We start from the raw sequence: 230,686 nt of genomic DNA on the forward strand, positions 1-230,686 counted from the left end.
TTTTAGCCACAAGTGTTACAAAAAAGCTTGACCACAACAAAGTGTCTTAAATTACGATACCATTATAGTGAGGGGGAAATTGTGAAATGCAGAAAAACAGGAAAAGTAATAATATAATAGGTATTATACAGAGTTTCCTTATATTGATATTAGTAGTTCTTGTTATTTTTATGATGATTCAGATTAGTAGGCTGCAGGGGACAGCACGCGTAATAAATTATGCAGGTCTGGTACGTGGAGCTACACAGCGCGAAGTAAAATTAGAAATTACAGGAAACCAAAATGAAGAATTAATTAAATATTTGGATGATATTCTTCTTGGATTGAGATATCAGGATGGACATTATGATCTGGTAAAACTCAATGACGAAAAATATCAGGAAAAATTGCAAATCCAGAGTGATTACTGGGAAAAATTGAAAACAGAAATTGGATCAGTAAGAAACAAGGGATACGAAAATACAGACATTGTTAATATGAGTGAAATATATTTTACGATGGCAGATGAAACTGTCTCTGCCGCAGAAAGCTATTCAGAAAAGATTGCTACAAAGATTCGTACCATAGAGCTTTTGTCGGCACTTGATATGTTGAGTCTGGTGATATTGGTTATTATGCAGACGCTAAGGGCAATGCAGATGGCAATGCAAAACAGACTGCTGGAACAGAAAGCATTCATAGATGCCCATACTGGGCTGCCAAATAAAAATGCCTGTAATGAGCTTCTTGATAAAAAAGATATGATTACTGATCCTACAGCATGTATAATGTTTGATTTAAATAATCTAAAAACTGTAAATGATACAATGGGACATTCCGCAGGAGATCAGTTAATAATGAATTTTGCAAAGCTTTTGCGCAGTGTTATTCCAGAAAAGGATTTTGTTGGAAGATATGGCGGAGATGAGTTTATAGCAGTCATTTATCATACAAGCGAGGCGGAAATTAAGGAAATATTAAAATCCTTGTCCGGAGAAAAAGACAGATTAAATAGTCATGAAAATCAAATACCAATCGACTATGCATGCGGATGGGCGTTATCCTCCGGTAATATGTCGTGTACAATGCAGATGTTATTGGATGATGCAGATGCCTATATGTATAAAAATAAACAGTTATGCAAGAAATATCATTAGCTTTCAGCTCAGTTTCAATTCCCTGAAAAAACTTTACTGCCTCCCGGAGGATTTTCACTGGCACGATTTGTGTCATGTATACGCAACGCTGATGGTTCATTGCCAGGTCAATATCAAAGAACAGGCCGTCGTGCTCGGATATTCCAGCGGAATTTTCCCGATGCAACACTAAGTTGTCCCGAGCCAGAAAGCTTGTGAAGAGGTTCTTGGATTCAAAGAGTATTCGGAAAATTTGATAAAAAGTTCGACGATATGAGCTCGAAAAGTTGCTTCCGGGAAAGAATCTGTTGCGGAAACGCGGGAAATACCGTATAATAATGCGGTCTGATCTGTACATTTAGAGCGGATTTATCCGTAAAATAATGGAAAATCCGAATTGTGCGTATTTCAGAAAATTTTTTTTGTCGTAAGAGTAAAAAATATTATGTAAACTGTCCGAGAGAAAAAACACTTGACAAGAATTTGTGTTTTTCCGCTTACGGAGAAGATCAGAGAAAAAGAACTAAAAAACCAAAAAACAGCGATGAACGCATCGCAAAAACGTGAGAAATGTAGGTAAAATAAGGATTTATGAGAAAACTAGCATTACCAGAAGAGATACTCTTGAGTATCCAGCAGCCCGCCCGCTACATCGGCGGTGAGGTGAACATGGTGAAGAAAAATCCGTCCCTTGTGGACATTCGGTTTGCCATGTGCTTTCCGGATGTGTATGACATCGGTATGTCCCATCTGGGAATCCAGATCCTCTACGATATGTTTAACAAGTATGAGGACGTGTACTGTGAGCGTGTATACTCCCCGTGGACAGACCTTGATAAGATCATGAGGGAGAAACATATCCCATTATTTGCCCTTGAGTCCCAGGACCCGGTGAAGGAATTCGATTTCCTTGGAATTACGCTTCAGTATGAGATGTGCTACACGAATATTTTACAGGTGCTGGAGCTTTCCGACATTCCGCTTCACGCGGAGGATCGTACCTGGGATGATCCGGTCGTCATCGGTGGCGGTCCGTGTTCCTACAACCCGGAGCCGATCGCGGTGTTCTTTGATATGTTTTATATCGGAGAGGGAGAAATCTCCTACCGGAAGCTTCTTGATGTCTACAAGGAGTCCAGAAAGAACGGGGATTCCAGACAGGAGTTCTTGAGAAAGGCAGCGGGAATTCCGGGAATCTATGTTCCGTCCTTATACGAAGTGACATATGAGGAAGACGGCACGATCAGGAGCTTTCTGCCGACAGCGACGGGGGTGCCGGAGAAGGTGGAAAAGCAGCTTGTTATGGAAATGACAGAGTCCGTCTACCCGGAGAAACCGTTGGTTCCGTTTATCAAGGCGACCCAGGACCGCGTGGTTCTCGAGATCATGCGTGGCTGCATCCGCGGCTGTCGTTTCTGTCAGGCTGGAATGATCTACCGTCCGGTCCGCGAGAAGAATGTAGAGCATTTAAAAGAGCTGGCTTATAAGATGTTAAAGAGCACGGGACACGAGGAGATCTCCTTAAGCTCCTTAAGTTCTAGTGACTACAGAAGTCTGGAAGAACTTGTAACATTCCTGATCGATACCTTCCACGGCAAAGGCGTGAACGTGTCCCTGCCGTCCCTGCGTATCGACGCCTTCTCCCTTGACGTTATGAGCAAGGTTCAGGATGTCAAGAAGAGCAGCCTGACCTTCGCGCCGGAGGCGGGTTCCCAGAGACTGAGAAATGTTATTAATAAGGGACTGACAGAGGAAGATATCTTAAACGGCTCCGCATTGGCATTTCAGGGCGGATGGAACCGTGTAAAGCTGTATTTCATGCTGGGACTTCCGACAGAGACTGTGGAAGATATGGAAGGAATTGCCCTGCTTTCCGAGAAGATCGCGGAGAAGTACTACGAGATTCCGAAGGACAAGCGAAACGGAAAGGTACAGGTCGTTGCGAGTACGTCATTCTTCGTTCCGAAGCCATTTACCCCGTTCCAGTGGGCGCAGATGAGTACAAAAGAGGAGTTCCTCGGAAAAGCCCGCATTGTAAACCACAAGATGCACGAGATGCTGAACCACAAGAGCTTAAAATATAACTGGCACGAGGCGGACGTGACGGTCCTCGAGGGCGTTCTTGCCCGTGGAGACCGGAAGGTCGCTGCTGTCATTGAGGAGGCCTACAGACAGGGCGCGCTCTATGACGCATGGTCTGAGAGCTTTAACAATGAGATCTGGATGAATGCCTTTGAGACATGCGGCGTGGACATCGATTTCTATACGACGAGAGCACGCTCCCTCGATGAGATATTCCCGTGGGATTTCATCGACACAGGTGTGACGAAGGAATTCTTAAAGAGAGAGTGGATCAACGCGACAAAAGAGACTGTCACCCCGAACTGCAGAATGCGCTGTTCCGGCTGCGGTGTGAGAAGATTTGGAGGAGGTGTCTGTTATGAAGATCAGAATTAAATTTTCCAAGCAGGGAGCGATGAAGTTCATCGGACATCTCGACACGATGCGGTATTTCCAGAAGGCTATGCGCCGCGCGGATGTGGATATCCGCTATTCCGAAGGTTTCTCCCCACATCAGATCATGTCCTTTGCGGCACCGCTCGGCGTGGGCCTCACCGGAAGCGGCGAGTATCTGGATATTGAGGTGCTGTCCACGGACTCTTCCGCAGAGATGGTGAAACGGCTGAACGACACGATGGTGGAAGGCGTTGAGGTATTGAGCTACCGGAAACTGCCGGATGACGCGGAAAACGCCATGTCTATTGTTGCGGCATGTGATTATACCATCGTCCTGAGAGACAATTACGAGAACGGACTTTCCATGACAGCGGAAGAATTCTACAACGGAATTCTTGATTTCATCGAAAACGGAAACCTGAATATCGTGAAAAAGACGAAAAAGGGAGAGAAGGAGATGGACTTAAAGCCGCTGATCTACGAGGCACACCGCGTGGCGGACGGAAACGGACTCTTCCTGCAGCTTTCTTCTGGAAGTGCGGCGAATGTAAAGCCGGAGCTGGTCCTCGAGGCATACTGTAAGTCTCTGGGAAAAGAGTATCCGCAGTTTGCGTTCCGCATCAACCGTGAGGAAGTATACGCGGACGCGGGAGAACATGACTTTGTGACTCTGGAATCCTTCGGAGAAGAAATTGGAGAACACGTTGGATAAACTGATCATTACGGCACTGCGCGGGAAGACCGCCGCAGTGCTTTTTAAAGATGGACATGCTGCCCAGATCGACTTTGAGCCGGAGGCGGCGGAGGAAGAGACCGGTGTGATCTTTGTCGGAAAAGTGAAGAATATTTCAAAGAACATCAATGCGGCTTTTGTGGAGTACCGGCCGGGTGTCAACGGTTTTTACAGCCTGAAGGAAAATGCGCGTCCGATCTACGCGGACGGGAAGACGGAACATGGACCTTTAAAAGCAGGGGATGAGATCCTGGTGCAAGTGGAACGGTCCGCGGTGAAGACGAAGGACGCGGTGCTGACCTCAAATCTTACGCTGACAGGGCAGACGGCGGTTCTGAGTGCCGGGAAAAGTTCCCTTGGAATTTCCGCGAAGATCCGGGATAAGGAATGGCGGGATGCAGTGAAACAGCGCTGGAAGGCGACAGAACACGGAGACTGCGGTCTTGTCGTCAGGACGAACGGAGAGGCGGCTGGGATCGATAAGGTGTTTGAGGAGTTTGCAGCGCTTTATGAACGGTATCTGGTGATCTGTAAAGCAGCGGCAAGCCGGACCTGTTACAATGTGCTGTATCGGCCGGAGAGTTTTGCGGTTCGTGCGGTCCGGGATCTGAAGATCTGTGATGGACTGGAAGTTGTCACGGATCTGCCGGAAGTTTATAAAGAACTGCAGGATGCGTTAGGGATTACAGACAGCAGGGCGGCGGAGAATTCCGGGACAGCAGCGGATTCTGAGGCAACAGAAAGCTCTGCAGCAACAGCGGATTCCACAGCGGTTGATTCTGCAAAGATGGCATGTTCCATGGCAGCAGGAATGCCATCACTCAGACTTTATACGGATGATTTTCCACTCACAGCCCTCTACCATCTGGAGACGATCCTGTCCCAGGCGCTCTCAAAGACGGTCTGGTTAAAATCTGGTGGAAATCTTGTGATCGAGCCTACAGAGGCGCTCACGGTCATTGATGTAAATACGGCTAAGAGTATTTCAAAGAAGACGTCCGAAGAGACATACCTGAAGACAAATCTGGAAGCGGCGGGGGAGATCGCTGTCCAGCTCCGTCTCAGGAATCTCTCCGGGATCATGATTGTGGACTTTATTGATATGAAGGAAGAGGAGAGCCGGAAGACACTTCTCGCAGCACTGCGGCGCGCTGTAACAGCAGACCCGGTGAAGACCGTACTTGTTGATATGACACCTCTTGGTCTTGTGGAACTCACGAGAAAGAAGATCCGCAGACCGCTGCATGAACAGGTACGGTGAGTCCGGGAAAAGGACTGCCGGGTACGGAAGAGCCGGATAAACAGGTCCAGAGAATGGACGCAGGAAACGTTATTGTTCGGCCATAACGAAAAATGTTACAGTTCAGCCATTACATCTTCTTGTTTTCATATTCATGAAAACAAGAAGCTTGGTGGTTCCACCATATGCTGATTCGGATGAAAAAGTGCTTATGCAAGCAAGCTTGCATAAGCACTTTCCCATTCAAACCAGCGCATGGCTGAACTGTAACCGAAAAATATCGAAATTGCGAAAAAATGCTTGACAATACAAGCGCTGTTTGTTATAGTTTTATAGTGTGCCGCACAGTGAGGTTTTCAAGGATTCCATAATGGAAGACACCATAACTGGCGAGTAATGATAATAGGAGGTGCAATATGTACGCGATTATTGCAACTGGCGGTAAGCAGTATAGAGTAGCCGAGGGCGACAGCATCAAGATCGAGAGAATTGACGCAGAGGTTGGTTCTGCAGTGACTTTTGATCAGGTTCTTGCTGTTAACAACGGAGAGCTTACAATCGGATGCCCGACCGTTGAGGGTGCAACAGTATCTGCAACAGTAGAGAAAGTTGGCAAGGGCAAAAAAGTTATCGTTTACAAGTATAAGCGCAAATCTGGCTACCATAAGAAAAATGGTCACAGACAGCTTTATACTCAGGTTAAGATTGAAAAGATCAATGCTTAATTAAGATTATGATTCAGGTAAATATCCTGCGTGACAGGAACGAAGTAGTAAAGGGAATCGATATCAATGGTCATGCTGGCTATGCAGAATACGGACAGGACGTGATTTGTGCTGCTGTTTCCGCACTGGTTCTCAACATGGCAAACTCCGTTGAAACATTTACGGACGATCACTTCGAAGGAAGTGTGGGGGAAGATGGTGGAAGCTTTTCTTTTTCCTTCCCGGACAAAATAAGTTCTGAGTCGCAGCTCCTCATGAAATCCCTGATTCTCGGACTCGAAAATATCCGGGATGAATATGGAGCAGAATATATCAAATTTCGATTCAGGGAGGTGTAACGATATGTTTAAGATGAACCTTCAGTTATTTGCTCATAAGAAAGGTGTTGGTTCCACAAAGAACGGACGTGATTCTGAGTCCAAACGCCTTGGAGCTAAGAGAGCAGACGGACAGTTCGTATTAGCTGGCAACATCCTTTACAGACAGCGCGGAACAAAGATTCACCCGGGTCTCAACGTAGGCATCGGCGGTGATGATACTTTATTCGCTAAAGTTGACGGTGTTGTTAAGTTTGAGAGAAAGGGCAGAGACAAAAAGCAGGTTTCTGTATATCCTCAGGCAATCAACGAATAATAACGATGAGCTCCATACTGGATGGTATGGAGCTTTTTTAAGATTCACGTGTAACAGTGAGACTTTGGATTCATGAAAAGAATAAGAAGCGGCACTGTTATATTTTTTAATTTTACTGAGAGGACGGTTTTCCATGTTTACAGACAGTGCAAAAGTATATATCAGATCAGGAAACGGCGGAAACGGGCATGTGAGCTTCCGGCGCGAACTGTATGTTCCGAATGGAGGACCTGACGGCGGTGACGGCGGAAGAGGCGGAGACATCATCTTTGAAGTGGATGATGGACTGAACACGCTTGTGGATTTCCGTCATGTAAGGAAGTATGCGGCCGGAAATGGCGAAGAGGGCGGAAAACGCCGCTGCCATGGCGCTGACGGAAAGGACCTGATCGTCAGGGTCCCGGAAGGTACTGTCGTTAAGGACCTGGAAACCGGTAAGGTTATCACAGACATGTCCGGCGAAAACCGCCGGGAAGTGATCTTAAAGGGCGGTAAAGGCGGTCTTGGGAATATGCATTTTGCGACAGCAACCATGCAGGTTCCGAAATATGCCCAGCCGGGACAGCCGGGGCAGGAGCTCTGGGTACAGTTAGAGCTGAAGGTGATCGCAGATGTGGGACTCGTAGGGTTTCCGAATGTCGGAAAATCCACTCTGTTATCCCGTGTTTCCAACGCAAGACCGAAGATCGCGAATTATCATTTCACGACTTTGAACCCGCATCTCGGCGTAGTTAATTTAGGCGATGGCAACAGCTTTGTAATGGCGGATATCCCTGGCCTTATAGAGGGTGCGTCTGAGGGAGCCGGCCTTGGGCATGAGTTTCTTCGCCATATCGAGCGTACGAAAGTCCTGCTTCATGTGGTAGACGCAGCTTCCGTTGAGGGACGTGACCCGATCGAGGATGTCCATGCGATCATGGACGAGCTTTCCGCTTATAATCCGGAGCTCTTAAAGCTGCCACAGGCTATCGCAGCCAATAAGCTGGATGCAGTTTATGATGAGGGGGCGGATCCGCTCGCAGACTTAAAGAAAGAGTTCGAGCCGATGGGAATCCCGGTATTTGGAATTTCTGCTGTCAGCGGCGAAGGTGTAAATGATCTTCTCTACTATCTCTATGATGTGATCAGGAAGACAGACCGTACGCCGAAGATCTTTGAGAAAGAATTCGAGATCGAGTATGTGGGTGACCGTTCGCTTCCTTATACTGTCGAGAAGGATGAAGAGGGCATCTATGTGGTTGAGGGGCCGAGAATCGAGAAGATGCTTGGTTACACGAACCTTGATTCTGAGAAGGGCTTTGATTTCTTCCAGAAATTCTTAAAGCAGTCCGGAATCCTTGCCGATCTTGAAAAGGCGGGAATTCAGGAAGGCGATACGGTCCGCATGTACGGACTCGTATTTGACTACTATAAATAATGCATCGGATCTTCTCCGGGTGTCCGTATAAATGCCCGGAGACCATGCTTTTCCATATATGAAAAGGAGTTACTATGACCAGCAAACAGCGTTCCTATTTAAAGGGACTTGCAATGACCATGGATGCCGTTTTACAGATCGGCAAGTCCAGCCTCACACCGGAGATCACCAAATCCGTCGAGGAAGCGTTAAACGCAAGAGAATTGATTAAGATCCATGTACTGAAGAACTGTGCGGATGACGGAAAAGACCTTGCGCAGATCCTTGCAGAGCGCACTCATTCCGAGGTTGTACAGGTAATCGGAAAGATGATCGTTCTGTATAAGCCGGCGAAGGAAGAGAAGGACAGAAAGATCATTCTTCCGTAAACAGTGTGACGATCGCGGCAATCCGGGACTGTTTGACGTCCGGATTGTGCGCGGGCAAAGGGGGGATACGATGAGACGCATCGGTATTCTTGGGGGAACATTTGATCCGGTCCACAACGGTCACCTGCTTCTTGGGGAACAGGCGTATCGGGAGTATGGACTGGATGAGATCTGGTTTATGCCGTCCCATGTTCCGCCGCACAAAAAAGATCATCTTATCACGGATGGGGCGGCGCGCATCAGGATGCTGGAGCTTGCCACGGAATCAATCCCGTATTTTACTGTCTCTGATTTTGAGATGGGACGGGAAGGGAACACCTACACGGCGCAGACTCTGGCACTCTTAAAAGAGGCATATCCGGATATAGAGGTCTATTTTATCATAGGGGCAGATTCCCTGTACCAGCTGGAATCCTGGTATCATCCGGAACAGGTGATGGCGCAGGCTGTGCTTCTGGTATCCGGAAGAACCTACGAGGACGGTGGTGTGCCGCTTGAGGATAAGGTTGCTTACTTCAATGAGAAGTACAACGCGGATATCCGGATCCTTCATAATCCAAAGATCGACGTGGCGTCCGCGGATATCCGGAAAAAGGCGGCAGAAGGCAGGGATCTTTCAAAAGACATGCCGGCGGCTGTGGCGGAGTATATCAGAGAGACAGGCCTGTATCTGACAAAATAGTCTGCCGGATATTCCGGTATCATGACGGTGCATCAGACGCGGGAAAAGAACATGCGGAAACAGATGACCCGCATCTCACAGCAAAAATGCCGGGGCATTCTTGAATTCAGAAAGAAGATTCATTATGGATAGTCGTGTACCTGAAATCAGAAAACATTTAAAGAAAAAACTCGATGCGTACCGCTATGAGCATACGCTTGGCGTGGAATTTACCTGCCAGGCACTTGCGATGCGATATGGGTACGATCTTGATAAAGCCGATCTTGCGGGACTCCTGCATGATTCGGCAAAGCGTTTTGAGGATCCGGTCATGCTTCAAAAATGTCTGGACCGCAATATTCCGGTGACTGCCGAGGAAGAGAGGGATCCGTCCCTGCTTCACGCAAAACTCGGGGCATGGATGGCGGAACATAAATACGGGGTGGATGATCCGGAGATCTTAAGCGCGATCACCTGCCATACGACGGGAAAGCCGGGCATGGGTCTGCTCGACAAGATCCTCTATGTGGCAGATTACATTGAACCGAGACGATCCAAGGCGGCCAACCTTACGGCTATGCGGAAGCTTGCGTTCATCGATCTTGATGAGGCATGCCTCGAGATCATGGAGAGCATTCTTGTATATTTAAAAAGTACGGGCTGCCAGGTCGATCCGATGACAGAGGCGGCGTGTGAGGATATGCGCCGTGTCGTTTCGGAAAGGAAGAAAGAGACAGCCGGAGAGGCATCAGCCGGGACCGGAATAACCCATCAGGACAAGGAGGAACAATCAGTTGAATCAGTCAAAAGAAATGGTAAAACTTGCAGTCGAGGCTTTGGAGGAGAAAAAAGGCGAAGACGTAAAAATTATTGACATCGAGGGCGTTTCCGTGATCGCGGATTACTTCGTTCTCGCAAGCGCTTCCAATGTAAACCAGACACAGGCTTTAGTTGATAATGTAGAAGAAAAGCTTTTCAAAGCTGGTTATGAGTGTCATCAGAAAGAGGGAAGCATGAGCTCCACATGGGTCCTTATGGATTACGGCGATGTGATCGTACACGTATTCTCCAAGGAAGACCGCCTGTTTTATGATCTGGAGAGGATCTGGAGAGACGGAAAGATCGTGGAGTCTGTGGATGAGCTGTAAATAATATTGTTTAATTCCTTTTATTTCGCGAACATTCCCTCTAATCACGAACAAGGGATAAAATAAGCGTGAAAAATTCCTTTTATATCACGAACAGAAAGGGAAAAACCTGCAAATGGTTTTTCCCTTTTATCGCGAATAAGAGAGAAAAACTTGAAATCTGTGTTTTCCCATCTATCGCGAACAAGGCTGGTAAAGTGTTTTCCTTTTATTTCTCAAACATCTGATTATGATGAAAAACTTACTTTTTAAAATCGCTCCATTTTGGATATTTCAAAATTTGTGAACCAAAGTGGGTTACAAAAATGGAACGAAATGGGTTACAAAAATGTACTGTTTTGGGTTACAAAAATGGAATAAAACGGGTTACAAAAATGGAACGAAATGGGTTACAAAAATGTACTGTTTTGGGTTACAAAAATGGAATAAAACGGGTTACAAAAATGGAATGGATTGGGTTACAAGAATTCCAAAAACCGTTATCCGCAAAATAGGTTAACATCAGTAGAATGCATTTTGGATATGTCCCCCCAAAAATATCCAAAATGGAAAATGTATATCTTTATACAATCACAGAATTTACTCACTTGTTTGTAGATATAAAACACATGAGGCCAGTCACGGAAGTTCCCGTGGCTGACCTCACATTTTGGTTCAATGAGGGTTCCATCTACCTGTAGCTGTCAGGATTTTGATGTCTTTTGACACAGTACAAAAGACATACTGATAATGTTACATATAAATGAGGAATTGAGGGGATAAAAAGAAGCTTAAAATTCCTCTACACCGAAAAATCGCAGTTGGGAACCATGATCCATATCCATACTTATAATAGGTTGATGCAAGGCATAGAGTAATGGTGAAATATCGAAGGAAATCTTGCGACGCTGTTTCAAGTGTGGTAAGATAATACTATACATTATTAATTCCAAAAAGTTGATAAGTGGGCATTGCCCCGAGATCGATATGATCAGGGGATGCCTACAGAAGGGCTTTCCCTGTTTATATAAAATATCACAGAGAAAGTGAGGAAGATGAATGGATTTTGAAAAGAAACATCAGGAAGATCTGCAAAGACTCAGAGGTTTCCGCTTATTGGATGATGACTTCATGACGAAAGTATTTGAAGATATCCAGTGTGCGGAACTGTTGCTTCGGATCATCCTGAACGATGAAGGCATCCACGTTCTGGAAGTACACAGTCAGCGTGGCATCAAGAATTTACAGGGCCGGTCCGTAAGACTGGACATTCTTGCTATCGATAGTCATGACCGTGTATTTAATGTAGAGGTTCAGCGGAGTGACAAAGGTGCTGGCGCGAAGAGGGCCCGATACAACAGCGCATTGATTGATGCGAATGTCACCGAACCAGGTGATTTGTATGAGGCTCTGAATGAGACTTTCGTAATCTTCATTACAGAAAATGATGTTATGAAAGCAGATCTCCCAATCTATCATATTGATAGGGTTGTAAAGGAAACTGGGAAATTGTTTAAGGATGAGGCGCATATCATATATGTGAATTCCCAGATTAAGGATGAAACGAAACTTGGGCGATTAATGCATGATTTCAGCTGCACAAACGCAAAGGATATGCATAACAAGGTCCTTGCAGACCGCGTCCGGTATTTTAAGGAAGATGAGAGAGGAGTGGCGATTATGTGTCGTGAAATGGAAATTATGAGAAATCAGGCACATGAGGAAGGTGTTGAAATAGGCATCAAAAAAGGTAGAATGCTGCAGTTGATTAAGCAGGTCTGCGCCAAGATGCAGAAGTTTTCTTCAGCAGAGGAAATTGCAAATGATCTTGTCGAACAGGACGTGCCTTTGATTCAGAAAATTATGGATGTAGCCCCGAACTTTGGTCCGGATTACAACGTTGATGCTATTTATAAGGCATTAAACTTGTAGAGCTGCCGAAACTCTCCTTGTGGAGAAAAATTACAGCAAAAGATATTTCCCCAAGAGCTTCCCTGAGAGGAGGCTCTTTTTTGATGCCAGCACCAACTTTTGCGACACATACCCTGCTGGCTGTCAAAAATTTTACAGCCAAAATGGGGCGATATTGGAAAAATTCATTTTGGAAAATTTGAAGTGTTAGAGCCCGGAGGAATCGACCACTCAGAGTCCAGTAGAAACAACCAATCCGAGCTCATTAGAAATAGCCAATGCACCTGCTTGGCTAATTAATTATCGACAATTATTCGGTAGGATCACTGATTTCTATCGAATAAGTTTTCAGGTTACGACCTCGATAGCTTTCACCTATCATGAGATAAACGGTGGCAGCATCAAAAGTCCTATCTAACGCACAGAGTAATGAATCCTCTTCTCGAAAGAAGTCCCTCCACTTATCTGGTGTTAGGTTACTGGTGAAAATCATGCAGTTTGGGCCTTCCTTACTGCATCTTCGGTCAATCATATCGAAAAACAGACGGGTGTTTTCCATGTCGAAGATGCTTCTGCCGATTTCATCGATAATCAGACATGATGGTCTGACAAGCCCAGATATTGCACTGCTTTCAGTGCCTGTTCTTCGGGCCTTTGTGAATTTTTCATTCAGTTCTGTGGCTTTTATGAAATAAGCTTTTAATCCTTTTTGGCAACAGGCATTACCATATGCCATTGATAAATGCGTTTTTCCAACACCTGGAGGACCGATAAAAGCTATATTCTGTCTTGAGTATAGCGCTGTCAGATTCGGAAGATTTCTTATCTGCGCTGCATGCTCGCCAGTCACTCTGCTGAAATCAGAGTTTTCGAATGTACTTGGCTCTTTCTGTGGAATACGGCTGTGCTGCAATAGTGCGCTTATTGCTTTATCTCGCTGATTTTTTCTGAGAAAAGCTATGAATCTTTTTATGGCTTCTAGGTGCTCCGGTGGAACTTTCTTTTCAGAAAGATATAAAGCAATCTCCTGTGCTGTTATTTTTATATCCAGAGCAGCAGCATCTGCCTGAATCTGTTCAATCAGTGTATCATTCATTTCTGTCACCTCCAAAAGCAAACTTTGCGAAAGCAGATTTTGGTGGATCTTCTTTTTTCTGAGTGATACTGATCTTTACAGGAACAGAAGGGTTTTCTTCTGGTTGATCATCAGTAAACTGACCTTTGCAGAAACTGTCTTTGCGGCTCCATGTCACATCGTGGGTTATTAAGACTTTTCTCAACTCCAGGTCATAGATATACAATGTAAAATCTTCTCTTTGAACACGGCAGGTCTGTTGAACATAACTGTATGGAATTCCAAAACGTCTTCCTTCATATGTGACAAAACCATCAAATGAAATACAGCGGATCGGGCACAAATACTTTCGGACATCAAAGGTATCCATAAGTATGGATGCATTTTTTATACAGCTTACAGAATGTCTTTCATGAGGAATACAGTCAACAGCTTTGTGATATCGATTGTTCTGATTATCGCACCATTTCCATGCTTCATAGTTGAGATCTGTAATAGTACCAAAAACTCGTCCTGCTAGAAAGTTTTCTTTTACAAAGCGTACCAGGCGCTCAACAGAACCTTTCGTGAACGGATGTCTGGGTCTGCACAGTTTCGTTTCAAAGCCGATGGTATTCATAAAAGCTTCATAATCATGATTCCAAACCGGATGTCCTTCCGAATCACGATGGAGCACAACACTTTTCATATTGTCCGTCAGAACGTGTCCAGGAACTCCCATACGTTTAAAAGCATGAATCATACCAATAAAGAGATTTTCCTGTTTTGCATTTGGAAAGAACTCTATATAGCGTTCCCCGCAATGATGGCAGATCATTGCAAAACAAGCTACTTTGTAAGAAGTGCCATCACCTGTGTCCACATTTACAAATCCCCAGTCCATTTGATAACTCTCACCAGCATCACTGGAATATCTGCGTCCACGGTTGCCCTGCGGTGCAACTGTCTGCCTTTTGGGCGGAATAAGATATTTATGAGATTGAATGTATCTCTTTACCGTAGTTAAGCTCCCTTGAAAGCCTTGTTCCTGAATTCGTTCCAGAATAACTTCAGAATTAGATACCCCTTTTTTCAGCAGGTCATCAATAACTCCTGTATATCCAGAGATAATGGTTGTATCCGCTTTGCGGCCTGTAAGAGCATGTGGTGTTATCTGGAAATCATTCTTTTTTAATCGTCGTAGCTGTGCTCTTGTCATTCCTGTACGGCGTTCCATTTCAGCAAGGTTAATTCTATTGATATCGAACTTATCACCTTGCTCTGACTTCATTTCTTCAATGACTTGTGTTATGATAGTCTGCAAGTCATTACTGTTATTCTCATTCATGTTTCTCCTTTCGTGGTGCATTGGCTAACACCATTATAGAACATGAAGTAATATCGTAATGGCTTCTTTTATTGGATTAAGATTGGCTGTTTCTATCGGACTCAGATTGGTTAATTCTGCTGGTCTTAGGATGGCTGTTTCTATCGGACTCTAACAGAGGTAAGATTTGACGTCCTATTTTGGATTTTGGAAAAAATTTAGGAAATGTACAAAATAGCGGCAAATCCGCATGGATAAAGGATTTGCGATAATTTTCTATTTTGGAAATAAAAAGGTAGTTTTGTTTTGGGAGAGATCGCTCAGGCGATGCCGAAGGGGAACGCAGAAGCTCCCAGGCAAAAGGACCGGTTTCGGACGACGCTCCGAAAAGGCCGGGTGGCAGCGCCCGACCACCGAAGGTGCAACCTCCCAAAGCGGAGGGAATCTCTCAGGTAACTCAACGGGGGCACAAAACCGTAAAGGGCGGTTTTGTGCCCTTTTTTGCTGTCCTAAAAAAGAAACGGAGGAGCGGTATAGCCATCACTCCGAGGCGATGTCGAGACCGGCGTCCCCGCCTCCGCCGGGGACGGAGATCTCCGCCTCGCCCGCGATCTCGCTGGCGGTCTTTTCTTCGCCGTTTTTTTCCTCCTCGTCCTCAAAGAGGGAGTCGTACTCCTCGCCGTCTCCCTCTTGCAGCATGGCCGCGGTCTTGGCCGCCATGTAAAGCTTGTGGTTGTATTCCATCAGCCGCTGTTCATCCTCCGGAGGGACTTGACCGCCGGAGGCGATGCGGTGGTAGATCTCCAGCATCTTGCCCATCTCCTCTGCGGCCTTCGACAGAGCATTGCCCTGCTGCTTTGCAACCTCGGCGTTGTGGATGGCAGTCTCCCGCTCGATGATGCTCTCCATCACGCCCTGGGCCTCGTTGTATTGCGCGTCCACGGCGGACAGCTCACGGGAGATCTCCACACGATCCACATTGGGCGTGCCGCCCTGCTGGCAATTTTTGAGCGCCTGCGACAGGTCGCGTTTCCGTGTCCACAGCGTATCCATCTGCGCGGCGTATGCCTTCTTCGCATCTTGAATTTTCATTGCGGAACCTCCTGTCTAAATGTTTTTCATATCCTTATTATCGACAGAAAAATGTTTTTCATATCCTTATTATCGACAGAAAAGGGTCCGGATTTAAGCCGGAGCACGGAAAACAGGACAAAAGCTTAACTGATCGTGGGCAAGACCACTGCCGGACCGCCCTTCCTCGACAAGACCTTGTGGGAACAAACGCTCCGGTTGAAACCGAGAAGGGGAGAGAACATCATGAAAAAAGCGATTGCTTTGCTGCTGACGTTTGTAACGCTGCTGTCCTTCGCGAACGCCAAGGAGGATCTGGCCGCTGAGGATCTCCATATCCCGGGCACCGGTTAAGGCTGATCCATCGCTGTCAAGAAGGGAAAAGCGGGGCGGTCCCTTTCGCCCTCATTTTGCGTGTCCGCGCGCGTTTGTCATGCGCCGTTACCCAAACCGGATCATGGCGAAGGGGGTTCCGCGTATTTAATATGCACTGAATAATAGAAAAAGCCTTATATTTCAATCCATAGAAGCCAATCCGTGGTATAATAGGAGCAAGGGAACTGGCAAAAATCCAGCAAAAATCGTGCACCTGGAGGGCAACTATGTATCGTTACAGCAATGGCCAGATCAGCTTGGCGGATTTCAAACAGCCGGTGGATATGAATCTGAAGGAAAGCAACCGTTGGGTAAAGAAAGCCCAGACGATCCCCTGACTGGAGATCGAGAAGCGCTACGCCGCACTATTCACCAACCGGAAAGGCAATGTGGCCAAGCCGCTGCGTCTGGCCTTGGAGGTCTGCATTATTCAGGCGGAGTATGGCTATTCTGACGAGGAAACCGCGCTCCAGATCCAGGAAAACCCATATCTTCAATATTTCTGCGGGTATCCTGGCTATGATGACGAAAAGCTGCCCTTGATTATGGGCAAAGCTATGAAACAGCAGTACGAGATCTTTATGGTGATGTGCCTTTTAGACAACGTCAGTACGAGGCTCTTGTAGATGGGCAGTGGGTTGATGGTGTTGCTGATAATGTAGTGCAAATTGGTGGTATGATCACCAGACATTGGAGAAGCCAAAAGGAAATCAGCCGATTTACAGGATCACTTATGAAGATTGCCGTCATATGGTCGATGCTATGGAGGATTCGTTTCATTCGGACGTCTTTGGAGTTGAAAAAGAAAAAGGTAAGGTTGAGGGAATCCTTGCTGCAGTATATCAAAGTATATTCGGCAAGTATGCATATCCATCATTAGAAGAAAAAGCCGCAAATCTATTGTATTTTATGATCAAGGACCATCCTTATGCGGATGGCTGCAAGAGAATTGCGGCATCACTTTTTCTTGAATTCCTGGATAAAAACAACGCTTTATTCCAAGATTGAGAAAAACGACTCAGCGATGGAACCTTGGTGGCCGTTACGTTGATGATTGCTGAATCTAATCCAGAAGAAAAAGAAGTAATGGTGAAACTGGTGATGAATCTACTGAATTTGCAATAAAAAGCACGGATTGCAATACTTGTCCCTGAGATTCTCACCAGCAAATACTGCTGTGAGAAATGCTTGTGTTTTATCACGATGAATTAACAGAGGAAGATATTAAAATTCTCTCTCTGGTTTCGGAGATTACAAAGAACGAGATAGCGAAAATGCTGTCAAGATTTGCAAAGAATTCAAAGTGAGTGAAAATCGAAAGGAGACCAGACTATGGGAAGGCTTTATAAAATCAACCCGCCGTGTCCCAAGTGCCATGAGGAACATAATTGGTGGCATATCCAGCTGACGGATGAGGAACAGGCGAAGATGGATGCGTATGTGGCAGCCAGTGAGGGAAAATCATCCTTGGAGTTACTTCTGGGCGAGCCGGGAATTGTTGTTACACGAAAGCTTAAGTGTTGTTGCTGCGGTCACGTATTTGAAGCGGAAGCCGGGCTGCGGAAATTCGACGAAGTCGGATACCGGGATCGGGATTTTATTGCGGCGGTCGGCGAAATACCCGTGTGATAAGATTAAGGAGTTGATGAGATGCATTTGGATCAGTCGGCATTGGGAATCCTGCGTAAAGCAGAAGATAAGAACGGTCGGAAATACATGGATTGGCGGATACCGTATATGGATCAGCTAGGACTGATCATGGTCTATAAATCCGACAGCTGGTATGAGAAGTATATGATTTACTTTTTCACAAGTCCGGCAAGTAAATGTCCCGGCAAATACCTGCATACAACCTACGGAAGTATCCAGGTGGAAGATGGTTCATTGACAATCAGAACAAAGAACAGCGTCTATGAGTTTGAGCTGGATGCATCATGCGTATCAGAAGTGGATATGATTTTGCTGTTACGTATGGTAAACGAGTATTTTCGTGATGATGGCATGTAAGGCAGACAATGCCAGGTACTGGGCTGCGGGAGCGATTCCGCGGCCGTTTTCATAGCGTTAGATCTGAAATTAACAGAGAGAAAAAGGAATGATAAACATATGAGCAGTTTTGAGAATGTAGAGGTTTTTGAAGATACTAAAAAGCTGTGCGAGACAAACGGAAAGATTAAGGAAGTTCTTGCACGGTCGGTGAAAAACCAGAAACTCATCCTGGAAGAAGAGGAGCTGTCTGCCGTGGATAAGGCACGCTTTGAAGATGAAGCGAAGATTGTTGTATCCACAAAGCGGACTTTCGAGGCGGCTGCAGATTATGCAGGTCAGAAGGTGGCGGTACATAACTTTGCCTCTGCCACAAATCCGGGCGGCGGCGTGACAAGAGGATCCAGCGCACAGGAGGAATGTCTGTGTCGGTGTTCCGGCCTGTATTTCTGCCTGAGCGTACCGGAAATGATGAAAGGATTCTATTACCCTCATCGGAATGAAAAGAATCCGATCAACAATGCGGATATCATCTATACGCCGGATGTGACTGTATTTAAGACAGATACGAACAAGCCGAAGCTGATGGATGAAAAAGACTGGTATGAAGTGGATGTGATCACCTGTGCAGCACCGAACCTGCGGGAACGGCCGAGCAACCGGTTCAACCAGGGTAACGGCGACCGGGCGGTAAAAGTCAGTGACCGGGAACTCCTGGAAATCCATAAGAAGAGGCTGATCAGGATTCTGGATGTTGCCGTACTGAACGGTGACGAAGTGGTGATTCTGGGCGCATTCGGATGCGGAGCATTTCAGAATAAGCCGGAAGTGGTGGCGCGTGCTGCCAAAGAAGTGATTGCGGATTATCTGTACGCATTTAAAACCATTGAATTTGCGGTCTATTGCCCGCCGCGGGATGATACGAACTTCAAAGTGTTTAAGCGGGTGATGGGAGCGTAAAGAATTGAAAGGAGACAAGCGATGGGAGAAAATTATGCATATATGGATGCCGATGAGGTGATGGAATTGCAGGATATTAAAGTTGGTGGAATAACCCGTGCAAAAACATGATTTTTGAATAGCAAAAGAAAGGCAGTCTCTGCTTAGGTAGGGATTGTCTTTCGTATATTCGCAAGAATTAAACCGCAGGTTCAATGCAGTTTTTCCTGTGCCGTGATATAACTGTCGTATCAGGGATATTACGGGAAAGGAGAAACTGTCCATGGATACTGTAAAGAGAATTGCAAAGCGAATGAGTCCGAAGGAAAACAGAAAGAGTTACAAGGAAGAATGTTCCGTTTTCCTGTCACATCGGAAGAAAGAATCATTATGGGAAAGGATTTCCATATGGAAAGAGGACGTCATCTGTATTTATCAAAGACTGCGGTACGGATACTGTTACCGTGACATCTGGTCGATTGACCAATGGTTTCTTACGGTTGTTCCGAACATGATTCATGACCTTCGTGTCAACAGCCATGGTTATCCCAGCTTCTTTGAAGGACCGGAAGAAGAAAATATCCGGAAATGGGATCGTATTCTGGGAAGAATGGAATTTCTGTTCCGGGAAGCAAATGAGGATACATGCAGAAAGAAGAATCTGTATGAGGAAGAGCATGACCTGGCACAGGAAGAATTCACGACAAAATACGGCATGTTCGGTGAGAAGCTGAAGACGGAAGAGGAGATTGCGAGAGAAGAGCGGGAGCATACACACCGGTTGTATATGATGAGCGATGTGCCGGAATATGTAGAAATCTCGGGAAAGTGGCTGGCGGCAGAGGGCGAACTGCGTGAGTATCGGGACCAGTGCCTGAAGCAGGGCATGGAGCTTATGACGAAGTATTTTCGGAACCTGTGGGATTGATATGCAGGGACGGACAGGATGGACCGGCCGTCCAGTCTCAGAAAATTTTTCATAGGCTCCTCCTTTGTGATAGCTGTCTGTAAGGAAAATGCTGCGAAATTTGCATTCCGCAGCCGTGGTGCCTGAAACCGTACCCTGGCACCGGCGTGATCACTCACGGGTTTTCTACAGGGAAATTGTTTACCTTTTTATTTTTTGAATTAATTTACCATGAACCGAAAGATACAATGGATAAAAGATAACAAAATAATCTATGCCACTGAACATTAACAAGACCATCTGCATTTTTAAAATGACCCTGTACGGAAAAATCATTTAAATGTCCGCTTCAAACAGGAAAGTCTGATTGTACCGGTCAAGGGCAATCTGCATTTCCATGATCTCACCGGAGATGCATTCATAATCACGTTTTACCAGTTCTGGATCATAATTGGTGTAGCGGTATTCAGGAACGGCATTTCTGGAGCTGAATGCATGGGAAGATTCCCTCATTTTTGGCAGATATTTCCGCATGGTGTCCAGAGTCGCTTTGCGGGAGCTAAGTTGTGCCATTCTTACCAGAATGCTGTCGACACTCATTTCCGTATCGCCTACCCTGATCTTTGCGGTGGCATTGGCCAGGTTCAGGGCGTGCTTGATGATGACGGCTTTTCGGTCGATTTCTTTTAACGTCTCAGAAACGGCGGAATAGTCATATTTCGGGATGACCGGTTCCTCGCCGACAGCGGCAACGTAAGTGCGGGATGACGCTTCCTGGGCCTCCCAGTAAGATTTTTCGTCCGCCAGACTTTTGAGCAGTTTATTGGCATAAGCCGAAGTTATTTTCATAATGTGTTTCGCCTCCTTCGCATCACTTCCTTATGACACGATTATAAGGCAGGAGAGAGAAGATGTCATTGAACCACTGGTTTAAACTGACCCATAAACGAGGAATATCCCCGTCAATGACGAGGATATTTTCAATACTGGTATGTAATAATCTGCTGAGAATGATAAAGTTGTCCAGGCTCGGCAGCGATTTTCCGGCGATCCACTTATAGATTGCCTGTGGGTTTTCAAAGCCGAACGCACCCTGGATCTCGCGGATCGTATAGTTTTGCTCCGAAAGCAGCTGCTTTATCCGCTTCCCGGTTTCCACGGGCTGGATTGACAAATACATCGGTTCCATTTGCATCCCTCCATGATTCTGTACTATCCCGAAACACTTGCTTTCATTCTATCACGAACGCAGCGGATTGAACAGCGAAATTTATCCGGCCGGACGGTTTATTTAGAAAGCTGATTGGCATGGACAATAGAAGGTGGGCGAGTAAAATCTGTTTTGATTTTGGCAGATCAATGCTTCTGCAAGGTTTACAATCAGGTCAATGTCTCACTATGATTCAGTACCGATGTACTGTACAGAAACAGTACATCCTGATTCTTAAATTCTATAAAACGTTCAAGTAAATCTGCCCTCAGATACCGGATATCCACCAGAGTGATTTTGGCATACCCTTCCGAAAGAAGAGGCGCGATACTGCTGCCAAAGGAATCCCGGAAAATGACAAGCTCTTTGTCCGATTTACAGTTCGGATTCTCGATGGTTATCAGGGAGCGGGGGCCGGAAAGAAAGATCTCATAAGGATCTTTGCCGGATTTTTTCTCCATATTGTAGATGGAACCCATCGTCTGATCCTCATGATTGGTCACGATACAGCCATCTAAAACATCATTGGATAAATAATATAGCGTTTCTGGCGGCAGTGGAAGAGCAGACAGACCATAATATACACCATAAAAAGGGACATCCAGCGCATATTCTGTGTAAGCTCCGGAGATAGATGTCCCCATGCCCTCCGCAAGAACAGCTGCCGTATCTGGAAGCTTCTCCTGACGCCAATGGGTATCTGTCTTATAGTAATCCGTAATATCCAGCGTTCCTGTGATATCGATATAGTCTGCGTAGTTCATGTGATTCCGCATCACATGGAACAGTTTTTCATAGTCCGTGGAGAGGTATCCATGTTTCTCCGCAAGAAAGTAGCTTTTATCCGGGACAATGGAGAGATAAATATTCATCTCCTTGTCAGCCAGATATTTCTCATAGATATATGCAAACCGGTCCGCTGCATGTTCCAGAGAATCCATTTGAAGCGGATATTCAAGCTTTGCTGCATAACCATCCTGTATATAAATATCATGATTATCAAGCTGACCAAACACATCGTAGGTGGTATAGGCTTTCAACGTCCGGAACTGATCCCGCAGCGGAAATTGATCAAGCGTATACTTTTCAAATTCCGTCATAAAGCTTCCATCGGACATGGTATCCAGGGAAAACTTCGGGCGCTGTGCAAGCTTTCGCCGTTCGTTGTCAGAAAACTCCTGGGGCGGCAGCAGCCAGGACGCCATGGTAAGGCTAACAAATACGACTCCCAGCACAACCACTGTAACTATGGTGTTCATGTTATTTATATGATTGATATTTTTTGTATTCTTTATGCTTTTTATATTCTTATATTCTATCATCTATCATTCCTTCCCAACCCCAGAATTTCTAAAACCTGAAATAAAGAAATGGGTTAAAGGAGCCATCCACCAGAAAAGCCGTACAGATAAGCAGCAGGGCTGAAAGTGCCAGTGGTTCTGCGAATAACATAACTGCTGTTCCTGTTTTCCATTGCTGGATCCGTCTGCAAAAGGACTTTGGAATCGGTGTCGCACCAAGCAGGGCTATCATCAAGACCACAAAATAGCTGCGGAAATAGTAGCTGGATGCTGCAGAAGTCAATGGATATCCGCCTGTTCCAAACATGGCTTTCAGGTACGAGAATGCCTGGGACATATCAGTGGCATCAAAGATCACAAAACTGATTACAGCAGCAGTCAATACATAGATGCGGTTTAAGACATGGCTCTTTTTAAGGATTTCCAGAAGCCATATCTTCTCCAGAATCAGCAGCAGAGCAAAATAAAGTCCCCAGATTACGAAATTCCAGGCGGCACCATGCCAGAAGCCCGTCAGCATCCAGACCAGAAATATATTAAACAGATGCCGCGGTAAACATACACGACTGCCTCCCAGAGGAATATAGACATAATCCCGAAACCAGGTGCCGAGAGACATATGCCAGCGACGCCAGAATTCAGTTATACTTTTCGAGATAAAAGGATAATTAAAATTTTCCAGAAAATCAAATCCAAATAGCTTTCCAAGTCCGATGGCCATATCGCTGTATCCTGAAAAATCAAAATATACATGAAGGGTATAGGCGACTGCATAGAGCCAGAAGAAAAGTATCGATTTATCATCCGAAGCCCGGAAGATGCTGCACAATTCTCCAAGCAGATTGGCGATCAGAATCTTCTTACCGAGTCCTAAGATAAATCGACGGATTCCCTGGGCCGTCTTACCCATAGTATGAATACGCCCCTTCAACTGTTCTGCAATATCCGAATAACGGACGATGGGACCGGCGATCAGCTGAGGAAAGAGTGCCACATATGTAGCCAGGTCTATCAGATTTCTCTGGGCTTTCACATCCTGCCTGTATACATCCACCGTATAGCTGAGTATCTGGAAGGTATAAAAGCTGATTCCGATGGGAAGTGTGATGTTAAGCAGGGAAATCGAACATCCGGTGACGGCATTTACATTACGGATAAAAAAATCTGCGTATTTAAAATAGCCAAGCATGAGAAGGCTGGATGAAACCGAAAGTGCGAGAAAAAGCCTGGCAAGCTTCGGAACACTCTGATAACGCTCGATCAGCAATCCAAATATATAAGCCATCAGGATGGCAAGCATCATCCAAATCACATACCTCGGTTCTCCCCAGCCATAGAAAAAAAGGCTGGAAAGCAGGAGAACCGTATTTTTCAATGATCCCGGTGCTGCTGCATAGAGGATCAGGACACCGGGCAGAAACCAGAATAAAAATGGTATGCTCGAAAAAAGCATAGGTTCCTCCTAATCAAGTACAGCCGGTGCATCCACCAGAACGGTGGAATCCGGTGCCACTTCCGAGCAGGCCTCAACCAGATCATCGACACATTCCTCAGCGCCATATGCCATCATGACATAATCCGCAACCGAGATGACAACCACTTTATCCGGGAATCCGCACATCCAGTGCTGACCCTGAATCTCAGCTTTGTAATCCTCGGCAAATTTTTCGGCTTTCGAGGTATCCTTAAGCTTTGCAAAGGCAGAACTGAAAGTATTGGTGTTCATCATATGCTGCAGGGTAGCTGTATCATCATCCAGCATATCATAAAGCTCATCGTTTACATGAAGAAGATACTCAAATGTCTCCTTATTCTCATCAGTCATGGCGAATTTTGCCGGCGCTTCCGCTTCGTGCTCTGCATCACCACCTACAGCCGCAAACTGTCTGTCCTCGCCCAAAGCATCCCAAACTTCTGTATAAAAATCAACCGCCGATTCAATCACCGTTTCCGGGGATTTCGTCGGTTCATCTGCAGGCTTGCTGCCGCATCCTGCCAGAGAAGCAGCCATGGTAAGAGTCAGAAGCGCTGTAATTATTTTTTTCATATTGAAAATTCCTTTCATTATAGGTTTTTGCATATCAGGCTTTATTATCTCAGAAAAACAGGTATAAAGCAAGGCGGGTATAAGAACAGTAAGAATTGTAAAGATAAATGTAAGGAAAACTTTATGGCATACGGTCATGAGTTTATCTATAATAATAATAGAAATGTTGTCTTGTAATACAAACATATGGAGAGGTGGTGTCGTAATGAGAAAAAGATTATTAGTCATATTTGGAATCTTCGGCCTGCTTCTGGCCGGCTGCCATACTGTACCCAATGCAGCGCAGGAAACAAACACGATCACCCCTACTGGTTATGCTTCTGAAGAGGTACCACGCATCTCTTTATTTTATGATGGTTCCCTGTATTTGTATAATGCTACCGGCTTTGATCTCCAACAAAAGGGAAGCTGGGAGTTTTTAGGTCAGATAGCCTTTGTGAATAATTTGGAATACCCTACAAAAGATTTAAACGGCACCCACTTAAACGTAGGGCAGGAGGTTTACAGGGATCCGGAATTTCCTCAAAAACTATATGTAAAGTATGATTCGGGTTTTGCACTCTTTGAAGCAGAAAAGGCTACAAAGGAAGAAACTGCGGAGTATCTTGATTATGTACATGCGGGAATTAGGCTGGCAACTTCTGACAGCCTTCAGCTGAAGCTTTCCAATGTCAGCAATGAAACGATAATCTATGGGGAAGCGTATACAATGGAGGCCTTTTGGGATGATAGTTGGGAGAAACTTCCGGTTTTACCCGAAGATTATAGTTTTATAGAGATTGCCTACGAATTGGAACCCGGAGAATCTCGGTTTATGGATATAGATTTTGCATGGTTATACGGAGAACTCCAGAAAGGCAAATATAAAATGATAAAAGAGATCTATTTGCCAGACGGAAGAGTATATTCGGTACCGGCAGAATTTGAAATACAATAAAACATGAAGCCCCACCGGATCTCGAATGATGTCGTATAGTCATAGATATCCAGTGGGGCTTTTTCTCTGAGCCATATAAGATGTCTGCCTTTTTCGAACGGCAAGTCATCGCAAGTTCATCACGGTGGGAGTGAGGTCTCCGGCGGGGAGAGACGTTCCTCGAGGATCACAGCGATTCTTTAAGAACTATCCGTAAAAATAAAGATCGGTTTAATTCATCATACGGAAAAGACCGATGACCTTTCCAAGGATCTCGACCTGATCAAGAATGATCGGATCCATCGAGGAATTTTCCGGTTGGAGACGGAAATGGCCATTTTCCTTATAGAAAGTTTTTACAGTAGCGGAATCGTCCACCAGAGCAACGACCTTATCACCGTTTTCAGCGTTTGGCTGCTTTGCAACGATCACTTTATCGCCGTTGTAGATTCCGGCCTCGATCATACTGTTTCCTTTTACCTTCAACATAAATACTTCCTTATTTGGAAGAATTTCTGCAGGAATCGGGAGATAATCTTCGATGTTCTGTTCTGCAAGGATTGGCACTCCGGCAGCGACCGTACCGATCACCGGCACGTTTACGAGTTCGCGTCTCGTCAGGGCGAAATCGTCATCAAGGATCTCGATCGTTCTCGGCTTTGTCGGATCACGACGGATATAGCCGTTTTTTTCCAAGGATTCCAGATGAGAGTGCACGGAGGAAGTGGACTTTAAGTGTACCGCTTCACAAATCTCGCGCACAGCCGGCGGATAACCTTTCTTTAAGATCATTTCTTTTATATATTCAAGTATTTCTCTCTGCTTATCAGTAATTTTTCCCTGACTCATGAAATCCCTCCTTTTTTCATCTGTATACATAGTACCATAAAATACGGGAAAAAGCAAACCTTTGTTCGAAAAATACCGAAAAAGAATTGACAAACGTATGTTCGTGTGATAGAATTCGATACAGAACAGATGTTCGCAAACGTAAGTTTGGACTCGCTGGATACAAAGGAGGAAGCTGTATGAAGAAGTATTTGATAGCCCTTGTTATGATTGTAATGATTATGTCCTGCTTTTTCGGAAAGACTCTGGTTATGGCGAATGAAGAGAGTGATGATACAGTCTATAACCGCTATTATACGACGATCGAGGTAGAAAAAGGTGATACACTCTGGTCGATTGCAAAAACTTATTATCACCACTCCGGTATGTCGGTACGGGAATACGTTTATGAGCTGAAATTGATAAACGGAATGGTTTCAGATGAGATACGCGCCGGAAATATGATCTCCGTGGAATACTATGCGGAGACACCGGGGAATCCGTATATAAAGTGATCCTCAAAAAGATGTTTCCCGGATATGAGTGTTGCGGTAAGAACCGTTTTTTGACCAGAGAATAAGATCCCATGGACAGATATATGTTCCGGGGTCTTATTCTTTATAAGACAATGGCTTGCTATTGCCGGTGAGAGACATTACAATAGGATTAACAGCAGAGACCACAGGAGGCACAGATGAGATTATTCCATTTATCAGATCTTCATATCGGAAAGAGAGTGAATGAATTTTCTATGATCGAGGACCAGAAATATATTCTTGAAAGGATTCTGGATCTCGCGGAGAAAGAGATGCCGGACGGAGTGATCCTGGCAGGAGATATCTATGATAAACAGATTCCCTCCGCGGAAGCGGTTCAGGTGTTCGATGAGTTTATCACAAAGCTTGCGGAGAGAAAGCTTCCCGTCTTTGTTATCAGCGGAAACCATGATTCTGCGGAACGACTGGCTTTTGGGGGAAGACTGCTAAACAGCCGGGGAATTTATCTCTCCCCCGTCTATGACGGAACCGTCATGAAAATTCCGATCGCAGATCAGTATGGGACGGTCTGGATCCATCTTCTTCCGTTTATCCGTCCGGCAGCTGTGCGCCGCGTATTTGAAGATGAGTCAGATTTGATTACAGATGTCCAGTCTGCAGTACGTGCAGTGATCAGCCACATGGAGATCGATCCGAATGAGAGAAATATCCTCGTGGCGCACCAGTTTGTTACAGGAGCGTCCCGATGCGAATCGGAGGATATCCAGGTCGGAGGTCTTGATAATATTGATGCTTCAGTCTTTGAGGCTTTTGATTATACAGCCTTGGGGCATATCCATAGTCCTCAGAATGTGGGAAAGGGCATGGTGCGGTACTGCGGAACGCCCCTGAAATATTCCTTCTCTGAGACGGATCAGGAAAAAACGATCACGGTCGTGGAGATGGAAGAAAAGGGAACGGTAAAGATCAGACTTCTGCCTTTAAAACCATTTCGGGATATGCGAAAGCTCCGGGGAACATATATGGAACTGACTGCCCGTTCGTTTTATCGGGATATGAACTGTGAAGATTATATTCAGGTAACGTTGACGGATGAGGATGATGTACCGGATGGACTTCAGAAGCTGAGAGTCATCTATCCGAATATTATGCAGCTTTTGTATGATAATCAAAGGACAAGAGCCAGCAGCCAGATTGATGCGGTTCAGGATGTAGAAGAAAAGACAGAGTTAGAACTATTCCGGGAGTTTTATGAACTTCAGAATAACCAGCCTATGATGAAACAGCAGGAAGAGTTTGCAGAAAAATTGATCCGGGAGATAAAAGAATGAAGCCAAAAAAACTGGTGATCAGTGCTTTTGGCCCCTATGCGGGAGAGAGCACGATTGATTTTGAAAAACTTGGAGAACACGGGCTCTACTTGATTACGGGGGATACAGGTGCCGGTAAGACAACGGTCTTTGACGCAATCACATTTGCCCTGTATGGGGAAGCGAGTGGGACTGTGCGGGAATCCGGAATGTTCCGCAGCAAATACGCAAAGGCAGAGACAGAAACATTCGTAGAATTGACCTTCTCCTACCAGCGAAAAGAATATAAAATTCGTAGAAATCCGGAATATCAGACCCAAAAGAAACGTGGAACCGGATTTACAACAAAAAAGGCAGATGCGGAGCTCTTTTATCCCGACGAACGTCAGACTGTTACGAAAATGGGGGCAGTGACAAAGGCGGTAACGGAACTTATGGGTCTTGACTATAAGCAATTTACCCAGATCGCGATGATCGCACAGGGGGATTTTCAGAAACTCCTGATTGCAGGAACTGCCGAACGTGGGGAAATCTTCCGGCAGATTTTTCATACGGAAATCTATCAGACGATTCAGATACGTCTCAGGGACGAAGAACGGAGAAGAAGAAAAGATTACGATGAACTGCGCCGGAGTATCAGCCAGTATTTGAATGATGCCAGTTTTGAGGAGGATCCGGCTGCCGGTCAGGAGTTCCTTGCTTTAAAGAAAGCCGGTTTCGAGGGGAAAATAACTGATGGAATCAATTTACTGCGTGCTGAGACGAAAAAAGAGCAGGAGCGTTTGGAGATACTGGATGAAACTCTAAGGAAAATTGAAGAGCAGATTTGCAGTGTTAGTGAAAAAAAGGGAAAAGCGGACCTACTAAAAAAGACAGCAGCTGAACTTAAAGCAAAACAGCAGGAGTTGGAGTTACTGCAGCCGGAATATGGACGGGTGCTCGCTGAGTGGAACAGGATAGAAAAGCAGGAAGGAACACGCGAGAAACTGACAGAACGGATTCAGAAACTTGAACTTAGCCGTCAAAGCTTTATCGAGCTGGATAAGACTCGTGAAGAGATCGACGGAAAAGAAAAGCTTCTTTTGAAGATTCAGGAAGAAAAAAAGGAAAATGAAAATCAAGTCAGCAGCCTCCAGAAAGAACTGGAAGACAGGCGCGGGGAGAAAGAGCATAATCTGGGAGTGCCGGTAGAAAGAGAACAGCTCACACGTGCAAAAGAGAAACTTTTGCACCGAAAAAATGAACTGGAAGAACAGATGAACCGGGTGGAGTCTATCAATAGAGAGTTAAAAAATGCTCAGGAGGAATACCGGAGTGCTGTTGATCAGTGCGATGAGATTCGCAGTGTCTATGCACATCTTGAACGCTTATTTTTGGATGCTCAGGCTGGAATTCTGGCCCAAAATTTACAGGCTGGAATGCCCTGCCCGGTATGCGGTTCGATTCATCATCCGGCTCCGGCGAAACTTTCAGAAGAGATTCCGGACCAGAAGGAACTGAAGCGAAAAGAACAGGAAAAGGCGCAGGCAGAAGAAAAGGTCCAGAGACTTAGTGAAAGAGCCAGCTTTTTTAAAAGGAATTTAGATCAGGAAATGAGAAATACAGCTGAGCTGATCTGCGGAACGGAAAAAAATCTGGTCAAAGAGGCCTTAATTGTAACTGGTCCAGACGAGCTTGTGACTGCAGCAGATCCGGTAATTGAAAAATTAGATGATGAACGCCGGGCTTTGGAGATCCGCATAAAAGCGAACACAGAACAGCAGAAAGTGCTGGATGGATTGGGTGGTATGATAAACCGTCTGGAAACAGATCTGAATGCTGCAGGAGAAAGAAACAAAGAACTTGCTCTTTCAGAACAGAATCTGGTGACAGTATTAACAATGCTGCGGAAGCATGTGGAAGAGTTTCAGAGAAAGCTGGAAGGTCAAAATGCTGTGGAGATTGAAAATAATCTGCAAGCCATGAAAACCAGAAAAAGTGAACTTGATCAGGAAGCAATTGACGCGAAAAAGGCTCTGGAGCGATGTCAGAACCAGAATGCCAGTCTGAATTCAGCAGCGGAAGCTCTTAAAAAGCAGATTCGGGGATTCGAAGATATTCCAGAAAAAGAACTTTCAGAGACAATGGAATATTTGGAAACAGAGAAGGCAGAGACATCAAAGCTTCGTGAAAAAATACATTCGTCCTGGCACAATAATCTCAGAATCTATGAAGCTGTATGTGGCCAGCAGGGCAGAATGAAACAGACGGAAAAGGAATATGTCTGGATCCATTCCCTTGCGGATACGGCAGGCGGAACATTAAACGGTAAAAGTAAAGTTGAACTTGAAACCTATGTCCAGATGGCATATTTTGACCGGATCTTACGGCGGGCGAATCTTCGGCTGATGACGATGAGCAGCGGACAGTATGAGATGAAGCGGCGGGAAAGTGCTGACAATAAAAAGGATAAAAGTGGGTTGGAGCTAAATGTCATCGACCATTACAACGGAAGTGAGCGGAGTGTAAAGACACTTTCCGGAGGCGAGACTTTTCAGGCATCTCTGTCTCTTGCACTTGGCCTTTCAGATGAGATCCAGTCTATGGCCGGTGGAATACAGATGGATGCCATGTTCGTGGACGAGGGGTTTGGTTCTCTGGATGAAGACGCATTAAATCAAGCAGTAAAGGCATTGGGAAATCTGGCAGAAGGGAAAAAACTGGTTGGCATCATTTCTCATGTTTCAGAGCTGAAAGACAGGATCGACAAGAAAATTGTAATAACAAAAAATCGCAGCGGAGAGAGAGTTGGAAGCAGCATAACGGTATTAGGGGATTATTCAGCCGATGGGGTGTCCGTATTTATGTAAAAACGTTGGGAGCCAACGGAAAGTGGCTCCCAACGAAAATATATATTTATGGAATCATGACAGGTGCCTGTGTAAATTCGTTTTTCTGCGATTTCCCGGATTTTAGTTCCCGCACCATCCTGGTGAGTTCAGACGCAGTTAGATTTTTCTTAAAAAGTTCATACGCGGAAGAGGAGAGGATATTTTTTGCGTCAGCAGTTTTTGCAATAACCGGGATATCACAGTGCCTTTTTAATTCTGAAAGAAGCAGTGAGGAAGATCTTTTGAATCCCAGGATCCGGATCCATGGAGCACGGAATAAATCTGCAAACATACACTGGTCTTCGACGCTAATATCAAGCATGAGATTCATGAGTGCACGGCTGACTCTGGCATAAGTATACTGTCGGTCTTTCCTGAGAGCAGTCAGAGTATCCGTCCGAAAGAATTCTAATCGGTTTTTATAGAGCTTTGCCGCAAGATCTCCCGGCATTCCGAAAATGTTCTGAAGTTTCTCCAGATCGGAAGTTAAAATTTTCTGGTTCAGGAGGAGAGAAAAATCATTTGGAAACAGCGGAATCTCAGATTCTTCTTTCATGCATTCAAAATGCGAATCCGGTAGAACAGCAGTGAGAAATTCCAGATCCTTCGAAAAAACCGCTTTTCGGATAGCTGTTGCGGAAGCGAAGGAGCCGTTCCGATCCTCAGAATGGTAGCCTGGGTCTGAGCGTTTCAGAGTCCAAGGACTGATCTCGGAAGAGAATTCTTTTAATGCTTTCAGATATTCAACTGCGAGAATGTCATTTGGAGAAGCTGGCACAGTCTCTTTCTTTGCGAGAGTCAGAGCCTGCGGGTATGTGAGACCACTTCGAAGACCTTCGCGGATCAGGGCGGACTGTTCGTTCGTTTCCAATGCGGAATGATTAGCCAGTTGCCACAATTCTTCGATATTGCCGGATTCACTGCCAAAGGAAAGGACATCGATCATTCCCATATGGTGAAACAGAGAGACGCCGCAGCGGGCAAAATCTTGGGCAGCGCTTAAGGTTCCAAAGATCGGCATCTCGATCACGAGATCAGCCCCTGAGAGAAGGGCAGAGCGGGTACGGAAGGTTTTGCTGTACATTGCCGGAATCCCCCGCTGTACAAAATCACCGCTCATGACAACGACAATGAAATTGGCGCCTGTCTGGCGTTTTGTCTCTTCAATCTGATATTTATGGCCATTGTGGAACGGATTATATTCTGCGATGATAGCGGCTGTTTTCATGGTGTAAACTCCTTAAATAAAGTCGATCAGTGGTCAAAAATAAATTTGCAGTTCTTTTGGCAGAGTGAAATTGATTTATTGCTGCGAGTAAGGCAGTGTCATACCGTGCCGAAAATACAAATCATTATCTAATAATATAGACGAAACAAAAACTTAATGCAATATTTATTGTTATCAAAGGAAAAATGTGATATACTGCGTTTAAACAATGTGTGAAAGTTCTGACGATTTCACAACTGAACAGATGTCAGATTTTTACGCATATGTTTTTAAGACTATATTTTACATCTTTGCGGCGGTCACCGCAATCTTTGGAAATAAGACGCAGAAAGGATGGATGCTATATGAAACTGATTTACGCAATTATCCGTTATGACAATGAGGACGATGTTACAACTTCTCTTACAAAACACAAATTCAGTGTGACACGTCTTTCTACTACCGGTGGATTCCTGAAAAAAGGTAATACAACTCTGATGATCGTTACTGAGCCGGAACGTGTCGACGAGGCTATCGATATTATTAAGAAAGAATGCGGCCATCACCAGAAGATCACCATCAATATGCCATATGTATCCGGTTCCTCTATGGTCCATTGTGCAACCATGCCGATGTCTGTCGATGTTGGCGGCGCAACGATCTTCGTTGTGGATGTTGAGCGGTATGAAAAGATCTGATAACAGACAATCAATGTGGATGGAAAGTACCTTTTATATTCCAGAAGGAAATTACCCCAATAGATAATTAGAAATTGTAGGAGCTTTGGCAGTCTTTGCTTGCCGGAGCTCTTATATTTTTATCATTGTTTTTAATTTAACGAGAGGTACTGAAAAAAGTGCAAAAAATTGGGGAATATAGTCTTGTATCCAGTATTTAGCTGCGATATAATAAAAATACGTATGAAAACCTATATTGAGGAAGGAGTCAATCATCATGGCATTTATTGATCTTATGAAGGAAAAGGCGAAACAGGATGTAATGACCATCATCCTGCCAGAGAGCAACGATAAGAGAACTCTTATCGCAGCAGCACAGGTATTAAAGGAGAAGACCGCTGACCTGATCATGATCGGAAAAGAGGAGAAGATCATGGATGGTGCTCACTGGCTGGAAGTGGACCTTACAGGTCTTAAAGTCGTAGATCCGGATACAGATCCGAAATTCGACCATTATGCAGAGACACTGTTCAAATTAAGAGAGAAAAAGGGCATGACTCTCGAGAAAGCACAGGAGATCTTAAAGACAGACTACATCACATACGGCGTTATGATGGTAAAAGAAAAAGACGCTGACGGACTTGTTGCAGGTGCTTGCCACGCAACAGCTGATACATTGAGACCGGCTCTTCAGATCTTAAAGACAGCTCCGGGAACAGAGCTTGTATCCGGTTTCTTCATCATGGACGTTCCGAACTGCGAATACGGTGCAAACGGCACATTCCTCTTCGCTGACTGCGGATTAAACCAGGATCCGACATCTGCAGAGCTCGCTGCAATCGCTGACAGCTCCGCTAAGAGCTTCCGCGCACTTGTTGGAGAAAAGCCGATCGTGGCTATGCTTTCCCACTCCACAAAGGGCAGTGCGAAACATGCACTTGTAGATAAAGTTGTAGAAGCTACAAAGATCGCAAACGAGAAGTACCCGCAGCTTGACCTTGACGGTGAGTTACAGCTTGATGCTGCAATCGTTCCGTCCGTAGCAAAGGCAAAAGCAAAAGGAAGCGAAGTTGCCGGACATGCTAATGTACTGATCTTCCCGAACCTTGACTGTGGTAACATTGGTTACAAGCTGGTTCAGAGACTTGCAAAAGCAGAAGCTTATGGTCCGATGCTTCAGGGTATCGCAAGACCGGTCAACGATCTTTCCCGTGGATGCTCCGCTGAGGATATCGTTGGTGTAGTAGCCCTCACAGCTGTACAGGCTCAGATGGCTTAATCTATAATTGCTCAACAACATAAGGGAACGGCGCATAATCGATATGAGGAGACGGCGTTCCCTTTTTAAACTTATTTTAAACAAGGAGTTTTATCTGCCATGAATATTTTAGTTATCAACTGCGGAAGCTCTTCCTTAAAGTACCAGTTAATCAACTCTGACACAGAGGCAGTTCTTGCAAAGGGTCTTTGCGAGAGAATCGGTATCGAAGGAAGCCAGATCACATACCAGCCAGCAGGCGGAGAGAAGGAAGTCACTGTTTCCCCGATGCCGACACACACACAGGCTATCCAGATGGTATTAGACGCTCTTACAAACAAGAAGAGCGGCGTTATCGCAAGTCTTGCAGAGGTTGGCGCTGTTGGTCACCGTGTCGTACACGGCGGTGAGAAGTTTACTTCTTCCACAGTAATCACAGATGAGGCTATGAAAGCGATCGAAGAGTGCAACGACCTTGCACCGCTTCACAACCCGGCAAACCTGATCGGTATCCGCGCTTGTCAGGAGCTTATGCCGAACGTACCGATGGTAGCTGTATTCGATACTGCTTTCCATCAGACAATGCCGGAGGAGGCTTACCTTTACGGTCTTCCGTACGAGTACTATGAGAAGTACAAAGTAAGAAGATACGGCTTCCACGGAACATCCCACAGCTTTGTATCCAAGAGAGCTGCTGAGGTTGCCGGAAAACCGTACGAGGATTTAAAGATCATCGTTTGCCATCTTGGTAACGGTGCAAGCCTTTCCGCTGTAAAGAACGGCAAATCTGTAGATACAAGCATGGGTCTTACTCCGCTTGAGGGACTTATCATGGGAACACGTTCCGGTGATATGGATCCGGCTATCATGGAGTTCATCGCTAAGAAAGAGAACCTCGACATCGCAGGCGTTATGAACGTTCTGAACAAGAAGTCCGGTGTTCTTGGCCTTTCCGGTGTATCCAGCGACTTCCGTGACATTGAGGAAGCAGCTGAGGCTGGCAACGACCGCGCAGCGAAAGCTCTTGCAGCTTACAACTACCGCGTTGTTAAGTACATCGGTGCTTACACAGCAGCTATGGACGGCGTAGATGTGATCGCATTCACAGCAGGTCTTGGTGAGAACGGCAAGTCCATGAGAAAAGCTGTTTGCGAGCATTTATCCTACCTTGGCATCAAGATCGACGACGAGGCTAACAGCGTAAGAGGAAAAGATATCGTAATCTCCACACCGGATTCCAAGGTTAAAGTTATGGTAATCCCGACAAACGAGGAGCTTGCGATCGCAAGAGAGACTCTGGCTCTCGTAAAATAATTTTTGACAGTTTGTCCGTGCGGATATCTGTATGGTGAACTGATTCGCAATGACGCTGACCCGTTCAGAACCCTGTGAGAGCAGGAGATGAGCGGGTTGGCTTCTGTGCTGTCTGGAGGTTTTAACGTCTTCAGGACGGCTTTGAAGCCCTCTCGACATACGCTGGGGTTTCTTACAGGTACGAAAGTATTTCGTTCCTGGTGCTCTTGATGCGCGCTCTGGCGCGGTTAAGAATTTGTCACAAGAATATGGTTTGAGCGCAGAAATGCATGAAAAATAGAGCTTTTAAAATTTAATATTTTATTAGAAAAATTGTTGACAAATTGTTCCTGTTCATATATAATATCTTAGTGCGTATTAGGAGAAACATAATATGCTGATTAATTTATCTGAAGTTTTTACTCTGGAAGGCAAAGAGAAAACCTGGGAAGTACCGTTTGAAGCGAAAGCTTACAAGGGCTCCCGAGTTGAGTATCCGGTGATTTCTGCGAACCCGGTAAAGATCACTGTAAAAAACCTTGGAAACAGAAAGCTGAGTCTTATGGGAAATACTTCCGTGACTCTTGCGATTCCCTGTTCAAGATGTCTGGAACCGGTGAATTACACCACAGATATTGAGTTTGACCAGGAGATCGATATGAATGCTTCCGATGAGGACAGAGTGAAGGACTTGGATGAACAATCTTATTTATCTGGTTATAATCTGGATGCCGATATGCTGGTTTGCAATGAGTTATCATTGTACCTGCCTATGAAGGTCCTTTGCAAGGATAATTGCAAGGGAATCTGCAGTAGATGTGGAGCAAATCTCAACAAGGGAGATTGCGGCTGTGATACATGGGTTCCTGACCCGCGGATGGCAGCCATCCAGGATATTTTCAAACAGTTTAAGGAGGTGTAACCATGTCTATCTGTCCTAAGAATAAATCTTCCAAAGCGAGAAGAGACAGCCGCAGAGCGAACTGGAAAATGTCCGCTATGAACTTAGTAAAGTGCAGCAAGTGCGGTGCTTTAATGATGCCTCATAGAGTATGCAAGGCATGCGGCAGCTACAACAAGCGTGAAATCGTTAAAGTTGAAGACTAATTAAGAATTATGAGATCCTCCGGTGGTTTTCCCCCGGGGGATTTTTTCGTCTACAGCAAGAAGCCAGATACCGCGGTATCTGGTTTTTTGCATTTGAAGCTTTTCGTTGTTCCTGCATATTTATCTCGTGAAATTTTCAGAATAATCCATTAAGATCTGCGCGACATACTGCATATCAGAAGGTGAGAAGCGCTGATCGCAGGGAAGGGATATAATGTGGTCATAAATGTATTGTACTGATGATTCCGGTAGTGGATGAACCAGCGGTCCCATTGGCCAGTAGACAGTCGAGAGAATCTGGTGATCTGTCAGGTATTGCTGTAATTCGCTGCGTTTTTCAGCATACAGGCAGAAATGGCTTGGAACAGCAGCCTCCGGAAGTTCGGAAAAGACTATCTGCACACCGCGAAGCGGTGCTGCAAGGGCTTTTAAAAGTGCAGCATAGTTTTCACGCCTTGTCCTGCAAATGGAATCGAAGTCAGCATGGCGTAGGAGATATTCTGAATTATCATCACTGGCAAAGCTATCAAACATCTGACGAAGTCGAAGTTCTCCCTCCCAGAAAATATCTCTGTTTTCTGTCTCGATGGATTCTTCGCGTTGCTTGAGATGTGTTAATTCTACCGGCAGAAGAGGTGTTTCAAAGGTTCCGTTTCGTTTAACAGCAAATCCCCCGCAGGCAACCCCCATCCATTTTCGGAAGCTTCCGGCAAAATAATCACAGAGAGGATCGATACCGTCAGCTGAAAGCATGGAATGAGTTACATCTTCAAAAATAACAACTCCTTTTTCTTTGCAGGCTTTAACAAAGCTGTGATCATAGTTGCAGAAGCCATAGTAACCGCAAAGAGATAAAACACTGATTTCATCGATAACCGCTGTGTCAAAAATGCTGTGCAAATTCTGGTCCAGCTCATAAAATTTCAGCTGATATCCGGCTTTCTTAAAAGGAGCAAGGACCGTTCCACAGGTATACATAGGCACATACGCGACTTTACGCGTATCGTACCGTGCAATATCCTGTAAACAATAATAGATACCGCATCGTCCGGACATGGTAAATGCCAGATCATCACCAGGTGAGCAGATACGCGAAAAGTATCCGTTTTCGATAGGTGTGTTGGGTTCGTAGTGGAACATACCACCAATTTTTCGCATGTTTCATTTCCTCCTTACCAGTAGAAAAAGGTTACACGGATGTTTTTGTCCGTTAGCTAAAAACTCATTATAATTATAATAGATTGTTAATAAAAACGAAAGCTTTATTTTGTGCAATAATAAATTTCCTATTACACAAAAGGAACACAATAATATCATTAATAATTATTGTTTTATAATATGATTGCCAAAGCATAAAAAGAGTGTGTTAGGCAGTCATGAAAACTTCTGAAAATGCTGTCATAATAAAAAATAATACAAAAAATTAACGAAATAATGGATATCTTTTTTTATTGTTAAGAGAAAGCTAAAATTATTGACAATCCTATTGGCATAGACTATACTTATTTTAGCAAGAATGGTATGAAACTTTTAAATTGTCAGATAAAAATTCAATGCTAAAGAGGCACAGGAGGTTATTAACAGTTAAATTTTAAGTCAAACGTCCGTGAGACTTGGTGCGTGATTCTGCTCAGCGTAAGCTGACATATTCTTTACAGAATCACTGTACATCCTCGCGGAGCGTTTATCTCAGTCGGAGACTAACTCCCACTGAGACTAATTTGTTATTACTCGCCACCTGAAGAGGTGAGAGTCTTCTCGACTGAGATAAATCATATAGATAGATGTTGAGTTTTATAGGATATAGGGTAGAGTACTATTAAAAGGAGTTAATACTCTGAGTTAATATTATTCTATACATAAATTTTCAAAAATTATAGGCGTATCTGTTCAGACATTACGAAATTGGGATGTCAATGGAAAGATATCAATAAAAATGTTGAAGGATTCATTATGGACGCAAATGGTTACTACAGCTTGGATAAGGTTAAGGTTGCACAGTAATTAACGGCAACACAGTAATTGATGAATGTCGGGCTGTCTGGTTTTCGGATCGTCCGATTTTTCAGCAGATAATAATTATTATGTGAAAGGAAAGAAACTATGAGACTTGAAAATTTGACTTGGCCGAAAGCACAGGAATATTTTGAAAAAAATGATATGGTACTTATATCTATCGGCAGTATTGAGTGTCACGGTCGTCACATGCCGCTTGGAACCGATACACTGATTCCAAATCATTTGTTGGAGAAAATCGAGAAGAAGAGTGATGTTTTGATTGCTCCGACCATTCCATATGGTTCCAGCCCAGGTTTAGCTCCGTATCCTGGTTCAATTGATATTGACAGCGAGGTACTCTATCAGTTTTGCCGTCAGGTTTTCCTGAGTCTGTATCGTCACGGCGCAAGAAAATTCGTTTTTCTGAACGGACATGGCGGTAACATCAAGATGATTCAGCGCCTTGGCATGGAATTCGAGGATAGAGGCTGCCTGGTTGCTATGCTTAACTGGTGGCTGATGGCATGGGATATGAACCCAGCATGGAAAGGCGGTCACGGCGGCGGTGAGGAAACAGCTGCGATTCTTGGAATTGATCCGTCTTTAGTTGACAAGAGTGAGATAGGTGGTGAACTCCAGTTTAAGCACCTGTCTGATAATCTGAAGACAACTGGTTTCCGTTCTGTTGAGTATAAGGGAGTTACCGTTGAGATTCCCCGCAAAACTCCGCATGTTACAGACAACGGATGGATCGGACCGGATCATCCGAGTACCGCTACAGAAGAGTGGGGCAAGGAAATGCTCGAGACCACAGCAAACTATATTGTTGATTTCATGGAAGAGTTCAAGAAAGTTAAACTTTCATAAAGCAATGCCAGAGTGGATAAGAACGTGACGCTGAAAATGATTGCAGTAATTTTAAATGCAAATGGCACATAGTAAAATGTGATACGAAAAGACCGCCGGCCCAGATTTCTCTGGTAACCGGCGGTCTTCCCTATGAGCAAAACAATTAAATGTAAAAGAGCAATGCATCGTATGTCGGATACGGGAGATAATCCTCCGGGATCAGGACTTCCGCATCGTTGACAGCCAGACGGATCGTTTCCATCTCGGCAAGGATCGTGTCATGGTAGTAAGTACCAGCCTTTAAGTAGTCATCCATGCCTTCCGCGGTACCGATCATATCCTTTAAGATATCAAGCTCATCAGAGATCGTATCTGCGAGTCCGGAGAGCTTTGTGATCAGCTTTTCTTCCGCCTTTGTTGTAATGCCAGGAACAAGCTCTTTCTTGGTGCTGCCTGTGCATGCGAGATCGTTTACATAGGAGAACAGAGACGGAAGGAAGTCTTTCTGTACCATTTCCTCCATAGTCTTAGCCTCGATATGGATCGTTTTTGCGTAATCCTCAAGAAGGATCTCGTAGCGGGAGAAGAGTTCTTCTTTTGTCAGTACATGATGCTTTGTGAAAAGCTCGATGTTCTTTTCAGCAATTAAATGCGGAAGAGCCTCCGGTGTCGATTTCAGGTTCGGGAGTCCGCGTTTCTTGGCTTCCGCTAACCACTCATCGGTATAGCCGTTGCCGTTGAAAATGATCCTTGCATGGTCTGTGAAGGTATCCTTTAAAAGCTTGTGGATCGCCAAATCAAGCTCTGAGCCGGTAAGCCCATCTAAGACCTTGCAGAAGCCTGCGAGAGACTCTGCAACTGCTGTATTTAAGATCACGTTCGGACCTGACAGGGAGAGAGAGGAGCCCGGCATACGGAACTCAAACTTATTTCCTGTGAAGGCGAACGGTGATGTACGGTTACGGTCTGTGTTATCTTTTGTGAAGTGCGGGAGAACCTTCGGGCCGATGGACATCTGAACGGCACCCTTTCCTTCAAAATATGTTTCGGATTTAATGGAATCGACAACAGTCTCCAGCTCTTCACCTAAGAACAAGGAAACGACTGCAGGCGGTGCCTCGTTTGCTCCGAGACGGTGATCGTTTCCGGCCGTTGCAACGGAGATTCTTAAAAGATCCGCATAATCATCAACAGCTTCCACAACGGCTGCTAAGAACAGTAAGAACTGTGTGTTTTCTGCCGGTGTCTTTCCTGGATTCAGAAGATTTTCACCGGTATCCGTGGAGAGTGCCCAGTTGTTATGTTTTCCGCTTCCGTTGATGCCCTCGAACGGTTTCTCATGGAGCAGGCACGCAAGACCGTGGCGGTCAGCAACCTTCTTCATCATCTCCATAACGAGCTGGTTGTGGTCAACAGCAACATTGACGGTTTCAAAGACAGGAGCAAGCTCATGCTGCGCAGGAGCAACCTCGTTGTGTTCAGTCTTTGCCGGAATTCCGAGCTTCCAGAGTTCTTCATTTAATTCTTCCATGAAGGCTTCCACTCTCGGCTTGATGGAACCAAAGTAGTGGTCATCCATTTCCTGTCCCTTCGGAGCCGGAGCGCCGAATAAGGTACGTCTGCAGAAGATCAGGTCTTTTCTTAAGCGGTAGCACTCTTTGTCTACCAGGAAATATTCCTGCTCAGCGCCTACCGTAGTGTTGACGCGTTTGACATCTGTTTTTCCTAAAATGTGGAGTAAGTGGGTAGCTTCTTTGCTGACAGCTTCCATGGAGCGGAGCAGCGGAGTCTTTTTATCGAGTGCCTCGCCGCTGTAAGAACAAAAGGCAGTTGGGATACAGAGCGTATGTCCCTTGATGAATGCGAAAGAGGTAGGATCCCATGCGGTATAGCCGCGGGCTTCGAAGGTAGCGCGTAAACCGCCTGACGGGAAGCTGGACGCGTCCGGCTCACCTTTTACGAGTTCTTTTCCGGAAAATTCCATGATTGCTTCGCCGACACCGGTCGGAGAGAGAAAACTGTCATGCTTCTCAGCGGTGATGCCTGTCATCGGCTGGAACCAGTGGGTGAAATGGGTAGCGCCATGCTCCAGAGCCCATTCTTTCATGGCAACAGCTACAGAGTTTGCGACATCCAGTTCCAGATGGGAACCGCTGTTGATGGTCTTTGCAAGTGCTTTGTAGATATCCTTCGGGAGACGTGCTTTCATTTCGGAGTCGTTGAATACAAGACTTCCATACAGTTCAGGAATGCTTTTGCTCATAGATGTTTCTCCTTTCAACTCCGCTGGGGAACTTCTTTGCTCCCATATGCGGGAAATTATACTTGATTTGCTGCCTGTTCCGGGGTGGGGAACAGACAGTAGTCACTTTACGGATCGATATTTAAGTATAGGGGGTTATGGGGAAGATCCGTAAAATGCGAGAAGGGCACCGGGGTGTATGTTTCATGCACCCAAGCGCCCTTGCTCTTATGGTGGTATAATATACTCGTTTTTCAGGATTTGTCAACACATTTTTTTGAATCTTTTTTTGATCACAGACAGTGTTCCTATTATTAAACATTTTTCTGTTTCGGATGGTCTTACAGTTGTTCTGCCGTTTCAAGGAGTCAAAACAGTTTTAAACAATTCTATGTCAGGACATAAGAATCGTCTTTTCAGGCTGCGGATCCCGTATGGAAGGAATTGGATGAAAAAACTTTAACAAACTGCGAAAAAACTACTTTACAAATTTGAAAAAATGGAATATAGTAGTTCCATATTTTTTTAGCGCAGTCAATACCTATGAGCAATTAATCCTGCGTAAAAATAAGTTTCATAGTGATGGAATGAATTAGACAAAGGTGTCAGAGTCTTAGTACTTCTGTCACCTTTTTTTACTTGAAAGCGTTGTCAAGCGGTTAGACATTCTGCGTGCCTGCACGCAGTGAAGAATAGGCATTTGACGACCAAGCCGGTATGGTAAGCAGGGCGATAGCCCGGATTACGAATGCTGGCGGTAGCTGCGGGAGTGCCGAAGCCACGGAGCAGCTGGCTTTCAGCATTATATGAAACTACAGTTTCCCCACATTAACAGTAATATAAATTTGGAGGTAAGGTATGGCAGTTAAATACGTATTCGTCACGGGAGGCGTTGTCTCCGGACTCGGCAAAGGTATTACCGCCGCATCCCTTGGACGTCTCTTAAAGGCAAGAGGTTATCAGGTAACGATGCAGAAGTTCGATCCTTATATCAATATTGATCCGGGTACCATGAATCCGATCCAGCATGGAGAAGTGTTCGTCACAGACGATGGAACAGAGACCGACCTGGACCTTGGACATTATGAACGCTTCATTGATGAGAGCCTTGATAAGAACTCCAACGTAACCACCGGAAAGATCTACTGGACCGTTCTTCAAAAAGAGCGTCACGGAGACTTCGGCGGAGGTACCGTACAGGTGATCCCACACATCACAAACGAGATCAAAGCAAGATTTTACCGCGCGAAATCCCCGGATGAGGACCGCATCGCGATCATTGAGGTCGGCGGTACCGTCGGCGATATCGAGAGCCAGCCGTTCTTAGAGGCGATCCGTCAGTTCCGCCACGAGATCGGATACCAGAACTCAGTTCTGATCCATGTAACGCTTGTTCCATATTTAAAGGCATCCGGCGAATTAAAGACAAAACCGACCCAGCAGAGTGTTAAAGCCCTTCAGGGAATGGGAATCTTCCCGGATGTGATCGTATGCCGTACTGAGGTTCCGCTTGAGGATGGCATTGAGAGCAAGATCGCATTATTCTGCAACGTCCCGGAGGATCATGTGCTCCAGAACCTGGATGTTGAATATTTATACGAAGCTCCACTTGCAATGGAAAAAGAGCGCCTGGCCCAGGTCGTATGTGAGTGCCTGAACATTCCGTGCCCGGAGCCGCAGCTCGGCGATTGGAAACAGATGGTGGACGCGTTAAAGAATCCGACGAGCGAAGTGACCATCGCCCTGGTAGGAAAATATATCCAGCTTCATGACGCATACCTCAGCGTTATGGAGGCATTAAAGCACGGAGGCATCGCAAACCGCACAAAGGTATCCATCAAGTGGGTGGATTCCGAGTTCTTAACTCCGGAGATCCTCGATGACACCTTTGCCGGTGTGGACGGAATCATTATTCCGGGCGGTTTTGGTTCCAGAGGAACCGAGGGAATGATCCTGGCAGCCAACTATGCGAGAGAGAACAAGATCCCATTCCTCGGAATCTGCCTCGGCATGCAGATGGCCATGGTCGCATTTGCGAGAAATGTTCTGGGATATGAGGATGCAAACAGCTCCGAACTGAATCCGGATACAACACATCCGGTGGTTGATCTGATGCCGGATCAGAACGGTATTGAGAACCTTGGCGGAACCTTACGTCTTGGTTCCTATCCGTGTGTTCTCGACAAAAAGTCCAAGGCATATGCCCTTTATGGAACAGAATTGATCAATGAGCGTCACAGACACCGCTTTGAGATCAACAACCATTACCGCGATGATTTTACATCCCATGGCATGATGATCTCCGGTCAGTCCCCGGACGGTCATATCGTTGAGATGATCGAGCTCCCGGATCACCCGTTCTATGTGGGAATTCAGGCTCATCCAGAATTAAAATCAAGACCGAACCATGCACATCCGCTTTTCGCAGGCTTTGTTGAAAGTGCGGAGGAACAGGGCGTACTCAGACGTGCAAAGAAGCTTCTCATGAAGAGAAATCATCTTTCCGAGCCGGAAGCGCACCGCTATCTCCAGAAGACCAGCATGGACACAGGAAGAACCATGACGGAGAGCGCCCATATGGTCACCATGCTGATCCATGAAGATTAATGTTTATCCCCGCCGTGTGCGGAGAGCCAAGCTGGACCTGCAAGTCGGTAATCATCCGGCACTTTACCTGGTTATTGCAAAAAAATTGTTACAGTTCAGTCATTATAGCTTCTTGTTTTCATATTCATGAAAACAAGAAGCTTGGTGGTTCCACCATATGCTGATTTGGATGAAAAAGTGCTTATGCAAGCAAGCTTGCAACACACTTTCTCATTCAAACCAGCGCATGGCTGAACTGTAACAAAAAGTTAAAGTATTTGCCGGATTTTTACTGCAGTTTTTGCATATGTGTGGTATATTTACATATAAAAGTGGTGCAAAGCGACTAACCGGATAGCGTGCCTGCACGCAGAGCCGGCTAGGCATTTGGCAACCAGACCCCACATGCATTTACAGAAAGAGAGGATTTGAGACATGTTTAAAGTCAATGAAAATTTTGCCAAGCTGCCGGGCAGCTATCTCTTCGCAAATATCGCAAAGAGAGTATCCGCATTCCAGGCAGAGCACCCGGAAAAGGAGATCATCCGTCTTGGAATCGGTGATGTGACACAGCCGATCGCACCGGCGATCATTGAGGCGATGCACAAAGCTGTCGATGAGATGGGACATGCCGAGACTTTCCACGGCTACGCTCCGGAGCAGGGCTATGACTTTTTGAGAAATATTATTGCAAAAGAGGATTTCCAGGAGAACGGCTGCGACATCTCTGCTGACGAGATCTTCATATCCGACGGCGCAAAGTGTGACTGCGGAAATATCCAGGAATTATTCTCCTTAGACAGCGTTGTCGCTGTATGCGATCCAGTATACCCGGTATACGTGGATTCCAATGTTATGGCAGGCCGCAGCGGTCTTTACAACGGTGAGACAGGCCGTTTCGACAAGATCGTATATATGCCGTGTACTGCTGACAACGGATTCCTTCCGGAGTTCCCGAGGGAGCATGTAGACTTGATCTATCTCTGCTTCCCGAACAACCCGACCGGTGAGGCGATCAAGAAGGCAGATCTCCAGGCCTGGGTCGACTTCGCGAACAAGAACGGCGCTGTCATCATCTATGACGCTGCTTACGAGGCATACATCACAGAGGAAGGCATCCCGCACTCCATCTATGAGTGTGAGGGCGCTAAGACATGTGCGATCGAGCTGCGCAGCTTCTCCAAGAAAGCAGGTTTTACCGGCATGCGTCTCGGTTTTGCTGTAATTCCGAAGGACTTAAAGAGCGGTGATGTAAGCTTAAACGCTATGTGGATGCGCCGTCAGGGTTCCAAGTACAACGGAACTCCGTATATTATCCAGCGCGCAGGCGAGGCCGTGTATTCTCCGGAAGGAAAGGCGCAGGTCGCTGAGCAGATCGCGCGCTACATGAAGAACGCGAAGACAATCTACACAGGCTTAAAGGACGCAGGCTTTACCGTATATGGCGGCGTAAATTCCCCGTATATCTGGTTAAAGACCCCGAACGACATGAAGTCCTGGGATTTCTTTGATTTCCTGTTAAACAACGCGGGTATCGTGGGCACTCCGGGGGCAGGTTTCGGTCCGTCCGGAGAGGGATATTTCCGGATCACTGCATTCGGAACTTACGAAAATTCTTTAAAAGCACTTGACAGAATCAAAAATCTCTGATAAAACATAAAACATCAAAAAGATATCAAACAAAGGCGTTGAAGGAAACTCCCTTTCGAAAGACTTTACAGAGAACCGTGTGACAGCTGAGAGCATGGAAGAAACGAGAAAGGCGGGAACGCTCTGGAGCCGGCTGCTCGAAGATCGGATACGATGGTAGGACAGCACGCAAGCTGCACGTTACGCGGCAGAGTCGTTAGGATGATGGTCCGACAGCGAAAGCGGCGACTCATGAGTGGCATGGAAATGCAATGCGGGTGGTACCGCGGGTGATATAGATCCCGTCCCGGAGAACTTTTAAAAGCAAAAGTCTCCGGGGCGGGATTTTTGTTGTTCCAAGTAAGAAAGCCTCAAATTTTACCCCACAAATTTAGGAGGAACAGATTATGGAGTTTGTAACAGGATTAGAAGACAGAAAAGTAAAAACTCTTGAAGAATTGGAAAGAGAAGAGTCCGTTGGTACCGAAGTTACTGTTGAAGGCATGGTACACAGCATCCGCGATATGGGAGAAATCTCCTTTGTGATCTTAAGAAGCCGTGATGGTCTCTTACAGACCGTGATCCAGGCAGGATCCGAAAAGAAAGTCCTCTCCGAGATCCGTGAAGGTCAGGCAGTCCGCGTGACTGGAACTGTTTTCAAGGAAGAGCGCGCACCCCACGGAATTGAGATCCATCTTGCCGATGCAAGGATCCTTTCAAAACCGGAAGAGCCGATGCCAATTGCCATCGACAAGTGGAAACTTCCCACATCCCTGGAGGCAAACTTAAACCGCCGCGCCATCGCATTAAGAAACGTCCGTGAGCGCGCGAAATTCCGCATCCAGGAAGGTATCTGCCGCGGCTTCCGCGAGTTTATGACAAGCCAGGGATTCACCGAGATCCATACCCCGAAGATCGGTGCGAAATCCGCAGAGGGCGGTGCGAACCTCTTTAAACTCCAGTACTTCCACAGACCGGCAGTCCTGGCACAGAGCCCGCAGTTCTACAAACAGATGATGGTCGGCGTGTTCGACAGAGTCTTTGAGACCGGCCCGGTGTTCCGTGCGGAGAAGCACAACACAAAGAGACATTTAAACGAGTACACAAGCCTTGATTTCGAGATGGGATTCATCGACAGCTTCATGGATATCTGCAAGATGGAGACGGCGATGCTGCAGTATGTGATAGAACTCCTGAAAAAAGACTACGCGAAGGAGATCGCCCTCTTAAAGATCGAACTCCCGAACGTGGAAAAAATCCCATTCGTCCGCTTCGATGAAGCGAAACGGCTGATCGCTGAAAAGTATGACAGACAGATCAGAAGCCCGCACGACTTAGAGCCGGAGGAAGAGGCGCTGATCGGCGAGTACTTCAAATCTGAGTACGGAGCAGATTTTGTTTTCGTTACCCACTATCCGTCAAAGAAACGTCCGTTCTATGCGATGGACGATCCGGAGAACAAGGAATTCACCTTAAGCTTCGACCTTTTATTCCGCGGTCTTGAGATCACCACAGGCGGCCAGCGGATCCATGATTACGAGACGCTCTTAAAGAAGATCGCGGAGAAAGGCATGGACATCGAGGGGATGGAAGATTATCTTGACTGTTTCAAATACGGAATGCCGCCCCACGGTGGTCTCGGAATCGGCCTTGAGCGCCTGACCATGAAGATGATCGGAGAGGACAACGTCCGTGAGGCATGCCTGTTCCCGAGAGATATGACAAGATTAAAACCGTGATGGTATAGAGAAAGGATTTGAGATTATGGCAGAGATGATCACCGATAAGACGATGGATGAGATTGAGATCCTGGCAAAGCTTCACCTGACAGAAGAGGAGAAAGAAAAATCAAGACAGGATCTTCAGCAGATGCTCGATTATGTTGATATGCTGAATCAATTAGATACCTCCGATGTGGAGCCGTTGACCCACATCTTCCCGATCAAGAACGTGTTCCGCGAGGACGTTGTTCTTGAGAGTACCCCGAAGGAAGAACTATTGAAGAATGCGCCGAAGGAAAAGGACGGACAGTTCCTTGTTCCAAAGACCATCGGTTAGGAGGAGACGGATATGAAAATACTGGAACTTTCCGCCACAGAGCTGGCAAAGAAGATAAAAGCAGGCGAGATCACCTCAGAGGAGGCCGCAAAGGCGTCCCTGGCGCAGATCGCTAAGGAAGATCAGAAGATCCGCGCGTACCTCACCGTGGATGAGGAGAAGGTCCTAGCACGGGCAAAGGAAGTGGACGATGGAATCCGCTCCGGAAAATACACAGGCCCGCTGGCAGGTGTCCCGATCGCAGTGAAAGATAATATCTGTACAAAAGACATGAGGACCACATGTGCTTCAAAGATCCTTGAAAACTTTGTCCCGTTCTATGATGCGACGGCGGTCACAAGGATTACAGATGCCGGCATGGTGATTCTCGGAAAGACAAACATGGATGAGTTCGCCATGGGAAGTACCACCGAGACTTCCGCATTTGCGGTTACAAAGAACCCGTGGGATACGGAACATGTTCCGGGCGGTTCCTCTGGCGGTTCCTGTGCGGCGGTCGCAGCCGGTGAGTGTTTCGCGGCTCTCGGCTCTGACACCGGCGGATCCATCCGTCAGCCAAGCTCCTACTGCGGCGTTACCGGAATCAAGCCGACATACGGAACGGTTTCCCGTTTTGGTCTTGTGGCTTACGCGTCTTCCCTGGACCAGATCGGACCGATCGGCAAGAATGCAGCCGACTGTGCGGCCCTTCTTGAGACCATCACAAGCCATGACGAGAAAGACAGCACCTCCATGGAGAGAACGGACACGGATTTCACTTCCGCCATCGGAAAAGATATCCGCGGCATGAAGATCGGTATCCCGAAGGAGTATCTGTCGGACGGACTTGACGATGATGTCAGAGCAGCCGTCGAGCAGTGTTCAGCCTACTTAAAGGAGTGCGGGGCAGAGGTAGAATACTTTGACCTCGGTCTTATGGAATACACGATCCCGGCATATTACGTGATCGCGGCTGCGGAGGCAAGCTCCAACTTAGAGCGTTTCGACGGTGTCAAGTACGGCTACCGTGCGAAAGCGTACGAAGGTCTCCATGACATGTACAAGCGTTCCAGATCCGAGGGATTCGGACCGGAGGTCAAGAGAAGAATTATGCTCGGTTCCTTCGTTTTAAGCTCCGGATATTATGACGCATATTACCTGAAAGCGTTAAAAGTACGCGCCCTGATCAAGAAAGCATTTGATGAAGCATTTGCAAAGTATGACATCATCTTAGGACCGGCAGCCCCGACGGCAGCTCCAAAGATCGGAACTTCTTTAAGCGATCCGATGAAGATGTATTTAAGCGATATTTATACGGTTGCCGTAAACCTTGCAGGTCTTCCAGGGCTCACCGTTCCGTGCAGCATGAACGAAAAGGGACTACCGATCGGTGTCCAGCTTCTCGGTGACTGCTTCAGAGAAAAGACCCTGTTTGCCGCAGCATCCGCCATCGAGAATGTCCGCGGTGGATGGACACTTCCATTTGCCAGAAAGGAGACCTTATCATGAAACAGTATGAAACCGTCATCGGTCTTGAGGTCCATGTGGAGTTAGCCACAAAGACTAAAATTTTCTGCGGATGCAAAACAGATTTCGGCGCTGAACCGAACACCCATGTGTGCCCGATCTGTACGGGTATGCCGGGATCTCTTCCTATATTAAATAAGCAGGTCGTGGAGTTCGCGCTTCGTGCGGGTCTTGCATTAAACTGCCAGATCAACCAGTTCTGCAAGTTCGACCGTAAGAACTACTTCTACCCGGATAACCCACAGAACTACCAGATCTCCCAGTTGTACCTTCCGATCTGCCACGACGGTTATGTGGAGCTTGAGACGGCAGCTGGAACAAAGCGCATCGGCATCCATGAGATTCATATGGAGGAGGATGCGGGAAAGCTGGTTCATGACGAGTGGACCGACAGTTCCCTGGTCGATTACAACCGAAGCGGCGTTCCACTGATTGAGATCGTATCCGAACCGGATATGAGAAGCGCCGATGAGGTCATCCAGTACTTAGAGCATCTTCAGTCCACCATGCAGTACCTCGGCGTTTCCGACTGCCGTCTCCAGGAAGGTTCCATGCGTGCCGACGTAAACCTTTCTGTCCGCGAGGTGGGAAGCCCGGTATTTGGGACGAGAACTGAGATGAAGAACTTAAACTCCTTCAAGGCCATTGCCCACGCCATCGAGGGAGAAAGAGAGCGCCAGATAGAGCTTCTTGAGGAGGGTCGTGCTGTTGTCCAGGAGACACGCCGCTGGGATGACAACAAGGAATCTTCCCATGCGATGCGTTCCAAGGAAGACGCGAAGGACTACCGTTACTTCCCGGACCCGGATCTTCCGCCGATCGATATTTCCGACGCATGGATCGCTTCCATCCGTGCAGCTCAGTCGGAATTAAAGAAAGCAAAATCCAGGAGATACCAGTCCGAGTACGGGCTGAGTGCTTATGATGCGGATATCCTCACAGGGGATAAGGCGCTGGCTGAACTTTTCGAGAACACCATCAAGGCAGGTGCGGCACCGAAGAAGGCAGCGAACTGGCTGACCGGCGAGACGCTTCGTCTTTTAAAGGAGAAGGAATCAGAGGCATCGAAGATCACCTTCACAGCAGAGCATCTGGCATCTCTTATCGCACTCCTTGAGAAGAGCGTCATCAACAACCAGACTGCAAAGGATGTGTTTGCTGTCATGTTTGAGTCTGATGTGGATCCGGCAGCTTATGTTGAGGAACATGGACTAAAGATGGAGAGCGATTCCGGACTTCTGGAGGAGACTGTGAAGAAGATCCTGGACGCAAACCCGAAAGCTGTGGGCGAGTTAAAAGAAGGAAAAGACAAAGTCATCGGATTCCTCATGGGACAGGTCATGAAGGAGATGAAAGGAAAAGCAAACCCGTCACAGGTGAGCGGGATGATCCATAAACTTGTGCAGGAGTAGAATGCGAAGAAGTCGTTTAAACGGATATGCATGCCTCGTAAGGAACCAGTTAAGGGCAGGTCTGATAAGTGGTATGGGCATATATAATTAGAAAAAGTCATGATGATCGGATCTAAATCTTAGACTGATCGTCATGACTTTTTATCTGTTTCTTCCATATATAAGGTATTTTCTTCCAAAAACCTGTCATTCCCTGTTCATGAAAACTGCATGAAAAAGGTATTGATTTTATGAAAGGTATTTAGTATATTAATTACTATAAAAGTCCCGGAGAGCGGCAATGTGTTTTTACGCCGTTCGATGGGATGATCCGTGTTATGGAAATATTTATCAAGACTTTTCTGCGCACGGACAGGAATTGGAGAGAAAAACATGATAAAAATTGCAGTAGACGCCATGGGTGGGGACAACGCCCCTGGTGAGATCGTAAAAGGTGCTGTCGATGCGGTCACAGAACGAAATGACATTACCGTCTGTTTAACTGGACAGAAAGATGCCATCGAGAAAGAGCTCTCAAAATTCACCTATAAAAAAGAGCAGATCGAGATCGTTGACGCCCCGGAAGTGATCGAAACGGGAGAACCGCCGGTCAACGCAATCCGTAAGAAAAAGAATTCTTCCCTCGTGGTCGGTCTGAACCTCGTGAAAAACGGGGAAGCGGACGGCTTTGTATCCGCCGGAAGCTCTGGAGCCGTTCTCGTCGGCGGACAGGTCATCGTCGGCCGTGTCAAGGGTGTGGAACGCCCGCCGCTAGCACCGCTTATCCCTACGGAAAAGGGTGTCTCTCTTCTGATCGATTGTGGCGCAAACGTTGATGCGAGACCTTCCCACCTGGTACAGTTTGCCCAGATGGGTTCCCTCTATATGAAATATGTGATGGGAATCGAGAATCCGCGTGTGGCGATCGTCAATATCGGTGTGGAAGAAGAAAAGGGAAATGCCCTTGTAAAAGAGACATTCCCGCTCTTAAAAGAGTGCAAAAATATTAACTTCATCGGAAGTATCGAAGCCCGTGAGATCCCCCACGGCGGCGCGGATGTGATCGTCTGCGAGGCCTTTGTGGGAAATGTGATCTTAAAGCTCTACGAGGGCGTGGGCGCGACGATGATGACGATGGTGAAGAAGGGCCTGATGAGTGATCTCAGAAGCAAGATCGGTGCGCTTCTCATCAAATCGGCTTTAAAAACTACGTTAAAGAGCTTCGACGCGAGCCAGTACGGCGGCGCACCGCTCTTAGGCTTAAAAGGACTTGTCGTGAAGACCCACGGAAGTTCCAAGGCAAAAGAGGTAAAGAACTCAATTATCCAGTGTATCTCCTTTAAGGAGAATGAGATTTCTGATAAAATAAAAGAGTGTCTTGCCCCGGAAGAGACAGAAGCATAACCGTTTGGTCGGGTGTTATCTGCGCTGCAGACCGAACCGTTACACATTATAAAATCAAGTCTAAATTATTAAGCAAAATAGGAGAGGATGGAAATTATGGAGTTTGAAAAATTACAGCAGATCATCGCAGAGGTTCTTAATATCGATCCGGAGGAGATCACAATGAACACTACATTCGTTGACGATCTTGGCGCAGATTCCCTGGATGTATTCCAGATCATCATGGGTATCGAGGAAGAGTTCGACATCGAGATCCCGACTGAGGAAGCTGAGAAGATCGCAAGTGTCGGCGATGCTGTTGAGGCAATCAAAAACGCATTAAATTAATCGCAGGAAAAGGTGTCTCTTTACAGGGACACCTTCTTTTAAAGAAAGGTTAATCATGAAAGAAAAACTTGAAAAACTTCAGGAAGTGATCGGTTACCAGTTCCGGGATCCAGGACTTCTGACTCACGCCCTGACCCACAGTTCCTACGCAAATGAAAAGCACTGGGATAAGACGCGCTGCAATGAGCGTCTGGAATTCCTTGGCGATGCTGTGCTCGAGGTGATCTCCAGCGATTTCCTGTTCCACACATACGAGTCTATGCCGGAGGGCGAGATGACGAAACTCCGTGCCAGCCTTGTCTGTGAGCCGACGTTGGCTTACTGCGCGGATGTGATCCCGCTTGGCGACTATCTGCTTCTCGGAAAAGGCGAGGATCTGACCGGTGGAAGAAAGCGTCCGTCTGTTGTTTCCGACGCGATGGAGGCGGTCATTGGCGCGATTTATCTGGATGGTGGTCTTGCTAATGCAAAAGAGTTCATCCATCGTTTTATTCTGAATGATATTGAACATAAACAGCTCTTTTACGATAGCAAAACTATCCTGCAGGAAATGGTTCAGGCAAAGTACAAAGAAACGCTTGTCTATGAACTGATCAAGGAAGAGGGACCGGATCACAACAAGTCCTTTGAGGTCTGCGTAAAAATCGGGGACGAGGAGATCGGAAGAGGTCTCGGACGGACAAAGAAAGCGGCGGAACAGGTTGCCGCCTACCACGGAATCTGTAAGATCCAGTAAGGCACAGATCACGTAGTTTTAAGAAATAGGAAAATTAACGCATGTATTTAAAGAGTATCGAAGTCCAGGGGTTCAAATCCTTTGCCAATAAGATCGTATTTGAATTCCACAACGGAATTACCGGCATCGTTGGTCCGAATGGAAGCGGAAAGAGCAATGTTGCCGATGCAGTCCGCTGGGTGCTCGGTGAGCAGAAAGTAAAACAGCTCAGAAGTTCCTCCATGCAGGATGTGATCTTCTCCGGTACGGAGATGAGAAAGCCCCAGGGATTTGCCTATGTAGCTATCACCCTGGATAATTCCGACCACCAGCTTGCCATCGATTACGACGAGGTCACGGTCTCCAGACGGATCTACCGCTCCGGTGAAAGTGAATATCTCTTAAACGGCAGTGCCTGCCGCTTAAAGGATATCAATGAGCTTTTCTATGATACCGGTATTGGTAAAGAGGGCTATTCCATCATCGGACAGGGCCAGATCGATAAGATCTTAAGCGGACGCCCTGAGGACCGTCGCGAGCTGTTCGATGAGGCAGCCGGAATCGTAAAGTTTAAGAGAAGAAAGGCCATCGCCCAGAAGAAACTGGAGGATGAGAAACAGAATCTCGTCCGTGTATCGGATATCTTAAGTGAACTGGAAAAACAGGTAGGTCCTCTCGCAAAGCAGGCGGAGACGGCGAAGGAGTATTTAAGGCTCCGGGAAGAGTTAAAGCGTTACGATGTAAACCTCTTCCTTACCGACTTGAAGGCCATCGAAGATCAGAAACTGGAGCTCACAAGAAAAGAGCACACGGTAACCGGCGATATGGAGGAATCCAAAACCGCTGCAGAGGCTTTAAAAGAGGAGTATGACCGGATCTCCGAGACAGTCCGGCTGCTGGATGAAAAGATCTCCGAAAAGCAGAACGCCGCGAACGAAGCGAAGATGTCCGCGGGAAACTTAGAAGGTCAGATCAATGTCTTAAGGGAGCAGATCCATGCCGAGGAGTTAAACGCGGAGCACATTAAAAACAGGACTGCTGCCATCGACGAGGAATTATCCGCGAAAAATAAAGAGCAGGAAGCTATCAAAGAGGAGCGGGAGGCTCTCGGAAATAAGATCCAGGAAGTCCTGGAACATCTCTCCGATGCGGAAGGTGCCTTAAAGATTTCCAGCACCCACGCCGACAGCCTTGAACAGTCCATCGAGCATTTAAAGGGTGCGCTGATCGCGGCCTTGAATGAAAAATCAGAGTTATCCGTAAAGAAACAGCGCTATGATACGATGCTGGAGCAGGTACAGGTCCGCAGATCCGAAGTCGCCCAAAAGCTCTTAAAGGTCAAGAGCGACGAGGAAAACTGGGATAACCAGATTGCGGAGCAGAACGAGCGCCTGACAGCCATCGACGCCGAGATTGAAAAACTTCTTTCCCAGGCAGAATCCCTGGAAGAGGAAGCAAAGGCGGCAAACGAAGAGATCCGCCGCTTAAACAGAAACCTAAGCCACACGGAACAGGATTACCACACGGCTCACACAAAGCTGGAATCCTTAAGGAACCTGGCGGAGCGCTATGACGGCTACGGAAACAGCATCAAGCGTGTCATGGAGGTCCGTGACCGGGTAAAAGGCATCCACGGCGTTGTGGCGGACCTCATTGATGTTCCGAAGGAATATGAGATCGCTATCGAGACTGCTCTCGGCGGATCGATCCAGAACATCGTCACGGACTCCGAACAGACCGCGAAGGTACTGATCGAACACCTGAAAAAGAACCGGTTCGGACGTGCCACATTTCTTCCATTATCTGCAATCTCGGCGGGAAATGGATTTAATACACCGGGTGCCCTAAAAGAACCTGGTGCCATCGGAATCGCCGCGGATCTCGTCCATGTGCGGCCGGAATACCAGACCCTGGCGAGATACCTTCTCGGCCGCGTCCTCGTGGTGGATCACATTGACAACGCCATCGCCATTGCGAGAAAATACCGCCACTCCATCCGTATCGTAACGCCGGAAGGAGATCTCTTAAATCCAGGCGGATCCATGAGCGGCGGTGCCTTTAAAAACTCCAGCAACCTTCTCGGAAGAAAGAGGGAGATGGAGGAATTAGAAGAAGCCTGTAAGAAAGCCCTGACCACCGTCGATAAGATCCAGGCGGAGACCATATTCCAGGAAGGGATCTTTCAGGAAAAGAGCGGCGAACTGGAAAATGTAAAGAGTGACCTTCAGAAGAAATATCTGGAAGAAAATACGGCAAAGATCGCGTTGAAACAGCTGGAGGGAAAGAAAGAGGAACTCTACGAGTCCTCCGCGGATATGAACTTGGAGAACCGTCAGCTGGAAGAGCAGATCCACGAGCTGCGGGACAGTCTCACTGCCATAGCAGGAGAGATGAAGCGTCTGGAACAGGAAAATACCGACCGGAATGAAAAGATCGAATCGGATTCCGCAGCTTTAGAGCAGGCGAAGGCGGACCGGGATAACGCATCCGCGGCGCTCTCCGAGGTCCAGTTGGAAGCCGCGAACTTAAAACAGCAGGATTCCTTCCTCGACCAGAATATCTATCGTCTCGAGGAGGAGAAGAACCGTCTTCTCACTGAAAAAATGTCCCTGCGGGACGGACACACGGACAGTAAAAACGAGGTGGAGAAGCGCCTCGCACAGATTGAAAAATTAAAGCAGAAGATTGAGAATGCCGGAAAAGACGCGGAAACCTACTACCAGGAGATGACTGCCGCTCAGGATGAAAAAGCGGCAAAGAATGAAGCCCAGAAGGGATTCTTTGAGAAGCGGGAAGCGCTCTCCGCGAGGATCTCTGACCTGGACAAAGAGCTTCTCCGCCTCCAGAACCAGAGTGATAAGCTCGCGGAACGCCAGGATGCGCAGGTGGACTATATGTGGAATGAATATGGCCTGACCTATTCGACAGCTGAGCTTTTGCGGGATGAGACTTTAAATAATGCGGCGGATATGAAACGCCAGATCGCCGAGCGGAAAAACGCGATCCGCGGTCTTGGAAATGTCAACGTCAATGCCATCGAGGATTACAAGGAGATCTCAGAGCGGTACGAGTTCATGAAGACCCAGCACGATGACCTTATTACGGCACAGGATGCCCTCTATAAGATTATCGAGGAGCTGGATATCGGGATGCGGAAGCAGTTCACAGAGAAATTCGCCATGATCCGGGCAGAGTTTGACAAGGTATTCCGGGAACTCTTCGGAGGCGGACACGGAAGTCTGGAGCTCATCGAGGATGAAGATATCCTGGAGTCAGGAATCCAGATCATTTCCCAGCCGCCGGGAAAGAAGCTCCAGAACATGATGCAGATGTCCGGCGGAGAAAAGGCACTGACGGCCATCGCTCTGCTTTTCGCGATCCAGAACTTAAAACCGTCCCCGTTCTGTCTCTTAGATGAGATTGAGGCGGCCCTGGACGATTCCAATGTGGACCGCTACGCAAAATATCTGCATAAACTGACAAAACATACCCAGTTCATCGTCATCACACACCGGAGAGGCACCATGGTCGCCGCTGACCGTCTCTACGGAATCACGATGCAGGAGAAAGGCGTATCCACGCTTGTCTCCGTGAACCTGATTGAAAATGATTTAAAATAGGGAGGATTCGTATGGAAGAGAAGAAAAAAGGCTTTTTCTCGCGCCTCGTCGAAGGTCTCACAAAGACCAGAGAAAACATTGTGTCCGGAATGGATTCCATCTTTTCCGGCTTCTCCGCGATCGATGACGATTTCTATGAGGAGCTTGAGGAGACCCTGATCATGGGCGATATGGGGATCCAGACCACCATGGCGGTCATCGAGGACCTCAAGAAGAACGTAAAAGAACAGCATATCAAGGACCCGGAGCAGTGCCGGGAAGCCCTGATCGCCAGCATCCGCAGCAAGATGGACCTCGGTGAGAACGCATATGAATTCGAACACCGAAAATCTGTTGTTCTTGTCATCGGTGTCAACGGTGTCGGAAAGACCACATCCATCGGAAAGCTTGCGGACCAGTTAAAGGCAGAGGGAAAGAAAGTCGTCCTCGCCGCAGCTGATACCTTCCGTGCCGCAGCCATCGACCAGCTTGCCGAGTGGGCGAACCGCGCGGGCGTGGAGCTGATCGCCCAGAAAGAGGGATCCGATCCTGCTGCCGTGATCTACGACGCCATCTCCGCAGCAAAATCCAGAAATGCGGATGTGCTGATCTGCGATACGGCGGGAAGACTTCACAATAAGAAAAACCTCATGGAGGAGCTTAAGAAGATCAACCGCATCATCGATAAAGAATACCCGGAAGCTTACCGTGAGACTCTCGTAGTCCTCGACGGAACCACAGGACAGAACGCCCTGGTACAGGCCCGCCAGTTTATGGAAGCAGCTGATATCACCGGCATCATCCTCACAAAGCTTGACGGAACCGCAAAGGGCGGCATCGCCGTTGCGATCCAGTCCGAGCTCGGCATCCCGGTAAAATATGTGGGAGTCGGAGAGAAGATCGATGACTTACAGAAATTCAATTCCGAGGACTTTGTGAAGGCCCTGTTCGCGAAGCAGCCGGAATAACCCGAAAAATATGCCCTGTCAGATGCCTGCGTCAGACGCGGCTGTCCACGGCATTATACAGTAAATGACAGCGTAAGCTGTAACAATAAGGAGAATACAAATGGAAATGCAGGAACTCAGCCTCGAAAAATTTGAAGAAGCTTCCGAGATCGTAAAGAAAGTGACACAGGAGACAAAGCTGATCTACAGCGAATATTTCTCTGAGCGTTACGGAAACAAGATCTATTTTAAACCGGAGAACATGCAGCGTACCGGTGCTTACAAGGTACGCGGCGCTTACTATAAGATCAGCCAGCTCACACCGGAAGAGCGCTCCCGCGGTCTGATCACAGCATCTGCCGGAAACCATGCACAGGGCGTCGCTTACGCCGCAAAGCTTGCAGGCGTTAAGGCGACAGTCGTTATGCCGGTATCCACACCGCTCATCAAGGTAAACCGCACGAAATCCTACGGTGCTGAAGTTGTCCTTTACGGAAATGTCTTCGATGAGGCATGCGCCCACGCTTATGAGCTCGCTGATGAGCACGGATATACCTTTGTTCACCCGTTCAATGACTTAGAGGTGGCTACCGGTCAGGGCAGCATCGCCATGGAGATCATCAAGGAGCTCCCGACCGTAGACTATATCCTCGTTCCGGTTGGCGGCGGCGGACTCTGCACAGGCGTTTCCACCCTGGCAAAGCTCTTAAACCCGAAGATCAAGGTCATCGCCGTTGAACCGGCAGGAGCTGCCTGCTTAAAGGCATCCTTAGAGGCAGGAGAGGTGACAACGGTATCAAAGATCAATACCATCGCCGACGGTACCGCGGTACAGACACCTGGTGACAAGCTGTTCCCGTACCTTCAGGCAAACGTGGATCATGTGATCACCGTGGACGACTCTGAACTGACACTATCCTTCCTCGATATGGCCGAGAATCACAAGATGATCGTCGAGAACTCCGGACTTTTAACTGTAGCGGCCTTAAAGCATCTTGACTTTAAGGGTAAGAAAGTCGTATCCGTATTGAGCGGTGGAAACATGGACGTTCTCACCATGGCTACCGTTGTCCAGAATGGACTGATGCAGAGAGACCGTATCTTCACCGTAAGCGTTATGCTTCCGGATAAGCCGGGTCAGCTGGCAGCTGTTTCCTCACTGATTGCAAAGGAGCAGGGCAACGTGATCAAGCTGGAGCACAACGTATTTGCCAACGTAAACCGTACCGCAGGCGTAGAGCTCACGATCACTCTCGAGTCCTTCGGAACCGAGCATAAGGATCAGATCATCAAGGCTTTAGAGGCAGCAGGCTACTGCCCGGTGATCACTAAGACGAACGGAATCTATATGTAATATTCATTTATTGCCAGATGTCCAGGCAGACCCGGGCAAGATATGCCTGGATATCTGGCAATTTGTTACTTAATAAAGGGGAAAATGTATGTACAGAAGCGAAACTAAGACAGCGCTTCATAAGAATATCCTGTATTTTATCCGTTGGACCGCGATCTCCATCGTGATGGGAACCGTCTGTGGCCTTATCGGAACGGCGTTTGGATACGGGGTCATCTATGCCCAGCGGCTGTTTAAGACCCACAGCTTTATGCTGTACCTGATGCCTGTGGCCGGCGTCCTGATCGTCCTGCTTCACCAGATGTTCCATGAGCTCGGAAACAGGGGAACGAACCTGATCTTAGAGTCCATCTCCTCGGACGAGCGGATCCCGATGGCAACGCTGCCCTGTATCTTTATCTCGACGATCTTAAGCCAGGCTGTAGGTGCTTCCGCCGGAAAAGAGGGAGCGGCCTTACAGATCGGCGGATGCATCGGAAATTATTTCGGCGATGTGTTCCATATGGATGAGAGAGATAAGAAAGTCATGATCATGAGCGGCATGAGCGGCTGCTTTGGTGCGATCTTCGGGACGCCGCTTGCGGCAGCCATGTTCGGAATTGAGGTCATCAGCATTGGTGTCGCCTACTACGCGGCTCTCGTTCCCTGCGTATTTGCTTCCTTTATCGGGGCGCAGATTTCAGGGGCTCTCGGTCTTCACGGCGAATCCTTCCTGATCCTTCATATTCCGGAGTTTTCTCTTGTTCCGGCGCTCTACACCGTTGGTCTTGGTCTTACCTGCGCTCTTTTAAGTGTCTGCTTCTGCATCCTGCTCCATGAGACCCAGCATCTCTATAAGAATAAGATCGGGAATGTCTATGTGCGGATCCTTGTTGCGGCAGGACTTTCCATCGCGCTGGCACTTATCTTCGGACGGGATTACTGCGGAGCCGGATTCAACCTTGTAGAGAAAGCGGTTGACGGGGAATCAGCATATCTTGGATTTTTGTTGAAAATGATCTTCACGGCAGTCGCCCTGGGCGGCGGATTTAAAGGCGGAGAGATTGTTCCAACACTGGCGGTGGGATCTTCCTTCGGATGCACCTTCGGACTGCTCACAGGCTTCGAACCGTCCCTCTGTGCGGCAGCAGGAATGCTCGCTACCTTTGTCGGTGTCACAAACTGCCCGATCGCGACCATGTTCCTGGGATTCGAGCTATTTGGCTTTGAGGCAATGCCGTACTTTGCGGTGGCGGTCGCCATCAGCTTTACGCTGTCGGGATATTATGGTCTCTACAGCGGACAGAAGTTTACATACTCCAAGACGAAGGCGGAGTTTATTAACCGGAAGGCGCACTAAAGGTATCAGACCGTGCTTTAGCACATCAGCAGTCAGGTATTACGGAAATACTCCTTGGGTTTCAAGGTTTTTCCGTGATATCCGATTGCTTTTTTATTGCGGGGATGTTATGATAATCGTTACAGGTCCATATACATGCGGTGCTGTCATGAACCACCGGGCTGTTGTTTTATCCATATGCCCAGGCGTCATGAGAGTTAAAAGGGAAACAGGTCAAAAGCCTGTGCGAGCCCGTCACTGTAGATCCGGAGTACATGAGCATTGTCCGTCACAAACGGACAGTCACTGGCAGTTTCTGCCGGGAAGGCGTCTCATGTGCGATGATGGATGAGCCAGGAAACCTGCCGGATGTCTGCTGGGAGAAAAAAGAACCAGGCTGGGACCTGAAAATTCATTTTTCAAGCGAGGAGAAGAGTAAATGAGAAAAGCAAACCTTTATGCCGTTATGACAGCGGCAGCCGTATCCATGGCAATCCTTTCCGGATGCTCCGGAAGTCAGACAGCAGCAACAACTGCTGCAGAGACTACTACAGTCGCAGAGACAACCGCGGAGGAAACTACAGCAGAAGCGACAGAGGCTGAAGAAGAGGACGAAGAGAATTACGATACAGGAGATGCTTCCATGGATAACACAAGAAATCAGGATGAGATCGGCGAGAATGAGCTTCTCGTAGTAAGCTTTGGTACAAGCTATAATGACAGCCGCAGACTGACGGTCGGCGCCATCGAGAACGCCATCGAGACCGCATTCCCGGACTATTCCGTCAGAAGAGGCTTCACTAGCCAGATCATCATTGACCATGTAAAGAAAAGAGACAATGTTGCGATCGATAACGTGGCAGAGGCTTTAAACCGTGCCATCGACAACGGTGTCAAGAATCTTGTTGTACAGCCGACCCACCTTATGAATGGTCTTGAGTACACAGATCTTGTAAATGAGTTAGCAGAAAACTCCGATGCCTTCGAGCATGTTGCTGTCGGCGAGCCGCTTTTAACTTCCGACGATGATTTCAAGGCTGTGATCTCCGCGATCACAGACGCAACAAAGGAGTATGATGACGGCGAGACAGCGATCTGCTTCATGGGGCACGGCACAGAGGCCGATTCCAACGCTGTTTACCAGAAAATGCAGGATATGTTAAAGGAAGAGGGCTTTGACAACTACTATGTAGGTACTGTTGAGGCAACTCCGTCCTGTGAGGATGTTATTGCACAGGTAAAAGAGGGCTCCTACAAGAAGGTCGTTTTAGAGCCGCTTATGATCGTAGCTGGTGACCATGCGAACAACGATATGGCCGGTGACGATGACGATTCCTGGAAGAGCCAGTTTAAGGCTGCAGGTTATGAGGTTACCTGCCTTGTAAGAGGACTCGGTGAACTCGAGCCGATCCAGCAGCTCTTTGTGCAGCATGCCCAGGCTGCCATTGACAGTCTCGCAAAATAAGATAGCTCACTATGGGCGGTCGATGATTCGACCGCCTTTTTCTGATACAGGAATGTAGTGATGCTGACTTATCTGAAGCAGCCAGAATGCTGATAACAGGCACTGCACTGATAATTTGAAGGGAGAGAAAAATTTTATGCATAAATTGAAACAGTTTACATTTGCGCTCGCGGCGGTCTGCGCCCTGTCCACAGCATGCGGACAGTCCGGCACGGCTGAGACAACATCTGCCTCTGCTGCAGAAACCAAGGCTGAAACTACGGTGGAGACGACTGCTGCCGTTGAATCAAAAGCCGCCGTTGCCTCCGGCAATGAGACCGCTGCGGAACAGACGATTGACACCGTGGGCCTCGTTCCGGTATCCGCAGCGGACCTGAAAGAGGGAACTTACGATATTTCCGTAGAGTCCAGTTCCTCCATGTTTAAGATCATATCCTGTGCCCTGACCGTCAAGGAAGGCGCGATGACCGCGCGAATGACCATGGGCGGAACCGGATATCTCTATGTCTACATGGGAACCGGCGAGGAGGCATCGAAGGTTCCGGAATCAGACCTGATCTCCTTTGAAGAGAATTCTGATGGGACCCACAGCTTTACGGTCCCGGTGGAGACATTAAATGAGGTGCTTCCGTGCACCGCGTTCAGCAAGAAGAAAGAGAAATGGTATGACAGAGAACTCGTCTTTGAGGCATCGGGAATTCCGGCAGATGCGTTTCTCAATACATCCTTAAAGACTGTGGAAGATCTCGGTCTCGCAGATGGAACCTATACTGTAGAAGCCGCTCTGACCGGCGGGTCCGGCCGTGCGTCTGTGGAATCCCCGGCGGTGGTCGAGGTAAAGGACGGAAAGGCAGAAGCGACGATCATCTGGAGCAGCTCCAACTACGACTATATGCGGGTGGACGAGGAGAAGTTTCTTCCGGTCAATACGGAGGGAAATTCCACCTTTGTGATCACGGTGACTGGTTTTGACAGCCCGCTGACTGTTTACGCCGACACGACGGCCATGAGCACTCCGCATGAGATCGAATACACGCTGACCTTTGATTCCAGCACGCTGGAAGAGCAGAAACAATAACACGGTATGGACAAGAACAGAATTCATTTATTCCGCAGAAGGCGGGAGACAGATAAGAGGTACAGGCGGTATGTCAGATGCCTCACCGTGATTCTTTTGAGTGTAGTCATGCTATGTGCTGGGTGCACCGGGAAAGACGCAGAGGGAAGCTCTGCCGGTGGCTCTGGGGAACAGACCGCTGCGGCAGACAGCCGGCAAAACGAAGCGGGCAGCAGCACTGAGGCAGCCCCAAAAACGGAGACAGCTGCTACAGTTTCCCGCAGCTGGAACAATATGTCCCCGGTAAGTTCCATGGATCTTCTCTATGCGGATCAGTTTTCCGTGGATTATTATGAGAATGACATCTCGCTCATCACCATCGGGGATACAGACCAGTTCCTTCTTCTGCCGGAAGGGATGTCCGCGCCGGTCGGACTGCCGGATTCCATCAAAATCCTCCAGAAACCGGTAAAAAATATCTATCTTGTGGCGACATCCGCTATGGATGATTTCATTCACCTGGACGCAATGGATTTGATTGCGCTCTCCGGCACAAAGGACACCGGATGGTATCTGCCGGAAGCAAGAACGGCAATGGAAGAGGGAAAAATTGCCTATGCAGGAAAGTACAGCGCTCCGGACTACGAGAAGATCTTAAGCAGTGACTGCGGTCTCGCCGTGGAGTCCACCATGATCTACCATACTCCCGAGGTAAAAGAACAGTTGGAACGCCTTGGGATCCCGGTTCTCGTGGAGCGGTCCAGCTATGAGGGCCATCCCCTGGGAAGAATGGAGTGGATCCGGCTCTACGGTGTCCTGACGGGAAAAGAGGCTGAGGCGGAACAGATATTTCGCGAAAATATGGACGCTCTGTCCGATGTTCTCGACATGGAACCATCCGGAAAGACGGCCGCTTTTTTCTATGTGACGAATTCCGGCAGCGTCAATGTCAGGAAGAATGGGGACTATATCGCAAAAATGATCGCCCTGGCAGGCGGAACTTACATTCCCGGGAATGCCGGTTCTGATGAGAACGCACTTTCAACGATGAACATGGATTTTGAGTCCTTCTATACCGCCGCGAAGGATGCGGATGTGCTGATCTACAACAGTACCATTGACGGGGAACTCACCGCGATCGATGAGCTTTGCGCAAAGAATCAGCTTTTTGCGGATTTCAAGGCAGTGAGAGAGGGCAATGTCTGGTGTACCGGGAAGAACATGTTCCAGGAGACCATGGGCCTGGGGGATATGATCCGGGATATGAACGCGGTGTTTGCCGACGATACCGAATATAGCTTTACATATCTTCATCAACTGAAGTGACACGCAGGTGACAGCTGATCAACAGCACGGGATCGTCACTGCGTTGAATTCACACCTGCTGATGAGAACACGAAAAAGTTTAAATTATAGTAACTGTTCAGTAGGTCTGCGCACTTGCTGCGCTGACCGTAAGAAAACATAGGCTGGAAGGCAAAAATCCCATCAGCGAAGCTGATCTGGAATGGATTTTTGCACGTAACTATGAAGGTACTGAATAGTTACAAATTATAAATGAAAGGGGGAAGAACGCCTATGTCAACCCAGTCTAAGCGGATCGTCCGGGCCTACCTGCTGTTATTTGTCCTGCTTGCAGCCTTAAGCTTTCTGAGCCTGGCCGTCGGCAGCGTGCGCGTATCGGCAGCAGATATTCTCGCGGCCCTGGGTGGAAAAGAGGGGACTGATATGACCCGTCATATTCTCTTTGATATCCGCCTCCCCAGAATGCTGGCGGCGTTGATCCTCGGCGGGGCGTTATCGGTGTCGGGCTTTCTGCTGCAGACATTTTTCTCGAATCCCATCGCCGGCCCCTTCGTCCTTGGAATCTCTTCCGGCGCGAAGCTCGCCGTTTCGATCTTCATGATCCTGTTTCTCGGACAGGGACTCATCATGAATTCCTGGGTCATGATCGGTGCGGCTTTTCTCGGTGCCATGGCCTCCATGGGCTTCGTGCTGGCGGTCTCAAAAAAGCTTCCTCAGATGTCCATGTTAGTGGTAAGCGGGATCATGATCGGATATATCTGTTCGGCGGCAACGGATTTTATCGTAACCTTCGCCGATGACTCCAATATCGTGAACCTCCACAACTGGTCCATGGGCAGCTTTTCCGGCATCTCCATGGACGGGGTAAAGATCTGTCTCCTTGTGACCGCAGCAGCTTTCTTTTGTTCCATGCTGCTCTCAAAAGCCATGGGCGCCTATCAGCTGGGGGAGGTCTACGCGAGAAACATGGGTGTCAATATCAAACGGTTCCGGATCGAGCTGATCCTGTTATCCAGCATTCTTTCCGCTACAGTGACAGCCTTTGCGGGCCCCGTCTCCTTCGTGGGGATCGCGGTGCCCCATATGATCAAACAGCTGTTTAAGACCGCGAAGCCCATCGTTGTGATCCCGGGATGTTTCCTTGGCGGTGCAGTATTCTGCCTGTTCAGCGATCTGCTGGCGAGAACGTTGTTTTCACCGACAGAACTTTCCATCAGTTCTGTGACGGCGGTGTTCGGAGCGCCGGTGGTGATTGCCATGATGATAAAAAGAGTGAAACGTTGATAGGAATAGTCTGAAAGGAGAGCCCATGCAGAACTACCTGACAGCAGACAATTTAACCGTCGGATACCGCGGAAAACCGATCCTGTCCGACATCTCCATGAACATCCGCCGCGGATCCATCGTCACGCTGATCGGACCGAACGGGGCTGGAAAATCCACGATCTTAAAGAGCATCATCCGGGAACTTTCCCCATTAGGCGGAAGTGTATTTCTTGACGGCACAGCCCTGGAGGATTACTCGGATCCTGATTTTGCGAAAAAGACCGCGGTGGTCATGACGGGTCGGCCGGATCCGGAGCTTATGACGTGTTTTGACGTGGCGGCAGCAGGAAGATATCCGTATACCGGGCGGTTCGGGATCCTGTCCAAAGAAGACAAGAAAAAGGTCATGGATGCCCTCGAAATGGTCCGGTGCGAAAGCCTTGCGGATGTCCTGTTCCAGAACACCAGCGACGGACAGAAACAGCGGATCCTCTTAGCCCGGGCGATCTGCCAGGAACCGGAGCTTCTCGTTCTCGACGAGCCCACATCCTTTCTCGATATCCGGCACAAACTGGAGCTTCTCGATATCTTGAAGAACCTGGTCCATGAGCGCAATGTGGCAGTCCTCATGTCGCTTCACGAGCTGGATCTTGCGGAGAGGATCTCTGACTATGTGCTCTGCGCGGAAAACGGGACCATCGGGAGAACAGGGACGCCCCAGGAGGTGTTTGAGGGAGACTATATCGCAAAGCTCTACGGAATCGAACACGGGAGCTATCTGACGTCCCTTGGATTTCCGGAACTCCCGAGAACAGACGGAGCGCCGGGGGTCTTTGTCATCGGCGGCATGGGGAGCGGGATTCCTGTGTACCATGCCTTAAACCGGGCGGGGATCCCCTTTGCGGCGGGCGTGATCCATGAAAACGATATGGAGTACCAGACAGCGAGAGTGCTGGCAGCAGAAGTGATCCGGGAAGCGGCCTTCGAACCGGTGGGAGAGCAGGCGTTTCTTAGGGCGAAGAAAGTGCTAGAGTCCTGTGAGGCCGTTTTCTGCCCGTTAAACGTCTTCGGAACTATGAATAAAAAAAACCGGGAACTTCTCCGGATCGGAACGGAACTCGGAAAATTACGGCAAATTCATCTTGACAAATCTGATTCCGGTGATATACTAAATGACAAGTGAAAAAACAACACGTTGACAGGAAGAGTACGTTCGGAAACTGCTCAGAGAGGGATACATTTGGTGAGAGTTATCCTGCACGGAACGAGCTGAAGACCACCCTGGAGTGTCCCTTAATCGGGAACGGTGATTCCGTTATCATCAAATGAAGTGGTATAGAAATTCTATACAAGCAGGGTGGAACCACGGGTAATCTCGTCCCTTGATTATGTGAAAACGCATAATCAAGGGACTTTTTTATTTACGCGAACAACGAGCCAAAGTCCGCGCTTGCGCGAGACCTTGGCGACTGCCGCGATAACAAGGGGAAACTCGCGAAGCGTGTTTTCACTTGTTTGCGCGAGTGACAAAACAGAGACTGTGTTCACACAGGAAACTGAAAACGCGGTATTACAAGCCACGGCTCGCGTGAGATTTTCACTGAGAAAAAGCAGCTGTAAAATATCTCGGCTGCACGAAATTTTTCCAAGAGAAAAAGGAGAATGAACATGAAAGTAACATTAAAAGACGGCTCTTTTAAAGAGTATGCACAGCCGATGGCTGTCATCGACATCGCAAAAGACATCAGCGAAGGTCTTGCAAGAATGGCCTGTGTCGCAGAGATCGACGGAGAAGTAAAGGATCTGCGCACTGTCGTTGACAAGGACTGCACTTTAAATATCTTCACAGCAAAGGATCCGGAAGGACTTGCAGCACTCCGCCACACAGCAAGCCATGTAATGGCTCAGGCGATCAAGCGAATCTGGCCGGAGACAAAGCTTGCCATCGGTCCGTCCATCGCTGACGGTTTCTACTACGATATCGACCGTGATGAGCCGGTAACATCCGACGACCTCGCAAAGATCGAGGCTGAGATGAAGAAGATCATCAAGGAAGCTCTCCCGTTAGAGCGTTTTGAGCTTCCGAGAGCAGAGGCGATCGCCCTTATGAAAGAGAAGAACGAGCCGTACAAGGTAGAGCTCATTGAGGATCTTCCGGAAGATTCCATCATCAGCTTCTACAAGCAGGGTGAGTTCACCGACCTCTGTGCAGGTCCGCACCTCATGAATACAAAGGAAGTCGGCAAGGCATTCAAGCTCATGAACATCGCAGGCGCTTACTGGCGCGGAAGCGAGAAGAACAAGATGCTGACCCGTATCTACGCAACAGCCTTTGCGAAAAAAGAGGACTTAGACGCTTACGTTACCATGATGGAAGAGGCGAAGAAGCGTGACCACAGAAAGCTCGGCAAAGAGCTCGGTCTCTTCATGATGAGCGATGCAGGCCCAGGATTCCCGTTCTTCCTTCCAAAGGGAATGATCTTAAAGAACACACTCCTTGACTACTGGCGCGAGATCCACAAAAAAGCAGGTTATGTAGAAATCTCCACACCGATCATCTTAAACAGAAGCCTCTGGGAGACATCCGGTCACTGGGATCACTATAAAAACAACATGTATACAACCGTCATCGACGGCGAAGATTACGCCATCAAACCGATGAACTGCCCGGGCGGCGTTCTTGTTTACGCTTCCGAGCCGCGTTCCTACCGTGACCTTCCGCTCCGTATGGGTGAGCTCGGTATCGTTCACCGCCATGAGAAATCCGGTCAGCTTCACGGACTCATGCGTGTACGCTGCTTCACACAGGATGATGCCCATATCTTCATGACTCCGGAGCAGATCCGTGATGAGATCAAGAACGTAGCAGGTCTGATCAACCAGGTATATTCCCTGTTCGGATTCAAATATCATGTAGAGCTTTCCACAAGACCGGAAGACTCCATGGGAAGCGACGAGGACTGGGAGCTTGCAACAAACTCCTTACAGGGCGCATTAGACGACCTTGGACTTGACTATGTGATCAACGAAGGAGACGGCGCATTCTACGGTCCGAAGATCGACTTCCATCTGGTAGACGCGATCGGCAGAACATGGCAGTGCGGTACGATCCAGCTTGACTTCCAGCTTCCGCAGCGTTTCGAGCTCGAGTACATCGGCGCTGACGGTGAGAAGCACAGACCGATCATGATCCACCGCGTATGCTTTGGCTCCATTGAGCGTTTCATCGGTATCCTGATCGAGCACTTTGCCGGCGCATTCCCGACATGGCTTTCACCGGTTCAGGTTAAGGTCCTCCCGATTTCCGAGAAGTACGAGGAGTACGCAAAATCTGTCAAGGCAGCTCTTGACGCAGCTGACATCCGTGCTGAGATCGACCTTCGTTCTGAGAAGATCGGCTACAAGATCCGTGAGGCACAGGGTCAGAAGATCCCGTACATGTTAGTTGTCGGCCAGAAGGAGCAGGCCGATGGAACTGTATCCGTAAGAAGCCGCTTCAAAGGCGACGAGGGCGCTGAAGATCTCAACGTATTTATCGCAAACATCAAGGCTGAGATCGCTGGCCGTGTAAACCGTCCGGTCGAGGTTAAAAAGGAGGAGGAGAAATAATCCTCTGCTCGTTTAACCAGGTGCTGAAATTTCAGATTTTCGCCGGTCTTCGGAATTTTCCGGGGACCGGCTTTTTTTCTGTTTTTTGTCTGTCTGCTTGCACTTTTTTCCGAATGATGGTATCATATTACGGAATATGACCGTTGGGAGGTTTATCAATTGGCGAAGAAAAAGAACAAGAAAGTCGTTCGTTATCGCCGGCCCCTGAATATCAATGTGGGCATGATCATTTTTGCCCTTATTTTCTTATATATGGCATTTTATCTCTATACCTACCTTCGCAGGGACAAGGTGGAGTTTTATGAAGTTGTGGAGGGAAGTATCGTAAACGATACGAGGCACACCGGAATCATTTTCCGGACAGAGGAGCCGAAATACACGGACCGTGCCGGAAATATCAACTTTTATCTGAGAGAGGGGAAAAGGGCAGCTGTCGGTACGAGAGTCTATTCCATTGATGAGACGGGAACGCTTTCCGCCCTGCTCGCGGAAAAAACGGACGGGTCTGTAGCCCTCTCAAAGGAAAACCTCGCTTCCTTAAAAAAGCAGCTGTCCAGCTTTAGCCAGACATTCACGAACGAAGATTTCCGGGAGGTCTATGATACGAAAAACACCCTGGATGCGGAAGTCCTGGAGTATGTGAGCGTTGATACCTTAAAAAATCTCGACAGCGCAGTCTCTGAACTGGGCGGAAATTTCACCCAGGTGCGGGCGGATCAGTCCGGCATTGTGTCCTACTCGGTGGATTCCATGGAGACACTGACACCGAACCAGGTGACAGCGGATATGTTTGACAAGAGTTCCTACAAGAAATCCAGCGTGCGCTCAGGACAGCTCGTGGAGACCGGGGCACCGGCCTACAAGATCATCACCTCCGAGGACTGGTCCATCGTGTTCCCGATGTCGGAGCAGGAGCTTACCACTTATAATGGAAAGACTTCCCTCGCCGTGAAGTTTAACGGCAGGGATCTTGAGACCTCCGGCGCGTTCTCCACAGTGACAGGCGGAGATGGAAAGACATACGGAAAACTCGATTTTTCTAAATATATGGAACAGTTTGTTTCCGACCGGTATGTGGATTTTGAGATCGTGACCGATGAAGTCCGGGGACTCAAGATCCCGAGAAGCTCCGTCACCGATGTGACTTTCTATGTGATCCCGAAGGATTATTACGTGAGCGCAAAGAAGGATTCTTCCGATTCCTCCTCCGTCTCCCAAAGCGGCTTCCGCAAGGAGACCTACGCGGATGGAAAGACGGTGGGCGTCATCACTCCGTGCACGATCTACTACGCGGATGATGAATACTATTACGTGGATGCCGGGGAGAACAGTGAACTGAAAGCCGGGGATTTCCTTACAAAGGACGATTCCGAAGAGCGTTACCAGATCGGAATGACCCAGACGGTACAGGGCGTCTACAATATCAACCGTGGATACGCGGTATTCAGAAGGATTGAGATCCTTTCTTCGAATGATGAGTATTACACCATCAAAAAGGGCACCGATTATGGTCTGTCCGTCTACGACCACATCGTCCTGGACGCCAACGCCGTGACCGGAAACGGAATGATCATCTATCAGTAGGAGGTTTTTATCATGTCAGTTGCAGAGAATATAAAGAACGTAAGAGAACGCATGAACGCAGCCTGCCTTCGCGCGGGAAGAGATCCGAAGGAGGTCACCCTGATCTCCGTCAGCAAGACGAAGCCGGTCTCCATGTTGATGGAGGCCTATGAGGCGGGAGAGCGCGACTACGGCGAGAATAAGGTACAGGAGATCACGGAGAAGCGCCCACAGATCCCGGAGGACGCGAAATTCCACATGATCGGTCATCTCCAGACAAACAAGGTCGGACAAGTCATCGACAAAGTGGTCCTGATCCACTCCTGTGACAGCGTCCACCTGGCAGAGAAGATCGAGAAGGAAGCCGCAAAGCGCGATATGATCGCCAATGTGCTCCTTGAGGTCAATGTGGCGAGAGAGGAGAGCAAATTCGGCATGTTCTTAGAGGACGTAATTCCGAATTTAAAGGAGATCCAGGCATTTCCCCATGTCTGCGTAAAGGGAATGATGACCATTGCACCAAATGTCGAAAATGCAGAAGAAAATCGAAAATATTTTAAAGAATTATATCAATTATATGTTGACATCAAAAATAAAAACATTGATAATGGTACTATGAGTGTGCTGTCCATGGGTATGACCGGCGACTTCGAGGTAGCCGTTGAGGAGGGTGCAACCATGATTAGAGTAGGAACCGGAATCTTTGGTTCCAGATAGATTGGAGAGAACTAGATATGAGCTTTTTAGGCAAGATTATGGATACGATGCGTCTGAACGACGATGAAGATGACGATTACTTCTTAGATGACGATTATGAGGATGAAAAGCCGGCGAGAAAGAACCTTTTCAAGAAGCAGACAGCTGATGATTTAGATGATTATGAGGAGGAGAAGCCAAGATTTTTACCCCGCACCACCAACAGCAATAAGGTTGTTCCGATGCGCCGCGGAAGCGGAATGGAAGTTTCCTTAATTAAACCGACCTCCTTAGATGACGCAAAGGAGATCTGCGATTATTTGCTTGCCGGAAAGGCAGTAGTCCTTAATATGGAGGGAATCCACACCGAGACCGCACAGCGGATCATCGATTTCACATCCGGATCCACATATTCCATGAACGGAAATCTCCAGAAAATTTCCAACTACATTTTTATCGCAACCCCGCAGTCCGTTGAGCTGTCCGGTGACTTCCAGGATCTTCTTACCGGAGGAAACTTAGACGTATCCGGACTCAACATCCATCTTTAATTAAGGATCCATATGGAAAAGGAAGAACAGCTTTTTAGGAAGCGGATCCAGGAACTGGCAGAAAACGCTTACTCCCGCGATATCCCGCTTCACACAGATTTTCTGACGCTCGCAGAACAGACTGTCTTCCAGAATATGTCGGCTACACTGCCGCCGGTGAAGTTCGTACTTTCCGGCGGCTTTCCGATGTCTGAAAGAAAGGTTTTGTGCTTTCTGGCGTCCTATGAGGAGGAACTTTACGCGCCGCCCTTCGTGTGTTTAAAGATCGTTCCCGCAAACAGGCGCTTCGCGGAGAAGCTGACCCACAGAGACTATCTCGGGGCGATCATGAATCTCGGAATCGAGAGGGCCATGATCGGGGACATCGTCCTGCAGGATGGAAATGCCTGGGCGTTTGTCATGGAAAAGATGAGCAGATATCTTGCGGAGAATCTCACGATGATCCGGCACACCTCTGTTGTCACGGAGATCACGGCAGATTTTTCTGAGCTTCCGGAGCCAGAGATGGAGGAAATTTCAGGAACAGTGAGTTCCGTCCGCCTGGATTCTGTTATCGCGCTTTGCGGAAGACTTTCCAGGACGAGGGCAGCATCATATATCGAAGACGAGAAGGTCTCTGTCAACGGGGCTGTCTGCACGAATGTATCGCTGAATCTTCGGGGCGGAGAGATCTTATCGATCCGCGGCATCGGCAAATTCCGGTTTGGCGAGCCAGGAAATCTTACGAAAAAGGGGCGGACATCTGTCGTGGTGTACCGCTATAAATAGGAGGTTAGCCTTATGATCACAGAACATGTAAACCGGATCCCTGTCCATCTCGACGGGAAGACCATTTATGATATCGTACTGGAAGATTCTTTTGACGCCCTTGCAAAGGAGATCTCCGCGCTGGGCACTGAGAAGAAAAAGATCTGCATCATCGCGGATTCCAACGTGGCTGACTTGTATCTTGATGAAGTGACAAAGATCCTTTCCGGTTGCTGCCGTGAGGTCACATCCTACGTGTTCCCGGCAGGAGAAGAGAATAAGAACCTGAAGACAGTCCAGGGCGCTTACGAGCACCTGATCTTAAACCATTATGACAGAAAGGATCTTCTTGTGGCTTTAGGTGGCGGTGTCACGGGAGACCTCTGCGGATTTGTGGCTGCAACCTATCTCCGCGGCGTGGATTTTGTCCAGATCCCGACAACACTGTTGTCCCAGGTGGACTCCGGAATAGGCGGAAAGACCGGTGTAGACTTTGATTCCTACAAAAATATGGTAGGCGCTTTCCACATGCCGAAGCTTGTATACACGAATGTGTCCGTACTTCGCACACTTCCGGACGATCAGTTCTCCGGCGGTATGGGAGAGGTCATCAAGCACGGCCTGATCCGCGATAAGGAGTATTTTGACTGGATCAAGACAAACAAGGAGAAGATCCTCGCAAAAGATGCGGACACCTTAAAGCTTCTGATCCAGGGAAGTGATTTCATCAAGCGGGAGGTCGTTGAGATCGATCCAACAGAGCAGAATGAGCGCGCGACATTAAATTTTGGCCACACCTTAGGCCATGCCATCGAGAAATTAAAGAACTTTACGATGCTTCACGGCCACTGTGTCGCTGTCGGTGCCCTGGCTGCCATGAATATCTGCAAAGAGCGCGGACTTGTAAAACAGGATGAGATCAGCGTGTACAAGGCACTGATGGAGTACTTCGCTATCCCGATATCCGTTTCCGGCCTTGATCCGGAGGAAGTCATCGCTGCGACAAAAAATGATAAGAAGATGGAAGCCGGCGTTATCAAGTTTATTCTTTTAGACCGTGTGGGTCATGCCTATATCGACCGCACCGTCACGAAGGATGAGATGGAGCGCGCCCTGGCAACTATTTTCAGATAGGAGTTTTTATGAATACCATCGGAAAACGCTACGGTGTTCTTGCCGTATGTTCCGCCCTGCTCATCGCTCTGGACCAGTGGGCGAAGAGTATGGCTTATAACACGCTGCGGGTCAATGGGCCGCTTGTGCTGATCAAGGGAGTCTTTGAGCTTCTGTACTCGGAAAACAGGGGCGCTGCCTTTGGAATTCTTCAGGGAAAACAGTGGTTTTTCTTCCTGGTTGCTGCGGCTGTTGTGATCGCGGTCCTTGTTTTTGTGGCAAAGCTTCCTTCCGGGAACCGGTATCTGCCGCTCTATATTTCCATGGTCCTTCTTCTTTCCGGCGCGGTCGGAAACCTGATCGACCGTGCGGTGAGAGGATTTGTGGTGGATTTCTTCTACTTCAGCCTCATCGATTTCCCGATCTTTAATGTGGCAGACTGTTATGTAGTCTGCGCGGCCGGACTTCTGATCCTTCTCATCGGCTTTTTCTATAAGGAAGATGAGCTTTCCTTCCTTTCATCGAAAAAAGGAGAATAACCAGTGAGAGAAGAATATTTTGTGACGGAGGAGACGGCGGGAGACCGGATCGATAAGTTCCTTGCGGAACAGTATGAGAATCTTTCACGCTCCTTCCTTCAGAAGCTTTTAAAATCAGGGGAAGTTATGGTAGGCGGACGCCCGGTGAAGGCAAGCTATAAGGTGGCTGAGGGGGATCTGATCTCCTTCGAGGTGCCGGAGGCTGTGGAGCCGGAGATCGTGCCGGAGGATATTCCACTGGATATTTTATATGAGGACCATGATGTGATCCTTGTAAATAAGCCGAAGGGGATGGTGGTTCATCCGGCTGCTGGACATTATACGGGGACATTGGTGAATGCGCTGATGTTTCACTGTAAGGAAGACCTCTCCGGGATCAACGGAGTTCTGCGCCCGGGAATCGTCCACAGGATCGATATGGACACCACTGGCGTCATCATTGCATGCAAGAATGATCTCGCCCACAATTCCATAGCGGCACAGCTCAAGGAGCATTCCATCACCCGCCGTTATCAGGCGATCGTTCACGGAGCCCTGAAGGACGATGAGGGAGTGATCGACGAACCTATCGGGAGAAGCCCAAAGGACCGGAAGAAGATGGCAGTCAATTATAACAACGGAAAATCCGCAGTGACCCATTACAAGGTGCTCACACGGTTTAAGGATTTCACCCATATCGAGTGCCGCCTGGAGACGGGTAGAACGCACCAGATCCGCGTTCATATGGCAAGCATTGGACATCCGCTCTTGGGTGATGCCGTTTATGGTCCGGCGAAATGCCCGTATAAGCTTCAGGGGCAGACGCTGCACGCAGGGATTTTAGGGTTCGTGCATCCGCGGACGGGGGAGTATATGGAGTTTTCGGCACTGTTGCCGGAATATTTTGAGGAGCTTTTGAGAAAATTGCCGGGATAATTTTTCCCGGCTTTTTTGTGTAATAAAAAAATCCTCGAAACGTGCCAATGATGCGCACTCGCACGAGGATGTGGATTGTCGCAAGCGACCGCGCTCGGCGCGAGAATGTGACTTGGCACATTCTTACTTATTCTGCTTTATGCATATACTGATACAAAAATTCAGAAAATTTACGGGATAACTCTTGCATATTGACTGCAATTTTTGTATAATATAGCTATCAGAAGGCTTGATGACAGAAAGGAGCTGTGGCATATGAGTGATAACCTTATTATTACGATCGGAAGAGAATGCGGAAGCGGAGGAAGACATATCGGGCAGGCATTAGCAGAAAAACTCGGTGTAAAATGTTATGACAAAGAGCTCCTGAATCTGGCCGCAAAAGAGAGCGGTCTCTGTAAAGAGCTGTTTGAGACCCACGACGAGAAGCCGACGAGCAGTTTCTTATATTCCCTGGTAATGGATACATATTCCCTTGGATATACGAACTCTGCATATATGGATATGCCGATCAACCACAAGATCTTCCTTGCGCAGTTTGATACGATCAAAAACCTTGCGGACAAGGAATCCTGCGTAATTATCGGACGCTGTGCTGACTACGCGCTGGCTGATTATCCGAACGTGGTATCCGTATTTATTACAGCCAACGAGGACGTGAAGATCAGGACTTTGATGGAACGCCATAAGATTTCTGAGTCCCAGGCGAAGGATGTCATGATCAAGACCGATAAAAAACGTGCCAGTTACTATAACTATTATTCCAGTAAGCGCTGGGGCGATTCCAAGAGCTACGATCTCTGCATGAACAGCAGCAAGATCGGTTATGACGGAGTTGTGAAGATGATCCAGGATTTTGTGGAGATCAAGAAAGGTTATAAGAAATAAGTGATATGAAGACGGGGCAGGAAGCAGAATCAAGGCTGTTTTCTACCCTGTTTTATTGTCTGAAATTATACCAACGTATGTAAAAAGGGCCAGCGCTTTGAGGCACTGGCCTAATAATGTTGAATATGATAGCTTTTTTTATTCCACCGTCACAGATTTCGCAAGATTTCTCGGCTGATCCACATCGAGGCCTTTCTGGACGGAAGCGTAGTAGGCGATGAGCTGGAGGACAACGGCGATCGGGAATACGGTGAATTTATCATCTTCCTTCGGGATCCGGATGATCACATCGGCGATTCCCTCGTCGACAGCGGTATCTTCCGTTACAAGAAGCACCACATAAGCACCTCTCGCCTTCACCTCACGGATATTGGAGATGGTCTTTGCGAAGATGTGTTTCTGGGTCGCGATGGCGATCACCGGGACATGGTCTGTGATCAGGGCGATGGTTCCGTGCTTTAATTCACCTGCTGCGTAAGCCTCCGCGTGGATGTAGGAGATCTCCTTTAACTTTAACGCGCCTTCCAAGGAGAACGCGTAGTCCATGCCGCGGCCGATAAAGAACACATCCGGGTAATTCACGATGTGGGTGACGATCTCATTGATTGTATTCTCATCGCGGATCATGGTCTCCATGGCGGAAGCGCAGTTTAAGAGATCACTCATGAACTGCTCTGCATGTTCCTCCGTGTATACGCCGCGTACAAGTGCCATACGGCAGAAGAGAAGATAGAGGGCAGCGATCTGTACCGTGTAGGCTTTTGTGCTCGCCACGGCGATTTCAGGGCCTCCATGGGTATAGATCACGTAGTCGCTCTCGCGGGCGATCGTGGATCCCTTTACGTTTACAACTGAAATTACAGTGGAACCGCATTCCCTTGCGAGGCGGAGTGCCGCCAGGGTATCGATGGTCTCGCCGGACTGGGAGATCACGATGGTGAGGGTCGAGTCATCGATCAGCGGCTCCTCGTAGCGGAACTCAGAGGCGATGGACACGGTCACCGGAATTCTGAGGCGTGGCTCAATGAGGGCTCTCGCCACCATTCCCGCATGCATGGCAGTTCCACAGGCGATGACACGGATATTTGTGATCCGCTTTAAGAGCTCATCCGGGATCTTCTCATCGGAGAGGTCCGGGAGACCTTTTGTGAGGCGCGGAAGAATCGTCTTTTTTAATACTTCCGGCTGCTCGTGGATCTCCTTCATCATGAAATGCGGGAAGCCGTTCTTCATGGCTGCGTCCGTGTTCCAGGATGCCTCGAGGATCTCCGGCTCCACCTTTGTACCGTCAAGCTCGTAGAGGCTCGCGTGGTAGGCAGTGAGCTGTACGAGCTTTCCTTCCGGGACAACAAAGTATTTTTTTGAGTACGGAAGAAGAGCCGTCAGGTCAGAGGCGATCATGGCTCCGGAAGCTGTGTAAGCGGCTACAAGCGGGCTTACGTTTCTCACTGCATAAATTTCACCCGGCCGGTCCTCAAATATGATACAGAAGGCGTAGGAACCTTCCAGCTGTCTTAAGAACTCATGGATGGAGGAGAACGGGTCACCGTTGTAGATCTCGTTTAAGGTCGCAGCGGCAACTTCCGTGTCTGTCTGGGAATGGAGCTTTCCCTCCAGGTGGTATTTTGCTGTCAGGGCATGGTAGTTCTCGATGATGCCGTTATGGATCATCGTCACTTTTCCTGCCACATGCGGATGGGCATTCTCACTTGTCACGCCGCCGTGGGTCGCCCAACGGGTGTGGCCGATTCCGCAATGGGAAACGATGGGATCTTCCTCGCATACTTTGCGCAGGGCAGCAACTTTTCCGACTTTTTTGATAAAGTGGATTTTTGAGTTCTCGTCAAATAAAGCGATTCCCGCGCTGTCGTAGCCGCGGTACTCAAGCTGGGTGAGACCATTGAGCAGTACTGTCTGCGCATCTAAAGGACCGCAGTATCCGATAATTCCACACATATATTTTCATCTCCAGTTTTTCGTTATGTAATATTAGACTATGTTTCACGCGGTATCATGCTATCTTGAGGTCCCCTGCGGGACCTTCCTAATGTTCAGAAGGGACGCAGAAACCTTCCTGTAAGCAAGCTTACGGGACATTCCTGTATCCCCCCCTGGCGACTGCACGAGCCAACTTGTTACGATTATAGTATTAAATGGATGGAAAGTCAATCCGCGCCTGTTTCCATGGGGAAAATTAAAAAAATCTTAACAAATTTTCCTTCCCCTATATGTTATACTAACTCCGTTATATTTACATAATGCAGGAGATGTACGCTCGAAAATGAAGTTGAACGACCATTTAGATTTTCATAAATTACCTTTTGATAAAGAAAAGATCCGCGAGCAGGTGGAGAAGATCGCCGCGGACTGCATGCACTGGGTGACAGGCAGGCAGAATGCGAGACCGCTTTTAGCGATGGTTTTATGTACCTGTATCGCGTTTTCCGCCATGCTTCCCTATATTCCGGTGATCGCCCCGGCGGAGACCAGCACGGAGCGGATCTATGAGCCGGAGACCGTCGATATTCTCGAGGATCCTACAGAAAATACGACGGATGAGACTACAGCGGAGATCGATCCGGATGCACCGGCTCCATATAAATTAAACTTTTCGAACATGTACGAGGAGGGATCGGAGACCAGCTATGCGGAGATCCTGATGAAGGAATTGATCCAGAAGGACTCCAAGTGGTTTGCCGCGATCTATGACATGGCAAACAAAGCTCCGGCAAAGCTTGCCCCGTCCTTTGGCCGCAAGGCGTCCTCTGTTCTCGGACAGTATAACCCGACCTCGAAGACTCAGGATAAGAATAATCCGGCTTCCTGGTATGTGGAGCATTTTAAGAATGTCAAGGTTACGTTTTACAACGGCGACGGCGAGGTCACGTCCGCAGTGTCAAATGCCCAGGATATTCTTTCCATGGCAAGTGTTTATGCGTTTTATAACGGGATCACGGATCTTGACACGATCCGCACCTATGTGAATGACCTCTGGACGAAGTCCCATTCCTACCAGGCATCCCTTGGAAATGTCTATTACTGCGACGGCTGCGTGGATCCGAACACGTCTGCGGAAGAGGGAGATTCCGAGCTGGAAGGTGAGGATACCTTTGTATCCGGACGAAATATTGACACGGAGATTCGAACAGACGCAGGCGATGAGGTCATCGACCAGGCCGGAGATACGGTTTCTGTAAACGGCGAGAGCCACAGTGATGGTTCCTCCGCATCAGGTTCCGCCCAGGATTCCTCCGCACATACGTCCATGGTGGCTGAAACAACGACAGTTCCTCCGTCGGCTGCAAACCATACAGAAGGTGCCGCGACGAAAGAGTCCACTACAAGCGCCTTGGATTCCCTGGCTGAGACGGCTGAGAGCGTGATCCAGGAGACCACAAAGAAAGCGACGATCATCCGCGTGGAGGATAAGACCGAGGCAGCCACGAAATCTCCGGAGGCGGAAGCTTCAACGACTGCAGCGCCGACAACGAAAGAGGAGACGGTTCGCGAAACCACTGCTCCTTCCACGGAAGGAACGGAAGAGACTTCAGTGAAGGTCATCCGAGTCGGCAGCAATGAAGAAGCGGACCATGAATATTCCGGTTATGCTGTCCGGGCGGCAGCGGAAGAGCAGAATGCGGAGACATTCCTTTTAGAGCCGGAAACGGCGGCAGGAAGTGAAGCAGGCAGTGAAACCGGTGGTCTGGAACAGGCAGCCGAAGTGGAAGAGAGCGCTGCCAACGGATATAGCGTCCATACGGCGGCTGCATCCCATGCACTGATCTGTCCCGGACATATCGATCTGAAGATCTCAGCGACCATCCGCACACTCAACGAAAATTCAAATCTTTACAGTGTCGATGACACAGGAAACACTGTGGGAGAGACGGAGTCCGTATCCGCGGACGGAACCGGCTGGGAAGGCTGGAACCGCAGAATGATGTCCTTTGTAAGCCATATCAACCGCCAGGACTGGACAGAGACATATGGGCTCAACGTAGTCGTGGAGGGCACGAGAGCGCCGCTCTCAACGACGGAGATTGACTCCTACATGAGCAGACTTCCAAAAGATACTTCAGAGACGAGAAAGAATATTATCCGGTACGCCCTTCAGTCTGTCGGAAAAGTTCCGTATTACTGGGGTGGAAAGGCCAGCGCCCAGAATTATACTGGCAACAATTTCGGTTCCGTCACGATCCCGGACCACAAGGGACGTATCTTAAAGGGACTCGACTGCTCCGGATGGGTCAACTGGGTATACTGGTCCGTCACAGGAACACATCTGCCGTATGAGGGCACAGAGGGCTTAAGGACTCTTGGACGGCAGGTAAAACGTCAGGATTTGAAGCCGGGCGATATCGTGGTAATCACGGGATCCACGCCGCATGTTATCATGTTCCTCGGATTTACCTCAAACGGACAGATCCAGTGTGTCCATGAGACGGGGTCCGCGAACAATGTCACAATTGGCGTGATGAACGCGAACTGGCCGTATTATAGAAATCTGCTGGATTAATGGAATGTAGTTCTGGGAATTAACCGATTTGTCTGGTTCTGGGGACGAAAAAGTAATTTTAAATAATTTGATCTGTGTGAATCTGTATGAAATTGATTTTATGATTGTGATGAACATTTTTGTGCGGATCATGTGCAGCACCTTCTTTACAGCACATCAGGGGTCTAGAAAGACTGGAATGCGGCTGGAGAGAAGGTGCTTGCTTTATTTAGATTTAGTGTGCTGAATAAATGAATGATAGATATATTATGGCATTTTTGTTTTGAAAGCTGTCAATGTAGGTAAACTTATCACAATGTCGTAATGAAGAAACCTAGTGCTTACGGCAATTTTTGATTTCTTTGTGTAAAGTACTATCTACATTTTTTGTGTACAATATATCACAAAGCCGTAATATGTAGGTCGGGTTATCACAAAGTCGTCATATATAGGTAAATATGTCACAAAGTCGTCACCAAGTAGGTAAACCGTTAATGTTCCATTTTTCCTCTCTAAAAGAACATCGAATCTTGCAAAATTAAGAAGTAATGGCGTAGGATGGAATATTGCACCAACGTTCATCAGTGTAATTTTCAAATAGTTTTCTTCAGCGAAAAATGAACCATCTCCAAAGTACTGGTTTATAAGGGCTCACACAGCTTTTGTTTTACTAACTAGGAAAGCGCTCGCCGCTACATTGGTTTTTTCCCAGAAATAGATACTTTGATATAATCCGCTTTTCCTTCTTTTCTATGTACAAAAATTAAATGTTATACTAAATATGATATATTGAATCGGAGGTGAAGGATATAAATCTGATTACAGCGGGATCGTCTGTTTGTGACGCCGGTAAAATCGGCAGTTTCCTATATGCCGGATGCCCGATATGAGTTGCCGATAACGAAAGTGAAGAAAAAGAATTAATAAAAATTGAATCGAGGAGGCAGTTCTGCGCTGATAATTGGATACGCTGAAGAAAATATGGCGGGAGTGGATTGAAAGGAAAATTTTTTGGATGCTTATAAGAGAAAAAATTACAGATAATTAACTAAAATAGAAACAATATATTACGAATTATGAAGATATGAAGAAGTGTATTGAAAACAGTACAATTTGATAATATAATTCAAAAAAAAGGAAAGAGTAACGCGGACTGCACCAAGACAGGAGGCAGTATGGGCAAGGAGAAAATTAAAATAAGATATATCATTTTCGTGCTGATAACCATGGGCGTAATATTTTTTGGAAAAATAACTAGGCTTGATAATTTAAACGCAGAAAAAATCGCCGGGATCATACTCGTGTCCCCACCTTATAAAAAGAGAATAACAGGTCAGCAAAAGATTGAAGAATTTACAATCCTGTTTAATGACAGAAAAAAGAAACCTGTATTCTCAATCACTCCACCCAAATGGTCGGGACAAAGGAGCCATTATATCAATGGAAACATACCAATATAATATTATTTTTTGCGGGGAGAACATTACGGTGAACAGACCAAAATATGTCATGGACAAATCGATAGATTTTGAGTTGGATCAGTTCCTGAAAAATATAATTAACAAAGCCCCATTAAGATGGATGCCTCCCGGATAAGGAGGTCGCTATGATGAATAAATCCGTAAAAACATGGTTTCTGTGGCAAAGAGCTATATGGCAGTAACATATGAATGTGAATAGGAAAGTTTGTTTCATATAACATATGAAAACAAAAGGATTAACGAATATTGAAAAGGAGATGATTCCAATGGATATGTCCCATGTAGATAACTAGCACTGCACACTAAGTAACGAGACATACTAAACAATGAAAAGGAGAGCACTCTATGAAAAAAAGATTTCTGGTACTCTGCAGCATGACACTATTCCTCTTGTCTGCCTATTCATCCACCTCTTTTGCAGATCAAAAGGCGGGGGAATCTAAAACCTATACGGTAGATGATATCAATAATGGCTTCACCAATTATTTAGTATAAATTAAACATAACTTTGAACTTCACAGCAAGAGGGAAAAATGAAAAAAACAAAGTTTGAGATTTTGATTTTTATATGTATGATACTTTTGGGATTAGGGTGTTTTCTTATTGCCACGAAAAATAACCAATATAATTTTTTCGAGGATATTTTATCACGTTATCCCGAAGAGAATATTGCAGGAACTCTTATGGTAGATTTAACACATGATGGTAATGATGAGTTACTTGTTATAAGCCAGGATGCCTTGGAAATCACATTGGAAATATATGCTATAATAGATGGCAATCCTATTGTAATATATAAAGACCATGCCTCTGATAACCATGCTGGATGGCGTTGGTACTATTTAACTGTTGTTGACCATAAAAACTATATCCTACAGTATACACCTGAGATATGGAATGGCATAGGAAATTACCATTTTGAAATATTTTCCTTTAATCAGAAGGGCCAGAAAGAAATATTAGAGACACAGGAACTGCCATATGATTCGATACATACTTCAGAGGATAATAAGCAGGATTTATTAATCAAAACACAGAATTTTAAAGCTATCTATGAAAAATGGCAAACCAACAGCATACCATTGATTACCATAGGCAGCGATCCGCTAACCGGTGATAATGATAATTATGTCCTGGAGAAAAAAAGTAATATTGAATAATTCCTATTATAGCGTAAATGTGTTTAATAATAAAAGCTTTGGGAAATCTAATAGAAGTTTTCCCTGTTATACCGGTTGTATTACATTGATTGATGCAATATGTCGTGCAGTAAGCAGTAATTCTAATATTAATACGGACGATCATATTCGGCAAATGGAACGACGTCTATTAAATCATAAAATTTTCATATGGGGTATTGAAAGATAATGTCGTATTATTAGCACTGGCATAATGCGGCATTATTTTTATATTAGGATACGAGGAGGACTGACATGTTTGCAAATAAAAAGGCAGGAATTATAATTCCGAAAAAATAGTAGAAAAGCGGGATTTCCATGTGATTGTGATAAGTGTCCTACATCTTTGTGACATGTTTACCTACATCGACAATATATTATGGCATTTTTTGTTTTGAAAGCCGGAATATTGACATTGGGGATGGAATAGGGTATGATATGGATAGATTTCCAACTATTCGTGAAAGAACAGTTTATCGAATAGTTATGGCGAAATTCCGGTGATTTACCATGTTTTCCATGAAATGAGGTTTTCTAATGAAATTACAAAGACTTTTAAGCCTGGTTCGTCAGGCTGTTGATGATTATACTCTCATCGATGATCAGGACCATATTGCTGTCGGTGTTTCCGGCGGTAAGGACAGTCTGGCTCTTCTCTATGCGCTCCATGAACTGCAGCGCTTTTACCCGAAACATTTTACGCTTCATGCATTCACAGTCGATCTCGGATTCGGAATTCAGGATTTCAGCGGCATAAAGGCTTTTTGCGACGGCTTTCAGGTTCCTCTCACAATAATCCCCACCGAGATCGGGAAAATCGTTTTTGAGACCCGTAAAGAGTCAAATCCCTGCGCGCTGTGTGCGAAAATGCGCAAAGGAGCCTTAAACCTTGAGGCAAAGGCCGCCGGATGCAATAAGATCGCTTACGCGCATCATAAGGATGATATTATTGAGACGATGCTGTTGTCTTTGATGTTCGAAGGACGTTTTTATACGTTTCCACCAAAGACATTTTTGGACCGCACAGAACTTACGGTGATCCGCCCTCTCATGTATGTCTCTGAGGCGGATGTGATCGGATTTAAGAATAAATATAATCTTCCGGTGTGCAAAAATCCATGCCCTGCGGATGGACATACGAAACGCGAGTATGTTAAGAATTTAACCAGTCAGTTAAATAAAGAAAATCCGGGAATTAAGGAACGGCTGTTTCATGCGGTAATTTCCGGAAATATTGAAGGGTGGAATTCTGGGAATATCGGAATGGCTGGAACATCTGAGGAGGTGGCTGATAAAACCTGTCGATCAGAGACATCTGTGAAAATGCAGAGAGATCAGACCGGTGCGGAAGAACAACTTTCCGAATCACATAATTGCCATGAAAATGACCGTGAAAGCAAGAATAAAAAGGAGGAATTCTGATGGCCACACTCTCCTACCATGAACAGAAAGATATTGAAAATATCAAGAAACTTCGGGAACTGCAGAAGGAACTCCCTTCTTTCTGTTCCGATTTTTTCCGCGGAATTGAGACAAGCACGTCCACAAGAACAAGGATTGCCTACGCATATGATCTGAAAATATTTTTTCAGTTCTTAAAGACCGCCAATCCCGGCACCTTCGGCAATCCGTCCCATACTCTCACACCGTCTGATCTTGAAAAGCTGACGGTGACAGATCTGGAGGAATATATTGATTATCTGAAATGTCATCCGAGTGATACGAATGAAGATGTTATAAATACAGAACGTGGACTCATGCGGAAGGTTTCTTCTCTCCGCAGCTTCTACAGCTACTTCTTCCGAAATGAACGGATCGAGAAGAACCCAGCCGCCCTCGTGCGCATGCCGAAGCTCCACGAAAAGGAAATTATCCGTCTGGAGATCGATGAGGTGGCAAAGCTCCTCGATGAGGTTGAGGAAGGTGACAAACTGACCGAAAAACAGAAGCTTTACCATGAACGAACAAAAGTTCGAGACCTTGCCATGATGTCACTCCTTCTCGGAACCGGCATCCGTGTCTCTGAATGCGTCGGATTAAATATCAACGACATCGACCTCGATACCTGCGGTGCCAGAGTTTACCGGAAAGGCGGAAAGGAATCCGTGATCTACTTCAGCGATGAAGTCCGTGATGTGCTGGAAAACTACCTTGATGAGCGGGAAATGATCGATGCCGTTCCAGGAAATGAGGATGCCCTCTTCCTCTCCATGCAGCGAAAGCGGATCAATGTGCGCAGCGTGGAAAATCTCGTAAAAAAATACGCGAAACTTGTCACACCGCTGAAAAAGATCACCCCGCATAAGCTCCGCAGCACCTACGGTACCAGCCTTTATCGTGAAACAGGCGATATCTACCTCGTTGCCTCCGTCTTAGGCCATAATGATGTCAATACGACAAGAAAACATTATGCGGCTCAGGAAGAAGAACGCAGACGGTCGGCGCGGAACGTTGTAAGGCTGCGCGAAGATTGACATATTTCTTTCACACTATCACCTCCAGAATCACACGCGCTCAAATGACAGATATCTCGTTCCTTGAAACGTAAGTTTCCCAATGTCGCCTTCCGCCAGCATTCCATATTCTCTGCCAGAAACCGGCAATTCCATCCGGTCACCGCTCTCTACCTGAAACGTGACATAGTAGCTGGTACTTGAAGTCGAATGGTAGCCATGCGTTCCAGACAGGTCACCCGCATTTGCATGGCTATGATGTGTGATATTTTCACGCTTTGCGACGATGGCTGCACTCACTGACAAACGCGGTGACTGATTGTTTTTATGCCATGTTCCGATTCCTGTCACAAACTGGAAGATGATCATGCCAAAAACAATTACGAAGATAATCGGAAACATAAACTCAAACAGCATAAACATATAGCTCACCTCTTCTTCATCTTTCGTCCAATGATTACTCTGAGCACAAAACAAACCTGGAAAGGAGTTATTCTGATACCTATGATACCATATAAACAGCTTTCTTTGGCAGATATTTTTTCAGATTGCCAGAAAAATTTGAAAATGACAAACCTGCGTTTCTTTCTCTATTAGAAACATATATCGATATTGTATTCCATTTCTGAGTTATACTCGCTTATAGATAATTGGTTCATCATATCCAAAAGTTTTCTTTCCATTAACTTCTATGCTTTCAGATACCTCCAGACAACTATCAGAAAACTTTTCCCAAAGCTTAAATGTCATTACCGGTGAAAACTGGCTTGTACTGCCTCCTTCCCAGATTCCATCTTTTTCATGATAGAGCGCCGGAGTGAATTTTTCAGATTTTTTCAATTCAGTGTAGTCAGCATTTTTCATAGAATCATATGAAAATGTACTTTTATCTTCTCCTTCTGGTATTTCATAAGAATACAACACAATTCCATCTTCTTTCTCTGTAATAAGGAAAAGATGTGGGGAAGCATGGCGTTTACCATTTGTCTCATAGTAGCTTTCTTCAACAACAAATTTACCATTAAAATCTTTAGGAAGATTCAAAATTTTCTCATTACAGATTGTATTAATGTGTTCTGCATAAGGATATGTTTTCCCTTCTCTCTGCATATTATCAAACTGCTCTTTGTTATTAAAGTGTCCCGTCATCATATTAATAAAATTATCGAGCTTCATCATGCTTTTTACCTCCAAATTCCGACTTGTTACTCACATGATATCATATTTTTTCTTCAATTACATCCACCAAATTTTAGTACACTGCCATTCGGCTTGCTTCTGTAACCGGCATCCGTTTAATCTTCTCCTGCATTGTTTCCTTTGCATCTTCATTGAAATGATAACGGACAACATAGACTGTCTGGCAATTTTCTTTGTAAATGTGTTCCCCTCTGTTTTTGTATACACAATATGGATTTGTGAAAACATTCGCTATGATTGTCCGTAGGAGGACGGATCATGGTTGACTATACACCGCTTTGGAAAACGATACATGAACGGGAAAATAACTCAATATGCGATGCTTCAGGATAAAGTCCTCGATAACCATACGCTTGACAGGTTGAAATTTTTGTACTTTATGCTATAATCCTTGTATCTAAGCCATTTATTAACCCCTAACTATAAAGTACAAAATTTTTTACTTTTGATTGACATAATTATATTATGTAAACTATCTAAGTAAAAATTTAATTTATACTAAAATACTAAAAGCCGCTCGTTCCTTTTCATGGATCCGGGCGGCATATAAATTCTATTTGATGGTTTGATATTCCAAAAATGAAATCAATTCATTTAAATTTAATTCTACATTCTTAGGAATCGTTAATTCCAGCATATTCGTCTGATCCTGGAGCCATAAATAGTCTCTCTGCTCCTCTTCTTCCGAATAATAATATTCAAAACCATCCTGTACTTCTTTTGAACCTGCGTCTGGATTGTTTCTGATCATTGTCTCCAAACCACTCTTTCCATCAGAAAGTCTGTGTGTAAATAGGACAAATCCATTGTCATAGTGGCAGGAAAAATATCCCTCCCGGACCTGAATGTCCTTCAAGGATGTCTTCCATGGATTGTTATCATTGATCCAGTAAATCCGCTCGGTTGGAAGTTCTGATCGTATATTAGGCGAGTCTGAAGTCTGATATGCATAGATAAAGCTCTCTAAATTTTTGTATGTATCCGGTGTGCTAAGCACGTATTCCTCTGTCTCTGTTGAGGTGTCTGCACTTTCATTCGTTTGGTTCAGGCAGCCAGAAATGAGCAGTGCGGCAGTCAAACATAATACCATATATTTTCTCATACCCTTACACCTCACTCATGAAATCCATTGCGGCTGCTCCATTTACTTCTCTTCCATCAACAAACGATACAACGTAGGTTCCGTATGAATCTCCTTCAGGATCGCCTCGATCGCCTCCCGGTTCTCCTTCCGTTTCCCCTGCTTCACTGCCCTGATCAAAAGATTCTTAGGCGTGTGCTCCATATCGATAAACTCCAGGATCTGCACCCGGTATCCCATAGCCTCCAGCACTTCCGCACGAAGGGCATCTGTATAAAGCGCTGCCATCCGCTCCTTGATAATTCCATAATGGAACACCGGCGCAAACAACTCGCTCTCCATCTGCTTATTCACCTCATGCTGACAGCAGGGAACTGACAGGATCACCTTCGCATTCCAGCGGACCGCCTTTTCCAGCGCGTAATCCGTCGCAGTATCACACGCATGGAGCGTCACGACCATATCGACCTCATCTGTTCCCTCGTAGGAAGCAATATCCCCATGAAGGAACTCCAGTGAGTCATATCCAAACTTCTTCGCAAGACGGGAACAGTGTTCGATCACGTCTGTCTTCAGGTCCAGACCAGTGATCCGCACCGGATAGCCCTTTAAGACCTTGAGATAATAGTACATCGCAAAGGTCAGATAAGACTTTCCACAGCCAAAATCAATGATCCTGGTCTCCTGATTCTTATCAAGCTTTGGAAGCACATCCTCAATAAACTCCAGAAACCGGTTGATCTGGCGGAATTTGTCATATTTTGCGTGGACAATCGTCCCTTCCTTCGTCTGGACACCAAGTTCCACAAGGAACGGAACCGGAATTCCCTCTTCCAGGATATACCGTTTCTTTCGGTTATGGGAAAGTCCGTTCGCCCATGCAGCCTGAAGAGCCGCATCCGAACCGCCGGTGGACCCGCTATCCTGGCCGGAAGCGGAAGCTGCCACGTTTGCCATAGCAGCCTTCTTCTTCACCTTCACGGTAATCTTCCCCTTCTTGCTCACAAGAACCGTCCCACTCTTATCCTGTGCCTCCAGCTGAAGCTGCCGGAAGCTTGTCTCCATAAGACCTTCCAGATAATCCACCGCTTCCTCCGCGGTGAGATTCTTGTGGAATGCCTGCTTTCCGATAAACTCCTCTGCCTGAAAATGCAGGACCCCTTTCGTCAGCACCGGACGGATCTTGGCTTTCAGAAAATCGTTCTTCTCCGCCTGCCCGCTGGCCGTGGCCTGGATCAGACGCTCATTAAAAAAATCAGTGAGTACACTGTGAAGCTCTCTCTTTTCCATCACTTCTTCTCTCCCCAGCCGCCGCGCAAAAGCTCCGGCTCATCCATCAGATGGGCGAAATCGTTAAAACGGTTTAACAGCATCTCCCCGTCGGACTCCCGGTAATAGAATTCCGTGATCCCGCAGTTCTCCAGATGTCTCGCAAGAAGTGGAACATACGCGCCGCCCATATGGAGATAATGAGTCACAAGACTCCGGATCACGCCGCCGTGGGTGACGACAGCCACGGTCTCTGCACCAGACTTTGCGATCTCATCCATGACCGGAACGGCCCGGCGGATCACATCTGCAGCGTTCTCACCACCCGGATACGGAAGATCCTCCTTCATGGAAGCTCTGGCGGCAAAAAAGTCTGCGTAGCGCTCCATAATCACATCGTCGGAAAGTCCCTCCAGATCACCGAATGAGATTTCCCGCAAACCTTCACGTATCAATCTCGGTGCATGGAGCTTTTCATTGATAATATCGGCTGTCTCGCATGCGCGGATCAGGTCACTGGACCAGACAGCGTCGATGGATTCTTTTTTTAGCCTCTCCCCAAGAAGCTCAGCCTGCCGCCTTCCAGCATCGGAAAGCGGCACATTTACATTGCAAAGCGGGCTGTTCTGCCTGCCGTGACGGATCAGATAGATTCTCATAGTTTCTCCTGTTTAGTTCTTAAAGCTGTGGATCGGAGCCGGAATCCGTCCGGTTCTGCTTACAAATTTTTCACAGCTGAATGCGTTCACTGGCATGATCGGCGCATGTCCTAAAAGACCGCCGAACTCTACCGTCTCGCCCACACCTTTTCCGATTACCGGGATCAGGCGGACTGCTGTTGTCTTCTGGTTTACCATGCCGATCGCCGCCTCATCCGCGATGATTCCGGCGATGGTTGCGGCACTTGTGTCTCCCGGAACCGCGATCATGTCAAGACCCACGGAGCATACGCAGGTCATTGCCTCCAGTTTCTCGATGGTAAGAGCGCCCTCGTTGACCGCATCGATCATTCCCTGGTCCTCGCTGACCGGAATAAATGCACCGGAAAGTCCGCCGACGTAGGAAGATGCCATAACGCCGCCCTTCTTTACCTGGTCATTTAACATAGCGAGGGCAGCCGTTGTCCCCGGTGCGCCTGCTCGCTCTAAACCGATCTCCTCCAGGATCTCAGCAACGGAATCGCCCACAGCCGGAGTCGGCGCTAAAGACAGGTCGATAATACCGAACGGGATACCGAGGCGTGCGGATGCCTCTTTCGCAACAAGCTGGCCTACACGGGTGATTTTGAATGCCGTCTTCTTAATAGTCTCACATAACGTCTCGAAATCAGCGCCGCGGACAGACTGCAGCGCTGTTTTTACAACACCAGGTCCGGAAACACCTACATTGATGATCGCGTCAGCCTCTGTGACACCGTGGAATGCACCTGCCATGAACGGGTTGTCATCCGGTGCATTGCAGAAAATAACAAGCTTCGCGCAGCCTAAGCAGTCGTTGTCCTTTGTGTACTCCGCGGTTCTTACGACCATCTCGCCCATTAAACGGACAGCATCCATATTTAAACCTGTTTTTGTGGAGCCGACGTTGATGGAGCTGCAGACGAAATCTGTCTCTTTTAACGCCTGCGGGATGGAACGCATCAGATTTTCATCGGCTGTCGTCATGCCCTTGGATACAAGAGCGGAATATCCGCCGATAAAATTGACGCCCACCGTCTTTGCCGCGCGATCCAGGGTCTTTGCGATAGTCACAAAGTCTTCCGGGCTCTTACATGCGGCACCGCCCACCAGGGCGATCGGTGTCACGGAAATTCTCTTATTTACGATCGGGATTCCGAAATCGCGCTCGATCTGTTTTCCTGTCGGAACCAGATCCTTAGCGAGAGTCGTGATCTTGTTGTAGATCTTTTCATTTAATTTATCGAGATCGGAGTCGCAGCAGTCCAAAAGGCTGATGCCAAGGGTGATGGTACGGACATCCAGGTTCTCGTGCTCGATCATATTGTTAGTCTCATTTACTTCCAGACGTGTAATCATAATCTTTTCCCTCTCCCTAATCAAATACGGTGCATCTTTGTAAAGATTTCTTCACGCTGGCACTTGATGTTGACGCCGATTCCAGCACCGATCTCATCGAGACCGGAAGCCATTTCATCGAATGAAACGCTTGCGCCGCTTCCGTCCACGATCATCATCATGTTGAAATATTCCTGAACAATGGTCTGGGAAATATCAAGGATGTTAATTTTATGGTCCGCAAGATATGTACATACCTTTGCGATAATGCCTACGGTGTCTTTTCCTACTACAGTGATAATAACTTTATCCATGAAAATTTTCCTCCTTGTGTTGTGCCTTCCACGTATCTTAATTTGATCCGGCCCGGCAGATATGTTCTATTGAAAGGCGGGAATCTCGGGAAAGGTAGCATTATACAGTGTTAAAGCATAAAAATTTTCTTAAAATATATCATTACATCCCATAAGATGCAAGCTTTTTTTGAGATGCACCAGCGTAAAGATGTAAGTGAGTTACTGTACACAGATAGGAATTTTCCGAACTGAAAATTCCGTACAATACGCGGGACGCCCGAATATGCCGGGACATTCTCTCTGACTACAGGCTGATGATCTCCGACATTTCATCCCGCTTCGCCACGGCCAGATGGAAATCGTCTGCATGGTACGGACAATCTCCCATGTCGATCTCCAGACGTACAGTCTCATAGGCCAGCTCCGGAATATTGTTCTCCTTGCTCAGATGGCCGAGTAATATATGTTTCAATCTGCCGCTCAAAATGCAGTTCAAGAGACGTCCTGCATTTTCGTTGGAAAGATGTCCGAAATCCCCCATAATGCGGCGCTTTAAGTAGTACGGATACGGTCCCGTCTCCAGCATCCTGAGATCATGGTTGGACTCCAGAAGCACGGCGTCCAGATCCAGCAGATGGTCGACGGTATACTGATTAAAATGGCCGAGGTCCGTCGCCACCGCCACGGACTTGTTTCCCGACTGGATCCGGTATGCCACCGGGTCTGCGGCATCGTGGTCGATGTGAAATGGCTTGACTGTCAGATCCCCCAGGGCGAACTCCGTGTCCGGAAGGATCGGGTGAAGAAGCTCTTCCGGATACTCTCCAAGGCCCTTGATATTTTTGATCTCATTTAACGTCCCTTCCGTAGCGTAGATCGGGACTTCATATTTTCTCGCGAGGACGCCGAGTCCCTTCACATGGTCAGAATGCTCATGAGTGATGCAGATCCCGTCCAGCTCGCTTGTCTTTAATCCAACCTCGTTGAGCCCCTGCTCGATCCGCTTCGCGCTGATACCGGCATCGATCAGGATGTGGCTCTCCTCCGTTCCTGTGTAGATGCAGTTTCCACTGCTGCCGCTGGCGATACTAACAAATCTCATTCCAGAATCTCCTTCAGCTGTCGTTTGATATCGGACTCGTCCCCATTGTTGTCGATGACCCGGTCGCAGAGCGCGCGGTACTCTTCCTCCGATGCCTGTCTTTCGATGATATCCTCGCACTTTTCACGGCTGTAGCCCCGGTTTGCCATAAGGCGGATGATCCGGTTCTCCTTTGTGGTGTAGACATACCACAGCTCATCAAAGAGATCCTTCGGCGCGGTGTCAAAGACTGCCGCCTCGATGATCACAAGCTGCTCCTCAGCCGCTTCTGCTGCCTCTTTCATGGTCTTCCACACAAGCGGATGGATGATGGAGTTCATGGTCCTTAACGCATCCTTATTGCGGAAGATCACATCCGCCAGTGCCTTCCGGTCCACGGACCCGTCCGGGTCGAGAAATGAGGTTCCGAGGGCTTCCGTGACTTTTTTCAGTCCCTCGCTTCCCGGCTCCATGAGATCGTGGGCCACAAGATCCGCCAGAATGATCTTCGCTCCAAAATCCTCTTTCAATACCGCCAGCACACTGCTCTTTCCAGCGCCGACACCGCCTGTAATTCCAATAATTTTCTTCTTCTGTTCCATTTATTTCGCCTCAAACCAGTTCTTTCCGTCATGCATGTCGATCTCTAACTCCACCTTTAAGGATGCCGCATGATGCATCTCCTCGGACAGGATCTTCATAACTGTCTCCTTCTCGTCCTCTGCTGTCTCGATGAGAAGCTCATCGTGTACCTGCAGGATCAGTCTGGAGCGAAGATTCTCTCTTCTCAGTCTCTCGTCCACCCGGATCATGGCAATCTTGATGATATCGGCGGCGGTTCCTTGGATCGGGGAGTTCATCGCCACGCGCTCACCGAAGGATCGCTGCATAAAGTTCGAGGACTTTAATTCCGGTACCGGGCGGCGGCGTCCGAACATGGTGGTGACGTACCCCTGTTCCTTTGCGTGAGCCACAAGGCTGTCAAGAAATGTCTTGACCTGTGGGTAAGTCTCAAAATACCGCTCGATATACTCCATGGCCTCTTTTCTGGAGATGCTCAGGTCCTCGCTGAGCCCAAAGGCACTGATCCCGTACACGATCCCGAAGTTGACCGCCTTCGCGTTGCGGCGCTGCAGTGGTGTCACCTCGTTTAACGGGATATGGAATACCTGGGATGCCGTGATGGCGTGGATATCCTGGGCAGTCTTATAAGCCTCGATCAGGCGCTCATCGCCGGACATGTGGGCGAGAACGCGCAGCTCGATCTGGGAGTAGTCGGCATCCAGGAACAGGAATCCGTCCCGCGGCACAAAGACCTTCCGAATTTCCCTTCCAAGTTCCATGCGGATCGGGATATTCTGGAGGTTCGGCTCCGTACTGGAGATCCGTCCAGTCGCCGTGATCGTCTGGTTAAAGCGGCTGTGGATCCGGCCATCGTCTTTGATATATGTTCCCAGGCCGTCCGCGTAGGTGGAATTTAATTTTGTATACTGTCTGTAATCTAAGATCTTTCGGATCACCGGGTAATCCGGGGCGAGCTTTTCGAGGACATCTGCCGCTGTTGAATAACCGGTCTTTGTCTTTTTTCCGCCCTTGATCTGCATCTTCTCAAACAGGATCTCGCCTAACTGTTTCGGGGAGTTGATATTGAACTCCTGTCCTGTCATCTCCCAGATCTCCTTCTCGAGAACGGCGATCTGTTTCTTCAATTTCCCGCCGTAGGCGGTGAGTTCTTCCCGGCGGACCGCAATTCCCTCATCTTCCATGTGGAATAACGTATAGATCAGCGGAAGCTCGATATTCCGGTACAGGTCCTCCATTCCTTCTGCTGCCAGACGCTCTGAGAGCGGTTTCCCGGCGGCAAAAGCGGTGTATGCCATAAGTCCCGCCATGCGCGTAAAATTATCCTGTTCTTTCGCGCAGGCGTCCTTATAGGACATCTTTTTGATCAGGTCTGTCTTTGACGGGACCGTCATGCCGAGAACATCCCTCGCAATGTCATCGTACCCATAGGTGTCCTTTAACGGATTTAAAAGGTACGCCGCGACACCCGCATCGTAAACGGTATCCCCGTAGGAAAGCTTCGCAAACGGCAAAGAATGCTTGAGATCCAGCACCCAGGCATGGCCTGTGCGGCAGAGCTCTTCGTACTTTCCGGCGATATAGCTCTCCGTCATAAAACCTCCGACCAGGAAAATATAGCTTCCGGTCTCCTCAAAGCTTAAAGCGAGAGCTGTCACGGATCCGTTCTCCGCGAGAAGCTCCATACCGATGTGATCTTCTTTCTTTGCCTTTTCAAAGAGCGCGTCCGCCTCTGAGAAATCTTCCACGAGGACAAACTGCTTCTCCGGTCCGCCCTCATTCCTGATCCCCTCGCCGAATCTCGCTGCGATGGACTTGAACTCCAGACGCTTCATGCATTCGTAAGCTTCCGGCGTGTAGAGATTCTCCAGCTTCGCGTCCGCCATGGAAAACTCAATGGGGGCATCGACACAGATCCTTGCAAGCTTCAGGGAAAGCTCCGCAAGATCTCTGTGCTCCTCCAGCGCCTTTTTCGCGCGGGGCGGTTTCACCTCGTCGAGATGGGCATAGATGTTTTCCAGATTTTGATACTGCACAATGAGGCTTGTCGCCGTCTTCTCACCGATGGACGGAACCCCCGGGATATTGTCAGACTGGTCGCCCATCAGGGCCTTCACCTCGATAAACTGCTCCGGTGTTACCTGGTACTCCCGGATCACGTCCTCCGGGTAATAGTTGTGTACTTCTGTGGTTCCACGGCTTGTCTTCGGAAGACAGATCCGGATATGGGTATCGGAAAGCTGTAAAAGATCCCGGTCTCCGGAGAGGATCGTCACCTCATATCCGTCTTTCTGCTCACGTTTCGCGATGGTTCCAAGGATATCGTCCGCCTCATATCCCTCTTTTGTGAGGATCGGAACACCCATGGCCGTCAGAACTTCCTTCATAAGCGGTACCTGCTCGTGAAGCTCCTCCGGCATCGGTTTTCTTGTTCCCTTGTAGGCGTCGAACATCTTATGTCGGAAGGTCGGCGCTTTTAAGTCAAAGGCCACCGCCAGGTAGTCCGCTTTCTCCTCATCGAGAACCTTGAATAAGATATTTAAAAAACCATAGACCGCGTTCGTGTGGAGACCTTCCGAGTTTGTCAGGTTCGGCACTCCGTAGAACGCGCGGTTTAAGATGCTATGACCGTCGATCAGTACAAGTTTTTCCATGTTCACTCCTGTTTTCGATAATATTTAAAAGGATCTGTGATGATCCGTCAGACATCTCTTTATAGAAATCCAAACGTATTCCAGATCCGAAGCTGCAAAAGGATCATGACGATCAGAGCCATTCCAGTCAGCGTTGAGACTGCATAGGTTGTGATCTGAAACATGGAAATATGGCGCAGCGAACGGTAGGATTCTGCGACCTTTCGTTTCAGATCTCCCACGATATCGTATGTTCCATCCGCTTCATCCAGCTTTTTTAAACCCACATCCACCATATAGTGGATCTCCAGCTCCTCCCGGCAGTTCTCACAGGTATGGATATGGTCAAGAAAGTCTTCCAGTTCAGTCGGGGACAGTTCATCCTTCATATACGGGACCACCATTTTTTCTGCTTCCACACAGGTCATGGAACACGCCTCCTCTTATCAGAATTTCCTTTTATGCAAAAAAGACACGACCATCGTGAGAAAGTCATGTCTTTTCGTTTCTGCCGGCGGCCGGACTTGAACCGGCACGAAGTTACCCCCGTCAGATTTTGAGTCTGATGCGTCTGCCATTCCGCCACGCCGGCATATCTTCGCGGCTGTGTATTTCAACAGCCGCATATAATTCTATCATAAGAACATGAAAATTGCAAGGAGATTTTAGTGGTGGAACAGACGAATACCGGTGAATGCCATCGCCATTCCGTATTTATTGCACACATCGATCACATTGTCGTCACGGACAGATCCACCCGGCTGTGCGATATACTTTACGCCGCTCTTGTGGGCACGTTCGATATTGTCGCCGAACGGGAAGAAGGCGTCAGAGCCGAGGGCCACATCCTGCATCTTGTCGAGCCATGCGCGTTTTTCCTCTTTTGTGAATACCGGCGGTTTTTCGGTGAATACTTTCTGCCACTCACCGTCTGCGAGAACATCCATATACTCGTCCCCGATATAAACGTCAATGGCGTTGTCGCGGTCCGCACGTTTGATCTTGTCGATAAACGGAAGGTTTAATACCTGCGGAGCCTGACGGAGAAACCAGTTGTCTGCCTTCTGACCCGCAAGACGTGTACAGTGGACACGGGACTGCTGTCCTGCGCCGATACCGATGGCCTGTCCACCCTTCACGTAGCATACGGAGTTGGACTGGGTGTACTTTAAGGTGATCAGGGAGATCATAAGGTCGATCTTTGCGGAATCCGGGATCTCCTTGTTCTCTGTCACAACGTTTGATAAGAGATCCTTATCGATCTTTAAGTTGTTTCTTCCCTGCTCGAAGGTCACGCCAAATACCTGTTTGTGCTCGATCGGTGCCGGAACGTAGGACGGATCGATCTGGATCACATTGTATTTGCCGTTCTTTTTCTGTTTTAAGATCTCAAGAGCTTCCGGCTCATAGCCAGGAGCAATCACACCGTCGGAAACCTCACGCTTGATGAGTTTTGCGGTGTCAACGTCGCAGACATCGGAGAGGGAGATAAAATCACCGAAGGAGGACATGCGGTCCGCACCTCTCGCTCTCGCGTAAGCGGATGCAAGCGGGGAGAGATCGCCGAGGTCATCCACCCAGTAGATCTTTCTTAAAACTTCATCCATCGGAAGTCCCACAGCGGCACCGGCCGGAGAAACATGTTTGAAGGAGGTTGCTGCCGGAAGTCCGGTCGCCTCTTTTAATTCCTTTACAAGCTGCCAGCCGTTTAAGGCATCGAGAAGGTTGATGTAGCCAGGTTTTCCGTTTAATACGGTGATCGGGAGATCACTTCCGTCTTCCATGTACACACGGGACGGCTTCTGGTTCGGGTTGCAGCCGTATTTTAATTCCATTTCATTCATGATTTGTTTTTCTCCTTTTGATACGACTAGTGATTTTTATTTACGATTCTTGTCTCATACTTTCCGGTCTCGATATCAATGAATCTGACAAAGAGGGATACCTTGTTGTCCTCATTCAGGCTCTCCCATACATTCTTTGTGAAGCTGTCGATATCGCCCTCAATGGCAATGCGTTTCGGCTCACCCTCAAAGCTCGGAAGCGGATTTCCATCGTTCATGTAAGTGTGGATGAAACGTCCCTCACCGCTTAATGGCTTCTCATATGCGTATGTAAAGCGGCTGCAGCTCTCCGGGTTTCCATCACTGCTCTTTAAGATGGACATCGCAAAATTGTAGTTCCCGTTCTCAATGTGCATGATTCCGGAGATACGCGGAGTATAGTTCGGGCCGTCCGGCTCAAACTCGCGGCAGCGCAGGGACTGCTCGAAGGTCTGCTGGCGGTCCATTCCGTCGTAGATCGTATCTGTCTGGTCGCCATTTGTCACGATGGTCTTATTTCCGAGAACGCGCACCGGGGCGTAGATGATAAGGCTCGGGTCCTCTAATTTTGACGGATCAAACGCCTGAGTACGGATTCCTTCACCATCCTCTACAAAGACACGGTTGCGGCTGTTGCTGCTTCTTCCCATAATAAAATATGCGGTCACGGCTGTCTTTCCATCGGCTGATTTTCCGATCACGATTCCTCTTCCCGGATAAGAATTGTTTTTTAACTCCTCTGAAAGTGATAATAACTTCATGGAAGTACTCCTCCTGTTTTCGTATAAGATCACCGGAATTTGTACCGGCGACGGGTTTTAATTTTATGATAACATACTTCCTGCAGATTGAGTATTTAAAATTACTTATCAACGATCCCGGCGTTTTCTTATGAAATGCTTTCATTTATTTAAAAAAATCGTAATGTGGCGTTCATGTACAAGAGGCAGGTCTTCATGATATAATATAACTGTCTTAGAAAGATAAACCTGGTACCGGACAGGCTTTCTTCCATTCGCCTATTCCGGTGCCGCATTAAAATACGATAAAAGGAGCTGATCTTCTTATGAGAAAAAATCTTTATAAATTTGCCGCTTTGACAATGCTTGCCGCATTATCCATCACCGCATGCAAAAAACACGAGGCTGTGGACATCTCTGGAATTCATACGTCCGCTGCGGAGACCATGGCGGAAACTACTTCCAATGAAACAAAGGCTGATCCGGCAGCAGACAATTCAAAAAGTGACTCCTCAAAAACGGATGCTTCAAAAGCCGGATCTTCTGAGGTCGAGACGCAAAAGGATTCCAACGCCTCCGACGCGTTAAGCGTGAAATCGAAGATCGCGACCGAAAAGACCGGAAAGGTCTCCATCGAATACCCGATCCTCTCCAATCTCCGTGATGCATCCATGACCCAGGCCGTCAATGAGCTTTTAAAGAAAGAGGCGACCTCGATCATCACTGCCTGGGAACTGGACACCGAAAAGGATGAGGTTTCCATCAACTGTGATCTGGTATCCCTCGATAAAAACAAGGCGGTATTTACATTCCACGGAATGGTAAACGTTGCAGAAACAGCCCATCCGTCAAATGTGCGCTATGCCGTCTCTGTGAACTTAAATACAGGATCACCAATCGGTCTGACTGCGTATGCAGATGCGGATTCCATCGCGGAATATCTTTCTTCCGATAACGTTGTGGTGGTAGAACCGGCGGACACAGCAGCTGAAGTAAAGGATTCCATCAAGTCCAGTGGAAAAGAACTCTGGCAGACGGTGTTTGCAGAATGTGATTTTACTTCCGTAAAGGACGGGACATTCCCACAGGCGTTTTCCTACGAAAAAGACGGAGATATCTACCTGATCGTTCCGGTGAGCCATGCGGCGGGTGATTATGCCCTTGTAAAATATTCACCGGAAACAAAATAACAATAGATGATCTGAGAAACGATCCGGTTGATTTCTATCCTGCGTTTTGGTATGATAAAGGGAAGGAAAAAACATGATCTGCCAATCGGTCTATAGGCTTTGGCAGATCACAGAAAGGCTGGTATCTATTAATGGAAAATGTAACGTATATTGACCACCCGCTGGTTCAGCACAAGATCTCCATGTTAAGAAAGAAGACCACAGGAACAAATGAGTTCCGTACTCTTGTTGAGGAGATCGCAACTCTGATGGGATATGAGGCACTCCGCGATCTCCCTCTGGAGGACGTTGAGGTCGAGACTCCGATCGAGACCTGTATGACTCCGATGCTTGCCGGTAAGAAACTTGCGATCGTTCCGATCTTGCGCGCAGGTCTTGGAATGGTAAACGGTGTCCTTTCCCTCGTTCCGTCCGCAAAGATCGGTCATATCGGTCTCTACCGCGACGAGGAGACCCATGAGCCGCACGAATATTTCTGCAAACTCCCGAATCCGATCGAGCAGAGAACGATCGTTGTCACAGATCCGATGCTCGCAACCGGCGGTTCAGCAGTCGCTGCGATCGACTTTATCAAGCAGCACGGCGGAAAACACATCAAATTTATGTGCATCATCGCTGCTCCGGAAGGAGTAAAGAAGCTTCATGAGGCACATCCGGATGTGCAGATCTATGTCGGCCATCTCGACCGTGAATTAAACGAGAACGCATACATCTGCCCGGGTCTTGGAGATGCCGGTGACCGTATTTTTGGAACGAAATAATTTAGGATTATAGGTTCCCATACTAAAAATAAAACCACGATATTTGTTAAAAACTCAACATATGAGTTTCTAGATAAATATCGTGGTTCTTTTAGTTTAATAATTGCATGGATCCTTCATTTGCAGCATCTTTTTTTCAGTTATCAATTATTCCAGCACCTTCTTAGCGATCTCTCCCTGTTTCTTATAGATGGAATTCCCATCCACGCACCCGCGGACGCTGGATAACGGGTAGATATTGCAGTTCCTTCCAATAACAGTTCCTGGATTCAGAACAGAACCGCAACCGATTTCCACGCAGTCACCGAGCATCGCACCAAATTTCTTGATCCCGGTCTCGATATCGCCGTCCTCCGCATGGACCTTCACGAGAAGTTTGTCGGACTTCACGTTTGAGGTGATGGAACCGGCTCCCATGTGGGCGCGGTAGCCTAAGATGGAATCTCCCACATAGTTGTAGTGCGGAACCTGGACCTTATCGAACAGGATCACATTTTTTAACTCCGTGGAGTTTCCAACGACGGCTCCCTCTCCGACTAAAGCATTTCCCCGGAGGAACGCGCAGTGGCGGACCTCTGTGTCCTTTCCGATAATGATATTCTCGCCGAGAAATGCACTCGGCATCACCCTTGCGGTCTTATGGACCCATACGGTCTCCCCGCGCCTCTCGTACTCATCCTCCGGGAGTGTCTTTCCGAGTTCGAGGATAAACTCTTTAATATGGGCAAGTGCCTCCCACGGGTAGGTAAACTGGCGGAGGAAATCCGCAGCCTGGGTGTGGAAAAGGTCATAAAGATCGACGATCTTAGTCTCTTCTTTTTTCATAATGATTCTCCAATCTGCCATCTTGCCAGACAGCATTTATTTACGGCTGGACCGCCGAAAGCATTTTCGATAAGCTTTTTGCAAACGGCTGCAGCATTAAAACAGATCTGTTGCTATTTTTTATAGAACTGAGCCGCAGCGTCAAAATACGGCCGCAGCATATAGGCGTTGTTCGTCTGCTTGACACCGTTTGTCCTGAGCGTCACAAAACGCTCCAGCTTTTCCATGTACTCATCCGGCGTGATGGTTCCCTCCGCCACGTAAGTGAGGCCTTTTTCCCAGCTTGCCGTGAGTTCCGGATTCAGGAGCTGCCGCATGGACGCCTGGCAGACATCGAAGACAATCTCCCCGAGAAGTGTCGGCGTGATGACCTGGGTCTTCTTCGCCAGTGCCAGATACTTGATGTTGAACAGCTTTTTTAAGATCTCCGCCCGGGTGGCGCTCGTTCCGATGCCGCTTCCCTTGATCTGGGCCCGCAGGTCCTCATCATCGATGAGCTGGCCCGCGTTCTCCATGGCAAGGATCATGGAACCGGAGGTGTAGCGCTTCGGCGGAGATGTCTCGCCTTCCTTGATATCAAATTTTAAAAGCTTTAATTTCTGTCCTTTTTTCAGGCCGGACAGCATGGCAAGAAGATTCTTTGCCTTCTCATCATGACCTGGATCCAGTTCTTCCGCCTGGTTTTCCTGTCCTGCGCCGGAATTTTCACCCCGGCTGTTTCCAGAATTTTCCATTTTTTTCTTGGACGGGACGTTCGCAACCTCCAGGTATCCCGCCTCCGCAAGGACCTTATATGCCGCAAAGAACTGTTCTCCCTGCTTTTCAATCCGCAGGGAAAACTTCTGGTAGACTGCAGGTGGATAAAAAATGCTTAAAAAACGCCGTCCGATCAGCTCATACACCTTTGCAGCCAGCGGGTTGAGACTTCTCAGTGCTCCAAATCCCTGCCCCGTCGGTATGATGGCGTAGTGGTCGGTGATCTGCTTATCGTTCACATACTTTGTCCGAGCGATCAGCTTCCAGGTTCCGCTGTCCAGCGCCTTCGCGGCAAAGTCCGCGAGAGGCCCGAAATTCCGGAGTCCGCCGATATTCCTATAGATCTCCTTCGCCACCGCAGTGGAGAGAACTCTGGCGTCCGTTCGAGGGTAAGTCACCAGCTTTTTCTCATAGAGCTCCTGGATGATCTTTAAGGTCTCATCCGGGCTGATCTTGAACATCTTCGAACAGTCGTTCTGGATCTCCGCAAGGTTATATAAAAGCGGCGGATTTTTCGTCTCTTTTTTCTTATCCAGGGCGATGAGCGTTCCTTCCATCGGGTCGGCGCTTAAAAAGCGGATCAGCTCCTCCGCTGTCCTATGCTCTTTAAATCCGTTTTCCTTATAAAGCGCCGGTGTGCCGAAGTATCTGGAGCCTTCCACCGCTCTCCATTCCGCCTCGATGACCGCGGTCTCATGATCCGGGACATCGAAGGAACCGATGACGCGGTAGAACGGGGTCTTCACGAATTCCCGGATCTCCCGCTCCCTGCGGACCACCATGCCGAGGACACAGGTCATCACACGGCCGACGGACAGTACCGCCCGCTTTTCCCTCAGGTAGGACGCCACCGATGGGCCGTATCTTAAGGTGAGCACCCTGGAAAAATTGATACCCATCAGGTAATCTTCTTTTGCTCTAAGATATGCGGAGGCTGCAAGGTTGTCGTACTCCGCAAGGTCCTTCGCCTCCCGGACGCCCCGGAGTATCTCATCCTCGGTCTGGGAGTCGATCCAGACACGGCGGCGGTTCTTTCCCTTTACCCCGGCCATCTGCTCCACCAGGCGGTAGATGTACTCTCCTTCACGCCCGGAGTCAGTGCAGACATAGATCGTGTCCACGTCCGACCGGTTTAAGAGCCCGCTCACGATCTTAAATTGTTTTTTTACATCGTCGATCACCTGGTATTTGAATGTCTTCGGGAGAAACGGCAGGGTTTCCATGCTCCAGCGTTTCAGGGCCGGATCGTAGGCATCCGGGTAACTCATGGTCACCAGATGACCCACACACCAGGTCACGATAGCCTGGTCAGACTCAATATATCCGTCTCCTTTTCTCCCGGAAACCTTTAGCGCCTTTGCAAATTCCTGTGCGACGCTGGGCTTCTCGGCGATAAATAGTGCTTTTCCCATGAAACCTCTTTCCTGTTTATATTGACTTCACAGCTGCTATTTTTTCTTCTGCGGGAGCTCCGATAAAAGAACTGCCGCGAACATCAGCGCACATCCGGCCAACATCTTTCCTGTCAGTACATCCTTTAAAAAGATCACGGAAAACAGAGTTCCGAACACCGACTCCATGGAAAGAAGGATCGCCGATGTAGATGCGCTCAGATATTTCTGTCCGCTGTTCTGTAAGAGATAAGCCACTGTGGTGGAGAAGACTGCCAGGTATAGCAGTCCCCCGATCAGAGACTTATCCATCAGGACCGTGAAATCAAAGGATCCGTCAAGAAACGGTGCGCAGATCCAGTTGAAAATAGCTGCTGCAAGGATCTGGATCACCGTCAGGGCGATCGGGTCGTGGCATTCTGTAAACTTGTCGATAAATACCATGTGAACCGCAAACATCAGACCGCAGACCAGCGTCAGAAAATCTCCGTAATTGATCGAGAGATCTCCCTGCAATGACAAAAGCGCAAGACCGATGACCGCGAGAAACGCGGCGGCGATATTCCGGCCTGTAGGTCTCTTTTTACTGACGATCCGGTAGAGGAACGGCACGATGATGACATACAGCGTTGTGATAAAAGCATTCTTGCTTGCTGTCGTGTGCTTCAGACCGTAGGTTTGGAACTGATAGGACAGGCAGAGAAAAGCGCCTAAGATCACGCCGCAGAGGACCGTCTCCCGGTCTGCTTTCATCATATTTTTATGGAACAACAGGGCGAGCAGTACCGCGGACATGGAAAAGCGGACCGCCAGAAGGTATGTCGGCGGGATCACATCCACAGAATTTTTCATAACCACGAAGGCAAATCCCCAGATCATCGTCGTAAGGATCAGTCCCATGGATGCCAGGATCTTGATGCTGCGTTCACTTAAATTATTCATATCAATAATTCCTTAGTAGTTTTATGCAAAGCAAAAATCTCATCGGCGCAGCCGATCTGGAATGGATTTTTACTTGTAACCATGAAGGTACTGAATCGTTGTCATTATTTTTCATAAATATAAAAACGATATCCTGTCGCAGACGTCCACTCTTTCCCTGCCTTTACGATCGGTGATGGGAAGTGCGGTTTGTTGACAGCATCCGGGAAGTTCTGGGTTTCAAAGCAGAATGCGGTCCTTGCATGGTAGAACGCACCTTTCTTTCCTTTCTCCTGCTCAAGCCAGTTAGCAGTATAGAACTGCACGCCCGGCTGGTCTGTATAGACATCCATTGCTCTGCCGCTCTCCTCGGAGAAGATCTGCGCGGCAAGTCCGAAGTCGCCGCGGACATGGGAGAGACACCAGTTATGGTCGTATCCACGTCCCATGACAAGCTGGTCGAAATTCTCATCGATCCGATCCCCGATCACATGGAAATCCGTGAAATCCATCGGAGTTCCCTTTACCGGGCGGATCTCTCCAGTTGGGATCGATGTCTCATCGGACGGGGTGTAAAAATCTGCAAGAATTCGAGCTTTGTGGTCAAGGATGGAACCTCCGTTATTGCCGAGGAGGTTGAAATATCCATGGTTTGTCAGGTTCACCGGTGTGTCCGCATCGGAAAGGACACGGTATGTCAGCGTCAGCATATCCTCGTCGGTCAGCGTATATGTGACGGATACGATGGCATTTCCCGGATATCCCTGATCTCCGTCCGGGCTCAGAAGTGTGAAGGTGACAGCGTTTTCCGCCTCTTCCTTCGCGTTCCAGAGACGCGCGTCATAGTAATCCAGACCACTGTGCAGGTTGTTCGGGCCATTGTTCACCGCCAGGGTATACTCTTTTCCATTCAGGGAGAACTTTCCCTTCGCGGTGCGGTTTGCGATCCGGCCCACAACAGATCCGAAATGCGGACCATTGTTTAAATAACCAGCCGCGTCGTCAAATCCCAGCATCACATCGTCCATACCCCCATTTTTATCCGGAACGACCATGCGGACCCAGACGGCGCCGAGATCTGTGATGGATGCCTCGAGACCATTTTTATTTGTGATGGTGTAGAGACTTACCTCTCTTCCATCCGGCATTTCCCCAAAGTATTCTTTTTTCAATGACATAAAAATACCTCCTCAGTTTCGATCCTTATGAATAAGTACCACTGATACGAAACAGCATCAGGCCATATACAGGTATATGTACTGATTCGCTGTCCGCGTAAAAAGGACCCGCACAAATAGCGGGCCCATGATTTACGTTCTGATCGACAGATGATAACCGATATCCGTCGATATTATTTTGCAGAAATATATCCCTGCTTTGTGAGAAGCTCTGCGCAGAGGACGGCTCCGCCTGCAGCACCGCGGACGGTGTTGTGGGACAGACCGATAAACTTCCAGTCATAGACGGTGTCTTCTCTTAAGCGGCCGATGGATACGCCCATTCCCTTCTCGAAATCAACGTCCAGCTTAACCTGCGGACGGTTGTCCTCTTCCATATACTGGATGAACTGCTTCGGTGCGCTCGGAAGCTCTAACTCCTGCGGAAGTCCCTTGAAGTTTACAAGCTTTTCAATGAGCTGTTCCTTGGAAGCTTTCTTTCTGAATTTTACGAATACAGCAGCTGTGTGGCCGTTTAATACCGGTACCCGGACGCACTGGCATGTGATTACCGGCTCTTTTGCCTTTACGATCACGCCGCCCTCTAAGTGACCCCAGATCCTAAGCGGCTCCTGCTCACTCTTCTCTTCCTCGCCGCCGATGTACGGGATCACATTCTCTACCATTTCCGGCCAGTCCTTAAAGGTCTTTCCTGCTCCGGAAATAGCCTGATATGTAGTAGCGACTACCTCGTACGGCTCGAACTCTCTCCACGCACTGAGTGCCGGAGTGTAGCTCTGGATCGAGCAGTTCGGCTTTACTGCGATAAATCCGCGGGTCGTGCCGAGTCTCTGCTTCTGGAACTTGATCACCTCAAAGTGATCCGGGTTGATCTCCGGGATTACCATCGGAACATCCGGTGTCCAGCGGTGAGCGCTGTTGTTGGAAACCACCGGAGTCTCTGTCTTCGCGTAAGCTTCCTCGATAGCGCAGATCTCTTCCTTTGTCATATCAACGGCGCTGAATACGAAATCAACGGTCTTGGATACCGCATCCACGTCATTTACATTCATAACAACTAAATTTTTAACTTTTTCCGGCATCGGAGTCGTCATTTTCCAGCGTCCTCCAACTGCCTCCTCATATGTTTTTCCTGCAGAACGCGGGCTGGCTGCCACGGTCGTCACTTCGAACCATGGATGATTCTCAAGGAGAGAGATAAATCTCTGTCCTACCATACCTGTTGCTCCAAGGATACCAACTCTAAGTTTCTTTTCCATCACACATATCTCCTCATCTCAGCCCGTCAGCCGGTATCAGCTGCCAGCCTGCCATTTTCCACCCGTCGCGGACATATGTCTCTATGCGCAACACTTGTGTTGTTGTCTATCCTAACTCAAAACGACAAAAAATGCAAGTGTTAAATGCCATTGCAGAACTGTAACGATTAAAGAATCTCAAGAGCTACGTGGATCATATCCGCAAAAGATGTTTCTCTTTCTTCTGCAGTAGTCTTCTCGCCTGTCACCATAGAGTCAGATACGGTCAGAATGGAAAGTGCACGAGCCTTTGACAGTGCCGCATTCGCGTAGAGAGCTGCTGTCTCCATCTCCACTGCAAGGACACCCATATCGGCAAACTGGAGTCCCTCGTGTTTTTTCTTCTCCGGCTCGTAGAAAAGATCGGAGGTCAGCACGTTTCCGACGTGATACGGGAGGTTTTCCTGTTCTGCATGGAAGACAGCCTTGATCAGAAGGCCAAAGTCCGCAATCGGTGCGAAATCGCCCGGAAGACCGAATTCTCTTACATAGTTTGTCTGTGTGCAGGCACCCATCGCGAATACAAGATCACGGATATGGACATCTTCAGAAATTGCTCCGGTCGTGCCTACACGGATCAGCGTCTTAACACCGTATCCTTCGATCAGTTCATGAGAATAAATTCCGATAGACGGACAGCCCATTCCTGTTCCCATGACAGAAACAGGTTTGTCGCGGTAAAATCCGGTGTAGCCGAACATATTTCTTGTAGCATTGAACTGTTTCGCACCGGCAAGGAAATTTTCAGCTATAAATTTTGCGCGGAGCGGATCACCCGGAAGTAAAATAGACGGCGCAATCTCGCCTTGTTTTGCGGCAATATGAGGTGTAGGTATATTCATATGATTTCTCCTTTTCAGCGGACAGGATCTGTCCGAACCATGGTTTTCAGTTTTATTATGTCACGAGCATCTTTCAGCTATCTCTATTATAACCTAACTTTCGTTCCTTTTCCAGCCCTCTTTGCTGCTTTCAGCCGGTTGAGGGCAACTTCTTTTCCTTTATAATCCGCGGTTCCGTCCATATCCGGCAGATATACATGTTCCAGCGTATCTTCCTTTTCCAGCCGGATTCCGCAAACACCGCGGCTGTTCTTTTTGAGCTCCGGGATTTCCTCCATCTGGAACTTTAAGAACATTCCGCCAACGGTCTGCAGGACTACGTCGCGGGTTCCGTCGATCTCTGTGCCGATCTCGCGGATCTCCGTAAGTTTATCCCCTTCTGCCAGCTTTGTTGCCACAACAGTCCTGTTTGCTGTTACAAACTCCTCACCCGGGACGATCTTCACCGCCGCCTGAGCCGTCGCAAACAGGAATTTCTTACCGGTAAATCCGGATGCCGGAAGCATAAAGAGGATCGTCTCCGTCTTCCCATCAAATTTGCTGACGTTCTCGATGGGGATTCCCTTGTCTTTCATCTTCAGTGTCGGGAACTCCGCAACCTTCACCTGGTACATGTTTCCGGTATCTGAGAACATGCAGAGCTTATCGTCCGTCATCACCGGAAGTACCCGGACATTCTCGCTGTCCACGGTCTCCTGGTTTCTCTCGTAGATGGAGCGGTCCATGGTCTTGCAATAGCCGAAGCGGTCCATGACGAAAATCACTTCCTTCGCCTCTTCCTTCGCCTCCACGTAAACCATCTCTTCGCCGTCCTCGATGAGTGTCCTTCTCGGTTCTGCGAACTCTGCCTTGATGGAGTCAAGGTCTTCCTTGATCACCACATCCATATTCTTCTGGTTGGAAAGAATATGCTTATATTCACGGATTTTCCGCAATGTCTCCTTGTATGCTTTCTGGAGCGCGAGGATCTCAAGACCGATGAGCTTGTAGAGACGCATCTCCAGGATCGCTGTCGCCTGGCGTTCGGTAAAATGAAGCTTCTTCGCGTCCGCCTCAAAGCCCGGCACACGGAACTTGATCTTCTCCGTATTTCCGGTCATCAGGCATTCCTTTGCGTCCTTCATGTTCTTTGATCCCCGGAGAACGGCGATAATGAGGTCGATCACATCGCATGCCTCGATGAGCCCTTCCTGAACTTCCTTCTTCTCCATTTCCTTCTGGAGAAGAACATTGTACTTCTTCGTCATGTTCCGGTACTGGAATTCCAGGAATGTATTCAAGATCTGCTTAAGGTTCATGGTCTCCGGGCGTCCATCGTCAATGGCAAGCATGTTGACACCGTAAGTGTCCTCGAGCTTTGTCTTTTTATAGAGGACCGCCTTGATCTTATTGACATCCGCGTCCTTCTTTAACTCCAGGACAATGCGGATCCCCTCTTTATTTGACTGGTTTGAAATGTCCACCACATCGGTGAGCTTCCTCGTCTCAACGAGATCTGCCACATCCATGAGGAACTTGTTGATTCCCGCGCCGACCATTGTGTACGGGATCTCCGTGATCACCAGTTTGTCTCGGTCTGCCTTTCTTCTTCCGAGTTCCACCTCGATCTTTCCGCGGAGCTTGATCTTTCCAGCACCAGTCTCGTAGATCTGTAAAAGATCACTCTTATTTGCGATGATCCCGCCGGTGGGGAAATCCGGTCCCGGCATATACTGCATCAGCTCTTCAACGGTGAGAAGACGGTTATCGATATAGGCCTTTACCGCGTCGATAACTTCCCCTAAATTGTGGGTCGGAATGCTGGTGCTCATGCCGACAGCGATTCCCTCCGCACCGTTTACGAGAAGGTTCGGCACGCGGACCGGGAGGACCTCCGGCTCTTTTTCCGTCTCATCGTAGTTGGCGACGAAATCTACGGTCTTATCGAGATCTTTTAAGTAGACCTCCTCCGCAAATTTCTTTAAGCGTGCCTCAGTGTATCGCATGGCAGCTGCGCCGTCACCCTCTATGGAGCCGAAATTTCCGTGTCCGTCCACCAGAGCCATTCCCTTTTTAAAGTCCTGGGACAGGACAACTAAGGTCTCGTAGATAGAGCTGTCGCCGTGTGGGTGGTATTTACCCATGGTATCGCCCACGATACGTGCCGACTTTCTGTGGGGCTTATCGTGATCTAAGTGAAGCTCACTCATATCGTAGAGAACACGGCGCTGTACCGGCTTTAAACCGTCTCTGGCATCCGGGATCGCACGGGAGGTGATGACGCTCATGGAGTAGTCCAGATAGCTCTTCTGCATTTCCTCCGAATATTCAGTTCGCAATATTTTTTCAGACATGGTAAACTCTCCTTCTATGCGTCGATCTCCGCCTCATCGGCATGATCATAGATAAATTTCTTTCTCGGCGGAACGTCGCTTCCCATCAGAAGCTCCGTCACTTCACTTGCCATCCGGGCATCTTCGATCTCCACCCGTTTTAAGACGCGGTTCTCCGGGTTTAGCGTCGTCTCCCAGAGCTGATCCGCATCCATCTCACCGAGACCTTTGTAGCGCTGCAGCGTAAAGTCCCCGGCGTGGCTCTTCTTATATTCTTCTAGCGCCTTGTCATCGTAGAGATACCGCTCTTCTCCGCGTTTCGGAACTACCTTATAGAGCGGCGGCATCGCGATGTAAACATGTCCGTCGTAGATCAGTTCCGGCATGAAGCGATAGAGAAATGTTAACAGCAATGTGTCGATATGGCTTCCGTCCACATCGGCATCGGTCATCAGGACGATCTTATCGTATTTCAATTTCGTGATATCAAAGTCATTTCCATATCCCTCAGAGAATCCACAGCCGAAGGCATTGATCATAGTCTTGATTTCAGCGTTTGCCAGGACCTTATCCATAGACGCTTTCTCCACGTTTAAGATCTTTCCGCGGATCGGCAGGATCGCCTGGAACTGTCGGTTCCTTCCCATTTTTGCAGAGCCGCCGGCAGAATCTCCCTCGACGATGAAGATCTCACACTTTGACGGGTCACGACTCTCACAGTTTGCAAGCTTTCCGTTGCTGTCGAAGGAGAACTTCGACTTGGAGAGCATATTTGTCTTCGCCTTCTCCTCCGCCTTGCGGATCTTTGCGGATTTCTCCGCACAGGCGATGATTGCCTTTAAGGTGTCGAGATTTCGGTCGAAAAACCTTTCCAGCTCGTCTCCAGTCATGGTGAACACAGCCTTTGTCGCATCGGCGCTGGCAAGCTTTGTCTTTGTCTGTCCCTCGAAGATCGGATCCGGGTGTTTCACCGCCACAACGGCCGTCATGCCGTTTCTTGTGTCAGCGCCGGTAAAGTTGCTGTCCTTCTCTTTTAAAATGCCGAGTTCCCTCGCGTAGGAGTTGATCAGCTGGGTGAATTTCGTCTTGAATCCCACCAGGTGGGTTCCGCCCTCCTGGGTGAAGATATTGTTGCAGAATCCGAGAATATTCTCCTCGAAGGCGTCAACGAACTGGAACGCCACCTCCACCTCGATCTGGTCCACACTGCCTTTAAAATACACCGGCTCATGAACCGGCTCTTTTCCGTTGTTTAACTCGCGGACATAGGCAATGATCCCATCCGGCTCGTGGTAGGTGATCATCTCCTCCTCACCGGCGCGTTTGTTCACATAGTGGAGCGCCAGGTTCGGGTTTAAATAGGCGGACTCATGAAGACGGCTCTTTAACCACTCCGCCTTAAATTTCGTCTTCTCGAAGATCGTCGGATCCGGCAGGAAGTTGATCTCTGTTCCTGTCTCCTTTGATTTTCCGATCACAGGAAGAAGCCCATCCTTCAGTTCGATCACCGGATGTCCCTTTTCATACTCATCATAATATACTTTTCCATCCCTGGAAATTTTTACCTTCATCCGGTCAGACAAGGCGTTTACGACGGAAGAACCGACGCCATGAAGTCCGCCGCTGGTCTTATAGGAATTATTATCGAATTTTCCGCCTGCATGAAGCGTGGAGAGAACCACACGTTCCGCGGACACGCCTTTTTTGTGCATCTCCACCGGGATTCCCCGTCCGTTATCCTTTACGGTACAGGACCCATCCGCCTCCAGCGTTACCGTGATCTCCGTACAGAATCCAGCCAGGTGCTCGTCCACCGCGTTGTCGACGATTTCATATATCAAATGGTTTAAGCCCTTTGTTCCAACGCCACCGATGTACATTCCGGGACGCTTGCGGACTGCCTCCAGTCCTTCCAGTACGGTAATACTGTCAGCATTATACTGTGCTTTCGCCATGTAAAGACCTCCAATACAAGTCATAAACTGCGGCAGGAAAGCTTCCCCGCCGCAGCTTTGTTTTATTTTTCATACTGCTGCGTATATGCCGCAGCCACGTTTCTCAGTCAAGCTTTTCCTATTATACACTTAAATCTTCCAGATTTGCAAGCGTTTTCTATCGAACATATATTCGAATTATAGTTTTGTGTCGAAAAACATCCTGGAGCATGCGGTCCCAGCAAGCTTTTTCAAACGGTTTTTCGGAAGAAAAAAGCCTGCGGGATCGCTCTCCCACAGGCACATATTTACTTAAATTTTAAACTCCTCCGAACCGAAGCACAACTCCGATCACCGCAGATGCCGCAATAAACGCAACCGGATGGAGTCCTTTCGTCTTTTTGCAGACTGCCGTGAAATAATAAAGTACTGCAAGAAGAACGATACTGCGGATGCTGATCAGGTCTGTGATCTTTCCGCTTGCCGCAAAAGCGTCCTTGTGAAGAAGAACCAAGGACAGAACGGAAAGTCCTGCTGCCGCGATCAGACCTGTTGATGCCGGGCGGAGTCCGTAGAAAGCGTTCTGAACATACTTGTTTGTCTTGAACGCCTTTAAGAATCCGGCAATGATCAGGATCACGATAATGGATGGTGTGATCAGACCGAGTGTAGCAATTACTGCACCAGCAGGACCGGCTGTTGTAAATCCAACGTAAGTTGCCATGTTGACGCCCATCGGACCTGGTGTGGACTCGGAGATCGCCACCATGTCCGCAAGCTGTCCGTAGGTGAACCAGCCTGTCTTATCGGAGATATTGTAGAGGAACGGGAGCGTCGCCATCCCGCCGCCGATTGCAAAGAGACCAGCTTTAAAAAACTCAAAGAAAAGTCTGACAAAGATCATCATTTGGAAGCAGCCTCCTTATTCTTTAAGATAATTCCTGCAGCAGCCGCAAGGATAACGAACACGATCGGGGAAAACTCTGTAAGTGTGGAGCCGAGGATCACAAGCAGGCAGATCACTAATGTCGGCTTATCCACAACTGCCTTTTTCCAGAGTTTGACCACCGCGTTGAAGATCAGGACACAAACGCAGACACGGATACCCGCAAAGGCGTTCTGTACGATCGCGAGATGCGCAAAGTTCTGGATAAATGCTGCGATGACCGTGATAATGATCAGGGACGGGAATACAACGCCCAGAGTCGCGACGATACCGCCAATGGAGCCGGCAAGTCCCTGTCCGACAAAGGTCGCCGTATTTACCGCGATAATGCCCGGGGTACACTGGCCGATCGCGTAATAGTCCATAAGTTCCTCTTCTGTTGCCCAGTGTCTCTTCTCAACGACCTCTCTCTGGAGGATCGGAAGCATCGCGTATCCACCGCCAAAGGTAAGACCGCCGATTCTGGCAAACGTAAGGAAGAGATCAAGTAACTGATTCATGTGTTTTCTCTCCTTTATTCCAAAGTCTTGTTCTATCATATCTCAAAGACAAAAAAAAGGCAAGAAAAAGGGTGTAAGAATTGCCTTTTTCTTGCCTTATCATGCATGTTTATGCATTTTCTTTGCACTTATTCCTCATCCGGTGTCAGACCGTTTAAGAGGTTTAATACGATGTTGTTGTCAACGACCATGATCATGTTGGATCCATCAAGCTGCACATAGCGGTATGTCTGATCCGGATTTGCGTATGTTCCGACATAAATCGTGAGAGACTTCTTCTCACCATTTACAGTGAGCTCCGCCTGGAATGTAATGCGGGTATCTGTTGTCAGGTCAGCATTAGCAAGTTCCTGATTTAAAATATGGTAGCTTGCATAGTCGAACGGTTTGAGATTGCTGATTCCGTCTGCGATGGTCGTCATGACCTCTGTATCAGAGTTCTTGTAGGACGTTGTCTTACCGTCCATGGTGATGGACACGTTCTGAAGATCAGCTGCTGTAACCTGAATATCCAGTCCCTCGCGGACAACCAGGGTATCATAGTCGAATACCAGGGAGTCTACTGTGGATGCTTTTACGAGATAGATATTTTTCTCATCGGAGAGATAGTAATTTCCGTCTGCATCCTTGTTTCCGATGCTCAGAGTGATCTCACCTTTTTCGCTGTCGGTGATCGTCACAGTGTATACCGGATTTCCCATACCATAGTCAGATGCGGTATCAGCACTGTCAATTTCAGAGATCGCATGAAGATTCAGGAAATTCTGTGCCATCGCCTCAAATTTTTCCTGGTTTAACGGGATCGCGGAATCCATGGCATCCAGCCATACACCGTCTTTTTTCTTAAAGATCATATCGGTGTCGGAACTGGAGTAGTCAAAATCGATCGGTGCATTTAATGCATAAACTTCAATGTCCGCACCAGAGAAATCCGGTTCTACAACGTCATCTCTAATCTCGGAGATTTCCACCTTCGGGGATCCTGATTCCTTTGTGCCGGAAGAAGAACAGCCGGTAAGTCCTGCCGAAAGTGCTGCTGTCAGGAGCAGCGCTCCTAATAATACATGTTTTTTCATATCTGGTAATCCTCTCATTGTTAATTGGTTTGTTGGCGAAAGCACGCTCACTATACCACAATTCGCACCTATGGTGCTGACCGCTGCTAACGCAGCTATTGTGGTCCAGTTCGCCGTTCGTCAGAAGCATGCAAGCCTGCTCCTGACTCACTTATCGCTCACTATATCATACCCCTGTGTACTTTTTGTGAATTTGATTCTTATTTCTTCGGAAATTGCTCCCAGGCTGCCATCAGATCTCATCTGCCGCCGGTGCGTCCCCTAAAAAATGGATCTTATCGGATACTTTTGTTCCAAATGCCGTTGTATAGATATCGAGATATTCCTCATACGGGCATGGCTGACCATTTGAAAGCATCTCCATCTCCGTCCCCCAGAGATCGATGTAGTACGGCAGCATCGTAAACCCATTCCGCAGATAGAACTTTTTCCGGCGTGTGCGGAGAGCCAGTTCCTCTTCATCCTCACATTTCGTGCTCTCGATCTCAATGATGATCCTCATGCCTTGATATCTCTCACGGAGCGCCTGAAGTGCCGCAGAGCCGGCTCCATGCCCCCGCACTTCATCCGCGATGGCAAAATAGTCAAGAAGTACCCGGTCTCCCGCCTTCGCCATGATGGCAAGACCAAGAAACCTATTATTCTCTTCCAGGGAAAGGATCTCCACCAGCCCTGTCCCCTGCCCGGAAACGATCATGGAGAAAGGTTTCTTCTCGCTGGCGGGAAATGCGGTCTCATAGAGGGCATGGACCTCATCAAGGCGTTTCCCTGAAAATACCTGTTTTAATTTAACTGACATACTTTATTCCTTCTCACTTATCTGATATACCTGCAATATCGTCCCTGCCGCGTATCTGTGATCACTTATTATCCAGTTTTATCCCAGCAAGTGCCATCGCGGACACGTTGTTCACCAGGTCCGCCAGAGTCACAAGATGTCCCAGTGCCCAGGTAACGATATATTTGCCCCTCCCAGAAGTGTTTTCACCTGTTTATTCCTCTCCACTCTCAAACATCAGACGGAACAGACGTTTTCCGCCTTCCGTTCGGAATATTCTCTCAAATACACTCTTCTGGGTGTCCGGTGTGGATCCATCCTCGAAGAGATTGACGAGGAAATCCGCCTCCACAAGGATCTGGTAGTCCATTCCATCGATATTATCGTATGTGTGGTGATGTCCTACCAGATAGCAGACACGGTCGATGACCTCCAGGGGCCAGGAAAGGGCTGTCAGCATGGTCCGCGCCTCGCCCGGTCCCTCCATCTCCTGGTATTTTCCAGTGTTTCTTCCATACTTTTCTTCTGCTTTGTGAATTCCGATGTCATGAACGATGGCCGCTGTCTCCAGAACTTCCTGGGTGTACGGATCGAGATTCTCCTCAAGGCCGATCAGTCTCGCGAATTCATGGACCTTCAAAAAGTGCTGGATCCGTTTTACATCCTTGTCGTCGTAGCGTGTCATTTCATATAAGAGTTCATCAAGTCTCGTCATGCGTGTCATTCTCCTCTTTTATAATCAATTTGTGGCTTTTCGTAACTGTTCAGCAGGTCTGCGAGCTTGCTGCACTTTCCGATATTCTCAATGTTCCAGCTTTGATGGTTGGTCATATACCGGCAGGTTCAATAATTCTTTTTATTACAGGTTCAGCTTCTCATACTTTTCTTCCAGAAACCTGTCGAGGCGCTTCTTTAATTCCTGGTTTTCTTCCTGTTCCAGGTTTTCATCCTGCTCCAAAAGCCGGTTCACGTCCTCGGAGACCTTCTTAAGCGTCACCGCATCTGTATAGATATCTGCCAGCTGGAACTCCAGATCTCCGCTCTGACGGATCCCGAAGATATCACCGGGACCCCGGAGCTTCAGATCCTCGGAAGCGATATAAAAGCCGTCGTTGGACTTATTCAAGACGTCCAGACGCCTGTTTTTCTCCTTATTTCCGGAGGCATTCACCATGATGCAGTAGGACTGCTTGTCCCCCCGTCCAACGCGGCCCCGAAGCTGATGGAGCTGCGCAAGGCCGAACCGTTCGGCATTCTCGATCATCATCACCGTAGCGTTCGGCACGTTGACCCCGACCTCGATGACCGTGGTGGAGACAAGCACCTGGATCTTCCCGGCGGCAAATTCTTCCATGATCTTATTTTTCTCTTTTCCCTTCATCTTCCCGTGAAGGTACTCCACCCGGATCCCCGGCAGATTCTGCCTTAAGATCTTCGTGTAGTCCAGGACGTTTTCTGCATCGATCATCTCGCTCTCCTCCACCATCGGGCAGATCACGTAGGCCTGGCGGCCATTTTTTACCTCGTTTTCGATAAAACGGTAAGCCCGCGGGCGGTAGCTCTTGTCCACCACGCAGTTCTTTATGGGAAGACGGTTTGCCGGGAGCTCGTCGATGACGGAAATATCGAGGTCCCCGTAAAGGATGATCGCCAGAGTCCTCGGGATTGGGGTGGCGCTCATGACCAGCACATGAGGCATCTGTCCCTTGTTTCCAAACATCTCCCTCTGGGCGACACCGAACCGGTGCTGCTCGTCGGTGATGACGAGGGCAAGGTTATCATAGACTATCTTCTCCTGGATCAGGGCGTGGGTTCCGATGATGATATCCGCTTCATGGGAGGCAACTTTCTCGTAGGCGATCCGCTTTTCCTTTGCCGTCATGGAACCAGTGAGCAGGATCACCTTTTTGTCCACACCATGCTTCTCAAAGAGTTCCGTCACAGACTCGAAGTGCTGTCTCGCGAGAACTTCTGTCGGCACCATGAGAGCGCCCTGGTATCCGTTCTCGCAGGCTGCCAGGAGCGCCAGAACGGCGATGATCGTCTTACCGGAGCCAACATCACCCTGGATCAGCCGGTTCATGACGGAACCGCTCTTGAGGTCCTTCAGGACTTCCTCCAGCGTCCTCAGCTGGGCGCTCGTGAGCCTGTAAGGCAGATCCGCCAGAAGCTTCCGGCATTCATCCTGTTTTTCCATATGGAATGGGCTCTGCACATTCTGACGTTTCTCCTTTAAATGACGCACTGCCAGAAGGAAGAAGAAAAATTCATCGTACACGAGGCGCTTCCTCGCAAACTTCAGTTCTTCCTCATTCGACGGAAAATGGATGTGCTCGATAGCAAAGTTGTACTCCGCAAGCTCGTTTGCGATCCTGAGACCTGCCGGGAGATAATCCCTCTCCAACGTCCGGAACGCAAGTGCCTGCTCGACTGCGGAAGTGATCATCTTATTTCCCAGACCCTTCGTCTGGGCATAGACCGGGCGCATGCTGGATAAAAGTTCCTCGTAGGCCTCCGGCTTAAACATCTGGGGCTGTTCCATCGTGAGTCCGTTCTTTTTGCGGATCACACGGCCCCGGAAGATAAAATGACTGTCCGGCCGCAGAGTGTTCTTTAAATACGGCATGTGATACCAGACGAGACGAAGTTTTCCGGTCATATCGCTGATGGTCGCCTGGACGATGGAAAGACCGTTTACGTGGACTCCTGCGGCCCCGCTCTTTAAAAAGCCCTCCACGGTCCCGGTCTCATCCTCAGAAAGCTCCCCGATGGCTTTCGGCTCCCCGTAGGTATCATAGCCCCTCGGATAGTAGTGGAGCAGATCGTCGATGGTGCGGATCCCGACTTTTTCAAAAAGCTTTGCCGTTTTTTCTCCGATTCCTTTTAAGGTCTCTATGGATTGGTCGTTTGCCATCGTTTTCACGCTCCTTTTGTCTTATCCTGCGGCGCAGTCTGCAGCCTACTGAGAACATACCGGAAACTTTCCGCTTTTTGTCTCATGGAAAAAGCTGCCTCATCGGGTCTTCTGACCAAAGGGAGCAGCTTTTTCTATCGTTATACATTCGCCGGGGCGCCAGGCGCCTCTGGCATCTCCCCGCTTACTCTACGGAAAGCAGGTAATAATAGATCGGCTGACCGCCGTCGTTTAATTCAACTTCACAGTTCGGGAATGCCGCCTGCACTTTTTCTACAAGTGCTGCCGCATCTTCCTCCGTCACGTCCTCACCGGAGTAAACGCTGATCAGCTCGGACTCGTCATCCACCAGGTGCTTTAAGGTCTCAAGAACGGTTTCATTTACATTCTGGCCTACAGCGAGCATGCCAGAATCACCGATTCCCATGATATCACCCTCATGGATCTCCATTCCGTCGATATTTGTGTTGCGGACCGCGTAGGTGATCTGGCCTGTGTGGATCCGTCCCATCTCGGATGTCATGTTCTCAAGGTTTTCCTCCGGTGAAAGATCCGGGAGAAAGTTGATGAGAGCCGCGATACCCTGCGGTACGGTCCTGGACGGAACAACGAAGATCTTCTTATCTTCCACAAGACTCTTAGCCTGTTCAGCGGCAAGAATGATATTCTTGTTGTTTGGAAGGATGTAGATCACGTCCGCATTTACCTTCTCGATGGCATTTAGCATATCCTCGGTACTCGGGTTCATCGTCTGTCCGCCCTCGATCAGGTAGTCAGCGCCAATTCCCTTGAAGATCTCACCGAGACCTTTACCGATGGAGACAGCGATGAAGCCGTACGGTTTTCTCGGCTCGTTGGATGCCGGAGCTTCCTCTTTTTTTGCCTCAGCCGGAGTTTCCGGAGTCTGGGCAACATTGGAAGCGTTCTGGATCAGACGCTCGTGGTGCTCCTCGCGCATATTGTCGATCTTCATTCTGGAAAGGGAACCGTAAGTCAGACCTTTCTCAAATGCAAGACCCGGATGGTTCGTGTGGACATGGACTTTAATGATATCGTCATCGGAAACTACAACGACGCAGTCACCGATGGACTCTAAATATCCCTTGAATTTCTGCTCCTCGTCCATATCATAAGCTTTCTCCACATTTACGATAAACTCAGTGCAATAGCCGTACTTAATATCGGAAGTGGAAAGCTCGTCACTTCCCGCAGCCACCTTCGGCTTTGTGGACTCTGTGTTTCCGGCTGCCGGAGCAACGGCATCAAACGGAATCCCTCTTCCTAAAAGACCGTCAAGACCGCCCTTCATGACCTGCATAAGTCCCTGTCCGCCGGAGTCGACAACACCAGCCTGTTTTAATACCGGAAGCATCTCCGGAGTCTGGCTTAATACATAGTCGCCTTCCTCGATGACCTGGGTCAGAAAATCAATCACGTCATCTGTCTGTGTCGCAAGATCAACGGCCTTCTCAGCCATTCCCTTAGCGACTGTGAGGATCGTACCTTCCTTCGGCTTCATAACAGCCTTGTAGGCAGTCTCAGTTGCGCGGGTAAAGGCATTCGCCAGGCTTGTCACTGTAATTTCATTGGATTCCTTGATCTCTTTTGTGAAACCGCGGAATAACTGGGATAAGATAACGCCGGAGTTACCGCGGGCACCTCTTAAGGAACCGGATGAGAGAGCCTTCGCGATGGACTCCATTGTCGGATTCTCGATCGCAGCCACCTCTCTTGCTGCGGCCATGATCGTCATGGTCATATTCGTACCCGTATCACCGTCCGGAACCGGGAATACGTTTAATTCGTTAATCCATTCTTTTTTTGCCTCAAGGCCTTTCGCTGCGGCCAGAACCGCTTTCTGTAAGAGAGCGGCATCTACGGACTTTAATTCCATGGATTTTACTTCCTCCTTAATCTATCACTCGAACGCCTTCAACAAAGATATTGATCTTTTCAACCGGCATTCCCGTGAACTCTTCTACTTTGTATTTCACACTCTCGATCAGGTTATCCGCTACGGTCGAGATGCTGACGCCATAGGATACGATTACGTGGAAGTCGATTTCAATTGCATTATCATTGATCGTAACATTGATTCCGTGAGTCAGGCTTTCTCTCTTTAATAGCTTTACCAGACCGTCTTTCATACTTACTGCAGCCATTCCCACGATTCCAAAGCATTCTACCGCTGTCGTGCCGGCATAAAGAGCGATAACATCGGTGTCGATCTGGATCTGTCCCATTTTATTGTTAATACATCCCTTCATACGCTAAGCCTCCATTCCTACTGATTATAAGCGCCGTATCCTGATAAAAGGCGCAAACGCCAACGATCCAGCCGGATCATTCGCGCAAAAGTTCCTTTATAATTGAACTTTAATAACCCTAATATACCATATCAAGTTTTCTCTGTCCATGGGATTCCACTTATTTTTCAAAAAAATGTGAAATTTCTAAAAATTTTGCTTGCAAAATATTTAATCTTCTGCTATGATATCCATGTTATGGATTTTTGCATCCAACCGTATGAATGATTAAGGAGGTGGAATCATGGCTAAATGTGCTATTTGCGAAAAGGCGGCTCACTTTGGTAATGGAGTAAGCCATTCCCATAGAAGATCCAATAAAATCTGGAACGCGAATGTAAAATCTGTAAAGGTTAAGGTTAACGGCGGCTCCCGCAAGATGTATGTATGCACTTCCTGCTTAAGATCCGGTCTCGTTGAGAGAGCTTAATCCTCCTTTTACAAGATAGGGAATCGAAATAAAGGCATCCTCAAATGAGGGTGCCTTTATTTTTCGTATCTATAAAACTTCTGTGAGCATCTATTATTAGTAGCTCGATCTTTTTATTCATTCTTTACCAGTATTCGCGACTTTCCATCGCAAAACCTATTATATTATCCGAAGGATATATGATATACTCTTGTTTCTGCACTCATATCCGAGTTATTGTCAGGCATTCCCTTATTTTTCTTTTTTTGCTTGGAGCATTAACGGAAATATTTCTATGCAGTATACTAATAACGGAAATATTTCACACATTTTCGTTGGAAATCCTTTATAATATAATAATAAACATGCTATCGATACACCAAAAGTGAAAAACAGAAGTTTTCTTTGATATTGTAGAAGTTCTATCCATAAAAAAAGCGCTATTAATATTATAGTTGCCATACAACCACTAGGAATATCCTTATCTATATATAGCATATATGGAATTATTGTACCAAATAATATTAGAAAATACGAAAACCATTTAGTACGATTTGCATATATCCGTTTCCATATCATCGTCTGTATAATTTCTTGAAGCAATACAATTATAATTCTCGTTATTGTGAACTTTGTTTTTGCAAGCAAGAAATGGACAATAGGTGTGATTATTAATAAAAAAAGCATGTATCACCTTCTTAATTAGATTTAGAAAAACTGATTTTTGCTTTAATAGCCTTCATAGAAAACTAATATCATATCAGCAAAACAGATCTCAATAGGAATAAATAATTTTGCGATATTAGCAGTTAGCATAAGCGTTTTAATTAATAGTATATTTAAAATATGAAGAGTCTGTCACATATCCCAAAAACCAAAATCCACCATCAGAATAAGATGGATCAGACTCCCACACCTCTTTGCATTTATAACGAAAAGTCATTGTAACCACGTCATCATTAGCAGCTGCGTCAATCAGTGTTTTTATAGATGCCGCACATTTGCTGACTTTACTTTTGGCCGCACCGGTAAAGGCTGCAACTCCGGCATATCCTACAATCACTGCTGTTATAGATATAACAGAAACAGTTACAGTTATCATATTTTCTATTTCTCCGATAGTAACCTCATTTGTAGATGTATAACTTTCACCCAACGAACAAAACTGATATTCATAATCTTTTCCGCTTCTCATGCTATTGCAAGAAGAAAGTCCTTTTTCTGCATAATCCAAATTAATTAGTTCTGCCCCATTATCCGGATTTGTTAATACTCCAGTATGCTTATTAAAAATGAGTGTTTGGATTATATCTCCATCAGAATCGTATAAAAGGACAGTTCTATTTTCAACGTTTTCCTTTACTTCAATTCTAAACGTCTCACCAACTGAATCTTTCATTGTGAATGATGAGTTTAATGTTTCAGTAGCATATGCGAAAAAGGTGTTTGTCATCAATGTAATAAGTGCTAAAATGAATGCCATAAATTTTTTTACGTGTTTTTTCATATTAATCTCCATTCCGCCGCCTTCGGCTGGCGGCACAAATAGTAATGAAAGTGTTTTACACCTTCAAGTTTTCGTGTTACAATTGACTCAATTATTAAGGCATCCCGGCATCAATATCAGATGCACCCACCCGTTTTGCTATTGATGTGCAGGTGCGCCTCTGTTCTTAGGTGGGAATACCATTAAATAGGTTCACTATGTGAGCTTTCTTTTTGTGTCTAATCCACGATTTTGGCTTAATTTACTTTCTTTCACACTATTCACTCCAATCTAATATAGTATTTTTTACTTTATTGCTGTCAATCCGATTATTTTCATCAATTAAATACATGCTATTAGAATATTTTCCATTCTCCACTTTGATCAAAACAGGGACTTGTTCTACATGAAAATCGCTTAATACAGCATCAAATTCTTTTTGATCACGTAGATCATCCGTATCAAAATAATAAATTTTTATTTTATTACTTTTCAAAATAGGGAGTAGCACTTTATTTGTTAAACGACAACTTTGGCACGTTTTTCTCCCAAAAAGAACGCATGCATTATGGTAGGAATATATATCTTTAGCTGTTTTCACAGGTTCAAATGGTGAGTTGTTTTCCCTGATCAACAAGCTAATAAACAGCAATATAATCATGATTATTATAAAATTTTTGATTTTAATCAAAGCAACCTTCACTTTTTGAATATAATATTTAAATTTCAGCCTCATTTGAATATTCCGTTATGCTTTCCGTTCCTACCTTTACAACTACCTTTAATCGATATGTAACCCCAGAAATCCCCTTATAAGTATGCTCCATATCAACATCTCCTGTTCCATTGATTTTCCATGACGTTACATTCGCCCAACGACCATTACTTTTTTTCTGTAAATATAAAGTTCCTGTAATTTTTTTAGAATCAGAAAATGCAGAAATTTGCAATGCAGAACTAAGTGTACTTCCACTAGTTGTCAAATATACATTTACACTGGCTGTTTCATTCCAATAAGGTTGAATTAAAACTTTCTGTGAAATCACTACTGGCAGCTCTTTGCTTGTCTTTGCGAGTACTTGTGATGTAGAGATCAGTGTAATTACACCTGTACAGATTAACAGTTTTTTAATGTTGTGTCTTTTCATAAACACGTCCTCCTTTATCTTTTTCATCTATATAACGGTCAAATGAGACTTTAGGGACATGTCAATTACAATAATTTATATTTTCCACAATTTTGAATACTTCATTAAATGGAAGTTCTGTGACAACGCTTATCAGCCATTCCCCTTCCTTAATCACACACATTCGGACTCCATCTTTTTCCCAATATAATACATTTTTCTCTCCGATCATACATGACTTTATTTCTGAATTCTCCGTATTATAATTATTTGACCCATTCCCAGGTGAAACTTGTATTGTAATACTGGTATTTTCTGAATTTTTATATCTGAATTTTTTCATTAATGGGAGATTGCTCTGATATACCAATTGATATCCATCTGGAATATAGTTAATCTGGAAAGAACCTAAATTATTCCCTTCCTCTATGACATGCTTATTTTGTATACCTTCCAACCCAATTTTAGAATACTTTGGATATGTCTCCACGATCCATTCCAAAATTTTTCCACGAAATTCCGCATTTGTGACCATTGCTGTTGAAAATCCGAGAGAAATCGCAAGAAAAACAGCTGCAGCCCGCAAAATTCCACGAAATAAATGATCTGTCGGTTGTTGTGTAATATGGATTTTCCGTAATTGTTTTCTGAAACGTCTAGAATACACATGTTGGATATCCTCTGTTGTATTTATCTCAGCCATTAGCTTTGTCAGTGATATTGTGCATATCTGAGAAATGCTTTCTGGACATGCAAATATTTCTGGAGTACTTGTCCATTTTTGAAGGTAATTCAACATACTAATCCGCATTCCATGAGCATACGGAATCATGAGAATTTCATTAATCTGCGAGTCATCTAAGTGAAAAGCATAATAAAGATGAAATACAGCCTGTTCCGGGAATGGGAGTGCAAGAATTTTATTTGCTACCTTATCCAAAATGTTTTTTCTAATTTCCCCTTCGTCAATCAATTTACTTTCTTTTGACATCACATTTTTGTAATTATCTAGACTCCTATCAGCTTGTGCCCACTCTTGATTCAATCTTTCTCGACAAACTTCTCTTAAAATACTTGTCACTTTTTACCTCTCAATTTCTTCCAGTTTTTTCTTCAGTTTTTTTATTGCCCGCTGGCTCCTCTTTTTAGCTGTCTCTTCCGAGATTCCCATCAGCACTGCGATATCTTTTAATGACATGTTACGACCAAATCGAAACATAAGAAGTGTTCGATCATTTTCTTCTAAATGTTCTAATGCCACCGCCAACTGCTCCTTCTTGAATTTTTCAAAGAAAGCTTCTTCTACTCCAGAATCCGTCCTTGTTTCATAAAACTCTTCCACCGGAATCATCTTTTTCTTCTTACGAAGAATATCATAGGATGCATTCTTTGCAATAATAACACTATAGGGAATCTGGTCGCGGCGTGGTAACTGGCTGATTTTTTCAAAATGTTCCATTATATTTAAAAATGCCTGTGCAACAGCGTCTTCCGCGTCTGTTTCTGATTGAAGCAACTGATAAGAAACTTTATATAAAAGGGTGTGATTTTCATTAAATAATTGTTCGATCCAAACCTGCTCATCTTCTGAAAAGGTGCATAATACTAAGAATAGCATAAATCCATCTCCTGTGCTTCTTGTTATTTATTTAATATATAAGGTGCAGTGCATTCAACAAGGGACAATATTTTGTTTGGTTTTTATGTCGACAAAAATAAGAATCTAATACTAACGGGCTTAATATTTTTACCCACAAAACAGATTATACCCCACGATCATCAGCGCCGCCGCCGTGAGTACAAGGAAAAATGTCGTCGGCAGCACTAACGCCCAGGTCATACCGAAACCTACGCAGAACAGCATAAGACCGCATAATCGCTTCATACCCATTCTCCCAAAAAGGAATGTCTATGACAGATTATGCGGTCTTTTAGATAATGATTCGCAACAGTTCTGTATCTTTCCAGTAATCATGAATTTCACGAGTTCACGAGTGAATTTTCTTTACCAGACAGCGTTTCTTATAGAAAGAAATTCCATAGCAGAGAACCTGATCATAGCTGTCTTTAAACTCTTTTGCATACATGCGTTCATCGATCTGGCGCAATGCCGTTTCACAGCTTTCTTCCATTTTCTCAAGTGCGGCAGAACACTTAACCTCAAAGACAGCGAGCCGTCCGTTTTCCGAATCGCATACGATCACATCACTCCGTCCCTCACCGTGTTCTCGGTTGGATTCCACCATATACCCCGCACCGGCGAAGATTCCGGCAAGGAATGCATGATAAAAATCTTCTTTATAATCATGATAGCTGATGGTCATTCTGAGCAGCGTGCTCATCTCACGCGTCAAAAGTTCACTGTCACCATTCCATACTGCATGGAACAGAGTTCTTCGGTCAGTTCCTTTCGCTTTGTCCTGAAACCACTTTACGACAGTCGACTCGAAGATCTCCCGGATCTCCGCGTTCGGAATCATAAGTTTTGTAGTCTGATCTTCTCCGCGAACCCCTGTCAGATAGCCGGTCAGATAAAGAATGCTCCACAAATTTTCTTCTGAGGAGTGCAGAAGATCGTATGTGAGGTTTTCTTCAACCTTCTGTGAGATCGTTCCTCCCGCTAACAATGTTTCCAGTTTTCCGGTAATACTTCTCCCCGAATAATCGATAAAGGAGCGGATGATTGCGTTATCGCTCGTATTCTTCCAGTAACTCGCAGGTCTTGCCTTCGGATCGTTCGAAAGATCAAACAGGTAATTCATCACATCCCACGGACAATATACATCAAAATCGCCAAAATGATATCCGTCATACCAGTATTTCATCGCCTCTGCATGATCTTTGGCATCCGCATCCTGTAAAATCCTGTCTACATCATCTTGCGTAAATCCAAAGTATTCATTCAGCCTGGAAGAAGTGATCGTATCTGACACGAAATTATTTGTTCCGGTGAAAATACTCTCTTTCGCGATCTTCAGGCAGCCGGTAATGATTGCAAATTGAAGGGCATTGTTGTCTTTTAATGCAGTGCTCATCATTGCTTTCACTACTTCTAACATTTCCTGATAATAATGGTGATTGCTCGCCTTGGCCACAGGAACATCATACTCATCCAGCAACAGCACCACTTGTTTTCCATAATGATCACTCAGCATTCGCATGAGAAGAGAGAGACTTTTCTTGATTCCGGTCGTACCGGCTTCGCCTTTTAAGATACGGCGAAAAGCTTCTTTGTCATAATCATTTACATTTTCGCTGTCCAGAAGGTCTGTATATTTTCGAAATAATTCAGCAATCGTTGCTTCCAACATTCCGTAGGCACTATCGAAAGTCAGGCCATCCACATCTTTAAACGAAAGGAAGATCGTCGGACACTGATTCATCCATTTCTGACAGAGCGCCGAAGCATTCATGATCCCCAGTCCCTGAAACAATACCGCACTGTCTTTTCGGATACTAAAGAAATTTTCCAGAGTACTCATCCCCAATGTCTTTCCGAATCTCCTTGGACGGGTAATCAGTGTCACTTTTACTGCCTGAGCTTTTAATACCTCGGCAATAAGGCCTGTCTTATCGACATAATAATATCCGTTCTGCCGGATCTCAGCAAAATCAGAAATTCCTACCGGGATATTTAAATGTGTCACGCTTATTCCCTCCTCTCATACCCCGAAATCGTTAAAACCATTTTATCATAAATGGCGTTCAGATACAACAATTCCCCGGATCGCTCCGAGGAATTGTGTTCATTTCTCTTTCTCCATCTCAGCTGCCATCTTCTCCGCTTTTGCCGCCGCCTCCGGAGTTACATCATTTCCACCAGTGAAGCGGTTTACGATATCCGGAACCATATCGAGGACTTTGGTGACGGCATCCTGATGTTTGATATTCACGAGCTTTGTCATGCCGTTCTGGATCACGAGGATGGCGCTGGGGCTCATCTTCGCGCTCATACCGCCGCCGCCATTTGTCTTTGCTGATTGTGCAAAGGAACCGGCTGCCATGCCGCAGGTCACGTCCACGAGCGGGATGATCGTCGTGTTCTCATCCACCTTCACAGGCTCGCCCACAACGGTTTTCGATGTAATGAAATGATCCATCCCCTTAAACAGTGCGTCCACGGTAGATGGAAACTGATTTTCTGCCATACCGATTCCTCCTAAATCTATGCTTTTTTCGTCCCAGAATCTCTTTTCCTCAAGAAACGAAGTAATCTTCTGAAATCTTTACTGATAAACAGTCTTGCTGCCGTCCAGAGCGGATACCACAGGGCGATCCGCCCCTTAAAATGAAGTTCTCCGTCAAGCGCCGTTCCGGTGAAATCCGGCTCCAGAGTCAGCGTTCTGGCGTATAAGCCGTAAAACGGACTGACCGCCGCGAGAACCTGCCCCGTATCGTAGGGATCATCGAAACCGAAGCGAATCCGTCCCTGCACCTTTTTCGGAAGAACGTAGCGGACAAGTTTTTTTGCGCGCTTCCAGACAAGGTGAAACGCTTTCTGGTTCTGCCCGTCGTGCCAGAACATCGAGATGCTGTTCCAGGTCTTTTCCAGAGAAATTTTCTTCTTTGATATCCCATCGGCCAGCTTCCGGATCTTTCCGGGCAGTTCCCGGATTCTATTCCAAAGAGTTCGGGCTTTTTTTATAAGCCGAGCCAATTTTTCTTTGATCTTCGCACCGAAACAGTTCTTAACCTTCTCCACACGCTCCTCTTTCTCAAAGGGTTCCTTAAAATTTTCCTTTGAGGAGTTTTTCAAAGCACCCGCCGGCAGTGCGCTGGGAGAAGAAGATTCATTCGATCCTGAAACAAGCTCCGTTGCATGGACAACAAGTTCATCATCTTCCGCAGGGACAGCCGTCCTGTCATCCCCGGCAGTTTTTTTCTCTTCCGCTTTCGATGTCTCCGCAACTGTTTCCAAAGGTATTTCCTGCTGCTCGTTTTCAGTTAAAACAGATACCTCTGTGTTTCTGATTTCAGAATCATTTTCTGACAGTACCGGTGTTTTTTCAAAGTCCGCAAAAACCGGCTCCGTTTCTGATTTTGTTTTTTGTTCTTCCTCATCCTCCGGCGGCCACAATCTCACATCAAACAGCTTAAACCACAGCACCCGCCCGGATACATCCGCGTGTTCGTGATAACTCACCCGGATCCGCACGAGATGTAGAAGCCAGCTCACCGCCGCCTCCCCGTCCGGTTTTCCTTCAAATAAGACATCCGCCCGGTACCGGACCGGAACAAACAGGATGAGCAGAACTGCTGTGAGCAGCAGTGCCAGGATCACCAACAGGATGATCCCGATGACCTTTAAGATCATCAGCAATATATGGATCACTCGCAGCACCCCTTTCCGAAAAGAAAGGAGTTCACATCATACCCGCCGGTCTTTTTGTAGGCCTCACAGATGATCCGCCCCGCAAGCGCCGCCGCATCCTCAAAATCCGCAGCGATCCCTACGATCAGAAGATCCTGCTTTTCATAGTAAGGAAGCTTTAATGTCAGCGCCGGATAGATATCTAAAAGGTTCCGCTCCCCAGCCGCCGGAGTCAGGACATAAAAGCCCATTGGTCTTCCATTTCGGACCGCCTGGATCGTTTCGTATCTGTGCTTTTTCGCTTTTTCCCCGACATACAGTTTTTCATACCAGCGCATGATTCACCTGCTCATCCCTTAATATTTATGACCAGATCCCGCCTGGACCCGGTCTACTGTCTGGATCTGATGATCATTCTTCTCAAAAGGTCCAGCGCCGTGACCGCGGCATGTTCCCGGATCTCCTGTCTTGTACCGTTGAAGTGGCATTCCTCCACAATCACTTCGTCCTTCATGCAGCAGGAAACGTATACGAGTCCCACCGGCTTCTCCTCTGTTCCACCGTCCGGACCAGCAAGCCCCGTTACAGCAACACAGGCATCCGCATCAGCCGCGAGAACACCGCCGAGTGCCATCTCCCTTGCAGTCTGCTCACTGACTGCCCCGTATTTTTTTAAAGTTGCCTTGCTGACATCGAGGATCTTTCTCTTTGATTTGTTCGAATATGTGATATAACCCTGATCAAATACGTCAGACGCACCTGGCACGTTGATGATCTTTGCAGCCACCATGCCGCCGGTGCAGGACTCCGCCGTTGTCACCGTGAGTCCGTACTTTGTGAGGAGGCGCACAACGGTCTCTTCCATCGTCTCATTCTCTTTCGTGGAATAATACATGTCGCCCAGTGCCTTTTTGATCTCCTTGGCAACAGGTTTTAACGCCGCCTTGGCGGACTCCTCATCCTCCGCCTGTGTCTCCGCGAGAACATGGACATCTTTTCCGCGGCGTCTCGTGTAGATCACGACAGCGCCGCCGCACTTTAAGAGGTCCTGAAGCTTTTCCTTTACTTCCGTCTCGCTTTTTCCGTAAATTTTAAATATCTGGGCATAACCCTGTTCTGTTCGAATCATCACATTTTTCCTTCCGTAAGAACGCCGGCGTTCTTCACAATGTAGTCAACAAGTGAAATTACTGTCAATGCAAGAGCGATCCAGACAATGATCGTCGTCAAAGTTGACAACGCCGGAATATTAAAGATCAGAAGAACCACCCCGATCATCTGGAATGTGGTCTTAAATTTTCCCCAGTAGCTCGCTGCAATGACAACACCGTTGTCGGATGCCACCAGACGGAAGCCGCTGATAATGAACTCACGGCTGATAATGATGATGACCATCCAGGCCGGAAGCTGACGAAGCTCGATCATACAGATCAGTGCGGAGCAGACAAGCAGTTTATCCGCCAACGGATCCATAAATTTTCCAAAATTTGTTACCAGATTATACTTTCTCGCGATCTTTCCGTCCAGCATATCGGTCAGGCTCGCGATGATAAAGAGTGCCGCCGCCACATAACGCATGTTCTGGTTTGCGCCGCCGTCATAAAGAAGCGCGGCTACGAAAAACGGGATCATGATCACTCGTAATATTGTCAGTTTATTCGGTAAATTCATCCTCTGCCTCCCCAATCAGATCATATTCGGACGCGCCTGTGACGCGTACCTTAAGGAAATCTCCGGACATCAGGGAAAGTCCGGTGTTTACAAAGATAAGCCCGTCTACATTCGGACTGTCCATATAGGTACGTCCAACGTAGGCATTTTCATCAGCAACCTTGCCCTCGATCATCACTTCCAGAGTACGTCCCTTCATCGCCTCGGACTTCTCAAAAGCAATTTCCTGCTGGAGTTCCATGATCTCATCGCGGCGTTCCTGCTTTACCTCCTCCGGAACCTGATTTTCAAAGCTGAATGCCGGGGTATCTTCCTCCGGGGAATATGCGAATACGCCGAGACGGTCAAATTCCATATCATCGACAAACTGCATCAGGATCTCGTGGTCTTCCTCCGTCTCACCCGGAAATCCGGAGATCAGAGTGGTGCGGAGCGCGATGTCCGGAATCTCTTTTCTGAGTTTCGCAATCAGCCCGCGGATCTCTTTATTGTTGGTTCTTCTTCCCATCCGTTTTAACACGGCATCGCTTGCGTGCTGGATCGGGATGTCCAGATAGTTACAGACTTTTTCTTCAGTTTTGATCGTCTCGATCAGCTCATCGGTGATCTCCTCCGGGTAGCAGTACTGGAGGCGGATCCACTGGATACCGGACACAGCTGCCAGACGTCTTAAAAGCTCCGGAAGTTTCTTCTCACCGTAAAGGTCTTTTCCGTAAAGGGTGGTCTCCTGCGCAACAAGGATCAGCTCTTTCACACCTTTCTCCGCGAGTTCTTCCGCCTCTCTTACAAGCTGTTCCATCGGAACACTGCGATATTTTCCGCGAAGATACGGGATAATACAGTAGGTGCAGCGTTTGTCACAGCCCTCCGCGATCTTTAAGAACGCATAGTGCCCACCTGTTGTGATAAGGCGCTCCGTAGCCGTGCTCACCGGTGCATCGATGCTTTCAAAGATTTCCGGTGTCTCGCCATCCATAACCTCCCTGATCGCTGCTCCTACAGCCTCATAGGATGTCGTTCCGAGTATCGCGTCTACCTCCGGGATCTCATCGATGATCTCCTGCTTGTAGCGCTGCGCGAGACAGCCTGTGACGATCAGTGCCTTTAAACGACCGTTTTTCTTTAATTCCGCCATCTGAAGGATCGTGTTGATGCTCTCCTCTTTTGCATCTCCGATAAAGCAGCAGGTGTTTACAACAACAATATCTGCCTCATTCTCGTCATCGACAAAGGAATATCCCTCTTTTCCGAGAATTCCCAGCATTTTTTCCGTATCCACAAGGTTTTTATCACAGCCCAGTGATATGAAAAGTAAATTCATTCTGTTCGTATTTCCTTTCTGTGCGTAACTGCCGCCAGAACCGACCGGCTCATAAACTCCGGACTGCCAGCGAAAAAAAGAGGAAACTTAAGCCCGATTCAGCCGTTTTCCTCCTTTTCTTTCATATTTCCGGCCATGGCCGGACTGAAAGCCGGACCACAACCGGGAACCTGTTTATTCCTCAGCGTACTCTTCTTCTTTTTTGATCTCTTCCGGAGTTCTGTCTTTTACTTCGAAATCTGTCTCGATCTCCGGCTCCTCATCCTCTGTGAGGATCTTTACCTTCTGCTCATAGAGCTCCTGAACAGCGGTGGAGAGCGGTTTCTTTCCTGCAGCGCCTGCAACTAACGGCTCGTCACCTGCGATGAGCTGTCTCGCACGCTTGGATGCTGCGATAACGATGGAATAACGGCTCTGGACTACCGGCTGCTCGCCCGGCTCAACGTCGCTGTTTACGGCTTCAATTAAGTCTGTATAAGACGGATGTAACATAAAATATGCCCCTTTCAGATCATGAAATTAAAAAGTTCTTAAATATCTGAAGTATCCGGTTTTACACATGGTATTTTTCGGATACATTCTTTATTTTGTCATATCGTGCAGCTCCTGCTTCATTCTCGCCACGAGGTCTGTGTTCGCAGACTCTTTAAAGTGGCTGGAACGGATCAGGCTGTGAAGGTCTTCCACACAGGTGTCCACATCGTCGTTGACAACGATATAGTCGTAGGAATCCATTCCATCGGACTCCTCCGCGGCACGGCGGAGACGTTTCTCGATTACTTCCGCACTTTCCGTTCCGCGTCCGATCAGACGTTTTTTTAAGTCTTTTGCGGTCGGAGGAACAATAAATACGAGAAGGGCGTCCGGGAACTTCTTCTTGATATTCAACGCTCCCTGAATCTCGATCTCAAGGATCACGTCTTTTCCCGCAGCCATCTTATCTTCCACATATTTTCTGGGTGTTCCATAATAATGGTCCACATAGCGCGCGTGCTCGATCAGCTCATCGTTTCTGATCATATCCTCAAACTGGGATTCTGTGAGGAAGAAATACTCTCTTCCGTTTTCCTCACCCGGTCTCGGGCTTCTTGTTGTGGCCGATACAGAAAGCGCGTAGTTATCATATTTTTCTAAAAGCGCCTTCATCACGGTTCCTTTTCCGGCTCCTGAGAACCCGGAAACTACAACAAGGACTCCTTTTGTCTGCATTACAAATGCCCCCTGATCATTCAATATTCTGGATCTGCTCTCTTACCTTTTCGACCTCAGTCTTTAAGAGGATCGCGCGGTCAGAGATCTCAAGATCCGTAGATTTCGAGAGGATCGTATTTGCCTCCCGGTTCATCTCCTGGGCGATAAAATCGAGCTTTCTTCCGACACTGCCGCCGGCCAAAAGTTCCTTCTTCATTCCCTCGATGTGGCTTCTCAAACGGACGGTCTCCTCATCCACACAGATCTTATCGGCAAAGATCGTAACCTCCGTCGCGATCCTGGAATCGTCCACAGAGGCGGAAGCGAGAAGTTCTTTCACCTTGTCCTCTAACTTCTGGCGGTACTCCACGATCACCTTTGGGGAACGCTCCTCGATAAAATCAACTAATTCCAGCATATGGTCAAGCTTTCCGATCAGGTCGTTCTTTAAATTCTCTCCCTCGCGGATCCTGGACTCCACAAAGCCCTCGCAGGCCTTAAGTAAAGCATCCTTTAAGAGTTCCCACATATGCTCTTCGTCCTCCGGAACCTCCTCCATCGTGAGGACCTCCGGACACCTTGCCAGCATAGACACTTTTACGTCGTTGTCGATGCCGAAATCATCGGACATCTTTTTAAAGCTGTCCATATATTCCTGCGCAAGGGATCTGTTATATTTGAGGAATACCTTCGCATCGGTATAATCCTCGTAGGTTACAAATATATCTACCTTTCCCCTCTGGATATGATCCTTTAAGAGGGTACGCATGGATGCCTCGAAGTAATTGAATTTCTTCGGCATCTTAATTCCCAGATCCAGATACCGGTGGTTTACCGCCTTTATCTCTACTGAAATCTTACACTCGTCCGTCACCATCTCGTGGCGGCCGAATCCGGTCATGCTCTTAATCATCAGACATGCCTCGCTTTCCCATAGATAACTTTTATTATACGGCAAATAAAAAATACAGTCAACCAGATTCTGTAAATCAAAAGATTTATGAACGGGGACCTTATGAACAGGAAAACACCCCGGAGATCCGATCGAAGCTCCGGGGTGTTTGAAAATTGTCGTTTATAACGGAAGGATTCCGATCAGTACTGCAAACAGCATGCAAAGGATCGAGAAGATCCATACATAACCGAAGCTGGACTTGATGTGATCCTTGATGTCCACATCGGCAAGTCCGATACCAAGCAGAGTTGCCGGTACCATCGGGCTGATGAAGGTTGCGCAGTTACGGCAAACAACCATTGCAACGGCGATCGGGAATGCCTCAACTCCGAAGGAAGCACCGATTGCGATCATGACCGGAAGCATTCCATAGAAATAGGAATCGGTATCAAAGCAAAGTGCAAGCGGAACGGAAAGGATACCAATCACAAGCGGTAAGTGCTGTCCAAGTGCTGCTGGGAGGATCATGGAAATGATGCTGGCCATGTTAGATACAACGGAGGTCTTTATCATCTCTACGCCCGGCTTTGCGATCGCAGCGGCACCGCTTGCGTTAAAGCCATATACAAGGACACCCATAAGGACTGCAGCGCCCATCAGAGTGGAACACATCATAAGCGCCGGACCCGCATGGCGGTTGATCATCTTCTTCTGAAGCTTGATCGGTGTATAATTTACAAGAAGCGCTGCCGCCACACCGAGCATGAACGGGAAATAGCTTGGGAACTGATCCCATACAAGCATAGCGATAACTGCGATAGTCAGGCAGATATTGAAAGCGAAAAGCTTCGGTCTCGCATACTCATTCTCGTCCTTCTGATGCTGTACTTCTTCTGTAGCGTCCTCAGAAGCTGCTTCCATTGCAAGCTTTCCGTTCAGACCGGCGCCTCTCTTTTTCTCCTGAACACCGGCAAACACCGCATGCGCCAGACAGAGAAGGATTCCAAAGATCTGGATCGGGATCAGACCGCTCCAGAGCTGTCCTGCCTCCATACCGAGTACGGATGCTGCACGCATGGTCGGACCGGCCCATGGCATCAGGTTTAATACACCCATTGCAAGAACGGCTACGCGAAGGAGTGTTGTCGGTCTCATGTGCATCTTTTTGTAGACCGGAAGCATGGACGGAACAACGATCAGGAATGTGGATGCTCCGCCACCGTCAAGATGACCGATCAGGGCAATGACTGCTGTCATGACGGTCACACCGATCACATTGTCACCGACGCACTTCATAAGCTTGTCGATGATTACATCAAACATACCGGCATCTGTCATGATTCCGAAGAACAGGACAGAGAACACAAACAGGGCTGCGGTCGGGCCGGTGCTCTTAAATCCACCTTTGATCAGGTCTCCGATCTCACCGATGGTGTAATATCCACCAAGGACAAGAATGAGACCAAGGATCGATGGGAAAATGATGAATGCCATACTTGGCATGGTCTTGCTCTTAAAAAGGGTTATAACGATCGCAATGATACAGACAAACCCTAAAATACCTACTGTTAATTCTGACATATGTGTGATCCCCTATACTTTATTATTTGTCCGGCCGGAATCTGAAGCTTCCGGCCGATGTTCCACAGGCTGCAAAGTGTTCCCCCGCGCTTTCCAGTCAGAGCAAGCTGACAGATCGCTCTCTGAGTCACTCTACATCAGTTGTAAACTCATAATCCTTAATCTTTCTGACTACATCAATGATGGTGCCGTCACGGGCCTCGATGACACCGACAATGCGGTCATCAAACTGTACCGGATCCGGTGTTCCGACCATGGCATATGCCTTGTCACGAAGCTCCTCGATCGTACAGAACGGAAGATCAACATCCTTCATGCACTCGATGAGATCCTGTCTTCTCGGGTTGATGGCAATACCATAATCTGTGATTACCACGTCAACAGACTCGCCCGGTGTTGTAACGGTCGTAACATTTGTACAGATTGCCGGGATTCTTCCCTGAAGCAGCGGAGCAATGACGATCGTACACTTCGCTCCCGCTGCCGTATCCGGATGTCCGCCCTGGGCACCTGTGATCATGCCATCGGAACCGACAACGACGTTACAGTTAAAGTTTACGTCAACCTCAAGAGACGCAAGGATCACGAAATCCAGCTTATTGACATAAGCGCCCTTGTTGAACGGGTTCGCGTACTCGGACGCAGAGATCTCGAAGTGGTTCGGATTTGTCTTGATGGACTCGATGGCACCCTGATCGAAATCCTGGGTATCAACGAGCTTGTTTACGAGGCCTTTCGCCAACAGCTCACACATCGGAGTTGTGATTCCGCCGAGGCCAAGTCCCATATGGATGCCTCTCTCTTCCATGATCTTTCCGAGGGAGATCGTGGAGGCGATGGAAGCTCCGCCGACACCTGTCTGGTAGGAGAAACCTTCCTTAAAATATGGGGTGTTGATAACAAACTTTGTGCAGTAATCCGCCATCATGATCTTTCTGACATCCGTTGTCGGTTTTGCAGCACCTGTCGCGATCTTTGCCGGATTTCCAATCTCATCTACGACACAAACGTAATCCACATCTACCATGGAGATGCTTGCCGGAATGTTCGGGAACGGAACGAGACAGTCTGTCACGGCAACAACCTTATCTGCATACTGGGCATCGACCATCGCGTAGGATAATACGCCGCAGTCGCTCTTTCCGCCGTTTGCGCGCATGTTTCCGTACTCATCACATGTTGGAGCGCCGATGAAGGCGATATCGATATGGACTTCGCCAGACTCGATGGCGCGGACACGTCCGCCGTGGGAGCGCATGATCGCAAGGTTTTTTAACCGTCCTGTGGAGATCGCCTCACCGATCTTTCCGCGGACACCGGAGGACTGGATGCCGGTGATGGTGCCATCCTCGATGTACGGAACGATCGGATCGTGAGCTTTTCCTAAGGAGCTTGCACAGATCGTGATGTCCTTGATGCCCATCTTATGAACCTCTTCCATGACCATGTTTACCACATAGTCACCCTCACGGAAATGATGATGGAAGGAAAGGACCATGCCGTCCTTAATGCCGCATTTTACGAGGGCATCATGGATGTTCTCGACAAGCTTGCTTCTTGTCGGATCGTTTAATGTACGGACGGTCGGAGCCGCCTTTGTATATTCGTAATTATCATAGGCATAGACGCCCTTGAACGGCTCCTTGCCTGTTGCTTTTAAGACCTCTTCGGGAATTTCTCTTCCAACTGCATTGATCATCTTATAAATCCCCCTTATAAACGCCTGCTGCTTTCGCCATGGCGAGTGTTCTCTTTGCTCCGTCGTAGAATGCGATGTCGATCATCTTTCCGTCAACGGTGAAGACTCCGATTCCCTTTGCCTTCTTGTCATCGATCTCGCGGACAACCTTCTCCGCAAAGATGATCTCTTTTTCCGACGGTGTGAAGACCTTATGGACGATGGCGATCTGTCTCGGGTTTACGAGAGACTTTCCGTCGAAGCCCATCATCTTGATCATTCTTGTCTCATTCTCGAAACCTTCCATGTCGTCAAGGTTTGTGAACACTGTATCCCAGCACTGGACACCTGCCGCTCTCGCCGCCATGATCATGTGCTGTCTCGCTCCCATGAGCTCCACTCCGGTTCCTGTGATCGTTGTCTGGAGGTCCTTTGTGTAATCTCCGCCGGATAAAGCGATTCCGATAAGTCTGTCAGAAGACTGACATACCTCCAAGGCATTTAAAACACCTTTGCAGGACTCTAAGGCTGCCATTAAGAGCGTGCTTCCCTCCGGGCGTCCAAACTCTTTCTCTGCCGCAAGGACATGTTCCTCAACAGTCTTAACATCCTGTGCTGTCTCGGTCTTTGCGATACGGATCGTATCAGCACCTCCGGCAACACAGACACGGATATCCTCTTTCCAGTGCGGGGTATCAAGACCATTGATTCTTACGACTCTCTCAACACCGCGGTAATCGATCTCCTGAAGTGCATGATATAAGGAATATCTCGCTGCGTCCTTCTGGTTCTCGGCAACTGCGTCCTCAAGGTCTAACATGATGGAGTCCGGTTTATAGATATACGGATCCTTGATGAGGCCCGGTTTCTGGCAGTTTAAAAACATCATGGATCTTCTTAAGCGTTTTTTATTCGGATGCATTATTTGATGACACCTCCCCACGGAAGATTTTCGGTGATTCCGTTGGAACGGTAAACCGCACACTCAACTCTCGCCTTTAAGGTACAGTCGAGAGCTCCCTTATCGAAGATCGTGACCTTCGCGTTGTCAACACCGAGACGGTCCAGCGTCTCTAATGTGACTTTTCTGATCTGTCTGCCGTACTGATGGATCACGCTGCTCTCGATGGTGAGCTCGATCGTTCCATCGCCCGGTTCAACAGTGACCTGGGCATCGCTGGATTCCAGTGTGCCGGCCATGGCTGTCTTCTTGATTTCCATTTAATCCCCTCCTGTGATCATTCACGGTCGGCAGCCATTTTTCAGGCGGCCGCATGGTCCGCTGTTGTCATTCCTATGTATATCCCGCTGCCGGACCTTCCGTTTTTCTTTTTATGCAGGATACACAAAATCACTTTTGTTTCCTGCCTTAGTTCTATAACTTTCAATGGCTTTACTATATCACTTGTATTTTTTTTAATCCAATACATATCCGTCTATGGGGAATATAGGAGAATTCTTATGGGGAGATACGTGTCTTTTTCCGTGCGTTGAATTTTTAAGGAAGATATGTTAAAATATAGGGACGCAAACGATCCCGTATCGTTCCGGTTCTGGAAAGGAGTGCCCCACATGAATGAAAAACATATGCAGTACGTACTGACCGTCTTAAAAGAAGGCAGCTTTACGAATGCGGCAAAGAAGCTCTATGTCTCCCAGCCCTCTTTGAGCCAGATCATAAAGACGGCGGAAAGCAATCTCGGCGCTCCGATCTTTAACCGTTCTACCGATCCGATCACCCTGACGCCCGCGGGACAGCTCTATGTGGAAGCAGCAAGACAGGTCACAACGATCTCCACGAATCTTGTAAAGCAGGTGGAAGAACTCAGCAATGAGGAATTCGGAAAGATCCGTCTTGGTATCTCTGTTCAGCGCGGCATGGAGCTTTTACCGGAATTATATCCGCGTTTTAAAAAACGATTCCCCCATGTGGAGATCGAGCTTCACGAGCAGGGGTCCGCGACGATGGAAAAAAGTGTTCTGGAGGGGGAGGTCGGAATCGCACTCCTGACCACGTTTCCGAAGCATGCGGATCTATATTATGACCTGATCCAGGAGGAACAGCTCGTTCTCATCGTGAACAGAGACTGCGCACTCGCAAAACGGATCCGGCCCGGAACGCCTATCGATATTTTAGAGGCAAAGGATGAGACCTTTGTCTCCAGCCGCCCCGGACACTCCGTCCGGTCGATTCAGGACGCTCTCTTCATCACAAGAGATATGAAGCCGAAGATCGATCTTGAGACGATCAGCATTGAGATCGGAAAACATGTAGTAGCGTCGAGTCCCGTTGTTATGGCATGTCCCGACGCCTATGTGGATACCTCCAACTCCGCGGAATCCCCTTACTTTTCCTATCCGATCCTCGGTGTAGAGAATCCGCGGCACTTCTATGCCTGCTACCGGAAGGACATGTATCTGACAAAATATATGAAGGGATTTCTCGAGGTCCTGCACGCGCTCCGCAATCCGGCAAAAAACACTTAACGGATCCTGCACGGAGTCTCCGTATTTTCAGAATTTGAGGTTTATATGGAACATTTTTTATTGAGTGATACAGAAAAAGAAGAATTAAAACAGTTTATCGGTGCGGAGGCAGAACTGCCAGATATGCTCAATGCCAGAGAGCGGCGTGTCTGGGTACAGGAGAAACTTCTCGCGGAATATTCAGGAGTTCTCGTCTCCTTCACCCTGAATATTCCGGGTCCTGTGAAGGTCCTTCCCTATGTGCCGGAGACCTTTGAACTTGCGTTGAAGGAGATCCTTCAGGCGTTATCCGATTCCGGTATCCCGGTCTTAAAGCGCAGTCTGATCCTGGATCGGACAGGTCCGGAGGCCTTCCTATGCGTGGACGCGGATGCCCTTGATGTAAAGCGTCTGCTGGTGCCGTTGGAGGACGCGTCAAAGCTTGGACGTCTTTACGATATCGACATCATCGGACGGGATGGGAAAAAGATCTCCCGAAGTGATATCGGAAAACCGGGACGGACCTGTCTGCTCTGCGAACGCCCTGCGAGGGAGTGTTCCAGAAGCCGGACACATTCCGTGTCGGAACTGACAGCCGCGATCGAGAAGATTTTTAAGGAAAACTTTGCCGGATAATGTTCCACCGGAAATCGGTTAAGGCCTTATCTCCTTCCTTGTCCGGCATTCCATATTTTGTACAAAATCGTAACTATTCAGTACCTTCATAGTTACACGCAAAAATCCATTCCAGATCAGCTTCGCCGATGGGATTTTTGCCCTCCAGCCTATGTTTTCTTACGGTCAGCGCAGCAAGTGCGCAGACCTACTGAACAGTTACACAAAATCTATATAGAGACAGCAGATTCCACAGTCACGGTTTTTGACATTTCAGACGGAGCTGTTGTCAGAAAGGAACCACCACAACAATGGCATTTGACGGAATTGTGATCGCGAATCTGGTCCGCGATCTGAACGATAAGATCGTCTCCGGCAGGATCTCAAAGATCGCCCAGCCGGAAAAGGACGAATTACTTTTTACGATAAAAGGAAACCGGGAGAACGTGCGGCTGCTCGTCTCAGCCAACGCCAGTCTCCCGCTTCTCTATTTTACGGCAAACAATAAACCGAGCCCGATGACGGCCCCGAACTTCTGTATGCTCTTAAGAAAGCATATCGCCAATGGCAGGATTATCTCTGTCACCCAGCCAGGGCTGGAGCGGATCGTCCGGATCGAGGTGGAGCATCTTGATGAGATGGGCGACCTCAGAAGAAAGTTCATCGTGATCGAGCTCATGGGAAAACACAGCAATATCATCTTCTGCGATGAGAATAACGTGATCTTAGACAGCATCAAACATATCTCGGCTCAGGTAAGCTCTGTCCGGGAAGTCCTCCCGGGAAGAGATTATTTTATCCCCCACTCCGGTGAGAAGAAGAACCCGCTTACGATCACGGAAACGGAATTTAAAGAGCTTCTGCACAGCACACCGCAGAATCTTTCCAAAGCGCTCTACATGGATCTTACCGGCTTAAGTCCCGTGGTTGCCGCTGAGATCTGCCATCTGGCATCCTTAGACGGTGATATCTCCGCAAAAGAATTTTCCGACGCGGAACTCACCCACCTCTTCCACGCGTTCAACTGGATCATGGACGATATCCGCGAGGGCAATTTCACCCCGAATATTATCTACGAGGGAGAAAAACCCATCGAATTTGCCGCTGTCCCTCTGACGATGATGGAAGGCGGAAATTACAGGACTGTGAAGTTTGATTCCATCAGTGAGCTCCTCGAGCGGTACTACGCGGAAAAGAATACGGTATCACGGATCCACCAGAAGTCCACGGATCTTAGAAAGATCATCTCCAATGCACTGGAGCGCAGTGTAAGAAAGCTGGATCTTCAGACAAAGCAGCTCAAGGATACTGAAAAACGGGAAAAATACCGGATCTACGGAGAACTATTGAATACCTACGGATATGGTCTCTCCGGCGGTGAAAAAAGTTTAAAATGTTTAAATTATTACGACAATACAGAAATTACGATCCCGCTGGATCCGACGATGACAGCTCAGGAGAACGCGAAGCGGTATTTCGATAAATACAATAAACAAAAACGGACCTACGAGGCCGTCACGGAACAGCTCGCGCAGACAAAGGCGGAGATCGACCATCTGGAATCCATCAGTACCTCCATGGATATCGCAAGGCTGGAGGAGGATCTGGTACAGATCAAGGAAGAGCTTACAGAATACGGCTATATCAAACGCCATTACACCGACGGAAAAAAGGTAAAGATCACAAGCCGCCCGTTCCACTACCTTTCCAGTGACGGATTCCATATCTATGTCGGAAAAAACAACTACCAGAACGAAGAACTCGACTTCAAGTTTGCCAACGGCGGCGACTGGTGGTTTCACGCGAAGGGAATCCCCGGCTCCCATGTGATCGTAAAGACCGAGGGAAAGGAGCTGCCGGACCGCGTTTTTGAGGAAGCCGGAGCGCTGGCTGCCTATTACTCCAAGGGACGGGGAAACGAGAAGGTGGAAGTTGATTATATCCAGAGAAAGAATCTGAAAAAAGTTCCCGGCGCTGCTCCCGGTTTCGTTGTGTATCACACGAACTACTCCTTGATGGCTGTACCGGGGATCACGGTGCAGGAAGTATAATTTTATCGTACAAATAGAAAATGCCTCAGAGCTTTGCACTTTCTGTGCTACTCTGAGGCATTTTCAATGTCTGTATTCGTATATCCTTTTATCTTCCACCAGCCTCATACATCAAGGCATTGCAGATCGCCGCCGCGATATTGCTGCCGCCTTTCCGTCCTCTCGCGACGATGGCGGGAACATCTGTCCTTAAGACCAGCTCCTTTGCTTCCACCACATTGACAAATCCCACCGGAACTCCGATAATGAGCGCCGGGCGGATCTTTTTCTCTTCGATCAGCTCATAAAGGCGCATCAGGGCCGTCGGCGCGTTGCCCACCGCGTAGATGCATTCCGGATAACATCCTGCGGCTTTCTCGACACTGACCGCCGATCTCGTCATGCCGCTCTCCTTCGCTTTTGCCTTCACATCCTCATCTCCGATAAAACAGTGCACCTCGATCCCGAATTTTCCTGCCGCCGTTTTATTGATCCCGGATGCAGCCATCGTGGTGTCCGTGATGATCGGAAGTCCGCGTCGGATCGCTTCCTTTGCCTTTTCGACGGCTCCGTCGGTGATCGTCAGGGTGTCCCTGTAGGAAAAATCCGCCGTCGTGTGGATCACCCGGCAGAGAACCGGAAGTGCATCAGCCGGATACCGGGAAACAAATTCCTCGCCCAGCTCTCCTTTTATGATCTCAAAACTCTTTTTTTCGATCTCCATCGGGCGGGTTGTCAGGAAATCGATCCCCGTCCGCTTTTTTAATTCTTCGGTCCAGTCAAGTCCACTCATCATCTCACATCCTTTCGTTCCAGGATCCGGTAGATCATATCCATATCCAGATTTTCCCGGATAATCTTAGCCATCTTGTCATACTGCTCTTCTTTATACTTTGCCATCGAGAATGTTTCCCCGTTTTCATGTGTCTCCGGACGAACACCTTTTCTCTCTGCGAGGAAATCGCGGATCGCATGCTGCATCTCTTCTGTGTCGAATACTCCGTGGACATAGGTTCCGAATACGTTTCCGCTGATACAGCCGTCTTCTTTCCCACCGTCCGGAGCTCCATTCGGATTCGAATCCGTTTTATATCCTGAACGCGCATCGGAATCCATCGCCATCGCTGCGATATTTTCCCCATTTTCGTACTGGATCCACGAAAACGGCTGTCCGCCGTCCCGGATCGTCTCTCCCATATGAATCTCATATCCGTTGATCTTTACCGGTACTCCATCGTTTGAAAACCCGGCTGCCGTTCCATTTACTCTCGTCCTCGTCTTCTTCTCCGCAAAGATCGTGCGGATCGGCAGGAGCTCCATGCCGCGCATCGTTCCGCCTTCTTCCACACCATGCGGATCGGAAAGACTCGTTCCCAGCATCTGGAACCCGCCGCAGACGCCGATGACCGGGATCCCTTTTCCCGCCATCCGCGTGATTACAGCTTCCAGCCCGTTCTGGCGGAGCCACTTGAGATCTCCCATGGTGTTCTTTGTCCCTGGGAGGATGATGAGATCCGATCCGGTCAGTTCCTCCGGACGGCTCACATAAGAAAGCGCGATCCCCGGCAGTCGCTCCAGTGCATTAAAGTCCGTGAAATTCGAGATCCTCGGAAGCCGGATCACGGAGATCTTCGCAAAAGCCGCATGGCCGGAGCGGTCAAGAAGAGGTCCGGTTCCATGTTTTTCTGTCAGGCGCTCCGAGAGGCTGTCCTCATCGTCCACGTCCACATCCATGTACGGGATCACACCCGCAAACGGGATCCGGATCCGCTCATAGAGCATGGAAAGACCCGGTTTTAAGATCTCTTTATCCCCGCGGAACTTATTGATCACGAAGGCGCGGATCCGCTTTTGCTCCGCTTCTGTGAGCAGGGCCGCTGTCCCGTAGAGCTGGGCGAAAACGCCGCCCCGGTCGATGTCCCCGGCGAGAAGTACCGGCGCATCCAGCATCTCGGCGAGTCCCATGTTCACGATATCATTTTCCCGGAGATTGATCTCAGCAGGACTTCCGGCCCCTTCCACTACGATCACGTCGTACCGGGATGCAAGGGAATTGTAGGCATCCATGATGTCCGGGATCAGACTCTTTTTCATCTTAAAATATTCCGCCGCCGGATAATTTCCACGAACCTCCCCGTTTACGATGAGCTGGGAACCCATGTTGGAGGTGGGCTTTAGGAGGATCGGGTTCATCGCCGCCTCCGGTTCGATTCCCGCCGCCTCCGCCTGCATGACCTGAGCACGGCCCATCTCAAGACCGTCCTTTGTGATATAGGAATTTAATGCCATATTCTGGGATTTGAACGGGGCGGTCTTGAGCCCGTCCTGTTTAAAGATCCGGCAGAGCCCCGCCGCGAGAAAGCTTTTCCCAGCATTCGACATCGTTCCCTGGATCATGATTACTTTTGCCAATTTGATTCCTCCGTAGTGCTGCAGCCGTTTTAACACAATTTATAATCGTATATACTCTGCATTACGACTGCTGCCATATCCTGTTTTTATGCCTCTAAACCATCTTTACAATAAATTGAGAACCGTTTCCACCACCGCACAGAGTCCCATAAGGATCCACGATGTCCGGTAAAGAAGCTTATTCGCCCGCGGAATATCCTCGATCTCTACCGGCCGCAGATCATCCCCAATGTATTTCTTCTTCACAAGTTTTCCGAAATACCAGGCATCTCCCGCAAGGCGGATCCTGAGTGATCCTGCGCAGACCGATTCCGTCTGAGCGGAATTTGGGCTCGCGTGGTTGAAACGGTCCCTTAAAAAGATCTCCTTCGCATGGGGACCGTCAAATTCATGATCTTTTGATGGCAGATAGGAGGCGAAGATCATGACCCAGGCGCAGAGTCTCGCCGGTATGAAGTTCAGGAGATCGTCAAGCTTTGCCGCCGCCCTTCCAAGATAAAGATACTTGTCGTTCTTGTATCCCACCATGGAATCCATGGTGTTAACTGCCTTATATATCCAGCCGAGGACCGGGCCGCCGAGAGTCATATAAAAAAGCGGGGCTGCGACACCGTCCGAAGTATTTTCCGCTACAGTTTCCACCGCCGCTTTCGTGACTCCCGTCATGTCGAGACGTTCCGTATCACGGCCCACGATCATGGAGACCGCGTACCGGGCTGCCGGTAGATCATCTTTTTTCAATTCCCGGTAGACCTTCATGCTCTCATCTTTTAAGGATCTCACCGCAAATAGCTGATAGCAGAGGATCACCGAGACCAGAAATTTAAGCCCTGGGGAGATCCGCCCACAGGCATAAAGAATGCCGCCGGATACGACCGCCGTCGTTCCCGTCGCAAAAAGGACAAGGACGACGCCGCCCGCAAGCAGCGCCCGTTCCCCGTCTCCGAAGATCTTCCGTATTCCTTTTTCCAGAAAACTGATATATGCCCCGATCAGCCGCACTGGGTGATACAGCCAGTGCGGATCGCCGAGGACCTGATCCAGCAGAAAACCAAGCGTGATCACCGCCAGAAGTTCTATTCTGTCTATCATGTAAATTCTTCCTTATCTGCCGTAATTTTCCTGTTTTCAGCTGCACAAACGAAACTATATTTCCATACGCATGTGAGCCTGTCGTTCTTTTCTCCCGCAGACAAAAAATTCAGGAATCATCACAACCTCTATTTCAAATATTTTCCGTTATTCTTATATGCCATGATGATAATAACCACCGTCAGTACAAGAAATGCCGCCAGCCATAAAACTGCCGGAAATACGCTGCATCGGTACATGACAAAGAATGCCAGATCCAGCCCCCAGAGCATCTTTGTGACGCCCTCTGTGTGGCACCATTTTGCCCGCTCTTCGTCCTCCACAAGGATCTTTGAGCTGATCGGCGTGTAGATGCCGCTTACAACCAGCGCACCGTAAATCAGAAATCCGATGCTGCATGCAGATAATAAAAGTATCATGTTTTTGTTCTCCCTTCATCTTTTCCTTTACACGTTTCGTTATCGGTCATTTAGCTTTAATGATCCGCGCGTTGCGGATCTGTCCATCTGACGCATCCATTTTTCCCAAAACGCCTTCCCCGTTCCCAATCTGCCAGTCATAGTAACTTTTCTTTTCCTCCGAAAACGCCTCCATGACTGCCATGATCGTTCCTCCATGAACGACAAAAACGAGCGTCCGGTCAATCCCCTGTTCAGTCTGAGAAGAAATTTCCTTCCATACTTCCTGAAATGCCTCCACTGTCCGGGCTTTAAATGCCTCCGTGGTCTCCCCGCCGGGAAATCCCTCTCTCCCCAGCGTGTCGATAAAATGCTGATACTCCGCATCCCCGGAAAGTTCCAGATAATTCTTATACTCAAAGGTTCCAAAATCACACTCGGAGAGTCCGGCTTTCTGGATTCTCGGAACATGTTCATATAGCTTCTCCGGGAACAGAATTTCTGCCGTCTCAAGGCATCGTTTCATTGGGCTCGTGACGATCACCGCTGCGTTTCCTGCAAGCTCCCGAAGCTTCAGCGCTTCTTCCTGCAGAAAGAACACTGCCTGCTCCGTCAGTCCCTCATCAGTCCGGCCCACATACCGTTTTTCCAGATTCCCGGCCGTTGCCCCATGCCGGATCATGAAAAGTTTCATCCGATCACCGCCTTCCCGATCACGGCCGCAAGGAGGATCCCAAGCTCACAGATCTGCAGGAAAAATCCCGCCAGATCTCCCGTGACCCCACCGAACTCCTTCACTGCCATATGCCGGTAGTAGAAAAAGATCAGGATCGATGCTGATAGAATGATTCCCCCAATTCTGCCACCCAGAAAAAGTTCCAGAACTGCTGCCGCAAAGAACAGGATGACCATCCAGACCGCCACCGTCTTCTTTTTCGCGTCCTTCATAAAATCTGCCAGCATCCCATGTTTTCTCGCCTCCGGGAATGTCACCGTGGAGAGTCCGCTTAAGGATCTTGAAATCACAAAACCGATCGAGACAAGCACCGCCGTCTCCCGGTCAAGCTCCATACACGCCGCCGCATAAAGGATCAGATACAGTGCGCCAAAGATCACAGCGAACGCCCCCGTGTGGGTATCCTTTAAGATCGCGAGTTTCTTCTCCCTGTCTCCGTAGGACGCCCTTGCATCACACGTATCCATAAATCCATCCATGTGGATTCCGCCTGTTATGAAGATCGGAACTGCGAGAAGGATTCCCGCTGCCAGAAAGCTTCCCGGAAGAAGCCATGAGAGCAGCAGGAACATCCCGTAAAATACTGCCCCGATCACCATGCCGATGGCCGGGAAGAAACACATGGCATATTTCATGTCCTCCTCTTTCCATTCGAACATCGGCATCGGGATCCTGGAATACATGGAAAAAGCGATAATTGCCGCCCTCATGGCCGCTCTCCTTTCTCCTGATAGTCCACGTACTGTTCCACAGAGATATCAGAAAATGTGCTCATCTCCTCATATACCTTTGCACCCATCCTGAGAAGCGGGATCATGGCAACCGCCCCGCTTCCCTCGCCGAGATGCATTCCCATGTTAAGAGGTGCCGGAAGATCCAGCATCTGAAGGATCGCCGCCCCGGCAGGTTCTGTGGAGATATGGGACGCGAGCATATAGTCCTTCGCCTCTTTCCTGATGAGAACAGCGAGAAGACCGGAGACGGTGGAGAGGAATCCATCCATCAAAACCGGGATCTTTGCCGCCGCTCCGCCGAGGAATAGCCCCGTCATTCCAGCGAGATCGAAACCGCCAAGCTCTGCAAGCACCGTCGCAGCGGACAGCTCTCCGCTCTCATATTGTTCTTTTGTTCCATTCCGGTATTCCGGATATTTCTCATAGAAACGGGAAACTGCCATCTCCACTGCCTTTTTTTTCTTCTCAAGTCCCGCGTCAGAGAGTCCGGCGCCCCGGCCGGTCGCCTCTTCAGGTGGGAGCCCCGTGAGCACTGCGCTCATGGCGGCAGCAGGAGTCGTATTTCCGATTCCCATCTCCCCGGCGGCAAGAATTTCGTATCCCATCTCTTTCAACCGGAATGCGAGATCTATGCCGGAAAGAAGTGCCTGAAGACACCCGGTTCTGCTCATCGCCGGTTCCCTCGCGATATTTCCGGATCCTCTTGCCACTTTCCGGTCCAGGATCCGGTGCATGTCAGGCTCTTTCTGCCCGGTCGGCTCACAGTCCATTCCCATATCCACCGGATAGAGGTCAGTTCCAGAGATCCGGCACATCTTGGAGGTGGATGTCTCGCCTTTCGTGAAGTTTTCCGCAACGATCCTCGTCACATCTTTACCTGTCTGGGAAACCCCTTCCGCAACGACACCATGATCCGCGCACATGACTGCCAGTGCGGACCGGTCCAGTTTCATTCCCGATGCGTTCCCGCGGATCCCCGCGATCTTTATAATATCCTCCTCCAGAATTCCGAGACTTCCGATGGGTTTTGCCACAGAATTCCAACGCTTTTTCGCAAGCTCCATGGCAGTTCGATCTGCCGGTTCAATCTTATTCAGATATGCTTTCCAGGTCTTTTCTACTGAAGTTTTTTCTGTCATATTTATTTTCATTCTGCTGTCATATTTCATTTCACTACTAGATTTTTCTTTTTCCACGTTTCTGCACATTTAATAAAATTCTCAGCAATTTTCACATTACTGTAAAAATACAAGTGCGGGAAGCCTGCATAAAAGCTCTCCGTTGTATATCCGCAGTCCCAGCCCCGTGTTCCCACCGGCTTTTTTGCTGCGAAATCCGTCCCGTTCTCCTCCGAATCCCAGTGGTGGAATTCATGGGCGCGGAATTCAGTTCCCGCAGGTCCTAACAGTCCCTCTTTCTTTGAGGTAACAGTAATATACCCAAATCTACCAAGCTTCCCCGTGTCACAGCTGCTGCCCGGCAGCACACCTGCCATTGGCCATTCCACGCCGTCCGGATCCACGATCGAATCCTTCAGGTACAGATATCCGCCGCACTCCGCGATACACGGCATCTCTTCCATCACCGCCTGACGGATCGCATTCCGCATACTGATATTTTCTGAAAGTGCTTTCGCGTGAAGCTCCGGATAACCGCCGCCAAGATAGACTGCGCAGGTTTCCACCGGAAGGTTTCTGTCGTGGATCGGGGAAAAATACTGTATTTCCGCTCCGAGTTTCTTAAGGAGATCCAGATTATCCTCGTAATAAAAGCAGAAAGCTTCATCTTTGGCGACTGCAACTACTGTTTTCTTAATACCTGTCCCGCAATCCACATTATAAAACTGCCTTACAGCTTCTGGCAATTTCACTTCTATCTCTGCCGCTCTCCTAGCCTCCTCAATAATCCCATCCAGATTGATTCCCACTCGAACCTTTTCTTTGATCAGATCCAGCCGCTCCCGGATCCCCAAAATCTCCTCTGGCATCACAAGCCCCAGATGGCGGGATTTCAGAGTCAGATCCTTTAACTCCGGCACATACCCGAATACCCGGATTCCAAGCTCCCGCTCTGCCCGCTCCTTTAACCCCGGATACAGCATCGGTGACAGCCGGTTAAAGACTACCCCTGTCACATGGCTCTTCTCCTTGTAATCAAGAAATCCTTTTATCGACGCTAAAGCAGAAAGACTCCGCCCCATCATATCCACCAGAAGGATCACCGGCGTATCCGTGAGATCCGCCACCTCCCAGGCACTGGACCGCTCCGAGACACCGCCAAGTCCATCGTAAAAGCCCATGACGCCCTCCAGTACAGCGATTCGGCTTTCCGGGAATTTCTCCATTTCGAGGACTTCCCTGCCGAGCAGATATCTCAGCGTATCCCCGTCCGCAAAAAAGCTGTCCAGATTTCTCGACGGGATCTCCAGCACCGTCCGATGAAACATCGGATCGATATAATCCGGCCCGCACTTAAATGCGCGGACCTCCTGAATTTTCTCTTTCAAAAGAGAAAGAAGCGCACAGGTAAATAACGTCTTCCCCCCGCCGCTCTTTTCTGCCGCGATCATGATCCGGGGAAGGTGGACGGAAACTGCCTGAGAATCCTGATCCCAACACTCCATTCGACCCTTATCCATATTTTCCACTCCTTCATAATCGCTACATTCTGCTGACACAGATTTTTCCCTCAAATGTCACGATCCACACCGGATTCTGCCCCATCATCAGATGACTGGAGCCGACTTTTTTAGACCTCACGGCAGTCAGCGTAAGAAGATCCGGTTCTGTCACCGGAAGCGTTTTCACGGCTTCAAGGACCGCTGCCAAAGATTCGGGAGTGATGAGGTTTACAACAAACCGTGTTTCAGGATTTTTCTTAAGGCATAGCGCAATGACCTCCTCCATCTTTCCGCTGCTTCCGCCGATGAAGACATGGGTTGGAGCCGGAAGATCTTCTAACGCCTCCGGCGCTGTTCCCGCTATGATCTCCAGATTTGTGAGGGCGAATTTTTTCCGGTTTTCATAGAGAAGCTCCACGGCCTCCGGATTCTTCTCGATAGCGTAGACTTTCACCGAATCAGAAAGGCCTGCACACTCCACAGAGACAGATCCTGTCCCCGCCCCCACATCGTAGAGGACTGAGTGTTCCGTGAGTTCCAGCTTTGCCACGGACACGGTGCGGACTTCCATCTTCGTCATCGGAACCTTCCCGCGGGTGAACGCCTCATCGGCAATACCGTGGGATAAAGGTCTTCGGGGCCCGGTCCATTCCGCATAGAGGACGGCCAGTGAAGGTGCTTTCCTGCCCTTTATTTCCTCTGGAGTGGAGGTGAAGATCTGTTCGTCTTCAAGTGTCAGGTTTTCCCCGGCAAAGAGCTTTGTCTCCTGCATCCCAAGATCGATGAGCTGTCCGCAGATCTTTTCATAAAAATCCGCTCCGCCTCCTAAGACAAAGGCACTGCCAGAGCGCTTTAACTCTGAGGCAAAATTTGCCGCCTGCCCGTGCATGCTGAAGAGTTTCGCGTGATCCCAGGGACGCCGGATCTTCGCGAAAAAATATCCAACGGAAGAGATCCCCGGAATTACTTCCACGGTATAGTTTCCGCGGCGTTCCAGCACTGCACCGAGTTTTTCCGCTGCGCTGTAAAATCCGGTATCACCGGACATGGCTCCACAGATCACCTGTACCTCCGGGTGGGCATCCAGATAGTCCGCAATTTTTTCCGGCTGGTATGCCTCAAAAACAGGTTTGTGGAAACTTTCCAGCTGTCTCACACAGCGGCTTGCGCCGACGATCAGATCACATTTATCGAGGCGTTTTTTTGCCTCACCGGTTAGATAGGATTCGCTTCCGGGTCCTGTGCCGATAAGGAATACCTGGCGTTTCCCGGAATTTTTAACTGACCTTCCCAGAGCAAAATGCTCCTCCAGATAAGCAATTCCTTCTTCTAACGAGATTCCTTCTTCCACCGGTCTTCCGATCACGACAAGACCGACACCTGCTTTTTTCGCTGCGCTGACCTTTTCCTCGAATCCGCCCGCCTTTCCGGACTCCTTCGTCACCATCCACTTCGCATGGACCGCTTTCATCATTGCAACATTTAAGTCTTCCGCAAAGGGTCCCTGCATTGCGATCAGATGGCTGCCGTAAAAGCCCATATCGGCGCAGGTCTTTACCACCTCCGGCATGGAAAGAACTCTCGCGTAGATTCTCGTCTCCCAGTCCGGGAGAGCTAAAAATGCGGAGAGCTCCTTACTTCCCGTCGTGACGAATACCGGACCTTCCGTGGTCTTTAAAAAGTCCACTGCCGACTGAATATTCTCCACCGTGATGATCCGGCAGTCTGAACCGTCTGAAATGCCTTCCGTTTCTGTCCAAGCACTTTCTCCGGGCATTTCCATATCTGCTTTTGTGTTCTTTTTCTTCTGGTTGTCATCTTCAAAAGTACGGGGTCCGTTTTCAGCAGTGAAAACATTTGTTCTCTCACCGTTTTTATCCCGCAGGATCCTTAAAAGCGGGGTCCCTGTCTTTTCTGCCGCCTCCCTGATATTTGCCGTGACCACCACCGCAAAAGGATGGGTTGCATCAAGGATCAAGTCATACTTCTTTTCCTGAAACAGTTTCTCCATCTGGATCTCATCGACACGCCCGTCATGGACCTGAAGATTCTCAGCCTTCGGGATCTCCTCTTTTCCATATTCCGTCGCAACAAACACATCAGCCGCTACCTGACTTCCGGCAAGGCGGGATGCCAGAACCCGTCCTTCCGTTGTCCCCGCAAAAACCGCAATTTTCCCTTCCGCTATCTTCATATCCGGTATCCTCTCGGTGTGACCATCCAGTTCTGTCCGCCAAGGACGGACTTTTCGGTCCGGCTGTTTCCAATAAACACGGTGGTGAACATGTCTGCCTCGTAATCTTTTAATTCCGCCAGAGTCATGACCTTCTTCATCTCCCCGTCCCTTCCGATGTTCTTCACGATGCCGCAGACGTTATCCGGGCTCTTATATCTCAAAAAGATCTCACACGCACGCTTTAAATAGTCCGCCCGCTTCCTGCTGGACGGATTATAGAGACAGATGGAAAAATCAGTCTTCGCCGCCGCGTCCAGGCGATTCTCAATGGTCTCCCAGGGTGTTAAAAGATCACTTAAACTGATCACCGCAAAATCATGCATCAGCGGTGCCCCGAGGACAGCGCCGCCGGAGAGAGCCGCCGTGATCCCCGGGATCACCTCGATCTCCACCTCCGGGTGCTTCTCCCCGAGTTCCAGGATCGGTCCCGCCATTCCGTATATTCCTGCGTCCCCGCTGCAGATCATCACGACAGATCTTCCTTTTTCCGCCTCCGCAAAAGCCATCTCGCAGCGCTCGATCTCCCGTTTCATGGGGGTCGTCAGAAATTCCTTATCAGGAAAGTATGGCTTCGCAAGTTCCACATAGACCGTATAACCCACGATCACGTCACATGTATTTAACGCTTTCACGGCACGGAGCGTCATGGATTCATACTCTCCAGGTCCCATGCCGACCACTGTCAGCTTCTTCATATGTCCGTCCCCTTTCTGAATTCCGTGGAGAAGTCCGGCGCATAGAGTCTTGACTCCTCGTAGCCGTTTGCCTCTCTCGTGCCGAATACATCACCGATAAAGATCATTGCCGTCTTCTTAATTCCGTTCTCCTCTGCGGACTTCGCCAGCGTAGAGACGGTGCAGCGGACGATCTTCTCCTCCGGCCATGTCGCCTTGTAGATGATCACCGCCGGAGTGTCCGGCTCATATCCGGCTTCCGCAAGTTCCTTTTCCATCTGTGACAACAGTCCCGTGCTTAAGAACACCGCCATGGTCGCATGGTGAGCCGCCAGGGAACGGAAACTCTCCCGCTCCGGGACTCCGGTCCGCCCCGCCATTCTCGTGATGATCACGGACTGGGACACGCCAGGCAGCGTGAGTTCCGCATGGAGACTCGATGCAGCGCCGCAGAAGGAGCTGACCCCCGGGCATACATCGTAAGCAATCTTTTTCTCATCCAGCCGGTCCATCTGCTCCCGGATCGCGCCGTAGAGCGCCGGATCACCGGTATGAAGCCGCACCGTCATTTTTCCCTCACGCTCCGCTTTCTCCATGGCACGGATCACCTCGTCAAGAGTCATGTAGGCACTGTTTAAGATCTCACACCCCGGCTTCGTCTCCTTTAAAAGCTCCGGATTCACAAGGGATCCCGCATAGATCACCACGTCCGCCTCCCGAAGGAATTTCTGTCCCCGGACCGTGATCAAGTCCGGCGCTCCGCTTCCGGCTCCCACAAAATGTATCATGATGGTTTTCCTCCTGTTTTTCGAATCTTCATGACCGTCCATGCATGGTCTCTCATGTCATACTCCCACTTGCAGTACGGGCAGTGACGGATCTTCATCGCGTCAAAGCTTGCCCCGCAGCTTTCACAGGAGACCTGATGGATCGAGTATCCCGGGTCCTGCGGGATCTGGATATTCTTTCCGACGATCATCCGGATCCTGTCGTTTTTCTCCTTCATCGAACTTCCCCTGTCATATGTATCGCAGAAGTACAGATCGATATCCGCATACACATACGGGCCTTCCTGCCAGCAGTTCCCCACCGACATAGCTCCCCTGTATACAATGTCCGTGATGTTCTGGAAACTTTCCCCATCCCAGGGACCGCGGATAATAGAAAGGTCCTCTCCCGGCTCGGAAAAGATAATATTTTTTGCCAGAGCAATGACCTGGTTTGCAAAGTTTTCATAGCCAAAATCCGGCTCGTAATTCTTCATGAACCGGATCAGCCTGTTTTTGCTGCCAGAAGTGGCAAACAGAAGTCCAAGGCTCTGCATCGCCCGCCAGAAAATATACCCAAGTGTTTTTAAGGCAAACAGCATATATCCGCCGAAGGCTCCGATTACTGGATACCCGATCAGCGGGCAGATCATGGAATATAGTGTCAGAGGATCACCGGTCTTTGCCCTCTCCCATGCCAGGTATGCCAGCATGAACACCGTGAAGATGACTGCCCCTCCGCCGCACCAGGGAGTTAATGTTCTCTTGATCTCTTCCGTGGAATAGCTGAGGTCTTCAATGGAATAAAAATTCGCGACCTTCGGATACAGATCCTGCATCAGAAATCTTGTGTGGCAGTATGGGCAGCCTTCAAACAGCGCCTTGATCTGGCTCACCGCTCCGCAGGACGGGCAGGTACATGGCTCCGTTCCGTCTACCGTCGCCTCATTCGCGAAGGTGATCGTCTGGTATAAGATCTCTTTCTTCCGGAATTTTCCGATGATCCGTCCACCCCTGGAATATGTCGTATTTCTCTGCGCCGTGCGGAATTCTGTCACATTCGTATATTTCTTTCCGACCTTCGGCGGGATCGCGCCAGCTGAGGCCAGAAGACCCCGGAGTTCTATGGATGAATCTCTGTGAAGTCCGCGTTTTTCCAACCGCTTCCGCTGCTGGCCCAGAAAATACTTTATATCCTGATTTCCGGTATCCGGGATCGGTCCGCCGGAAAGCCACTCGTTGTATTGTTTCAGGAAGCGGTTATACATCATGGATGCCTTTGTGTCATGGACGCTCCCGTAATTTTTCTGCCTGTTTTCCATAGTGTTTCCTTTAATTTCGATGAATGATCAGAGACCGTAACTTTCATGCGTTGTTCCAAAACTTATTGTTTCAGTTCTTTCAGCGCTAAGTGGAAGCTTATTGATCCAGCTCTTTCAACGCTGACCGCAGAATCGCGTCCGCGCCTTCCGTCTCTCCCAGATACTCCCCCTTTGTCCCGAAGACGATCATTCCCGTCCTCACCTCGTCCCTGGATCGATGGGTAAGGTGCCAATCGGCACGCTTTAAGAATACGTTTATCGTGTCCTCTATGATTCCCGCCTGTTTTAAGTGATCCATCGCCTCATCCGTCGTGTTGGATCTCTGGATCTTTCTAAGGAGTTCCAGGTCCTCGGTTCCGGCAGATAACGCGCAGGACAGCATCGTGTCCATGCGACCATCCGCCTCCCTGGAGTGGGTGTTCATGATCCCGTTTCCGATCTTCACGAGTTTTCCCATGTGACCGGCGATCAGGATACCGGAAAAGCCCAGTTCCGCGGCAAGGTCAATGGTCTTGCCGACGAAGTTGCTCATGGTGACGAGGGAATTCATAAATCCTTCCAGAAGTGATGGTTCTGTTCCCGTTGATAATTCTCCATAAGCCATCTGTTCTGCCTCAACAGCAGCATCCGTGTCCGCCGCGTTACTCCCTTGATGAGCATCGGTACAGAATTTACCATGTTCTACGAGATACCTCTCTAAAAATCCCGCGCCCATATTTCCAGGCACTGCGATCACCCATTTTCTGCCCTCTGCCTTTAAGACATTTAGATGGGTGCGGATCGTCTCGACAAGCGCTTCCTCGCTCATGGGCTCCACAATCCCGCTGGTCCCGAGAACGGAGATCCCGCCCTCGATTCCCAGGACCGGGTTGAAGGTCTTCTTCGCGGCTTCTACGCCTGCAGGAACCGATATTGTGATCGATACCAGGCGAAGCTCTCCGGCTTCCTCCAAAAGCTCGTAGACAGCGTCCCGGATCATCTTACGCGGCACAGAATTGATCGCTGCAGCGCCTACTGGCTGATCCAGACCGGATTTTGTGATGCGACCGATGCCGATGCCGCCGTCGATTCTGACAAGCGACTCAGGAAGTGCCTCTTTCTGATGAGCGGCATTCGCTTTTTTCTGCTGTTTCTGGTTTTCTGGACTCAGACCAGGTTTTTCTCCTGCAGCTCCGAACCCGGAACTTTCCAGATGTGACATCTGAACCTTTTCATAAAAGTTTTTATCTTTCACAAACTCCGCCCGCGCATACACCAGGATCCCGTTCGTCACATCATAATCGTCCCCTGCGTCCTTCCTGACCGCGCACTCCGCCCAACTATCCCCGGAAGTTTTCTCTTCCAGCGATACGCACACCGGAATCCCCTTCGGGGTCATGATCTCCTCCGTCTCCTTCCAGGATCCTGTGAGCAGAAATCGCACCGCCCCCTGAGCCGCCAGAGCCGCGCAGGTTCCTGTGGTGTATCCGCATCTTAACTTTTTATGGTCTTTGTATACAAAGGTATCCATGTTTACCTCGTGATCTCGTTTCTGTCCGTCAGTAGCACCTCTAAAATTCCGTCCGCTGTATAGTCGGAAGCTGTCAGGGCATTCTTCACTCCGTATTCCGCAAGGACTGCCGCTGTCACCTTTCCGATGCAGACTGGTCTCACCGTCTCAAACAGAGATGCCGCTTCCGCCTCACGTCCCGCGAAGAATCCTCGGACGCCGGAGCCGCTCTCAAACGTGATATAGTCGGCAGTTTTAAGTCTCGCAAGCTCCGTCTGCTCCACCAGGATATCATAGATTGGAATATCATCAAACGCATATCCCTGTTCCGCCAGTGTCTCCGTGAGGACCTTCGAGCCCTGCTTTGCCCGCGGGATCAGAAATTTTCCTGCCTCAGCACACGGACAGACATTTTCTGAACTGGAAATGCTGTAGGCTACATTGGCGGCAGCAGTTTTTGCCCCAGAAGTCTCTCCATTCTCCTTCAAATATTTTACAAGTCCATCCGCCAGCGCTTTCGTCGTGTATTCCTCCGGGATAAAGTCCGGCGTGATTCCGACGCTCTCCAGATACTCCCCTGTTCCGCGCCCGACAACCGCAAATTTTAATCCGCCAAGTTTTCTGATATCTACATGTTTCTCCCGCATCCGGTCAAAGAAGATCCGGACTGCATTCCGGCTCGTAAAAATCACCCATCTGTAACGGGAAAGGTCCGCAAACGCCTGATCCAGCCGTTCCATGGACTCCCGTACCACAAGGGATTCCCCCGCGCGGACCGTCTTCGCACCCTCATCGGACAGGCGGCTTATGATCCGTCCTCTAACGGCCTCTGTTCCGGTGACTCCCACCGTGATTCCGGTAAGCACGCCCGGCACCATAGATGTAAAGTGGAAGGCACAGACCTCACCCACAGTGATGATTCCGGGAGGCGTAAGTCCCGCTTTTCTTACAGCCTCAGGCAGATCCTTTAAGGATGCCCGGACAACGCGCATTCGGGACAGTGTTCCGTCCGTCACAACGGCTGCAGGCGTCTCCCCGTCTTTTCCGCCATCTATGAGACGTTTCACGATCTCCTCAAGGTTCGAGAGTCCCATAAGGAAGATCAGGGTTCCCGGAAGCTTCGCGTACAGGCTGTAATCCCCGGAGAGTCCCTCACCGCCTTCGTGGGAGATATGTCCCGTAAAGACATGGAAATCTCTCGCGATATTCCGGTGGGTAACAGGGATTCCAGCCGCCTCCAGTGCCCCGATGGCTGAGGTAACGCCGGGGATCACTTCATAGGGGATTCCTGCTTCTGTGAGCGCCTGGATCTCCTCTCCGCCGCGCCCGAACACAAAGGGATCTCCACCCTTTAACCGGATGACGCGCTTTCCTTCCAGTGCCTTCTCCACCAGGATCCGGTTGATCTCCGACTGCTTTTTGATGTGGTGTCCTGCCTCTTTTCCCACATAGATCCGCTCGCAGTCCTCCGGCACCAGGGAGAGCAGTTCCTCGGAGCCAAGCCGATCATAGACAAGGACCTCCGCTGCCTTTAATGTCTGCTGTCCCTTCACCGTGATGAGACCGCCGTTTCCAGGACCGGCTCCCACAAGATAAGCTTTCCCTGCCGGAAGCTCCCCTTCGGTCCCCTTCTTTACGAGAAGCTCCGCGAGTTTCATGGAATCCTCCGGCGCTCCGGAGATCTTCCTGCGGATAAGTCCATTTTTTGTCTCCCGCATGAGTCCCATCCAAAATGTTCCATTCTCTTCCTTCGCGTACACGCCTACCGCTGCGGTACAGCCTGCACCTAAAAGGCGCAGCACTTTTCTCTCCGCGAACAATGCCCGCTCCGCTTCTTTATCATTCAGTTTTTTGAGGATCTTTAATACCTCACTGCCCTTTTTCGCTTCCACTGCGATGATCCCCTGACCTCCTGCCGGGATAAACATTTCCGGTTCCAGAAACTCAAAGGAAAATCTCGGATCATTAAAAAGGCCCAGACGATTAAGACCCGCCGCAGCCAGGATGATCCCGTCGTACTCCTTCTGGTACAGTTTTTCCAGTCTCGTGTCGACATTTCCGCGAAGCAGACGGCATTCCACATCCCCGCGCTCCATGATCTGCACCTGGCGTCTCGGACTTCCCGTTCCGATAATCCTGGGACTCCGCTCCGGAGTACGACCCTTTACCGTCACAAAGACATCCCTCGGATCTTCCCGCTTTAAGACGGCACCGATACAGAGCCCGTCGCTCAGATCCATCGGCATGTCCTTCGCGCTGTGGACCGCGAGATCAATATCCCCGTTTAAAATGGACTGCTCAAACTCCTCCACAAAGGCCCCTTTTCCTCCAAAAGCAACAAGAGAGGTCTTTAAGATCTTATCGCCCTTTGTCATCAGGGGAACCAACTCACATTTTACCTCCGGGCATGCGGCCTCGATTGCCTCCGCCACCATGTTTGTCTGCACAAGCGCCAGCCTGCTCTTTCGCGTTCCGATCCGGACCGTCCGGCGTTTTATTGCTCCCATCCTTTACTGTTCCTCCCTGTCTTTTGCGATAATAAGGGAATAATATCCCGCGTCTTCCGGGATGTCGGCTGCACTTCGTATCAGCCGCTCACCCTCCATCCCGCAGTTTTCCACCATCCAGGCAGGACACTCCGTGAGAAGAAGCTCCCGCTTCACATCCGCGATCTTTTTCCCGGATTTCATCAAGATCTTTGTCCCTGAAAGCTTCAGCCCATCTTTCACCGGATAGGAGCCCGGCAGGATATGGATGGACTCCGCCTTCTCCCCCAGGGAGATCCCGAGCTTTGCCGCCGCCGCGCAGAAGGACGGAACTCCGTTAACCAGAACCGACTCGTATCCCAGATTCAGAAGTTTCTGGTGGACATAGCCGTATGTGGAATACACTGTCACGTCCCCCAGCGTCAGAAACGCCACCGTCTTTCCCTGATCCATGAGGGCAGCCAGACTCTTCACCGCTGCCTCATGGCTCTCCTTCAGCACCGCCTCGTCCTTCGTCATCGGGAATACCACAGGGATGATCTCCTTTTCATCGATCTCAGGGACCGCCCCCAGAGCGATCTGATATGCGGTACATGTCTCTTTTTCTTTTCCCGGAATCGCGATCGCATCCGCCTCCCGGAGCAGGCGCACCGCCTTTAATGTCATGAGTTCCGGGTCCCCCGGTCCCACTCCGATCCCATAGATCATTCCCTGCATGTTCTTCTCCTTTATGTTCTATTTCTTCAATTCTGTGCAACCTTTCCAGTCTTTCCGGCTGACATGCAATCCGCCTTCAGATTCTGCCGCACATCTCTATTCGCCGTTAAAATTCCCCTGAAAGATTTCCGGCATCGGTCCTTTTCCCCTCAGGTATGTAAGCAGATCGCTCAAAAGCTCTGCCCCTTTAGGGACTGCCTCATGAAATTCACGCTCCAGATAGTCTGTGATGGCCTCACAGCCCGGCGTTGGCTGTTTCCTCATAAACATGCCGTGAATGACCCCATAGCTTCCTGTAAAACGCAGGAGGAAGCAGCAGAGCCTTTTCGTCCTCTCACTCGAGTTGATAAACAGACGGTTCATGGTCCGAAAACTCATGATCGCCTTTGCCACCTTGATGGGATCCTCATCGAAAAGCCTTGATGAGGCCCGCACGGTCTGGGCTGTGATCTTTAAATGGCAGGTGAGGTTCGAGTGCAGCGGGCGCATATGTTCCCGCTCCAAAAGTCTCCGTTCTAACTCCGTCTCGATCTCCGCGTGGGTGATTCCGGTCCGCTTCTCCTCTGCGTTCACGTAAGCGTGGACGCGGTTGTCGAGACAGAAATGGCAGGCAACACCCATGAGATACGCGATCATCTCATCTCTCTCTTCCTTTGTTTCGGCCTCTCGTACCAGCATCCGGCCACGTTCCATGAGCTTTGCAGCGGGTTCGCCGTGCATCCGCACACCTTTCTGGTTTACCTTGTTTTTTCCAAGTGCCTTGTAAAAGAACAGGATATCTGGCCCGTGGACCCCTAAAAGGAAGCAGTACCGCTCCTTCTTTATGATCCGTTTAATGACCGGATCGGCCTCCATATATACTTTTCTCCCGTATAGATCATGCGCAAATGCTGCCGGCATGGATCTCATCTCCTTCGTAATATGCTCTGCGTGACAAAATCCCCGATGCTTCTGACAGTTCCCGGGTCTGTCCTGCAACTGAAAAAGCTGTGACAAAATGAATCGCCACAGCTTTACAAATCCTTATTTATTTGATCTCTGTCTTTCCGCCCATATACGGTCTTAATACTTCCGGAATTCTTACAGAGCCGTCTGCCTGTAAGTTGTTCTCAAGGAAAGCGATTAACATTCTCGGCGGAGCTACAACTGTGTTATTTAAGGTATGTGCGAAATATTTCTTTCCATCCGGTCCGTTTACGCGGATTCTTAAACGTCTTGCCTGAGCGTCACCAAGGTTGGAACAGCTTCCTACCTCGAAGTACTTTTTCTGTCTCGGGGACCATGCCTCAACATCGACAGATTTTACCTTCAGGTCAGCAAGGTCACCGGAGCAGCACTCTAAGGTACGAACCGGGATGTCCATGGAACGGAACAGATCTACGGTGTTCTGCCATAACTTGTCGAACCACATCTTGGATTCTTCCGGCTTGCAGACAACGATCATCTCCTGCTTCTCGAACTGATGGATACGGTATACGCCGCGCTCCTCGATGCCGTGTGCGCCTTTCTCCTTACGGAAGCACGGAGAATAGCTTGTTAAGGTCTTCGGAAGCTCCTCTTCCGGAATGATCTGGTCGATGAATTTGCCGATCATGGAATGCTCACTTGTACCGATGAGGTAGAGATCCTCGCCCTCGATCTTGTACATCATAGCGTCCATCTCAGCGAAGCTCATAACGCCTGTGACAACGTCACTGCGGATCATGAACGGCGGTACACAGTATGTGAATCCACGGTCGATCATAAAGTCTCTTGCGTATGCGATCACTGCGGAGTGAAGTCTCGCGATATCGCCCATTAAGTAGTAGAAACCGTTTCCGGCAACTCTTCTTGCGGAGTCGAGGTCGATGCCGTTAAATTTCTCCATGATCTCTGTGTGGTACGGGATCTCAAAATCCGGAACGACCGGATCACCGTACTTCTGAACTTCTACGTTCTCGCTGTCATCTTTACCGATCGGTACGGACGGGTCGATGATATTCGGGATCGTCATCATGATCTTCTTGATGCGCTCCTCGAGATCTTTTTCTTTCTCCTCCAACTCAGCAAGGTGGTCGGAAGCTGCTGTAACCTGTTTCTTAACTTCCTCAGCTTCTTCCTTCTTGCCCTGTCCCATCAATGCGCCGATCTGCTTGGAGATCTTATTTCTGCTCGCGCGGAGGTCATCAGCCTCCTTCTTTACTTTTCTGTTCTCCTCGTCCAGTTCGATCACTTCGTCTACTAACGGAAGCTTCGCGTCCTGGAATTTATTCCGGATATTCTGCTTTACGATTTCCGGATTTTCTCTTACAAATCTTAAATCTAACATGAGCTTTTCTCCTTATTGCCGTGTAAAAACACGCTTTGGTAAAAATATATCATATTTTGCTGAGAAAAGGAAGGGGATTTCTCCTACTTTTTTATCAGTTTACCAAGAATCTTCTCAAAACAAACACCGTTCGCGTGAGGGATCTGCTCCTCATCGGAGACTTTTATGCACTCTTTTACGAATCCTGCTGCCTGGCTCACCGCCTCCGGGAGGGACTTCCCGTTTAATAACGCGCCCGCCACAACAGAGGAAAATACATCTCCGGTTCCCGGACGCTCTCCACCGGAGGACCTTGTCCGGATAAATTTTGCATCGTACTGTCCCTGCTCCAGAACCACATTGGTGTAGCAGCTTCCCTCCCGCACTCCTGTGATGACCACAGATTTCGCGCCCATGAGCCGCAGCATCATCGCCATATTTAAGAGTTCTTTTCTCGTCCAGTTTTCCTCCCTGTATGGAGTATCCGTGAGGATACAGCACTCCGTCACATTCGGAAGAACAACATCCGCCATGCAGACAAGTTCCTTCATCTGCTCGCACATCTCCGGTGTATAAGTCTCATAGGCATGTCCATGGTCTCCCATCACCGGATCCACAACAACAAACGTTTTCTCTGCCTTTAATTTCTGAACGATCTCCATGACGATCCCGATCTGGGCCTCCGACCCAAGAAATCCCGTTGCGATCGCGTCAAAGGAAAGTCCAAGTTCTTTCCATTTGTCCGTATATGTGGTCATTTTTTCCGTATAGTCATCGAAAAAGTAAACCGGAAATTCCGTATGGTTTGAAAGGATCGCCGTCGGTATCGGACAGCACTGATGACCCATCGCGGATAAAACAGGAATAGCCACTGTTAATGAACAGCGGCCATAACCTGAAAGATCATTGATCACAGCAATCTTCTTCTGCATGAATTTATCTTCCAATCTTCCTGCTTCCGCAGTATATTTGCTGCTCGCAAGTAGAATTTTTTATTGTCCACATCCGATACAGCAACATCTATGTTACACTGCAGAATTTATTTTTCTTAGTTTTAAAATCCATCCCAAATCGACTGCGTCGATGAGATTTTTGACTTCCAGCCTATTCTTTTTTACGGTCAGCGCAACAAGTGTGCAGACCTACTGAGCAGCTAAAAAACCAGCTCGTTTTAACGCCGGGCGAAGCGCCGCATAAAGGACGACTGCGATCACGGAGTTGATCACCGCGTTGATGATCGTGGTGTACGTTGTGATCGCTATCAGCGCTTTGATCGCAGATGCTGCTTTATCAGCGTTCGGGAATAATAAGGTATACCATACATACTTTAATGCCGGCTCAAAGAAGCAGTTAAAACCGAGACCACAGACAGCCGCGATCGCAGACCAGCGGATCACATAGGCATGGTCATGTTCATCGGAAAGCTTTGCGATCCTGTGGGCAACGAAGCCTACGATGAGACCGATCACAAGCTTTGTGATAAAAGTTCTCGGTGCAGATGCCGCATAGCCGCCAACGATATCAGCAATGGATAAGCCAACAGCACCGGAAAGTCCACCGTAAACGCCGCCGAGAAGGTATGCGGAAAGCACGACAAATGCGTTTCCGATATGAATCTTCGTTCCGCTGGCTGAGATCGCCGGGAACACAGCATATCCGATATAGCAGAGCGCCGCCATCAGGCCAGCCTGCGCAATTTTCATTAACTGCCCATTCTTTTCTTTCATAAGTAAAATCCCCCCTCGTGTGTTATTGACAGGCAGAACCGTTCATATTTTCATAATCGGTTCAAGGATTTCTGAATGGATCATCCGGAAAGCCTTTCTGTCATCCTGATACCCATGGTAGCATGCGAGTGGATTGTATGAAATGTCCAGTTTTGTTTTTTTTATACAGTCCAGTCTGTTTTCCTCGCCGCAACATTGCAGACTGCAACGTATATTATCCTTCTTTTTTGCTTTTTCACGCTGATATTTTCACGCGGTGTTCTCTTTAATCTCTTGACTCCACGCAGATCAGGATCCCTTTCCGGAACGTGATCTTTGCCCGCTCCCCTGGAATCTCATTGCTGACACAGAGACTGGGATCCTCTAAGATCGAGATGTCCTTATTGTGCAGCAGATATTTAAATCCATCCAGCGTGATTCCAAGAACGGTCTCCGTAAGCGGAAGAAAGGAGACATATTTCCCGTAGATCCGGTCTTTCAAAAAAACGGAATGTTCCTCATCATCCGGTGTCAGGAGAAAGATACGGTTTTTTGCATCATAGATCTCCATGAAAAGTCCTGCATCCTTCGCCGCCCGCATCAGATGGATATTGGAAAGCTCATGATCCAGCCTGCCCCCTGTGGCCCCCAGAACATGGGCGGTATGAAACCCTGCCCGGAGTGCGGAGCGGACCGCAAGATCCGTGTCCGTCTCATCCTTCTCCGGCTTATGGACATCCGTCGCCCATCCCTCTTTCTTTCTGAGTTCTTCCATCCGTTCCAGCCCGAAGGTATCAAAATCTCCCACCGCAAGGTCCGGCACAAGCCCCAGCTCCTCGCAGACGGCAAGACCCGCGTCCACTGCGATCACATAGGGATATTTCCGATTTTTCACGAATTCCGCAGCAAATTTCCGGTCCGTCGGTCCGCCCGACACGATCAGGCAGGTATCCGTCATTTCTCTTCTGTCTGCATTCATATTATCTGCCTCTCCCCTATCCATGGCACATCCTCACGCCGGGTGCGGCCCCTTATCTTGCGGAATACTCCTCAAAGATCTTCAGGAACTCCTTTGTATTCGCTGCCGCATCGTTCTTAAACACCGCGGAACCCGCAACGATCACGTTCGCGCCTGCATCGAGAACCTCTCTGACATTTGCCGCATTCACGCCGCCGTCCACCTCAATATCGGTGGTGAGTCCGGCCTCATTTAACATGCCGCGGAGCTTTTTGATCTTCTCTAACGTATACGGGATAAACTTCTGTCCTCCGAATCCCGGATTTACGGACATAATCAGAAACATATCTGCTTCTTTTAAGATACAGGAAAGTGTCTCGACCGGAGTTGCCGGGTTTAACGCAACAGCTGCTCTGGCACCGGTCTCCTTGATCTGGTTGATGGTACGGTCCAGATGAAGACAGGCTTCCTGATGGACACAGATGATATCCGCGCCGGCCTTTCTGACATCATTTACATATCTTCCCGGCTCCTCCACCATCATATGGACATCAAACACACGGTCTGTTGTCTTTCTGAGGGATGAGATCACCGGCATACCGAAGGAAATGCTCGGGACAAACGCTCCATCCATCACATCCAGATGGATGTACTGCGCTCCCGCGTCAGAAACTGTCTTTACATCTTCACCAAGTTTTGAAAAGTCTGCTGAAAGAATCGATGGCGCTAATATATACATGATCTTAATATCTCCTTTTACTCTTCAGTTCTTCATAGATCAGCCGGTAATTTTCATACCGGGAATCCGCAATCTTTCCTGCTTTTACGGCCTCCTTGACGCCGCACTCCCGTTCTCCCACATGGACACAGCCCAAAAACCGGCATTCCGGCTCGTAAGCCTCAAATTCCGGAAAGAAATCCTTTAACTCTTCCGGCTTCATATTGTCGACAAAGATGGAGCTGAAGCCCGGCGTGTCCATCACGAAGGTCTCCTTCTCGACGAAGAACAGCTCCGAATGTCTTGTGGTATGGCGACCCCTGCGGATCTTCTCACTGACGGCCCCCGTCTCCATCTCCGCCTCCGGCTGGATCCTGTTTGTCAGGGATGATTTTCCAACACCGGACGGGCCGGCAAGTGCCGTTGTCTTCCCCCTTAAGAGGTCATGGATCGCCTCGATCCCTTCCCCCGCCAGAGCACAGGACAGATGGACATCATATCCGGCATCCCGATAGATTCCAGCAAGTCGTTCTGCCTCACCCTCTTTTCCGAGATCTGTCTTATTAAAGCAGATCACCACCGGAACATTCTGGGCTTCCATCGTAACCAGAAAGCGGTCCAGAAGGTTTAAATTCGGTTCCGGGTCAGCGACGGCAAACACGATCATTGCCTGATCGATGTTCGCCACTGCCGGACGGATCAGGGAGTTCTCCCTCGGAAGGATCTCCACGATGTTTCCGAGGCTCTGCTCCTCAGAAAGCACGTCGAACTCCACATTGTCGCCCACAAGAGGCTTGATCTTCCGGTTCCGGAATACGCCCTTTGCCTTACACTCGTATACTTTGGAAACGCCGTCATGTACGTAATAGAATCCGGCAATTCCCTTTATGATCTTTCCAGTCAACCGTCAACCTCCGTAAATGTCACATTATAGGATGTCAGTACCACGTTGTTCGTGAGGTCCACGATCTCCACCTCACCGGTCTGTACGCCGTCCGCGCCGCGGATCCTGTCTAACTTGATATTCAGGGTTGTGTCCGCGCTGTAAGACTTTGGCTCCGCAAGCTTCGTATAGGTCACTTTGCCGTTCACCGTCTGCTTTAAACGGATCAGGATCTGGATCTCGGAGGATGCTGCCCCCGGTCCATAGGAGACCTGAAGCGGATAGCTTGCATCCAGAGATGCAATAAACTGTTTTTTCGGAGCTTCCGGCCCAAGACTCAGAGTGTAATCCACGGTATCCCCAGGTGCTACCTGAGTTCCTGCCTCAACGCCCTGACTGATGACGTGACCGGCCGAGATCGTGCTGTCGTACTCCTTTGAAACCTCTCCGGTCACAAGTCCTGCCGCGGAAAGAAGTGCTGCCGCCTCCGCGTCCGTCTTTCCATAAAGATTCGGTACAGGAACGAATTCCTCCTCCGGTCCCGTACTCACATATAAGGTTACGGTACTTCCGAGGGCCACTTTTTCCTCCGGTTCATAGCGGATGATCGTTCCGGAAGCCACCTCCTCGCTGGCTTCCTCCCGAACATCTGCTTTTAAATTCTTTCCCTCCAACAGGCGGACCGCCGTTTCCAGTGTCATTCCGGAAAGACCAAGTTCTGAGAGATCAACCTTATCAGAGCCTGCGCTGATGACAACTGTCACCTTGGAGAAACGCGGAATCACGGTATCGGGCTCTTCCTTCTGTGAGATGACGATGCCTTTTTCCACTTCATCCGAGTTTTTCTGCTCTACCTGCATGGTGAGATCGAGTCCCTGTAAGATCTTCTCGGCTTCCTCCTCGGAGTGGCCCACAAGCTTCGGCATATAGACTTCCTTCTGGCTGATAACAGTCTCCGATGCCGCAGTTGTCTTCGCTTCTTCCGTCATAGCTTCCTCAGAAACGGTTTTTGTCGGATCCTCCGGAGTGCTGCTTCTGAACAGACCGCCAAGCTTCAGAACAAACACGATCACAACCGCGACAATGACGATGGCTGCCGCCACGCCCAGGCCTGTCAGGATCTTTTCCAGTCCTGTGGCTTCATCATCCACTTTATTCTTTTTCGGTTCCTTCTTCGCGTTGTCTGTCTGATCATACCGCTTTTCCAGATCCCGCCGTTCCCTGCGCTCACGGATCTCTTTTACCGGCTTTGACTCCCGGATCCGTTCCCCACTTCTCGTCTTGATCAGATTCAGTTCTTTTGGGCTGATGACGATGGTATCGGAGCTGTGGTCTTCCTCTTTAACGGCGCCGATAGTCGGGTCATCATCATTTAAAAGTGCTCTTCTCAGGTCACTGATCACGGCCGCCGCGTTCGGGTATCGGCGCTCCGGTCTCTTTTCCGTACATTTTAAGATGATCCTCGCAAGACTTGGGGACACATCCGGATTCAACATTCTGGGATCCGGCATTGGTTCTTCCAGATGTGCCAGCGCGACCGTCACCGTGTTGTCCCCCTCAAACGGAACATGGCCGGTGACCATCTCAAACATGGTGATACCTAAGGAATACAGGTCGCTCCGCTCATCGCTGTATCCGCCTCTCGCCTGTTCGGGGGAGATATAGTGGACAGATCCCACAACTGTCGCCGCATTCATGGTCTGAGACGACACAGCTCTCGCAATTCCGAAGTCCGCTACCTTCACCTTTCCATCCATGGAGATCAGCATATTCTGAGGCTTGATATCACGGTGAATGATATGCTGTTCATGGGCTGCTTCGATTCCGGAGGCTACCTGGATCGCGATCCCGATGGCTTCCTTTACATCCAGATGACCTTTTTTCGTGATATAGCTCTTTAAGGTGATTCCCTCTACGAGCTCCATAACGATAAAGTGGATATCTCCCTCATCCACGACATCATATATATTGACAATATTCGGGTGTGAAAGTCCGGCCGCTGCCTGAGCTTCCATCTTAAATTTACTGACAAAGGTCGCGTCGGAAGTAAACTCCGATTTCAGTACCTTGATTGCGACCAGACGGTTTAATTTATGGCATTTTGCTTTATAGACCTCTGACATTCCGCCGGAACCTATCTTTTCCAGAATCTCATATCGGTCCTGCAGCATCGTTCCAGGGTATAAAATCATAGCTTCACCTCACTTATCTGAGGTTCTACAAGGACAATCGCAATGTTGTCCTTTCCTCCGTTCCGGTTTGCCTCGTCAACCAGCGCTTCCGTCTTCTCTTTCAGCGTATCCGTTGTCTTTAAGACCCGGCTGATTTCGGCATCATCCACCATGTTCGTCAATCCGTCAGAGCAGAGCAGAATACAGTCACACTCAAGAAGCGGCACTTCAAAGAAATCCGCCTCCACCCGGTTTCCGATTCCCATGGCGCGGGTAATAATGTTCTTCTGACTTCGGTAGGACTCGCTGTCCCGCTCCATTTTTCCTCTCGCGACCATCTCTTCCACAAGGGAATGGTCTCTCGTGATCTGTGCAAGACTGTCCCGCAAAAGATAAAGTCTGCTGTCCCCCACATTTGCCACGTACATCATGTCGTCCTCGATCGTAGCGGCAACCAGAGTGGACCCCATTCCTTCCCGGTCCGGGTTTCCCTGAGCTTCCTCAAAGAGCCCCTGATTCGTCTTCTCCAGAGCTTTTCTGAGGATCATCACAGGACTGGCCAGATCAGAATTTTCAATATATTCTTTCATATGTTCCACGACATACCGGGACGCGAAATCCCCGGCCTTATGTCCGCCCATTCCGTCTGCCACGATGAACAGATTCGGAAGCGGTCCCACCGGCTGATCCGCTGCAAACAGGAAATCCTGATTGGATCTTCTCACAAGACCGGTGTCTGTCTTCGCGTAAGAGATCATGACGATTCCTCCTCACTCAGATAGCTCTTTCTAAGCTGTCCGCAGGCACCGCCGATATCGCGGCCCATCTCCCTGCGGATCGTAACGTTGATGCCGTGTTTTTCAAGATAACCCCTGAACGCGTCAATGGCATCCCGATTGGACTGTTTGAAGTCGCGTTCCTTGATCGGGTTTACCGGAATCAGGTTCACGTGCCCCTGCATATCCTTTAAAAGCGCAGTCAGGCGCTTTGCCTCGTCAAGGTTATCATTGACGCCCTGTACAAGACTGTACTCAAAGGTCAGGCGTCTTCCTGTCTTTTTATAATATTCCTTACATGCCGGAAGCACCTCCGATAAGGAGTAGCTGTTGGCGATGGGCATCAGAGTCTTTCTCGTCTCATCGTCCGGCGCATGAAGGGAAAGTGCCAGAGTAATGGAAAGACCTTCCTCCGCAAGCTTTAAGATCTTTGGTACGATCCCGCAGGTGGATACCGTGATGTTTCTCTGACTGATATTCAGACCGTTTTCATCGGAAAGAAGCCTGATAAACCGGATCAGGTTATCATAGTTATCCATCGGCTCACCACTTCCCATGACCACAACGTTGGAGACACGCTCTCCCGTGGATCTCTGGATCCGGTAGATCTGATCCAGCATCTCCGAAGGACGTAAGTTTCTTGTGAGTCCGTCCAGAGTGGACGCACAGAACCGGCAGCCCATGCGGCAGCCCACCTGAGAGGAAATACACACAGAATTTCCGTGGTGATATTTCATCAGGACGCTCTCGATCACGTTTCCGTCATCGAGACCGAACAGATACTTTCTTGTCCCGTCGATCCCCGATTCCAGCATCTTTACGGTCTTAAGGGACGTGTATGTACTGTATTCCGAAAGCTTTTCCTTAAGCGACTTCGGAAGGTTCGTACATTCGTCTAAAGACTCGGCTAATTTTACATGCATCCACTGGTATAACTGTTTTGCCCGGAACGGTTTTTCACCCAGCTCCTTCACGAACTCTGTCAGTTCTTCCAGTGTCATTGATTTCAGGTCTTTCTTTTCCATTCTCGATTCTCCAAAAGCCTTGGTTCTGTCATGTTTCCACATAAATCCGTTTTTAACGGATCCGCAGGCAGTCATGTCCGCGGATTCAGAACCTGCACAGTATTATTTCTTCTTTTTGAACACAGAGATAAAGAAGCCGTCGCAGGGATGGAGTCCCGGAAGAAGCTGGATCCTGTTCTCCTCGCAGGAACTCTTAAGAGCCTCCGGCAGGAGATCTGCGATCCTCTTCTTTTCAAACGCCAGATGCTTCTCGATCCAGTCCGCGTTTTCTTCATTCTCTTCCTCAGTGATCGTACAGGTACTGTAAACAAGCGTTCCACCAGGTTTTACATACTGAGTCACCACAGAAAGGATCTCCCTCTGCAGCTTTGCGAGATTTTTGATCTCATCTCTCGTCATCCGCTCTTTGATATCCGGTTTCTTTCCGATAATTCCGAGACCGGAACATGGGAGATCTGCCAGAACCACATCTGCCTGCTCCACCATAGACGGATCCAGAACTGTCGCGTCCCAAACGTTCGTGCGAATGTTCCGGAAGCCGCAGCGCATGATGTTCTCCTCAATAAGATCCGTCTTTCTCCCGCTCACATCTCTCGCTTCCACCATACCGGTACCTTTTAAAAGATCTGCCGCATGCATGGCCTTTCCTCCCGGAGCTCCGCACACGTCAAGAACGAAATCTCCCGGGGCAATAGATGCCATCTGTGCCGCAAGGGAGGAGCTTGGATCCTGAACTGTGATCTTTCCTTCCGTGAACGCGCACACCCGGTCTAAGTAGTCGAAGCCACGGATCGAAGCGATCCCCGGAAATATCCCGGACTCCTCCACCGTAATGCCCTGATCTCTCAACTCTCCGATCGTTTTCTCCGCCGGGGAGATGCTCTCATTAAAGCGCACCGTAAGGGGGCGTTCTTCTAAAAATGACGCAGCAATGGCTTCAGAAGTCTCTTTTCCATACATTTCCTCCCACATGGATAACATCCACCGGGGGATCGAATAGCGCTCCGAAGCGTCCTTCCAGACAAGTTTCTCTTTTTCTCTGGAGACCGTCCGCAGGACACCGTTCACAAATCCGGAAAGATCCTGGAATTTTCGTTTCTTTGCAAGCTTTACCGCCTCATTGCAGACCGCGGAGTCCGGTACACGCTCCATATACAGAATCTGGTAGACCGACATTCTGAGGATCTCCCGGATCACCGGCTTCATTTTTGCGGTCTTCACCTTCGAAAAGCGGTCAAGCACTGCATCGATCTGGATCCGGTACTCCAGAGTTCCCTCCACGCATCTTGTGATAAACGCGCGGTCCTGACGTTCCAGAAACAGGTACTTTTCCAGTGCCTGTTTTAAAACAATATGGCTCAAATTATGGTTTTCGAGGACTTCCAGAAGGACGTCAAGGACGACCTCCCGGATATTTGTCGTATTATCTGTCACGTCTGTTTCTTCCTCCAAAGAGAATTATGAGACGGAGAAGCTGCAGGATCGAAGTCGCTGCTGCCGCCACATAGGTCAGTGCCGCCGCGTTCAGTACTTTTCTCGTCCCGTTTACTTCCTCGCCCGCGAGAATGCCCTGTGCATCCAGAAGTCTTACCGCACGGGCAGACGCATTGTACTCTACCGGAAGTGTCACAAGCTGGAACAGCACCGCCAGAGAGAACATTAAGATTCCGATCTCCACCAGCGGAGAACCAAGTCCGCCGAACACAAGTCCTAAAAGGATCAGCGGCCAGGAAAGACTGGAGCCGAAGTTTGCCACCGGAACGAGAGCACTTCTGAACCGTAACGGCGCATATCCCTCATTGTCCTGCATCGCGTGGCCGCATTCGTGGGCGGCAACACCGATAGCCGCAACGGAAGTCGCTCCGTAAACGGACTGGGACAGGTTTACGGTCTTCGTCCGCGGATCATAGTGATCGGTAAGTTCACCGGCGATCTGCTGGACCGTCACATCGTAGATTCCCTGCGCATTTAAAAGGCGTCTCGCCGCCTCTGCCCCTGTCATGCCAGTCATGCTGCGGACTCTGGAATATCTCGAGAACGTGGAATTTACACGTCCCTGAGCCCAGAGAGAAAGGGCAACTCCGATCAATACAAGGATGATCGTCGGATCAAGACCATAACCATAACCGTAACCATACATTCCGTACATAAAACATCTCTCCTTTCGATCTCGTTTCTGTCGTCCCGGCAGCCGGCTTTTCAGCCGGATTTTTCAGGACCGCCCGCGGCATCACCCGCGAAGCTTACCCGCAGAAACTTCCGTCTTCCATCTGGAAACCGCGCAGGAAGGAAGCTGTATCCATCCGCTTCTTTCCCTCAAGCTGAAGCTCCTTTACGTCAAGGACACCTTCTCCGGTCTCCACAAAAAGCCGGTCCTTTGTCACATGGATCTTTCCCGGAGCTCTCTCTCCCGGAAGATCCGCAACCTCTGCCGCCCAGATCTTCATCGTCTTTCCGGCATATGATGTATATGCGCTTGGCCACGGATTTAAGCCGCGGACAAGACGTTCAATGGACACCGCGTCCTTCGTCCAGTCGATATGTCCCATTTCTTTCGTGAGCATCTTCGCGTAGGAAGTACCGGACTCTCCCTGCGGAGTTCTCGTGATCGTTCCGTTTTCCAGTCCCTTTAGAGTGGATAAGATCATGGATCCACCGAGGGCAGAGAGCTTGTCAAACAGGCTTCCGCCAGTCTCTTTCTCATCTAACGGGATCGCTTTCTGTTCCAGCATATCGCCGGTATCCAGCCCCACATCCATCATCATGGTCGTCACTCCGCTCTCCTTCTCACCGTCAATGACCGCCCACTGGATCGGGGCAGCCCCGCGGTATTTCGGAAGCAGGGACGCGTGTACATTCACGCAGCCGTATTTCGGAAGATCCAGAATGGACTTCGGAAGGATCTGGCCAAATGCGACGACAACGATGGCATCCGGTGCCATCGTTTTTAAAAGCTCCACAAATTCCGGATCCCGCACCTTTACCGGCTGGTATACCGGGATTTCATACTCGATCGCTTTTTCCTTTACAGGAGTCATAAGGACGGCTTTTCCGCGCCCCTTCGGCTTATCCGGCTGTGTCACCACAGCCACAACTTCATGTCCGCCCTCAATGAGAGCAGTCAGCGTCGGAACCGCAAAGTCCGGCGTTCCCATAAAAACAATACGCATACTATTCCTCATCCTCTCCGGCTGTATCCTGAAGTTCGCCTTCTACGAGATCGACGTAAAGTTTTCCATCCAGATGGTCGCACTCGTGGAGAATGCATCTCGCGAGAAGTCCGTCTGCCTCGATCACATACTCTTCCATATTCTCATTGAGAGCTTTTGCCTTTACATGATCCGCGCGGGTCACCTGTCCGCATTTTCCCGGAACACTTAAGCAGCCTTCCTGACCGGTCTGGCTTCCGCTCGTCTCGAGGATCTCCGGATTGATCAGCACATACTGGTTTCCGTCCTCCACATCGATAACCACGACGCGCTTGCGGACACCCACCTGCGGTGCGGCAAGGCCGACGCCGTTATTCTCATACATTGTCTCAAACATATCTTCGATGAGCTCAAGGGTCCTCTCATTCATTTCCTTTACCGGCTTACACTCTTTTGTAAGGATCTCATCTCCGATGGTTCTGATCTGTCTGATTGCCATTTTATCTTATTTCCTCTCAATTTTTTATCGAAAACTACTAAGTCAGATCATACTGGACGAACACATTCCGGAAAAGATCCGGGATGTTCTCCCGCTTCCGGGCGCAATTTCTGACTTTTAATAGTATATCATAACTTTCATGTTTCATATATAAAATTTTTCTGTAATTATCATTAAGTTTGTAGGGGGAATCCTCCACCGGACCGATGACCTTCAGTCCATCCAGTGCATATTCCCTCAGAATGACCCGTTTCATATCCTCTGACGCACGGATCACATCCGCCTCCCTCTTTGAGGAAAGTCCGATGGTCAAAAGTCTTACAAGAGGCGGATATCCCATCATCTTCCGGTACAGAAGCTCCTGCCGGTAAAACTGCAGATAGTCCTGCTCTGCCGCGGAGGATACTGCATAATGGTCCGGCGCATATGTCTGGATCACCACATCTCCCTGAAGCTCCCCGCGCCCGGCCCGCCCGGATGCCTGAGTCAGGAGCTCAAAGGTACGCTCTGCGCTCTTATAGTCCGGTGCATAGAGGGAGAGATCCGCTGCCATGACACCCACAAGGGTCACACTCGCGAAGTCATGACCCTTTACGATCATCTGGGTCCCAATGAGAATATCCGCCCCGCCCTCTGCGAAGGTGGCGAGGATTTCTTCATGAGCTCCTTTTTTTGCCGTGGTGTCCGCATCCATTCTTAAGATCCGGGCCTTTGGAAATTCCCTTTTTGTAAATTCTTCCAGTTTCTGGGTCCCCGTCCCAAAGGGCGCGATAAACGGGGAACCGCAGGACGGACATCGATCCGGCAGCGGCCGTTCAAATCCGCAGTAGTGGCATTTTAACCGTCCGTTTCTGTGGTATGTAAGACTCACATCACAGTGCGGGCATTTCATCGCCTTTCCGCAGGAGCGGCAGGACACAAAGCCCGCATATCCCCGCCGGTTCATGAACAGCATCACCTGCTGCCTGTTCGCCAGCCGATCCTCGATCAGCCCTTTTAATCTCCGGCTGAAGATCGAGCGGTTTCCCTCTGCAAGTTCTTCCCTGAGATCCACAATGTGGACCCCTGCCAGACGGCTGTTCTCCTTTGCCCTCTTTGTAAGGGTCAAAAGCTTATATTCACCCTGTTCTGCCAGATAATAGCTCTCCACAGACGGTGTCGCAGACCCTAAGACCACGGCTGCCCCGCTCATATCAGCCCGGACCTTTGCGACCTCCCTGGCATCGTACCGCGGCGCCGTCTCACTCTTATAGGCTCCCTCATGCTCCTCGTCGATGATGACGAGCCCCAGATCCGGAAACGGCGTGAAAAGAGCGGAGCGCGGACCGATCATGATATCAATCTCCCCGTTTGCCGCCCTCTCCGACTGCTCGTAGCGCTCCCCAGCCGAAAGTCTGGAATTCATGATCCCAACCCTGTTTCCAAATCGCCGGTAAAAACGCATCACAGTCTGGTAAGTCAGGGAGATCTCCGGGATCAGGACGATGACCTGCCGCCCTTTCCGGAGGACGTGGTCGATGAGCTCCATGTAGACCTCCGTCTTGCCGCTTCCCGTGATTCCGTAGAGCAGATAGGTATTACGCTGTCCGGAATCATAGTCCCGGATCACGGTCTCTGCCGCGTTCTTCTGTTCCTGATTCAGGGCGACAGGTCCGGTCTCTGGAAATCTGTTTCCTGCTCCCGGTTCTTTTTTGACTGTTTTCAGGTCCACGATCTCTTTTTCTACTAACGGTTTCAGCATCGCGGCCGTGATGCCGAGCTTTTCGGAAGTCAGCTTCAAAGGCAGCTCCCCGTTTTCAAGAAGTGCCCGGTAAAGCCTTATCCGTGCCCGGTATTTCTTCTTTTCCGCTTCTATAAGCAGCGTTTCGATCTCATTCTTCGGTTTTAAGGAAACGATCACACGTTCTTCCCTCGGCATCACCTTCGCCTTTACGGGAAGAACCGTCTTCAGTGCCTGATTCATCGTGGTGGAATAGCGGTCCTTCATCCAGAAGGCGAGGCAGATCATCTGAGTACGGATCGGGACAGCGCCTGTCTCCACATCCAGGAGCTCTTTCATTTTTTCAGGGTCATAATCTGTCTCTTTTGAGAGACCTACCACGATCCCTTTCCGTTCGGTATTTCCTTTTCCGAAAGGGATGTTCACCTGAACTCCGGGCTTTACAAGCTCTTTCAGATGGTCAGGGATCCGGTATTGGAAGATCCGGTCCACATTTTTTACGGAAAGATCAATGATGACATCCGCATACGGTTCCATTTCGGATCCCTCCCTTCTCAAAACTTCCGTCCATTCCTACCTTCCGGCCATCTCCACGAATTGATCTGCCACAGCAGACAGTCCCATGGAGTTGGATCCCTTAAAGAGAACGCAGTCTCCGTCCCGGATCTCCGTCTCCAGATATTTCACCATCTCCCCGCAGTCTGAAAATTCCACCACCGGGATCTCCTTCACCGCACGGACGCCTTCTGCCAGACTCCTGCATGCCTCGCCCAGCGTCACAACAAGATCCACGCCGGAATTTGCCGCGTACTCGCCCACTTCCCTGTGGTAGGCCAGATAATTCCCGCCAAGCTCCTTCATATCCGCAAGGACAGCAATATGGCGTTTTCCCGTGAGTCCCTGAAACACATCGAGAGCCGCCTTCATGGATGCAGGACTCGCGTTGTAAGAGTCATCCATCACCGTAAATCTTCCGTCGGCATAGACCTGCTGGCGGTGTTTGAATCCATGGAAAGTCAGAAGACCCTCCGCGGCTTCTTCCATCGTCATACCGCGTTCACAGCAGACCGCAATGGCTGCCAGAGCGTTCATCACATTGTGTGTGCCCATGACGTTCAAGAGGACTTTCTGGGTTTTTCCCGCATGAACAACCGTAAACTCCGTCTTTCCGTCCATGAGGACGATGTCCACCGCGCGGTAATCACAGGTTTCCCCGGTGCCATAGTAGACTGTCTTCACACCGGCCTTTCCTCTGGTCCTGCAAAGCATATCATCGTCGCCGTTTAAGATGAGGATGCCGCCATCGGAAAGTCCGTCCTGGATCGTCAGCTTCTCCCTGTAAATATTCTCGCGGGATCCAAGCTGCTCGATGTGGGTGATCCCGATGTTTGTGATCACTGCCACATCCGGCTTCGCGATCCGTGCGATCACGGTAAGTTCACCCGGCTCGCTCATTCCAAGCTCCAGAACACCCACTTCATCTTCTTTTGTGATCTCGGACACGGTAATCGGAACTCCTACCTGACTGTTGCTGTTGCCCGGAGTCTTGTATACATGAAACCGCGCAGAGAGTGCCGCCGCGATCATTTCCCGCGTTGTGGTCTTTCCGACGCTCCCTGTGATACCGACAATGGGCAGTGTCAGACGTTTTCTGAGGTAACGGCCTACGGCCTGAAGTGCTTTTTTCGTGTCATCCACAGCGATCCAGGCACAGGAGGTCTCCGCCATTTCTTCCGTTTTTTCCTTATGCTCACTTGTAAGCACCGCACCGGCTCCCTTTTCGGCAACCTGTTCCAGAAATTTATGTGCATCTACTTTCTCGCCGATGATCGGCACGAAAAGATCTCCGGTCTCAACCTGTCTGGAATCCAGGCGGATCTTGTTTAACATGACACCGTCATCTCCGGAGAGCAGTACGCCTCCGGTGGCAAGGACGATATCCTGAACGCTTACGTTCTCCATTCCTTTCCAATCTCCTTTACTGCTGCAGTCTGCGTCCCTCTGCGGACGATCATACATTATTTACCGCCTCTTCCACGACTTCCCGATCCAGAAAATGATGTTTCACACCTTCGATCTCCTGATAATCCTCATGGCCTTTTCCGATAATGGCGATCATGTCACCCTCCTCGGCGTTCCTGATCGCGTAAAAGATTGCTTCCCGTCTGTCCGGGATCACAAGATATGTTCCGTCCGTCTTCGCAAGGCCCACCTCGATGTCCTTGATGATGTCCTCGTTTTTCTCAAAACGCGGATTGTCGGCCGTAATGATACAGAAATCCGCCATCTTTCCACCGATCTCCCCCATTGAATATCTGCGATCTCTGGCGCGGTTTCCACCACAGCCGAATACACATACGAGACGCTTCGGATGATAATCCCGGAGTGTTGTGAGCAGACTTTCCATGCTGACCGCATTGTGGGCGTAATCCACGATCACACTGCACTTTTTCGATACGTGCGCGATCTCCATGCGACCATCCACGCGGACCTTCACGAGGGATCCAAGGATTGCCTGTTTTGTATGATCATCAAGCACCCCGCTTCCACCGGAAAGCGCCAGAGTGCAGACCGCCAACGCCGCCAGAGCATTATCCGCGTTGAATTTTCCCGGCATCCCTACGCGGACTCTTCCGTCAAGCATGCCGTAGATTGTGAATTCAATTCCCACAAAATCGTGATTTGATGCATAGTGAATGTCATCACCCATGAAATCCGCGTTTCCATTCAGGGCATATGTAAGAAGTCTGCAGGTCGCATCCTTTACGACCTCATCGTAGTGGTCTGTCAGACGATTCACGATCCCCGTTTTGCAGACAGTAAGAAGCCTTGACTTATAAAAAAGATACTCTTCAAAGCTCTTGTGTTCCTTCGGCCCGATATGGTCCGGAGAAATATTTGTGAACAGACCGTAGTCGAACATGATCCCGCCGACCCTGTGAAGCATTAAAGCCTGAGAGGAGACCTCCATCACACAGCACTCACAGCCAGCTTCCACCATTTTATGGAAATAATCCTGCACCACATAGGATTCCGGTGTCGTATTGGAGGTCGGGAATTTCACATCCCCGATGACTGCGCCATTCGTTCCGATGAGACCGGTCTTCTTTCCGGCTGCCTCAAGGACCGCCTTGATCATATAGCTCGTCGTGGTCTTTCCCTTCGTGCCGGTGATCCCGATGGTGATCAGTTTCTCTGCCGGATAACCGAATCGCGCCGCAGAAAGCTCCGCCAGCGCGAGTCGTCCGCTCTCAACCCGGATCACAGTCACATCCGCCGGTACTTCCACTTCTTTTTCTACCACAAGAACTTTACAGCCAGCCCTTAATACGTCCGGAATAAACTCGTGGGAATCCCTGGTGCTGCCCTGAATGCACACGAATACGGAATCCGGTCTTGCCTTTCTCGAATCATAGATCACTTCATCTACGTTCTGGTCCAGACTGCCGCAAACCAGATCGTATTTCATGCGTTTTAACCAATCTCCAATTACCACTGTCGTCATCCTTTCTCATAACCCACACAGGCGGGAACATATGCGCCCGCCTGTGAGTTTTCTTACTTCTTTTTTAGAATAATCCTGTGATCTTTCCGTTCTCGTCCACGTCAATATTGTCCGCTGCCGGTTTCTTCGGAAGTCCCGGCATAGTCATGATGGAACCGGTAAGCGCAACCACAAAGCCTGCGCCCGCGCACACATACGCATCGCGCACAGTCAGGTCAAATCCTTCCGGACGGCCAAGCTTCTTCTGGTCATCGGATAAGGAATACTGGGTCTTCGCCATGCAGACCGGAAGATCGCCAAAGCCCATCTCTGTGATCTTCGCGATCGCCTTTTTTGCCGCCGGTGAGTAGCTTACGCTGCCCGCGCCGTAGATCTCCTTCGCAATGGTCTCGATCTTATCGGAGATTCCCATCTCATCCGGATATAACGGAGCGAAATCACTCGTCTTTTTCTCCAGGGTGTTTATTACCTTCTCTGCGAGTTCAATTCCGCCGTCTCCGCCTTTTGCCCATACCTCGGACAGCGCAAACTCACAGCCTCTCTCCTCGCAGAAGTTCCGGATAAATTCATACTCTGCCTCTGTGTCCGTGAGGAAAGAGTTTAAAGTAACGACAACCGGCACATGGTATTTCTGGATGTTCTCGATGTGTTTCTCAAGGTTTACGATACCTTTCTTCAATGCCTCAAGATTCTCCTCGGAGAGCTGGTCCTTCGGAACACCGCCGTTGTACTTTAACGCGCGGACAGTAGCCACGAGAACAACGGCATCCGGATGGATCCCCGCCTTGCGGCACTTAATATCAAAGAATTTCTCTGCGCCGAGATCTGCGCCGAATCCTGCCTCTGTGATCGCCACATCCGCAAGCTTTAATGCGGTTCTTGTCGCCATAACGCTGTTGCAGCCGTGGGCGATATTCGCAAACGGTCCGCCATGTACAAGAGCTCCCGTGTGCTCTAAGGTCTGTACCAGATTCGGTTTGATGGCATCCTTTAAGAGAGCTGCCATGGAGCCGACCGCGTTGAGATCCTTCGCTGTCACCGGCTCACCCGCAAAATTATACGCTACAATGATCCTTCCGAGGCGCTCCTTCAAGTCCTTCATATCCGTTGCCAGACAGAGGATCGCCATGATCTCGGAGGCAACCGTGATCACAAAATGGTCTTCGCGGACGAAACCGTCTGCCTTTGCGCCGAGTCCCACTACAATGTTTCTCAGCACACGGTCGTTCATGTCAAGACATCTCTTCCAGAGGATCTGTCTCGGGTCGATTCCAAGAGTATTTCCCTGCTGAATATGGTTGTCAAGAAGTGCTGCCAACAGGTTGTTCGCTGTCGTGATCGCATGGAAATCACCGGTAAAATGAAGGTTTAAGTCCTCCATCGGAACGACCTGCGCATATCCGCCGCCGGCTGCTCCGCCCTTGATTCCAAAGCACGGTCCGAGGGATGGCTCACGGAGAGCAAGCATTGCTTTCTTTCCGCACTTTGTCATCGCCTGTGCAAGTCCGATACTGGTTGTGGTCTTTCCCTCTCCTGCCGGAGTCGGGTTGATCGCTGTCACCAGAACGAGTTTTCCATCCGGTCTGTCCTTGATCTCCTGCCAGAGCTCATTGGAGATCTTTGCCTTGTACTTTCCGTAAAGTTCCAGATCGTCCTCAGTAATTCCATACTGGGACGCAACGGTGGTAATCGGGAGCATCTTCGTCTCCTGTGCAATCTCGATATCGGTCTTCATAATCGGTATCCTCCTTTTGTAGTAGCATATCATTTCTGTGGATCTGCGGATTCCGCAGCCGGCAGCCATTTCAATTTCAACAGCCGCAGGCTTTAGTACCCCGCTTCCAGGAATTCTTCGAACTCTTCCATGGACATCAGGATCTTCCTTGGCTTCGTTCCTTCCTCTTCCCCTACAACACCGGCCTCGGCAAGCTGATCCATGATCCGGGCAGCACGGTTAAAGCCGATCTTGAACATTCTCTGAAGCATGCCGATCGACGCTTTATCCTTCTCGATAATGAACTTGCCCGCATCGGTAAACAATGCGTCCCGCTCATTCTGTCCGCCCGCTCCTCCGGCTAAGGAGGACTGGGTCAGTTTTTTCTCGATTTCCGTGTTATATCCTGTATCCTCGTTCTGTTCTTTTAAGAACTCGGTTACATTTGACACCTCGCCGTCCGATACAAAAGCGCCCTGCACACGGAGCGGCTTCGGATAACCGGACGGGTAAAACAGCATATCGCCGTTTCCTAACAGTTTCTCTGCGCCGTTCATGTCGAGGATCGTTCTCGAATCCACGCCGGACGCAACAGAGAACGCGATCCGTGACGGCACGTTCGCTTTGATCACACCTGTGATGACATTGACGGACGGACGCTGGGTCGCGATAACAAGATGAATTCCCGCTGCCCGGGCAAGCTGTGCCAGACGGCAGATCGCGTCCTCCACCTCGTTTGAGGCAACCATCATGAGATCCGCCAGCTCGTCGATAATGATCACGAGCTGCGGCAGTTTCTTCGGAATCTGGTCCGCAGGGATATCCCCGCTCTCCGCCAGAGTCTGTACCTTCGCGTTATACCCTTTCAGGTCGCGGACATTCGAGGAAGCGAACTTATTGTATCGTTCCATCATCTCCGCAACTGCCCAGTTGAGAGCACCGGCCGCCTTCTTCGGGTCGGTGACTACCGGGATCAGCAGATGTGGGATTCCGTTATAGACGGAAAGTTCAACCACCTTCGGATCGATCATAATGAGCTTCACATCATCCGGGGATGAGCGGTAGATCAGGCTCATGATCATCGTGTTGATCCCTACTGATTTACCGGAACCAGTCTGCCCGGCGATCAGAAGGTGCGGCATCTTTGCGAGGTCTGCAATGACTACCTGTCCGCCGATGTCCTTACCCACCGCAAAAGCCAGTGTCGATTTATGATTTTTAAATTCCGGGCTCTCTAAAAGGTCACGCAGATAGACCATGCTGTTGACCTTGTTCGGCACCTCGATTCCCACAGCTGCTTTTCCGGGGATCGGCGCCTCGATACGGATATCTGCCGCCGCAAGGTTTAACTTGATATCGTCCGCCAGCGACAGGATCCGGCTCACTTTTACCCCCTGCTCCGGGTGAAGTTCGTACCGGGTAACGGTCGGCCCACAGCTGATATTCGTAACAGTGACTCCGACACCAAAGTTTCTTAATGTCTGCTGGAGCTTGATCGCCGTATCCTTAAATTCCTGTTCCGACTGCCCCGTCACGGGAGCGCCTTTCTTTAAGAGGTCAAGCGGCGGGATCATATAAGGTTTCTTCGGTTTTTCTTCCGTCTGCCGGATCTCCTTTAATACCTCGTTTCCTGCCTCTTCCCTCTCGGCTGCTTCCCGCTTTCTTATTTCCGCCTTTTTCTTTATAATCTCTTCTGTATCTGTTTCAATGACTTTTCCGGACGCGGTCACGACCTGACGGTGTTGGTGTTCTTCGGACGGTTCCTTAGCGGCAGGAGGTTCAGGGGATTTCACGTTGCTGCCGTGTGTCGCCGCATACGCGCGGCTTCCCGGCTCTGCTGCCTGAATCCAGTAGTCCTCATTTTCCACATAAGGTTCTGTATCGAGAAATTCGTCATCTGAAAGATCGCTCATGGATCCTTCTCCGGATACAGGAATTCCGGCCGTCTTTTCATTTTCTTCCGTCTCCGGGAACTCGGTTTTTTCCTCCTCTGCCGTCTTCGAAGTCTCTGCAGTTTCGTCTGGCTCTGCAATTTTGTCTGGTTTGGCATTCTCTGCACGGAGTCCGTCCGCTCTTCTCTCCGTGTCCCTTCTCATGGACTCAAAGATCTCGTCATCGTCCGCCGCGGGCTCATCTAACGGGATATCCGGGATATTGGATAAGACGGACACCTTCGGTTTTTTCTCCCAGGCCTTTGTCTCCCTTTTCTTTTCGTCCGGGAACATATCCTCATCATCAAAGGCACTCTCCCCATGACTGATAAACACGTCCTCATCCTCATGGATTCCGGCCGGGACAGCATCTTCCTCAAACGGAACGCGTTCCACATCCTTCATCGCGTCTTCTCCGGACCGGCCTTCCTTACTCTGATCCTCACTGGAAGACTCCGGATTTTCTACCGGCCTGCCTCCCATCGTGATCTTTCCTTTAAAGATATCTGCAGGATCCGGCTGCATACTTCCTGTCTCCGCCTTCGGATCCGCCGTTTCTTCTTTATATGTATCGGAAACATCTATTTCCTGTTTCGTCTCATCTGCCTCGGACACAGCCTCAGCATCCACAACGCCCATATAGCCACCGGCAATTCCACCGAAATCCGGAGTTCTCGAGAGATCGGTCGCAGCAAGATCCACGCCCTGAACGCGCTGCTCTTCCCGGAGTCTGCGTTTTTCCTCCTGACGTTCCTCGTGGAGCTCTTTTCTTCTGCTGTAGTCTTCCTTTGCATACCGATATGCCTTTCCACTTCCGCTCTTAACAGCGGACACGAAGGATTTTTCCGTGATGCACACCAGTGAGATGATCATAAATACGAGAAGGACCACATAGGCCCCGATGGTTCCCACCGCTGTGTGGAGAACCATAACAAGGACACCGCCGATCACGCCGCCGCCAAGTCCACTTACTCCGGCGGACTTATAGATGTCGAGGATCGTCTGACCTTCCCGGTATCCGCCGCCGAACACAAGCTGCGCAAGACCACAGAGCACGATCAGAAGGACTTCCACCGCGATCATCTTGTAGACTGCCCGGATATTTCCCTTATTCGAAGCGTAGAATAACAGTTCTGTGAACAACAATAACGGAGCCAGATAACCGATACAGCCGAACACGCCCAGCATGATCCGGCTGAAAAAGTCACCGAGGAATCCGCAGATATGGAAGTTGCTCAAGAATAACAGCACACATACCGCGAAGGTGCCGAGGATCACTGCCTCAGACTGTAAGAATCCGGTATCTTCCTCATACTGCGGTTTCGTTTCTCTTCTCTTTTCGGAAGCTCTCGCCCCTGTCCTTGTTGTCTTATTCTTAGGCGTCTGTGCAGATTTCTGCGTTGTCTTTGATGTGGTTTTTGTTCTCGCAGACGCCTGTGATTGTTTTGTCGTTTCTTTTTGTTTTCTGGTTCCAGCCAAGTGCTTTTCCCCCTTTAATGTCTGCATCTGTCAAAAAATGTCAATGTATCTGAAAAAATGTCAAAGCAGTCGTGAAACTTATACAATGCCAGAAGCAGATTTCGCCTTTCAATAGATCTCTGCGTCTGGAGCTGTCATTAACTGCATCTAATTTTAAACATACACGAATCCCAATATTGCATCATAATCTACTTTATCGTTTTCTTTTCGGCCTTTATTTGCCTTTTTTTATCTCTTTCAGATGCAGTTCAGTGACAGATCAGTGCAGAAGCAGTTTATAATAAAAAAAAGATTCTAAGCTATTTTTTCTATATTTAACTCGATTATTTGTGTATAATATTCATATTTATGTATTCTTATTCATTTTCGTTTCCTTGTTTAACCTGTTTTTCTATAAAATCTATTTATATACTATATTTAGTATTCTGGCATGTTTAACTTTTTCTATTTTCATGTTTTATAGGTAATCATAGCAGTATTTCTCTCTTATTTCAAGTATTTTAATATTTAAGGATGCGAATGCGGCTGGATTTTAACTGCAATTGCTTTAAATCATAGAGTTCATATGCAGAGACATTTCAACGGAAATAGGCAACTGTCTGGTCAAATCGTAGGCATTCCTGCTGCCTCTGCGGCTGTCACTTCTTCTGAACTGCGGATCAGCTCTTGATCATGATTTTAGTCCTGCTCTAGCTGCAGCTGTGATTGATTTCAGATGCAGAGGCGGAAAACATCAAACGGCCAGTTCCATTTTTCGTAAAACGCACATACTAAATAAAAAGGAGAATTATATGATTATTGTATCGATTATTCTTATTCTAATTAATTGTGTTGCACTGCCCTTATTAAGCCATTATTGCCTTAAATTCAGATGTTATTTAAAAGAACTCTATGAGTATCCATATATTAAAAGAATTTGTGATTTATTGTTTTCTTCAAAATGCATTCTCATATGGCAGCTACTATTTGGATGTACAGCTATTTGGATTATTGAAAATATAGGCTTAAAAAACAATCATTTTATAGGAAAACTATATATATTCTATGGAGCAATCCATTTAAGTATCATCTGGATATTTGGAACCATTAGAGAATTAAACCTCTAATGATAAATTTGAAAACATTTTAAATAGTTCATAAACTATCGTAATAATTAATGAAACAGCTGTCAGTGTATTGCCTATGTTATCGCTGCTTAAGAGTTTGATTTGCGAAGCTCGGTCATAAAAAACAATATAGCATATCATACACACAGGATATATTATAAGAAAGCTACATAACTTGTTGTTTAAATTTCCAACCCAACGGCTCAGCGGGCCAAGGACAACAGTAAATACAAGCGCAACAAATGCTGCAATAATTGCTATGTTTTGGAACATATAACAAGACAATCCAGCAATAAGACATGTTTCTCCTAATACTGCAAGCATCGCAAGCCATCGGTCAGCGCCCATATGTCTGAATATTTTAGGCAGTTTTTTTATAACCTCAATCAAAGAAGGTTCTTTTGGAGTTATGTTTGAGTTATCACTGATTTTTTGCCAAATATACCGATCTCCATCAACTGTAACTAAATACTTTTTCTTCATGAGTGGCCCTCCTTCTGCGTCTGTTTCTGATTATATCATAAAGAAAAAATATTTCATTACAATTCTAAAGCTTATAAAACATATTTTTATAAAATTTCAGTTATATATTTGGTTTTCTAATGAGTTATAGATAGAAAATCAATTCATTTCACCCATAATTAACTGGTTTTCAATAAAATCATTTTTGCAATTTTGATGTATATCATATGCAATCCTGATATTGGTTACCAGAATACTCTCTTCTGCTTCTGCCGCTTGCTCTGTCATCTGTTATGTCTGTGACATGCAGCTATTCTTATTTTGATCTTCATTGCTTTAGCTTCTCTGGCTATTTCAGCTTCTGCTTTCCGTTTTATAAGAGTTTTAATGCCTCTGCGGCTGTTTCTGTGTTTCTTAATCTAAATCCTCGCAAATCTCTTTCAGAGGCTTTTCATGGACAGATCAGTGGCAGCAGCAGTTTATAATAAAAAAAGATTCTAAGGAAACTTAGAATCTTTGACACTTTTTATGATAACAGCGACATTTTTCAACTGATCAGCACATTTAACTTTACGGGGCAAGTACCCCAAAATATAGTATACAAAAAAAAATGCCAAAATGCAACCGTAAGAAATTATAAGCCGAACATATTTTCGGTCAGTCGTTTTTTATCAGCACATTCAGCTTTTCGATGGCGTCCCTGATTCCGCCTTCTCCGTCGATCAGTCCGCACTCCACCGCCTCTTTTCCGACCAGAACCGTCCCGAGATCCTTCGTCAGCATCTTCGTATTGTGCATGAGCCGTTTCATTTTTTCCCGATCGATCCTGCTGTGCTCTGATACAAAGCTTATGATCCGTTCCTCGATCATTTCAAAATATTCGTAGGTCTGTGCCGTCCCGATCACCACCCCGCTCATCCGTACCGGATGAACCAGCATGGTCCCGGTGGGTACGATGAAGGAATAATCTGACGCCACCGCCAACGGCACACCGATGGAGTGGCTGTCCCCGATGACTAAGGAAACCGTCGGCTTGCTGAGGGATGCGATCATCTCCGCCAGTGCAAGCCCGCAGCTCACATCCCCGCCGATGGTATTCACAAGGATCAGGACCCCTCCGATCTTCTCATCGCTCTCCACCTTCGCAAGTTCCGGCAGAATATGTTCATACTTTGTAGTCTTCGTACTCCCGGATAGATTGTCATGCCCTTCGATCTCCCCGATGATAGATAAGAGATGGATCCTCTTACCATTCTCTTCCAGCGTCACCTGTCCGTTCTCCCGGATCCGCTCCTCCTCCGCCTTTGTCTCCTTCTGTTCCTTTTCATTCATAACAAAAAAACTCCTTTCTGACATGCCAGGTACACCCAGTATGTCCAGAAAGGAGTTCTCATATCCATTTTTATCACAATTTACCCGATCAGGACCTGTTTCCAATTACATCCACGATGCACACCGGAGTTCTGTAGTTCCAGGTAGAGATCTTGATTCCGCTTCTTCGGCTCGCTGCGTGGATGATCTGTCCATTGCCGATGTACATGGCAACATGGTTGATCCTTCCGCGGCTGCTTCCGTAGAAGATCAGGTCGCCCGGCTTCATCTGGCTCGACTTGATCCGTTTTCCGCTGTTCGCCTGGGAACCGGAGTAATGCGGAAGAGAAATCCCGAAGTTTTTCATAACCGACATGGTAAATCCGGAACAGTCAGCGCCTCTTGTAAGGCTCGTACCACCCCAGACATATGGATTGCCCAGGAACTTCATCGCGTAGTTTACGATCCGGCTTCTTAAGGAAGCACTTTCTTCCGTCGGTGAGAATTTGATCGCCTCAGACAGGGCATATCGTACTTCCACAAATTCTGAAGAAACATACGCGGAAGAAATCTCATCATTTCCATCGCCTTCTCCGCCCTCATCAAATTCGATCTTTACCCATCCGTCAAGCTGCTCCGCGACATGATACCGCTCATTCTCGGAGATCTGGGTCCAGATTTTCGCGTCGGTGGACGGCTCTGTTCTCGCGTTTAAGCGGTCCGCATGGACGATCGCCATAAGCTCCGCATGGCTCATGGCTGCTTCCTTCGCTGCGTCACCGGTCAGGATATATTCACTCTTTACATATCCGGTAATTCCACCGGAACTGATCTTATACCAGCCGTTGGCGTCCTCTAAGATCTCACATCCGGCATAGCTCGGGAGCTTTCCGATGATCTTTTCGCTCTCACCGGCGCCCGCACGGATATTTAAATAATTGGAAACATTGGATACGCCCGGGCGGTCATAGAAATTTAAGACCATCGCCTTCATATCCAGCTTGTTTGCCTCGTTCATACAGAACCGTTTTTCCGCGTAATCCGCAGAGATATAGCCGCCGGAGATCTGATACCAGCCATCTGTCTCCCCGAGAAGTTCATGAAGTTCACCCTGAAGGCATTTACCAACGATGTTTCCGTCCATAGAAGGTGTCTCACGGATATTTAAATTGTCTGCGGTAATATATACACGTTCCTTTACAAGGTCTTTCGCCGCGGTCTTTGCTTCATCCCCGGTCAGGATATATTCCGCGCTGGCATATCCCTCGACCTCGCCGGAGCTGATCTTATACCAGCCCTCCAGAGTCTCCAGGATCTCGCAGGCACTTCCATCGGAAAGTGTTCCGATCACATTCGCTGCCTCATTCGGGTCTTTCCGGATATTTAAGTAGCCTGTGACCTTCGCGATACCAAGATTCGAGTAGGAATCGATCACTTCTTTAATCTTTGCATCCGTTTCCGCCGACTCGGATTCGATCTCTGCACGGCTCTCCTCCTCTGCCTGAAGAGAAGCTTCCTCCGCACTCTCGCTCTCCGAGGCGGACTCAGATGCAGCCTGCGCCGCCGCCATTTTTCCTTTTACGGCGTTCACGGCCTTTCCGCCAAATACCACCGCCACAACGATCACTGCAAGAACAGCCGCTCCGATCACAAGGATTCCGTACTGTTCCCAGAAAGACGGTTTCCTTCTCCGCTTTCTGCTCGCCTTGTTGATAGAATCCATATAGTTTACTGTATCTTTATCATCATTCATGTGTTTATCTCCATTACTGTTTTCCGTCTTCCTGTACGATACATACGAACAATAGTGTAACATATTTGTAATAAAAAATCAAAATTTTTTCTATTAAAAAAGTATGAACGGATCCGGGGCGATTTTGTATTTTATTTAACACAATTTCAATTCATAATTGATAATATTGCCGGTTTTCTGTATAATATTTTTAAATATTTGTCCATATTGCTGTAGTTTTCCACCACCTGCAGCACGTTTCAAGACAAAGCAGCAACCCGTCCACCTCTGCATAAGTCACCAAGACTTCTCTATACCCCGGGAGGTACCAGCTCATGAAGCACTACACAAGTCCCCGCATCCAGAGAGCGCAGCTATTCCTTATGAAAGTCTCCTCCTATCTGGAGATTGTCTGCGCCCTGATCCTGATCGTCGCGATCCTGATCGCCTTTGTGCCGGTTCCCCACAACCTGTACAGCCTGTATCTCGACAATGGCTTCGATCTTTCCGATTTCATGAAGAAAAGCTTCGATCTCGTCATTGGCGTAGAGCTTTTAAAAATGTTCTGCCGCCATGACATCGACTCCATCGTCGAAGTCCTTCTCTTCTCCGTGGCAAGACAGATGGTCATCGACCACCTTGCCATCAAAGAAGCTCTTATCGGCTGTGTTGCCGTTGCGATCCTCTTCGCTGTCCGCAGGTTTCTCTTCGTACCCATTCTGGATAATCCGGATGAGCAGGAAAGAAAATTAGAAAAAGACCAGTACATCAAAGAACGGATCGCGGACGCGATCGCAGCCTACAAAAAGGAGATTGGCGCAACCTCTTTACGGGAACGCGCAGAATCATCCATCAACACAGCCGCTGCCGACCCGCTGAACGAGAAGGAAGGAAGCGAGTAGAGGAAATTCTCCTCTGCCCGCTTCCTTTTCTTTTTCTGTATGATGCCATCCGGTTCTTTCCCCGCAAGGCCGTTTTTCTCCTGCGTTCTCCCTACATCAACGGTGCGATCAGCCGCATCGCCTTTCCGCAGAACTTATGCAGTGCCGGAAGCGCCTCTACGCTCTCTTTTGTCATCCGCACGCATTTCGGCAGTGTCTCATCAAAATCTTTTTTGATCTGCTCTACCACCGGATTCTCATAAATATAAACCCCGCACTCAAAATTCAGATACTGGCTTCTGAAATCCATATTGACGGATCCAACCACAGCTTTCTCCCCATCGCTGACAAACGTCTTTGAGTGGACAAACCCCGGCAGGTACTCGTAAATCTTTACCCCCGCCTCTATCAGCTCCGTATAGTAAGAATGGGCCAGCATGAACGCTGACTTTTTATCGGGAATATGAGGCATGATGATGACCGTGTCCACCCCGCGCTTTGCCGCATAGGTCAGGGCTGTGATCATATCATCATCGAGCACCAGATAAGGGGTCATAATGTACACATATTTCTTTGCCTGATAGATAATATCCAGATAAAGCTGGTGTCCCACCGCTTCCCCGTCGATCGGGCTGTCAGAAAACGGGATCGAAAATCCGTCCATGTCAAGCTCCGGAGAATGGAAATAATCCCCGGTATCAAGATATGGGCTGTAATCAAAATCCGAATCCGGCTTTTTTGAGCAGACATCCCACATCTGGAGGAACATCACCGTAAAGTTCTTCACGGCTTCTCCCTTCAGGCGGATCGCATTGTCTTTCCAGTGGCCAAACCGGACTTTCCGGTTGATATACTCATCCGCGAGGTTCACGCCGCCGGTGTAGGCGGTATGACCATCGATCACAAGGATCTTTCTGTGATCACGGTTATTCTGGCTTGTAGAGATCGCCGGGCGGATCGGATTGAAGATCCGGCAGCGGATTCCCTTTGCCTCCAGCTCCTTCGGATAGTCGTGGGGCAGGTTGGAAAAGGAGTTCATGCCATCATAGAGGATTCTTACCTCTACGCCCTCTTTCGCCTTCTGCTCAAGGATCTTCAGGATCGAATCCCACAGGATCCCTTTTGAAATAATGAAATATTCGACAAAAATATATCTTCTGGCCTTTTGGAGCTCCTGAAGGACATCCGTATAGAACTCATCTCCCAGCGGAAAATATTTGAAGTTCGTGCGGTCCCAGGTAGGATAGCCGCCGCTTTTCTTCATATAATGGCTGAGATTCGCATTTCTCCGGCTCCTGCGGCTAAGCCGTTCATAGACAGCCGTGTCCTGCTCCAGAAAGTGGTCCGTCCTCTTCTGAACCTCGGCGATCCGTTTGGCGAAGATCTTCGTCTCCATCTGAAGCTGGACAAACACGTAGAACAAGGTTCCGAATACCGGAAACAACAGGACAGGGATCAGCCACGCCATTTTAAAGCTGGCGTTCTGCTTTTCGTTCAGAATATGGATCGTGAGGATCGCACTGATCAAAGCGAAAGAACCGTATCCCCAGGCCTGATATTTGTTATCCAGCCATACATAGATCCAGAAGAAAAACGCCAGCTGCAGCGCGATAAACAGCAGGAAGAACATAGTTCGTCCGAATACGACTCTTAAAAGACCACGCTTTCCTCTTCCCTTCATTTCATCCATTTCGATCATAAATTATGCCTCATATCTTCTGTTAGGCCTCCAGAGACTGTTTCCCCGGCGGCTTCTTGTCATCTGGTCCTCAACACAGCCTGCACATCAGGAGCATTTAATCTTCCAGTGCCTGTCTTAAATCTTCAATAATGTCATCCGCATCCTCAATTCCAACGCTGAGCCGGATCAGGGACGGATCAACTCCCGCCTCCACGAGCTGCTCATCGGTAAGCTGGCGATGGGTATGGCTTGCCGGATGGAGAATACAGGTTCTCGCATCGGCAACATGTGTGACGATGGCAACGAATTTCAGTTTGTCCATGAACTCTCCTGCCGCCCGTCTTCCGCCCTTTAATCCAAAAGAGATCACGCCGCAGCTTCCGTCCGGCATATATTTTTCAGCCAGAGCATGGTACTTATTCTCCTTTAACCCCGGATAATTGACCCATGCCACGTCCTCTCTCGCAAGCAGCCACTCCGCAACCCTCTGGGCGTTCTCGCAATGCTTCGGCATTCTCAGGTGCAGGGTCTCAAGACCCACATTTAAAAGGAAGGAGTTCATCGGGGACGGGATCGAACCCAGATCGCGCATAAGCTGCGCGGTCGCCTTTGTGATATAGGCTTTCTTACCGAAGCGCTCGGTATACACGATTCCGTGATAGGATTCATCCGGTGTGGTAAGTCCCGGGAATTTATCCGCATGGGCATTCCAGTCGAAGTTTCCGCTGTCAACGATGCAGCCGCCGACAGTCATCGCATGTCCGTCCATATATTTTGTGGTAGAATGGGTCACAATATCTGCGCCCCACTCGAACGGCCGGCAGTTGATCGGTGTCGCAAACGTGTTATCCACGATAAGCGGCACCCCATGTCTGTGGGCTATCCGGGCAAATTTCTCAATATCGAGAACGACAAGAGCCGGGTTCGCGATCGTCTCACCGAATACCATTTTTGTATTCGGACGGAACGCCTTCTCGATCTCCTCCTCCGGTGCGTCCGGATCCACCAGTGTCACATCGATCCCCTGTTTCTTCATTGTCACTGTAAACAGGTTGGAGGTTCCGCCGTAGATCGTCGCTGCGCTGATAATATGGTCACCCGCATTGCAGATATTGAAGGCCGCATAGTAGTTCGCCGCCTGTCCGGAAGATGTGAGCATCGCAGCCACTCCGCCTTCCAGCTCACAGATCTTTTCCGCTACCGCATCATTCGTCGGGTTCGCAAGTCTTGTATAGAAATACCCATCTTCCTCCAGATCGAACAGTCTTCCCATCTGTTCGCTCGTCTCATATTTAAAAGTTGTGCTCTGATAAATCGGAAGAACTCTCGGCTCTCCGTTCTTTGGTTTCCATCCGCTCTGGATGCAGATCGTTGCCGGTTTTCTCTTTTCTCCCATGATCGTTTCCTCCATTATGTCTGACATATGGACTGCGCAGGAAGCGCAGACCTGCTGAATGCTTCCATCATAGCACACTTTATCTTTCGCATCAACCTACTAAAGTCCTATAATTGTTCTGCGGTTACTGTATGCAGGCAGGAATTTTCCGATCTGAAAATTCTGTACAATACAGCGGTGGCATTGGATTTTTCCGCCGCTTCATGAATCTGGCATTGGAAATTGACTTTTTCTTCTAAAAAGATTAAAATAGAGACAATATATCGCCGCCTTTTAAGGCGGCCGTACCAATCCACTTTCGAAAGGAGTTTATTGCAATGGCATTTTTTACAGATATGAAACGCAGCCTCACCGAAACCGGGAAACAGGTTGCCCAGAAGACAAAGGAGCTTTCTGACACGGTCCAGTTAAAGACGCAGCTCTCAAGGGAGAAGGAGGCGCTGAACCGCCAGTATGCGCAGATCGGCAAAAAGGTATTCGAAGCCGCAAATGAAGCAGATGAGGAGGCCTACACCGCAGAATTCACCCTGATCCGCGAAAGCTTAAAGACCATCGACGAGCTTCAGGACAAGCTCTCCACCTTAGAAGGATTTATCCACTGTCCGGAATGCGGTGCAAAGATTGAAAAGACCTCTGCTTTCTGCAGCAAGTGCGGTGCAAAGATCGCGGAGACAAAGCCGGAGGATGACGATATCGATGTTGTCGATACAGCCGAAGCGTCCGAAACCGCCGGAGAAGAAAAGACGGATGAGACCTGCACCTGCGAGACAGTACCGGATGAGAAGTTTGAGACCGAAGCTGCTGAGACAACTGTGAACGTTACAGAGGATCAGGAATAAGCTATTTCGCAATGGCGGGACCGGTCCTGTGGGACCGGGACTAAATAAATCGAGTAAAAAGACCGTCTGTGGGCATAGGATATCTTTCCTATCATTTCCCGCAGACGGTCTTTTATATTTACCGCTCGCCCACAAATACCGTAACGAAAGCCCCGGCAGCCATGAGGACGATTCCAAATAAGATCTCCCACAGTGACAGGGAGCCGAGCTTCGATACAAGTCCCGTGTTGATAAAGATTGCAATCGGGGACGAGATCACGAGGCCTAAGATCGCGCAGAATGTCTGCACGCCGTACTTCTCAAAGAGGAACGTGATCAGCTTTGCGATCAGAAAGATTCCCAAAACCACGCCGATCCCGAACGGCGCCAGGAGCAGGATCCCGTCCTTCATGCCCGCAAGGTCAAAGGCGCGGAGATTGTCAAGGAATGTCTTGATCGTATTGATGATCGCGTAATAATAGCCGAAGATCATCAGCATCATGGAGCCGGAAACACCCGGAATTACCATTGTGGCAGAAGCCACAATACCGAGGATAAATAAGATCACCATATTCCCCGGAGTCACCGCGATCACCGTGAGGGCGTCCTTGCTCTCCTTTAAAAGCGGCATGCCGCCGGAGATCGCAAAGGCGATCACAAAGGCAAGGATTCCAAAGACACCGACCCCGCCCGAAGATACCTTTGCCCTCATGGACAAAAAGATCGCCGGAAGTCCACCGAGAATCAGGCCCACAAATGCCATACAGGTAACGAAGGTATGCTTATCGAGCAGGTATTCGATGGCGTAGGTAAAACCCACAATGCCGATTCCGGCGCCGATAATGATCGGGATCAGAAACAGGATACTCTTTTTGAATTCCCGAAACAGGCCGGAGATCGAGCCGATGAGCCGGTCATAGATACCGAGAGACACCGCCATTGTTCCTCCGGAAACGCCCGGAATGATGTTCGCGATGCCGATCATGATCCCCTTTATGATATTTCCAAAAAATTCCATGATAAACCTCCGATTTTTCTATCCATATTTCAGATTCAGGAAACGGCAAAACCCGGCAGTTCCCTGCCAGGTTTTTCCTCTCCTATTCAGACTTGTTCGATTATACATGATATTCGTTGATCTATCAATCGTTTTTCATCACTCCGATGCCTTTTCTAACAGATTTTGTACTGATTTTACTGTAATTTAACGCTTTCTCAATACACTCCGGAACCGTATCTCCCATGATCCGGTAGACCCGTTCATCCACAGTTCCATTTCCGGGGGAAAAGGCGCTGTCGGGTTTTATGGACACATCGATCTCGATTCCCATCTCATAGGTGCAGAGGCGGTTTCTGTCAAGCATGATCTCCGGCGCACTGGCGGAAAGAATCTCCTCGATCTTCCTTCGGTTCTCCTCCGACCCGTCATTTACGATGGTGATCATCTTCTGACCGCCATAAGAAACAGCCTTCAATTCCGTTTCTGCCGTCACTCCCCCGCTTTTTTCGCTGATCGGGACGTCCTCTCCTGTGACCGCATTCTCCCCGGCTGCAGTACTCTCATACTCCGTCGGATACAGGATCTTTACCTGTGTGACATCATCCGCAGAGAGCTTCGCTGTCACATCCGTGCCCGCCTGCTTTAAGAGGGCAATCGTCTTTGTAAAGGACGGATAGACCGGAACAAAGTTCACTATCTGCATATCTTCCATCTGGAATCCCTGGGAAGTATAGCCTCTCTGGCTGCTGATCGCGCCGAGATACTCATTCTCCGCCTTTGTGAGAAATCTCAGTGCTGCCACCGGAACCTCGACGGCTCTCTCATTGATGGTGAGCCCTGCCAATTCCTCCTGATACGCCGCGAGGATCTCCGCGCGGAGTGTGTCATCCGCACTCACTTCAAGGATACCACGGTCTGACAGCCAGTAGATCCCCGTGATATTCTCCGGCTGATAGGACATCACCGGATATGTGCCGTCCTTGTACTCCTTCGTCGCATAGATCTCATCCAGGGTACTGCCAAGAACGGAACGGGTGATCCGGTAAGAACGATAAACTGTCTTTCCGTTTTTCTGCCGGTAGCCTGCCTGAATATAGATCATATAGCCGCCGTCATCGCGGTAGCTGTAGGAGCTGTCGCCTTTTATCTGCTGGTTTCTCTGCTGCTTCGCGTTCTCTACCGCCTTTTCCGCAAAGGCATGGACTACAGCGTAATCGGTAAGCTTCATATTTGCGTCCGCGTAATCACTTGAATTCATATAGCGCCAACGATACGAATCACCGCTCCGGTACGGAAGCCCGCAGTCCGGCTCATTGTCAAGGTTCAGGTCGATGGATGCGGATACGAAGTCCTTTTCGTCCGGAATATAGGAATCATATCCAAAAACGTCCATCCAGAAGGCCCCCACCACCAGAATAGCTATGGCACCTCCGATCACCGTCTGGACCGGATTTGCAAAAAGCTTCGTGAAATCAAAATGATAAATGATCTCGATGAGGCAGCTCGTAAGTACAAGTCCAAGTACAAAGCCGACCGCTGCCCATACGCCGCTGTAGTAGATGCTCCATAAGAATACCGTCGTGGTCACGGTCATCGGAATGAGAAGCAGGATCTTGATCGGCGCCTGAGTCTTCTTAAATGACATGGCCTTTCCCGCCGCCTCCGACGGTCGGATCCTATAGAGGACCAGTGCGATCCCGGTGAGGATCACCGCCGCAAAGATCCCGAGCCCGCAAAGCTTTAAGAGCTCTGCGCCGCTGTCAGCGGTACTCTGCAGCTCCATCTGGATCCTGGAAAATCCATAGTCGATATCGTCATAAAACTGGTCTGAGTGGAACGCATCAAGCCCCGCGCCTGCCAGTTTTGTGAAATAGCCGATGGGGGAACCGTATTTTGCAAGCCAATACACATCGCCTTCTCTTCCCCGTGTCACAAAGAACAGGGATTTTAAGCCCTCGATCAGCAGGGAGACCGCCGGCAAATATCCGTACAGGACGCCTGCGCCGAGGATCGAGATAAAGAGATTCCCTGTGAGAAGCACCGCGATCACCATCACCACATAGATCAGGAGAAATCCGATCATATTGACCGCGAAGGAAGCAAACATCATCTTGAAAAGATCGCCCGCCGCGATCCCGTTTCCGCAGAAAATTCCAAACGCCGCGAACATGTTGATCAGGTAAGCGGCCAGAATGATCAGGAATCCGTCAAGGAATTTCACTGTAAACAGCATCTCCCTCTTCACGGGGAGGCTGTTGTAAAAATCGATCTGTTTCTTTGAGTGGAGATACAAAAATCCTGTGAGTCCGAGGATCATCGCCGCGGCTCCAACCACCATAAAAAGGGCATAGTTTTCAAAACCCAGGATCTCACCGGCAAGCCGCAGGATCTTCGTCTGACGCAGTGCCTCCGGCACCATATTCTCGTATCCGGTTCCGGAGATCAGCCATTGCTTGTACTGGTTTCCGATCTCTCCGATCCCCATGGCTGCCGCCATCGGCATCGCAAAAAACAGCGCCAGAACCGAAAAACCAATGGCCCAGAGTCTTCGCTTCAGGTCCTCCTTCATAAGTTTAAAAAATAAGTTTCTTGATGTCATATCCTGCCACCTCCGTTTCACTGATAAAGATCTCCTCCAAAGACAGCGGGATCAGCTCGAAGAACAGCGGTTCGCACGCCGCCATCTGCCGTTCTACATTCTCCCTCGCGCCGCGGACGGTGATCGTCGCAAGACTTCCCCTGTATTCTGTCTTTAAGATATCAAGCTCCGTAAGATCTTCCACTTTTATGCCGGGTTTTAAGACACACTGGATCTTGTGAATGTTTAACTTCATATCGTCCAGATCCTTAGAGAGCAGGATCCCGCCTTTGTGTAAAAGGCCGACATGATCACAGATATCCTCCAGCTCTCTCAGGTTGTGGGAGGCGATGATCGGAGTCAGATTCCGCTCCGCCATATCGCTCGCGAACAGGCTCTTTACCGCCTGACGCATCACCGGATCAAGACCGTCGAAGGTCTCGTCACAGAAGATATAGTCCGTCCCCGCGCAGATTCCGTAAATGATGGAAAGCTGTTTTTTCATTCCCTTTGAGAATGTGGAGATCTTTCTCTTTTTGTCCAGATCAAAGGACTGTAAGAGATGGAAAAATCTTGGCTCATCAAAAGCCGGGTAGATAGACTTATAAAATTTCATAAGCTCCAACGGGGTTCCGTTGGCGAAAAAATACTGGTCATCTGAGATATAAAAGAATCTCGATTTCACCGCCGGGTTCTCGTACACGTTTTCACCATCGATCAGCACTGCTCCCTCATCCGGTTTTAAGATTCCGCTGACCATGCGCAGAAATGTACTTTTTCCGGCACCGTTCGTTCCGATCAGTCCGAACACACTGCCGTCCCTGATCTTTGCGCTGATGTGATCGACCGCCAGAATATCATCAAACCGTTTTGTCAATCCACTTGTCTCAATCATGCTTCTCCACCTCCGTTCCTCTTTGCCGCTTTATACTGGATCTCTACCATATTTTTGATCTCATCGCCGGGAATTCCCACCCGGATCGCCTCATCGATCATATCACTCACCTGAAGGAGAACTTCCTTCTTCCTCTTTTCCTTCATCACTGTATTATCTGCCACAAAACTTCCCTTCCCCTTCACTGTGTAAATATACCCCTGCCGCTCCAGTTCCACATAGGCTCGCTGGATCGTATTCGGGTTGATGGACAGGTCCATCGCAAGAGCCCGCACCGATGGCAGCGGTTCATTCTCTTTCATGACACCGAGCAGCATCAGCTCCTCGAGCTTTGAAACCACCTGTTCGTAGATCGGGCGGCGGTCTTTGTAATCTAACAGAATCATAGGCATCCTCCTTTCTATGCAGCTTGCGACTTTGATGTGCAGCCCTGTACAAAAAGCGCTTATGCAAGCAAGCTTACAGCACACTTTTTCGCACATGTCCGTTCATGTCTCAACTGTATGAATACTCTTAATACACTTAATATAGTAAAAAAGACCCGTAATGTCAATGAACATCACAGGTCTTTTCTCTTACGGAATTCTTACGATACAGTACAGTCTCGTACATGCACAAATTTTCACCAACTGCCCACCGGCAATTTCTTCCGGGCACACCACCGCGCAAAAAGACCCCGGCCACAGCCGAAGCTGTTCCGGGGTCTTTCATGATTCTGTTAATTATTTCTCATCGTAGAGTGTAACTAACTTCTCAAGGTAAGCGTACTTATCCTTAGCGTTCTGCTCTGCCTTAGCAAACAGCTTCTCAGCTCTTGCCGGGTTCTTAAGTGCGAGAGATGTGTAACGAACCTCACCCTTGATGAACTCCTGGTAGTCAACGGTAGCCGGCTTGCAGTCAAGGCTGAACTTCTTGCCCTCAGCTGCCGGGTTGAATCTGAAGAGATTCCAGTAACCGGACTGAACAGCAAGCTTCTCCTCTGTCTGAGCCTTTGCCATACCCTTCTTGATACCATGGTTGATACACGGAGCGTATGCAATGATCAGGGACGGTCCCGGATATGCCTCAGCCTCAGCGATTGCCTTGATGGTCTGGTTCATATCAGCACCCATGGAGATCTGTGCAACGTATACATAGCCATAGCTCATAGCGATTGCAGCAAGGTCTTTCTGCTTAACTTCTTTACCGCCTGCAGCGAACTGAGCAACAGCACCTGTCGGAGTAGCCTTGGAGGACTGTCCGCCTGTGTTGGAGTAAACCTCAGTGTTGAATACCATGATGTTGATATCCTTGCCGCTTGCAAGTACGTGGTCAACGCCGTTGAATCCGATATCGTAAGCCCAACCGTCACCACCGAAGATCCACTGGGACTTCTTAGCCAGGAAATCTTTGTTCTTGACGATGTCCTTGCATGTCGGGCAGTCAACGTTCTCAAGAGCAGCTACGAGTTTGTCAGTTGCAGCACCGTTTGTAGCGCCAACGCTGAATGTGTCTAACCACTCCTGGCATGCAGCTTTTACTTCTGCTGTTGCGTTCTCGTTTGCAGCAACTTCCTCAACTTTAGCCTTTAAGCCATCGCGGATTGCCTGCTGAGCGAGTAACATACCATAACCGAACTCAGCGTTATCCTCGAACAGGGAGTTAGACCAAGCCGGTCCTTTGCCTGCCTTGTTTGCTGTGTAAGGTGTGGACGGTGAAGAGTTACCCCAGATAGAAGTACATCCTGTTGCGTTTGCGATGTACATTCTGTCACCGAATAACTGTGTGATCAGTTTTGCGTACGGCGGCTCACCACAACCAGCACATGCGCCGGAGAACTCAAGGAGCGGCTGTTTGAACTGGCTGCCCTTTACAGTTGTCTCTTTGAATTTATCGATTACATCCTGTTTGACGTCAAGTGTCTGGCCGTAGTTGAATACTTCCTGCTCTGCAGCGTTTCCTTCAAGCGGAACCATTGTAAGAGCCTTCTCACCCTTCTTGCCCGGGCATACGTTCGCACAGGAACCACATCCGGTACAGTCAAGAGCGGAAATTGTCATAGCGAACTTGTACTCCGGCATACCAGTCATCGGAATGGTCTTTGTGCCAGCCGGTGCCTTAGCAGCCTCTTCCTCTGTCATAGCTACCGGACGGATAACTGCGTGCGGGCAGACATAGGAACAGAAGTTACACTGGATACAGTTGTCCGGATTCCAAACCGGTACGTTAACTGCGATACCACGTTTCTCGTATGCAGCGGAACCGGACGGAGTTGTACCGTCAACATAATCCTTGAATGCGGATACCGGGAGGTTGTTACCTTCCTGAGCGTTTACAGCAGCCTGGATGTTGTTAACGAAATTGATAACATCCTCGCGGCCCTCTGTAGCGTGAACCATGTCAAGGCCTTCGTCTGCGCAGTTCTTCCAGCTCTCCGGAACCTGAACTTCTACAAGTCCCTTAGCGCCGGCGTCGATCGCTGCCCAGTTCTTCATAACAACGTCCTCACCCTTACGACCGTAAGTAGCCTTTGCAGCTGCTTTCATAAGCTCGTTAGCCTTATCAGCCGGGATGATCTTTGTTAACTCAAAGAATGCAGACTGAAGGATCGTGTTGATACGGGTCGGACCCATACCTGTCTCGATACCAAGTTTAACACCGTCGATGGTGTAGAATTTGATGTTGTGATCAGCGATGAACTTCTTAACCTGTCCCGGTAAGTGTTTCTCAAGACCCTCAGCATCCCACGGGCAGTTGAGAAGGAATGTACCGCCGTCAACAAGCTCCTGAACCATGTTGTACTTGCGGATGTATGCCGGGTTGTGGCATGCAACGAAGTTTGCTTTGTGGATCAGGTATGTGGACTTGATCGGAGTATGTCCGAAACGTAAGTGGGACATTGTAACACCGCCGGACTTCTTGGAGTCATAATCGAAGTAAGCCTGAGCGTACATGTCTGTGTTGTCACCGATGATCTTGATGGAGTTCTTATTAGCACCTACAGTACCGTCTGCGCCAAGACCCCAGAACTTACAGTTTGTAGTTCCTTCCGGAGTTGTAACAAGCGGAGCGCCTAACTGTAAGGAAAGGTATGTCACATCATCGTTGATACCGATTGTGAATCTCTTCTTCTCTGTGTTCTCGTATACAGCAACGATCTGTGCCGGTGTTGTATCCTTGGAACCAAGACCATAACGGCCTGTGAATACCGGAACCTTATCGAACTTGGAGCCCTTTAATGCTGCAACAACATCAAGGTATAACGGCTCGCCGATGGAACCCGGCTCTTTTGTTCTGTCGAGTACAGAGATCTGCTTAACAGTATCCGGAATTGCCTCGATCAGGGCTTCTGTGCAGAACGGTCTGTACAGACGAACTTTGACAACGCCGACCTTCTTGCCCTGTTTTGCAAGGTAGTCGATTGTCTCCTCGATTGTATCGTTTACGGAACCCATAGCGATGATAACGTGCTCAGCGTCAGCAGCTCCGTAGTAGTTGAACAGCTTGTAATCTGTGCCGATCTTAGCGTTTACTTTATCCATGTACTCCTGTACGATTGCCGGAAGAGCATCGTAGTACGGGTTACATGCTTCTCTTGCCTGGAAGAAGATATCCGGGTTCTGAGCGGAACCTCTCTGTACCGGATGGTTCGGGTTCAGAGCGTTCTTACGGAATGCATCAATGGCGTCCATATCAGCCATTTCTTTTAAATCTTCGTAATCCCATGTCTCGATCTTCTGGATCTCGTGGGAAGTACGGAAACCGTCAAAGAAGTTGATGAACGGAACTTTACCCTTTAATGCTGCAAGGTGTGCAACCGGTGTTAAATCCATAACTTCCTGCACGCTGGATTCGCAGAGCATTGCGCATCCGGTCTGACGACAGGCATAAACGTCGGAGTGGTCACCGAAGATATTTAAAGCGTGAGTTGCTACACAACGAGCGGATACGTTGAATACGCCCGGAAGCTGCTCACCAGCGATCTTATAGAGATCCGGGATCATAAGAAGAAGACCCTGAGAAGCTGTATAAGTTGTTGTTAATGCACCTGCTGCAAGGGAGCCATGTACGGCACCGGCAGCACCTGCCTCGGACTGCATCTCAGTAATCTGTACCGGCTGTCCGAACATGTTTGTTCTTCCATCGGTTGCCCATTCATCGGTAGCTTCCGCCATCGGAGAAGAAGGGGTAATCGGGTAGATGGCTGCTACATCCGTAAATGCATAGGAAGCATGAGCGGCTGCATGGTTACCATCCATGGTTTTCATTTTTCTTGCCATAGTTGATTTCCTCCTATAAAGTGTATAAATATGTAAATATTTATTTAACTAGCTTGTGTCCTGCATACACAGAACATCTATAGATTATTATAGCAATTTTTCCCTAAAATGCAAATCAAAAACGCTGGAATCATGTACCAAATCATAAACAATATTAAAATTTCCGCACCATCTTTCCACATTATGGAATATTATCCGCATTGTGAGAATAGTTATTTGGTTAGTTCTAAGAAACTAATATTTCGGCTCCAAGTTAGCTTTGACAAACCAATACATCAATAAAGACCTTTCATTTTGATATGTATTTCCTTTAAATAAAAAGTGGCGATCCAGGAAATGTATTTTATTCCTGTTCACCACTTTTTTATATAAAGTAAGGATTTAATTTTCCATGCACTCAGCTGACCAGTTTTTTCAGCCACGGATAATCCGTTCCATGTGACAGACTCGGTCTCTTACCGGCAAGTGAAATCCTCTTCTGTCTCTTACTGCCCATTCGGAGAAATCAGCCCCATGTCAGATGGTGCCTGGTTCGTCTCCGCCGCAGCCGCCGTCGTGGCCTCGTCCACATATCCTGGACCATAATTCTCGCCCGGGGATGGCACTGCCGTTGTCGGCGCAGCTGTTGTCTCCAGTGCCGTCGTCGCCGCCGCTGTTGTCTCTGCAGGTGCTGCTGCCGTTGTCTCTCCCGCTGCCTCAGAGGACGCAGCCGATGCATCGGCAGATGCAGATTCTGTCGCTGCCACAGTACCGGAAGTGTTGCGCTTGATGGTCGCCGCCTTTCCGGTGTAGGTGCTGTTGTGGAGAAGCACATCGCTCACAACCTGTCCGTTCTTCTTCGTGATCAGCTTTGTCTGCCATCTGCTGCCCGGAGTTGCCGCTTTCGCAACGACCTCTACACCCGGCTCCAGTGTTGGATCCTCGACGTAGGTCGGTGTCGGCGGATCCAGCTCCTTAATCTTCTCAGAATGCATGGAAACAGTCACGCCGTCCTCCAGAATCGGATTTCCGTAGATGGATACCGTCAGTGTCTGGTTGGAGTATGCCGCCTTGATTCCCACTGCAGTCTTTGAGTTGTTTACAAACCGCAGATCCGGACCGGCATAGCCGTCGTAGCTGACCATTGCATCCTCACCGGGAGTTACATAGGACGGCTCGTAGGTATGGGCATGGCGCTCAGTGGTCTTGAGACCTGCGAATACGACCGCATTGTAAAGAGTCGAGGACACCTGGCAGACACCGCCGCCCGGTTCCTGTACCACAACGCCGTTTGAGTAGGCGCCCGCCGGTTTGTAACCTTTTTCCGTTGTACGGTTTCCCGTCATCTTATTGAAGGAGAATTCCTCGCCAGGCTTAATGATCGTTCCGTTGATCGCCGCGCAGGCAAGACGGATATTCTCATTTCTGTCCTTGTTTGTCGTTGTCTTTGTCGTGTAGGTTCCGATGCGCTTAAAATTTTCCCGCGCCTGGGCCTCCGTGATCTCCGGCTGGACCTCGTCTGCTGTCGCCGTGATCGTCTTATTGTACTCTCCCGCCTTCATAGCAGAGAGAATATCGGATGTGAGTTTCTCCTGATCGATCTTCTTTCCGGTCTGGGCACCGGCAAATGTGAATTTATCGGATGCCTTATCATAAGTAGAGATCGATCCATTCTTCGGCTCCACATCCCATTTTGCGGCAAGCGCTTTTACTTCCACCTGAACCGCGTCATCGAGACCGTCAGTCTCCACGGTATAATCCCCGGATTCCTTCTTCGCAAATGCTTTTTCGATTACAGCGTCCACATTCGCTTCCATCAGGTTCGGGAGATCCGCGGTCTCATCGCCGAAGGAGACCTTCATCTCCCAGCCCATATCTTCCAGGACCTTCTTGATCGCCTCTGTTTTTGTCAGACCATGGACCTGGACTCCGTTCACAGTGATCTCCGCTGCCATCTCTGTCTCAGGCTCTGTCGTCTCTGTCTCCGATTCACTTTCCACGCTGGTTTTATCGTCTTCGGACCGCGCGCAGCTCTGGAAGCCCACTGCCGCACAGATCAGTAAGATCAGTACTCCGGTCACGATCAGTACGATCTTTGCCATATCCGGTCCCTGGCGTCTTCCGCGCCGTCTTCCGGAACCTCCTCTTCTGGATCCGGTTCCCCGGCTTCTCGCATTCTGGACTGCCATGATGCGGTCCGCGCTGCTTGACTGGCGGGAACGTCTTCCGCCCGCTCTGCTGTTTCTGTATGTGTCACTCATTTCTTCTCACCTTTTATCTTAAACCATTGATGTTCTCTGCTCCGTCAGTTCAGTATTTCAAGGGTGCAGATATGCAGGTACTAGTATAGCATAATTTATAGAAAATGGAATAACAGAAATCTTAAATTTTATTCACAATTTTGTCTCAAATATGTTAAACTAGGTAACAGTTGGAAATTATTTCGGAAAGGATATTTATTATGAAATTAATAGATCTTCACATACACTCCACCGCCTCCGACGGCTCCTTAACTCCCACGGAGGTCGTAAACCGCGCCAACGATCTCGGTCTCACCGCAATGGCCCTCACGGACCATGATACCGTCGCAGGAATCGACGAGGCCCTTGAAGCCGCAAAAGATCTTGACATGGAGGTCATCCCGGGAATTGAGGTCTCTTGTATCTATAAAGGAAAAGAGATCCATATCCTGGGGCTCTACATTGATCATAAGGATCCGAAGCTGCTCTCCTTTCTAAAGGAAGCGTCCAGAAAACGCTATGACCGCAATATGGAAATGTTGGCCGCATTTAATAAGGATGGATTTGAGATCACTGAGGAAGATCTCCTCTGCGGAAATCCCGGAACCGTCATCACCCGTGCTCATTTTGCGAGAGCGCTCTTAAAGAACGGATATGTAACTTCCGTTGACCAGGCTTTTAAAAAATATTTAAACCCGGACCGCCCATATTACCGCTCCAGGGAACTTATCACCCCGGAGGAAGTTCTCGCGACACTTCTCGGCTCCGGCGGTTTCCCGGTTCTCGCCCATCCGCTCCAGTATAAGCTCGGCTGGGCCGGCACGGAGGAACTCGTCTCCATGCTCACTGACCATGGTCTCCGCGGTCTCGAGTGTTTCCACTCTTCCAATAATCAGGATGAGAGCGGAAAGCTCCGCAAACTCGCAAAAAAATACTCCCTCGCCCTCACTGGCGGCTCTGACTTTCACGGTGCCGCAAAACCCGATATCGAGATCGGTTCCGGCCGCGGTGGGCTTCGGGTTTCGGCGCTTTACCTGGATGATATCAAACTTTCTATGTTCATGGCTGGAGTGGGCAGAAGCTAAACAGCTATTGTTCTCAATATTTGCCGTACCGCCACAGAGATCTTCGCCGCCAGCCTATGATCTCCCCCGCCGGAAGTTATTCCGACAACCGTATCGCCGTCTTTCGCGATTCCCGGAAAATAAAAATCACATTGATCCCGGTTTGACGCATTGTTTACCGGGATCTTTTTTTTGCGGCAGTCACAGACTATCTTTTCATTTACCTCCGGGGCTGCTGCTGCAAGAACAAATACAAATCGAGAAGCTTCTCCCACATTTCCCAGACTTTCAAGGTCCGTCTCATCATATCGTTTTTTCTTCCAGAGAACCTTTTCCCGCAGTTCCTCACATACTTCCGGAGATACAACAGTGATCTCGCACCCGAACTCCAAAAGCGTCCGCACCCTCCTCATCGCGATCTTTCCGCCGCCGACTACAAGCACTTGCCGCCCCTCAAGGTCCACAAACAATGGAAAATATGCCATTTTTTTCGATCCTTTCCCAGTTTTTGGTACATTTTCGACAGTCCGCCCTGCCTCCGCCAGATCTTTCCCATAAATTCCATAAAAATCCAGTTTAGATTGTTAAAATTTTATCTATTCCGTCGATTGTTTTTTCCTTACCCATCTGGTAGAATTCAAATCGTTAAAAGAAAAACGAAGTGACAAAGCAAAACAAGCGTAACTGGAATGAAAACAGGATTCGTAACAGCTGCCATGTATCCGCCCGGAGAACTGTCGGAGACAGCTTTCACAGGCAATGGCACTAAGAAGTTACAGCCAGTTACAATCACCTTTTAAGGAGGTAACGAATTATGAAATTAAAAATGAGAAACATTTCCAATCTTGATACATTTTTCAAAGTCATCAACCAGTGTGACGGCGCTGTTGAGTTAAGTCTTCCGGAGGGCGGAAGCGTAAACTTAAAATCCAAGCTCAGCCAGTACTTCTCAATGGCTACCGTATTTTCTAACGGCAGTATCAAGGAGTTAAGCCTCACCACTCACAACGATGAAGATTCCAAGCGCCTGATCCAGTACATGGTTCAGGGCTGCTAAGCAGATCACAATAAAGCTGTCCCCACCGCGCCAAAAGGCAGCGGCAGGTTTAGCCCGCCGCTAGTCGGCCATAACAAACCCTCTGGCGGCCAGACTGGAGAGCAATTCTTCCTTCCTTGCGAAGAAAGTTCCCTGTGCCATCTGGCTGCTGCCCCCGCCTCTCCCGGAGAGTTCCCCATTTAATTCCTTCGAGAGAGCGCGCATATCCTCGCTCTGGCTCCCCAGAACATAAGAGAATCCCCCATTCACACTTTCTGACAGAGCGAGGACAATCCCCCCCTTCTTACCTTCCAGCGCGAAATTCACAAAATGGCGGAGTTCCGTCATATCGAGTCCGTCTTCTATCCAGCAGATCTTGCTATTTCCACCGTTTAACTGATCCGCATAGATCTTCATGAGTTTTCTTGACATCTCCGAGCACTTTGCCTGCGTCATCGTCAGCTCATTTTTTACCTTTTCCACAGCATCCGCAGTCTTTCCAGCCTTTGCGGATAAAAGAACAGAGATCTTCTGAAGCTCTTCTCTCTTTTTCTCATAATCCATAACTGCAGCCTCACCACAGAGCAGGGAAATTCTCACGCCGCCCTTGTAGTGGATCATGGTCAGGAACTTTACAAGTCCGATCTCCCCCGTCGTCTTCACATGGGTACCGCAGCAGGCACAGGTATCACCGCCAGGAATGCTGACGATACGAATAGCACCGGTGAGTTCTTTTTTGCTCCGGTAATCCATATGGGCAAGTTCCTCAGCAGACGGGAATCCCGCATAGATCTCCCGGTCCTCCCAGATAATTCTGTTTGCCTTCTTCTCAATCTCCATGAGATCTTCCCACTCTAACAGGCCATTGAGATCGATGGTGATCTCCTCAGTCCCCATATGGAATCCCACATTGTCATACCCATACTTCGCGTGAATCAGCCCGGACACAAGATGTTCGCCGGAATGTCCCTGCATATTCTGGAATCTTCTGTCCCAGTTGATCTCACCTGTCACAGTCTCACCGACCGCAAGCGGCGCATCCGTATAGTGGACGATCTCTCCCTTTACATCATGGACTGCCGTTACATGCGCTCCGCCAAGAATTCCTGTATCATATGGCTGTCCGCCGCCTTCCGGATAGAATGCGGTCTGGTCCAGAGCCACCTCATATCCCTTTTTCCCTTTTTCGCAGGAAAGTACTTTCGCCTCGAATGTGCGGATATATGCGGAATCATAGAATAGTTTTTTCATAATTCGTTTCTCCTCTTATATTTCTGCTAGTGTACCTAGGCGCCGCTGCCGTCCACACGATATCCGTCCGGAGCCACCGTGTTGGTCAGCAGGCTGCCATTTTCATCTGAAAAGTACCACTGGTCTCCAATTTCAAACCATCCTGTCGCCGCATAGCCGTCCGCGTTCAGATAGCTCCAGCCGGCACTGTCCGATCCCATTTATATAGACAGAAAGCTGCTGGATCTTCGCGGCCGCCAGTGACGGAAACGCAGAAGCTCCAATGCCAAGAAGTGCAGCTGCACCGATCATTCGTATCTTCATCGTGTTTTTCATACTTTCTTCCCATCTCTTATAAAAATTGCTGCGGGTATCTTTGCTGACTTTTCACTTTCCCATCATACCACATGAAGCAGCAAAAGTACACTCACGTTCGGTCCATATAGAATTTTTCCTTCAGCAACTGCTTCTGCCGGGAATGAACTGCAACATTTTTCATCTTCAGAGTGAAAGTCTGACATGCCATGATGCATATACTGGAAGTGTAAAGATAATTCCGGAGGAATTAACATGAGTGATTTAGCTGCTACAAACTGTGGATGTGGATGCGATGCTCCGGCATCAGGATGCGGCGGATGCGGCAACAACATGATCTGGATCATCCTGCTCCTGTGCTGCTGCGGCGGATACGGACATAACGGCGGTGGATGCGGATGCGGCAACGGCTGCGACAACAGCTGTATCTGGATCATTCTCCTTCTCTGCTGCTGCGGCGGATGGGGAAATGGATGCGGTTTCGGCTGCTGACCGAACCGGCATCTCAAAAGACTGCGGGGCGGCTAACGGCCGCCCTTTCTGTTCGTTCTCTCTGTATTTTCTCCTTTCTGAGGTCTGTTTTCCTTTTTTCTCCTCTCGCACTCCTCATCGATCTCGTAGACAGCATTTCCATCTATGACAAGTCTTCCCACGTTTTCTCCTCCCTGGGCTGGAGCCCCTTTCCCTATATTTTATTCCCCTGTCCTCTTTTCCGTGCATTTTTCGCATGAATCCGCCGGTCCTCTCATATATTGTCACATGCAGGAGGTCCCAATATGAGTGAAAAAGATTTAAAGCTGACCGACCTGGACTATGCCACAGGTGATCATCACTTACAGATGATGAAGGCCGCTCTTCCCTATCTGGATATCAGACGGCAGCGGTCTCTCTCCATGTTCATCCGTGCCAGGGAGATGATGCACACCATGGAATTTTTCCGGGAGAACGATGACGGGATGATGAGCGTATGTTCCCTGGAGTCCCCGAACCCATCCGTCGAAGATATGCTGAGTGCAGTCCGCCCATATGCAAATAAGGCGGAACAGGATACCATCGATATGATCTCTCGCTTTCTTGCCAGCCGCCGCGGACGATCCGGTTCCGGGCTCACTCCGGAACAGCTGTTTTCCATTCTTCCCCCGGATATGCAGGCACAATACGAAACCCTGCAGTTAGTCATGCAGAGTTTTGCCCCAGGAGGATCTGCCCATGGAACAACATGATCAGGAAAGATCCTGGAAATCAGATCCGCGGCTCCATCACATGGATGCGAAAAAGATCGCTTTACTGGCTTCCTTCGCCGATGAACTGGCCGCAGCCCCAGAAGCTCAAAGAATGAATCTATTTTTAGATCTGCACCGGAAGATGCGGCAGTCCAATCTGGTTTTTTCCAGCGAGGAGCGGGATCTGCTCTTTTCCATCCTGACAGAAAATCTGTCGCCGGATGGCAGAAAGAAGGCAGAAATGATCCGTCGCCTTGCCGGACAGTTCCCGCCAAAATAAGGTGTATTCTGTCCTGCAAGATTTAGAGATGTCTGCTGCAGGCAAAACCATCAGGTGCGTATAGTCAAAAAGATCCCTGGAATTTCGCCACCAGTGTGAGCGATTCCAGGGATCTCTTTACTTTTACATTCCTTCCAGTTCTTCCACCTCACCGGCGATCATGATTCTCGTTCCGGAATCCATAGACTGAATCAGCATTCTCACATAGGACTGGGCAAGCTGAATCCCGCAGAAAGACTTATTCTTTGCGCCGGATTGCTGGCAGTTGACCACAAGAGCCGGGTATCCTTCAGAACCTTCCTCCGGTTTCAGGATCATGCCAAAGTTTGAGAACGCTCGCATCTCCTCCAGATTCACATACTGGTTCGACAACAAGCCAGACGGCTTCTTTGCGGTGATAACACCGAATCCATCCGCTTCCGGATCTGTGATCCAGTAATCGTCCGATGTCAATTTATGATACGGGACGAGACTTCCCGGATCATTTTCGTTTCCAAAGGTGCTTTCCAGGCGGTAAACGCCGTAAATATCGGAATCTTCTCCCTGTGCGCCGGAAATATAACAGTTGACAGAGAAATTCTCCTGCCAAACCCCGTTTTCCGTTCTGGAGAGGTAGAGCATTCTCGAATTCCCCGGCAGCTGTTTTCTTTTCACTTTTACAACTTTATCGCTGGAACCATTTCCTGTATTTGTCTTTACCGTGTCAGTATCATTTTCTATATTATTTATGATCAGAACCAGGCTGTTCACATCATCTGCGATTCCCATCTTGTCGATCCAGCGTCCCTTGTCCTGCTGAGTCTTCCATCCAAGATCCACCGCAACCTCGTCATCTGCCGTCTGTGTCTCCAATGTGATTGTATCTACCTGGGTAGTTTTTGCCGCACCAAACACCGTTCCGCCGGAAATTCCGATCGCCGCTGTCAGCGCAAGAAATATCGCATATAAGCGTTTTCGCATGCAAAAATCTCCTTTTAAAATCAAATTCCGCACATAGGCCAGAAGGACCCACGCTTATATGTATAGTACCATACTTTACACCGCTTGTCACCGAAAAATGCATACTGACGAAATTTTGCCACAAAAATCCCCCGGTCAGCCGCATTTCTGCTGCCAGCCGGGGAACTTCTTATATCTTCAGTCTGCAGGTGCTGCCGCGCCCTGCCTTCTCTTTACTTCAAATACTTCTCAAACCACTCCATCATCTCCGTCATTCTGCGGATTCTGTGCTTCGGCTTACCGCTTCTTGAAAGTTCATGGTTCTCGCCATGGAAGAGGCACATGCGGGCTTCAACGCCGAAGTATTTTAACGCGGAGAACATCTGGATCGCATCGCCCATCCAGCAGCGGTAGTCTTCGTCCGACTGGATAAAGAGGGTCGGAGTCTTTGCCATGTTAACGTATTTTAACGGGGAGTGCTGCCACATCTTTTCCGGGCTGTTCCACGGATCCGCCTTGATCTGGTCCATATTGAAGTAATATCCGATATCGGTGGTCATGCACTTGGATACCCAGTTGGAGATACTTCTCTGGGAGCAGGCCGCCGCGAATCGTGTGGTGTTTCCGATCACCCAGTTTGTCATAAATCCGCCGTAGCTTCCACCCATAACACCCAGGTGCTTCTCATCAACCTGCGGATAGCGCTTCAATACCTCGTCTGTGAGTGCCATACAGCATTCAAAGTCGATTCCGCCATGCTTTCCTGTAATATCCGCGAACTCATTTCCACGTCCGTCACTTCCAAGCGGGTTTGTGAAGAATACGAAATATCCGGCATTTGCGAATACCTCGCTCTCGTGGAAAAAGGTCGGACCGAAGGTCGCGCGCGGACCGCCGTGGATCGTTAAGATACCAGGGTACGTCTTATCAGGATCAAAGTTTGCCGGTTTGATCACATATCCGTCCAGTTCAAGGTCCTTGTATGTAAAGGTAAACTCCTCTACCGGGCATACGCTTCTCTCTGCCATCACTGCGTCGTTAAAGGAAGTGAGCTTCGTCTCCCTGTTTCCGTCAAACGCGTAGCACTCGGTGAGTCCCATATCGCGCATACCGGTAAAGTATACGGTATTGCCGGACTTCGCCAGTGTGTGGACACTGCCCTGGCGGTCCAGAATCGTCTCCATATTACCCTCAGCGTCGAAGGTCCGGATCACGCTCTGTTTTCTTAAAGTCGCGATAAAGTAGATCTTATCTTCATCATGGATCGCAGAAGCTCCGTCCGCGAACTTGCAGTCACAACAGATCGTGTTGCGGATACTGTCATCATAATCGGACAGAAGTTCCACTTTCCCGTCCTCTACTGTATACAGTTTGTCATTCTCGTTGAACCCGTATTCCTTCATATAGGAACCGAAGAAGGTCACTTTTCCTTTGAGGATGCACGCGTAATCGATGCTCATGTCCTTCTGCTCTACAAGGGTCTTGAGCTCGCCAGTAGAGATCGTGTACTGCTTTAAGCCCTGATATACGTCCTTTTTATCGGTATAAAGACTGGAGACATAGAGGATCGTATCGTCTCCCTCTACCCAGGAATTCTCCACATTTTCATAATCAGGTGTCACGATCTCGCAGGAACCATTCTCCGGATCGTAAACCGCCAGTCTCGTTCTCTTCTTGTTTACGATTCCCTGACCGTTCGCCCAGAACGGAAGCTCGTCGAATACCTCGTAGTCCTTCTCTTCCTTCCAGGCCTTGAGAGCGGCCTCCTTCTCCTCGCCCTCTTCCATATGGGAGAGATCCGGCTTATTGTAATCATATTTCACCGTGAGGACAAGTTTCTTTCCGGCTTTTTTCATCTTCACTGCCTTATACGGAACAGCGAAAGCAAGCTGTGCTTCACCGCCGTGGATATTTAAGGTATAGAAGCAGGTCCAGTCTTCCTCATTCTTCGCTTTTTCCTGATAAGCCTTCTCACGGTCCGCAATAAAGAGGACCGTCTCGGAATCCATCCAGATAAATGTGCGTTCTTTCTTTCCGCTTGTCAGTCTGGACGTTTTCTTTGTCTCCATATCATAGAGCCATAAGCAGGACTCATAGCAGTTGTCCTTCTCGTTGGCATCCACCACCGCCATCACCGCGTGCTTTCCATCCGGTGCCGGGGTAAAGATCGTGGGATAATGATAATTTGTAAAGTCTCTGATATCGATCTGTTTCATGGTTCCAGGTCCTCTCTTTCCTATTTATATATGTAGTTTTATCGCAGGAGCATTTCCCTGTCAAATTTAATATACTTACGTATCTGTTCGATACCATCACAGCCCTGCACAGCATAAACCACGTCAGCTCTGTCAGCAGTTCCGATTGCAGAGCAAACAATCATTTAAAACAGTATACCCCCGCCAGATACCGGCGGGGGCATATGAATGTCTCCTTATTTGCCTTCCGTCAGATGGCATGCCACGAAATGATTCGGTTCGATCTCGCGGAGTACCGGTTCCTCGCTTCTGCAGCGGTCTGTCGCATACGGACAGCGGGCAGCAAAACGGCAGCCGGGCTTCGGGTTGATCGGGGAAGTGATCTCGCCCTTTAAGATGATGCGCTCTCTCTTCTTTTTCAGGCTTGGTACCGGAATTGCGGAGAGCAGAGCCTGTGTATACGGATGGGTCGGCTTATCGAAAAGCAGCTCAGACGGAGCTTTCTCGATGAGCTGTCCAAGATACATAACTGCAATATCATCCGCAAAGTGGTTGACAACGGAAAGGTCGTGTGTGATAAAGATATAGGTTAATCCCATCTGTTCCTGAAGATCCTGCATCAGGTTTAAGATCTGCGCCTGAATGGATACGTCAAGGGCAGAAACCGGCTCGTCGCAGACGATCAGCTTCGGTTTCATCGCAAGCGCTCTCGCGATACCGATACGCTGGCGGCGGCCACCGTCAAGCTCATGCGGGTATGTATTGATCAGGCGGTCTGCAAGACCTACGACCTGCATCAGCTCACGCACTCGGTCCATACGGGCTTTCGGGTCCGTAATAAGCTTCTGGAGCTTTAACGGCTCAGCAATGATCTCACTGACTGTCTTTCTCGGGTCAAGGGACGCGTACGGGTCCTGGAAGATCAACTGCATGTCACGTCTTAAGAGACGGAGCTCATTTTTATTCTTTTTACATACATCCTCACCATCGAAGATGACCTCACCGGAGGTCGGCTCGATGAGACGTAAAATCGAACGTCCTGTGGTGGACTTACCGCATCCGGACTCACCTACGATACCGAGGGTTTTTCCACGTTCCAGAGTGAAGTTCACGTCATCGACCGCATGGAGCAGTCCCTTTGGAGTGTTGAAATATTTTTTCAAGTGTTTTACTTCAAGGATCGTATCTGCCATTACTGCTCACTCCTTTCAATGGAAAATCCCGGCTCTTCGTAGCGGACGCAGCGCACATAGTGCGTATCGCTCGCCCACTTCTTTTCCGGTCTGTCTTTTTTGCACGCTTCTGTGCAGTACTTACATCTCGGGGAGAACGGGCAGCCCTTCGGAAGGTTTGTCGGATCCGGCATCAGGCCCGGAATCGGCTGAAGTCTCGCCTTGCGGTCCTCAATGTTCGGAAGAGAACCGAAAAGACCTTCTGTGTATGGGTGCATGGTGTGGTTGAAGATATCTTCCAGAGTTCCATGCTCAACGATCTGTCCAGCATATACAACGGAGACCTCATCACAGACCTCTGCGATAATTCCCAGATCATGGGTGATCATGATCATCGCGGATCCAAATTTCTTTCTTAAATCCTTCATCGTCTCGAGAACCTGTGCCTGAATTGTCACATCGAGAGCGGTTGTCGGCTCATCGGCAAGAAGGAGCTTCGGGTTGCAGGCAAGAGCCATAGCGATAACGACACGCTGCTTCATACCACCGGAGAACTGGTGCGGATACTCACCGAAACGTTCTCTCGGGATACCCACGACTTCCAGCATATCGCCAGCCTTCTGCTCAGCCTCTTTCTCACTGATCTTATCATGGAGCTTGATAACCTCGGCGATCTGGTCACCGACAGTGAGCACCGGGTTTAAGGATGTCATCGGATCCTGGAAGATCATGGAAACGGTATTTCCACGGATCGCCTCCAGCTCCTTCTGCGGCATATTTAAGATATCTTTTCCGTCAAGAAGGATGGAACCGTTTTTAATAACTCCCGGCGGGTCCGGAACAAGACGCAGGATCGAAAGAGCGGTTGTTGTCTTTCCGGATCCGGTCTCTCCTACCAGTCCTAAGGTTTTTCCGTGCTCTAACTGGATATCGATGCCGTTTACCGCCTCTACAACGCCGTCATCGGTCTCATAATGGATCACAAGATCCTTAATATCAAGAATTAAGTTTTTGTTATCTTCCAATATTTTGTCCTCCCTACTTCTTCAGTTTCGGGTCTAATGCATCACGAAGACCATCGCCTAACAGGTTCAGGGAAAGGATCGTAATGATAATCGCAATACCCGGGAATATGGTCAGGTGCGGAGCGTTTCTTAAGTAAGCACGTCCGCCGGAAAGCATTGCGCCCCACTCCGGTGTCGGAGCCTTTACGCCAAGGCCCAGGAAGCTTAAGCCGGATGTGGAAAGGATCGCGGATGCAACCTTTAAAGATACCTGAACGATGATCGGTGCCATACAGTTCGGGAGAATATGGGAGGAAATGATCTCGAAGTTGTTTGCTCCGATGCATTTCGCCGCCTCTACGAATTCCTGATCCTTTACGGTAAGGACGGAAGCCCGGACGATTCGCGCGTAGCCAGGCACGGAAGAGATCGCGATGGCGAGCATTAAGTTGAAGATGCTCGGTCCAAGTGCGGATACGATCGTGATGGAAAGAAGAAGGCTCGGCACTGCAAGGAAGATATCCATGATACGCATGATCACGTTATCGATCTTTCCGCCGTAGAAGCCTGCGATCGCTCCTAAGGATCCGCCGATCAGAAGTGCGATGGATACGGCTACAACGCCGACGCTTAAGGATACTCTTGATCCGTGAACGAGACGTGCCAGAATATCACGTCCGAACTCATCTGTTCCGAGCCAGTGAGCCGCGCTCGGGGTCTGGAGACGGATAGCTGTGTTCTGTTTGATAACAACGGTATTGTAATCGAACAGGAAATCCGCAAAGATAGAGATCAGTACGAGGAGAGCGACGATTCCAAGACCGATCATTGCCATTTTATTCTTTTTTAAGCGGCGCCAGATCTCTTTAAACTGACCGCGCTTCTTTACAGCCGCGCCGGATGCCGCTTCCTGATTCTTTGATGTTCCCATACGCTTTCCTCCTTATTTTTTCTTATACTGCGCTTTGATACGCGGATCAATGAAAGCGTAGAGAATGTCCACGCAAAGGTTTACGATACTGAAGGTAATGGTCATCATGATAACGCCGCCGAGGACTAACGGGGCATCTTTACTCTTGATGGAGTCTACCAGGAGACGGCCAACGCCAGGCCATGCAAATACGGTCTCGGTAAGAGTCGCGCCGCCAAGAAGGGAACCGAACTGAAGGCCGATAACGGTAACGACCGGGATCAGTGCATTCTTTAATGCGTGTTTCCGGATCACCATTTTCTCCGGCACACCCTTCGCTCTCGCGGTACGGATATAATCCTGACGGATGACCTCAAGCATGGAGGAACGCGTCATACGGCAGATCAGCGCTGCGTCGCCGGTACCAAGGGTGATCGCCGGCATAATGTAGTTCTTCCAGGATCCCATACCGCCGGATGGAAGCCATCCAAGGTTTAAGGAGAATACGATAATGAGCATCAGGCCCAGCCAGAAGTTTGGCGTCGCGACACCCAATAGGGCGGCGACCATTCCGACATTATCGATCGCGCTGTACTGCCTCGTCGCACTGATGATACCGATTGGGAGTGCGATCGCTACTGCTACCAGGATCGACCAGAATGCAAGCTTTGCTGTGTTCGGGAAAGCTGCCATGATCGTCGGGAAAACGTCACGTTTTGTCTTGTAGGATTTACCCATATCGCCGTGAAGAAGGTTCAACATATATTTTCCGTACTGAACGATAACCGGCTGGTCAAGTCCGAGGTCTTTTCTTGTCGCTTCGATCGTCTCTGCGTCTGCCGACTCACCTGCGATCATCGCTGCTGTATCACCTGGCGAAAGGCTTAAGATGAAATAAACCATGAATGTCACGCCGATCAATACCGGGATCAGCATCGCAAGTCTCTTTAACACATATTTGCTCATGCACACCATCCAATCTACCGCATCCCGCGGCTGTTTTTTTGTGTTTCCGAAACCCGTCTGTCGGGGCCGAAGTTCCGGATCCTTGTCTCAGGGTTTCTGGAATGTTTTCCGGGCTTTCACCGGATTCTGGAAATAGGTACGGATCCCTTTCGTGATCCGTACCCTGTCTTTGCATGGACTCTGTCCTTTTTGGGGATCAGATATTATTTTTCGTAATGGCAGTTGCCAAGGTAATGCTGTGCGCCTTTGTGAAGCTTGAAGCCCTTTAAGTCTGCGCGGACACCGACGTTATCGTATTTGTAGTATAACGGGCACCACGGGGAGATCTCGTGGAGACGATCCTGAAGCTCCTTGTAGAGTCCCATACGCTTGGTATCATCGCTTTCCTCCTGAGCGGCGATAATGAGTTCGTCGACCTTCTCATCTGTTAAGAATGCACGGTTGCCGGTTGCACCATGGTTCTCAGAGTAGAATAACTGGTAGGTGCTTCCGTCTGCGTCAAAGCTTGTGTTGGACCATCCGAGGATGAACATCTCGTGATCACCTGCATTTAAGGAATCAAGCAATGCGCCCCACTCATAGGTAGAAATATCAACGGTGATTCCAACTTCAGCGAGCTGTGCCTGAACGATCTGCGCGGAACGTGTACGAACGTCACCGTTTACATAGAGACTGCACTCAAATCCATTCGGATAACCTGCTTCCGCAAGGAGCTCTTTTGCCTTTTCCGGATCGTACGGATAAGCTTCCTCCTCTTCAGACCAGCCCGGGATCGTGGAGTTGATATAGCTGTTTGCCACAGTACCGCGTCCCTCAATGATCGTATCAACGAAGGTCTGTTTATCCAGCGCGTAGTTGACTGCCTGACGGACTCTCTCGTCGGAGAACTTCTCTTTTGTTGTATTCATTCCGAGATACTCAATGGAAGAAGACGGCTGGGAAAGAAGCGCTACGTCGGAGTTTGCTTCCACATTCGCACAGTCTGTCGGGTCAACGTTCCATACAAGATCGACTTCTCCTGCCTCAAGAGCGATCGTTCTTGCACTTCCCTCCGGGATTACGCGGACAGTAATGGAAGTTGCGATCGGTTCTGTACCCCAGTATTTTTCGTTTTTTGTGAGGGTGTAGTGATCGTTCGGAACCCACTCCGTAACCGTGAACTCACCGGATCCGAGTACATTCTCCACATCGCCGTAAGCATCGCCTGCTGCTGTGACAGCTGCCTCAGAAACGATACTTAAGTTTGTCTGGGTAACGATTGTCTTGAACGCTGCGTATGGCTGTGTGAGTTTGAAGGTTACGTGGTAATCATCGTCAGCGATAACCTCTGCGATCTTTGAAGTATTGGACTTTGTCTTCGGCATATCCTTCGCACGGTCATACGTAAACTTTACATCCTTCGCTGTTACCGGTGTTCCGTCTGAGAAGCATGCATCCTCACGGAGCTTGAAGGTATACTCTGTATCACTCTTCATCTCATAGCTCTCAGCCAGATCAGGAACAAGGTTACCGTCATCGTCGATATCCATCAGTGTGCTGTATACGTGATGGATCAGTACTCCGGATGTGGTATCCTGCTGTCCTGCCGGATCCAGTGTGACAACATCTGCGCCCATAGCCACAACGATATCTGTCTTTGTGATCTCGCCGCTTCCGCCGTTATCGGTAGTTGTCTGCGCGCTGCCGCCCGCCGGTGCGTTTGTAGACTGATCAGTGTTTCCACCTCCGCAGGCTGTAAGGATCATAGCTGCTGCCATTGCCATTGCTGTTGTTCTTGCAATACCCCTTCTTTTCATTCACAAATTCCTCCTGTTTTTTTCTACCGCTCCCCACAGCGGTCGCACTTCATAACGGTAACATATGTCAGTATTCACTATACCCGTCATGCAGTACTTAGTTCGTTCTCATGAAGCAATGATAACAGTATTGAACATATTTGTCAATAATTTTCAATTTACAAGGGGTTATTTTAGCAATTTTCATAAATTATTGTGATCTTTTTTGTATTGTATTTACTGTACTCCTATCACACTGATGGGTTGACCCCTTTCCGAAGATCCGCCCTATAAACCGTCTTTAACGAAGTCGGTGCTGCCGATTGCACTTCTCACTTCCGAGAGGCGCCCACGGCGTTTATTCGTCTCCTCCGGGTTATCCATGGCGGCGAAATATATCAGGGCGTTCGCCACTGACATATATCCCATCACGGAATTATAAAAGAACAGGTCGTGGTTATTGCAGGTAAAAACGGTCGTTCCGTAGGACGCGATCGGTGAAGTCCTCTGATCCGTGACGGCGATCTGCGGAATCTTCTTCTTATCGAGATACCTTGCGGTATTCACGATATGTTTCGCGTATCCGGGTGCGGAAAAGATGATCGCGCAGTCCTCCGGTGTGGCGTGGGCCAGGTAATTATTGTAGAGAGCCCGGCTCAGATTCGAGAGATCGAGCGTCTCCAGCCCCAATGTCAGAAGTCTTCTCGTCGTGTAGGCACAGAGCCCTGTCACAAGCTCGCTTCCCACCACATAGATCTTCCGGGACTGCCTGATGATCGCCACTGCGGAGAGGATATCCTTTAAGGAGACCTGTTCAAAGGTCTTCGCGATCACATTCTTCTCGTTCGCGACGAACTCCTGAAACATCTCCTCCTTGTCGTGATCACCGAACCGGATCCCGCCCACATGGTCCGCGATCCTGTTTAAACCGTCCCCATGGACCAGTCTCGTCTGCAGATGCTCCCGCAGACGGCTCTTCATCTCCACGAAGCTCTGGGCCCCGATCTTCTTTGTGAACCTTAATATGGTCACCTCCGTCACACCCAGTGTCTCCGAAAGCTCTTTCAGGGAGTAAAAGCAGACCTGATCCGGATATTTGAAGATAAAATCCGCGATCCTTTTCTGAACCGGGCTGAGTTTTTCATAGCTTGCGTTTACTTCTTCGAGAATTCCCATGCTCATCTCCTCCTGTTTTACTATTCAGCCCTATCCCTATTTTATCAGCGAATTCTCTGAATAGTTATAATTCACTATACATCTTACTATACATGATAGTGACATTATAACTGAACATTCCATGCATTTCCAGTATTTTTTGTGTAATTTTCAAAGAATGGGTTCTTACACCTCCGGGCATCCCGTGTGGCCGCTTGCGGCGATCTTCGTCTTCGCACGGTTGCGTGTCGTTGAAAAGGGGCAGACACCTTCATGTCTGCCCCCGTCTTTCACATTTTAAATATTATCAATCTTCATAGTGGCAGTTGCCAAGGTAGTGCGTTGCGCCCTTGTGAAGCTTGAATCCCTTTAAGTCTGCGCGGACACCGACATTGTCATTTTTGTAGTATAACGGACACCACGGGGAGATCTCATGGAGATATACCTGAAGCTCTTTGTATAACTCCATACGCTTGGTGTCGTCACTCTCTTTCTGCGCGTTGATGATCAGCTCATCGACTTTATCATCAGTTAAGAATGCACGGTTACCGGTTGCTCCATGGTTTCCGGAATAGAATAACTGGTAAGTACTTCCATCCGCGTCGAAGCTTGAATTCGACCATCCGAGGAGGAACATCTCATGCTCACCTGCATTTAAGGAATCGAGAAGAGCGCCCCACTCATAGGTAGAGATATCAACCGTGATTCCAACCTCTGCAAGCTGGGCCTGAATGATCTGGGCGGAACGGGTACGAACGTCGCCGTTTACATAGATCTTGCATTCGAATCCGTTCGGATAGCCGGCTTCCGCAAGAAGCTCCTTCGCCTTCGCCGGATCATACGGATAAGCTTCCACCTCGTCGGTCCAGCCCGGGATCATCGAGTTGATGTAGCTGTTTGCTACAGTTCCACGACCCTCAATGATCGTATCAACAAATGTCTGTTTATCCAGCGCGTAATTGATCGCCTGTCTGACTCTCACATCCTTGAATTTCTCTTTTGTCGTATTCATACCGAGATATTCGATGGAAGAAGACGTCTGGCTCAACAGCGTCACATCCGGATTTGCCTCGATGTTCGCACAGTCTGTCGCGTCAACGTTCCATACAAGATCGACCTCTCCTGCCTCAAGGGCAATGGCGCGGGCGCTTCCCTCCGGGATCACGCGGCAGGTGATCGTTGTAGCGATCGGCATCTCACCCCAGTATTTTTCGTTTCTTGCAAGGGTGTAGTGGTCGTTCGGAACCCACTCGGTAACCGTGAACCCTCCGGATCCGAGAATATTACCAACATCACCGTAGGACTCTCCCGCCGCTGTGACCGCCGCCTCGGAGACGATGCTTAAGTTGCTGTTTGTAATGATCGTCTTAAAAGCTGCATACGGCTGCGTCAGCTTGAAGGTAACATGGTGATCGTCATCCGCGATAACCTCCTCGATCTTGGAGGTATTGGATTTCGTCTTCGGCATATCCTTCGCGCGGTCAAATGTAAACTTTACATCCTTCGCTGTAACCGGCGTGCCATCGGAGAAGCATGCGTCCTGTCTCAGGGTGAAGGTATATTCCGTATCACTCTTCATCTCGTAGCTCTCTGCCAGATCCGGAACAAGGTTGCCATCATCATCGATATCCATCAAGGTACTGTACACATGTTTCATAAGTACAGATGATGTGGTATCCTGCTGTCCTGCCGGATCCAGGGTCACGACGTCAGAGGCCTGGGCAAAGACGATATCTGTCTTTGTGATATTTCCGCCGCCGGAGCTTTCCGCTGTCGCCTGAGTCTCACTGCCGCCTGCCGCCGCGGTCGTTGCCGCCGCATTGTTTCCGCCTCCGCATGCTGTCAGCACCATCGCTGCTCCGACAACGGCTGCCATCGATCTCGCTGCTGTTCTTTTTCTCATTCACATGCCCTCCTTCAAATTATTTCTGTTTCGTCAGAGTGTTGTTGGTAATCGTTGAATGTAAATATTTACTATACCCATATATACACTCTTTTCTGAATTTCATGATTAAAGGATATCATTTTCTAACATTTTTGTCAATAAAGTTTTCCTTTCTGCGCATTTTTTGTTTAATTTGTTTATTTTATTTGGTTTCAGCAATTCTATAGCCATAATCTGTTTACAATTTGTTCAAAATTAACAAAGAGGGCTTTCTGCTATGTATAGTAAACGCTAACACTTTCCGGTTCTCAGATCTCCAGATGGATCATTTTCCCCTCTATTTTCTTAAAAGGGCGGGATCAAAAAGATCCCGCCCCAAATTTCTCCGAATATTTATATTATCAGAAATTTATTAAACGATTTGAATGCTCCTGATTTCGCTGTATCTATTCTTCGTAATGGCAGTTACCAAGATAATGCTGTGCGCCTGCATGAAGAGTAAATCCCTTTAAGTCTGCGCGCACACCAACGTTATTCTCTTTGTAGTATAACGGACACCACGGAGATTCATCATGAAGTACAAACTGGAGTTCTTTGTAAAGTTCCATACGTTTTGACTCTTCGCTCTCCCGCTGTGCAGAAAGGATCAGTTCATCAACCTTGTCATTTGAGAAGAATGCGCGGTTTCCGGTTGCACCATGATTTCCGGAATAGAATAACTGATAGGTACTTCCGTCCGGATCAAAGCTCGTGTTGGACCAGCCAAGAAGAAACATTTCGTGTTCGCCTGCATTTAAAGTATCAAGAAGGGCACCCCACTCATATGTGGAAATGTCGACCTTGATTCCTACATCCGCAAGCTGAGCCTGTAGAATCTGTGCAGAACGAGTACGGAGATCGCCATTTACAAAAATCGAGCATTCAAATCCATCCGGATATCCGGCTTCCGCCAACAATTCTTTCGCTTTTTCCGGATCATACGGATAAGCTTCCACTTCATCGGTCCATCCCGGGATTGCTGCATTGATATAGCTGTTTGCTACAAGACCGCGTCCTTCAATGATCGTGTCAACGAAGGTCTGCTTATCAAGGGCGTAGTTGATAGCCTGACGGACTCTCTTATCAGAAAACTTTTCTTTCTGGGTGTTCATTCCCACGTAGTCAATACCTGTTGACGGCTGCGAAAGAAGTTTTACATCAGGATTTGACTCTACATTTGCGCAGTCTGTCGGATCTACGCTCCAGACAACATCAATCTCTCCTGCTTCAAGAGCGATCGTGCGGGCACTTCCCTCCGGGATCACACGACAGGTAATAGAGGTTGCGATCGGCATCTCCCCCCAATAATTATCGTTTCTTACAAGAGTATAATGATCGTTTGGCACCCACTCTGTTACCTTAAATGGCCCTGATCCGAGAAGATTATCCACATCACCATATGAATCTCCCGCTTCCGTCACGGCTTTCTCTGAAAGGATACTCAGGTTGTGCTGTGTTACGATTGTTTTAAATGCTGCATACGGCTCTGTCAGTTTAATCGTTACCTCATGATCCCCATTTACGGTAACCTCCTCGATCTTTGAGGTATTCGACTTTGTCTTCGGCATTCCCTTCGCGCGATCCAGAGAAAATTTAACATCCTGAGCTGTCACCGGAGTGCCGTCCCAGAAGCAGGCATCTTCGCGGAGTTTAAACACATACTCCGTGTCGCTCTTCATCTCATAGCTTTCTGCCAGATCCGGAACCACCTTTCCTTCATTATCAACGTCCAAAAGCGTACTGTACGCATGTTTCATCAGCACACCCGAAGTCGTATCCTGTTGTCCCGCAGGATCAAGCGTAACAATATCCGACGCCTGACCGACAACGATATCTGTTTTTGTGATCTTCCCGCTTTCTGCACTCTCAGAAGCTGTCTGAGTCTCTCCTCCGGAAGAAGCACCTGTCGTAGGAGCTGTAGTGTTTCCACCTCCACAGGCTGTGAGCACCATTGCTGCTCCCATAAGTGCCGCCATCGACCTCGCTGCTGTTCTTTTTTTCATTCGCATATCCTCCCTCTTATTTTCAGACAGGTATCTCATCTGCACTGTCCTTCTTAAAATTTATAAAATAAGAATATCACCATTTGTCACTTATTGTCAATTAAATTCACAGTTTTACGATTATTTTGTTTATTTTATATAATTTATTTTCTGTTTTTTGACATTATGTACATGTGCGAGGAATATATGTCTTTATTGACTCACAGAAGCAAAAAAGGCACTGAAAGCCGTTTCTGCTTAGAAAGCGACTTTCAATGCCTCAATTTGCTGCAGCAGGTCCCAGTCTCTATCACATGTCTGAACTGCTGCTCTTATTTATCGTAACTGTTCACTGCATTCAAGCTTATGCTTTACTGCAATCAACGCAGCAGATGCGCAGACCTGCTGAATCATTACTTTTTATTTTACAACAAGGTTTACGATCTTCTTCGGAACATAGATCTCCTTCACGATGTTTCCGGTGATCTTTCCTTCTACCGCAGCTTTACCCGCAGCGATCGCGTCCTCTTTTGCGATGTCAGCCGGAACCATGATGACCGCTTTGACCTTACCGTTTACCTGTACGGCAACCTCGATCTCATCGTCCTTCATGGCTTCCTCATCGCACTCCGGCCAGGTCGCGTGGAATACGCTGTCTGTACCGCCAAGCTCTCTCCAGAGCTCCTCGCCAAGGTGTGGAGTAAACGGAGCCAGTAAGATCACGAAGGTCTTTAAGGTCTCCTTGTCGATTCCGCCTTCCTTCTTTGCGACGTCTGTGAGCTTATTGCAGTACTCCATGAATCCGGATACGACCGTATTCAGGCTGAACTGGTTGAAACGTGTCTCGATATCGTAGACAAGCTTGTGGCGGAGCTTCACCATCTCCTTTGTCTCCTTGATATCCTTGTCCTTGCTGTCCATCACAAGATTGTAGAAACGATTTAAGAATCTGGCAACGCCCTCGATTCCTCTGTCGTCCCACTCGGCATCAAGCTCCGGCGGTCCAACGAAGAGCTCGTACATTCTCAACGCATCACAGCCGTAATCTCTTACGAGATCATCCGGGGAGACAACGTTTCCTTTGGACTTACTCATCTTGATACCGTTCTTACCGGTGATCATACCCTGGTTGAACAGCTTCTTGAACGGCTCGTCAAAGTCTACCACTCCGATATCATATAAGAACTTCGTGTAGAATCTGGAGTACAGAAGGTGAAGGACAGCATGCTCAACACCGCCGATATACATATCTACCGGAAGGTACTTGTCTGCTTTCTCTTTGGATACGAGTTCCTGATCGTTCTTGTTGTCCACATAACGTAAGAAGTACCAGGAAGAACCGGCCCACTGCGGCATGGTGTTTGTCTCACGTTTTGCCGGTGCGCCGCAGCACGGGCATGTCGTGTTGACCCAGGAATCGATCGCCGCAAGCGGGGACTCACCGGTACCGGTCGGCTGATAGCTCTCAACCTCCGGAAGCTTTAACGGAAGCTGATCCTCCGGAACCGGAACATTTCCGCACTTCGGGCAGTGAACGATCGGGATCGGCTCGCCCCAGTAACGCTGACGGGAGAATACCCAGTCACGGAGCTTGTAGTTCACAGTCTTCTTACCGATACCCATCTTCTCGATGATGTGCGGAGCTTCTTTCTTTAATACGGAGGATTCCATGCCGTTCCACTCACCGGAGTTGATCATGGTTCCCTTCGCGTCTGTGTAAGCTTCTGTCATATTCTCAATCTCTTTGCCGTCCTGAGCGATGACCTGGATGATCGGGAGACCGAATTTCTTTGCGAATTCGAAGTCACGGTCATCATGGGCAGGTACGCACATGATAGCGCCGGTACCGTAATCAGCAAGTACATAGTCGGACAGCCAGATCGGAACCTCTTTTCCGTTTAACGGGTTGATTGCGTAGGAACCTGTAAATACGCCTGTCTTTTCCTTGCCCTGGAGACGGTCTACGTTGGACTTCATGGAAGCGTCGAAGATGTACTTCTCAACAGCCTCTCTCGTCTCATCCGTTGCAAGCTCTTTCGCAAGCTTATGCTCCGGGGAGAGTACCATGAAGGTTGCGCCGTGAAGCGTATCCGGTCTTGTCGTGTAGACAGTGATCTTCTCGTCGCGTCCCTTTACCGGGAACTCAACTTCTGCACCGTAGGATTTACCGATCCAGTCTGTCTGCATCTTTTTAACCTTCTCCGGCCAGTCAAGCTTGTCAAGATCATCCAGAAGACGGTCTGCGTATGCTGTGATCTTTAACATCCACTGACGGAGATTCTTCTTTGTAACCGGTGTGCCGCAGCGCTCGCAGCAGCCGTTTACAACTTCCTCGTTCGCGAGGCCTGTCTTACAGGACGGACACCAGTTGATCGGGAATTCCTTCTCATATGCGAGTCCTTTTTTGAACATCTGTACGAAGATCCACTGGGTCCATTTGTAGAAGGACGGATCTGTCGTGTTTACTTCCATATCCCAGTCATAGAGTGCTGCGATCTGGTTGATCTGGCGTTTGATATTTTTGATATTTGACGCTGTGGAGATCGCCGGATGAACCCCCATCTTGATCGCGTAGTTCTCAGCCGGAAGGCCGAACGCGTCCCAGCCCATCGGGTGGATCACATATTTTCCCTTTAATAACTGATAACGGCTCCATACATCGGAGATTACATAACCTCTCCAGTGACCTACATGAAGTCCACTGCCGGACGGATACGGGAACATATCCAGACAGTAATACTTCTCTTTCTTTCCATCATTGACATTGATCGGATTCTTTTCCCAGTTCTCACGCCACTTGCTCTCAATGGCGGTGTGGTTGTACTGTGCCATGACGCTTTTCTCCTCCATTTCATATCGTTGAAGGCGGTGCAAAAATACGCTCCGCGGATTTCGCCTGCCGCCGCTGCATTTACCGGAATCCGGGAACTCCCAGACCCTGTTCGATTGCCTGACCGCTTTTCTGGTTTCTGGGCAACAAAAAAGTCCCTCTATCTCTATCATAATTTTATAGAGACGTGGGGGACTTAGATTCTCACGCGGTACCACTCTATTTCATACAGGGCTTCACCCGTATGCACTCATTTTCCGATAACGGCGGAAACCGGCAATGCCTATCTGAGGATATCCGCAGACAGCGTTTCGTTTTCCCGCTGCTCTGCCTGCTCTTTCAGCATGCTGCTCCGAGGCGAGTTCGGAAAGCTTCTGGACTCTGCCTCGCACCGCCCGGCAGTTCTCTGTACCCCGTCTTCTCTCTTACTGTTCCTCTTCGACGCATTTTAACTCAATAAATTTACCATAGAATCCCGGTTCTGTCAAGGTGTCTTGTACGGTTCAATTCTGCCAGAAATGCGTTCATCGCACCGACAGGCAGGCTGCAGTGTGCAGCGCAAAGAAGCGCTCCTGCCGGAAAACCGGTTGACTTTTTGAGAGTTCTTATATAGTATGGAAGGACAGGTCTCAACCTGAATTTTATCAGAAAAAGCGGCATTGCAGCATTTTTTCATCTGCCCGCCGCAAAAATACAAGGGGGATATCCATGGAATACATCCATAATCTGATCTGGCTCTGCCCGCTCCTCTTCATTGCGGGATTTATCGACTCTATCGCCGGAGGAGGCGGCCTGATCGCGCTTCCGGCTTATATGATGTGCGGAATGCCGATCTACTATGTTTACGGCTGCAACAAGTTCCAGTGCGCCTTCGGAAGCACCGTGGCGGCATGGAAATACTTTAAAAATGGCTGTCTCGACCTTAAGATCACACTGATCAGCGCAGTGACCTCGTTCCTCTGCTCCATGCTCGGAACAAGGATCATCTTTTACCTCAAAGAGGAACAGATCCGCTCGATGTTAATGGTACTGCTTCCACTCACCGCGGTCCTCGTGGTCTTTATGAAGAATGCCTGGAACTATACCGATACGAAAAAACCGCTGATTCTGCCGAATGTGCTCCGCGCCCTCTTTATCGGAATGACCATCGGCCTTTACGACAGCCTCTACGGACCAGGCGGCGGCACAATCGCCATGCTGCTCTTCACGTTTCTTTTAAAATATGATGTCCGCACTGCCTCCGGAAACGCGAAGCTCACGTTGATCGTTTCCAACTACACAGCGCTTCTCTCCTATATCCTTTCCGGAAATGTGTTCTACATGATCGCGATCCCGTGTGCCGTAAGCAACGTTCTCGGAAACTATATCGGTGCCGGCTTCGCCATCAAAAACGGCGCGAAGATCATCCGGCCGGTGATGATCTGCGTAGTGACGGTGCTGATCGTGAAAATTGTTCTTGGAAAGTAAAACAAGTGAAAACACGTTTCGCGAGTTTCCCCTTGTCATCGCAATAGTCGCCACGGTCTCACGCATGCGCGGACTTTGGATCGTTCTTCGCGTAAATTATACGAGCGTGCTTATTTTACATAGGCACGCTCGTTTACTATCATCAATTCAGCCGTATCTTTTTCCCCTCTGTTTCCTTCTTACCACACCGGAAACTACCTGCTCTTTCCGTACCGGTTTCCGTCCTCTGTCACAAACCAGCCGTCCGGAGTCCTGCGGTTTGCGTAGAGGATGCCTTTTGTTCCGTCCGGGATCGGGTTGAAGTAGTACCACTTTCCATTGATCTCGATCCATCTCCCGGCATTTAGTTAAATCCGAAAAACTTCTGCGCGATCTTATATCCCGCGATGGAGAGGGATCTTCCGCCTTTTCCCGGAAGGTTCATGCCCTGTCCCAGGAAGCCCCAGCGGAGTCGCAGATAGAGCGCCGGATTGGATTTTTTCAGTTCTTCCCACAACGCTTTTTTCTTTTCCATATTCTCCTCACTGCCGGACTTGATCGCAAGGATCGAGCAGACGACCATCATGATCTCCAGATAGCGGACCATATAGTGGCGGAGCTTCCGGTTCTGGATCTTTGTCACATCGTAGTAGCCAAGCATCAGCTTCGTCACACGGATCTGCTGATCGATCCTTCCGATCATGACCTGTTCGTTGACAGACTGGTCCGAGCGGCCGATAAAATAGCGGTAGAAGTTCACATCAAGATAGTAGATCGTATGTACATGCGGGAGCGGCTCGTAGACAAAGATATTGTCCACATAGAACGTGTGCTCCGGGAGTTCCAGCTTACAGTCCCTTAAGAGCTCGGTGCGGTAGATCACGGAGTGCATCAGGATATACTGTCCTGCTACGAACACCTTCACATCGTTCCAGCTAAAGAGCTCATCTTTCGGAAGCGCTAACTTGTAGCTCATGACCTTCTTGTGTCTTGCGCCCTGTTTCTCATAGACAAAGTTTGTGATCAGCATATCGAGGGTGTCTTTTCCGTAGACGAAGCGGCGCAGGGTGTCAAGCACCTGTCTGTATGCCTGCTCATTGACCCAGTCATCACTGTCCACGACCTTGAAAAAGATTCCGGAAGCGGCCTTTAAACCGGCATTGACGGCAGCTCCGTGGCCGCCGTTCTCCTGATGGATCGCCTTGCAGATCCCCGGATATTCTTTCTCATAGCGGTCAGCGATCTCGGCCGTATTGTCTTTTGTGGAACCGTCGTCCACGATCAGGATCTCCACTTCATTTCCGCCCGGAAGCAGAGACTTGATACAATTTTCCATATACGCCGCTGAATTGTAGCACGGAATTGCTATCGATAACAGCTTCAAAATTGTTTCCTCCTTAAATTCCCCCTGTCGGGGATCTTTCGTTCCTGTCTGTGCCAGGCACAGACAGGAACGTTTTTCGACTCAGTTGTTCTCATTTTATCATAAATTATCTGAAAAAGCAAAAAATTATTTCTTTCGATTCTCTTTCGTTCCAGTACAGGATTCATTCGCTAATCTTCTGCTTCCGAAGAACCCTGCGAAATTTTCAGTTCAAAATTTTTCTACCTGGGTCCCATCATAAAACTTCGAGTTTTTTCTTCCATAATCACTTAAAATATGGTAAAATATCTGAAAATACATAAATGCAGGCCGCTTTCTACCGGTCCGCGGAGAAAACTTATCCGCGGCTCCCCTTTAAGCAGATCTGCCCCAACGATATCGGTATGTAATAGAAATGAGGGATTCGATATGGCAAAGAAAAGACTTGTTTTAGCACTTGGACATGACGCTCTCGGAACGAACCTTCCGGAGCAGAAGACAGCCGTTACAAAAACAGCGAAAGCCATCGCTGATTTTATTCAGGACGGCTGGCAGGTTGTGATCACCCACGGAAATACTCCGCAGCTCGGTATGATCCACACCGCGTTAAATGAATTTGCGAAAAATCATGAAGGTTACACTCCGGCTCCGATGTCCGTCTGCTCCGCAATGAGCCAGGGATATATCGGCTACGATCTCCAGAACGCTCTCCGCTCCGAGCTTATCAAACGTGGCATTTACAAGGCTGTATCTACGATCTTAACACAGGTTACAGTTGACCCGTACGATGAGTCCTCCTACACTCCGCTGAAGGTGGTTGGACGTGTGATGAACGCCGAGGAGGCAAAAGAGGAAGAGGCAAAGGGTAACTTCGTTGTGAAGGAAGGCGACGGCTACCGCCGTATCGTTGCGGCTCCGAAGCCGGTCGCAATCGTTGAGATCGACGCGATCCGCGCTCTCGCTGATGCTGACCAGCCGGTGATCGCTGCAGGCGGCGGCGGAATCCCGGTTATGGAACAGGGCTCCCACTTAAAGGGTGCCAGCGCTGTGATCGAGAAAGACCGCGCAGCCGGACTTCTCGCGAAGGAACTTGAC

General features: G+C 48.5%; 201 protein-coding genes, 1 tRNA gene, 1 pseudogene, 2 riboswitches and 2 other annotated features (1 of these 207 cut by a window edge). Of the genes and pseudogenes, 78 read left to right on the forward strand and 125 right to left on the reverse strand.

Annotated elements, in window-relative coordinates; translation table 11 throughout:
• The first annotated feature begins 86 nt into the window (after positions 1 to 86).
• From DWY93_RS03605 to DWY93_RS03665, 14 genes are all read left to right on the forward strand, one after another.
• A complete protein-coding gene (locus DWY93_RS03605) occupies positions 87 to 1,136 on the forward strand; it encodes a GGDEF domain-containing protein (protein ID WP_117471815.1) in 1,050 nt (349 codons plus the stop codon).
• A gap of 570 nt (positions 1,137 to 1,706) precedes the next feature.
• Positions 1,707 to 3,572 carry a TIGR03960 family B12-binding radical SAM protein gene (locus DWY93_RS03610; protein WP_117470312.1) on the forward strand — a complete coding sequence of 622 codons (1,866 nt, stop codon included), beginning with the start codon at positions 1,707 to 1,709 and terminating at the stop codon, positions 3,570 to 3,572.
• Positions 3,556 to 4,284 carry a TIGR03936 family radical SAM-associated protein gene (locus DWY93_RS03615; RefSeq protein WP_117471816.1) on the forward strand — a complete coding sequence of 243 codons (729 nt, stop codon included), beginning with the start codon at positions 3,556 to 3,558 and terminating at the stop codon, positions 4,282 to 4,284. Before DWY93_RS03610 ends, DWY93_RS03615 begins: the two co-directional genes overlap by 17 nt.
• Positions 4,265 to 5,566: a ribonuclease E/G gene (locus tag DWY93_RS03620; protein WP_117471817.1), complete on the forward strand. Its 1,302-nt coding sequence runs from the start codon at positions 4,265 to 4,267 to the stop codon at positions 5,564 to 5,566. Before DWY93_RS03615 ends, DWY93_RS03620 begins: the two co-directional genes overlap by 20 nt.
• Positions 5,567 to 5,961: 395 nt before the next feature.
• Positions 5,962 to 6,270: a 50S ribosomal protein L21 gene (gene rplU / locus DWY93_RS03625; protein ID WP_021905027.1), complete on the forward strand. Its 309-nt coding sequence runs from the start codon at positions 5,962 to 5,964 to the stop codon at positions 6,268 to 6,270.
• 8 nt (positions 6,271 to 6,278) lie between these two features.
• Positions 6,279 to 6,608, forward strand: a complete 330-nt coding sequence (locus tag DWY93_RS03630; RefSeq protein WP_015554472.1) for a ribosomal-processing cysteine protease Prp — start codon at positions 6,279 to 6,281, stop codon at positions 6,606 to 6,608.
• A 4-nt stretch (positions 6,609 to 6,612) separates the two neighbouring features.
• Positions 6,613 to 6,903: a 50S ribosomal protein L27 gene (rpmA, locus tag DWY93_RS03635; protein WP_015554473.1), complete on the forward strand. Its 291-nt coding sequence runs from the start codon at positions 6,613 to 6,615 to the stop codon at positions 6,901 to 6,903.
• A gap of 133 nt (positions 6,904 to 7,036) precedes the next feature.
• Positions 7,037 to 8,320, forward strand: coding sequence for a GTPase ObgE (gene obgE, locus DWY93_RS03640; RefSeq protein WP_117471818.1), 1,284 nt, complete (start codon positions 7,037 to 7,039; stop codon positions 8,318 to 8,320).
• A 74-nt stretch (positions 8,321 to 8,394) separates the two neighbouring features.
• Positions 8,395 to 8,688 carry a ribosome assembly RNA-binding protein YhbY gene (yhbY, locus tag DWY93_RS03645; protein WP_021905028.1) on the forward strand — a complete coding sequence of 98 codons (294 nt, stop codon included), beginning with the start codon at positions 8,395 to 8,397 and terminating at the stop codon, positions 8,686 to 8,688.
• A 70-nt stretch (positions 8,689 to 8,758) separates the two neighbouring features.
• Positions 8,759 to 9,370 (forward strand): nicotinate-nucleotide adenylyltransferase, encoded by a 612-nt coding sequence (nadD, locus tag DWY93_RS03650; RefSeq protein ID WP_015554476.1) that lies wholly within the window; start codon positions 8,759 to 8,761, stop codon positions 9,368 to 9,370.
• 124 nt (positions 9,371 to 9,494) lie between these two features.
• On the forward strand, positions 9,495 to 10,223 hold the full coding sequence (gene yqeK / locus DWY93_RS03655) for a bis(5'-nucleosyl)-tetraphosphatase (symmetrical) YqeK (protein ID WP_117471819.1): 729 nt from the start codon (positions 9,495 to 9,497) through the stop codon (positions 10,221 to 10,223).
• Positions 10,144 to 10,497, forward strand: a complete 354-nt coding sequence (gene rsfS / locus DWY93_RS03660; RefSeq protein ID WP_117470307.1) for a ribosome silencing factor — start codon at positions 10,144 to 10,146, stop codon at positions 10,495 to 10,497. Before yqeK ends, rsfS begins: the two co-directional genes overlap by 80 nt.
• 305 nt (positions 10,498 to 10,802) lie before the next feature.
• Positions 10,803 to 10,991 (forward strand): hypothetical protein, encoded by a 189-nt coding sequence (locus DWY93_RS16940; RefSeq protein ID WP_147324186.1) that lies wholly within the window; start codon positions 10,803 to 10,805, stop codon positions 10,989 to 10,991.
• Between the two features lie 544 nt (positions 10,992 to 11,535).
• Positions 11,536 to 12,408 carry a PD-(D/E)XK nuclease family transposase gene (locus tag DWY93_RS03665; protein ID WP_117470306.1) on the forward strand — a complete coding sequence of 291 codons (873 nt, stop codon included), beginning with the start codon at positions 11,536 to 11,538 and terminating at the stop codon, positions 12,406 to 12,408.
• A gap of 289 nt (positions 12,409 to 12,697) precedes the next feature.
• On the opposite strand, the gene DWY93_RS03670 is transcribed toward DWY93_RS03665, so the two are convergent.
• The 3 genes from DWY93_RS03670 to DWY93_RS03680 form a co-directional block, all read right to left on the reverse strand.
• Positions 12,698 to 13,483 (reverse strand): ATP-binding protein, encoded by a 786-nt coding sequence (locus DWY93_RS03670; protein WP_117471820.1) that lies wholly within the window; start codon positions 13,481 to 13,483, stop codon positions 12,698 to 12,700.
• Entirely contained in the window at positions 13,476 to 14,789 is a 1,314-nt protein-coding gene (istA, locus tag DWY93_RS03675; protein WP_242990515.1) for an IS21 family transposase, read from the reverse strand. Before istA ends, DWY93_RS03670 begins: the two co-directional genes overlap by 8 nt.
• 352 nt (positions 14,790 to 15,141) lie before the next feature.
• Positions 15,142 to 15,242, forward strand: a riboswitch (glycine riboswitch).
• Positions 15,243 to 15,308: 66 nt separating this feature from the next.
• Complete coding sequence (locus tag DWY93_RS03680; protein WP_117471822.1) at positions 15,309 to 15,860, reverse strand: hypothetical protein; 552 nt, start codon at positions 15,858 to 15,860, stop codon at positions 15,309 to 15,311.
• A 743-nt stretch (positions 15,861 to 16,603) separates the two neighbouring features.
• On the opposite strand from DWY93_RS03680, the gene DWY93_RS03685 reads away from it, so the two are divergent.
• The 6 genes from DWY93_RS03685 (at position 16,604) to DWY93_RS03710 (ending at position 20,067) form a co-directional block, all read left to right on the forward strand.
• The gene (locus DWY93_RS03685) at positions 16,604 to 16,840 is read left to right on the forward strand and encodes a transposase (RefSeq protein ID WP_158553070.1); all 237 of its coding nucleotides are present in this window, start codon (positions 16,604 to 16,606) and stop codon (positions 16,838 to 16,840) included.
• 124 nt (positions 16,841 to 16,964) lie between these two features.
• On the forward strand, positions 16,965 to 17,222 hold the full coding sequence (locus DWY93_RS03690; RefSeq protein ID WP_242990516.1) for a Fic family protein: 258 nt from the start codon (positions 16,965 to 16,967) through the stop codon (positions 17,220 to 17,222).
• Positions 17,223 to 17,546: 324 nt separating this feature from the next.
• On the forward strand, positions 17,547 to 17,843 hold the full coding sequence (locus DWY93_RS03695) for a hypothetical protein (protein ID WP_117470301.1): 297 nt from the start codon (positions 17,547 to 17,549) through the stop codon (positions 17,841 to 17,843).
• Between the two features lie 108 nt (positions 17,844 to 17,951).
• The gene (locus DWY93_RS03700; protein ID WP_147324187.1) at positions 17,952 to 18,221 is read left to right on the forward strand and encodes a hypothetical protein; all 270 of its coding nucleotides are present in this window, start codon (positions 17,952 to 17,954) and stop codon (positions 18,219 to 18,221) included.
• A gap of 99 nt (positions 18,222 to 18,320) precedes the next feature.
• The gene (locus tag DWY93_RS03705) at positions 18,321 to 19,160 is read left to right on the forward strand and encodes a TIGR02452 family protein (protein WP_117471824.1); all 840 of its coding nucleotides are present in this window, start codon (positions 18,321 to 18,323) and stop codon (positions 19,158 to 19,160) included.
• A 262-nt stretch (positions 19,161 to 19,422) separates the two neighbouring features.
• A complete protein-coding gene (locus DWY93_RS03710; RefSeq protein WP_117471825.1) occupies positions 19,423 to 20,067 on the forward strand; it encodes a hypothetical protein in 645 nt (214 codons plus the stop codon).
• A gap of 315 nt (positions 20,068 to 20,382) precedes the next feature.
• On the opposite strand, the gene DWY93_RS03715 is transcribed toward DWY93_RS03710, so the two are convergent.
• From DWY93_RS03715 to DWY93_RS03735, 5 genes are all read right to left on the reverse strand, one after another.
• Positions 20,383 to 20,895, reverse strand: coding sequence for a hypothetical protein (locus DWY93_RS03715; RefSeq protein ID WP_181968342.1), 513 nt, complete (start codon positions 20,893 to 20,895; stop codon positions 20,383 to 20,385).
• A 22-nt stretch (positions 20,896 to 20,917) separates the two neighbouring features.
• Positions 20,918 to 21,235 (reverse strand): helix-turn-helix transcriptional regulator, encoded by a 318-nt coding sequence (locus DWY93_RS03720; RefSeq protein WP_015554491.1) that lies wholly within the window; start codon positions 21,233 to 21,235, stop codon positions 20,918 to 20,920.
• Positions 21,236 to 21,426: 191 nt separating this feature from the next.
• The gene (locus tag DWY93_RS03725; protein ID WP_242990517.1) at positions 21,427 to 22,515 is read right to left on the reverse strand and encodes a DHHW family protein; all 1,089 of its coding nucleotides are present in this window, start codon (positions 22,513 to 22,515) and stop codon (positions 21,427 to 21,429) included.
• Positions 22,516 to 22,606: 91 nt separating this feature from the next.
• Entirely contained in the window at positions 22,607 to 24,010 is a 1,404-nt protein-coding gene (locus DWY93_RS03730; protein WP_117471828.1) for an MBOAT family O-acyltransferase, read from the reverse strand.
• A 9-nt stretch (positions 24,011 to 24,019) separates the two neighbouring features.
• Positions 24,020 to 24,604 carry a hypothetical protein gene (locus DWY93_RS03735; RefSeq protein ID WP_117471829.1) on the reverse strand — a complete coding sequence of 195 codons (585 nt, stop codon included), beginning with the start codon at positions 24,602 to 24,604 and terminating at the stop codon, positions 24,020 to 24,022.
• 205 nt (positions 24,605 to 24,809) lie between these two features.
• Between DWY93_RS03735 and DWY93_RS03740 the strand changes: the two genes are divergently transcribed.
• Positions 24,810 to 25,541 carry an immunoglobulin-like domain-containing protein gene (locus DWY93_RS03740; RefSeq protein ID WP_117471830.1) on the forward strand — a complete coding sequence of 244 codons (732 nt, stop codon included), beginning with the start codon at positions 24,810 to 24,812 and terminating at the stop codon, positions 25,539 to 25,541.
• 210 nt (positions 25,542 to 25,751) lie between these two features.
• On the opposite strand, the gene lexA is transcribed toward DWY93_RS03740, so the two are convergent.
• Positions 25,752 to 26,369 carry a transcriptional repressor LexA gene (lexA, locus tag DWY93_RS03745; RefSeq protein ID WP_015554496.1) on the reverse strand — a complete coding sequence of 206 codons (618 nt, stop codon included), beginning with the start codon at positions 26,367 to 26,369 and terminating at the stop codon, positions 25,752 to 25,754.
• A gap of 179 nt (positions 26,370 to 26,548) precedes the next feature.
• On the opposite strand from lexA, the gene DWY93_RS03750 reads away from it, so the two are divergent.
• The 3 genes from DWY93_RS03750 to DWY93_RS03760 all read left to right on the forward strand — a co-directional run bounded on the left by DWY93_RS03750 (position 26,549) and on the right by DWY93_RS03760 (position 31,004).
• Positions 26,549 to 26,863, forward strand: a complete 315-nt coding sequence (locus tag DWY93_RS03750; RefSeq protein ID WP_117470292.1) for a LysM peptidoglycan-binding domain-containing protein — start codon at positions 26,549 to 26,551, stop codon at positions 26,861 to 26,863.
• Positions 26,864 to 27,042: 179 nt separating this feature from the next.
• Entirely contained in the window at positions 27,043 to 28,176 is a 1,134-nt protein-coding gene (locus DWY93_RS03755) for an exonuclease SbcCD subunit D (protein ID WP_117471831.1), read from the forward strand.
• Entirely contained in the window at positions 28,173 to 31,004 is a 2,832-nt protein-coding gene (locus DWY93_RS03760) for an SMC family ATPase (protein ID WP_117471832.1), read from the forward strand. Before DWY93_RS03755 ends, DWY93_RS03760 begins: the two co-directional genes overlap by 4 nt.
• A gap of 46 nt (positions 31,005 to 31,050) precedes the next feature.
• On the opposite strand, the gene DWY93_RS03765 is transcribed toward DWY93_RS03760, so the two are convergent.
• Positions 31,051 to 32,253 (reverse strand): nucleotidyltransferase family protein, encoded by a 1,203-nt coding sequence (locus tag DWY93_RS03765; RefSeq protein WP_117471833.1) that lies wholly within the window; start codon positions 32,251 to 32,253, stop codon positions 31,051 to 31,053.
• A 344-nt stretch (positions 32,254 to 32,597) separates the two neighbouring features.
• Here DWY93_RS03765 and DWY93_RS03770 point away from each other — a divergent pair, with 344 nt between their 5' ends.
• The 5 genes from DWY93_RS03770 to rpmF all read left to right on the forward strand — a co-directional run bounded on the left by DWY93_RS03770 (position 32,598) and on the right by rpmF (position 36,567).
• Complete coding sequence (locus DWY93_RS03770; RefSeq protein WP_015554501.1) at positions 32,598 to 32,930, forward strand: cyclic-di-AMP receptor; 333 nt, start codon at positions 32,598 to 32,600, stop codon at positions 32,928 to 32,930.
• A 256-nt stretch (positions 32,931 to 33,186) separates the two neighbouring features.
• On the forward strand, positions 33,187 to 34,188 hold the full coding sequence (gene pta, locus DWY93_RS03775; RefSeq protein WP_117470288.1) for a phosphate acetyltransferase: 1,002 nt from the start codon (positions 33,187 to 33,189) through the stop codon (positions 34,186 to 34,188).
• 99 nt (positions 34,189 to 34,287) lie between these two features.
• Complete coding sequence (locus tag DWY93_RS03780) at positions 34,288 to 35,481, forward strand: acetate kinase (RefSeq protein WP_015554503.1); 1,194 nt, start codon at positions 34,288 to 34,290, stop codon at positions 35,479 to 35,481.
• A gap of 373 nt (positions 35,482 to 35,854) precedes the next feature.
• Positions 35,855 to 36,382, forward strand: a complete 528-nt coding sequence (locus tag DWY93_RS03785) for a DUF177 domain-containing protein (protein ID WP_117471834.1) — start codon at positions 35,855 to 35,857, stop codon at positions 36,380 to 36,382.
• 2 nt (positions 36,383 to 36,384) lie between these two features.
• Positions 36,385 to 36,567 carry a 50S ribosomal protein L32 gene (gene rpmF / locus DWY93_RS03790; RefSeq protein ID WP_015554505.1) on the forward strand — a complete coding sequence of 61 codons (183 nt, stop codon included), beginning with the start codon at positions 36,385 to 36,387 and terminating at the stop codon, positions 36,565 to 36,567.
• A 120-nt stretch (positions 36,568 to 36,687) separates the two neighbouring features.
• Here the strand turns inward: rpmF and DWY93_RS03795 are convergent, their stop codons facing one another.
• Positions 36,688 to 37,725, reverse strand: a complete 1,038-nt coding sequence (locus tag DWY93_RS03795; RefSeq protein ID WP_117471835.1) for a DegT/DnrJ/EryC1/StrS aminotransferase — start codon at positions 37,723 to 37,725, stop codon at positions 36,688 to 36,690.
• A gap of 945 nt (positions 37,726 to 38,670) precedes the next feature.
• Here DWY93_RS03795 and DWY93_RS03805 point away from each other — a divergent pair.
• The gene (locus tag DWY93_RS03805; protein ID WP_117471836.1) at positions 38,671 to 39,432 is read left to right on the forward strand and encodes a creatininase family protein; all 762 of its coding nucleotides are present in this window, start codon (positions 38,671 to 38,673) and stop codon (positions 39,430 to 39,432) included.
• 145 nt (positions 39,433 to 39,577) lie between these two features.
• Here the strand turns inward: DWY93_RS03805 and DWY93_RS03810 are convergent, their stop codons facing one another.
• A complete protein-coding gene (locus tag DWY93_RS03810) occupies positions 39,578 to 41,677 on the reverse strand; it encodes a glutamine synthetase III (RefSeq protein WP_117471837.1) in 2,100 nt (699 codons plus the stop codon).
• A gap of 837 nt (positions 41,678 to 42,514) precedes the next feature.
• Here DWY93_RS03810 and DWY93_RS03815 point away from each other — a divergent pair.
• The 27 genes from DWY93_RS03815 (at position 42,515) to DWY93_RS03945 (ending at position 76,204) form a co-directional block, all read left to right on the forward strand.
• The gene (locus DWY93_RS03815) at positions 42,515 to 44,263 is read left to right on the forward strand and encodes a CTP synthase (RefSeq protein WP_117470284.1); all 1,749 of its coding nucleotides are present in this window, start codon (positions 42,515 to 42,517) and stop codon (positions 44,261 to 44,263) included.
• Between the two features lie 414 nt (positions 44,264 to 44,677).
• Positions 44,678 to 45,892 (forward strand): LL-diaminopimelate aminotransferase, encoded by a 1,215-nt coding sequence (locus DWY93_RS03820; protein ID WP_117471838.1) that lies wholly within the window; start codon positions 44,678 to 44,680, stop codon positions 45,890 to 45,892.
• A gap of 386 nt (positions 45,893 to 46,278) precedes the next feature.
• On the forward strand, positions 46,279 to 47,610 hold the full coding sequence (gene aspS, locus DWY93_RS03825; RefSeq protein WP_117471839.1) for an aspartate--tRNA(Asn) ligase: 1,332 nt from the start codon (positions 46,279 to 46,281) through the stop codon (positions 47,608 to 47,610).
• Positions 47,611 to 47,635: 25 nt separating this feature from the next.
• On the forward strand, positions 47,636 to 47,929 hold the full coding sequence (gatC, locus tag DWY93_RS03830) for an Asp-tRNA(Asn)/Glu-tRNA(Gln) amidotransferase subunit GatC (protein WP_021905050.1): 294 nt from the start codon (positions 47,636 to 47,638) through the stop codon (positions 47,927 to 47,929).
• Between the two features lie 12 nt (positions 47,930 to 47,941).
• Entirely contained in the window at positions 47,942 to 49,417 is a 1,476-nt protein-coding gene (gene gatA / locus DWY93_RS03835) for an Asp-tRNA(Asn)/Glu-tRNA(Gln) amidotransferase subunit GatA (protein WP_117471840.1), read from the forward strand.
• Positions 49,414 to 50,847, forward strand: a complete 1,434-nt coding sequence (gene gatB, locus DWY93_RS03840; protein ID WP_181968485.1) for an Asp-tRNA(Asn)/Glu-tRNA(Gln) amidotransferase subunit GatB — start codon at positions 49,414 to 49,416, stop codon at positions 50,845 to 50,847. Before gatA ends, gatB begins: the two co-directional genes overlap by 4 nt.
• A 372-nt stretch (positions 50,848 to 51,219) precedes the next feature.
• On the forward strand, positions 51,220 to 52,230 hold the full coding sequence (gene plsX / locus DWY93_RS03845) for a phosphate acyltransferase PlsX (RefSeq protein ID WP_117471841.1): 1,011 nt from the start codon (positions 51,220 to 51,222) through the stop codon (positions 52,228 to 52,230).
• Positions 52,231 to 52,326: 96 nt separating this feature from the next.
• Entirely contained in the window at positions 52,327 to 52,557 is a 231-nt protein-coding gene (gene acpP, locus DWY93_RS03850; RefSeq protein ID WP_015554516.1) for an acyl carrier protein, read from the forward strand.
• A 55-nt stretch (positions 52,558 to 52,612) separates the two neighbouring features.
• A complete protein-coding gene (gene rnc / locus DWY93_RS03855) occupies positions 52,613 to 53,293 on the forward strand; it encodes a ribonuclease III (protein ID WP_117470278.1) in 681 nt (226 codons plus the stop codon).
• Between the two features lie 41 nt (positions 53,294 to 53,334).
• Positions 53,335 to 56,892 (forward strand): chromosome segregation protein SMC, encoded by a 3,558-nt coding sequence (smc, locus tag DWY93_RS03860; protein ID WP_117471842.1) that lies wholly within the window; start codon positions 53,335 to 53,337, stop codon positions 56,890 to 56,892.
• Positions 56,893 to 56,903: 11 nt separating this feature from the next.
• Positions 56,904 to 57,839: a signal recognition particle-docking protein FtsY gene (ftsY, locus tag DWY93_RS03865; protein ID WP_021905056.1), complete on the forward strand. Its 936-nt coding sequence runs from the start codon at positions 56,904 to 56,906 to the stop codon at positions 57,837 to 57,839.
• 106 nt (positions 57,840 to 57,945) lie between these two features.
• Positions 57,946 to 59,172 carry a threonine ammonia-lyase gene (ilvA, locus tag DWY93_RS03870; protein ID WP_117470315.1) on the forward strand — a complete coding sequence of 409 codons (1,227 nt, stop codon included), beginning with the start codon at positions 57,946 to 57,948 and terminating at the stop codon, positions 59,170 to 59,172.
• Positions 59,173 to 59,260: 88 nt separating this feature from the next.
• A complete protein-coding gene (locus DWY93_RS03875) occupies positions 59,261 to 60,511 on the forward strand; it encodes a chloride channel protein (protein ID WP_117470276.1) in 1,251 nt (416 codons plus the stop codon).
• 166 nt (positions 60,512 to 60,677) lie between these two features.
• Positions 60,678 to 60,875, forward strand: a riboswitch (cobalamin riboswitch).
• Between the two features lie 54 nt (positions 60,876 to 60,929).
• Positions 60,930 to 61,955, forward strand: coding sequence for a sirohydrochlorin cobaltochelatase (locus DWY93_RS03880; protein WP_117470275.1), 1,026 nt, complete (start codon positions 60,930 to 60,932; stop codon positions 61,953 to 61,955).
• 136 nt (positions 61,956 to 62,091) lie between these two features.
• A complete protein-coding gene (locus DWY93_RS03885; protein ID WP_117470274.1) occupies positions 62,092 to 63,033 on the forward strand; it encodes a hypothetical protein in 942 nt (313 codons plus the stop codon).
• 6 nt (positions 63,034 to 63,039) lie between these two features.
• Positions 63,040 to 64,338 (forward strand): ABC transporter substrate-binding protein, encoded by a 1,299-nt coding sequence (locus DWY93_RS03890; RefSeq protein ID WP_117470273.1) that lies wholly within the window; start codon positions 63,040 to 63,042, stop codon positions 64,336 to 64,338.
• A gap of 252 nt (positions 64,339 to 64,590) precedes the next feature.
• The gene (locus tag DWY93_RS03895) at positions 64,591 to 65,601 is read left to right on the forward strand and encodes an iron ABC transporter permease (protein WP_117470272.1); all 1,011 of its coding nucleotides are present in this window, start codon (positions 64,591 to 64,593) and stop codon (positions 65,599 to 65,601) included.
• 25 nt (positions 65,602 to 65,626) lie between these two features.
• On the forward strand, positions 65,627 to 66,766 hold the full coding sequence (locus DWY93_RS03900; protein ID WP_117470271.1) for an ABC transporter ATP-binding protein: 1,140 nt from the start codon (positions 65,627 to 65,629) through the stop codon (positions 66,764 to 66,766).
• A gap of 3 nt (positions 66,767 to 66,769) precedes the next feature.
• Positions 66,770 to 66,969 (forward strand) — a binding site (T-box leader).
• 282 nt (positions 66,970 to 67,251) lie between these two features.
• The gene (thrS, locus tag DWY93_RS03905) at positions 67,252 to 69,192 is read left to right on the forward strand and encodes a threonine--tRNA ligase (RefSeq protein WP_181968486.1); all 1,941 of its coding nucleotides are present in this window, start codon (positions 67,252 to 67,254) and stop codon (positions 69,190 to 69,192) included.
• Positions 69,193 to 69,351: 159 nt separating this feature from the next.
• Complete coding sequence (locus tag DWY93_RS03910; RefSeq protein ID WP_117470269.1) at positions 69,352 to 70,776, forward strand: HlyD family efflux transporter periplasmic adaptor subunit; 1,425 nt, start codon at positions 69,352 to 69,354, stop codon at positions 70,774 to 70,776.
• Positions 70,777 to 70,788: 12 nt separating this feature from the next.
• Positions 70,789 to 71,472, forward strand: coding sequence for a YggS family pyridoxal phosphate-dependent enzyme (locus DWY93_RS03915; protein WP_015554528.1), 684 nt, complete (start codon positions 70,789 to 70,791; stop codon positions 71,470 to 71,472).
• A 17-nt stretch (positions 71,473 to 71,489) separates the two neighbouring features.
• Positions 71,490 to 72,002 (forward strand): cell division protein SepF, encoded by a 513-nt coding sequence (locus tag DWY93_RS03920; RefSeq protein ID WP_117470268.1) that lies wholly within the window; start codon positions 71,490 to 71,492, stop codon positions 72,000 to 72,002.
• 12 nt (positions 72,003 to 72,014) lie between these two features.
• Positions 72,015 to 72,770, forward strand: a complete 756-nt coding sequence (locus DWY93_RS03925; RefSeq protein ID WP_117470267.1) for a YlmH/Sll1252 family protein — start codon at positions 72,015 to 72,017, stop codon at positions 72,768 to 72,770.
• A 12-nt stretch (positions 72,771 to 72,782) separates the two neighbouring features.
• The gene (aroB, locus tag DWY93_RS03930) at positions 72,783 to 73,883 is read left to right on the forward strand and encodes a 3-dehydroquinate synthase (protein ID WP_117470266.1); all 1,101 of its coding nucleotides are present in this window, start codon (positions 72,783 to 72,785) and stop codon (positions 73,881 to 73,883) included.
• A gap of 8 nt (positions 73,884 to 73,891) precedes the next feature.
• Complete coding sequence (gene lspA / locus DWY93_RS03935) at positions 73,892 to 74,401, forward strand: signal peptidase II (protein ID WP_015554532.1); 510 nt, start codon at positions 73,892 to 73,894, stop codon at positions 74,399 to 74,401.
• Between the two features lie 3 nt (positions 74,402 to 74,404).
• Positions 74,405 to 75,316, forward strand: a complete 912-nt coding sequence (locus DWY93_RS03940) for an RluA family pseudouridine synthase (protein WP_117470265.1) — start codon at positions 74,405 to 74,407, stop codon at positions 75,314 to 75,316.
• A gap of 255 nt (positions 75,317 to 75,571) precedes the next feature.
• A complete protein-coding gene (locus DWY93_RS03945) occupies positions 75,572 to 76,204 on the forward strand; it encodes a cytidylate kinase-like family protein (RefSeq protein ID WP_015554533.1) in 633 nt (210 codons plus the stop codon).
• A 138-nt stretch (positions 76,205 to 76,342) separates the two neighbouring features.
• On the opposite strand, the gene glmS is transcribed toward DWY93_RS03945, so the two are convergent.
• Positions 76,343 to 78,160 (reverse strand): glutamine--fructose-6-phosphate transaminase (isomerizing), encoded by a 1,818-nt coding sequence (gene glmS, locus DWY93_RS03950; protein ID WP_117470264.1) that lies wholly within the window; start codon positions 78,158 to 78,160, stop codon positions 76,343 to 76,345.
• Positions 78,161 to 78,485: 325 nt separating this feature from the next.
• Here glmS and DWY93_RS03955 point away from each other — a divergent pair, with 325 nt between their 5' ends.
• The 6 genes and pseudogenes from DWY93_RS03955 (at position 78,486) to DWY93_RS03975 (ending at position 85,832) form a co-directional block, all read left to right on the forward strand.
• Positions 78,486 to 80,720, forward strand: coding sequence for an NlpC/P60 family protein (locus DWY93_RS03955; protein ID WP_117470263.1), 2,235 nt, complete (start codon positions 78,486 to 78,488; stop codon positions 80,718 to 80,720).
• A 1,154-nt stretch (positions 80,721 to 81,874) separates the two neighbouring features.
• Positions 81,875 to 82,159: a hypothetical protein gene (locus DWY93_RS03960; RefSeq protein WP_117470262.1), complete on the forward strand. Its 285-nt coding sequence runs from the start codon at positions 81,875 to 81,877 to the stop codon at positions 82,157 to 82,159.
• Between the two features lie 366 nt (positions 82,160 to 82,525).
• Positions 82,526 to 82,675, forward strand: coding sequence for a hypothetical protein (locus tag DWY93_RS17075; RefSeq protein WP_158553069.1), 150 nt, complete (start codon positions 82,526 to 82,528; stop codon positions 82,673 to 82,675).
• Positions 82,676 to 82,713: 38 nt separating this feature from the next.
• Complete coding sequence (locus tag DWY93_RS03965; protein WP_117470261.1) at positions 82,714 to 83,340, forward strand: hypothetical protein; 627 nt, start codon at positions 82,714 to 82,716, stop codon at positions 83,338 to 83,340.
• Between the two features lie 555 nt (positions 83,341 to 83,895).
• A pseudogene (locus DWY93_RS03970) lies at positions 83,896 to 84,603 on the forward strand (ATP-binding protein); the annotation flags it as partial.
• 176 nt (positions 84,604 to 84,779) lie between these two features.
• The gene (locus DWY93_RS03975; protein ID WP_117470260.1) at positions 84,780 to 85,832 is read left to right on the forward strand and encodes a tyrosine-type recombinase/integrase; all 1,053 of its coding nucleotides are present in this window, start codon (positions 84,780 to 84,782) and stop codon (positions 85,830 to 85,832) included.
• Positions 85,833 to 85,862: 30 nt separating this feature from the next.
• On the opposite strand, the gene DWY93_RS03980 is transcribed toward DWY93_RS03975, so the two are convergent.
• From DWY93_RS03980 to DWY93_RS04050, 15 genes are all read right to left on the reverse strand, one after another.
• Positions 85,863 to 86,234: a DUF2500 domain-containing protein gene (locus DWY93_RS03980; RefSeq protein ID WP_117470259.1), complete on the reverse strand. Its 372-nt coding sequence runs from the start codon at positions 86,232 to 86,234 to the stop codon at positions 85,863 to 85,865.
• Between the two features lie 207 nt (positions 86,235 to 86,441).
• Positions 86,442 to 86,990, reverse strand: a complete 549-nt coding sequence (locus DWY93_RS03985; RefSeq protein WP_117470258.1) for a hypothetical protein — start codon at positions 86,988 to 86,990, stop codon at positions 86,442 to 86,444.
• 73 nt (positions 86,991 to 87,063) lie between these two features.
• On the reverse strand, positions 87,064 to 87,249 hold the full coding sequence (locus tag DWY93_RS03990; protein WP_347465648.1) for a transposon-encoded TnpW family protein: 186 nt from the start codon (positions 87,247 to 87,249) through the stop codon (positions 87,064 to 87,066).
• Between the two features lie 315 nt (positions 87,250 to 87,564).
• A complete protein-coding gene (locus DWY93_RS03995) occupies positions 87,565 to 88,113 on the reverse strand; it encodes a hypothetical protein (RefSeq protein WP_015554552.1) in 549 nt (182 codons plus the stop codon).
• 42 nt (positions 88,114 to 88,155) lie between these two features.
• Positions 88,156 to 89,382, reverse strand: coding sequence for an SAM-dependent methyltransferase (locus DWY93_RS04000; protein WP_117470257.1), 1,227 nt, complete (start codon positions 89,380 to 89,382; stop codon positions 88,156 to 88,158).
• The gene (locus DWY93_RS04005) at positions 89,382 to 90,020 is read right to left on the reverse strand and encodes a histidine phosphatase family protein (protein WP_117470256.1); all 639 of its coding nucleotides are present in this window, start codon (positions 90,018 to 90,020) and stop codon (positions 89,382 to 89,384) included. Before DWY93_RS04005 ends, DWY93_RS04000 begins: the two co-directional genes overlap by 1 nt.
• A 12-nt stretch (positions 90,021 to 90,032) precedes the next feature.
• Positions 90,033 to 91,397 carry a PFL family protein gene (locus DWY93_RS04010; protein WP_117470255.1) on the reverse strand — a complete coding sequence of 455 codons (1,365 nt, stop codon included), beginning with the start codon at positions 91,395 to 91,397 and terminating at the stop codon, positions 90,033 to 90,035.
• Positions 91,398 to 91,417: 20 nt separating this feature from the next.
• Entirely contained in the window at positions 91,418 to 91,690 is a 273-nt protein-coding gene (locus tag DWY93_RS04015) for an ACT domain-containing protein (RefSeq protein WP_015554555.1), read from the reverse strand.
• A 286-nt stretch (positions 91,691 to 91,976) separates the two neighbouring features.
• On the reverse strand, positions 91,977 to 92,774 hold the full coding sequence (locus tag DWY93_RS04020; RefSeq protein WP_117470254.1) for an MBL fold metallo-hydrolase: 798 nt from the start codon (positions 92,772 to 92,774) through the stop codon (positions 91,977 to 91,979).
• Entirely contained in the window at positions 92,771 to 93,355 is a 585-nt protein-coding gene (gene coaE, locus DWY93_RS04025; protein WP_117470253.1) for a dephospho-CoA kinase, read from the reverse strand. The genes DWY93_RS04020 and coaE overlap by 4 nt, the downstream gene beginning before the upstream one ends.
• On the reverse strand, positions 93,356 to 95,989 hold the full coding sequence (gene polA / locus DWY93_RS04030; RefSeq protein ID WP_117470252.1) for a DNA polymerase I: 2,634 nt from the start codon (positions 95,987 to 95,989) through the stop codon (positions 93,356 to 93,358). It abuts the gene before it with no gap.
• 59 nt (positions 95,990 to 96,048) lie between these two features.
• Positions 96,049 to 96,396, reverse strand: coding sequence for a zf-HC2 domain-containing protein (locus DWY93_RS04035; protein ID WP_015554559.1), 348 nt, complete (start codon positions 96,394 to 96,396; stop codon positions 96,049 to 96,051).
• A gap of 81 nt (positions 96,397 to 96,477) precedes the next feature.
• Positions 96,478 to 96,560, reverse strand: a tRNA-Leu gene (locus DWY93_RS04040).
• Between the two features lie 73 nt (positions 96,561 to 96,633).
• Positions 96,634 to 97,812, reverse strand: coding sequence for a phosphoribosylaminoimidazolecarboxamide formyltransferase (locus DWY93_RS04045; protein WP_117470251.1), 1,179 nt, complete (start codon positions 97,810 to 97,812; stop codon positions 96,634 to 96,636).
• A gap of 26 nt (positions 97,813 to 97,838) precedes the next feature.
• Positions 97,839 to 98,552 (reverse strand): IMP cyclohydrolase, encoded by a 714-nt coding sequence (locus DWY93_RS04050; protein WP_021904996.1) that lies wholly within the window; start codon positions 98,550 to 98,552, stop codon positions 97,839 to 97,841.
• A gap of 305 nt (positions 98,553 to 98,857) precedes the next feature.
• Here DWY93_RS04050 and DWY93_RS04055 point away from each other — a divergent pair, with 305 nt between their 5' ends.
• Both DWY93_RS04055 and upp read left to right on the forward strand, forming a co-directional pair.
• A complete protein-coding gene (locus tag DWY93_RS04055) occupies positions 98,858 to 99,721 on the forward strand; it encodes a hypothetical protein (RefSeq protein ID WP_117470250.1) in 864 nt (287 codons plus the stop codon).
• A 131-nt stretch (positions 99,722 to 99,852) separates the two neighbouring features.
• Positions 99,853 to 100,482 (forward strand): uracil phosphoribosyltransferase, encoded by a 630-nt coding sequence (gene upp / locus DWY93_RS04060; RefSeq protein WP_117470249.1) that lies wholly within the window; start codon positions 99,853 to 99,855, stop codon positions 100,480 to 100,482.
• Between the two features lie 147 nt (positions 100,483 to 100,629).
• Here the strand turns inward: upp and DWY93_RS04065 are convergent, their stop codons facing one another.
• The 16 genes from DWY93_RS04065 to DWY93_RS04140 all read right to left on the reverse strand — a co-directional run bounded on the left by DWY93_RS04065 (position 100,630) and on the right by DWY93_RS04140 (position 120,420).
• Positions 100,630 to 101,307 (reverse strand): UDP-N-acetylglucosamine pyrophosphorylase, encoded by a 678-nt coding sequence (locus DWY93_RS04065; protein ID WP_117470248.1) that lies wholly within the window; start codon positions 101,305 to 101,307, stop codon positions 100,630 to 100,632.
• A 113-nt stretch (positions 101,308 to 101,420) separates the two neighbouring features.
• Positions 101,421 to 103,475, reverse strand: a complete 2,055-nt coding sequence (locus DWY93_RS04070; RefSeq protein WP_117470247.1) for a DNA topoisomerase — start codon at positions 103,473 to 103,475, stop codon at positions 101,421 to 101,423.
• Positions 103,476 to 103,511: 36 nt separating this feature from the next.
• On the reverse strand, positions 103,512 to 104,396 hold the full coding sequence (locus tag DWY93_RS04075) for an EamA family transporter (RefSeq protein ID WP_117470246.1): 885 nt from the start codon (positions 104,394 to 104,396) through the stop codon (positions 103,512 to 103,514).
• Between the two features lie 104 nt (positions 104,397 to 104,500).
• Positions 104,501 to 105,553 carry an aldose epimerase family protein gene (locus DWY93_RS04080; RefSeq protein WP_117470245.1) on the reverse strand — a complete coding sequence of 351 codons (1,053 nt, stop codon included), beginning with the start codon at positions 105,551 to 105,553 and terminating at the stop codon, positions 104,501 to 104,503.
• Positions 105,554 to 105,726: 173 nt separating this feature from the next.
• Positions 105,727 to 106,812: an aspartate-semialdehyde dehydrogenase gene (gene asd / locus DWY93_RS04085; protein WP_117470244.1), complete on the reverse strand. Its 1,086-nt coding sequence runs from the start codon at positions 106,810 to 106,812 to the stop codon at positions 105,727 to 105,729.
• A gap of 167 nt (positions 106,813 to 106,979) precedes the next feature.
• The gene (gene deoD, locus DWY93_RS04090) at positions 106,980 to 107,693 is read right to left on the reverse strand and encodes a purine-nucleoside phosphorylase (protein ID WP_117470243.1); all 714 of its coding nucleotides are present in this window, start codon (positions 107,691 to 107,693) and stop codon (positions 106,980 to 106,982) included.
• 86 nt (positions 107,694 to 107,779) lie between these two features.
• Positions 107,780 to 110,026 (reverse strand): DNA topoisomerase (ATP-hydrolyzing), encoded by a 2,247-nt coding sequence (locus tag DWY93_RS04095; protein ID WP_117470242.1) that lies wholly within the window; start codon positions 110,024 to 110,026, stop codon positions 107,780 to 107,782.
• Between the two features lie 14 nt (positions 110,027 to 110,040).
• Positions 110,041 to 111,960: a DNA gyrase subunit B gene (locus DWY93_RS04100; RefSeq protein WP_117470241.1), complete on the reverse strand. Its 1,920-nt coding sequence runs from the start codon at positions 111,958 to 111,960 to the stop codon at positions 110,041 to 110,043.
• Between the two features lie 298 nt (positions 111,961 to 112,258).
• Entirely contained in the window at positions 112,259 to 112,843 is a 585-nt protein-coding gene (locus DWY93_RS04105) for a chromate transporter (protein ID WP_117470314.1), read from the reverse strand.
• Complete coding sequence (locus DWY93_RS04110; protein WP_117470240.1) at positions 112,843 to 113,385, reverse strand: chromate transporter; 543 nt, start codon at positions 113,383 to 113,385, stop codon at positions 112,843 to 112,845. The genes DWY93_RS04105 and DWY93_RS04110 overlap by 1 nt, the downstream gene beginning before the upstream one ends.
• Positions 113,386 to 113,513: 128 nt before the next feature.
• The gene (locus tag DWY93_RS04115) at positions 113,514 to 114,461 is read right to left on the reverse strand and encodes a DUF4340 domain-containing protein (protein ID WP_181968487.1); all 948 of its coding nucleotides are present in this window, start codon (positions 114,459 to 114,461) and stop codon (positions 113,514 to 113,516) included.
• 232 nt (positions 114,462 to 114,693) lie between these two features.
• Positions 114,694 to 115,260: a GNAT family N-acetyltransferase gene (locus tag DWY93_RS04120; protein ID WP_117470238.1), complete on the reverse strand. Its 567-nt coding sequence runs from the start codon at positions 115,258 to 115,260 to the stop codon at positions 114,694 to 114,696.
• A gap of 193 nt (positions 115,261 to 115,453) precedes the next feature.
• Positions 115,454 to 115,954 (reverse strand): HD domain-containing protein, encoded by a 501-nt coding sequence (locus tag DWY93_RS04125; protein WP_117470237.1) that lies wholly within the window; start codon positions 115,952 to 115,954, stop codon positions 115,454 to 115,456.
• A 144-nt stretch (positions 115,955 to 116,098) separates the two neighbouring features.
• Positions 116,099 to 118,153: an ATP-dependent DNA helicase RecG gene (recG, locus tag DWY93_RS04130; RefSeq protein ID WP_117470236.1), complete on the reverse strand. Its 2,055-nt coding sequence runs from the start codon at positions 118,151 to 118,153 to the stop codon at positions 116,099 to 116,101.
• Positions 118,154 to 118,337: 184 nt separating this feature from the next.
• Entirely contained in the window at positions 118,338 to 120,047 is a 1,710-nt protein-coding gene (locus tag DWY93_RS04135; RefSeq protein WP_117470235.1) for a DAK2 domain-containing protein, read from the reverse strand.
• Positions 120,048 to 120,063: 16 nt separating this feature from the next.
• Positions 120,064 to 120,420, reverse strand: coding sequence for an Asp23/Gls24 family envelope stress response protein (locus tag DWY93_RS04140; protein WP_015554579.1), 357 nt, complete (start codon positions 120,418 to 120,420; stop codon positions 120,064 to 120,066).
• A 283-nt stretch (positions 120,421 to 120,703) separates the two neighbouring features.
• Between DWY93_RS04140 and rpmB the strand changes: the two genes are divergently transcribed.
• The gene (rpmB, locus tag DWY93_RS04145) at positions 120,704 to 120,889 is read left to right on the forward strand and encodes a 50S ribosomal protein L28 (RefSeq protein WP_015554580.1); all 186 of its coding nucleotides are present in this window, start codon (positions 120,704 to 120,706) and stop codon (positions 120,887 to 120,889) included.
• Positions 120,890 to 121,691: 802 nt separating this feature from the next.
• Here the strand turns inward: rpmB and DWY93_RS04155 are convergent.
• From DWY93_RS04155 to citD, 20 genes are all read right to left on the reverse strand, one after another.
• The gene (locus tag DWY93_RS04155; RefSeq protein ID WP_117470233.1) at positions 121,692 to 122,375 is read right to left on the reverse strand and encodes a hypothetical protein; all 684 of its coding nucleotides are present in this window, start codon (positions 122,373 to 122,375) and stop codon (positions 121,692 to 121,694) included.
• A 256-nt stretch (positions 122,376 to 122,631) separates the two neighbouring features.
• A complete protein-coding gene (locus DWY93_RS04160) occupies positions 122,632 to 123,090 on the reverse strand; it encodes a thioredoxin family protein (protein WP_117471843.1) in 459 nt (152 codons plus the stop codon).
• A complete protein-coding gene (locus DWY93_RS04165) occupies positions 123,074 to 123,502 on the reverse strand; it encodes a hypothetical protein (protein ID WP_117469640.1) in 429 nt (142 codons plus the stop codon). Before DWY93_RS04165 ends, DWY93_RS04160 begins: the two co-directional genes overlap by 17 nt.
• A gap of 61 nt (positions 123,503 to 123,563) precedes the next feature.
• The gene (locus tag DWY93_RS04170) at positions 123,564 to 124,562 is read right to left on the reverse strand and encodes a DUF4367 domain-containing protein (RefSeq protein WP_147324188.1); all 999 of its coding nucleotides are present in this window, start codon (positions 124,560 to 124,562) and stop codon (positions 123,564 to 123,566) included.
• Positions 124,563 to 124,565: 3 nt separating this feature from the next.
• On the reverse strand, positions 124,566 to 125,099 hold the full coding sequence (locus tag DWY93_RS04175; protein WP_117469642.1) for a sigma-70 family RNA polymerase sigma factor: 534 nt from the start codon (positions 125,097 to 125,099) through the stop codon (positions 124,566 to 124,568).
• Positions 125,100 to 125,228: 129 nt separating this feature from the next.
• Complete coding sequence (locus tag DWY93_RS17080) at positions 125,229 to 125,366, reverse strand: hypothetical protein (protein WP_166462275.1); 138 nt, start codon at positions 125,364 to 125,366, stop codon at positions 125,229 to 125,231.
• Positions 125,367 to 125,469: 103 nt separating this feature from the next.
• Positions 125,470 to 127,128, reverse strand: a complete 1,659-nt coding sequence (locus DWY93_RS04180; protein ID WP_117469643.1) for an AAA family ATPase — start codon at positions 127,126 to 127,128, stop codon at positions 125,470 to 125,472.
• A 99-nt stretch (positions 127,129 to 127,227) separates the two neighbouring features.
• The gene (locus DWY93_RS04185; RefSeq protein WP_117469644.1) at positions 127,228 to 127,629 is read right to left on the reverse strand and encodes a GerW family sporulation protein; all 402 of its coding nucleotides are present in this window, start codon (positions 127,627 to 127,629) and stop codon (positions 127,228 to 127,230) included.
• A 17-nt stretch (positions 127,630 to 127,646) separates the two neighbouring features.
• Entirely contained in the window at positions 127,647 to 128,813 is a 1,167-nt protein-coding gene (locus DWY93_RS04190) for a DUF2953 domain-containing protein (protein ID WP_117469645.1), read from the reverse strand.
• Entirely contained in the window at positions 128,810 to 129,130 is a 321-nt protein-coding gene (locus tag DWY93_RS04195; RefSeq protein ID WP_117469646.1) for a hypothetical protein, read from the reverse strand. The genes DWY93_RS04190 and DWY93_RS04195 overlap by 4 nt, the downstream gene beginning before the upstream one ends.
• A gap of 53 nt (positions 129,131 to 129,183) precedes the next feature.
• Positions 129,184 to 129,921 (reverse strand): nicotinamide-nucleotide amidohydrolase family protein, encoded by a 738-nt coding sequence (locus DWY93_RS04200; RefSeq protein ID WP_021904975.1) that lies wholly within the window; start codon positions 129,919 to 129,921, stop codon positions 129,184 to 129,186.
• On the reverse strand, positions 129,921 to 130,463 hold the full coding sequence (gene pgsA, locus DWY93_RS04205; RefSeq protein WP_117469647.1) for a CDP-diacylglycerol--glycerol-3-phosphate 3-phosphatidyltransferase: 543 nt from the start codon (positions 130,461 to 130,463) through the stop codon (positions 129,921 to 129,923). Before pgsA ends, DWY93_RS04200 begins: the two co-directional genes overlap by 1 nt.
• On the reverse strand, positions 130,447 to 131,784 hold the full coding sequence (rimO, locus tag DWY93_RS04210) for a 30S ribosomal protein S12 methylthiotransferase RimO (protein WP_021904974.1): 1,338 nt from the start codon (positions 131,782 to 131,784) through the stop codon (positions 130,447 to 130,449). Before rimO ends, pgsA begins: the two co-directional genes overlap by 17 nt.
• Positions 131,785 to 131,958: 174 nt before the next feature.
• Positions 131,959 to 132,276, reverse strand: coding sequence for a DNA-directed RNA polymerase subunit omega (rpoZ, locus tag DWY93_RS04215; RefSeq protein ID WP_015554588.1), 318 nt, complete (start codon positions 132,274 to 132,276; stop codon positions 131,959 to 131,961).
• A gap of 90 nt (positions 132,277 to 132,366) precedes the next feature.
• Complete coding sequence (gene gmk / locus DWY93_RS04220; protein ID WP_117469648.1) at positions 132,367 to 132,993, reverse strand: guanylate kinase; 627 nt, start codon at positions 132,991 to 132,993, stop codon at positions 132,367 to 132,369.
• A gap of 16 nt (positions 132,994 to 133,009) precedes the next feature.
• Positions 133,010 to 133,888, reverse strand: coding sequence for a YicC/YloC family endoribonuclease (locus DWY93_RS04225; RefSeq protein ID WP_117469649.1), 879 nt, complete (start codon positions 133,886 to 133,888; stop codon positions 133,010 to 133,012).
• A gap of 162 nt (positions 133,889 to 134,050) precedes the next feature.
• Positions 134,051 to 135,451: a citrate:proton symporter gene (locus tag DWY93_RS04230; RefSeq protein ID WP_117469650.1), complete on the reverse strand. Its 1,401-nt coding sequence runs from the start codon at positions 135,449 to 135,451 to the stop codon at positions 134,051 to 134,053.
• A gap of 127 nt (positions 135,452 to 135,578) precedes the next feature.
• Positions 135,579 to 137,150, reverse strand: coding sequence for a citrate lyase subunit alpha (gene citF, locus DWY93_RS04235; protein WP_117469651.1), 1,572 nt, complete (start codon positions 137,148 to 137,150; stop codon positions 135,579 to 135,581).
• A 1-nt stretch (position 137,151) separates the two neighbouring features.
• Positions 137,152 to 138,051 carry an aldolase/citrate lyase family protein gene (locus tag DWY93_RS04240; protein WP_021904969.1) on the reverse strand — a complete coding sequence of 300 codons (900 nt, stop codon included), beginning with the start codon at positions 138,049 to 138,051 and terminating at the stop codon, positions 137,152 to 137,154.
• Complete coding sequence (gene citD / locus DWY93_RS04245) at positions 138,051 to 138,350, reverse strand: citrate lyase acyl carrier protein (RefSeq protein ID WP_015554593.1); 300 nt, start codon at positions 138,348 to 138,350, stop codon at positions 138,051 to 138,053. Before citD ends, DWY93_RS04240 begins: the two co-directional genes overlap by 1 nt.
• Positions 138,351 to 138,701: 351 nt before the next feature.
• On the opposite strand from citD, the gene DWY93_RS04250 reads away from it, so the two are divergent.
• From DWY93_RS04250 to DWY93_RS04260, 3 genes are all read left to right on the forward strand, one after another.
• Positions 138,702 to 139,616, forward strand: coding sequence for a LysR family transcriptional regulator (locus DWY93_RS04250; RefSeq protein WP_015554594.1), 915 nt, complete (start codon positions 138,702 to 138,704; stop codon positions 139,614 to 139,616).
• Positions 139,617 to 139,661: 45 nt separating this feature from the next.
• Positions 139,662 to 140,231, forward strand: coding sequence for a citrate lyase holo-[acyl-carrier protein] synthase (gene citX / locus DWY93_RS04255; protein ID WP_117469652.1), 570 nt, complete (start codon positions 139,662 to 139,664; stop codon positions 140,229 to 140,231).
• Positions 140,232 to 140,521: 290 nt separating this feature from the next.
• Positions 140,522 to 142,261 (forward strand): NFACT RNA binding domain-containing protein, encoded by a 1,740-nt coding sequence (locus DWY93_RS04260; RefSeq protein WP_117469653.1) that lies wholly within the window; start codon positions 140,522 to 140,524, stop codon positions 142,259 to 142,261.
• Between the two features lie 88 nt (positions 142,262 to 142,349).
• On the opposite strand, the gene DWY93_RS04265 is transcribed toward DWY93_RS04260, so the two are convergent.
• The 37 genes from DWY93_RS04265 to DWY93_RS04450 form a co-directional block, all read right to left on the reverse strand.
• Positions 142,350 to 143,033 carry a precorrin-8X methylmutase gene (locus tag DWY93_RS04265; RefSeq protein WP_242990519.1) on the reverse strand — a complete coding sequence of 228 codons (684 nt, stop codon included), beginning with the start codon at positions 143,031 to 143,033 and terminating at the stop codon, positions 142,350 to 142,352.
• Positions 143,033 to 144,652 (reverse strand): cobyric acid synthase, encoded by a 1,620-nt coding sequence (locus DWY93_RS04270; RefSeq protein WP_117469654.1) that lies wholly within the window; start codon positions 144,650 to 144,652, stop codon positions 143,033 to 143,035. Before DWY93_RS04270 ends, DWY93_RS04265 begins: the two co-directional genes overlap by 1 nt.
• Before the next feature lie 105 nt (positions 144,653 to 144,757).
• Positions 144,758 to 145,744 carry an adenosylcobinamide-phosphate synthase CbiB gene (gene cbiB, locus DWY93_RS04275; RefSeq protein WP_117469655.1) on the reverse strand — a complete coding sequence of 329 codons (987 nt, stop codon included), beginning with the start codon at positions 145,742 to 145,744 and terminating at the stop codon, positions 144,758 to 144,760.
• Between the two features lie 128 nt (positions 145,745 to 145,872).
• Positions 145,873 to 146,163 carry a hypothetical protein gene (locus DWY93_RS04280; protein WP_117469656.1) on the reverse strand — a complete coding sequence of 97 codons (291 nt, stop codon included), beginning with the start codon at positions 146,161 to 146,163 and terminating at the stop codon, positions 145,873 to 145,875.
• 46 nt (positions 146,164 to 146,209) lie between these two features.
• Positions 146,210 to 146,836 carry a histidine phosphatase family protein gene (locus DWY93_RS04285; protein ID WP_117469657.1) on the reverse strand — a complete coding sequence of 209 codons (627 nt, stop codon included), beginning with the start codon at positions 146,834 to 146,836 and terminating at the stop codon, positions 146,210 to 146,212.
• Positions 146,833 to 147,588, reverse strand: a complete 756-nt coding sequence (gene cobS, locus DWY93_RS04290) for an adenosylcobinamide-GDP ribazoletransferase (protein WP_117469658.1) — start codon at positions 147,586 to 147,588, stop codon at positions 146,833 to 146,835. The genes DWY93_RS04285 and cobS overlap by 4 nt, the downstream gene beginning before the upstream one ends.
• The gene (gene cobT, locus DWY93_RS04295; RefSeq protein WP_117469900.1) at positions 147,585 to 148,751 is read right to left on the reverse strand and encodes a nicotinate-nucleotide--dimethylbenzimidazole phosphoribosyltransferase; all 1,167 of its coding nucleotides are present in this window, start codon (positions 148,749 to 148,751) and stop codon (positions 147,585 to 147,587) included. The genes cobS and cobT overlap by 4 nt, the downstream gene beginning before the upstream one ends.
• A 26-nt stretch (positions 148,752 to 148,777) precedes the next feature.
• Entirely contained in the window at positions 148,778 to 150,250 is a 1,473-nt protein-coding gene (locus DWY93_RS04300; protein ID WP_242990520.1) for a cobyrinate a,c-diamide synthase, read from the reverse strand.
• Between the two features lie 22 nt (positions 150,251 to 150,272).
• A complete protein-coding gene (cbiE, locus tag DWY93_RS04305; RefSeq protein WP_117469659.1) occupies positions 150,273 to 152,426 on the reverse strand; it encodes a precorrin-6y C5,15-methyltransferase (decarboxylating) subunit CbiE in 2,154 nt (717 codons plus the stop codon).
• Positions 152,423 to 153,163, reverse strand: coding sequence for a precorrin-3B C(17)-methyltransferase (cobJ, locus tag DWY93_RS04310; protein ID WP_117469660.1), 741 nt, complete (start codon positions 153,161 to 153,163; stop codon positions 152,423 to 152,425). The genes cbiE and cobJ overlap by 4 nt, the downstream gene beginning before the upstream one ends.
• Positions 153,160 to 153,930 (reverse strand): precorrin-4 C(11)-methyltransferase, encoded by a 771-nt coding sequence (cobM, locus tag DWY93_RS04315; RefSeq protein ID WP_117469661.1) that lies wholly within the window; start codon positions 153,928 to 153,930, stop codon positions 153,160 to 153,162. Before cobM ends, cobJ begins: the two co-directional genes overlap by 4 nt.
• Positions 153,927 to 155,231, reverse strand: coding sequence for a hypothetical protein (locus DWY93_RS04320; RefSeq protein ID WP_117469662.1), 1,305 nt, complete (start codon positions 155,229 to 155,231; stop codon positions 153,927 to 153,929). The genes cobM and DWY93_RS04320 overlap by 4 nt, the downstream gene beginning before the upstream one ends.
• Before the next feature lie 97 nt (positions 155,232 to 155,328).
• Complete coding sequence (gene cbiD, locus DWY93_RS04325) at positions 155,329 to 156,741, reverse strand: cobalt-precorrin-5B (C(1))-methyltransferase CbiD (RefSeq protein WP_117469663.1); 1,413 nt, start codon at positions 156,739 to 156,741, stop codon at positions 155,329 to 155,331.
• 2 nt (positions 156,742 to 156,743) lie between these two features.
• Positions 156,744 to 159,227 (reverse strand): uroporphyrinogen-III C-methyltransferase, encoded by a 2,484-nt coding sequence (cobA, locus tag DWY93_RS04330; protein WP_117469664.1) that lies wholly within the window; start codon positions 159,225 to 159,227, stop codon positions 156,744 to 156,746.
• A gap of 3 nt (positions 159,228 to 159,230) precedes the next feature.
• Positions 159,231 to 159,923: a precorrin-2 C(20)-methyltransferase gene (cobI, locus tag DWY93_RS04335; protein WP_117469665.1), complete on the reverse strand. Its 693-nt coding sequence runs from the start codon at positions 159,921 to 159,923 to the stop codon at positions 159,231 to 159,233.
• A gap of 96 nt (positions 159,924 to 160,019) precedes the next feature.
• Positions 160,020 to 160,823, reverse strand: coding sequence for a zinc dependent phospholipase C family protein (locus DWY93_RS04340; protein WP_181968488.1), 804 nt, complete (start codon positions 160,821 to 160,823; stop codon positions 160,020 to 160,022).
• A 127-nt stretch (positions 160,824 to 160,950) separates the two neighbouring features.
• The gene (gene serS / locus DWY93_RS04345) at positions 160,951 to 162,231 is read right to left on the reverse strand and encodes a serine--tRNA ligase (RefSeq protein WP_015554613.1); all 1,281 of its coding nucleotides are present in this window, start codon (positions 162,229 to 162,231) and stop codon (positions 160,951 to 160,953) included.
• Between the two features lie 83 nt (positions 162,232 to 162,314).
• Positions 162,315 to 163,142, reverse strand: a complete 828-nt coding sequence (locus DWY93_RS04350; protein WP_015554614.1) for a pyridoxamine kinase — start codon at positions 163,140 to 163,142, stop codon at positions 162,315 to 162,317.
• A 210-nt stretch (positions 163,143 to 163,352) separates the two neighbouring features.
• Positions 163,353 to 163,937, reverse strand: a complete 585-nt coding sequence (locus tag DWY93_RS04355) for an ECF transporter S component (RefSeq protein ID WP_015554615.1) — start codon at positions 163,935 to 163,937, stop codon at positions 163,353 to 163,355.
• A 265-nt stretch (positions 163,938 to 164,202) separates the two neighbouring features.
• Positions 164,203 to 164,895: a thiamine diphosphokinase gene (locus DWY93_RS04360; RefSeq protein ID WP_242990521.1), complete on the reverse strand. Its 693-nt coding sequence runs from the start codon at positions 164,893 to 164,895 to the stop codon at positions 164,203 to 164,205.
• Between the two features lie 52 nt (positions 164,896 to 164,947).
• Positions 164,948 to 165,613 carry a ribulose-phosphate 3-epimerase gene (rpe, locus tag DWY93_RS04365; RefSeq protein WP_015554617.1) on the reverse strand — a complete coding sequence of 222 codons (666 nt, stop codon included), beginning with the start codon at positions 165,611 to 165,613 and terminating at the stop codon, positions 164,948 to 164,950.
• 4 nt (positions 165,614 to 165,617) lie between these two features.
• A complete protein-coding gene (gene rsgA / locus DWY93_RS04370) occupies positions 165,618 to 166,496 on the reverse strand; it encodes a ribosome small subunit-dependent GTPase A (protein WP_117469667.1) in 879 nt (292 codons plus the stop codon).
• Complete coding sequence (gene pknB, locus DWY93_RS04375; protein WP_015554618.1) at positions 166,493 to 168,667, reverse strand: Stk1 family PASTA domain-containing Ser/Thr kinase; 2,175 nt, start codon at positions 168,665 to 168,667, stop codon at positions 166,493 to 166,495. Before pknB ends, rsgA begins: the two co-directional genes overlap by 4 nt.
• A complete protein-coding gene (locus DWY93_RS04380) occupies positions 168,664 to 169,404 on the reverse strand; it encodes a Stp1/IreP family PP2C-type Ser/Thr phosphatase (protein WP_117469668.1) in 741 nt (246 codons plus the stop codon). Before DWY93_RS04380 ends, pknB begins: the two co-directional genes overlap by 4 nt.
• Complete coding sequence (gene rlmN / locus DWY93_RS04385; protein WP_015554620.1) at positions 169,401 to 170,447, reverse strand: 23S rRNA (adenine(2503)-C(2))-methyltransferase RlmN; 1,047 nt, start codon at positions 170,445 to 170,447, stop codon at positions 169,401 to 169,403. Before rlmN ends, DWY93_RS04380 begins: the two co-directional genes overlap by 4 nt.
• 102 nt (positions 170,448 to 170,549) lie before the next feature.
• Positions 170,550 to 171,881 (reverse strand): 16S rRNA (cytosine(967)-C(5))-methyltransferase RsmB, encoded by a 1,332-nt coding sequence (rsmB, locus tag DWY93_RS04390; protein WP_117469669.1) that lies wholly within the window; start codon positions 171,879 to 171,881, stop codon positions 170,550 to 170,552.
• Positions 171,871 to 172,596, reverse strand: a complete 726-nt coding sequence (locus DWY93_RS04395) for a zinc metallopeptidase (protein WP_015554621.1) — start codon at positions 172,594 to 172,596, stop codon at positions 171,871 to 171,873. Before DWY93_RS04395 ends, rsmB begins: the two co-directional genes overlap by 11 nt.
• A 94-nt stretch (positions 172,597 to 172,690) precedes the next feature.
• Positions 172,691 to 173,617, reverse strand: a complete 927-nt coding sequence (fmt, locus tag DWY93_RS04400) for a methionyl-tRNA formyltransferase (RefSeq protein WP_015554622.1) — start codon at positions 173,615 to 173,617, stop codon at positions 172,691 to 172,693.
• Between the two features lies 1 nt (position 173,618).
• On the reverse strand, positions 173,619 to 174,095 hold the full coding sequence (gene def, locus DWY93_RS04405; protein ID WP_117469670.1) for a peptide deformylase: 477 nt from the start codon (positions 174,093 to 174,095) through the stop codon (positions 173,619 to 173,621).
• A 37-nt stretch (positions 174,096 to 174,132) separates the two neighbouring features.
• Positions 174,133 to 176,352, reverse strand: a complete 2,220-nt coding sequence (gene priA, locus DWY93_RS04410; RefSeq protein WP_117469671.1) for a primosomal protein N' — start codon at positions 176,350 to 176,352, stop codon at positions 174,133 to 174,135.
• Between the two features lie 36 nt (positions 176,353 to 176,388).
• Complete coding sequence (gene murF, locus DWY93_RS04415; protein WP_117469904.1) at positions 176,389 to 177,777, reverse strand: UDP-N-acetylmuramoyl-tripeptide--D-alanyl-D-alanine ligase; 1,389 nt, start codon at positions 177,775 to 177,777, stop codon at positions 176,389 to 176,391.
• 49 nt (positions 177,778 to 177,826) lie between these two features.
• Entirely contained in the window at positions 177,827 to 179,320 is a 1,494-nt protein-coding gene (locus tag DWY93_RS04420) for a UDP-N-acetylmuramoyl-L-alanyl-D-glutamate--2,6-diaminopimelate ligase (RefSeq protein WP_347465628.1), read from the reverse strand.
• A gap of 64 nt (positions 179,321 to 179,384) precedes the next feature.
• On the reverse strand, positions 179,385 to 181,055 hold the full coding sequence (locus tag DWY93_RS04425) for a formate--tetrahydrofolate ligase (RefSeq protein WP_117469672.1): 1,671 nt from the start codon (positions 181,053 to 181,055) through the stop codon (positions 179,385 to 179,387).
• Between the two features lie 92 nt (positions 181,056 to 181,147).
• Positions 181,148 to 184,444: a DNA translocase FtsK gene (locus DWY93_RS04430; RefSeq protein WP_242990522.1), complete on the reverse strand. Its 3,297-nt coding sequence runs from the start codon at positions 184,442 to 184,444 to the stop codon at positions 181,148 to 181,150.
• Positions 184,445 to 185,538: 1,094 nt separating this feature from the next.
• Positions 185,539 to 186,033, reverse strand: coding sequence for a hypothetical protein (locus DWY93_RS04440; RefSeq protein ID WP_117469675.1), 495 nt, complete (start codon positions 186,031 to 186,033; stop codon positions 185,539 to 185,541).
• A 636-nt stretch (positions 186,034 to 186,669) separates the two neighbouring features.
• On the reverse strand, positions 186,670 to 187,344 hold the full coding sequence (locus DWY93_RS04445; protein WP_117469676.1) for an ATP-dependent Clp protease proteolytic subunit: 675 nt from the start codon (positions 187,342 to 187,344) through the stop codon (positions 186,670 to 186,672).
• An 88-nt stretch (positions 187,345 to 187,432) separates the two neighbouring features.
• Positions 187,433 to 189,076 carry an SH3 domain-containing protein gene (locus DWY93_RS04450; protein ID WP_117469677.1) on the reverse strand — a complete coding sequence of 548 codons (1,644 nt, stop codon included), beginning with the start codon at positions 189,074 to 189,076 and terminating at the stop codon, positions 187,433 to 187,435.
• A 314-nt stretch (positions 189,077 to 189,390) separates the two neighbouring features.
• Here DWY93_RS04450 and DWY93_RS04455 point away from each other — a divergent pair, with 314 nt between their 5' ends.
• On the forward strand, positions 189,391 to 189,957 hold the full coding sequence (locus tag DWY93_RS04455) for a hypothetical protein (protein WP_117469678.1): 567 nt from the start codon (positions 189,391 to 189,393) through the stop codon (positions 189,955 to 189,957).
• 91 nt (positions 189,958 to 190,048) lie between these two features.
• On the opposite strand, the gene cls is transcribed toward DWY93_RS04455, so the two are convergent.
• Positions 190,049 to 191,635, reverse strand: a complete 1,587-nt coding sequence (cls, locus tag DWY93_RS04460) for a cardiolipin synthase (protein WP_181968016.1) — start codon at positions 191,633 to 191,635, stop codon at positions 190,049 to 190,051.
• A gap of 97 nt (positions 191,636 to 191,732) precedes the next feature.
• The gene (locus DWY93_RS04465; RefSeq protein WP_117469679.1) at positions 191,733 to 193,013 is read right to left on the reverse strand and encodes an O-acetylhomoserine aminocarboxypropyltransferase/cysteine synthase family protein; all 1,281 of its coding nucleotides are present in this window, start codon (positions 193,011 to 193,013) and stop codon (positions 191,733 to 191,735) included.
• Positions 193,014 to 193,330: 317 nt separating this feature from the next.
• Here DWY93_RS04465 and DWY93_RS04470 point away from each other — a divergent pair, with 317 nt between their 5' ends.
• On the forward strand, positions 193,331 to 193,852 hold the full coding sequence (locus DWY93_RS04470; protein ID WP_117469680.1) for a zinc ribbon domain-containing protein: 522 nt from the start codon (positions 193,331 to 193,333) through the stop codon (positions 193,850 to 193,852).
• A gap of 118 nt (positions 193,853 to 193,970) precedes the next feature.
• On the opposite strand, the gene DWY93_RS04475 is transcribed toward DWY93_RS04470, so the two are convergent.
• The 6 genes from DWY93_RS04475 to DWY93_RS04500 all read right to left on the reverse strand — a co-directional run bounded on the left by DWY93_RS04475 (position 193,971) and on the right by DWY93_RS04500 (position 204,803).
• Complete coding sequence (locus DWY93_RS04475; RefSeq protein ID WP_117469681.1) at positions 193,971 to 194,849, reverse strand: DUF368 domain-containing protein; 879 nt, start codon at positions 194,847 to 194,849, stop codon at positions 193,971 to 193,973.
• Positions 194,850 to 194,973: 124 nt separating this feature from the next.
• Positions 194,974 to 197,430 (reverse strand): DUF6449 domain-containing protein, encoded by a 2,457-nt coding sequence (locus DWY93_RS04480; RefSeq protein ID WP_117469682.1) that lies wholly within the window; start codon positions 197,428 to 197,430, stop codon positions 194,974 to 194,976.
• Positions 197,405 to 198,304, reverse strand: coding sequence for an ABC transporter ATP-binding protein (locus tag DWY93_RS04485; protein ID WP_117469683.1), 900 nt, complete (start codon positions 198,302 to 198,304; stop codon positions 197,405 to 197,407). Before DWY93_RS04485 ends, DWY93_RS04480 begins: the two co-directional genes overlap by 26 nt.
• Positions 198,301 to 198,690, reverse strand: coding sequence for a GntR family transcriptional regulator (locus DWY93_RS04490; protein ID WP_117469684.1), 390 nt, complete (start codon positions 198,688 to 198,690; stop codon positions 198,301 to 198,303). The genes DWY93_RS04485 and DWY93_RS04490 overlap by 4 nt, the downstream gene beginning before the upstream one ends.
• 336 nt (positions 198,691 to 199,026) lie before the next feature.
• Positions 199,027 to 202,563, reverse strand: a complete 3,537-nt coding sequence (nifJ, locus tag DWY93_RS04495; protein WP_117469685.1) for a pyruvate:ferredoxin (flavodoxin) oxidoreductase — start codon at positions 202,561 to 202,563, stop codon at positions 199,027 to 199,029.
• Positions 202,564 to 203,048: 485 nt separating this feature from the next.
• On the reverse strand, positions 203,049 to 204,803 hold the full coding sequence (locus DWY93_RS04500; protein WP_117469686.1) for a VanW family protein: 1,755 nt from the start codon (positions 204,801 to 204,803) through the stop codon (positions 203,049 to 203,051).
• A gap of 200 nt (positions 204,804 to 205,003) precedes the next feature.
• Between DWY93_RS04500 and DWY93_RS04505 the strand changes: the two genes are divergently transcribed.
• The gene (locus DWY93_RS04505; protein WP_117469687.1) at positions 205,004 to 205,867 is read left to right on the forward strand and encodes a PHP domain-containing protein; all 864 of its coding nucleotides are present in this window, start codon (positions 205,004 to 205,006) and stop codon (positions 205,865 to 205,867) included.
• On the opposite strand, the gene DWY93_RS04510 is transcribed toward DWY93_RS04505, so the two are convergent.
• On the reverse strand, positions 205,864 to 206,331 hold the full coding sequence (locus tag DWY93_RS04510) for a bifunctional precorrin-2 dehydrogenase/sirohydrochlorin ferrochelatase (RefSeq protein ID WP_117469688.1): 468 nt from the start codon (positions 206,329 to 206,331) through the stop codon (positions 205,864 to 205,866). The two genes, DWY93_RS04505 and DWY93_RS04510, sit on opposite strands and share 4 nt — an antisense overlap.
• A gap of 329 nt (positions 206,332 to 206,660) precedes the next feature.
• Between DWY93_RS04510 and DWY93_RS04515 the strand changes: the two genes are divergently transcribed.
• On the forward strand, positions 206,661 to 206,903 hold the full coding sequence (locus tag DWY93_RS04515) for a hypothetical protein (RefSeq protein WP_015554641.1): 243 nt from the start codon (positions 206,661 to 206,663) through the stop codon (positions 206,901 to 206,903).
• Between the two features lie 60 nt (positions 206,904 to 206,963).
• Here DWY93_RS04515 and DWY93_RS04520 read toward each other — a convergent pair whose 3' ends face one another.
• Both DWY93_RS04520 and DWY93_RS17085 read right to left on the reverse strand, forming a co-directional pair.
• Positions 206,964 to 208,133, reverse strand: a complete 1,170-nt coding sequence (locus DWY93_RS04520; protein ID WP_015554642.1) for an alanyl-tRNA editing protein — start codon at positions 208,131 to 208,133, stop codon at positions 206,964 to 206,966.
• Positions 208,134 to 208,265: 132 nt separating this feature from the next.
• Positions 208,266 to 208,448, reverse strand: a complete 183-nt coding sequence (locus DWY93_RS17085) for a hypothetical protein (protein WP_181968489.1) — start codon at positions 208,446 to 208,448, stop codon at positions 208,266 to 208,268.
• Between the two features lie 234 nt (positions 208,449 to 208,682).
• Between DWY93_RS17085 and DWY93_RS04530 the strand changes: the two genes are divergently transcribed.
• Complete coding sequence (locus DWY93_RS04530; protein WP_117469690.1) at positions 208,683 to 208,919, forward strand: chorion class high-cysteine HCB protein 13; 237 nt, start codon at positions 208,683 to 208,685, stop codon at positions 208,917 to 208,919.
• A 32-nt stretch (positions 208,920 to 208,951) separates the two neighbouring features.
• Here DWY93_RS04530 and DWY93_RS17780 read toward each other — a convergent pair whose 3' ends face one another.
• A complete protein-coding gene (locus DWY93_RS17780; protein WP_278286469.1) occupies positions 208,952 to 209,080 on the reverse strand; it encodes a hypothetical protein in 129 nt (42 codons plus the stop codon).
• Positions 209,081 to 209,203: 123 nt separating this feature from the next.
• On the opposite strand from DWY93_RS17780, the gene DWY93_RS04535 reads away from it, so the two are divergent.
• Together DWY93_RS04535 and DWY93_RS04540 are read left to right on the forward strand one after the other, a co-directional pair.
• Entirely contained in the window at positions 209,204 to 209,650 is a 447-nt protein-coding gene (locus DWY93_RS04535; protein ID WP_015554644.1) for a hypothetical protein, read from the forward strand.
• Positions 209,637 to 209,930, forward strand: coding sequence for a hypothetical protein (locus DWY93_RS04540; RefSeq protein WP_117469691.1), 294 nt, complete (start codon positions 209,637 to 209,639; stop codon positions 209,928 to 209,930). Before DWY93_RS04535 ends, DWY93_RS04540 begins: the two co-directional genes overlap by 14 nt.
• Positions 209,931 to 210,053: 123 nt before the next feature.
• On the opposite strand, the gene DWY93_RS04545 is transcribed toward DWY93_RS04540, so the two are convergent.
• From DWY93_RS04545 to leuS, 11 genes are all read right to left on the reverse strand, one after another.
• Positions 210,054 to 210,890, reverse strand: coding sequence for a hypothetical protein (locus DWY93_RS04545; protein ID WP_117469692.1), 837 nt, complete (start codon positions 210,888 to 210,890; stop codon positions 210,054 to 210,056).
• Positions 210,891 to 211,102: 212 nt separating this feature from the next.
• Positions 211,103 to 213,085 carry a S9 family peptidase gene (locus DWY93_RS04550; RefSeq protein WP_117469693.1) on the reverse strand — a complete coding sequence of 661 codons (1,983 nt, stop codon included), beginning with the start codon at positions 213,083 to 213,085 and terminating at the stop codon, positions 211,103 to 211,105.
• Between the two features lie 215 nt (positions 213,086 to 213,300).
• Positions 213,301 to 214,257 carry an oligopeptide/dipeptide ABC transporter ATP-binding protein gene (locus DWY93_RS04555; RefSeq protein ID WP_117469694.1) on the reverse strand — a complete coding sequence of 319 codons (957 nt, stop codon included), beginning with the start codon at positions 214,255 to 214,257 and terminating at the stop codon, positions 213,301 to 213,303.
• Positions 214,257 to 215,261 carry an ABC transporter ATP-binding protein gene (locus tag DWY93_RS04560; RefSeq protein ID WP_117469695.1) on the reverse strand — a complete coding sequence of 335 codons (1,005 nt, stop codon included), beginning with the start codon at positions 215,259 to 215,261 and terminating at the stop codon, positions 214,257 to 214,259. The genes DWY93_RS04555 and DWY93_RS04560 overlap by 1 nt, the downstream gene beginning before the upstream one ends.
• Positions 215,262 to 215,274: 13 nt before the next feature.
• Positions 215,275 to 216,171 (reverse strand): ABC transporter permease, encoded by an 897-nt coding sequence (locus tag DWY93_RS04565; RefSeq protein ID WP_117469696.1) that lies wholly within the window; start codon positions 216,169 to 216,171, stop codon positions 215,275 to 215,277.
• A gap of 12 nt (positions 216,172 to 216,183) precedes the next feature.
• On the reverse strand, positions 216,184 to 217,116 hold the full coding sequence (locus DWY93_RS04570) for an ABC transporter permease (protein ID WP_117469697.1): 933 nt from the start codon (positions 217,114 to 217,116) through the stop codon (positions 216,184 to 216,186).
• 203 nt (positions 217,117 to 217,319) lie between these two features.
• Positions 217,320 to 218,912: an ABC transporter substrate-binding protein gene (locus tag DWY93_RS04575; RefSeq protein WP_117469698.1), complete on the reverse strand. Its 1,593-nt coding sequence runs from the start codon at positions 218,910 to 218,912 to the stop codon at positions 217,320 to 217,322.
• A gap of 267 nt (positions 218,913 to 219,179) precedes the next feature.
• Complete coding sequence (locus DWY93_RS04580; protein ID WP_158553060.1) at positions 219,180 to 220,067, reverse strand: MurR/RpiR family transcriptional regulator; 888 nt, start codon at positions 220,065 to 220,067, stop codon at positions 219,180 to 219,182.
• Between the two features lie 286 nt (positions 220,068 to 220,353).
• Complete coding sequence (locus DWY93_RS04585; protein WP_117469700.1) at positions 220,354 to 221,949, reverse strand: ABC transporter substrate-binding protein; 1,596 nt, start codon at positions 221,947 to 221,949, stop codon at positions 220,354 to 220,356.
• Positions 221,950 to 222,377: 428 nt separating this feature from the next.
• Positions 222,378 to 223,973 (reverse strand): ABC transporter substrate-binding protein, encoded by a 1,596-nt coding sequence (locus DWY93_RS04590; RefSeq protein ID WP_158553059.1) that lies wholly within the window; start codon positions 223,971 to 223,973, stop codon positions 222,378 to 222,380.
• Positions 223,974 to 224,372: 399 nt separating this feature from the next.
• On the reverse strand, positions 224,373 to 226,784 hold the full coding sequence (gene leuS, locus DWY93_RS04595) for a leucine--tRNA ligase (protein WP_117469702.1): 2,412 nt from the start codon (positions 226,782 to 226,784) through the stop codon (positions 224,373 to 224,375).
• A gap of 176 nt (positions 226,785 to 226,960) precedes the next feature.
• Positions 226,961 to 227,233: a binding site (T-box leader), on the reverse strand.
• A 257-nt stretch (positions 227,234 to 227,490) separates the two neighbouring features.
• On the opposite strand from leuS, the gene DWY93_RS04600 reads away from it, so the two are divergent.
• Entirely contained in the window at positions 227,491 to 228,249 is a 759-nt protein-coding gene (locus DWY93_RS04600; RefSeq protein ID WP_117469703.1) for a sulfite exporter TauE/SafE family protein, read from the forward strand.
• A gap of 343 nt (positions 228,250 to 228,592) precedes the next feature.
• Here DWY93_RS04600 and DWY93_RS04610 read toward each other — a convergent pair whose 3' ends face one another.
• A complete protein-coding gene (locus DWY93_RS04610; protein WP_117469704.1) occupies positions 228,593 to 229,612 on the reverse strand; it encodes a glycosyltransferase in 1,020 nt (339 codons plus the stop codon).
• Between the two features lie 408 nt (positions 229,613 to 230,020).
• Between DWY93_RS04610 and arcC the strand changes: the two genes are divergently transcribed.
• On the forward strand, positions 230,021 to 230,686 hold the 5' portion of the coding sequence (gene arcC / locus DWY93_RS04615) for a carbamate kinase (RefSeq protein ID WP_117469705.1). Its footprint extends 264 nt past the window's final position; 666 of the gene's 930 nt are visible here — the first part of the coding sequence; its start codon is at positions 230,021 to 230,023; its stop codon lies beyond the right edge, outside the window.

The organism is Clostridium sp. AF28-12 (assembly GCF_003435225.1).
In the GTDB taxonomy this organism is placed as follows: Bacteria; Bacillota; Clostridia; order Lachnospirales; family Lachnospiraceae; genus Pilosibacter; species Pilosibacter fragilis.

What these genes read in the sequence shown, in the direction of transcription:
- DWY93_RS03605 (WP_117471815.1), top strand. Translation starts at nt 87, where the DNA reads ATGCAGAAAAACAGGAAAAGTAATAATATAATAGGTATTATACAGAGT.
- DWY93_RS03610 (WP_117470312.1), top strand. Translation starts at nt 1,707, where the DNA reads ATGAGAAAACTAGCATTACCAGAAGAGATACTCTTGAGTATCCAGCAG.
- DWY93_RS03615 (WP_117471816.1), top strand. Translation starts at nt 3,556, where the DNA reads ATGAAGATCAGAATTAAATTTTCCAAGCAGGGAGCGATGAAGTTCATC.
- rplU (WP_021905027.1), top strand. Translation starts at nt 5,962, where the DNA reads ATGTACGCGATTATTGCAACTGGCGGTAAGCAGTATAGAGTAGCCGAG.
- DWY93_RS03630 (WP_015554472.1), top strand. Translation starts at nt 6,279, where the DNA reads ATGATTCAGGTAAATATCCTGCGTGACAGGAACGAAGTAGTAAAGGGA.
- rpmA (WP_015554473.1), top strand. Translation starts at nt 6,613, where the DNA reads ATGTTTAAGATGAACCTTCAGTTATTTGCTCATAAGAAAGGTGTTGGT.
- obgE (WP_117471818.1), top strand. Translation starts at nt 7,037, where the DNA reads ATGTTTACAGACAGTGCAAAAGTATATATCAGATCAGGAAACGGCGGA.
- yhbY (WP_021905028.1), top strand. Translation starts at nt 8,395, where the DNA reads ATGACCAGCAAACAGCGTTCCTATTTAAAGGGACTTGCAATGACCATG.
- nadD (WP_015554476.1), top strand. Translation starts at nt 8,759, where the DNA reads ATGAGACGCATCGGTATTCTTGGGGGAACATTTGATCCGGTCCACAAC.
- yqeK (WP_117471819.1), top strand. Translation starts at nt 9,495, where the DNA reads ATGGATAGTCGTGTACCTGAAATCAGAAAACATTTAAAGAAAAAACTC.
- DWY93_RS16940 (WP_147324186.1), top strand. Translation starts at nt 10,803, where the DNA reads ATGGAACGAAATGGGTTACAAAAATGTACTGTTTTGGGTTACAAAAAT.
- DWY93_RS03665 (WP_117470306.1), top strand. Translation starts at nt 11,536, where the DNA reads ATGGATTTTGAAAAGAAACATCAGGAAGATCTGCAAAGACTCAGAGGT.
- DWY93_RS03670 (WP_117471820.1), bottom strand. Translation starts at nt 13,483, where the DNA reads ATGAATGATACACTGATTGAACAGATTCAGGCAGATGCTGCTGCTCTG.
- istA (WP_242990515.1), bottom strand. Translation starts at nt 14,789, where the DNA reads ATGAATGAGAATAACAGTAATGACTTGCAGACTATCATAACACAAGTC.
- DWY93_RS03680 (WP_117471822.1), bottom strand. Translation starts at nt 15,860, where the DNA reads ATGAAAATTCAAGATGCGAAGAAGGCATACGCCGCGCAGATGGATACG.
- DWY93_RS03690 (WP_242990516.1), top strand. Translation starts at nt 16,965, where the DNA reads ATGGTCGATGCTATGGAGGATTCGTTTCATTCGGACGTCTTTGGAGTT.
- DWY93_RS03695 (WP_117470301.1), top strand. Translation starts at nt 17,547, where the DNA reads ATGGGAAGGCTTTATAAAATCAACCCGCCGTGTCCCAAGTGCCATGAG.
- DWY93_RS03700 (WP_147324187.1), top strand. Translation starts at nt 17,952, where the DNA reads ATGGATCAGCTAGGACTGATCATGGTCTATAAATCCGACAGCTGGTAT.
- DWY93_RS03705 (WP_117471824.1), top strand. Translation starts at nt 18,321, where the DNA reads ATGAGCAGTTTTGAGAATGTAGAGGTTTTTGAAGATACTAAAAAGCTG.
- DWY93_RS03710 (WP_117471825.1), top strand. Translation starts at nt 19,423, where the DNA reads ATGGATACTGTAAAGAGAATTGCAAAGCGAATGAGTCCGAAGGAAAAC.
- DWY93_RS03715 (WP_181968342.1), bottom strand. Translation starts at nt 20,895, where the DNA reads ATGAAAATAACTTCGGCTTATGCCAATAAACTGCTCAAAAGTCTGGCG.
- DWY93_RS03720 (WP_015554491.1), bottom strand. Translation starts at nt 21,235, where the DNA reads ATGGAACCGATGTATTTGTCAATCCAGCCCGTGGAAACCGGGAAGCGG.
- DWY93_RS03725 (WP_242990517.1), bottom strand. Translation starts at nt 22,515, where the DNA reads ATGAACACCATAGTTACAGTGGTTGTGCTGGGAGTCGTATTTGTTAGC.
- DWY93_RS03730 (WP_117471828.1), bottom strand. Translation starts at nt 24,010, where the DNA reads ATGCTTTTTTCGAGCATACCATTTTTATTCTGGTTTCTGCCCGGTGTC.
- DWY93_RS03735 (WP_117471829.1), bottom strand. Translation starts at nt 24,604, where the DNA reads ATGAAAAAAATAATTACAGCGCTTCTGACTCTTACCATGGCTGCTTCT.
- DWY93_RS03740 (WP_117471830.1), top strand. Translation starts at nt 24,810, where the DNA reads ATGAGAAAAAGATTATTAGTCATATTTGGAATCTTCGGCCTGCTTCTG.
- lexA (WP_015554496.1), bottom strand. Translation starts at nt 26,369, where the DNA reads ATGAGTCAGGGAAAAATTACTGATAAGCAGAGAGAAATACTTGAATAT.
- DWY93_RS03750 (WP_117470292.1), top strand. Translation starts at nt 26,549, where the DNA reads ATGAAGAAGTATTTGATAGCCCTTGTTATGATTGTAATGATTATGTCC.
- DWY93_RS03755 (WP_117471831.1), top strand. Translation starts at nt 27,043, where the DNA reads ATGAGATTATTCCATTTATCAGATCTTCATATCGGAAAGAGAGTGAAT.
- DWY93_RS03760 (WP_117471832.1), top strand. Translation starts at nt 28,173, where the DNA reads ATGAAGCCAAAAAAACTGGTGATCAGTGCTTTTGGCCCCTATGCGGGA.
- DWY93_RS03765 (WP_117471833.1), bottom strand. Translation starts at nt 32,253, where the DNA reads ATGAAAACAGCCGCTATCATCGCAGAATATAATCCGTTCCACAATGGC.
- DWY93_RS03770 (WP_015554501.1), top strand. Translation starts at nt 32,598, where the DNA reads ATGAAACTGATTTACGCAATTATCCGTTATGACAATGAGGACGATGTT.
- pta (WP_117470288.1), top strand. Translation starts at nt 33,187, where the DNA reads ATGGCATTTATTGATCTTATGAAGGAAAAGGCGAAACAGGATGTAATG.
- DWY93_RS03780 (WP_015554503.1), top strand. Translation starts at nt 34,288, where the DNA reads ATGAATATTTTAGTTATCAACTGCGGAAGCTCTTCCTTAAAGTACCAG.
- DWY93_RS03785 (WP_117471834.1), top strand. Translation starts at nt 35,855, where the DNA reads ATGCTGATTAATTTATCTGAAGTTTTTACTCTGGAAGGCAAAGAGAAA.
- rpmF (WP_015554505.1), top strand. Translation starts at nt 36,385, where the DNA reads ATGTCTATCTGTCCTAAGAATAAATCTTCCAAAGCGAGAAGAGACAGC.
- DWY93_RS03795 (WP_117471835.1), bottom strand. Translation starts at nt 37,725, where the DNA reads ATGCGAAAAATTGGTGGTATGTTCCACTACGAACCCAACACACCTATC.
- DWY93_RS03805 (WP_117471836.1), top strand. Translation starts at nt 38,671, where the DNA reads ATGAGACTTGAAAATTTGACTTGGCCGAAAGCACAGGAATATTTTGAA.
- DWY93_RS03810 (WP_117471837.1), bottom strand. Translation starts at nt 41,677, where the DNA reads ATGAGCAAAAGCATTCCTGAACTGTATGGAAGTCTTGTATTCAACGAC.
- DWY93_RS03815 (WP_117470284.1), top strand. Translation starts at nt 42,515, where the DNA reads ATGGCAGTTAAATACGTATTCGTCACGGGAGGCGTTGTCTCCGGACTC.
- DWY93_RS03820 (WP_117471838.1), top strand. Translation starts at nt 44,678, where the DNA reads ATGTTTAAAGTCAATGAAAATTTTGCCAAGCTGCCGGGCAGCTATCTC.
- aspS (WP_117471839.1), top strand. Translation starts at nt 46,279, where the DNA reads ATGGAGTTTGTAACAGGATTAGAAGACAGAAAAGTAAAAACTCTTGAA.
- gatC (WP_021905050.1), top strand. Translation starts at nt 47,636, where the DNA reads ATGGCAGAGATGATCACCGATAAGACGATGGATGAGATTGAGATCCTG.
- gatA (WP_117471840.1), top strand. Translation starts at nt 47,942, where the DNA reads ATGAAAATACTGGAACTTTCCGCCACAGAGCTGGCAAAGAAGATAAAA.
- gatB (WP_181968485.1), top strand. Translation starts at nt 49,414, where the DNA reads ATGAAACAGTATGAAACCGTCATCGGTCTTGAGGTCCATGTGGAGTTA.
- plsX (WP_117471841.1), top strand. Translation starts at nt 51,220, where the DNA reads ATGATAAAAATTGCAGTAGACGCCATGGGTGGGGACAACGCCCCTGGT.
- acpP (WP_015554516.1), top strand. Translation starts at nt 52,327, where the DNA reads ATGGAGTTTGAAAAATTACAGCAGATCATCGCAGAGGTTCTTAATATC.
- rnc (WP_117470278.1), top strand. Translation starts at nt 52,613, where the DNA reads ATGAAAGAAAAACTTGAAAAACTTCAGGAAGTGATCGGTTACCAGTTC.
- smc (WP_117471842.1), top strand. Translation starts at nt 53,335, where the DNA reads ATGTATTTAAAGAGTATCGAAGTCCAGGGGTTCAAATCCTTTGCCAAT.
- ftsY (WP_021905056.1), top strand. Translation starts at nt 56,904, where the DNA reads ATGGAAGAGAAGAAAAAAGGCTTTTTCTCGCGCCTCGTCGAAGGTCTC.
- ilvA (WP_117470315.1), top strand. Translation starts at nt 57,946, where the DNA reads ATGCAGGAACTCAGCCTCGAAAAATTTGAAGAAGCTTCCGAGATCGTA.
- DWY93_RS03875 (WP_117470276.1), top strand. Translation starts at nt 59,261, where the DNA reads ATGTACAGAAGCGAAACTAAGACAGCGCTTCATAAGAATATCCTGTAT.
- DWY93_RS03880 (WP_117470275.1), top strand. Translation starts at nt 60,930, where the DNA reads ATGAGAAAAGCAAACCTTTATGCCGTTATGACAGCGGCAGCCGTATCC.
- DWY93_RS03885 (WP_117470274.1), top strand. Translation starts at nt 62,092, where the DNA reads ATGCATAAATTGAAACAGTTTACATTTGCGCTCGCGGCGGTCTGCGCC.
- DWY93_RS03890 (WP_117470273.1), top strand. Translation starts at nt 63,040, where the DNA reads ATGGACAAGAACAGAATTCATTTATTCCGCAGAAGGCGGGAGACAGAT.
- DWY93_RS03895 (WP_117470272.1), top strand. Translation starts at nt 64,591, where the DNA reads ATGTCAACCCAGTCTAAGCGGATCGTCCGGGCCTACCTGCTGTTATTT.
- DWY93_RS03900 (WP_117470271.1), top strand. Translation starts at nt 65,627, where the DNA reads ATGCAGAACTACCTGACAGCAGACAATTTAACCGTCGGATACCGCGGA.
- thrS (WP_181968486.1), top strand. Translation starts at nt 67,252, where the DNA reads ATGAAAGTAACATTAAAAGACGGCTCTTTTAAAGAGTATGCACAGCCG.
- DWY93_RS03915 (WP_015554528.1), top strand. Translation starts at nt 70,789, where the DNA reads ATGTCAGTTGCAGAGAATATAAAGAACGTAAGAGAACGCATGAACGCA.
- DWY93_RS03920 (WP_117470268.1), top strand. Translation starts at nt 71,490, where the DNA reads ATGAGCTTTTTAGGCAAGATTATGGATACGATGCGTCTGAACGACGAT.
- DWY93_RS03925 (WP_117470267.1), top strand. Translation starts at nt 72,015, where the DNA reads ATGGAAAAGGAAGAACAGCTTTTTAGGAAGCGGATCCAGGAACTGGCA.
- aroB (WP_117470266.1), top strand. Translation starts at nt 72,783, where the DNA reads ATGATCACAGAACATGTAAACCGGATCCCTGTCCATCTCGACGGGAAG.
- lspA (WP_015554532.1), top strand. Translation starts at nt 73,892, where the DNA reads ATGAATACCATCGGAAAACGCTACGGTGTTCTTGCCGTATGTTCCGCC.
- DWY93_RS03945 (WP_015554533.1), top strand. Translation starts at nt 75,572, where the DNA reads ATGAGTGATAACCTTATTATTACGATCGGAAGAGAATGCGGAAGCGGA.
- glmS (WP_117470264.1), bottom strand. Translation starts at nt 78,160, where the DNA reads ATGTGTGGAATTATCGGATACTGCGGTCCTTTAGATGCGCAGACAGTA.
- DWY93_RS03955 (WP_117470263.1), top strand. Translation starts at nt 78,486, where the DNA reads ATGAAGTTGAACGACCATTTAGATTTTCATAAATTACCTTTTGATAAA.
- DWY93_RS03960 (WP_117470262.1), top strand. Translation starts at nt 81,875, where the DNA reads ATGGGCAAGGAGAAAATTAAAATAAGATATATCATTTTCGTGCTGATA.
- DWY93_RS17075 (WP_158553069.1), top strand. Translation starts at nt 82,526, where the DNA reads ATGAAAAAAAGATTTCTGGTACTCTGCAGCATGACACTATTCCTCTTG.
- DWY93_RS03965 (WP_117470261.1), top strand. Translation starts at nt 82,714, where the DNA reads ATGAAAAAAACAAAGTTTGAGATTTTGATTTTTATATGTATGATACTT.
- DWY93_RS03975 (WP_117470260.1), top strand. Translation starts at nt 84,780, where the DNA reads ATGGCCACACTCTCCTACCATGAACAGAAAGATATTGAAAATATCAAG.
- DWY93_RS03980 (WP_117470259.1), bottom strand. Translation starts at nt 86,234, where the DNA reads ATGTTTATGCTGTTTGAGTTTATGTTTCCGATTATCTTCGTAATTGTT.
- DWY93_RS03985 (WP_117470258.1), bottom strand. Translation starts at nt 86,990, where the DNA reads ATGATGAAGCTCGATAATTTTATTAATATGATGACGGGACACTTTAAT.
- DWY93_RS03995 (WP_015554552.1), bottom strand. Translation starts at nt 88,113, where the DNA reads ATGAGAAAATATATGGTATTATGTTTGACTGCCGCACTGCTCATTTCT.
- DWY93_RS04000 (WP_117470257.1), bottom strand. Translation starts at nt 89,382, where the DNA reads ATGGAAAAGAGAGAGCTTCACAGTGTACTCACTGATTTTTTTAATGAG.
- DWY93_RS04005 (WP_117470256.1), bottom strand. Translation starts at nt 90,020, where the DNA reads ATGAGAATCTATCTGATCCGTCACGGCAGGCAGAACAGCCCGCTTTGC.
- DWY93_RS04010 (WP_117470255.1), bottom strand. Translation starts at nt 91,397, where the DNA reads ATGATTACACGTCTGGAAGTAAATGAGACTAACAATATGATCGAGCAC.
- DWY93_RS04015 (WP_015554555.1), bottom strand. Translation starts at nt 91,690, where the DNA reads ATGGATAAAGTTATTATCACTGTAGTAGGAAAAGACACCGTAGGCATT.
- DWY93_RS04020 (WP_117470254.1), bottom strand. Translation starts at nt 92,774, where the DNA reads ATGAGATTTGTTAGTATCGCCAGCGGCAGCAGTGGAAACTGCATCTAC.
- coaE (WP_117470253.1), bottom strand. Translation starts at nt 93,355, where the DNA reads ATGGAACAGAAGAAGAAAATTATTGGAATTACAGGCGGTGTCGGCGCT.
- polA (WP_117470252.1), bottom strand. Translation starts at nt 95,989, where the DNA reads ATGGAAAAACTTGTACTGATCGACGGTCATAGCATCTTAAACCGCGCG.
- DWY93_RS04035 (WP_015554559.1), bottom strand. Translation starts at nt 96,396, where the DNA reads ATGACCTGTGTGGAAGCAGAAAAAATGGTGGTCCCGTATATGAAGGAT.
- DWY93_RS04045 (WP_117470251.1), bottom strand. Translation starts at nt 97,812, where the DNA reads ATGAATGAAATGGAATTAAAATACGGCTGCAACCCGAACCAGAAGCCG.
- DWY93_RS04050 (WP_021904996.1), bottom strand. Translation starts at nt 98,552, where the DNA reads ATGAAGTTATTATCACTTTCAGAGGAGTTAAAAAACAATTCTTATCCG.
- DWY93_RS04055 (WP_117470250.1), top strand. Translation starts at nt 98,858, where the DNA reads ATGAGAAAAAATCTTTATAAATTTGCCGCTTTGACAATGCTTGCCGCA.
- upp (WP_117470249.1), top strand. Translation starts at nt 99,853, where the DNA reads ATGGAAAATGTAACGTATATTGACCACCCGCTGGTTCAGCACAAGATC.
- DWY93_RS04065 (WP_117470248.1), bottom strand. Translation starts at nt 101,307, where the DNA reads ATGAAAAAAGAAGAGACTAAGATCGTCGATCTTTATGACCTTTTCCAC.
- DWY93_RS04070 (WP_117470247.1), bottom strand. Translation starts at nt 103,475, where the DNA reads ATGGGAAAAGCACTATTTATCGCCGAGAAGCCCAGCGTCGCACAGGAA.
- DWY93_RS04075 (WP_117470246.1), bottom strand. Translation starts at nt 104,396, where the DNA reads ATGAATAATTTAAGTGAACGCAGCATCAAGATCCTGGCATCCATGGGA.
- DWY93_RS04080 (WP_117470245.1), bottom strand. Translation starts at nt 105,553, where the DNA reads ATGTCATTGAAAAAAGAATACTTTGGGGAAATGCCGGATGGAAGAGAG.
- asd (WP_117470244.1), bottom strand. Translation starts at nt 106,812, where the DNA reads ATGGAAAAGAAACTTAGAGTTGGTATCCTTGGAGCAACAGGTATGGTA.
- deoD (WP_117470243.1), bottom strand. Translation starts at nt 107,693, where the DNA reads ATGAATATACCTACACCTCATATTGCCGCAAAACAAGGCGAGATTGCG.
- DWY93_RS04095 (WP_117470242.1), bottom strand. Translation starts at nt 110,026, where the DNA reads ATGTCTGAAAAAATATTGCGAACTGAATATTCGGAGGAAATGCAGAAG.
- DWY93_RS04100 (WP_117470241.1), bottom strand. Translation starts at nt 111,960, where the DNA reads ATGGCGAAAGCACAGTATAATGCTGACAGTATTACCGTACTGGAAGGA.
- DWY93_RS04105 (WP_117470314.1), bottom strand. Translation starts at nt 112,843, where the DNA reads ATGATCTTTGTCAGACTTTTCTTTGAGTTTTTTAAAGCTGGTCTCTTT.
- DWY93_RS04110 (WP_117470240.1), bottom strand. Translation starts at nt 113,385, where the DNA reads ATGAATCAGTTACTTGATCTCTTCCTTACGTTTGCCAGAATCGGCGGT.
- DWY93_RS04115 (WP_181968487.1), bottom strand. Translation starts at nt 114,461, where the DNA reads ATGAAAAAACATGTATTATTAGGAGCGCTGCTCCTGACAGCAGCACTT.
- DWY93_RS04120 (WP_117470238.1), bottom strand. Translation starts at nt 115,260, where the DNA reads ATGTCAGTTAAATTAAAACAGGTATTTTCAGGGAAACGCCTTGATGAG.
- DWY93_RS04125 (WP_117470237.1), bottom strand. Translation starts at nt 115,954, where the DNA reads ATGACGAGACTTGATGAACTCTTATATGAAATGACACGCTACGACGAC.
- recG (WP_117470236.1), bottom strand. Translation starts at nt 118,153, where the DNA reads ATGGCAAACGACCAATCCATAGAGACCTTAAAAGGAATCGGAGAAAAA.
- DWY93_RS04135 (WP_117470235.1), bottom strand. Translation starts at nt 120,047, where the DNA reads ATGGAATTAAAGTCCGTAGATGCCGCTCTCTTACAGAAAGCGGTTCTG.
- DWY93_RS04140 (WP_015554579.1), bottom strand. Translation starts at nt 120,420, where the DNA reads ATGAAGGGATGTATTAACAATAAAATGGGACAGATCCAGATCGACACC.
- rpmB (WP_015554580.1), top strand. Translation starts at nt 120,704, where the DNA reads ATGGCTAAATGTGCTATTTGCGAAAAGGCGGCTCACTTTGGTAATGGA.
- DWY93_RS04155 (WP_117470233.1), bottom strand. Translation starts at nt 122,375, where the DNA reads ATGAAAAAACACGTAAAAAAATTTATGGCATTCATTTTAGCACTTATT.
- DWY93_RS04160 (WP_117471843.1), bottom strand. Translation starts at nt 123,090, where the DNA reads ATGAGGCTGAAATTTAAATATTATATTCAAAAAGTGAAGGTTGCTTTG.
- DWY93_RS04165 (WP_117469640.1), bottom strand. Translation starts at nt 123,502, where the DNA reads ATGAAAAGACACAACATTAAAAAACTGTTAATCTGTACAGGTGTAATT.
- DWY93_RS04175 (WP_117469642.1), bottom strand. Translation starts at nt 125,099, where the DNA reads ATGCTATTCTTAGTATTATGCACCTTTTCAGAAGATGAGCAGGTTTGG.
- DWY93_RS17080 (WP_166462275.1), bottom strand. Translation starts at nt 125,366, where the DNA reads ATGAAGCGATTATGCGGTCTTATGCTGTTCTGCGTAGGTTTCGGTATG.
- DWY93_RS04185 (WP_117469644.1), bottom strand. Translation starts at nt 127,629, where the DNA reads ATGGCAGAAAATCAGTTTCCATCTACCGTGGACGCACTGTTTAAGGGG.
- DWY93_RS04195 (WP_117469646.1), bottom strand. Translation starts at nt 129,130, where the DNA reads ATGCGCTGGTATGAAAAACTGTATGTCGGGGAAAAAGCGAAAAAGCAC.
- DWY93_RS04200 (WP_021904975.1), bottom strand. Translation starts at nt 129,921, where the DNA reads ATGATTCGAACAGAACAGGGTTATGCCCAGATATTTAAAATTTACGGA.
- pgsA (WP_117469647.1), bottom strand. Translation starts at nt 130,463, where the DNA reads ATGAATTTACCGAATAAACTGACAATATTACGAGTGATCATGATCCCG.
- rimO (WP_021904974.1), bottom strand. Translation starts at nt 131,784, where the DNA reads ATGAATTTACTTTTCATATCACTGGGCTGTGATAAAAACCTTGTGGAT.
- rpoZ (WP_015554588.1), bottom strand. Translation starts at nt 132,276, where the DNA reads ATGTTACATCCGTCTTATACAGACTTAATTGAAGCCGTAAACAGCGAC.
- gmk (WP_117469648.1), bottom strand. Translation starts at nt 132,993, where the DNA reads ATGCAGACAAAAGGAGTCCTTGTTGTAGTTTCCGGGTTCTCAGGAGCC.
- DWY93_RS04225 (WP_117469649.1), bottom strand. Translation starts at nt 133,888, where the DNA reads ATGATTAAGAGCATGACCGGATTCGGCCGCCACGAGATGGTGACGGAC.
- DWY93_RS04230 (WP_117469650.1), bottom strand. Translation starts at nt 135,451, where the DNA reads ATGTCAGAATTAACAGTAGGTATTTTAGGGTTTGTCTGTATCATTGCG.
- citF (WP_117469651.1), bottom strand. Translation starts at nt 137,150, where the DNA reads ATGATCAATGCAGTTGGAAGAGAAATTCCCGAAGAGGTCTTAAAAGCA.
- DWY93_RS04240 (WP_021904969.1), bottom strand. Translation starts at nt 138,051, where the DNA reads ATGCATCCGAATAAAAAACGCTTAAGAAGATCCATGATGTTTTTAAAC.
- citD (WP_015554593.1), bottom strand. Translation starts at nt 138,350, where the DNA reads ATGGAAATCAAGAAGACAGCCATGGCCGGCACACTGGAATCCAGCGAT.
- DWY93_RS04250 (WP_015554594.1), top strand. Translation starts at nt 138,702, where the DNA reads ATGAATGAAAAACATATGCAGTACGTACTGACCGTCTTAAAAGAAGGC.
- citX (WP_117469652.1), top strand. Translation starts at nt 139,662, where the DNA reads ATGGAACATTTTTTATTGAGTGATACAGAAAAAGAAGAATTAAAACAG.
- DWY93_RS04260 (WP_117469653.1), top strand. Translation starts at nt 140,522, where the DNA reads ATGGCATTTGACGGAATTGTGATCGCGAATCTGGTCCGCGATCTGAAC.
- DWY93_RS04265 (WP_242990519.1), bottom strand. Translation starts at nt 143,033, where the DNA reads ATGAGTGGACTTGACTGGACCGAAGAATTAAAAAAGCGGACGGGGATC.
- cbiB (WP_117469655.1), bottom strand. Translation starts at nt 145,744, where the DNA reads ATGATAGACAGAATAGAACTTCTGGCGGTGATCACGCTTGGTTTTCTG.
- DWY93_RS04280 (WP_117469656.1), bottom strand. Translation starts at nt 146,163, where the DNA reads ATGATACTTTTATTATCTGCATGCAGCATCGGATTTCTGATTTACGGT.
- DWY93_RS04285 (WP_117469657.1), bottom strand. Translation starts at nt 146,836, where the DNA reads ATGAAACTTTTCATGATCCGGCATGGGGCAACGGCCGGGAATCTGGAA.
- cobS (WP_117469658.1), bottom strand. Translation starts at nt 147,588, where the DNA reads ATGAGGGCGGCAATTATCGCTTTTTCCATGTATTCCAGGATCCCGATG.
- cobT (WP_117469900.1), bottom strand. Translation starts at nt 148,751, where the DNA reads ATGACAGAAAAAACTTCAGTAGAAAAGACCTGGAAAGCATATCTGAAT.
- DWY93_RS04300 (WP_242990520.1), bottom strand. Translation starts at nt 150,250, where the DNA reads ATGGATAAGGGTCGAATGGAGTGTTGGGATCAGGATTCTCAGGCAGTT.
- cbiE (WP_117469659.1), bottom strand. Translation starts at nt 152,426, where the DNA reads ATGAAGATAGCGGAAGGGAAAATTGCGGTTTTTGCGGGGACAACGGAA.
- cobJ (WP_117469660.1), bottom strand. Translation starts at nt 153,163, where the DNA reads ATGAAGAAGCTGACAGTGGTCGGCATGGGACCTGGAGAGTATGAATCC.
- cobM (WP_117469661.1), bottom strand. Translation starts at nt 153,930, where the DNA reads ATGATACATTTTGTGGGAGCCGGAAGCGGAGCGCCGGACTTGATCACG.
- DWY93_RS04320 (WP_117469662.1), bottom strand. Translation starts at nt 155,231, where the DNA reads ATGGAAAACAGGCAGAAAAATTACGGGAGCGTCCATGACACAAAGGCA.
- cbiD (WP_117469663.1), bottom strand. Translation starts at nt 156,741, where the DNA reads ATGGATACCTTTGTATACAAAGACCATAAAAAGTTAAGATGCGGATAC.
- cobA (WP_117469664.1), bottom strand. Translation starts at nt 159,227, where the DNA reads ATGGGAGCAATAAAACGCCGGACGGTCCGGATCGGAACGCGAAAGAGC.
- cobI (WP_117469665.1), bottom strand. Translation starts at nt 159,923, where the DNA reads ATGCAGGGAATGATCTATGGGATCGGAGTGGGACCGGGGGACCCGGAA.
- DWY93_RS04340 (WP_181968488.1), bottom strand. Translation starts at nt 160,823, where the DNA reads ATGCCGGCAGCATTTGCGCATGATCTATACGGGAGAAAAGTATATATG.
- serS (WP_015554613.1), bottom strand. Translation starts at nt 162,231, where the DNA reads ATGTTAGATTTAAGATTTGTAAGAGAAAATCCGGAAATCGTAAAGCAG.
- DWY93_RS04350 (WP_015554614.1), bottom strand. Translation starts at nt 163,142, where the DNA reads ATGCAGAAGAAGATTGCTGTGATCAATGATCTTTCAGGTTATGGCCGC.
- DWY93_RS04355 (WP_015554615.1), bottom strand. Translation starts at nt 163,937, where the DNA reads ATGAAAGAAAAGAATGGGCAGTTAATGAAAATTGCGCAGGCTGGCCTG.
- DWY93_RS04360 (WP_242990521.1), bottom strand. Translation starts at nt 164,895, where the DNA reads ATGAATGCAGACAGAAGAGAAATGACGGATACCTGCCTGATCGTGTCG.
- rpe (WP_015554617.1), bottom strand. Translation starts at nt 165,613, where the DNA reads ATGTATATATTAGCGCCATCGATTCTTTCAGCAGACTTTTCAAAACTT.
- pknB (WP_015554618.1), bottom strand. Translation starts at nt 168,667, where the DNA reads ATGATTTTATACCCTGGAACGATGCTGCAGGACCGATATGAGATTCTG.
- DWY93_RS04380 (WP_117469668.1), bottom strand. Translation starts at nt 169,404, where the DNA reads ATGATCTCTTACGCGAAGACAGACACCGGTCTTGTGAGAAGATCCAAT.
- rlmN (WP_015554620.1), bottom strand. Translation starts at nt 170,447, where the DNA reads ATGGAAAAGAAAGACCTGAAATCAATGACACTGGAAGAACTGACAGAG.
- DWY93_RS04395 (WP_015554621.1), bottom strand. Translation starts at nt 172,596, where the DNA reads ATGTACGGAATGTATGGTTACGGTTATGGTTATGGTCTTGATCCGACG.
- fmt (WP_015554622.1), bottom strand. Translation starts at nt 173,617, where the DNA reads ATGCGTATTGTTTTTATGGGAACGCCGGACTTTGCGGTTCCGACGCTG.
- def (WP_117469670.1), bottom strand. Translation starts at nt 174,095, where the DNA reads ATGGCAATCAGACAGATCAGAACCATCGGAGATGAGATCCTTACAAAA.
- priA (WP_117469671.1), bottom strand. Translation starts at nt 176,352, where the DNA reads ATGGAACCGTATGCGGATGTCATCATTGATCTTTCCGTAAAAAATGTG.
- murF (WP_117469904.1), bottom strand. Translation starts at nt 177,777, where the DNA reads ATGGAGAACGTAAGCGTTCAGGATATCGTCCTTGCCACCGGAGGCGTA.
- DWY93_RS04420 (WP_347465628.1), bottom strand. Translation starts at nt 179,320, where the DNA reads ATGACGACAGTGGTAATTGGAGATTGGTTAAAACGCATGAAATACGAT.
- DWY93_RS04425 (WP_117469672.1), bottom strand. Translation starts at nt 181,055, where the DNA reads ATGAAGACCGATATCGAGATTGCACAGGAGACGAAGATGCTCCCGATT.
- DWY93_RS04440 (WP_117469675.1), bottom strand. Translation starts at nt 186,033, where the DNA reads ATGAAGAAAAAGTATTTAGTTACAGTTGATGGAGATCGGTATATTTGG.
- DWY93_RS04445 (WP_117469676.1), bottom strand. Translation starts at nt 187,344, where the DNA reads ATGAATGAAAAGGAACAGAAGGAGACAAAGGCGGAGGAGGAGCGGATC.
- DWY93_RS04450 (WP_117469677.1), bottom strand. Translation starts at nt 189,076, where the DNA reads ATGAATGATGATAAAGATACAGTAAACTATATGGATTCTATCAACAAG.
- DWY93_RS04455 (WP_117469678.1), top strand. Translation starts at nt 189,391, where the DNA reads ATGAAGCACTACACAAGTCCCCGCATCCAGAGAGCGCAGCTATTCCTT.
- cls (WP_181968016.1), bottom strand. Translation starts at nt 191,635, where the DNA reads ATGATCGAAATGGATGAAATGAAGGGAAGAGGAAAGCGTGGTCTTTTA.
- DWY93_RS04465 (WP_117469679.1), bottom strand. Translation starts at nt 193,013, where the DNA reads ATGGGAGAAAAGAGAAAACCGGCAACGATCTGCATCCAGAGCGGATGG.
- DWY93_RS04470 (WP_117469680.1), top strand. Translation starts at nt 193,331, where the DNA reads ATGGCATTTTTTACAGATATGAAACGCAGCCTCACCGAAACCGGGAAA.
- DWY93_RS04475 (WP_117469681.1), bottom strand. Translation starts at nt 194,849, where the DNA reads ATGGAATTTTTTGGAAATATCATAAAGGGGATCATGATCGGCATCGCG.
- DWY93_RS04480 (WP_117469682.1), bottom strand. Translation starts at nt 197,430, where the DNA reads ATGACATCAAGAAACTTATTTTTTAAACTTATGAAGGAGGACCTGAAG.
- DWY93_RS04485 (WP_117469683.1), bottom strand. Translation starts at nt 198,304, where the DNA reads ATGATTGAGACAAGTGGATTGACAAAACGGTTTGATGATATTCTGGCG.
- DWY93_RS04490 (WP_117469684.1), bottom strand. Translation starts at nt 198,690, where the DNA reads ATGATTCTGTTAGATTACAAAGACCGCCGCCCGATCTACGAACAGGTG.
- nifJ (WP_117469685.1), bottom strand. Translation starts at nt 202,563, where the DNA reads ATGGCAAGAAAAATGAAAACCATGGATGGTAACCATGCAGCCGCTCAT.
- DWY93_RS04500 (WP_117469686.1), bottom strand. Translation starts at nt 204,803, where the DNA reads ATGAGTGACACATACAGAAACAGCAGAGCGGGCGGAAGACGTTCCCGC.
- DWY93_RS04505 (WP_117469687.1), top strand. Translation starts at nt 205,004, where the DNA reads ATGAAATTAATAGATCTTCACATACACTCCACCGCCTCCGACGGCTCC.
- DWY93_RS04510 (WP_117469688.1), bottom strand. Translation starts at nt 206,331, where the DNA reads ATGGCATATTTTCCATTGTTTGTGGACCTTGAGGGGCGGCAAGTGCTT.
- DWY93_RS04515 (WP_015554641.1), top strand. Translation starts at nt 206,661, where the DNA reads ATGAAATTAAAAATGAGAAACATTTCCAATCTTGATACATTTTTCAAA.
- DWY93_RS04520 (WP_015554642.1), bottom strand. Translation starts at nt 208,133, where the DNA reads ATGAAAAAACTATTCTATGATTCCGCATATATCCGCACATTCGAGGCG.
- DWY93_RS17085 (WP_181968489.1), bottom strand. Translation starts at nt 208,448, where the DNA reads ATGAAAAACACGATGAAGATACGAATGATCGGTGCAGCTGCACTTCTT.
- DWY93_RS04530 (WP_117469690.1), top strand. Translation starts at nt 208,683, where the DNA reads ATGAGTGATTTAGCTGCTACAAACTGTGGATGTGGATGCGATGCTCCG.
- DWY93_RS04535 (WP_015554644.1), top strand. Translation starts at nt 209,204, where the DNA reads ATGAGTGAAAAAGATTTAAAGCTGACCGACCTGGACTATGCCACAGGT.
- DWY93_RS04540 (WP_117469691.1), top strand. Translation starts at nt 209,637, where the DNA reads ATGGAACAACATGATCAGGAAAGATCCTGGAAATCAGATCCGCGGCTC.
- DWY93_RS04545 (WP_117469692.1), bottom strand. Translation starts at nt 210,890, where the DNA reads ATGCGAAAACGCTTATATGCGATATTTCTTGCGCTGACAGCGGCGATC.
- DWY93_RS04550 (WP_117469693.1), bottom strand. Translation starts at nt 213,085, where the DNA reads ATGAAACAGATCGATATCAGAGACTTTACAAATTATCATTATCCCACG.
- DWY93_RS04555 (WP_117469694.1), bottom strand. Translation starts at nt 214,257, where the DNA reads ATGGCAGATACGATCCTTGAAGTAAAACACTTGAAAAAATATTTCAAC.
- DWY93_RS04565 (WP_117469696.1), bottom strand. Translation starts at nt 216,171, where the DNA reads ATGGGAACATCAAAGAATCAGGAAGCGGCATCCGGCGCGGCTGTAAAG.
- DWY93_RS04570 (WP_117469697.1), bottom strand. Translation starts at nt 217,116, where the DNA reads ATGAGCAAATATGTGTTAAAGAGACTTGCGATGCTGATCCCGGTATTG.
- DWY93_RS04575 (WP_117469698.1), bottom strand. Translation starts at nt 218,912, where the DNA reads ATGAAAAGAAGGGGTATTGCAAGAACAACAGCAATGGCAATGGCAGCA.
- DWY93_RS04580 (WP_158553060.1), bottom strand. Translation starts at nt 220,067, where the DNA reads ATGGGAATTCTCGAAGAAGTAAACGCAAGCTATGAAAAACTCAGCCCG.
- DWY93_RS04585 (WP_117469700.1), bottom strand. Translation starts at nt 221,949, where the DNA reads ATGAGAAAAAGAACAGCAGCGAGATCGATGGCAGCCGTTGTCGGAGCA.
- DWY93_RS04590 (WP_158553059.1), bottom strand. Translation starts at nt 223,973, where the DNA reads ATGAAAAAAAGAACAGCAGCGAGGTCGATGGCGGCACTTATGGGAGCA.
- leuS (WP_117469702.1), bottom strand. Translation starts at nt 226,784, where the DNA reads ATGGCACAGTACAACCACACCGCCATTGAGAGCAAGTGGCGTGAGAAC.
- DWY93_RS04600 (WP_117469703.1), top strand. Translation starts at nt 227,491, where the DNA reads ATGGAATACATCCATAATCTGATCTGGCTCTGCCCGCTCCTCTTCATT.